The organism is Paenibacillus sp. FSL K6-0108, from assembly GCF_045040695.1.
Classification (GTDB): domain Bacteria; phylum Bacillota; class Bacilli; order Paenibacillales; family Paenibacillaceae; genus Paenibacillus; species Paenibacillus pabuli_B.
This window is the reverse complement of sequence record NZ_CP150288.1, coordinates 5,074,902-5,305,587: the sequence shown is the minus strand read 5'-3', so window position 1 is coordinate 5,305,587 and position 230,686 is coordinate 5,074,902. Positions and strand designations below refer to the sequence as shown.

Sequence of the window (230,686 nt, the reverse complement as noted above, 5' to 3'; positions counted from 1 at the left end):
AAAGGGGTGCTTGCTGGTCTGGGCAAGCGGATGGATCAGACGATGTCCATTGGAAAGGCAGTACGCAAACTCGCAGGTAACGAGATTGGAAGTGAGACGGATGATCTGGTGCTTACTTTGACAGAGGCGGGGGTTGCTGAAGAAGATGCTAATTACTATGAAGATTGGCTGATGCAGGGTCATATCCTCGTAGTTGTGGAGTGCAGCGAGGAAGAGGCAGACCGAATTCGTCCTATTTTACTTTTTTAGTTTAATTTAAGGCTGATTTTAGGTTTCTTTAATGTTGGGGAGGTATTCTTATTTCACACCTCCCTTAATATAGATGGTTTAAAGAAAGTTCGGGACCGCAACTCGAACTTTCTAGGCACTGCTGGCTAACGCGAGCAGTGCCTGTTTCATTTTTTTTGGATTATTTGATTTAAGGTATTGCAAAGTTATAAATTTCATGGTAAGATATTTCTTGTCGCCAAGAAATACATACCCATGCCGGGGTGGCGGAATTGGCAGACGCACAGGACTTAAAATCCTGCGGTAGGTGACTACCGTACCGGTTCGATCCCGGTCCTCGGCATCTTAAGAAAAGATCGCATGACACTTGTTAAACAAGTTGTTCATGCGATCTTTTTTTTTGGAAATTTTATTTTTTATAATTCTCTGCTCTGCCATTTAGGCTCATAAACATTAAAAAACGATAATACATATCAGATGTCACCTGTGGGGCTGCTCATTATGAATTACCAGGAACGATGGTGTATACTATTCGTAGGCATAAATTACCTTATCTTTGAACTTGAAGAACTCAAGGATGCGAATCAAAATAAACGATTTTATGGACGGAGGACTCGACCCATGTTGAAACAGCTTAAGCCCTATAAGGTGCTGCAGGAACGCAGAATCGAAGAGTTGAAGTCAGATGCGTATCTGCTGGAACACCAGAAATCCGGAGCCAAAATTGTACTTTTGTCCAATCAGGACGACAACAAAGTATTCAGTATCGGTTTCCGTACTCCTCCTGAAGACAATACAGGTGTAGCTCACATTCTGGAACATTCCGTTTTGTGTGGCTCCAAGAAATTTCCGGCCAAGGATTCCTTCGTTGAATTGCTGAAGGGTTCTCTTAATACTTTTCTGAATGCGATGACATATCCCGATAAAACGATCTATCCGATTGCAAGCCGGAATGATCATGATTTTCATAACCTGATGGATATTTATCTGGATGCGGTACTCCACACGAATATTTATGATAATGAAAAAATATTTTTGCAGGAGGGTTGGAATTACAACCTGACTTCAGCTGAAGATGAGTTAACCTATAATGGCGTTGTATATAACGAGATGAAGGGTGCTTTTTCTTCCCCGGAACGGATTGTGCGTAGAGAAGTTCTGAATTCACTTTTCCCGGATACTACATATTCCTGTGAATCAGGCGGATTTCCCGATGCCATTCCCGATCTGACCTATCAAGGCTTGCTGGATTTCCACTCCAGATACTATCATCCGTCCAACAGCTTCATTTATTTGTATGGGGATATGGATATGGAAGAGAAATTGCAGTGGTTAGATGAGAATTATCTGAATGATTATGACCGGATTGAGATTGATTCTGCCATTCAGCTTCAACCTGTATTCGGAGAAAGAGTGGACGCAGTCAAAACATATTCTGCCGGAAGTACCGAATCCGAAGTGGATAACAGCTTTTTGACCTATAATGCGGTCATTGGAACAAGTCTGGACAAGGAATTAAACATCTCGTTTCAAATTTTGCTGTACGCACTGCTTAACGCTCCGGGAGCGGTTCTAAAGCAGGCCTTGCTGGATAAGAGCATTGCGAAGGATGTATATGGCACGTATGATGACAGCCTCTATCAGCCTGTGTTCACCGTTGGATTGAAGAAGAGCAATCTGGCGAGCAAGGACGATTTCCTGGGAACGGTAAAAGAGGTGCTGGAGCGTGTTGTGAAAGAAGGCTTTGATCCAAAAGCGCTGCTCGCAGGCATTAATTCCTATGAATTCAACCACCGGGAAGCGGATTATGGAAGAATGCCCAAAGGATTAATCTATGGCTTCTCCTCATTGCAAAGCTGGCTGTATGATGTCGATGCTCCATTTACTCATTTGGAAGCAAATGATGTATTCGCCGAGCTGAGAACGAAGATGACCGAGGGTTACTTTGAGAAGTTGATTGATACGTATTTACTGAAAAATACACATACTTCTTTCGTTGCCGTCACGCCGGATAAAGGATTGAACGCACGCAAAGAGGAAGCTCTGAAAGCGCATCTGAAATCAGTTCAGGCGGGATTGAGCCAGGAAGAGATTCAGCAGCTCATTCAGAGAACCGAGGCTCTCGCTGAGTACCAGAATGCACCTTCAACCAAGGAACAACAACAGGTGATTCCGACGTTGTCGATAGAGGATATTGAACCGAAAGCATCCACACTCTATCAGACGGTAAATCAGGTCGAAGGTACAACCATCCTGCACCATAACATCTATACCAATGGAATCGGTTATCTAAGACTGTTGTTCGACATTAAGGAAGTCCCACGCCGTTTGCTGCCGTATGTTGGATTGCTGAAAAGTGTGCTCGGTTACGTGGATACTCAAAATTTCTCATTTAATGAATTGTCGAATGAAATTCATATTCATTCCGGGGGCATTCATAGTGGAATCGGTACGTATGCAAACGCACATGAGCACCGTGATTTCAAGGCTATGTATGAATTCAACGCCAAAGTGTTGTATGACAAACTGGGATTTGCTTTTGACATGATCAAAGAAATTGTGTTTACCTCCAAATTTGATGACTCGAAGCGTTTATACGAGATTATCTCCCAGTTGAAGGGGAACCTGCAGCGTAATCTGATCAGCGGAGGGCATTCGGCAGGAATTGGCCGATCTACCTCCAAACACTCTGCTGTTGCAGACTTCCGGGAAGCGGTTAGCGGCATCGCCTTTTACCAGTGGCTTGAGGAGCTTCAGGCGAACTTTGAGGCAAGAAAAGAAGAGTTGTCGACCAGCCTCCAATCGTTGACTGGCTTTATTTTCAGACCGGAAAACCTGCTGGTAAGTTACACTGCGGATGATCAGGGATATGCGGACCTGGAGAAGCAGGTATCCGATTTGAAAGCGAAGTTGTTCACTCAAGATGTTGCCAAAGAGAAAGCGGCATTCACACCTGTATCACATAAAGAAGGATTCAGATCACCATCTGAAGTTCAATATGTCGTTCAAACAGGCAATTTTATCGATAAAGGGTATTCGTACACCGGCTCGCTCCGTGTCTTGCAAGGGATTCTCTCCCTGGATTACTTGTGGAACAACATCAGGGCAAAGGGCGGGGCATACGGCTGCATGTCAGGCTTCAGACGCAATGGAGACAGCTATGTAGCGTCGTACCGCGACCCGAATCTCGAAAAAACATACAAAGTTTATGAAGAGATGCCACAATACTTGAAGGACTTCAAAGCAGATACACGGGAAATGACGAGATATATCATTGGTGCCATTCAGGACCTGGATACGCCCAGAACGCCTCATGGCGAAGGATCATTCTCTCTGGAATGTTATCTGTCTAATATTACTGAAGCCGATCTTCAGAAAGAACGGGATGAAGTACTGGGCACCACAGAGAGTGACATCATAGATTTTGCGGAACTGATTTCTGCCATACTGGAACAGCAGCAACGCTGTGTTATCGGTAATGAAAACAAGATTGAGGACCAGAAGCAATTATTTGACGAAACCCTTGATTTGATCAAAAACTAATCCTTGAGTTGAAGGATACAACCATGCTAATGCAGAATGCTTGGCAGCAGCAAGACAGACATATTTAAATCCCAAAGGGCGCTTTTATGAGCTTTAATAGCTTATAAAAGCAGCCCTTTTCTTGTTTCAGGGGTTTCTTTTCAATTCAATTCAATCTGACTAATCCGGCTTAATATGAAGGTTTAGGTAACGGCGAGCATATTATAGATCTTTAACGTGCGCAGATCTTCTTTTGAAATTTTCAGCTCGTTATATAACTCCGGATTTTCAGGCAAAGGCGTGCGCGAGAATAACATTTTCAAGGCGATAGGCATGAAGGGGCGGAAGGAAACGCCTGCCATCAACCCCCACTTTTTCTCGGACTCCTGAAAAGAGGCCAGAATGTTAATATACAGGTTCTCCAGCGGTGTGGCCTGATTTTTCAGAATCAGCGTGGTGAGTGTGTCATAATGCTCGGTGTGACCCCAATACATATTTTCGCATTCCTGATAATTCTCAAAATTTTTGACGTTCATATACATTACGGTTCGATAACGATTGGCGTCCGACTGCGCCATCATATCAATGACACAACGGATAAGGCTGTTGTTGCGCCCGTCATAAAAGTACGAATAAAACCGCGTGGAATTTTTGAAAAAGCTGGACGGAACAGTATTCAGAAGGGGGGATGCTTGCTTAGGCTCAATATACAGCAGCTGCTCCACCTGAATGTTCAATGAATCGGCAATTTGATGCAGCGTGACCACATCAAGCGTAATATCACCACTCTCATATTTGGACAGCGTAGCTTTGCTTTTGTGAATCCGATCCGCCAGCTGCTGAACCGTCAATCCTTTCCATTTGCGAAAATTACGGATTTTCTTGCCCACTTCTTTGTTGATGGTGTTCATATCGGATCTCCTTCTGTTAAGTTTCTTAAGAATATAAGAAAAGGTGAAACCCAGTAGTGAAATTAATTTCTACGAAAAATATAACACTTTTTTCATGAAAACACCTATTATAATGAAACATTTAGAGGGATTTGTTTCTTCTAAATAGATTATATTGCGTTTGATGTACCTTCTGAGCCATGAAATAATGTCATTAACAGAACCTCATCCCAGGATGGAAAACGAAAGAAAGAGGCGCAGAAGGCTATGAAGTATGATTTTGATGAGATTATTGATCGTACAGGAACCAATGCCATGAATACAGATGGTTTCCGTCAATATATTTTTAACGCAACAGAAGATATGAAATTTCCCTTTAAGGATGAAGAATTTATTCGCATGTGGATTGCAGATATGGAGTTTGCCACGCCTCCCGAAATACGCGAAGCAGTCAAGGAGCGTCTTGACCGGAAAATCATGGGGTACTCTCAGGTGTTCGATCCGGCATATTACGAAGCTGTCTCCAACTGGATGGAGCGTTACTACAATTGGTCTTTTCCCAAGGAACATTTGGAGACATCACATGGGATCATTCCTGCTCTATATGAATTGGTTGAATACATTTGCAAACCGAATGAGAAGGTGCTGATTGTGACGCCCTCCTATGGTTTTTTCAAATCGGCTGCGGAGCATAATCAGCTTGAACTGGTTTGCTCAGATCTGATCAATGAGCAGGGACATTATTCGATAAACTTTGCAGATTTTGAAGCCAAAGCCAGTGATGAACAAGTCACGCTGTGTATTTTTTGCAATCCGCATAACCCGTCTGGACGTATCTGGTCAACAGAAGAGTTACAACGTGTGGGCGAGATCTGTCTGAATCATAACGTGTGGATCATCTCGGATGAAATTCATTGTGACTTGCTGCGTACAGGGAAGAAGCATACGCCTCTTGCCAAGCTGTTTCCAGGTACAGATCGAATCGTTACCTGTATGTCGCCGAGCAAAACGTTCAACATGGCGGGCCTCATGTTCTCCAACGTCATTATTGCAAATGAAGGACTTCGAACGATCTGGCAAACCCGCCATTATGGGTTCAAAAATCCGCTGAGCATTGCTGCGACTCAAGCTGCTTACGAACATGGTGACGAATGGCTGAAACAGTTGAAAACGTATCTCGATGATAACTTTGCTTTTGTGGACCAATATGTGAAACGCTATCTGCCACAGGCGGTCTTTCATATTCCGGATGCTACGTATCTGGCATGGATTGATATCACGGCATACGTCCCCAAAAATGTAAACCTGCCCTTATTTTTCGCTGAACAAGCGGGGGTATTGCTTGAAGATGGTCATATGTTTGTAGCTAATGGGGGCGGATGTATCCGCCTGAACCTGGCATGTCCGCGTTCGGTTCTTGAAGAAGGGCTCAGAAGAATAAGTACCGTGTTGGTCAACAAAGATGAGGTGGTACCCGTTCAAGTTTGATTTCTGAAGTAAGATTAGTTAGACAGGCTATCCTATCCCCTGGTGTACACTTCTGGTCTGCTGTCCCCGGTTATGTTAAAATGGTGGATAGTCTATGAGTCGCGCAGAAGACGGCTCTCGCAGGTGGCAGTCCGTTATGTGGGCTGCACGGATATGTATTCATCAGGGAAAGGAGCCTATACATATGTTTGATAACGACTGGGACACTGTGCTCAAGGAAGAGACTGAAGCGGAGTATTTCAACAATATTCGTTATGCACTCGCCGCAGAGTATAAAACACAGACCATCTTTCCACCGAAGGAAGATTTGTTCTCGGCTCTAAAATTGACCCCGTATCATAGTGTCAAGGCCGTTATTATCGGTCAGGACCCTTATCACGGAGCGGGTCAGGCTCAAGGATTAAGTTTCTCGGTCAGACCGGGGGTGCGCATTCCTCCTTCTTTGAAAAATATATATAAGGAGCTCCACGCGGATCTGGGTCTGCCGATTCCGAATCACGGATCGCTGGTTCATTGGGCAGAGCAGGGTGTGCTGTTGCTTAATGCGGTTCTGACGGTACGAGAAGGGCAGCCGAACTCCCATCAGGGACTGGGATGGCAGACGTTTACAGACGCTGTAATCCGGGCGTTGAATGAACGTTCCGAACCGATGGTATTTATGCTTTGGGGCAGCCATGCTCAGAAGAAAGGGGCATTCATTAACCGGGACAAACACCTGGTGTTGGAATCTACGCATCCAAGTCCACTTGCAGCGCATCGTGGCTTCCTGGGCAGTCGTCCTTTTTCCAAAGCCAATGAATTCATGACCTCCAAAGGTATTGAACCGATTGATTGGACGATACCGGAAAACTAGAAAAACGGGGGGTGAAGGCATTGCGACATTGGGTAGGACGGAAAGTAGCCGTATATCGCGCAACCGGCATACGAGAGCCACTGAAAGGAACGCTGGTCGAGTGGGATGAAGAAGCGGATTGTGTACGAATCGGACCAAAGCGAATCAAGGTATCGTTCGACAATATCGCAATGATCCGGCCTCTGCCTGAAGAGAGCCTTCCTTTGAAAAAAGCGCGTTCCGAGGTGCATAGGGTCGGATATGTGATGAAAAAGGCCGTACAGTTTGAAAATGCTATCTATTTTAAATCACAGGTTATGATTTGGCGTCGGGCCAAAATTGTAGCATTATCCACAACGATTATACGCCATGATGATGATCAGGTTGAGCTTGCAGACGGCCGGATTCTTCGTAAGGACAAGCATATGTTTGTGGTGCGCTCACGACGTGGAATACGATAGGTCCACTGAATTTAATATTCATTTCATGCAAAGATCATATGGATTTAATGTTCGGCCTTTATAGTAAACAGTATAACAACCCCTTCTAAATGATGTGTACTAAATATGGAAGCCCGGCCGGCTGCAAACGGTCGGGTGTTTTTTTGTTCACTTGTGTATGATGAGTGAGGTAACATAGTATTTACATTCATGTTATACACTAATGAAATAGACCATGAGAAGGAGTGAAACCCATTGAAACGTATATGTGTTTTTGCAGGCTCCAACCCGGGAAATCACCCCGATTACACACAGCAGGCAATTAAATTGGGTCAACAGATTGCCGATCGTGGGTACGCACTTGTCTATGGCGGTTCATGTATGGGATTAATGGGTGCGGTCGCGGATGCTGCTCTGGAGCAGGGTGGAGAAGTAATTGGTGTCATGCCGACTGGCTTATTTCGTGGAGAAGTCGTACATGGTGGTCTTACGCAGTTGATTGAAGTGGGGACGATGCATGAACGCAAGGCAACGATGGCCCAGTTATCCGATGGCTTTGTAGCTCTTCCTGGTGGCATGGGGACATTTGAGGAATTATTCGAGGTTCTTTGCTGGGCACAAATCGGCATTCATCGTAAACCCGTCGGTTTGTTAAATGTGAACGGATATTATGAGCCGTTGATGAAAATGGTTGAGCACAGCGTGCATGAAGGATTCTCCAATACTTCACATCTCAGTCTATGGAGTCTGGAATCTGATCCGGCGGAACTGTTGAACCGGATGTCATCCTATATTCCGGTACAGTTGACCCAGAAGTGGTCACAGCTTCATGATAAATAACTACCCGCTCCAGCGGAAAACTTTCCGATGCGCCCAAGCAAGTTCCCTCCCCGGGCATAGTCTATAGTGTACTTTCTTAATAGAAGGGAGTGTCACTCATGAGCGAAATCAAAGGCACAGGATACGGTTACGGATACGGCGGCTTTGGCGGTGGAGCATGGACATCAACTGGCGCAATTCTGGTATTGTTCATCCTGCTCGTTATCATTTCTCGTACATTCATAGTGTAATTTCGATCAGCCATTCCGGGGCATGATATCATTGCCGGGGCAATGCCCGTTAAAGAAATGGCCTTTCCAAAGAGACGTCGGTACGGTCGACGTCTCAGGGGAACGGTTTTTTTCTGTCTGTAAAAAAACTCTGCCTCAATAAAAGAGACAGAGGTGATACGGAGGTCAAACGGTTACCTCCGCACCACCACCACCAGGCAAACTGAGTGTTTTCCAGGCAATATACAGCCCGATTGCCGCAGCAATAAGAGCCAGAATAGCCGCGATAAAGGCCAATTGATCCAGACCGTGTTGTATTTCAGAAACAGAGGATTGATTGCTCGTTTTGTCAGGCACAGCTAACCCTCGAACAGACGCCCGTATCATGTGTTGTCGTGATCCGGGAGAAGTTCTGGATCTACTGCCGGGTCGGCCCGGCCTGTTTTTCACGGAAATGCGGGTCAAAGGGACTTTTTTGGAGGATGATTTGGAAGATACGGTTTTCTTTGTCGTTAGGGGTTTCAATGGGCGACCTCCTTACAGCGGAGTGCAGTTGTCTATGACTGATACTATATTATGTTTGCTTTACAGATGAGTTCACAAAATGAGTGAATCCCCAGCCTTCCAAGATGTTGCCTATACACGGACAGAGTATTCAATTAAACGTTCTGTTAATACAGGTATGACAAACTGTGTGTATAGTGAGAATCATAGAGTCCATGATGAACGTCAGGAGGCGCTGGAATGAAAAGAATTGAAAATATCGCCCATAGGGGAGCATCTGCCGTATGTCCCGAGAATACAATGGTTGCGTTTGAACGTAGTTTGCAGCTTGGAGCGACAGGCATTGAAACAGATGTCCAGCTGTCTAGTGATGGTAGACTGGTACTGATCCATGATGAGACGTTAACCCGCACTGCCGGAGCAGAAGGCTGGGTCAAGGATAAATCGTTTGAAGAATTGCGTACTCTGGACGCAGGAGCTTGGTTCCATACTGATTTTGCTGGTGAACGCATTCCATCTTTGGATGAATTATTCGATCTGGTTCGAGGGAAAGACATCCTACTTAACTTGGAATTGAAAAATGGTATTGTTAGCTATAAGGGAATGGAAGAAAAGTTGATCCAAGCGATTCGGGATTGGGGTATAGAACAACAGGTGATTCTATCCAGCTTCAATCATGCCTCGTTAGTGAGGTGCAAACGTCTTGCCCCCGAAATTCGCACAGCACTTCTATATATGGAAAAGCTGTACCGTCCATATGATTATGCTGCCAAACTGGAAGCCTCCGCTCTGCATCCGTACAAGCTGGCTGTAACACAAGAAGAAGTTGCTGCTGCACTGGCTCAGGGAATAGCAACACATCCGTTTACAGTGAATGATCCTGCTGAAATGCAGAAGCTGATCGACATGGGTGTACGGGGAATCATTACCGATGTGCCTGATGTACTGGCAGCATTGATGGCTGTACCTAGTCATTAATTCATAATAAAGACCAAGGTGCTGTATGGAGTTCTTATACTCCATGCAGCTTTTTTAGTACAAAAATTCCTTTATGCAATAAACTTGTCCCATTTGTCCATTGCCAGAGAACGTTAGTTGACATACAATGATTTATGGGAATGATAATCAATATCATTATAAGCTTTGGAATGAATAGAGAGGTGATTGTTATGTACATAGGATCTGTCTACACCACTCATAACAAGGGTGGGGGCATATGAGTTCGAAAGTTTCATCGGCAAGTCAACCTACAGAATCACCGACAGCCAAAATACACACTCGTCCCTGGGCTGCCACATTAATCCTGACCGGGGGGATTCTGCTGCTCGCGCTCGGTATGGCATTGTCCATTTCGTTTGGGGCCGCAGATATCAAGTTGGGCGTTGTATGGGAGGCCATTTTTAACTTTAATCCTGAACTGACTCCGCATCAGATCATATGGGAGATTCGGTTACCGCGTATTCTTGGCGGAGCGATGGTCGGTGCCTGCTTCGCAGTAGCCGGTGCCATTATGCAGGGCATGACCCGTAACCCGCTGGCAGATTCCGGTTTGCTCGGACTGAATGCCGGCGCAGGATTTGCGCTAGCTATCTGCTTTGCCTTTTTCCCGGGCATATCATATATGTATATCATTATGTACTCCTTCCTGGGAGCAGGACTTGGGGTCCTGCTGGTCTATGGTTTCGGTGCAGCGTCCAAATCCGGACTTACACCTCTTCGGCTTGTTCTTGCAGGGGCGGCAGTATCTGCGATGTTGGCCGCGCTGAGTGAAGGAATTGCGCTGTATTTCAAAATTGGACAAGATCTTGCCTTCTGGACAGCTGGCGGTGTAGCCGGAACGAAGTGGTCCCAGCTGGAAGTCATGTTCCCTTGGGTTTTGGCTGCACTTATTGCAGGGCTTCTTATCTCCCGTTCCATTACGCTGCTTAGCTTGGGAGAAGACATCGCCGTTGGACTGGGGCAACGTACTGGATTGATTAAGTTGATTGGTCTGATTGTTGTACTGATCCTGGCAGGTACAGCCGTATCCGTGGTTGGTGCTGTTGGTTTTGTAGGACTGATCATTCCCCACCTCACACGTAAATTGGTTGGGGTCGATTATCGCTGGATTATTCCATGCTCCGCAGTAATGGGCAGTCTTCTGCTTGTATTTGCGGATTTGGCTGCACGTATGATTAACCCGCCATACGAGACGCCAATTGGCGCTCTGGTTGCTCTAATCGGGGTACCTTTCTTCCTCTATCTGGCGCGTAAAGAAAGGAGGGCTCTGTAACGATGGAATCCTCAACTTTGGTTGGAGCAGAACGCAAGAAGAGAACTAAAAGCACCATTGTCATGATTGTGCTTGGTGCGTTGATTATTACGGCTTTTATTATCAGTATGAATACAGGGTTCACTCGGCTTTCTCCACTTGAAGTGATGCGTACCCTTTTTGGTGGCGGGACGGCTAAGCAGGAACTGATCCTGTTTGAATTCCGTTTGCCACGTATCGTCATTTCGGTTCTGGTCGGTGCGGGACTTGCCCTATCCGGTTGTATTCTGCAGGGGGTATCCCGAAATCCTCTGGCTGATCCAGGTATTCTCGGCATTAACGCCGGAGCCGGGCTGGTTGTTATGTTGTTTGTTTCCTTCTTCCCGACAACGACGGCGGCTCCGGTATTCTTGCTTCCGATTCTGGCCCTGATTGGGGCAACGTTTGCGGCATTTCTAATATATGTGCTCTCCTATAAAAAGGGAGAAGGACTCATGCCTACGCGTATGCTGCTTACAGGGATTGGGGTAGCGGCAGGAATCAGCTCGGCCATGATCGTGCTTACACTTCGGCTCAGTCCGGAGAAATATCAATTTGTGGCGACCTGGATGGCAGGTAGCATCTGGGGCTCCAACTGGAAATTCGTAACGGCGTTGCTGCCGTTTCTCATTGTTCTTGTGCCGCTTGTTGTATATAAAGCACGTGTGCTCAATGTACTGAATCTCGGTGATCAAACAGCCAGCGGTCTCGGCGCGCCGGTGGAGCGTGAAAGACTGATCCTGCTCGCTGCTGCGGTGGGACTGGCCGGATCATGCGTATCCGTCAGTGGAGGCATTGGTTTTGTGGGTCTGATCGGTCCACATCTGGCACGTCGTCTCGTGGGGCCAAAACATCAGTTCCTTTTGCCTGCATCCGCACTGGTCGGATCATTGCTTGTGCTTGTTGCAGATACACTGGGACGTGTCATTTTGCAGCCTTCGGAGATTCCGGCAGGTATTCTGGTTGCTATTATTGGTGCCCCATATTTCCTGTATCTCATGAGTAAAACGAAATAGAAAGCAATCATGTTGAATGGTTGTTATAAGGAGGGGCTTCATCCCATGCTTCGCCGTTTCTTTGCCTACTACAGGCCTTACAAAAAGCTGTTCATTCTGGACTTTAGCTGCGCCATTTTCGTAGCTCTGCTGGAACTGGCCTTCCCGCTGGCAGTCAATAGAGTCGTGGATGACCTCTTGCCTGGGGGACGCTGGGACTGGATATTATGGGCATGTCTCGCGCTGCTCGCGATCTATCTGTTAAACTCGTTCCTTAACTTTGTTGTTACATACTGGGGACACAAGTTGGGGATTAACATTGAGACCGATATGCGTAAAGCTCTTTTTAATCATGTACAGAAGCTATCGTTCCGTTTCTTTGACAATACGAAAACCGGGCATCTGGTCTCTCGTATGACCAATGACCTGATGGATATCGGCGAAATTGCCCATCATGGTCCGGAGGATGTATTTATTGCGGTCATGACTTTGGTCGGTGCATTCAGCATCATGATGAGCATTAACGGAAATCTGGCGGTGTTAACATTTATCATTGTGCCGCTCATTATTTATCTATCGCTGTATTTTGGCAGCAAAATGTCCAAGGCATTCAGTCGAATGTTCGGGGATATAGCAGATTTCAACGCACGTGTAGAAAACAATGTAAGTGGTATTCGCGTTGTTCAGGCTTTTGCCAATGAAGAGCATGAAAAAGCTCAATTTGCTGTAAACAACAGCCGTTTCCGTCAGACCAAACTGATCGCGTACAAAATTATGGCCTGGAACTCATCCATTAGCTATATGTTGATGAAGCTGGTTTCCCTCTTTGTACTGGTATGCGGCACATGGTTTGTCATTAACGGCAGTATGAGCTACGGTCAATTTATTGCATTTATTATGTTGTCCAATGTGTTCCTCACGCCGATCCAGAAGATCAACTCCGTCATTGAGACGTATCCTAAAGGGATTGCGGGTTTCAAACGTTATACGGAATTGCTCGATATGGAGCCGGATGTGAAAGATCGTTCGGGTGCCGTTAAGGTATCCCACTTGCGTGGCGATATCCGTTATGAACAAGTGACGTTTGGCTATTCGGATCAGGAGCCTGTTCTCAAAGGAATTGATCTGAATATCCAGGCTGGTGAAACGGTGGCCCTGGTTGGACCATCGGGTGCAGGGAAAACTACGTTGTGCAGTCTGCTGCCTCGTTTCTATGATGTGCTGGAAGGTCGCATCACGATTGATGGTCAGGAGATTCAGAACATGACGCTGGATTCATTGCGCAGCCAGATCGGAATTGTTCAACAGGATGTGTTCCTGTTCGATGGAACCATTCGTGAGAATATTGCATACGGCAAGCTGGATGCAACCGAAGAGGACATCTGGATGGCCGCTCGCCGTGCCCAGATGGAAACACTGATCAATTCCATGCCGGAAGGCTTGGATACGTTAATTGGTGAACGCGGCGTGAAGCTGTCTGGTGGACAGAAACAGCGCTTGTCCATTGCACGAATGTTCCTGAAGAATCCACCGATTCTCATTTTGGACGAAGCAACATCTGCACTGGATACCGAGACAGAAGCAGCGATTCAGCAATCCCTTGCTGAATTGTCTGAAGGACGGACTACGTTGGTTATTGCTCACCGATTGGCCACCATCAAAAATGCGGATCGCATTATTGTTGTTGCCGAGCAGGGAATTACGGAGCAGGGCAGACATGAGGAGTTGCTTCAAGCAGGTGGTGTATACAGCCGTCTGCATTATGCACAGTTCGGTGCCTGAACGTAACCGAATGTTTGTGAACGAAATATAAGAAAGTCGTGTAGGAATGAAAAAAGTAACGCCTTCGTCTACTCATGGTGCTGAGTAAGATGAAGGCGTCTTTTTGTACTTTTTCATATCATGTTGTGAATGTTGGCGGTATCACTGCCTGTGAAAATAATACGTTTCGCGTTGACTGGAATCTCTATCGTGTGACCCAGGGAGTCGGTATAACTCTTAGTTTCACTTTGTTCGGACTGCGCTTGAGTTGAGGAGGTAGATTCACCTGATTCTATTTCAGCGGTCGATGGCTCAGTTTTGCTTCCACAGGCTGATAACAGCGCACCAATCAGGGTAATCATGAGTATAAGGGTACCGAACTTGCGTGTTGCTTTCATCGTTTTTGTTCCTCCCGCATATGGTTACTTATTGGATAATGATAACAATTATCAATTTAGTTTGAATTTGATCAGTTTATCGAAAGCGGGGTGGTAGTACAATAGACAAACAGGCGTACAAAAATAGAAGAAAGTGAAGAGAGGAGACTATCGCTATGTTCTATATTTTCATCACTTGGCTGGTATTGATTTTATTGCTGTTTATGCTGGCTCAAGGCTTGCAAAAGAATCCCAAAGATAGAGGGGGGTCTGTGTTCAAACGTTGGGGCGGGTGGTTCATCGGACTTTTTATGGTGGGTAGCTTACCATTGGGTTATGCATTATATACGGAGTTACGTGGAGATTATATTGGAGCCAACATCGGCCTGGGACTGGCTTTATTTTTTACCTGGGGTTATTGTGCAATTTTGTTATGTGTGACATCGATTATATGGGGAAGGTACTGGTACAAGAGAAATAAATGAAGTTGACTCTGTTGATTTTACAATGATGTTAAACGTACTATGCATGCAACAATCACCCTGAAGACAACGTCAAAAAGAGAGTGAAGAAGTAAATAGGGGGGGCGTTACATATGTGGAATCTTCGAATGCTGTTTGGTTCATTCTCGATCTTGATATTATGTCTTACAGGTTGTACGGTTACTGGGCAAAACGAATGTGAGACAGATGTCCAAGCGAATGCACAAAAAGCAGAAGGCTTCGTTGGTTATGTGGTTGACCGCAAGGAGGATTCCATACTTGTTGTTAACCCTAAATATAAAAATTTCAGTGCCAATGGGGGAGCGGATCGGTATTATCCGGCCAAATGGTTCTCCAATGCAACTGATCCACACGTCGGCTCTTACGTTGAAATCTGGACGGATGGCAGCCCCGAAAACCAGCCTTACCCCGGACAAGCCAGAGCGGAAACAATTGTTGTATCTTGCTCAGCCACCCCGGATGGTGCTCATATGAGTGAGGCGGATGCCGTTCGGGCTGGATTGTACTCATCTGATGGAGAGCAAGTACTTATTCCCGTGATTGAAAATGTCGCTTTTGATCAGGGTACGGGAACATGGACCATTCGTATGCGAGATGCCATGTCTACGACGGATACTCAGGATGAGATTGAAGTGAGAATAGAAGACATAGAGCCAGTGGGGGAATAGGAGTAAGAATGCAGGATGTTATTGTTGGATGAAAGAGGAGATGGGTATGGATGTTAGGGAATGGCTTCCCCGCGACAAGCATGATTTTGATGCCGTGCGTAAACTAAGTGAGTTAAGTAATGAACAGTTGAGAGATATTGTTCCTGAGCTTATGTGGTGTGCTTTCTTTACAAAATAATGTTTCAAAAAAAGAGGTGGATACATTGGACACACTAAAATGGCTTCAGACTTGGTATAAGCAAAACTGTAACGGAGATTGGGAGCATAGCTATGGTGTGAAGATCGAAACGGTTGATAATCCGGGTTGGTATGTTGAGATCAACTTAGTTGAAACGAAGTTAGAATATAAGTGTTTTGATTTAAAAGAAATCGAGAAAGATGAACAGAATTGGTATTACTGTAAAGTGGAAGATGGAGTATTTCATGGGGCAGGAGGTGCGGGGAATTTAGAGGAAATACTGATCTGTTTTAAACAATGGGCCACTGAGGAATGAGAGAAATATTGTTGAGAAAATATGAATTAAAATAGCAGATCCCAAGGAATCCTATAATGGATTTGCCTTGGGATCTTTTTGGGTTATTAATGCAATTCTGAAAGATCAGTCCGCAATATTCCCCGCCATCTTCAGACGACGTGCAATTTCCTGGAAGTCTTCCTGCGAAATGCCTGGGGCGAATTCTTCTTCCACCGCGGGAGCTTCGGGAATCGGGTACCCTTCAGGTACACCTTGAATGACTTCCAACGGTTGTCCATCTTCAGGGTGTGTCCCTTTCCAGATCTGACTGATCGCAGTAAAGTCTTTATCACTATAGGTATACAGCTTGGTGTGCAGGCCTTTTTCTTCGTATTTCCACGCCTCGTTAAAGGATTTGTTGCTCAGGGATGGAATCGGCACCAATTTGGTTACATTCACTCCGGTTGCGATTTCAAGCGCTTTGGCATAAGCGACCACATGCACGCCGCCGCGCACCAGCAAATAGCCGACAACTGCCCGGGCTGCAGGGTGATCGGTCATTTCATAAACTTTCATCTTATGAGTGCGTGCTCCGCATTCAAGAAAAAAGTTATGCAGCAGATCTTCGACCAGATTTCCACTGTTGAAGACATTGGCGCCTGTCCATGGATTGCCCATGGAGTCGAAAGGCATGGCTCCCTGTGCACCAGCGAGGAAATGATAGGACAGGCGTGCATCTTTCACGGAACCAAGCGGTGTATCGTCAGGCTCCTTGTACTCAGTGGAACCCCTGAGGCATTTGTTAATGCCGTGAGACACAAGCTCCACATGACCCAATTCTTCGGCGGTGATACTCATCACCAGATCGTAGAAGGGTTTCAATTTTTCTTTGGAGCGAAAATTAAACGATTGATAGAGGTAATTGTTCAACGTTGACATCTCTCCGAATTTACCACCCAGTAGCTCTTGTATCGCTGCCGCTGCATTCGGGTCCGGTTTCTCGACATTGGGGATTTCAATTGCGATTTCATCCATACGTTTGAACATTCGGGTATAACCTCCTCGAAATGATTGCTCAGAATAATGAAGTGATGCTGTCATGGCCTATTACACGATTATCGGATACGCTAAACCCATAATTTTGCAAATGAGGCTTAAGGCGTATGTAATTGAGTCTCCAATTGTTATTTCCAATGCCGTGTTATTTATGTACAATCAGGACGAATGAAGTTAAGTATGGGTGTCATTATCTGAACTAATGAAGGAGATACTGAGAGTGCGCAAAAGTTGGATTATGGTGGGATGGGGTGTCCTGCTGCTTGTCGTTTTTGGATGCAGTGATGTTACGGCAGCATATGCAGATTATCCGAGTGAGGTGGATCAACAACGAAAAGATGAGCTTGCAGAAAAGTACGGTTTGGAAAAGCCGGAAAATCCAGCCCCGCGAAATCTTTTATTGGAGGGTGACTGGGGGATAAGCTTCAATTCACCCATCGAACGGTATAGGATGGCGATCAGTACGGTTCAATCGCTCCAGCAACCGATTACGTTTATCCTTCGTCTACTGGTGTAAAATAATCTTCTACAGGGCAGGCTAACGTAAACAATGCCCTGAGGAGTGAAGGATATGAGAATGCTCATCGTAGCCCTGATGACGGTGATACTAAGTTTAAGTGGACTATCAACCAGTTCAGCAACTGCGATTCCGGATTATGCGAAGTGGGGAATCATTGCAGTGAAAGAAACGCAAACCAAGTACAACGTGGACATTTTGGATTACAAACACATTGGCCGCACCTCGTTAACCGCAGACCAATCCCGTGAACAGTTTAAGCTATGGGTACGTAATAAAGACGGTAAACAATTTGCTGTATTTGTGAATGTTGATTTTAATCCGTCTACCCAGCAGCTAAAAAAAGTACAATTCATAGAATCGGATCGACGTTAAGAGCAGTTATAACCATCAATTAGAAACTGAACGGTTGAATTGAGCCTGAACGGCGCAGCAAAAAGGATAGGAACCAGACTTCCCTATAAAAGGGATTAAGTCTGGTTTTTTTATTTCAAAAAAATCCTTTTTTTAGTTGTTGAATAAAGAACTTATGTTCGCATATAATAATAAAACAAACACATGTTCTTATTGGAGGGATGATTATGCTAGGGAAATATATTGGTCAGATGGTGGAGCTCGTCTACATGGATCGTGCAGGGCATATTACACAGCGGCAGATTCGAATCAACAGCGTAAGGGAAGGGAAGATTAGAGCATCCGCAGGGAAAGAGGGAGCACCCCGAACATTTCTGGAACAAGGTATTCTGGCATGGCGTCCTGTACTCCATAAGGATGGGAAGGAAGAAATATGCTGAATGATTTTGAACGGAAAATTTTGCGTATTATTGTTAACTATGCGGGGCAGCGTCGGCGAATGCCACGAATGGATGAGTTGGAGAACAAAACGGGGAGAAGCAAGGCGTTCATTCATGAGTCACTGCTGGAGCTTGAGCGCAGGCAGCATATTGTGTGGGAGAACAAGTCTACATTGGAAGGCATACTCATTCTGCAAGCATGGGAGCAGGAACCACAGCCCATTCGCAAAAGCCAGCCTGCTGGCGATGCCGTGAAGTATTTTACCGAATATTAAAACGTAAAAAACGCCAACCCGGATTGCCGGATTGGCGCCTTGTCAGGCAGAATGCATCTATTAGAAGATAGGAAGTTGATCAAGGTTATTGGTTGGGTCGCCGTCTGCGTCACCGCGAATGTACATTTCGCCATCTCTGCCCTTAAAGACGTTAACACCTGCAATGGCGCCTGCTTTTACTTCTGCCAATGCTTGTTGGTAATCCAGCACACGTCCAGACGAAGTTTGGAACGCCGTCAGATCGCCGTCACCATTTTTTTGTACTGCTGTGAAGCTTTCGCGTGTCGTTTGATCCATGATGTCACACTCTCCTTATCTGACCAAATAGGAATCTGGTTACCTCTTTAGCCTGTCCGGATTATAAAAAACATATGCACAACGTGGCTTATATCGCACGCACAGGGTTGCCTAGAGGCTCTTTTGCATACGAACATGCAGAATGTCTGCATCATAAAAAGGCTCTTCCGAAATCACTTCATACCCGAGCTTCTCATAGAACTTCTGTGCTTGGCACTGTGCGTCCAAAACAGAGTAGGCCAATCCCAATTCACGTGCCCGTTCTTCCATGGCTAACAAAAGCACACGCCCGTACCCGAACGAACGATGAGATTGGAGTACAGCAATACGCTGCATTTTGGCAGTATCCTTGGTGTAATAGATCAGACGCCCTGTGGCTACAGCCTGTCCATCAGTACGCAACAATACATGATGTACATCAGGACTAATAACATCATATTGATCAATCTCAATGTCAGCAGGAACCTGCTGCTCGATGACAAACACATGATTGCGGATATTCAATGCTTCCTGTAATTGTTGTTCAGTCGTTACATAACTAATCTCAGCTGCCAAGTCCATTCCTTCTTTCTGCTCTACGCTATCAGAGTGAATTATACAAAAAAATGCTTTTCCTGTATAGTTAAGTCTGGAACATACTGGGAGAGGAGGTGCGAACCATGGGTATGGCGGGAGTGATGACAATCACACTTTTGATGTCGGCCGGAATGATTGCTTTGTTGTACTATGTGACCAAGAAGGCGTATTCCAAAAAGTGGGACGAAGACGAGTGAACTATACATAATGTTTCTCAGGGTAAGACTTCAATATTGCCATGTGGGGAGTAAACGTCATGCACGACAGACTTGGAGTATACATCCAGCCAAACGGGCAGGTCATCATTAACCTCATTGGGTTCGTTTAATTGTTGGAATTGTACCGTATGCTCATCCCGTTCCAAACTGCAACCAACAGCAATGTATATTAATGCGGCAAGCGCAATCAAACAGGCTACGTTTTTGGCTGTTATAAATAAACGCAGCTTACGTTCTTTCATGTTCTTCATATGGAATTCACCTCGTCATCAAAATGGTAATTGGTAATCTTTCCTTTATTGTGCACCAATTCGAATAAAATATTACCAATATAACGATTGACAATGTACGCGGTTACTTGGTATGATACTGTTACTTGATTGGAAAACAATTAGATATCATGATCTGTTAGCTCAGCTGGGAGAGCACTATCTTGACAGGGTAGGGGTCAGTGGTTCGAGCCCACTACAGATCATACGTAAAAGTCCTTGCGCAGCAAGGGCTTTTTTCTTTTGTTTATTAGAACAAGGCATTATGAAAGTCTTTGGGGACAATTGAGGGACAAAAAAATTAAAAGGAATACACCAGATCCTTCGCTGCACTACGTTCACTAACTCTTCTGCAAATCAGCGAGATTCTGTTTACCCCAATCGCAGAGAATCTCCAGCACAGGCATCAGCGTTAATCCTTCACCAGACAAACAGTATTCTACTTTTGGCGGTAATTGTGGGTACTCTGTACGGATAATCAATTGGTCGGCCTCTAATTCTTTCAGCTGAGAGCTTAACATTTTATGCGTAATGCCTCCCAAGGCTCTTTTCAATTCTCCATATCGCAATGTTTCCTTTTTCCATAACCAAAACAAGATATGCATTTTCCATTTTCCGCCGATCAATGACATAGCATGTGAAAATGGTTTAACGTTTACTTCCTCAGCAGTTTCCATATTACACTCTCCTTTTAGATAGTATCTACCTTTTAAGTGCATACTATACTCTTTTTTCACCCTACTATACAATAACTCATGAAACAGAGACAAGGGCGAACAAGCCTAATAAAAAAGGGAGAGAATATATATGGGAAATAGTAATCGTAATTTCTTGCAGCCTTATACATTTGCGAATGGTTTTACGCTAAAAAATAGAGTGGTTATGGCGCCGATGACAACGATGTCCAGTTTCTTTGATGGTTCAATTACCAATGATGAAGTCGATTATTATGCCGAACGGGCTGGTGGCCCTGGTATGATCATTACGGGTGTTGCATACGTAACTGAAGGGGGAAAAGGCTTCGAAGGTGAGCTATCCATCGCAAGTGATTCTACAATCAAAGGACTGTCCAAAATTGCAAGGGCCATTCAGAAAGACGGAACGAAAGCCATTGTGCAAATCTTTCATGCAGGACGCAAAACGAACTCCAAAACGCTAAGAGGTGTTCAACCCACCAGTGCGAGTGCAATCGCTGCCGCACATCCAATCGGCTCGGAGACGCCGCGTGAATTAACACCTGAGGAAATCGAAAGCATTATTAAGGACTTCGGCAGGGCAACCTTGCGGGCCATACAAGCTGGTTTTGACGGAGTAGAGCTTCACGGGGCCAATACGTATCTGTTGCAGCAATTTTTCTCCGTCAATTCCAATCAACGGTCCGATCAGTGGGGTGGCAGTTTTGAAAATCGTATGCGATTTCCGCTGGCAGTCATTCAGGAGGTTGCATCGGTTATCGATGCCCATGCAGATAAACCCTTTATCCTCGGTTATCGGATTTCACCCGAAGAAATTCATATGCCGGGCATCCAGCTCGAAGACTCCTTGGCTTTTGCCCAGGCTCTGACAGACACGCGGGTTGATTACATTCATCTGTCGATGGGAAGTTACAAACGAACCTCTTTAAACCAACCCGATGACAAGGAGCCGATCTTAACTAAATTCGTTCGGGTTTTGGATCACAAAAAACCTCTGATCGGTATTGGATCGATTGAGCGGCCGGAAGACGCAGAAGAAGTTATCAACGCCGGGGCAACTTTGGCTGCACTCGGACGGGAATTGATTCGCGATCCGAAATGGGTACAGAAGGTAAAAGCAGGTGACCTTGGTAGCATTCGTTACCAAATTTCTCCGTCTGATATGGACGAATTGCGTATCCCTTTGGCAATGCAGACTTATCTGGAAGGTTCGTTTCGGGAGGTTATGCACTTTACTACCGATAGTCAGGAAGGGACTGACTACCAGAATTCGCTAGCACCGATGGAGGGTTTTGAGAAGAAAATGTAAAGCTAAACTATTTTAGGTAGATTGAACTTTTTGATCAGTAATAGACATTTATTAATCTAGAGCGACCATTTCCTTGTATCACAAGAGGGAGTGGTTGCTTTTTAATTTTATAATAATGATTTACAAACACAATTAAATTGTGTACAATCTAATTGTTAGCAAAACAAAAAGAGATATCATCTTTACTAAATAAAATCTAAACATACAGAGGAGACAATACTCATGAAAACATTATATGAAACTACAGTTATTAATACAGGTGGACGTCAAGGAATTGTGCAATCGCCGGATAACGTATTTATGCTCGATGTCGCTGCCCCACCTGAACTGGGAGGTAAAGTAACAACAGCTACGAATCCCGAGCAATTGTTTGCAGCAGGCTACAGTGCTTGTTTTAATTCAGCGCTGGAGTTTCAGTTGAAGAAACACAACGTCGAAATTGAGAGAAGCACAGTATCGGCTACAGTTATGCTTGTGACGGACCCTACGGATAATGGTGTGAAGCTGGAAGTGGAACTTGAAGTTAAAATTGAGGGTCTGGATGAGGAGACAGCACAAAAGTTTGTCAAACTTGCACATGATTACTGCCCATATTCCAAAGGTATTAAAGGAAACGTCAATGTTACCGTGGAAATAGCCTAATCTTTGAGCTGGGGCGATTGAATGCTTTGGTTTGGACTTCCTTTTGAAGTCTGACGCACGTATCTAAAATAATGTCCAACATACTGAAGGCCTCCGAGGAATCGGAGGTTTTTTGATATGTTTTTATTTCTTCAGCGATATCCAATAGTAGATAAGAAATTAAGCACGATTGAAATATACCCATATGGGGTATATTATAAGAGTAGAAAACGAAAGTTCAAAGGAGTGCAACTCATGAAAAAGTATGCAATGATATTGCTGACTACGGTGATCACGAGCAGTCTGATGTTAAGTGGATGTGGCAAAAATGCTGGGCAGGATAATAGCAGTAGTAACAGTCATACAGCGAGCACAGGAGAGATGCACCACTCGGATTCGGGAGAATTACCGGAAGGGCTTCAGGAAAAGAAAAATCCAACATATCCTTTGGGCAGCCAGGCCGTGATGAGTACGGACCATATGGCTGGAATGAAGGGTGCAGAAGCGACCATTGTGGGAGCCTATGAGACAACAGCGTATACAGTCTCGTATACACCAACCACAGGAGGAGATACTGTGAAAAATCATAAGTGGGTCATCCAAGAGGAAATTCAGGACCATACGGATCAACCATATGCAGCAGGAGCAGAGGTTGTGCTGAACGCTGACCACATGCCAGGAATGAAAGGGGCTAAGGCAACGATTGACTCCGCTGAGCAAACGACGGTATATATGGTTGATTACACCCCGACCACAGGCGGAGATCCGGTGAAGAATCATAAATGGGTCACAGAAGAAGAATTGTCTATTCAATAATACTTTTTAAAGAATAATCAAATTCTCACTCAATTATGGGTTATACTGGAACAATAAGATTAAAGTTGCTTGAAAGGGGAATGTATATGATGGACTTCAGCAAGCCGCCCCATGCTTCCGAAACACATACACACAAACAGCGCCATGAAGAAAATGAACAACAGCTTTTAGCCGGAGGAAAAAGCATTTGGTGGGAAATCAGCAACTGGCTAATTCTCGCTGGGATACTTGCAGTGATCTTCGTATTGTTTAAGTTCGTTTTCTAGAAAAAGAAAAATATTAATACTTTAGATAAGGGCCATATTTAAAGTGGCTCTTTTTTTACGCTCGTAAATAGAAAACTTCACAGGATAACAAATGACAAAAATAAATATTTGTCATTTGTTATTTGATGTGTTAATCTAAACTCAACGGAGGTGACTTGAGGATGGTGCGGCCATCTTATTGATATGGAAAAGGACAAAAGTGCTGACTTTTTAACCAAGGAACAAATTATTGCAGCAACGCAGGAAACGCTCCGGCGCTTCGGCGTCGCTAAAACTTCGGTCACGGATGTTGCCAAATTGCTCGGGGTCAGTCACGGCACCATTTACAGACACTATAAAAGCAAGAAAGAATTGCTTGAAGGCGTGACTGCACAATGGCTAGAAGATGAGATCATCGCCCCTTTGACGACAATAACTAAGGATCGGAGTTATACCGGAGAGGGAACACGTCATCTGAAAGTATATATTGAAGCTTTAATTGCTCGTAAGCGTTACTATGCCGAATCCGATGCTGGGTTATTTGAGATGTACGCAAGGGTAACACAGGAATCCGCAGATATTATCGAGAAGCATGTGCAACATCTTGTACGTCATTTGAGTGAGATTATCCAGCAGGAAAACCAGTTCCAATTTAACAACCCGGATGTAGTTGCAAAAGGGATCCTTCAAGCTACAGCTCGTTTTCATCATCCGGCACACGCCTATGAATGGCAAAGCCCTTCAATTGATGCGGAATTTGCACAGGTGTGGTTGTTGATCGAAAAGGGATTATTACATTTGGAATAAGAGAGGGAGTAATCGTAAATGAAAAAGCTAACAGGTAAAGTAGCCATTGTAACAGGCTCATCCCGGGGGATCGGACGTGCTATTGCAGAGCAGCTCGCTGATTTGGGCGCGGATGTTGTCATTAACTACGCGAACAGTCCTGACAAAGCAGAGCAAGTGGCAAATGTTGCTCGCCAAAAAGGAGTGCGTGCCATTACTGTTCAGGCTGACCTTGCCCGGAAGGAAGATGTGGAGCGTTTATTTTCCGAAACGATAAGCCAGCTTGGAAAAGTCGATATTCTAGTCAACAATGCTGGCATTATGAAGACAACGCCTTTGGCAGATGTGACTGAGGAAGAATTCGATCAGCAGTTTGCCATCAATGTGAAAGGTACATTTTTTGCTTGTCAGCAAGCATTGAAACACATGGAGGATCAGGGCCGAATCGTTAACTTCTCCACTTCCGTAACTGGACAGATGTTTCCGGGATACAGCGTGTACGCAGGTACCAAAGGTGCAGTTGAACAGATCACCCGTCAGCTTGCGAAGGAATTTGGCTCCAGAAAAATCACCATTAATGCCGTTGCACCAGGTCCGGTGAATACCGAATTGTTTTCGGTCGGAAAGACGGAGCAACAGCTCGAAGGGCTGCGTAAAATGAATGCATTTGGTCGTCTGGGTGAGCCGGAGGACATTGCCAATGTAATCTCTTTCCTTGTCAGTGCAGAGTCGCAATGGGTTACAGGACAGACGCTGCGTGCAAACGGCGGTTTCATTTAACGATATCATGAGCGAAGTTTATTCCTTTTGACACACAACCGGGCGAATCCCCATATGATGCATTACATCAGCAAGCAAATGGAGAAATGGGGAATCCGGGATGGCAAAACCAAAAGGAAAAAAGGCTCCCGTGTTAAAGAGTGACAAACTTCGTGTATCCATGAAGTTGGTTACTTCGGATGTATGTGAGCGCTGCAAGACGCCCTGTACGCGAGGAATGGATTATGCAGCACGGATGCGAACGGATGGAGCTGTAGGCAAGGGCGTACCTTGTATATTGACTCGTCATACCTCGTAGTCAGCAGCATAATAAAATTGATCCACAAGAAATTCGTATAATTACGCATTGCCAACAACTATACTATAGGGGCGTCCTTTAACAGGGAACGCCTCTTTTTGATTGTTCCAAGGGGTGGAAAATATTTTGGATAAAAAATGAAAAATGATGAAAAACGGCGCAACTTTGTGGATGAGTCTGCAGTATAAATGTACAACAGCTAGCAGCAGGGGAGGGAATATTGACGGAATGAAATGGAAAAGAATTTTGCTGTGTGTCACGGTATTCTCCTTGCTCGGCGGGTCTTTATTGTTTGCAGATTCAGTGAACGAGAAGATTCGGGTTCTCATAAACGGCAAGGAAGCAGCTGACGGTGGTTATCTGATTGACGGAACGACCTATGTACCTGTAAGGGAAGCGGGCGGAATCGCCAGATGGGATAGCACAAACAAGAGAGTAACGGTTATCAAACCGAATGTACATATTTTTCTCTTCAAGGGAGATACCGTGTTTGGCAACGTGAACGTGGGTAAGTTGAAATTTAATGTGTTCTCACAAGTCGATAGTTTGACAACGGATATAGCTGCCGTGAAGGTGACAATTACCAACCCTAGTGGTGAGGTTAAGGATATTCAGTCCCAGGAGCTTAAGACACAGAAGGATAACTTCTGGTTCCGAACGTACGATTTTACGTATGATTTCAGCCGGGCTGGCAAGTACCAAGTCGGTTTTTATATTAAAGAAAATGCAAACAGTAGTTATGTGCTGGCAGCCGAGAAAATCATTACAGCGCTGAACGATTGAAGCAAAAATAACCTTGTCGGTTAAATTGACCTGAACCATTGAACATGTTACGATATGCAAGGTTACACAATTTCTATTTATAAAGCGAGGTATATCAATGAGCGATCACACACATGAACACGGCGATGCCTGCGGATGCGGTCAAGACCACGACCACGACCACGAGCATGAAGAAGTTCTTCTGACACTGACAGACGAGAACGGAAATGACGTGGAGATGGTTCTGGTGGAGACGTTTGACGTGGAGAAGCATGTTTATGCGCTCCTGCTGGAACGTAACAATCCTGAAGCTGACGGCATCATTCTGCGTATGGAAGAAGAAGACGAGGAAATGGTGCTCTACAATATTGAAGACGAAGAAGAGTGGACCCGTGTTGAAGCGGCGTACAACGAACTCGTTGCAAGCCAAGAATAGTCATCCTTTTGGAATAAAGCAAGAAGGCTCCTTGATCACAGGGGGCCTTTTGTTTGCTTTTTATTAGGTGTATATGCTGTTTTTTCTAGTCATAGGGACAGTGAAATAGGTGGAAAAATGCAAACGGTACAGCGATCATAAGCCCAAGGCAGGACAAGTCTGTGTGGGGAAAAAAATAAAAAGGACCAAGCATCCCGCTTGGCCCTTAGAGATCGATCAACCTCATGAAGAAATGGCTGTACTAGAAAATGGCATCTGCTTCCACGATGACTTTCACGTTGGTAACGCTACGGTCTTCGGGTCCTTTTACAGGAAGTCCAACTTCAACATGATCAATGATGTAGTCGATATTTTCCTGAGTGATGACCTCACCTGGCAGCAGAATCGGAATCCCTGGAGGATAAACGTAGATGAATTCCGAAATAATCCGCCCCGCGGATTCCTTGAAAGGAATGACTTCGGTATCACCATAGAACGCATCACGTGGAGTCAGCATCAGCTGTGGCACATCTGGAACCTTGACCACCAACTCATGGGCCGGATTCACTTGATAATACGTACGGGATAGATCCTGCAGGGCGCTCAGCAAGATTTCTACGGAATCATCCGTATCTCCCGGCGTGATGAGGCACAGAATATTATACATATCACTGAGCTCCACCTCGATTTTGTAATGCTCACGTAGCCAGTTCTCCGTTTCATAGCCTGTAATTCCAAGGTGGCGAACATGAATGGTTACTTTGGTTGGGTCGTAATTAAAGGTAGCCTCAGTGCCCAGCAGCTCTCTGCCGAAGCAATACAGACCGTCCATATCATTAATGGAGCGTCTTGCAAACTCAGCCAGATCAATCGCTTTCTGTGCCATCTGATGGCCATTCAGAGCCAGATTACGTCTCGACGTGTCGAGCGAAGCCAGCAGGATGTATGAAGTCGACGTTGAAGTCAACATACTCAAAATGGTTTGCACACGTTGTGGATTGACATATCCATTCTTCGTGTTCAGGTTAAGTACAGAACTCTGAGTCATCGATCCACCCAGCTTGTGTACACTTGTTGCAGCCATATCGGCCCCGGCGGCCATAGCTGAGAGTGGCAAATCTTCATGGAAATGAATGAGTACGCCATGCGCTTCATCCACAAGTACGGGGACTTGATAGCTATGCGCCAGTTCAACAATTTCTTTCAGATCGGTACATACGCCGAAGTACGTTGGGTTAATGACGAGCAATGCCTTGGCATCAGGATGACGCTCAAGAGCACGTCGGATCGCGCCCGTAGTGACACCGTGATCAATTCCTAGATTGGCATCCTGCGCTGGAGAGACGAACACGGGTTTCGCTCCCGAGAAAATGATGGCAGACATGACCGATTTATGCACATTTCGGGGCACAATAATCTTATCACCCGGTTCACATACGGACAAAATCATGGTCATGATGGCACTGCTTGTGCCTTGCACACTAAAATAGGTATAATCGGCTCCGAAGGCATCGGCTGCCAGAATCTGCGCTTCCTCAATGACACCGGTTGGCTGGTGCAAATCATCCAGCGGTGCGATGTTAATCAAATCTATGGAGAGGGCATTATCGCCGATAAATTCACGAAATTCGGTATCCGTTCCCAATCCTTTTTTATGTCCCGGAATATGAAATTGCACCGGATTGAGTGCCGCGTGATTTTTTAAAGCGGTAAACAGCGGCGTACGGCGGTGATCCATCAGTGCTGTCACAACCTTTCCTCATTATAATTTGTAAGAAAAACGTCTTTCGACGTAAATTCTATGAAGACATACCGCATATAGCGGATGTTTTTCCTGCGATCACGGATTTAGTTCAGCTTCGCTGAAAACTTATCATATTGTAATCTCAAACAAATTTGAGTATAGCAAATTAAGAACCGAATGCAAGCAGTATTGCTTGACAATTTTTCGAATTGCTGAGATTTGGACACATCCCCGAGGGTTACAGTAAGGATAGGAGATGGGCAAGCGAGCATCGAAAGGGGAAAAAGAATGCAAACCAATACCAAACCAGCCAAAATTCTGCGATCACCTTTTTTTATCGCCATGTGGCTAACGCTTTTTCTAGTTGAAATTATTAAAGGCGCCCTGCTGGTCGCTATTTTGCCCGTGTATATGGACAATATTCTGGGCTTGTCCGCTGGCGTGATCGGTGTGGCCTTCGCCCTTCAATATTTGGGAGATAATCTGTTCCGGGCTCCCTCAGGCTGGGCTGCAGAACGGATTGGGTTCCGCGCCACAATGGTGACGGCCCTAATTTGTACATTAGTTGCTGTAATCATGATTATATTCTTCAAAAGTGCATTTGGACTTGCTATGGCTTGTCTCATTCTTGGAGTGGGTACATCACCCCTGTGGCCTTGCGCCATGACAGGCGTGACCGCGATGTCAGGGCCGCAGAATAAGAACGGTACAGCCATGGGCGCGCTGGAGATGGCGGCTCTTGGGGGGACTGGACTTGGGCCGATCGGCATGAACTGGCTGCTGGAGCGGACACATCACGATTACCGTACCATTTTCCTGGTGTTGATGGGTGTTGCAATTCTAGTCATTCTGGTCGCCCTGATTCTACCCGGACGTGTCGTTGTTAAGGGAGAGCATGCGGAAAGTGAGACCAAGCGGGCAGATACGAAATATCCGGCTAAACCGAATATTCTTACCCCGTTCATCCGACTCAAAAATAGTGTCCAGGGCACATTGCATCGGGTACGCAGCACCCTTAATGTGAATCCGCTCGTATATCCTGCACTGTTCATGCAGTCCTTTGTTATTGGCCTGCTCAGTCCCGTGCTTACGCTATACACTCGTACAGACCTGCACATCTCGCCCAACCTGTACAGCTTGTTGCTGATAGCCGGGGGTGGCATCACGGTCATTGCACTGCTGCCTGTAGGGAAAATGGTAGACCGGTTTGGAACGGCACCGTTCCTGAACATCGGTTTTTTGATGGCAGCAGCAAGTCTGTTTGCGTTTTCTTCCATAAAGTCCATTCCTGTGGTGTTCGGCATCGTCATGCTGGTTGGCGTTAGCTATGCGATGATTCTCCCGGCTTGGAATGCGTTTGTAGCCACATTGATTCCCAAAGGAGAACGCGGAGCGATCTGGGGGTTCTTCTTGACCCTTCAGGGATCAGGCATGGTCGTAGGGCCGATTGTATCCGGACTGCTGTGGGATCACATTAGTCATCCGGCTCCATTTATCGGAAGTGCTGTCGTTATGGGCGGACTTGCCGTTGTGCACTATGTGTTATCGCGTAAACCGTATCGTACAGTTCCTGCCAAATAATGCCATTAAATCTGGTGAGATGATTTATAAGAAAAGGGGGTTCCGACAACCGTATAGGTTGTGGAGCTCCCTATTTTGTGTAGCACGGTGTATCTATTTAAATCCTGCATGTCTTATGTAGTGTTCCGTGAGAAGCCAGTTGATTCATGAAACACTAGTACTGTTCAGGCAGAATGCTGCGTACTTCCCTCAATTGGCTTCAAGTTCTTCAGCGATTGCAGTTTTGTTAAGACTTTCGTAAGATGATGGCTAAAATGGCCAAAACATGTGTACCAAACATGCCTGTGTGTCCATTATATCTCACTAAAACCGGGGGCTTGCCCCTGTGCATCTGCGGAAAGCTGCGATCCTCCGGATCAATCGGTGAAAAATAGTCAAATAACCAAGTACCCTTACATAAAATGAAGTATAAAATAGGGTAAGCCGATTGAGTAGAAGCGATTGAAGAAGAGGACCGGAGCATCTCCGGTACAGATGGAGGGAGTGCCGTGAATAAGAGTTATGAAGTTGAATATTGCAATCTGGAGCTGCGGTTCAACCGTCGGCATATCCAAAATTTGATCAAAGACCTTATTCGTGAGGGGTATTCACTATATTGGAGCGAGGACGAATCCTTTTTTATTCTGTCAGTCCGCACCGGTCGCAAACTGGTAAAGCTCCGTTTTCAACAGACGCGCAGTGGGAATTACAAGATGACGGGCGATTATATCATCAAGGACGCAAAGCTTGCGGAATGGTTGGAGAAGCTGATTGGGGATACACGCGGGCATGCCGTTGTGAAACGATTTAAGGATCAGCAGATGACCGTGGAGAACATTTTGTTTGGAGAAGTCATTCGTCTCGTTGAAGTATCCGGGTTCAAACAGCGTGTTATTTTTCAAAAGGAACCTGCGCCGACGGCGGAAGAAATGGAAGAAATGTTCCTCTCGCGCGAAGGCGAGGAGCGACTCATGCTGCTGCGCATGGAGGTGGACGATGAACTGGAGCGTCTGCATGCCGCCATTCAGATGAATAATACCGAGAAAGCAAATGCCTGTCGTGAAGTCTTAAAGCGGTTGTCAGGACACATGTTGATGCTGGAAGGCTGAAATATAACGCTGTATTTATGAAAATACGATGAACACCTCAGGCAATTGGGGTGTTTTATCGCTGTGCGACCATGGTCCGGGGTTCACTTCTATGCGTAAAACCGTTAAAATGGGGGTATTGTTGAGAATTTATTTCAATAAAATTAATTGGAGCAAAGGATGGAGGACCAGATGGCGAAACAACAGATCGGTGTCATTGGACTTGCAGTAATGGGCAAAAATTTGGCCCTTAACATTGAAAGCAGAGGTTTCACGGTATCGGTATTTAACCGTTCCCCGGAGAAAACCAACGATCTTCTGAAAGAAGCCGAAGGTAAAAACCTGACAGGCACATTCTCCATTGAAGAGTTTGTGGCATCCCTGGAATCCCCGCGCAAAATCCTGATCATGGTACAAGCCGGTTATGCAACCGATGCAACCATTGAACAACTGCTTCCTCATCTGGATGAGGGCGACATCATTATTGATGGCGGTAACGCATACTTCCCTGACACTCAACGGCGCAGCAAAGAGCTGGAAGACAAAGGCATTCGCTTCATCGGTACAGGCGTATCGGGTGGGGAAGAAGGCGCGTTGAAAGGCCCGGCAATCATGCCAGGTGGACAAGAGAGTGCGTACAAGCTGGTTGAACCGATCCTGACAGCCATTTCGGCCAAAGTCGGTGACGATCCTTGTTGTACATATATCGGACCAGACGGTGCCGGACACTATGTAAAAATGGTACATAACGGCATTGAGTATGGGGACATGCAATTGATCGGTGAGGCGTACCACCTGCTCAAATCCGTATTGAACGTTTCTGTAGAGGAACTGCACGAAATCTTCACGGACTGGAACAAAGGTGAACTCGACAGCTATCTGATCGAGATTACGGCAGACATTTTCTCCAAATACGATCCGGAAACAGGCAAACCGATGGTTGATGTCATTCTGGATGCAGCCGGACAAAAAGGAACAGGCAAATGGACAAGCCAAAGCGCACTGGATCTGGGTGTACCTTTGTCCATGATTACGGAATCCGTATTCTCCCGTTTCCTGTCTGCAATGAAAGACGAGCGTGTGGCGGCAAGCAAAATATTGAGTGGACCTGCGGTTGAAGCATTCTCTGGCGACAAAAAAGCGTTCATCGAGAATGTGCGCAAAGCGCTGTTTGCAAGTAAAATCGTATCTTACGCACAAGGCTTTGCCCAAATGCGCGCAGCTTCCGACGAGTACGGCTGGGATCTGAAATACGGCAACATCGCCATGATCTTCCGTGGTGGCTGTATCATCCGTTCGCAGTTCCTGCAAAACATCAAGGAAGCATATGACAAGGATGCAGCACTGAAAAACCTGCTTCTGGACCCATACTTCCAAAACATTGTAGAATCATACCAAGGTGCGTGGCGTGAAGTTGTAGCTGCTGCCGTAACTCAAGGCGTTCCGGTTCCTGGATTCTCCAGTGCATTGTCCTACTACGATAGCTACCGTACTGAGCGTTTGCCTGCGAACCTGCTGCAAGCACAACGTGACTACTTCGGAGCTCATACGTTCAAACGTCTGGACAAAGAAGGCAGCTTCCACCACAACTGGATGGAATAGTAGCGTATATACGCAAGTCCGTGAGATTTGGCTAAAGTGTCCTCGGGGCCTTGGCTGGAAGAAAGGCATGGACTGAAGCTTGGAAAGGGGACTTGGAGAGTCGGTTCATACCGAGAGCTCCAGGTCTCTTTTTTTATCGTATGTATGAGCTGGTCCCTACGCTTTACGAATCTTAGACGCTCTATTTCGTGGATATGAGCCTTTTCTAATCTCTAACGAACTCAGAAGGTCCTATCGAGAACAATTGGAGCGAAATTGCGCTGTTTTGAGGGTGCTTTTGCGAAATAAGTGTCCTGAGATTCGGTAGAATTTTATAATCGCTGTAATTCAAAAAATAAGCTGATCTGAGTTCGTTAATATCGTTGGGAGTTCATGGACATGCTTCGATATGCTCGGGAAGTGCTTGTGGATGCTTATAATGGAAGTCGGCCACTATGGCCTTCCCCAGTCCGAAGGGCTGTGTTATGATAGGACAAAAGTGCTCACGAATTGCTTGAATTAAAGGAGTGTACACCTTGAGCAAGTCTAACAATATTATTCTCATCGGCATGATGGGAACTGGCAAATCAACCGTGGCTGACATGCTCGCACGCGAGCTGGGTTACCGACTGATTGATGTGGACGCCGCGGTGGAGAAAGAGGAAGGATGTACGATTCCTGAGTTGTTCACAGGCAAGGGAGAGACGTATTTCCGCGATGCCGAGAGCCGCATGCTGTGTTCGGTCCTGGAGAAAAAGGCGCAGGTAATTGCAACCGGAGGCGGTGTAGTTCTGCGTTCCGACAACTGTGATGTTATGTCGAAGAACGGATGGGTCGTTGCCCTGACTGCTGATCCGGCAGTGATCGTAGAACGCGTCAGCAGTTGTGATAACCGTCCGCTTTTGGCAGGCAATGCCGAGGAACGCATTCAGACCATTATGGAGGAACGTAAGGACGCATACCGGTTTGCGCATTACACAGTGGATACAACGGAGTTATCCGCTTCTGAAGTGACTCGTTTAATTTTAGCGCATTACCGCGTCTAAGCTTGTAATTATTTCATTTCTTTTCAGTTGAAGTGTATGGATAGACTGTACACATGGGTGCAGGACGATGCATGGAATGGGAGACATTTTGCATACGGAAGAAGATATGCCCAATAATTTAAAGTCGTGAATGTGGCTATGGATCGTGGTAGATGGATATGAAAAACGGGCCGATTGGCCCGTTTGACTGACTGTAAGGGATCGGGACGCACAGTGGTTATTGAGAACAGCTACCTGCAAACTCTCCTAACCTTTTATCCCGATCCTGATGCTTTTTAGTCTTCCTGCTGCCATTGCAGCATGCCGCCAACCATATTGGTACAGCCATCATATCCGAGCTGCTGCAAATACTCACAGGCACGCTCGCTGCGGTATCCACTGCGGCAGATCAGAATAATCTCACCGGACTTTTGAATTTCGGACAGTCTGTCCGGAATCTGTCCAAGCGGGATGTGTTTGGCTCCCTCGATCATGCCTTGGGCGACTTCTTCGTCCTCACGGACGTCTATCATCTGCAGCTTCTCTCCCGCCTGCAAACGGCGGCGCAGCTCAGAAGGTTCAATTTCAGCAATTTGTGTCATATTCAGGTCCTCTTTTCTGTATGGACTTAACGCCTATAATGATACCCAAGCGATGTATGGAATGTCAATTTGGCAGTACAGCATCACCGCATGTGTTCTGTACCAGATACGCAACAGGAACATCTAACGAAGCACATTATAATCAATGAAGGAGAATTTCAACTATGGACGTTATTGTTAAACCAACCCCATCCCTGAACGGGGAAATTGGAGCTTTGTCTTCTAAAAACTACACCACACGCTATTTGCTTGCTGCTGCGCTTGCAGAAGGCACGAGTACAATCCATTACCCGGCCCACAGTGAAGATAGTGACGCTATGCGCAGATGTATCCGTGATCTTGGAGCGGTGCTTGAAGAAGATGATAGCAAAATCGTTATCCAAGGCTTCGGCAGCCATCCGCGTGATGTGCGTGAATTGAATGTAGGTAATGCAGGTGCAGTGCTTCGTTTCCTGATGGGGGTAACGGCACTTTGTCCAGAGGTTACGTTTGTAAATACGTACCCGGATTCTCTTGGCAAACGCCCACATGATGACCTGATCGATGCGCTGGGTCAGCTCGGTGTTGAGGTGCAGCACGAACAAGGTCGCTTGCCAATTACAATCAAAGGGGGTCAGGCCAAGGGTGGACATATCCGTGTATCCGGTTCGGTCAGCTCCCAGTATTTGAGCGCGTTGCTGTTTGTAACTCCTCTTTTGGCCGAAGACAGCACAATTGAAGTATTAAATGACTTGAAATCCAAAGTGGTTATTGGTCAGACGCTGGAAGTACTGGAACAGGCGGGTATCGTCATTCATGCGAGTGATGATTACATGTCCTTCCGCGTACCTGGCGGCCAAGCCTATAAACCACAAACATATACGGTTCAAGGGGACTATCCAGGTTCAGCAGCTGTCCTCGCGGCCGCGGCTGTCACCCAATCGGATGTTAAAATTTTGCGATTGATGGAACAGAGCAAACAAGGTGAGCGTGCCATTGTTGACGTTCTGCGTATGATGGAAGTGCCGCTGACGCATGAGAACGATGTGGTACATGTTCAAGGTAACGGTAGATTGAAAGCGGTGGAATTCGACGGAGATGCCGCGACAGACGCGGTTTTGGCGATGGTAGCGGCAGCTGTGTTTGCGGAAGGCACCTCACGGTTTTATAATGTAGAGAACTTACGTTACAAGGAATGTGACCGAATTACGGATTATTTGAACGAACTGCGGAAGGCAGGAGCCAACGTCGAGGAACGCCAAGCCGAGATTATCGTACATGGTCGTCCGGAAGGCGTCGAAGGCGGCGTTGAGATTAACGCTCACTACGATCATCGCGTAATTATGGCATTGACCGTTGTTGGTCTGCGTGCCAAAGAACCGCTTCGGATTCGGGATGCACACCATGTAGCCAAGTCTTATCCTCAATATTTCGATCATTTGCAGGCGCTTGGCGCCTCGGTTCAATGGGTAAAAGAGTAAAATAACACGTTAAGCAGTTGTTCAAAAAACCGCTTTTGATTACGAAGGATGCCTGGAGACATCGGTCTTTTTGAACACGCACTTTAAGCAGAAAAGGATGGTGCTTGAACATGGAATTTAACAACCCTACTCGTGAAGAAATTGGACAACTTTTACGCAAGGCAGGCAACATCGCAGTCGTCGGCTTATCGGACAAATCAGATCGCACTTCCTATATGGTAGCGGAAGCCATGCAAAGCAGAGGTTATCGCATCATCCCGGTAAATCCGCTGGTACAAGGTGAGATTCTCGGGGAGACGGTATATGCGACCCTTGCAGATATACCTGAGCCGGTAGATATTGTGAATGTATTCCGCCGCGATGAATTTTGCGCGGATGTCGCTCGCGAAGCTGCGGCAATCAAAGCAAATGTATTGTGGCTTCAGCTTGGTATCCACAGCGATGAAGCCGTACAGATTGCTGCTGAGAACGGCATGACAGCGGTAACGAATCGTTGTATCAAGGTAGAGGATTCCATCGTTCTGCGCGGTGCTGGACGCGGTTAAATCTCAATCACTAAAAAATCCCGTTAACCTCGTGTTGACGGGTTTTTTTCTGTTGTGAAATTTGGGTATAGAATAAATTACCAATAGGTTACTGTTTTGCTTTGACAAAACGTTGCGTAAAGCTTACCATCTAGGATAGAAAGGAGAGGTCGCCATGAATTGGCTCGGATCCTTGCAGCAGCTCGGACGAGCGGTAATGCTGCCTACAATGGTCCTGCCCGCCGCCGCAATTTTGCTGAGTGTTGGCAGTTTGCCCTGGGACACCTGGGGATTGAAAGTTGTTGGTGAAGTGTCTACCGTGGCCGGACACGGTATTTTTTATTTTTTGCCGTATTTGTTCGCTGTCGGTGTAGCGCTGGGACTCTCCAACCAGGCCGGACAAGCAGGACTAGCTGCGCTGGCGGGTATTGTGATATATGATCAGGTAACTCGCAATTTCGGGGATGGCACCGTTCAACCTGCGTCCTTAATCGGAATTATTCTCGGCGCACTTGCCGGGTTGACGCATAATCGCTTCAAAAGTATTAAACTGCCAGAAATCTTACAGTTTTTTGGTGGTTCCAGGTTTGTCTTGCTTATCGTTGGGCTGTGCTCAGCACTGTTCTCCTTCTTTATGTTATGGATCGCACCTATTCTGCAGCATGCATTGAACGCCATCGCTACTTGGGAATACAGTCTCGGCGGTTTTGGGCTGTTTATATATGGGGTTTTGTACAGAGTGCTGGTGGCCTTCGGACTGCACCATCTGCTGAACAATGTGTTCTGGTTCCAACTGGGGACGTATGAGACAGCAGACGGCAATATTGTACAAGGGGATTTACCGCGATTTTTTGCGGGCGATCCGACAGCAGGGTATTTTATGGCCGGGTTATTCCCGATCATGATGTTTGCGATTCCAGCCATCGCCTTTGCGATTATTCAGGAGGCAAGGGAAGACCTGAAGCCGAAAATCAAAAAAACATTTCTCACTTCCGCACTTGTTTGCTTTCTGACAGGGGTATCGGAGCAGATTGAGTTTGCCTTTTTATTTGCGGCTCCTTATCTGTTCATCGTGCATGCAGTCATGTCAGGACTTGCGATGTGGATCAGTTACTGGCTTGATATACGCCATGGTTTCTCCTATTCGGCTGGCATTATAGACTACATACTCAATTTCCATCTATCGGAGAATGCGTGGAAGCTCATACCGATTGGCATACTATATGGGTTGGTCTATTATTTCCTGTTCAGATGGGCGATTCGTACGTTCAAGATTCCAACACCAGGACGCGAAGAGGGGTCGGTGCTGGAAGATTGGGTAGGTAACATTCCTTATCAAGCTCCTCTCATTTTGGAAGCGTTGGGCGGGAAAGAAAACATTGTGCAGGTAGAGGCCTGCATTACAAGACTTCGACTCACCGTGCATAATGATCGGTTAATTGATACAGCTGCAATGAAAAGTATGGGGTCTGCAGGGCTCATCAAGCTGGGTGGCGGTAACGTACAAGTGGTATTTGGTACCTATTCGGAATTAATCCGGGAAGAGATTGCAAAGCTGCTTGAACGGGATCTGCAACAAGTTCTGTTCTGTGCTCCGGTGCAGGGCAAAATGCTGCCGATTGAAGAGGTGCCGGATCAGATTTTTGCAGCCAAGCTTGTGGGTGATGGAGTAGCCTTTGTGCCGGAAAAGGGAGAGCTGGTCTCGCCCGTATACGGAACGATTATGCACATGTATCCAACGATGCACGCACTCGGCATCTCAACCCGGGAGGGACTTGAGGTCCTGCTGCATATCGGGATCGACACATCCCAACTGAAAGGCCACTTTGAAGCCTTTGTTCAGGAAGGGGATACGGTGGAGCCGGGGCAGCTGTTAATTAAGTTTGATCTGGCTGTGTTGCGAGCCGAGGCGGCATCGCTGACGACACCGATGGTGATCACGAATCCTGATCGTGTCAAATCATGGAGCTTCGCTCCATTTAAGCAAGTGAAGAAAGGTCAGGCATCCGTTATGTCCGTGGTGCTCTATGACAGGAACGTTGGAGGGGTAGAATGAAGATACAAGGCATCAACGGCGCTGCAGGCATAGCCATCGGCAAAGCATTTGTCCTGCCCAGTTGGGAATGGGATCTGCCGGATCAGAAGATGGATTCGGTGGATCTGGCCCAAGAGTTCGAACGACTGTACGAGGGCATACGGACATCGAAGGATGAGATTGAATATATCAAGAATGAGTTCAAGGAAGTGGTTGGTCCTGAAGAGTCCAGTATCTTTGATGCGCATCTGGCCATTCTGGAAGATCCCGTATTCATGAACGAAATCCGCGGTATTATTGAACGGCAGTACAAGGCGGCAGAAGTAGCCGTCAAAGAAGCAATTGATCATTTTGTCACCATGTTTGATCTGCTTGATGATGAATACATGAAGGAGCGGGCCATTGACATCAAGGACGTGGGCAACCGTTTGTTAAAACATTTGCTGGGAGCACCGGAAATTACACTTCCATCAGATACACAGCCTTATATCCTTGTGGCTAAAGAGCTGTCTCCCTCTCAACTGGCGCATTTGAATCCAAGCCATGTACTGGGCATCGTGACCCTCATCGGAGGCAAAACGTCTCACTCTGCTATTATGGCCCGGGCCCTTGGTATTCCCCTCGTTTCCGGTTTGGAAGCGAGTCTTGGCATGCCGGTAGAGACTGGAGATATGCTCGTTGTCGACGGAGATAACGGCATCGTATTTACAGAGCCGGACCGCAAGACGATTGAGCGTTACACGATGATTCGCAGCAAACAATTGAAGAAAAAAGAACAGTTGCAGGTGCTTGCTACGGTGGATGCCGTTACCAAAGACGGCTCCGTTCTGCATCTGGCTTCTAACATCAGTTCCGTCAAGGAGCTGGATATGGCGCTGAAACATGGGGCGAAGGGCGTGGGGCTGTTCCGGACAGAGTTCCTGTACATGGACCGGGCTACGTTCCCGGGTGAGCAGGAACAGTATGAGGTCTATCGTCTTGTTGCAGAGAAGACTACTGGTCAGTCTGTAGTTATTCGTACGCTGGATATTGGTGGTGACAAGCAGCTCGACTATTTCGAACTTCCGGAAGAAGATAATCCGTTCTTGGGATATCGTGCGATTCGGATCAGTCTGGACCGCAAGGATCTGTTCAAAACACAGCTTACAGCCATTCTGCGGGCAAGTGCTGCAGGTAATGTCAAGATTATGTACCCAATGATCTCTTCGGTAGAAGAACTTCAGGAGGCCAATGAAATTCTGCGTGAAGCGATGTCTGATCTGGACGAGCGCGAATTGCCGTACGATCCGCACATTCAGGTGGGCATCATGATTGAGGTTCCGGCAGCGGTGATGATAGCCGATCTGCTTGCAGAAGAAGCTGATTTCTTCAGTATCGGTACAAATGATCTGGTTCAATATGTACTGGCTGTAGACCGAATGAATGAACAAATTGCCCACATGTACCACCCGTATCATCCTGCTGTACTGCGCATGCTGCGTGCGACCGTGGATGCGGCTCATACGGCAGGGATCGATGTCAGTGTATGCGGGGAGATGGCCGGGGACGAGCGCTCGGTTCCGCTATGGCTTGAACTGGGGATAAACAACTTGAGCATGTCTCCACAATCCTTGCTGCGTGTGAAGCACAGGATATTGAATACGACGGCTGCTGCTGCCAAAGAGGTGGCCCATGATTGCTTTACCATGAGGACAAGTGCAGAGATCGAACAGCGTCTGCAGGTTTTCAATGATTCAATGGGCAGTCCGGATGAACAGAGTGGATCGAATGCATCTTGAGTAGGTTCAATTTCAAAATAATACCTTTAAATGAAAATGTTAACTTTTGTACAATTTTGGAAAATAGTCTTATTTTCATGACAAAGCCCCGCGCTATATGGCACGGGGCTTCGTTTTATTTTTCAGCAAGTGCATCGCAAAATGCTTTTCCATACGGCGGAAGGTCAGGTGGACGACGAGCTGAAATGATGTGTCCATCCACAACAACGGCTTCATCTTTCCAGATGGCTCCGGCATTCTCCATATCATCCCGAATACCCGGTGTAGATGTGACCGTAACTCCATCCAGTATTTTGGCGGATATCAGTACCCAGCCTGCGTGACAAATCTGTCCAATGGGTTTCTGATCCGCATGCATTTCCTTGACGAGCTCAAGAACTTTGGGATAACGCCGAAGCTTGTCCGGTGCCCAGCCCCCGGGTACAAGAATACCATCATATTGTGAACTATCCAGTTCATCGAAACTGTATTCCGCTTCGGCGGGAACACCATATTTACCGATGTAGATTTTTCCTTTTTTCTCTCCAGCAAGATGCACCTCAGCGCCTTCTTCTCGGACACGATGCACCGGGTACCACAGTTCCAGATCTTCGAATTCTTCATCGACCAGGGCGATGACTCTTTTGCCAGTTAATCTCATCATCATCTCTCCTTTGGCGGTAATTAGCACATAGCGTCTTTATTGTAACAGATTCTCATTGTGACTTCATCGTCATGCAATCTTGCCATTAGGGAAGCGATTACAACTTAATGAACGCAAGCATTCGACAACCTTCATCTGGAGACAGTGGTAATTTGTTCAACCTATGGTTTATAGCAGGATTTGAGAGGAAATAGGTCGAATGGTATCTATACAAGAGTATAGAACGAATGAGGTGATGGCTGTGCGTAAGACGTGCAGATGCGGACATGTAATGGAATTGGAATTAAGAACGGTAGTATATGCCAAAAAGGTGGAGATTCGTAACGTACCTGTATTTGCTTGTACAGACTGCGTTTCCTATGAAGTGCTTCAGCCGGTCAAGCCGGATTTGAAAGAGTGCATCAGCACACTCGGCGAACAGCCTGTGAAACAGGATGTATCATTTGGAGAGCGGAATGAACTTGCGGACCTCTTTCATGAACAGCTGCTGGCCTGGCCGGATGCTCCGGATCATGAGATGGAACATCGGATGCAGCGTGCTGTCGAGGAGAGAATTAACCTGCTGCTGGATATTATGGGCTACGCCCAAAAGTCTAATGATGTGGAATGGATTGAAACAACCCAGCGAAGATTAGGTCAATTATCCGGTTTTGTATGGCAGGCGCACTTTTCGAATGCTGTCTAATTTTGACGTGCGAAATGCTTGTTTTCATGAAAATTGGCTTTTTCGCCCGCTTTTTGTTAAGATATCGTAGAGTGAAAACGCTCAACATAGCGGTATTCCTGGTAAAGGGGGATGTATATCAAATGGCTGACATGACTAAAATGACAAGTATTGAACAGCTAAACTCCGCAGTGGAGGCTACCGAGGATCAACCTTTGCTTCTGTTTAAGCACAGTACACGCTGCCCGATTAGTGCACATGCTTATCAGGAGATGAACGATTATTTGCAAAACAGCCCAGATGAACAAGTAAAATACGGGATCATTTATGTTGTGGAAGATCGCCCAGTGTCCAATGAAGCAGCGGACAAGTTGGGTGTTAAGCACGAATCTCCGCAGGCGATTCTAGTCAAAAAGGGAATACCTGTATGGCATACTTCCCACTCGGATATTACTTCAACCACAATCACGAAAGCACTGCGTGAGTCCTAAAGCCTATTTTAATTGATTAATGCATAAATTTGTCGTAATATAAATCTTAATGAAAATGGTATGAAAATTTACTGGTAATGGAGAGAAGTACTGTGACGGTAACCATTTATGATGTGGCACGTGAAGCCGGTGTCTCTATGGCAACGGTATCACGGGTTGTTAATAATAACCCTAATGTAAAGCCACAGACACGCAAAAAAGTATATGAAGCCATCGATCGGCTGGGATATCGTCCGAATGCGGTAGCCAGAGGTTTGGCGAGCAAGAAGACAACTACGGTCGGGGTCGTTATTCCGGACATTTCGAACTCAACCTTTGCAGAGATCGCCCGCGGGATTGAAGATATCGCGAACATGTATCACTACAACATTATTTTGTGTAACGCAGATAAGAAGAAAGAAAAAGAAATTCGTGTCATTAATACGTTGCTGGAGAAACAGGTTGACGGTCTGCTCTTCATGGGTGGAACTGTGACGGATGAGCATATTCAAGCGTTCCAGTCAGCGGCTGTACCCATTGTTCTCTGTGCAACAAGTGACGAGAAGGGCACATACCCTTCTGTAGATATCGATCACGAAGCTGCGGCATTTGATGCGGTAAATACGTTGATCCGTCATGGACACAAGGAGATCGCCATGATCAGTGGTACACTGCAAGATCCTGCCAATGGTTATGCACGTTTCCAAGGGTACAAGAAGGCGCTTGAAGCAGCGGGTATGGAATATCAGGAGGATCTCGTCCGCATTGGTAACTATCGTTATGAATCCGGAGTGGAAGCGATGAAATACTTCCTCGGATTGAAGAAAAAACCAACAGCAATTTTTGCTGCGACAGATGAGATGGCTATTGGCGCTATCCACAGCATTCAGGATGAAGGTCTGAAAGTACCGGATGACTTCTCTATCATTAGCGTGGATAACATTCGTATGGCTTCCATGGTCCGTCCTCAGTTGACTACTGTAGCTCAACCAATGTATGACCTGGGCGCTGTAGCGATGCGTTTGCTGACCAAGCTGATGAAGAAAGAAAATGTGGAGAACCCACGGGTTATTTTACCGCACGAAACGATTCTTCGTCTGTCTGTAAGCCACGCAGACGTAGTTTAAATAAGAAAGGGAGAAGTCATTCTCTCTACATAGTGAAATTACGGAAGCTCCGGAAACGGAGCTTTTGTTGCTGAGTGGGGCTCAAAACGTAAACGGAAAAACATACTTTGAGGGCAATGAGTCCAGTGTTAACATGCAGAATGTTATATAGGAGGTCAGAATATGCGTGAAACGATCGGTATCATTGGTGCAATGGATGAGGAAGTAGAACTTCTATTGGCTGGCATGAGGCAACTGGAGACTGTAAAACAAACCGGTATTACCTATGTTGCTGGCGAGTGGCTGGGTAAGCAGATTGTGGTCTGCAAATCAGGTGTGGGTAAAGTGAATGCGGCAGTGACGACACAGATTTTAATTGATCGTTTTCAGGTTAATCGTATTATTTTCACAGGTGTTGCGGGTGCCGTTCATCCAGAGTTGAACATTGGGGATATGGTCATCTCGTCCGAATGTGTGCAGCATGATATGGATGTGACCCCACTTGGATTTGAGCGCGGGGTTATTCCTTATCAGGAGACGTCGGCCTTCCCTGCGGAAGCATCGCTTATTGCATTAGCTGAGGAAGCCTGCAAAGCGCAGGGAGCGAACTATATGATCGGCAAAGTGTTGTCAGGAGATCAATTCATTGCAAGCAAGGATATGGTGAACATGCTGTATACTGAAATGAATGGGGCATGTGCGGAAATGGAAGGGGCTGCAGTAGCGCAAGTAAGCTTCATGAACCGTGTTCCGTTCGTTATACTTCGTGCCATGTCTGACAAAGCGGATGGTTCGGCGCATGTGAACTTTGCCGAGTTTACGGTGGAGTCTTCCCAGCGCTCCCACCGTATTGTGGAACATATGCTGGAACATATGTAACCCCACGAGGTTTACGGATGTTGAGCATGTTAAAAAGTTAAATAAAAATAAAAACCGCATCCTCGGAGCAGATCATACATGATGAACTGTTTACGAATAGCGGTTTTTTTATGTATACGTATTCGGAAATCATCCATTTGAATTCGTGATTAGTACATAAACCGATGGCGGAATCGCACACGGTCGAACTGCTCTTCCGATTCCATGGGCACTTGGCTGCCAATGCGGACCATGAGGCAGTTCGCCGGATGTGAACATATCTCGGGATCATCGGTGGCGTACCAAGTCATGTCTACGGTTTGCATCAATTTTTCCATCATCTTGCGGTAATCCCACACAGAAAGGTTGCTGCCCTTCAAATCCCAATGCCAATAATATTCTGTTGTGAATATGATATACTTCTCCATCTGTCCATTTTCAAACGCGGTGAGCAGCATTTCGCGTCCAATCCCGAGAGAGCGGTAGGAATCCGCAACCTCAATGGCGCCCAGCTCAATCAGATCGGTCATGTTGCCTTCCGACCAACGCTCGCATTCATCTGCATAATGGAAAGTCACATAACCAACAATGGTCTCATTTTCCCGCGCTATGATGATTCGACCCTCAGGCAATGCCGCAATTTCCGCCAATGCCATCTGTTGTTCCGAAGGGCGCCGGAAGGCATCCAAATCGGTATGAAATTCAAGCTGCTTAATCGTCTCGGCCTGAACGGGTCCCTCAATGATGATTCGGTGGCCGGACTTGAAGATGGAACGCATATGATGCTCCTTGATATGCTCCATAGTTCATGCTCCTCTCTCCCCCTACTTATAGAGGTTGTTCAAAAAGTCCGCTTTTGATTACGAAGGATGCCTAGTGGCATCATCAGCATCGAATATGGAATTCAGCCGAAATAAGCAGATGCTTGCGAAGTATGTTTCCTTCGGAAACATTGTAGTTACTCACGTAGTTTTCCCTACGCTCCGCTACTCCATTTCTAGCTTCATCCCATCTTCTTGGTACTGAAAACCGATCATTTTGAACACATATTTATAGCAAAAAACCAAAAATTTGAAAAGCCATAGACGATGATTGAAAAGATTTGCTATAATTGCGTAGACAAAAAATGTTCACAATTCAACTGCAGTTGAGGTTCATCGGTTTGGCCTGGCAAGTACATGATGAGAAGTTCTCTCTACTAATGTAAGCGCTAACTGGAAGTTCAGTCAACACAAAGGCAATCAGAAGTGACCCATAGTGGGAATCGAAATGTCGAGTTGAAGGAGGCTGGCAAGCATGAGTCAAGCACATGGTGAGATGCTGCAAACGGTTGTGTCTGAATCTAATCTGGGCGATTACACGGAGGCCCGAAGCCGATTTAATTGGGAAACGGTAGAAAGGCACTTTACGTGGCACGCCAGCGGAAAAGTCAACATGGCGCATGAAGCGATAGATCGTCATGTGCTGGAAGGAAGAGGCGGAAGAACGGCACTATTATACAGTGATGCTTCGCGTGAAGAGGCGTACACGTTTGCTGACTTAAGCGAGCAATCGAATCGCTTCGGTAACGTTCTGCGTAAATATGGCATCGCCAAGGGCGACCGGGTATTTATTTTTATGCCACGCAGTCCCGAGCTCTATTTTAGTCTGTTGGGCATATTGAAGGTCGGGGCTATTGCCGGTCCTTTATTTGAAGCCTTTATGGAAACTGCGGTGAAGGATCGGCTGGAGGATAGCGGAGCTGTTGCACTGGTGACGACTCCTCAATTATTGGGACGAATCAAACGTTCGGAATTGCCTGAACTGAAGCATATTTTTGTTGTAGGCGGCGGTCCGCAGACGGAAGAAGGACTCATCGATTTTGATGCAGAGATGTCCGCTGCTTCGGATGATATGGAAGTGGAGTGGCTGACTCGGGAAGACGGTCTGCTGATTCACTATACTTCCGGCTCTACAGGCAAACCGAAAGGTGTATACCATGTCCAGAATGCGATGATTCAGCACTATTACACCGGTAAGGTTGTACTCGATTTGCGTGAGGATGATGTCTACTGGTGCACAGCCGATCCGGGTTGGGTCACAGGTACATCCTACGGGATTTTTGCACCGTGGTTGAATGGTGTGACCAACGTTATTCGAGGGGGACGATTTAGTCCAGGAGACTGGTACAGCACCATTGAGAAAAATAAAGTCAGCGTGTGGTACAGTGCACCGACGGCTTTCCGCATGTTGATGGGAGCGGGCGAAGAGACCATTGCACAACATGATCTGAGCTGTCTCCGTCACGTTATGTCTGTCGGTGAGCCACTTAATCCCGAGGTAGTCCGTTGGGGCTGGAAAGCCTATGGACAGCGAATTCACGATACCTGGTGGATGACGGAGACGGGTGGACAGTTAATCTGTAACTACCCGGGCATGCCGATTAAACCTGGTTCCATGGGACGTCCATTACCGGGAATTGAAGCAGCCATTATTGATGATCGAGGACAGGAATTGCCGCCATACAGCATGGGGAACCTGGCTATCCGTACTTCCTGGCCATCCATGATGGCCAAGATCTGGAATAACCCGGCCAAATACGAGGAGTATTTCCGACTGTCTGGCTGGTATGTATCCGGTGATTCCGCTTATATGGACGAAGATGGCTACTTTTGGTTCCAGGGCCGGATTGATGATGTCATCAACTCTTCAGGCGAACGCATTGGCCCCTTTGAAGTGGAGAGCAAGCTCGTAGAGCACCCTGCGGTAGCAGAGGCGGGCGTTATTGGCAAACCGGATGTAACTCGCGGAGAGATTATCAAAGCCTTTGTGGCACTCCGTGAGGGGTATGAGCCGACACCGGAGCTGAAGGAAGAAATCTATCGATTTGTAAAAGAGGGCTTGTCTGCTCACGCCGCTCCGCGTGAGATTGAGTTCAAGGATAAACTGCCTAAGACACGCTCGGGCAAGATTATGCGCCGTGTGTTGAAAGCTTGGGAGCTGGATCTGCCGACAGGTGATCTATCAACCATTGAAGACTAAAGCATAAACCAGCAGAGGTAGTGCGTCTGCATGTCCCATGATTCCAATTCAAAAGCCTGATCCGTGTCTTATAGCGGATCAGGCTTTTGCTTTTTCATATCAATGCAAAATAAAACCCCATCCTCAAAATGCGAGAATGGGGTTTTGCGTGAAAACGTGATAACTCTGTATTACGGTTGGAAAGGAACGGCTCCGGACGGCTCAGATTCGCCTACGCTGTTGCTGGCGGATACCTTGAACCATCCACTGGTGGATGCAGGCACTCCATAGTCCATGGAGGTACCTGAAGTCGTGCCAATTTTGGTGTAAGGGGCTGCTCCCGTTTCACTAAAATAAACAGCATAACTTTGAACGCCATCCGATTCCGGATTGGAAGCCCACTGAATGCGCAATCCTTGAGAAAGCGCCGACACGCTCACTTGACCCGGTGCAGCCGGAGCCGTAGTTGCGGTGTTCTCATTCTGGGAATCTTCCGGTGTAACGACTGTTCCCGGAACATTAATCGGTTCATTTATTTCTTCATCTGGAGGAGGCTCTACCATCCCCGCACTGCTAACTGCTGCGCTAGGAGCTGACTCACGACCAGCTACATCCACTGCGGTAACATAGAACGCGAAGTTTCCACCTTGGGCATATGCGGTAAATGATCTGGACTCACCCGTCAGGACAACCTGCCCTTGATTTTGGAATCCGGCACCATTTACTGAGCGATACAGGCGATAACCAACCACGTCACTTTCCGGTGTTGCATTAAACGTAATCACGGCGTTCCCGTTGGCAACGGAGATTCTCACGTTTCCTGGTGCATCTGGTGCTTTGCCGTTATCCGTTCTTGGGTCGATCTGTGTTGGCATGTCTGCATCGGCATCTTCCGGCAGGTAATATGCAAGTGATTCGTGACGACTCATGCGTGAGAATGCACTTTGCAGTTCCTTGATGAGATCAGAGATTGGTTTCTTGCGTTTGATGACGGTTTTCTCTTTCGTCATATCTCCAGGTGTTTCATCACGCGGAATGTAGTTGACACCATTGTAGGTGATATATTTGGCTTTCGCGACACCGTCATCGCTGTCCTTCGGCACAAATTTGCTGTTGAAAATATCAGTGACAAACTTGTCAGTCAGCGAAGTTGGCAATTTGCCGCTATAAGCGGATACGGTTCGTGTCTCGATTCCGGATGGTTTCTTAAATGAATCGGTTACGAACATCTCTTTATCTGTAGCAATGACTTGATTCATAATTTGGGTCCACAGCTGTTGAGCACGTTTCTTTTGTGATTTGGTTTCCAGTGTGTTTACTGGCTGTTTGTATCCAACCCACACACCCAATGTGACATCCGGCGTATAGCCTTCAAACCAGACATCCGCATAGTTTTGGGTTGAACCTGTTTTACCCACGATCGGCACACTCTTGGAGTACTTGTAATTTTCACGAACTTTATCGGCTGTACCTTCCGTGATAACGGTGCGAAGCATATCTGTCATCAGGTAGGCCGTCTGTTCTGAGAAAGCTTGAACAGGTTCTGGATCGTGTTTGTATACGATATTCCCTTTGGAGTCTACAATTTTGCTAATCATATAGGAGTCATTGTACACACCATTGTTGGCAATGGCTCCATAGGCATTGGTAAGCTCTTCAACGGTCACACCGTACTGAAGACCTCCGAGAACACCAGTCTGAGCTTGGTAATCAATCGGCTGGATGGTGGTAATCCCAAGCTTCTTGGCAAAAGCCCATGATTTGTCGATACCAACATCTTCGTTGAACAGCTTCAGGGCAGGAACATTAAGCGAGTAGTTGAGTGCTCTACGGGCAGTCACAAGTCCTTGGTAGCGATTGTTGGCATTTTTCGGAATATGGAAGCCGGTCTGGCCGTCCTTCAGAATTATCGGTGAATCATCAATAATGGAAGCCGGTTGAACAAGTCCTTCATCGAGTGCAGGCAGATAAGCGGCGATAGGTTTCATGGTTGAACCTGGCTGACGCACCATCTGGGTTGCATAGTTCATCTGCTCATCCTGGAAATCACGGCCTTCAATCATGCCGAGAATGGCTCCTGTTTTGTGATTGATCAACATGGCAGCAGTCTGTTCCTTTCCCTTCACGGGATCGTCAGCAGAGAAATTGCTGTCATCTTCAGCAATGGTACGCATCGTTTTGTATATACTCTTGTTGATGGTCGTGTAGATACGATATCCGCCTGTACGCAATTGCTGCTGGGCTTCTTCCAGCAAGGCACTGCTTTCTTTCTGCGGCGTTTCAGTACCCGTATCCGAATCCGAACCTGTGTCTGCCTTGGCATCGGTGCCTTCAGATTTTTCCGCATTCAGTTGTTTCATGATAATCTGTGCAGCTTGTCGTTCCGTTTCCATCATAAGGTATGGATAAGTATTGTAAGCTTTGATGGTTTTGGGTGCGAGAGAACTCTTGATATCAAAAGCAAGAGCTTCGTCATACTCGGATTGATTAATTTTGCCCAGTTCCAGCATTCGGCGCAAGACCAGATGCTGACGATTGATTGCCCGCTCAAAATTGTCCTCCACAAAGTCGCCTTTTCCATTAAAGGCTGAGTAAGAGGAGGGGAGCTGAGGCAATCCTGCAAGATAAGCAGCCTGAGCTGTGTTTAATTTGTTCAAATCATTAATATTGAACAGTCCTTTGGCAGCTGCCTTAACTCCATATACATTATATCCACTGGAGCCGTTACCAAAAGGAACCTTGTTCAGGTACGCGGTCATAATTTCGTTTTTGGTCAGGAAACGTTCGAGTCGGAGTGAAAGTAATATTTCTTTTACTTTCCGGTCCTCGGTTCGATCCAGATTGAGGAATACACGCCGGGCTAATTGCTGAGTCAGTGTGCTTCCGCCGGTTTGAACAGATTCTTTCAGCACTTTCTGTTTCACGGCACGGAGCGTTCCGCTCATGTCTACACCTTTATGTTCGTAAAAATGATTGTCTTCAATCGAAATGACTGCATCAATAACTTTCTGCGGGATCTGGTCAAAGGTGACCGGACGCCTGTCTTCTTCTGTTCGTAATTGACCGATCGGGCTGCCGTCGGCAAAGTAAGCAAAGCCTGTGATGGAGTTTTCGCTGACTTTTTGTTCAATCAGCGCCCTTGAACGGACGGGTTCGTCTTTCACAATGGAACTGACGTATCCCATCAGAGCACCGCCTACAAATAGTACCCCCATGAATCCCAGGACAACCATCCATTTGACGAAACTACCCAGTCTGCGGGCAAAACTGCGCTTGCGGGCAGGCTGTTCATCGGGCTTTTTCTTATTAACATCAACCATTCAGTGTCTTCCTCCTTTTAACAGCACTTATTATAGCATAAAAAGGCTGGTTTGCATGCCTGAGAAATACAAGCAATGGTCGAAAAATGCCATTATTCCATGGATTATGATATATATCATGCGGAATTGAACTACATATCATGAGGGGGGGGAAGAATTTCAGTAAAACGTGGAAGCATTGAGCGTCCGAGTGTGGATGAAAATAGATTAACTGTGTATAGGAGTGGGGGCATATCCATGCATTAGGTGCAGGTACAACCTTATTATTTTGCTCTTTGTTTCTCTCGAAATAAAAAAAACAGCTGCCGAGAAATATCGGACAGCTGTTTGGTGTAAAGCTTTAATGAAATTCCAACGATTAACGGTTGTAGAACTCGACGATTTGTTTTTCGTCGATGTCTTGGGACAATTCCGAACGCTCAGGCAAACGAATGAATTTACCTTCCAGAGCAGTATCGTTGAATTCTACGTATGCCGGAAGATGCGAACGGTTTTCCAAAGCTTCCTTAACGGAAGAAAGACCGCGGCTTCTTTCACGCAGGCTGATTACATCGCCAGTGCTTACTTGGTAAGAAGCGATGTCGACTTTTTTGCCGTTTACAGTTACGTGACCGTGGGATACCAACTGACGCGAACCTGCGCGGGAGTTAGCAAATCCAAGGCGATATACGAGGTTGTCAAGGCGGCTCTCAAGCAAGAACATGAAGTTTTCACCTGCGATACCTTGCATTTTTTGCGCTTTAGCAAAGAGAGTGCGGAATTGCTTCTCGCCCAGACCGTACATGTGGCGCAATTTTTGTTTTTCTTGCAACTGCATACCGTAGTTGCTCATTTTTCTGCGTTGGTTAGCTCCGTGCTGACCTGGAGGGAAAGGACGTTTCAATTCTTTGCCTGTTCCGCTCAGGGAAATGCCGAGGCGACGGCTCAATTTAAATTTAGGACCAGTGTAACGTGCCATGTTTAAAGTAGCTCCTTTTTAGTTAAAGTTCATATAGGGCTCTGTTTGCGCTCCAATTTGTTGATGCGGGCCAAGCCACGCATATTAACGATCAGAAAAGTTCAGCCGCTGTTCTGAAAGCAACAAAAAGAATGAGGGTGACACAACCGGTAATGCCCAAATTTAAAGACCCATTAGTAGTCTTCATCAACAATTTATATTACAGTTTACTAGAACTAAAGTCAAGCGCGTGATAAAAGCAAAAAAACGTCTAAATTTGTCGATAGGTCCATAGGCCCAAAATAATGGGACAATTTTCTGAAATATGGATGCAAAAAAGCTTTAAAGGGAGTAAAATAGATTGTATCTTAACTTTAAATCATCTTGTACATTAAGGTTATCGCATAGGATTTGCAGGTTTGCGATAACGTCTGCAGATTAATGCATCCGAGTGGATGCAAAAACGGTGCAAAGGAGCGCCTGACATGTTAGAACATCTAAGAAGTAAACCAACCAGCTTGAATTCGGGAAGTTCGGGCGATTCCGCATCTTCTGCCGCTCCTCACGAAGCGCATGTATTTTGGATGCAAAAAATGGACATCACACCTTTTGATTTTTCATATTTGGGAAGCCTGCTGCAACAAGCATATACCGACTGGCATACCCAACGGCGGCCACACTCAGACAGATCATTGATCATATACAACGTATGGAATACAGAAGGGATCTGTCTGGCGCAAGGAAGTGAAGGCGCTCCATCGTTGGATGTACATTCGACTGTGATGCAATGCCTTGAATCGGGACAGGCTCAGTCATTACGTGGATTCACTGAAAATGGAGAGTACCATTTAATGGCCGAACCTCTTTTCTCCAGGACGAACAAGGATGTATTTGCTGTCTTCACCGCTGTGACCTATGAGCAAAATAAGGATGACATGTCTGAAGCCGTTGTTCGATCGGAGGCATTGCATTATCGTACCTGCTTTTACCGAAGATTTGAATACATATTTATGACGGATCTATTACATGCTCATGAACAGACTGCCCGTGAAGAACACCGAAGATCGATTCTGTTCCAAATCGTTCAACGGATGCATGACAAAATGGATGTGGATGCCATACTGGATGAAGTGTTTGACAGTATTGATTACTTATACCCAACGACCCGCATGACATTGTATATGTCTCAGGATCAGAACAGTGTCAACCCCCGCATCAAACCGCTGCTTGTTCATGAACGTGGAGAAGATATCTGTGTACAATCATTCATGGAAGGCAAGCTCGTAGTTGTTCGATCGGATGAAGGTGAATATCGCATTTTGGAGGTTGGCCTTCCTCTAAAGGGCAAGCAAGGGATCTATGGCGTATTTCATATTAAGATGAATGAGGAGTTAATGGAGGATTCCGATCTGCAGCTCATTACGATGATGGCGGATACTGCAGGGACTGCCTTTGAAAATGCCAAACTGCACGAGCAGTCAAATATGTTAATCCAAGAACTTCGTCTAATCAATGATCTAACACAACGTTTGAATAAAAGTCTGCAGCTAATGGAGATCTATCAATTCTCCGAGCAGGAGTTGAAGGACATCTTTCAGGCTGAATCGTGCTGTATCCTCCAACTGAATGACAGTACAGATCAATTCGAAGTGATGTCATCCAATGTAAATGAGTTATGTCGCAAATCGTTTCCAATGGACTATGGAATCGCAGGTTTAATGTATCAAACGGAAGAACCGCTAATTCTATCCAACTATTCGAAATACGATAGAGTGTCCTCGGTCTTCATGGATCTGACCTGTTCAATGTCATTGATAGCTTCACCCGTTCGTGTAAATGGTGAAGTGAAGGGTGCCATTTTGCTTGGACATCCGAAAAAACAGTATTTTTCGTACGATAATTATCGTCTGCTGCAGATGCTGTCCATTCATATTGGACTTGCTCTCTCCAATGCAACCCTTCACGCCGAGGTGCGACGCTTGGCAAACCTGGATATGCTGACAGGATTGTATGTGAGACATTACCTGGATAGTGTGATCCATGAACGTCAGGCTCATGAATTCTGTGGTTCACTGGTTGTTGTGGACATTGATCAGTTTAAACAGGTAAATGACACGTTTGGGCATCAAACAGGTGATCAGGTACTGAAACAGGTGAGCGACATTGTAACGAGTTCTGTCCGGCCTGAGGATATCTGTGCCAGATGGGGCGGGGAAGAACTGGCCATCTATATGCCTCAGATTGGTGCTCGTCAGGCATTGGAATATGCCGAAATCATTCGCGCTAGGGTTGCAGAAGAGACAAGGCCTTCCGTGACCGTATCCAGCGGTATTGCCGAATGGAACTGGATGGATGAGAAAGTCAGTGTGGAGTCGTTATTTTACCGGGCTGATATGGCTTTGTACGATGCGAAGCATGGCGGTCGAAACCGGATTGTCATGGAAGACCAGCAAGTTACACGTTAAGAGAGGACTATTCCGATTGTGGAGTCGTCCTCTCTTTATTTTTTGCAGAGGCGATGCCAAAGGAAGGAAGTATAAGCAAATAAGGGAGGGGCAGGCTATGGAGAAAGTTGACCGAAAGGTGGAATAGAACATGATGAACCGTTGGTATGTTCGCGGGTTATTGTTGATTCTGAGCATTGTTGTATTATGTGCTCCTGGTTGTGGATTGTTGGAGCGAGATCGAAGTCCGGAGGAATTATTCTCACTGGCTTTATCGGGAATTGCAGGTAAAGAAAAGCTGAGTTTTGATGGGGAAGCGGGACTGCGACGCGAAAGCAGCGGGCAGTTCGAAAATCAGTTTAAATTTGAAGGAAAACTGGAGAACCATGACCGCTTGACCTTGCAAACACGACTCCCTGGAGCCGTAACTGCTGCAGGAGTAAATACGACAGTGGTTAACCACAACGGGCAACCGAGTGGATTCAGTGCATCTTTTGAACGAAAAAAAGGTCAGTGGATGGCATTAACTGCTCAGCATGAGCCCCTGCGCGGCTCGTTATCCCGTTTTAATCCCATCGCTCAAATGGAAACTATCGATCGGTTGAACAAAACGATAAAATCCGAGTATGGTTCAGGTCGTCGAACAAAAATACTGAGAATTGAACTTGCGCCGAAAGACGCTAAAACCTGGGCACTGGCTCAGCTAAATGACGAGATGAATGCGATTCGGGCAGAGTATATGCACAAGGCAACCGCGGTTAAGGGAGGCAACCAGAAGAAACTTGAGGAGGATCTGGGCAATGTGTGGGAGAGAGGGGAAACATCGATGCAAGAGATGATGAAACAGGCAGAGGTGCAAACGGTGTACCATTTAACTGTGGATCGGAAAACCAGTTTGCCCTTACGACTTTCCTCGGAAAGCCAGGTAAGCTACAAGGATATGAAAAGTAAAATGAATAAAGAGGCTCTTGTCACAGATGTAAACTTCAGGGCTTATGAGTAGCTGAGTTGCGGGACTACCTGCTGACGGGATCGTTGTAGCGTGCTACAATAGTATCGTAATTTACCGTTGTTCAATTCAGGAATGGCGGATGACAGGAGGAGTTTACAAGATGAAGGACCCAAGAATTCAGAAGCTCGCAGCCAATCTGGTGGGCTACTCTGTAGATGTACAGCCCGGCGAGAATGTGCTGGTTGAGATGATTGGTACGGAACGCGATCTGATTAATGCAATTATTGAAGAAGTAGGCAATAAAGGCGGAAACGTCTTTGTACAGCTGACAGACAAGACGGTTCAGCGTGCCATGCTCAAAAATGCGACAGAAGAAATGATGAAAACCTGGGCAGAAATTGATCTGAACCGAATGAAACAAATGGATTGTTATATTGGCATCCGTGCAGGGGAAAACGTGAATGATCTGTCCGATGTACCGGAAGAAAAAATGAAAATGTACAACTCACTTTATTCCCATCCGGTACATAGCGAGCAACGGGTAAAACATACGAAATGGGTTGTACTTCGTTACCCGAATGCAAGCATGGCACAACTGGCGAATACGAGCACAGAAGCGTTCGAAGATTTCTATTTCGACGTATGTAACCTGGATTACGCCAAAATGGACAAAGCGCAGGATTCACTGGCTAACCTGATGAAACGCACGGATAAAGTCCGTATTACTGGACCAGGAACAGATCTGAGCTTTTCCATTAAAGATATCGGTGCAGAGAAATGTTCTGGCCAAAAAAACATTCCGGATGGCGAAGTGTACAGTGCCCCTGTACGTGACTCCGTAAACGGAACGATTAGTTATAACACGCCAACGCTGTATAACGGAGTGACTTTTGAGAATATCAAATTCACCTTCCAAGACGGTAAAATTGTTGAAGCGACGAGCAACGATACAGAACGTCTTAATGAAATTCTGAATTCTGATGATGGCGCTCGTCATATCGGTGAATTCGCAATTGGATTCAATCCACATATTCTGCACCCAATGAAAGATATTCTGTTTGATGAAAAAATCGCAGGCAGCTTGCATTTTACGCCAGGGCAGGCATATGAAGAAACAGATAATGGAAACCGTTCCTCCATTCACTGGGATCTGGTGTTGATTCAGCGTCCGGACTACGGTGGTGGGGAAATTTATTTCGATGATGTATTGATTCGCAAAGACGGTATTTTCGTTATTCCTGAACTGGAATGCCTCAATCCGGACCAACTGAAGTAGGAACAGTATTTTGCTGTTGCTAGGAAAGCGGATTCACGGTATCATGTAGTGGTAATTAATAGATGATACCAAAAGTGAAAAGACGGAGGGATTCCTATGTCGAGTAATAATGCGGCGGTAGTGGAAATTGCTCAAACAGCGAGCAAGTTTACTTCTTCAATTGTACTTCATTCTGAGAACAAGTATATCGACGTAAAAAGTATTCTTGGGCTGTTCACAACGCTGATCAGCACGCACAGTTATGAACTTCACGTTCATGGCCCAGATGCAGCTGAAGCCAAAGCAGCCATGTCAGAAGTATTTGCCAAGCATGGACTGAATGTGAGCATCGCATCCGAGTAATGGCACTAAGAAGCATCTCTGTCTATTATGGCAGAGATGCTTTTTTTGCATGAGACAATTCAGGTGTACGGCAAAACCTCTTAGAATAGGGGGATTAGGCAGGGATAAAGCTATTTACGTTGTATGGTTATTTTGGTCAGGTTCTTGTATTAGCTCCTGATTTCGTCTAATATTAGAGGTAGAACGTCTTTACGCGATTTTTGGGACATAGGGGGGAAAAATGCATGACTTCATCTGATCTGCAGGACCAGTTGCACTTGAAAGCGATCAGTCTTCTTCAAGAAGATGCAGATAAAATACAGAAGCTTATTGAAGTACAGATGGAGAATCTGGCTACCCGCTACTGCCCTCTCTATGAGGAAGTATTGGATACACAGATGTATGGGTTCTCCAAGGAAGTCGATTTTGCTGTTCGTGCAGGGCTTCTTCCAGAAGGTACTGGTAAGCAGATGGTAAGCGCGCTTGAGCGGAATCTGGCAATTCTGTATGAAGCTTTGAATAAGAAGAATGAGCAATAGCCTGCAATAGCGGGTCAGAATAGAAGGCATGCAGGTGTTTGCATGCTTTTTTTGTGCGTCTGAATAGGAACAGTTAATTAATGAAATATAGGGGAGATTGGTAAAAGAAAAAAAGCAGTCTGGAAATAGGATTTCCAGGCTGCCTTTTACGCTATACTTTCTGTGTATCTTCTATACAAGGAAGAACGATACACCCAAAATAACATACACGACCATCAGGAGCAGACCTTCGTACCAGTTCGTTGAACCGTCCTGGGTGATGGACTTGGCGATAAATACGGCTACGCCAATAGCGACCAGCTCAATCGTTGTAAATACAATATCCATCGTTCTGCCTGTAAAGTAGCTGACAAAAATGAGTACAGGGGCAACGAAGAGTGCGATTTGCAAACTGCTGCCGACTGCGATCTCCACGGCCGCACCAATTTTATTTTTCATGGCAAGCATGATGGCTGCACTATGCTCCGCGGCGTTACCGATAATGGCAACGAGGAACGCTCCGACGAACAGTTCGCTGAGTCCGAATTGTTCGGTAAACACCTCAAGGGTACCAACGAGCCATTCGCTGACGAAGGCAACCATGACAGTTGCAAGAACGAGATAGAGAATTGATTTTTTCTTGGACCACTCGGGTGCATGTTCATGAGGCAATTCTTCATCTTCATCCACCGTGACATCTGCGAGATAGTTCTTGTGTGTAACCATGGAGAACACTAACCACGCTATGTAGGCAAGGATCAGCAAGCCTGCAACAATGAGACTGAGTGTATTCGTATCCTTCTGTGTGATGGAATGGGTATTCAGGAAGACGGCTGGAATAAACAGGGCAATGATGGCTACGATCATCAGAGAGCCGTTTAGACCGGCAAGAGATACGTTATAATTCTGGATTTTATACTTGAGCCCACCAGCAAATATACTTAAACCAAGCACGAGCAGCAGGTTACCAATTATGGAGCCTGTCAAGCTGGCCTTAACCATGTCGAACAATCCTTCTTTTACGAGAAAAATGGCGATGATCAATTCGGCGGCATTGCCGAATGTAGCATTCAAAAATCCGCCTAACCGCTGTCCGGCATAATGGGCTACATTTTCGGTGGCTTTGCCTAAAAAACCGGCCACAAAAATAACCGAAATGGCTGAAATGACGAATTGCAGAATCGAATCCCATTTCAAGTAGTGGGCGACGGCGCTGAGAGCAAAAAAAGCAATCAGCAAAATGGATGAAATTCGGTTTCTCACAGCAAACACCTCGGTAACTTATTATTTTATTTATTACGAAACACTTATGAGATTATTTTCATATTTCAATATAACCAAATCATGGTGGGTTGTAAACGCATCTTTTTGAGTTTAATTTGCTTTTTGGGGTGGAAAGGATTTAAAATACGAGTAACGAAGTGAAGGAGGATGTGGCATGGCAGAACAACTTCAACTAGAGGGCGGAAACATCCGGATTGCCGATGACGTAGTGGCGAAAATTGCCGGAATGGCTGCGATGGAGACACCCGGAATTGCCGCAATGTCTGGAGGATTGTCAGAGGGCTGGGCGAAGCGACTGAGCGGTAAAAACGTACAAAAAGGCGTAGGCGTGGAGGTCGGCCAGCTGGAAGCAGCCATTGATCTGCGCATCATCGTCCTGTACGAGACACCGATTCATGAAGTTTCCCGCATGCTTCAACAGAATGTAAGAGAAGCGGTAGAGACCATGACCGGACTACGTGTTGTTGAAGTCAATGTAAAGGTAGAAGGCGTATCTTTCAGAGGCGACGATCTGTAAACCTTAGCAATCCGTGATGGAAGAGCAGCTTTATAATGGCTTGGTTCTTCCATCTTGATAGACAGAGTGTACCGAGTATACGAAACCGAGCTCACACAAAAAGGCTGCGCACCCCACCGGATGCACAGCCTTTTTGGTGTTGCTTTTTTCTATTGAAGGGGTACATGATTTGTTCCGGTAGGAACAGTCCCATTTACCGAATTCGACGGATGGATTCACGTGAACGAAGAGCAGGAGAGGTGCGAGTCTGTGTCTGAACTGTCACCGACTTCGTTTTCTCTTCCTTGATGACGTCCAAATTATTGGTACGTGAGATGCTGAGCAGGATACCCATGGCCACCATCATCACAAAGAGTGAGGTACCGCCATAACTGATGAACGGAAGAGTAACCCCTGTCACCGGAATGGTCTGGGTCACGCCCCCAATGTTGATAAAGGCCTGGATTGCAATTAATCCCATAATACCAATACCGACCAGCGTCCCGAATGGATCGGGACAGCGAAGGGAGACGATAATGCCTCGCCAGATGAAGTAGAGGTAGACCAACAAAAACAGGGCAGTTCCAACAAAGCCAAGCTCTTCCCCAATGACGGAGAAAATGAAGTCGTTATAGGCATTGGGCAAGTAATGCAGTTTCATCGTACCTTGTCCAATCCCGGAGCCAGTGATGCCTCCATCCCCGATGGCAACAAGGGAGCGGTAAAGGTTAAGACTTCCATCAGTTGGATCTGATAGTGGGTCTAAGAAAGCCTGAATCCGACCCATCTTGTAGTTCTGCTTCACTTCATTAACAGAAACCGTAGAACTATCATCCGGAGAAGACATGGAAGAAAACAAGGCATTCGCTCCAAGAGCCAATGCTCCTCCCAACACTACCAATAAAATGGAACCCATAATGTGTTTCATACTGGCTCCACCTGCATAGATGACCAGACCGCAAGTAGCCACGAGAATGAAGCACGTACCAAAGTCAGGTTGCAGCATAATCAGCCCTGCAATGAACCCGACAATGACCAGCACGGGAATATATCCTGTCTTAAGATCCCTGAACCGTTCACCCTTTTTGGTAATCAGTGCAGCGAGGTAAAGAATAATAGCGATTTTGGCAAACTCGGCGGGCTGGACGCTGAATCCAAAGATACGAATCCAGCTTCGTGCACCGTTCAACATCGCACCTGAAACCAAAACAACCAATAACATCACCGTGGTAAACAGGAAAAACGGTGCATAAAGCTTTTTGTATTTGTTAAATCGGATATTCATGGCAAAAAACATGCCCACTAAACCGATAACCGCCCACATAAGTTGTTTTTTCGTGAAGAACAGGGCATCATTGTTAAAACTTTTGTTTGCAATTGCAATGCTGGAACTGGAGCTGAACACCATCACCAGTCCGAAGCCCACCAACAATAAAGTGAGGATTAGCAGTTGAAAATCCGGCGTGCCTCTCTTCGTTTTCGTTTGGGCCGTTTGTTGTTTCATGGTTCGGCCCAGCCTATGCTTCCAGCAGTTCTTTAAGCTGCTGTAATTTTTGGGCCGCCAGCTTCACGACTGGCTGTGGTACGGTAGAGTCATAATCCAGACCGTGCGGAAAGGTTGCTTTTCCAAGATAAACAGCTTCAACTGCGAGAACCGTATCCGGTTTTTCGAGTTTGCCGTCGATCGCACGGGTATTAATACGTACAAAGTATTCCGATTTGGTTTGTTCGTCTTCAATTTTGTAGTCATATGTAGCACGATAATATTCCCATTGCCACCGGACAAATCCGACTTTCTCGGCGCTCTCATCCAGGTATGCCAAGTCGCTCTTCAAGCCGTCCAAGCCTGTATTCTCAAAAATCATAAGCGTCTGATCCTCCTCATAAGCTTCCGAGAGTATAAATCTCGTTCTTTTCTCTAGTTTATGATAGTATGTTTCCCCTTCCCGTGCAAGCTTTCAAGCGGTCATTCGTATCGGTTTTCTTCCAATTCTGCTACAATATACAGCAATAGGTTTCAAGAGGAAGGTTCGGGCTTGATGAAAGTCCCGTATAGAGAGCGAAAGGATGGAGAGACATGACAAATAATATATGGTGGAATGACCTGCAAATCCACATGGTAGAATGGCGTCGTCATCTTCATCGGAATCCTGAGGTTTCCTTTCATGAGGAGAAGACATCCTCTTTTGTAGCGGGTATGCTGGAGAGCTTTGGCGTTGAAGTGAGACGACACGTTGGCGGACACGGGGTTATAGGTATCCTTCGTGGGGACAAGCCCGGACCTGTCGTTATGCTTCGTGCAGATATGGATGCACTTCCGATCCAGGATGAGAAGGACGTTGAATATGCGTCACAACAAGCAGGAGCCATGCATGCCTGTGGTCATGATGGTCACATATCCATTTTGCTGGGCACGGCACTGTATTTCAGTCGCCATAAACACGAGATCAAGGGTGAGATTCGCTTTTTGTTCCAACCTGCAGAAGAATTGCTTCCAGGTGGGGCGCTCAAGGTCATTGCAGACGGCGGACTGGAAGGGGTAGATGTCATCTATGGTATTCATCTATGGACCCCACTTCCTGTAGGCGTGGCAGCAAGTACCCCGGGGCCGATGATGGCTGCGGCAGATGACTTTTATATTGAGATCAAAGGAAAAGGTGGACATGGCGGCATGCCGCAATCCACAGTGGACAGCCTGGTAGCCGGCTCCGCTCTTGTAATGCAATTGCAGACGGTTGTCAGTCGTTCAGTGGACCCTTTGCGTCCCGCAGTATTGACGATTGGCACGATGCAGGCGGGGTCAGCACAGAATATCATCGCCGAGTTATGCAAAATGACGGGTACGGTGAGAACCTTCGATGAAGAGACACGCAGTATCATGAAGGAACGTGTGCATACGATTGTGGCTCAGACCGGAGAGATCTATGGTGCCGAGACGAAGTTGAACTATATTATGGGATATCCTCCTGTCGTGAATGATGAGCAGGAAACGGCACGGTTCTTCAAGGAAGCGGTAGATGTATTTGGCGCAGACCATGTACAGAAATCACCGATGCTGATGCCGGCTGAAGATTTTGCTTATTACCTGCAGAAGATTCCTGGCTGCTTTATGTTTGTCGGAGCAGGCAACCCGGAGAAAAATGCAATCTATCCGCATCATCATCCCAAGTTTGACTTTGATGAGGATGCCATGCAACATGCTGTAAAACTATTTATCGCAATGGCTAAGGGATATACAGCCGAATGATTTGAGTATAGTTGGGCATCCTATTCATACCAAGGTATGAATAGGATGCTTTTTTTGCATTTTGTAGGGACCGTAATAAAGCTTGAGTTAAGATCGAACTGTTGTACGATACAGGTTCAATTTCGGAAGACCCCGAAACTGGACTTTTTGTGATGCCTGTTACCCGAAAGAACAGATAGATCAATTTTCAAAGTTAGGGAGGTAGCGAAATGGAAAAAACGGACGCCTGTATTGTTCAGCGTGATTTTACCGTATTGCTTGAAGTGGGCCATCCCGGATTTGATCATGCAAGAGCTCAACTGGGAATGTATGCAGAACTGGTGAAGACACCTGCGGCTTTTCATACATATCGCATCACTGCATTATCGTTGTGGAATGCGGCTGCACTCGGATGGAGTGCTGATCAAGTGATAGCAAGTTTGGAATCAGTGTCTCGTTGGAATGTTCCTTCCGCCCTGATTCAAGATATCCAGAGGATTATGGATCAATATGGAAAGCTGAAATTGCAGCCAGAGACAGATCACGGGAAAATGCGTCTCGTCAGTGAAGATGAACGATTGCTGGATGAACTAAGCAGTATGAAGACCATCTCGGCTTTTCGGATGGAACGTGTAGATCCTCATGAACTCATGCTTGGAGGTGAGCAGCGCGGATTACTGAAGCGCGAATTGACCCGTTTGGGTTATCCGGTGCTGGATTATGCGGGATACAGAAATGGAACCCGTCTTCCGTTTGAATGGCGAGCAGAGACTCCCGGCGAAAGTAGGGAAGGCTTCAGGCTGCGCCCATACCAGCAGGAGGCTGTGGATGCTTTTGAAGGCAGCGAAGGCATGGGAGGCAGTGGTCTGCTTGTTCTTCCCTGTGGTGCAGGCAAAACGGTTATTGGGATGGCTGTATTGGAACGTCTGCAATGTGAATGTCTTATCTTGACCTCGAACACCACATCCGTGCGGCAATGGATTCAGGAATTACAGGACAAAACAACGATAACGAGTGAACAGATTGGTGAGTATTCCGGTCAGAAAAAACAGGTGAAACCTGTGACTGTGGCAACTTATCAGATTCTTACACATCGAAAGTCGAAAGATGCTGATTTTACTCACATTAAATTGCTCAGTGAACGTCAGTGGGGACTCATCATTTATGATGAGGTTCATCTCCTGCCAGCACCTGTATTTCGGGCCACTGCAGATATCCAGGCTACGAGAAGACTGGGATTGACAGCAACATTGGTGCGTGAGGATGGCTGTGAACAGGATGTATTTTCGCTAATTGGTCCAAAGCTATATGACATGCCCTGGAAAGAGTTGGAGCAGCAAGGCTGGATTGCGAATGTTCAGTGCCAGGAAATACGTGTTCCGTTCACTCCCGAACTTCGATCAAACTATTTGGAAGCGGAGGTGAAACATCAGTTTCGTCTTGCGGCTGAAAATCCGGCCAAATTGGCCGTGATCAGACGGATTTTGGGGCATCATGAAGGGATGCCAGCACTTGTCATCGGACAGTATCTGGATCAGCTTGAGAGCATTGCCCGGGAAATTGAAGCGCCGCTCATATCAGGCACGATGTCCCAGCAAGAGCGAGTGAAATGGTTTGAAGCGTTCCGGCGAGGCGAGATCAAAACGATTGTAGTATCCAAGGTTGCTAATTTTGCCGTAGATTTGCCGGATGCTGCTGTCGCACTTGAAATATCCGGAAGTTTCGGTTCAAGGCAGGAAGAAGCCCAGCGATTGGGTCGCATTCTAAGACCGAAGTCCGGAGAGAATAAAGCTTATTTCTATGCCCTAGTATCCGAGGACAGTAAGGAACAGGAGTTTGCATTACGTCGTCAGATGTTTCTGGTCGAACAAGGATACGAGTACAAAATTGTTCATGAATTGCAATGAAAATCTGTTTACATCTCTGCTTAAAATAAGGGGAAAGGCATGATAAGCAATGCATACACAAGGTGATCTGGATGTGAATTCATTAAAAGAGCTTTCAAGCGTTGAAAGAACCGTACTTGGTGTGTTTTTCTACAAATATGCCGGACAACCCTTTTCCAACATGCTGACATCTGCAGAGTGGGCTGTGGATGGTCTTAGCCGCGCTGAAGCAATGACGGCGTTTATAGCACTCAGGAATAAAGGGTGGATCAAAGCTGTGCGCAAGTCTTGGGGCGAAAACCTATATTACATACCAGAATCACTATTTTCTTTGTTAACCATTGCTTATGCAGCACGGGTGGGTATGTTCGCACAACAGAAGGTGCATGTATTCCAAGATGAAATGACACAAGATAAGCCCATATCCAGTTATGAAGTCCAGAAAGTGAAGATTGTTCGAGAGGCCAAGCCGGACATTGCTGCAGAGCTTCTTCATATATTGGCTTGGGTGGTAAGAGAAGGTCGAGATCAAGGGGGGCTTTTATTAACAAGTAAGGGGACTATTCACAAGAAATTGGTGCAGCGATTAAGCCGGATGACGGTTTTGAGTCCTGAAGACTTTGCGGAACTGGATATTAGTTACGATCATGCAGATGTGTACCCAGTCCATGTGGCCCTTGTTATTGATTTGCTGCTCAGTCTGGGTCTAATTGAAAAGGTGCATAATCGGATGCATGTGTCGCCTGACCGACTTCGATATTGGTTAACATTGTCATGGTCTTCAATGCATCGAGAAATTTTTAGTGTATGTATGGACCGATATGGTGTAGCAGAGCCTCTACATCAGCATTTTCGTCATCAGTTGTTGATGTTTGCTTCACGGGTAAATGAATGGTTGAGTATTACGCCAGGCATTTTAAACAACGATGGACTGGAAAATGCAAATAAAAGTGGGGGGCGTGGAAGTACTTCAGGATCCACCTTCTCAGCACATATCCGGGGATGGCTCCATATGCTCGTAGGCTTGGGATATGGGGAGCTAGGTGAATCGGCTGCTGGAGAGCTGTTATACCGATGGCAGATTGCCCCTGAAAATTTATTGAACTTTACGAATGACCAGGCAGAAAATCCGGAACAGAATACAATTTTTGTTCAGCCTGACTTTGAAATTATGGTTCCGCCAGATGTAACTCCACAAGTCCGCTGGAATCTTGAACTGGGTGCTGAGCTTGTGAGTCGTGATCGAATGTCCATATACCGGATAACCAAAGAACGAATCATTGTTGCAACAGACATCGGCTTTACAGCGGATAAAATGATAAAATTTCTTGGACGGTATGCTGCCTCAGGAGTGCCTGAACATGTGGAGCCAGCCATCCGGCAGTGGGGGCAGGAGGCAGACGGACTTAACCTGACCGCTGGGCAGGATGTTAATCAGAACGAAACAATGGATAAAGTCAAAATAAGGGACGCATGGATATATGCCGTGGCAGATGGGGCCATAGTTGGAACAGAGGAGTTTAATGGCAGAATTGAGGTGCAAAAGGAACCCTTTTATATTCGTGGAAGAGCAGGGCTCATTCAAATTGATTCCAATCTTCACACGTATGAACAGGAGCATACCATTACAGAGCACTCGGCTCTGTTTCCAGGCTACGGAGAGATCCCGGAGATGTGGCATAACGAGTGGCGGGGGTATCATGTGTCAACAGCTCGCCAGATTGCTGCCAAAGCCATTGAATGGCAGACAAAACTGGGTCTGAAGCTGGGCAGCACGACCGTTTATGTGATCCCTGATCAAATTCACGGTCATGAAGATTGGACATTAACGGGCTGGTCCATATCCGACGGTGGTACAGATTCCGCAGTATGCTGTTCTTTTTCCCCTAACGAATGGAAACAAATCCGCCTGATTATTCCGGACCATGCATAAACTTGATCACCGTTGTCAAAGCAGATCCCATGTTCTCTATTTCTATTTGCAGGAAAAACTCTTCTTAACTTTTCGGGGATATGATATGATGAAGTAGTCTACGTTAAGTAGAACTTTATATATAGATAGGATGAATTTCATGAGCGTAGCGGAAATGAACACGGTCGATATGGCCCAAGTGTTAACGGGCGCATATGAACTGGGCGACATGATTAACCAATCAGCCGAAGTATCGGATTATTTATATTGGAAGCAGCAAGTGGAGACGAGCCCTGAAATTCAGGCAGGAATACGCAAGCTGGACGCCAAAAAGGAACTATTTGAAGAAACACAGCGTTTCGGACATTTTCACCCGGACTATCATGCGGCCAAAGATCAGGTTAAGGCGCTGGAGCTGGAGTTGGAACGTTTTGAGGCGGTAGCCCGCTTCAAACAGGCGGAAAAGGCATTGGACGATATGTTGTTCCAGATGTCGGAGACGATTGCATTCGCCGTGTCAACGACCATCAAGGTACCGAGCAATGATCCGAATCCGAAGGGCGGCTGCGGTAGCGGAGGCAAGTGCGGTTGTAGCTAAAGAGTTGATAAGGATATAAATTATGACAGACCGGACCTTTCCGAGGCTCCGGTCTCCACTATAGAAAGGCGGGGAAAATGATGTTTGCGGAAAGGACAGGATTCATTATTTGGGTCAGTGATTTGAAAGCAGCTCGTAATCTCGAAAAGTATGGTACCGTTCATTACATCTCCCGCCGTATGCATTATGTTGTCATGTATGTTAATGCAGAGCGGGCTGAGGATACGATGAAAAATGTGAACAGACTTTCCTATGTGCGCAAGGTTGAACGTTCCTACCGGAATGAGATCAAAACAGAGTATGCTAGCAAAACAATGGACAAGACGAGTTTTTACGGGATATAACAAAACGGTTTGGGAATGGACAGTAAACTTGTTGCCACTGAACATTTCGAAACGATTAACCAGAGGGGCTCTTCGGGGCCGCTCTTTTATTGAATTATGCGCGTAAATTGGATTTCGTGAAAAATCTGAAACTTACGCCTTGAGGTTGCGGGACTTATGTTGTAATATATTGGGTAAATAAATAGATAGAAAGTCCTATCTGGTGGAGAGTGATTCCCATGCGTGATAAGGTGATGCAACGTTGGAGCACGTACGAGCCTTTTTTCGTGGCTCTTGGAGACAAAAAAGTGGCCGACATCGTCATTACCCATCATGCCAAGATGCGGTATGCAGACCGTATTGAGCCGGCACGTAATGATGATGACCATATTGCGGCATGGTTATGGGAGTGTCTGAAACAGGACCGCATTACACCATACTACCGTAATGAGCAGGATGTATACCTGATCGACGAAGATCTGGTCGTGGTTGCTGAATTTTCCGAACTTGAAGGGGAATATGATATTGCTGGCAATCCGCTTCATAAGATGATTGTAGTTACATTTCTGGGGAAGATGTCCGAGACGATTGAACTGCGGGATTTAAAATCGTATTATTCTTGGCTAAGACATTCAAGACGAATGACTTTGGTTAAGAACAGTCGCAAGCATAAGTAAGTTTGGAATAATCCATATTTTCGTATTGATATATTCAGGTTACCTCGCATGCAGACAAGCTGCATGCTTTTTTTGTTGGAATTCACGAAATCGGCTACAATGGGGAAAGCGTACAGAAGAGGGGCGAAGATATGAATTTTCATCAATTGCATATTTTTTATACCGTAGCAGAGAAGGGAAGCTTTTCAGCGGCTGCGCAAGCATTACATATGACACAACCTGCGGTGACGATGCAGATTCAGTCACTTGAGGATTATTTTGGGACCAAGCTGCTGCATCGTTCCACCAAGAAAATAGAATTATCCGAGGCCGGCCGGACATTACTGCCTCACGCCAAACGCAGTGTTGAGTTGGTCAGACAGACAGATGAGGCGATGTCCGCATTTACACAGATGCTGCAAGGGAGATTGCAGCTCGGGGCAAGTTTGACGATAGGTGAGTATGTGCTGCCGCGGATGCTGGGTCCTTTTGCACGCCAATACCCGGATATCTCGATCGTCATGAAAGTGATGAATACTACGCAAATTATGGACGATATTTTGAAACATCAGCTTAACTTTGGCCTGATTGAAGCGCCAGTACATCACCCGGATATGATTGTAGAACCGGTCATGCAGGATGAATTGAAGCTGGTTGTTCCAGCAGGACATGCCTTGGCAGATCATGGGGAAGTAGAACTGGAAGATGTGCTAAACTACGCATTTGTGTTGCGGGAGAAAGGCTCGGGTACCCGTCAGGTGATGGAAGATCAGCTGCAAAAGAGAAATATAGATCCACAGGATATGAATGTGGTAATGGAACTTGGCAGTACAGGTGCTGTGAAATCCGCGGTGGAAGCCGGTGTGGGTATCACGATGGTTTCCCCTTCGTCGGTTCAGCATGAACTGGCCCTTGGACTGGTTCATATCGTGGATATTCGTGGGCTTGAGTTCAAACGACAGTTCTACGCCATACATCTGAAATCTTCATTGCTGCCCTTGTCGGCAGTCGCTTTCCTGAATTATTTGCGTCAGCAGGAGCAGACAACATCAGAAGAACAACGGGCGGAATAAGAGGCTCATATTCATTTTTAAATCCATTCTGATAACCACTCGATATAAAAAAGGAGCTGTTGTGCATGCATCAATTGAACGGACGGTGTGACCTTCATACCCATAGCCAAGCGTCGGACGGAATGCAGCCGCCTGCCGAGAATGTGAAGCTTGCCAAACAAAGAGGACTGTCTGCGGTTGCGCTGACGGATCACGATACCGTGGCGGGTGTAGCCGAGGCACAGCAGGCTGGCCGTGAATATGGGATTGACGTTGTGGCAGGAGTAGAGATCAGCACCCGCGCAGGCGGCAAGGATATTCATGTGCTTGGTTATTATGTGAATACAGAAGATGAGCAATTTCTGGATCGACTGCGCGGACTTCGGGAAGCGAGGGAAGAACGAAATCATTTGATCATTGCCAAGCTGCAGGAGCTAGGACTTGAAATCAGCTGGCAGGAAGTCATTGATGGTCTTGGCCGACCGCTGGAACCAGATGAAAGTATCGGCAGACCTCATATGGCCGATGTGTTGGTACGAAAAGGATATGCTGCTGATATGAGGGATGCGTTCAATCGTTATCTCGCTGAAGGCCAACCAGGCTTTGTCTCGGTTCCCAGCGTTGCACCGGAAGATGCATGCAAGTGGATTAAAGATGCGGGCGGTGCTGTTGTAATTGCCCATCCTGGTTTATACGGAGATGATGAATTGGTTCGTCGCATTTTGATGGACGCTCATCCTGACGGGATTGAAGTGGTTCATTCGGATCATGGACCGGAAGAAGAGCGCAGATATGCCGAGTTGGCACGGGAGTTTGGACTAATTCAAACAGGTGGTTCCGATTACCATGGTGTAAGACAAGGGGTAGTATTCCACGGGGATCTGGGCAGCAAAACCGTTACCGTTGATGTACTCGGTAAACTCCGGGCTGCCGCCGGGAAGTCTTGATTCGGAAACTCTCTTCATACGTTGTATGAGACGGGGGTATAAGGGATCGGATGTCATCGTGCTAAAATTAAATATGAAAAAAAGAAAGGACATAGAGATGGGGTGAGTGTTAGTCGCTAGCCATGTCTCTATGTCCTTTTTGATTGCCTATTATTGGCTAGGTAATGGAATAATTCACCCATGTGCCACGAGCAGCTCCAAGGCGTTCAAATAATTGCTGTGCCCGCTCGTTGGTTGCTGCGGTGATCCAAGACATGTAAGCACATCCGTGTTCCCGTGTATACTGTTGGCAATGTTCAAACAGTCTGGTCTCAGCTTCTCCTTCTCTCCAAGCTTCCGTCACAAACAAGTCATTCATGATGGCAACGCGGTTTGCCCTCATCGTGCTGTAGGTAAAATAGAGTGTAGCGAATCCGATGAGTTCATCATCCTGCTCTGCAACGAATTGAACACCGATCTGCTGATCAAGCAGGTTTTTGAACAAAAGCTCGATTGCCTGATCACCAGGCCAGGGATTGTTATAAAAGCCGACGATATACTCGTGCATTAATGCACTCAGCGGCAGTATATCATTAGGCTGAGTTGGTCTGATATTTAGCGTCATGGGACACATCCTTAGAAATGTATTTATAGATTCATGATTGAATTATTATACATTAAAATGAATTAATATTCAAAATAAATAATGAATCAACAGCATGACGCCCATATTTAATTGACAACAAAGAAAAATCCCCCGAACAGTGTCTCGGGGGATTTTCTTCTGCCTATCAAGAATGAATAGCAAGCATTTTATCCGTTTTTGATCGTAGAAGGCAAACTTTTAATCAACTCTTCGTTCGGCGTCACAAACAGGGTCTTCTGGTGGTCATAAATGACAAAGCCTGGTTTGGAGCCGCTGGGCTTGCGCACATGTCGGATAAAGGTGTAGTCCACCGGCACGCTGCTGGATTCTTTGGCCTGACTGAAATATGCCGCGAGTTGTGCAGCTTCCTCCAGCGTTGCTTCGCCAAAATCTGTGCTGCGAATGACGACATGTGAACCCGGAATGTCTTTAGTATGCAACCAAGTGTCATTGGAAGAAGCCAGACGGTTGGTGACGTACTCATTTTGCAGGTTGTTTTTGCCTACGAGAAGTTCAATTCCCTCCGATGAAGTAAACTGATGCACGGTAGGGCGGTCGTTTTTCTTCTTTTTTTTGCCTTTTTTGTTGCGGTCACGAAGATAACCCTGCTGCACAAGCTCTTCGCGAATTTCTTCGATGTCATTCATGGATGCGATAGACAGCTGCTGGAGCAGATTGTCCAGATAGTCGATCTCATCTTTCGTTTTTCCAAGCTGCTCGTGGATAACAGCCAAACTGTTCTTATATTTGTTATATCGTTTGAAATAACGTTGTGCGTTGTCAGACGGTGTAAGCAATGGGTCAAGCTGAATGGTGATGTTGGCTTGATCTTCATCATAGAAGTTCACAAGCTCCACACTTTTGTCCCCTTTATTAACCTGGTGCAGAGAGGCAAACAGCAGTTCTCCCCATAACCTGAATTTGTCCGCATCGTCGGCTTCCAGCAGATCCTTGTTCAGGTTGTCCAGCTTTTTAATGTTTTTGCTGCGCTCATTTTGCAGAAAACGCAGCAGATCACTGACTCTTTGCTTGACCGTATCCCGCTCAGCCTTGTCTCCGTAATAATCCTCCATACATTTGCTCATCGTGTCATAGGTTTTCTCTGCGTCCTGAATGCTCTGAAGCTGAACGGCCGAGAAAATCATCTTGCCTTTGCCATTCAGCCCTGTCACAGGAGTATAAGTATTATCTCTTACTGGCCCCATGACGGACTCAAAAGCAGTCCATAGTGCATCGGCTTCGATTCGAGCATCACCTTTGCTTGCAGCATGATCGTCACCTTGATTGGCAGATACCCGAGAGGTAATCTCTCCTGCAATCAGAGGACTAAGACCACTGAATGAATTCACCAGCCAGCGTGCGGCCTCTTCTTCTGAAGCAGAGTAGCTATTTTCAAATTCAGTGCTGTTTATTTCAAGCGGATTGCTTTTATGCTGCTCTGGTGGCTCGGTATACGAAAATCCAGGCATAATGACCCGGTAACTGCTGATGGACGGGGTTACGTGATGAATCCCATCCAGAATTGTTCCCGTTATAGGATCCACCAAAACAATATTACTGTGACGCCCCATCAGTTCAATAATGATCCGTTTGACGGAAACATCACCCAGTTCATCGCGCTGACGCACGTCGATATGAATAATCCGCTCCATGCCAATCTGGCGAATCTCCTCGATGATTGCACCCTCGCAGTGCTTGCGCAGCAGCATGCAGAACATCGGAGCTTCAGTGGGGTTAACAAACGTTTTTTCGGTAAAATGCACACGCGGATATGTCGGGCTGGCCGAAATAAGCAATTTGCTGTTTCCGCGCTGAGCACGGAGGGTCAGTACAACATCATGGCCGTTAGGTTGATGTATTTTGCTGATGCGTCCACCTTTGCAGCCTTGCAGTTCATGTACGATCGCTCGTGTTACGATGCCGTCCAATGCCATTTTTTTCAACGTCCTCTCTATCTATAACTGAAATGAACACCGGGATATGTAAAAAAAGAACCCGTTGCAGATTCGTATTTGTTTTGTATAGCCAAAAATCGGGTTGCCACTGCGGATATAACCACAGACCTTTATTTTAGCTTATTCTGCCCATCAGGGAAAGGATTCGCCATCGGGTGCTAATTAGGGTCCTGTCCGAATACATATAGAGCAGGTAGTTTGTCCGGCATCGCGTACAACCTGTTGATTAGCATAGCCGGTGTAGTATGTGTGACGTTTTACAGAGGAAATACAGACTGGGAGGGAATTTTGAAGCATGGAACATACCAAGTGGCACCAACTAAGCGTTGAAGAGCTTCGTAACACTCTTGGCGTCAGTCTTGAGGAAGGATTAACCGAAGAGACTGCAACAGAAAAGAGGAAGGCTGCCGGTTCGAATGAGCTGAGCGAAGGAAAGCGCATATCTCCAATCACTTTATTGCTGAATCAATTTAAGGATTTCATGGTCTTGGTGTTGATGGGGGCCACACTGGTGTCCGGATTGCTTGGAGAATACTTGGATGCTGTAACGATTGTTGCCATCATCGTCCTTAATGCCATTCTTGGTTTTGTACAGGAATTCCGGGCGGAGCGTTCCCTTCGTGCATTGAAACAATTGTCGGCCCCATTGGCCAAAGTGCTAAGGTCGGGTCAGGAAGTTCATCTTGCAGCCAAACTTCTGGTGCCAGGGGATATTGTGCTTGTGGAAAGCGGCGATCGCATACCTGCCGATGTGCGCTGGCTGTCCACGAACAGCCTTGATGTAGAGGAATCTGCACTTACTGGGGAATCCGTTCCTGTAAGCAAACATTGCCATCCCATAGCTGCGGATGACGTACCGCTAGGAGATCAGAAAAACATTGGATTCATGGGGACGATGGTCACTCGCGGTACGGCCAAGGGTGTTGTGATCCGGACGGGCATGGATACGGAGATGGGCAAAATTGCTGATCTGATCCAGAATACGGAGGAACAGGAAACGCCGCTGCAACACAGGCTGGAACAGCTGGGTAAAATATTGATTTTTGTAGCGCTCGGATTAACCGTCATGGTTGTTGTTGCAGGTATTCTGCATGGACAACCGGCAGTAGGCATGTTTCTGGCAGGGGTCAGCCTCGCAGTGGCCGCCATACCAGAAGGGTTGCCAGCGATTGTAACGATTGCGCTAGCCCTGGGCGTACAGCGTATGATCAAGCGAAAAGCGATTGTGCGCAAACTTCCCTCCGTGGAAACCCTTGGTTGTGCCTCGGTCATCTGTTCGGATAAAACGGGTACGTTGACCCAGAACAAGATGACGGTTACCGACGTGTGGCTGGAGGGACGCAGCATCAAGGTCACGGGGGATGGATATGCACCAGAAGGGCAGATGCTGGAGAATGGCCGTACCTTGGAACTGAAGAGTGACCAGACATTGCGGAGAATGCTTCAGATCAGCGCACTTTGTAACAATGCCAGTATTATCGAGAGTGTTGCAGATGAGATGCGGAATAAAAAGAAAGGCAAAGACACCAATAAGGATAGTAAGAAAGAAGCGAAGAAAGGTACAAAGAAAGATCATGTTAATGAAACCGTCAAGGAAGACAGCGTGGTATGGGAGCTGAAAGGCGATCCTACGGAAGGCGCACTCGTAACACTGGCCTCCAAAATGGGGCTTACCCCCACTGGTCTCAAGGAGTTATATGCACGTGAGCAGGAATTTCCTTTCGACTCTGATCGGAAGCGGATGTCTGTGCTGGTTCATCATCAGGGTGGGCGCATGATCTGCACCAAAGGTGCACCGGATGTGCTCATTGGGCAATGCAGCTACATTTTGTGGGAGGGCAATGTCGTACCTTTCACAGGAACGCTGCGGCAGAAAGTCATGGCGGCGAACGAGAGCATGGCTGGGGCTGCGCTGCGGGTACTCGGAATGGCTTATCGTGATGTGCGGCCAAATGAAAAGGTAGAAAATGAACATGCTGCTGAGAGCCAACTCGTCTTTGTTGGGCTTGCAGGCATGATTGATCCACCACGGCGTGAGGTACGGGATGCGATTGCGACTTGTCGCAGAGCAGGCATACGTACGGTTATGATTACTGGAGATCATGGCACGACTGCAGATGCTATCGCTCACCAGTTAGGTATCCTTCCACGAGGCGGGACCTCACTTAGCGGCCAACAATTGGCGGGCATGACGGACGAGCAACTGGATAAACAGGTGGAGGGCATTTACGTGTTCTCACGAGTATCCCCTGAGCACAAACTGCGTATTGTAAAATCATTACAGCGCAAAGGTCATGTCGTAGCGATGACTGGAGATGGCGTGAACGATGCGCCGGCTATTAAAGCAGCAGATATCGGGATTGCGATGGGAATCACAGGCACGGATGTGACAAAAGAAGCATCGGCGTTAATCCTGAGTGACGATAATTTTTCTACTATAGTGGCTGCCATTGAAGAGGGGCGTAACATCTATGAAAATATCCGCAAGTTTATCCGATATTTGCTGGCATCCAATGTAGGCGAGATTCTAACGATGTTTTTCGCGATGATGATGGGATTGCCCTTACCGCTCGTGCCGATCCAGATTCTGTGGGTCAACCTGGTGACGGATGGATTGCCAGCGATGGCGCTCGGTGTGGACCAGCCGGAAAAAGATCTGATGGAACACAAGCCTCGTGGCTCCAAAGAAAATATTTTTGCGAGACGACTGGGCTGGAAAATTGTCAGTCGGGGTGTATTGATCGGACTTTGTACACTCGGGGCGTTTTGGCTTACCCTGCAGGCCGCGCCTGATCAACCAGGTCAGCTCATTAAAGCCCAGTCTGTGGCCTTTGCTACTCTCGTTTTGGCACAGCTCATTCATGTATTTGATTGCCGTAGTTCCCGCTCCATATTCCACCGGAACCCATTGCAGAACAAGTATCTGGTGTTTGCAGTCATTTCATCCATCGTGCTGATGCTGGCGGTCATGTATGTAGAGCCGCTGCAGCCTATCTTCAAAACTGTACCACTGGGTATGCGCGAATGGGCCATTTCCATCGTTGCCGCAGGTATTCCAACCTTCCTCATGGGAATTGGCAGCGTGTGGGGAGGTCGTCGTAACCGTCGGCGGATGGGGCCTGGACGCTTCGTACCGAAAAGTACAAAGTTTTCGGCATAAAATCAATAGCAATTGTTTATCGTTTTCGTTATGCTATCCTCAAAATGATTCGAGGCAGATCCCTCGGCATTTTGCAGGATAGCTTTTTTATTGGGAATGTTGGATATGAATTGTCCGGGGGTATCCTGTATAAGAGCAAGAATAACGCTTTGGCAGCAGACTGCCAAAAGGAGTGGGCAAGGTTATGGAATTTACAAAAATGCATGGACTCGGCAACGATTTTATTGTTGTGTTTGGAGAACAACAGCTTCCGGCTGATGCAGCAGAATTGGCTGTAAAATGGTGCAACCGTTTCTTCGGCATCGGCGCGGATGGCCTGGTTTATATACTGCCTTCGGAGAAGGCGGATTTTCAGATGCGCATTATGAATTCTGACGGTTCGGAAGCAGAGCAATGCGGCAATGCCATTCGCTGTGTATCCAAATACGTATATGATCACGGTCATGTGACTCAAGAACAGATTACGATTGAAACCATCGGTGCGGGTGTACAACCCGTAAGCTTGAACATTCGTGATGGCAAAGTGGAAACCGTTCGTGTGGACATGGGGGAGCCCATCCTGAATGGACTTCAAGTTCCAACCACTGTTGATGCCAATCCGGTGGTGGATCATTCCATTGAAGCAAACGGACAGGAGTTTAAATTTACAGCAGTCTCCATGGGTAATCCCCATGCAGTCATCTATGTGGATGATGCTGTGAATTTCGATCTTTCGACTTGGGGGCCACTTCTTGAGGTTCATCCCATGTTCCCGAAAAAAATCAATGTAGAGTTCGCAACGGTTCGCGATCGCGGCTATGTGGACATGCGTGTGTGGGAACGCGGTGCTGGGCCGACACTCGCTTGTGGAACCGGAGCTTGCGCAACGCTGGTATCATCCGTTCTGAACGGACATACGGATCGAACTGCAGTGATTAGCCTCAAGGGCGGCGATCTTCATATTGAGTGGAGTGAAGCCGACAATCACGTGTACATGACCGGGCCTGCTGAAGTTGTTTTCAAAGGAGTCATTTCGTAAAGAATGCGTTTAAATAAGGAGGCCTGAGGGCCTCTTTTTTTTGCAGGAATATGAATTCCTACTTGTTCAGATGGTTTTAAAGACTGAATTTCATTTTTCTTCGTTTTTCAGATGTTTTTTGTGTTACATTAGTATGAAATGATCAGTCAGGCGGGGGGAAATGGGATGAAGGCGGATTTACGCAGTGCAATGCAGGAACGGGTCCTCATAGGGGATGGGGCGATGGGAACATTCCTGTATCAGATGGGATTCCCGGTAGGGATTTCTTATGAAGAGTTGAATTTGATTTCACCTGAAGTGGTGGCAGATGTGCATCGTCGTTATCGGGATGCGGGTACGGAAATCCACGAAACCAATACGTACTCTGCCAATTATGATAAGTTGTCCAAGTTTGGTCTGGAGTCCAAGGTGGAGGATGTCAACCGTGCCGGTGTACGTATCGCCAAAGAAGTAGCTGGTGCAAACGGTTATGTTCTGGGCGCGGTTGGCTCCATTCGTGGAGGAAAACGGACGAATGTATCAACAAGCGAATTGAAGCGTTTTTATCAGCAACAGATTTTTGCGCTGCTTGATGAAGGAGTGGATGGCATTCTGCTCGAAACCTTCTATGATATTGAGGAGATGGACATCGCCCTTCTGCAGGCCCGCAAGCTGAGTGATCTGCCCGTAATCGGACAGTTCGCTGTTGAGGATGTAGGGCATACACTGGATGGATATACGATGCCTGAAGCTTTTCGAATCATGCGTGAGCAAGGAGCTGACGTTATTGGTTTCAATTGTCGTTCCGGTCCTAACGGAATTATGCGGGCGATGGAAACGGTGTCAGGCCGTATCGGTGTTCCAATGTCTGTTTACCCAAATGCGGGTGCAGCGGATTACGTTGATGGTCAGTTCCGTTATGGAGCGTCCCCGGAATACTTCGGACAGACCGCAGTGCAATTCGCTGAACTGGGCGCGCGTATAATCGGAGGCTGCTGCGGTACGACACCTGATCATATCACGGCAATTGCCCAAGCCCTTGTTGAATACACACCTGCTCCGATACTGGAACCTGATCCATCCGAGTCGAAACCGCGTATTATCTTGCATGAGAACGTAGATGAACGGTCTGGACGAGGTGGGCAGCCCACCATTGTGGATTTGGTCAAGCAGCGCCATACAGTCATCGTCGAACTTGACCCACCGCGTGATCTCGACATTGCAAAGTTTATGAAAGGCGCCGAGACATTGAAAGCGGCTGGTGCAGATGCATTAACCTTGGCTGATAATTCCCTTGCGGTTACCCGGATGAGCAACATGGCTCTCGGCCATCTGGTTCAGGATCGTACAGGATTGCGCCCATTGGTGCATATTGCATGTCGTGACCGAAATCTGATCGGAACTCAGTCTCACATGATGGGCTTTGATGCTCTGGGCATTAATCATGTACTCGCTGTAACTGGTGACCCCGCACGATTCGGTGACTTGCCTGGTTCAAGCTCGGTATACGATCTGACTTCTTTTGAAATTATACGTATGATCAAGCAGTTAAACGACGGCGTGTCCTTCTCCGGTAAACCGCTCAAGCAGAAGGCAGGCTTTGTGATCGGTGCCGCTTTTAACCCGAATGTGAAACATCTGGATAAGGCTGTACAGCGTCTTGAGAAAAAGATTGCTTCAGGAGCCGATTATATTATGACGCAGCCGGTCTACGATCCCGAATTAATCGTAGCCATGAGTGAAGCGACCAAGCACCTGGATGTGCCAATTTTTGTAGGGGTTATGCCACTTGCCAGCGGCCGAAATGCAGAGTATCTGCACAATGAGGTTCCAGGTATTCAGCTGTCGGATGAAGTGCGATCCCGGATGGCTGGTCTCGAAGGAGAAGAAGGTCGAGCAATGGGTGTCAAGATCGCTAAGGAGCTTCTGGATGTAGCAACAGAACACTTCAAAGGAATCTATTTGATGACTCCATTTATGTTCTATAGTATGACGGCCGAATTGACCCAATATGTCTGGGAGAAGTCGGAGCATCAATGTCCTACTTGTTTCAACCCTAATAATCAATTACAATAGTGTAACGGATGTGATGCCGATGTCATTCAGTATGACCGGATACGGTCAATCCGCCTTTCATTTTGGAGGCTACAAGGTACAATTGGAAATCAAGTCTGTCAATCATCGTTACTGCGAAGTGATGATGCGTCTCCCGAGAGAGTGGACGTGTTATGAAGATGGATTGAGGAAAAAGGTACAGAGCCGATTAAAACGTGGGCGGATTGATGTTTATGTAATGAAAGAAAAAGATGAGGACCAGGCTCTTCCCGCTGTTCTGAATGAGCAGGCGGTCAGGGCCTATCTTCAGGCCGCAGAGCAGTTGGAAAGCCGTTATGGGATGCAGGGCAAACCGAGCATTATGGATATGCTGACACTTCCTGAGGTCATGGTTCACTCGGATGGGACGAGTTCGATTCCGGAAGAACAGAAAGACGAATGGGAGCGTGTCCTGCAACAGGGGTTGGAAGAGGCTTTGTCAGGTCTGGAGCAGATGCGCGCCCGCGAGGGTCTTCATCTGGCCAGTGATCTGGAACGACGGGTCAGTCGTCTGGAATCACTGCATACCGAGATGCTTGCACTTGCGCCGACTGTGGTGAGTGATCATCGCAACAAGTTAAGACAACGACTTACGGAAATGCAGGAAGAAGGCTCTTTCCCTTTTGACGAGCATAAATTGGGTATGGAAATTGCTATGTTTGCCGATCGTTCTAACATAGAGGAAGAGCTTACGCGTCTACTGAGTCACTTTGGACAGAGCAGGGAACTGCTGAAAAGTGATGAGCCGGTGGGCCGCAAGTTGGACTTTCTTATTCAGGAGATGAATAGGGAAGTCAATACGATTGGATCAAAAGCCAACCATTTGGCTCTGGTGAACCGTGTTGTCGAGATGAAGGCGGAACTGGAGAAAATTCGTGAGCAAGCGGCGAATATCGAATGAACGGTCATATTTCGGCAAAAGAGTCGCATGTATAGGGGGAAGAACCTGATTATGGCAATCAAGCTCATTAACATTGGATTCGGTAACATCGTATCGGCGAACCGGATTATATCCATCGTGAGTCCGGAATCGGCGCCGATCAAGAGGATTATACAAGAGGCAAGAGATCGTCATATGCTGATAGACGCAACGTACGGAAGACGTACTCGCGCCGTGATTATTACGGATAGCGATCATGTGATTCTGTCTGCGGTTCAGCCAGAAACGGTCGCCCATCGTCTTTCTTCGAAAGATGATGACAACGACGAATAAAATGGAGTGTAATATGTCTAAGGGATTACTGGTAGTGTTGTCCGGCCCATCTGGGGTCGGGAAGGGGACAGTATGCAGCGCTTTGCGCAAACGGGTACCGGAATTGATTTATTCCGTATCGGCAACGACTCGTCAGCCTCGTCTGGGCGAGGAACACGGCGTCAATTATTTTTTCAGAAGCCATGAAGAATTTCTGAATATGATTGCTGAAGATCAATTGTTGGAACATGCAGAGTATGTTGGGAATTATTATGGAACACCGCGTGATTTTGTGGAGAAAACGATTAATGAAGGTCGGGACATCATTCTAGAGATTGAAGTTCAAGGCGCGTTAAAAGTGAAAGAAAAGTTCCCGGAAGGGATCTTTGTATTTCTATTGCCTCCTTCACTGGACGAGCTTAAAGATCGCATTCAAGGCCGTGGTACGGAAAGTCAGGCAACGATTGATCATCGGATGTCCGTCGCGGTAGATGAGATCAGTCTGCTGGAGCAGTACGATTACGCTGTTGTTAATGATGAAATTGATTTGGCATGTAAACGAATAGAAAGCATCATTATCGCCGAACATTGTAAGATCAATAAATAATCCATTTGCCGCCTTAAATTGCGGTAATTAGTGGAGCTGCTGTCATAGGATAAAAGGTAGAGCAGCTCCAGTCTGGTTATCGTAATTAGCGGTGCACCCTGATTTCGTCAGGCGGGTAATTGGATTATACTAATGCAAAGAGGTGTTTTATAAATATGCTGTATCCTTCTATTGATGAAATGATGAACAAAGTCGACAGCAAGTATTCCCTTGTTGTTGCCGCTTCCCGCCGGGCCAGACAGCTTCGTGAAGGTGAGAAAACGGATTTGAGAAATGCCAGATCCCATAAACAGGTTGGCGTTGCACTTGAAGAAATTTATGGTGATCTGCTCGTTGTCATCAAAGGACAGGACGAAGAGGAAGAAGAGTAAGCCGCCTGCGGCTGCTCTTCAACTGCATACGGCGCAAGCCGGATTTATTTGACAACCGAGAGGTTGTTATTTTTTTCTCTATTCATCATTATAAACGTCGTATATCGGGGGGATAACCATGTTGAACGGTAAAAAAATCGTGCTTGGTGTGACTGGCGGCATAGCCGCATACAAGGCGGCTACATTATGCAGCAGGCTGGTGCAAAAAGGAGCGGACGTCCATGTCATTATGACGAATTCGGCCAAACAATTTATTACCGAACTAACGCTGCAAACCTTGACCCGAAATGTGGTATATAGTGATACCTTTGATGAGAGGGAGCCTTCCGTTGTCTCACATATTCATCTGGCGGATATGGCTGACCTTGTATTGGTTGCTCCGGCAACAGCCAATGTCATTGCCAAAATGGCGCATGGCATGGCAGATGATATGCTCTCGACAACCTTACTTGCAACGACGGCTCCGGTAATGATTGCGCCTGCGATGAATGTACATATGTATGATCATCCGGCCGTCCAGCATAATATGTGTCTGTTAACTGAGCGCGGGACTATGATGATCGAACCGGGTGAAGGGCAACTCGCTTGCGGGTATGTTGGCAAGGGGCGTTTGGAAGAGCCAGAAACGATCGTTGATGTGGTCGAACGTTTTTTTGAACGGCAGGAGTCTGAGAAACGGGAACGCAATGAACAGCATGCTTTGTTGAGTGGAAAGAAGGTTGTAGTCACTGCAGGAGGCACCATAGAACGCATTGATCCGGTGAGATATATTACCAATGATTCTTCTGGAAAAATGGGTTTTGCTATTGCAGCCGCAGCGCGTGATCTGGGGGCAGATGTAACTTTGGTTATGGGAAATACCCAGGTTCAGCCGCCAGCCAATGTACATGTGATCCCGGTGCAGTCTGCGCAGGATATGTATGATGCGGTAGCAGGTGAGTGGGATGATGCAGATATCGTGGTTAAGGCCGCAGCTGTTGCGGATTATCGTCCCAAGGAAGTGTACACAGAGAAAATCAAGAAGAAAGGCGATACATTATCGCTTGAACTTATTAAAAATATAGATATTCTTGAAACGCTGGGTAAGCAGAAGAGCCATCAATTTTTGATTGGTTTTGCTGCGGAGACCAATTCATTAGAAATGTATGCACGTGAGAAACTGGAACGGAAAAACTGTGATCTGATCGTAGCCAATGATGTCACCCAGGCGGGTGCCGGATTTGGAACAGATACCAACGCGGTGCACATCTATGACCGTGAAGGTTTGATGGAAGAGCTTCAGATGGTAGCCAAGGAAGAGGTTGCTCATCGGTTGCTTTCGATTGCGGCGGAGCGCATTGCCGGGAGGAATTAATATGGAGATCGCCAAGGTTATTGTCGATGTTCCGGTGAAGGAGACGGACCGGCCGTTTGATTATCTGGTGCCGGAATCCATGCGTGAATGGATTGAGATTGGCAGCAGGGTAGGTGTACCATTTGGTCATCGGACGGTGCAGGGATTCGTGATTGATCTGGTACCTCGCACGGGTACAGAGACTTTCAAACTCAAACCAATTCAAGAGCTGTTGGATATCGTTCCTCCGTTGTCTGAAGATTTGGTCGAATTGGCTGAATGGATGAGTGAACGTTATGCCAGCAACCGCATTTTGTCTTTGCAGGTGATGGTGCCGACTGCGTTGAAAGGAAAAGCAGAGAGGTATATCTCACTTGGAGATGCCCTGGATGGACAAGTGACTGGTTCGGCTTCAGGCGAAGAGGTCCTTTTTGTGTGGGGAGAAGAATCGACCTCAGAAAAGGTACAGCAAGATATTATTCGTTTTGTAAAAAGTCGTGGGCAGGTCCCCCTCCAGCAACTGAGCCGGAAATATCCGAATCATGCTGCGCTAATCAAGAAGTTGTTGCTTAACGGTGTCCTGCTGGAAAGCCAGGCAATCAAGGACAAGATGAATAAAAAAACGATGAAGTCGATTAATCTTGCTGTGGATGCAGCGGCTGCGGAGCAGGCGTTGACTTCATTTCCGGTAAAGGCACAACGGCAAAAGGAAGTTCTCACTTTTTTGCTGGAAATGAAAGAACTGCTGCCGATGGGGATGAAGGAATTGCTGTCCACACTTCAGGTATCAGCGGCTACAGTCAAAGGGTTGGAGGAGAAAGGGCTGGTTATAACGGAGGACGTCGAAGTCTTTCGTGACCCTTATCAGGGACGCAAGTTCCGTGCGACCGAGCCACTGAGTCTGACGGATGAGCAGCAGCATGTCTATAATAATATCAATGGTAGATTGCAGGAAAGGCGCCATGGCGTCTTTTTGCTTCATGGTGTAACAGGCAGCGGCAAGACAGAGGTATACCTCCAGACCATTCAACGCTGTATTGAACAGGATCGGCAGGCCATTGTGCTTGTACCCGAAATAGCGTTGACACCGCAGATGGTTGAGCGTTTTAAAGGACGTTTTGGTGATCAGGTTGCCGTAATGCATAGTCGTCTGTCTGGTGGAGAGCGTTATGATGAATGGCGTAAAATTCGGGAAGGCCAGGTGAAGGTTGCCATTGGCGCCCGTTCGGCGGTCTTTGCTCCGTTCAGTCGTCTGGGTCTGATCATTATGGACGAGGAGCACGAGACTTCATATAAACAGGAAGAAACCCCGAAATATCATGCCCGTGATATAGCGGTAAAAAGAGCACTGCAGCACCAGGCGGTTGTTGTCCTGGGTTCAGCGACACCTTCACTGGAAAGTTACTATGCTGCCCGTTCACAGAGTAATGATGACTTTGCACCACTTTTGTTGGAGATGCCTACCCGCGCATTGGGCAACAATCTGCCGGAAGTACGAATTGTGGATATGCGCGAAGAGTTAAAGGATGGAAATCGCTCGATGTTCAGCCGCGCTCTGCACAAAGGGCTGGAAGAGCGGTTGGAGCGTGGGGAACAGACCGTGCTTCTGCTGAATCGACGTGGATATTCCACCTTTGTGATGTGTCGCAGTTGTGGATACGTTGCAGGTTGTCCTGAGTGTGATATCTCTCTTACCTATCATCAGCGCTCCAACAATCTTCGTTGTCACTATTGTGGATATGCGGAAGCAGCGCCGGAAGTGTGTCCGGATTGCGGCAGTGAGCATATTCGATATTTCGGTACAGGTACACAGCGGGTAGAGGAAGAATTGGCGAAGCTGTTTCCGGGTATTCGCGTCATTCGGATGGATGTGGATACAACGAGTGAAAAGGGTTCGCATGAGAAGTTATTAAAGCAGTTTCGCGAAAAAAAGGCAGACGTTTTGCTGGGTACCCAGATGGTTGCCAAAGGGCTTGATTTTCCTGATGTTACCCTGGTTGGTGTCATAACAGCAGACTCGGCACTCAATTTGCCGGATTTTCGGGCTGCCGAAAAAACATTTCAGCTGCTCACCCAGGTGGCGGGCCGTGCTGGTCGACATCAACTGCCGGGCGAGGTGTTCGTTCAGTCCTATACACCAGAGCATTATTCGATTGGGCATGCGAGCCAGCATGACTATGTTTCGTTTGTCCGTGAGGAATTGCTGCATCGGCGCAATTTGCAGTACCCGCCTTACTGTCGTCTAATTTTGGTGACCTTCTCACATGAGCAGCTTCCGGTACTGATCAGGCTGGCTGAGAACTACACACGAATACTGAAAGAAAAGGCAAATGCTGCTGGCTGGTTAGGCAGTTTGGATCGCTTTAGTAATGATGCCTTTGACGTGCTTGGCCCGGTAGCATCACCGATTCCTCGGATCAAGAATAGATACAGATTCCAATGTATGATAAAATGGCGGGGGGATGTCGACGCCATTGGACTGGCGCTCGCGACGGCCCGGCGCATGGACGACGATGTTCAGGCGCAGAAGCTGCAAATTAGTCTGGATGTAGACCCGCAAATGTTAATGTAAGCATTTGTAGTAAAATGCGGATGTAAACAAGCGGTATAAACATAGATTAAAAACAACATGAATGATGGCTCGATCTTACAATCAGTTTTTGATGCCTGCTACATAGCAGAAAATCAGTACTATTTTTGAAATGAGCCTGATGTTCTGAAATTATGATGAGAATTAGGAAGGTGCTTACAACATGTCGATTCGTATTATTGTGAAAGAACCGGATGAGGTACTACACAAAAGAGCTAAAGAAGTAACCAAAGTTACACCCAATGTACAGAAACTGCTGGATGATATGGCAGATACGATGTATGACGCAGAAGGCGTAGGTCTCGCTGCACCACAGGTAGGTATTTTGAAACGGCTTATTGTGATCGATTGCGGAGATGAACAGGGGCTGATCAAGATGATCAATCCGGAGATCATTGCGAGCGAGGGAGAGCAATTTGGACCCGAAGGCTGCTTGAGTATTCCTGGTATTAACGGTGATGTGCGTCGTTTTGAGACGGTTACTGTGAAAGGGCTGGACCGCGAAGGTAAGGAACTGATTATTACGGGCAGCGGATTGTTGTCACGTGCATTCCAGCATGAAATTGACCATTTGGATGGCGTACTCTTTACGGATATTGCTGAAAAGGTGTACGAAATTGCAGCCGATCAAACTGGGCCGCGTCGTAACTAAGGAGTGATCGATTTGAATATTGTTTTTATGGGAACGCCAGAATTTGCAGTTCCGTCTCTCGATATGCTTATAGCCGAGGGATATAACGTGGTCGGGGTAGTCACACAGCCGGATAAACCACAGGGCCGCAAAAAGGTACTAACACCAACACCAGTCAAGGCTGCGGCAGAACGCCACGGCCTGCCTGTATTTCAACCCGTGAAACTGCGTGCTCCAGAGGCTGTAGCCCAATTGGCTGAATGGAAACCGGATCTGATCGTGACTGCGGCTTTTGGGCAGATTCTGCCCAAAGCTGTGCTGGATATGCCCGTTCGTGGTTGTGTGAACGTGCATGGCTCTCTTTTGCCAAAATATCGCGGTGGTGCCCCGATTCAACGTTCCATTATTAATGGAGAGCCGGTGACGGGAGTTACGCTGATGTTTATGGCGGAAGGCTTGGATACGGGAGATATGATCTCACGTGTAGAAGTGGCGATTACGGATGATGATACATCAGGCTCCATGTTTGTAAAGCTTAGTGAAGCAGGCTCCAAATTGCTTCAGGAAGAAATGCCGCGGCTGGTTGCAGGCGAAACAACGGCTGTCCCTCAGGATGAAGCCGAGGCTTCGTATGCACGTAATCTGACTCGGGATGACGAGAAGATGGACTGGAATCGAACGTCGCGTGAATTGTTCAATCAAATTCGCGGTCTTGTGCCGTTCTCGGGTGCATTTACGATGTGGGATGAGCAAGTCTTCAAGGTCTGGGCAGCAACAAATCCGAAGCAGGCGGATGTACTCTCGTCTTCGGATGCTGGACAAGCTGAGCCGGGAACAGTGTTACAATTGGGCAAAAACGGCATTGAAGTTCGCACAGGTGACGGTTCTCTCTGGCTTACTGAGGTGCAGCCTGCAGGCAAAAAAGTAATGCAAGCTGCTGACTTTGCCCGTGGTGGTACCCTGAAACCAGGAACGGTGCTGCGATGAGCGGAAATACACCGGGCCGTCCGTCAGGAAATGGTCATAAAGTCGCAGGAAATGCGTCCGGGCGCGGAGGAAACCAGCGTCGTCCTAACCAGGGAAAGTCGGGTCGTGCAGGGAATTCATCTGCATCCCCAGCTTCAGCCAATGGTGCATTACGCTCAGAGCGGCCTAAGACATCTGCTCGTGCACTCGCTGTAAAGGTACTTAGCGCCGTAGAGCAAGAAGGAGCTTACAGTAACCTTGAGCTGAATCGACGTTTGAAAGAGGCTGAGCTAAGTCCGGCAGATGCCGGATTGGCTACAGAGTTGGTCTATGGTACGATCGCGAGACGGAACACCCTTGATTATTTTCTGGAACGCTATGTAGCCAAAGGGGTATCCAAGCTGCAACCGTGGGTTCGCAGCCTGCTGCGCATCAGCGTGTACCAGATGTTATATCTGGACCGTATTCCAGAACACGCGGTGGTGAGTGAAGCCGTCAATTTGGCTAAGAAATTGGGTCATCAGGGCATCTCCGGTATGGTGAATGGAGTATTGCGGAACATGATTCGAAATCGTGATGAACTGCGCATTCCCAAACATCTGCCTGCTGCTGAGCGTATCTCACTGGAGCATTCTCACCCGCTGTGGATGGTCGAACGCTGGATCAGTCAATATGGCGAAGAGACAGCGGAAGCGATCTGTCGTGCAAATAATGAGCCGCCTGCGGTTAGTGTTCGTGTGAACACAACAATGACTACACGTGAGAAACTGATGCAAGAGATGGAGAGCGCCGGCGCAATCGTGGAACCTTCCCGGCTTAGTCCGGACGGTATTCTCGTTCGCAGTGGTGGCAATATGGCACTTACTTCATGGTACCGCGATGGCCTTCTGTCCGTTCAGGATGAAAGTTCGATGCTTGTAGCCGAGGCAGTTGGGCCTGAAGAAGGTCAGACTGTACTGGACTGCTGTGCAGCTCCCGGCGGAAAAACAGCCCATATGGCGGAGAAAATGCAGGACCGTGGACGGATTGTGGCCAATGATGTACATGCTCACAAACGTCAGTTGATTATGGATCAGGCAGATCGTCTGGGTCTCAGCTGTATTGATGCGGTGACAGGTGATGCTATTGATCTGGATGAACGTTATCCAGAGGCATCATTTGACCGGATTCTGCTGGATGCGCCATGTTCAGGTCTGGGTGTTATTCGCCGCAAACCGGATGTCAAATGGACCAAAACAGCGGATGATATCCGGGATATCTCCAATCTGCAACGTGAACTGCTGGATCGGGTTGCACCACTACTAAAGCCAGGAGGCATTCTGGTGTATAGCACGTGTACAATCGAGCCAGTGGAGAACGAGCATATGGTCGCTGACTTTTTGGACCGGCATCCGGATTACAAGGCAGCCGAAGGGTCTGCCTGGTCTGGTATGGAAACAGCCGAGTGGAAGGTTGTGAACGGTGGTGTGCAAATCATGCCGCAGTATGCCCACAGTGACGGATTTTTCATTGCCAGGTTGACAAGGATAGCGGATTAACAGTTTAATAGAGCACTGAAGGATAGCCGCCGAGGGGAACTTCGGCGGATTTCTTTGTGATTAGACTGAAGGTGTCCAACATCAGTAAAAAGTGATGATAGGGTGCGATGCAGTCATTGAGGTGTTATAATGCATGAAGTAAAGGCATCAAGGGTATACATGGATGTAAAGTGGTCTTTGTGATAGAATAGGACGAATGGAACTTAAAAAAGGAAACCAAACGAAAAGAAAAGAAGGAATAGGTGTTGACAACAAAATGAAACCTTTTATATACGATTATTCCCTGGAGGAGCTGCAACAGTGGGCTGTTGAGAACGGGGAACCGGCTTTTCGCGGGGGACAGATTTTCGACTGGATTTATGTGAAACGTGTGAATGATTTCAGTGAAATGACGAATCTGTCCAAAGCGCTGCGCGAAAAACTGACTGAACAATTTGAATTCGTTACACTTACTGAAATTACGAAGTTTGAATCCAAGGATGGAACGGTGAAATTCCTGTTTGGTCTGCATGATGATCATGCGATTGAGACAGTTATCATGAAGCACAACTATGGTAACAGCATCTGTGTAACTACACAGGTTGGATGCCGAATTGGATGCACGTTCTGCGCATCCACGCTGGGTGGACTGAAACGTAACCTTACAGCTGGCGAAATTGTCGCTCAGGTTGTGCAAGCCCAGAAAATTTTGGATGAACGCGGTGAGCGAGTCAGCAGCATCGTGATCATGGGTTCAGGTGAGCCTTTTGAGAACTATGAAGCAACAATGACGTTCCTGCGTATTATGATTCACGAAAAAGGGCTGAACATCGGTCAGCGCCATATCACGGTGTCCACAAGTGGAATCGTACCGAACATCTACAAGTTCGCTGATGAAGATACACAGATTAATTTGGCGATCTCCATCCATGCGCCGAATGATGCACTGCGTTCCAAATTGATGCCGGTAAACCGCCGTTTTCCTTTTGACGATGTAATGGAGTCATTGCGTTATTACTTGGCAAAAACGGGCCGCAGAATTACGTTTGAGTACGCACTTATCGGTGGTGTAAATGATCAGCCGGAACATGCGGCAGAACTGGCAAGCGTGCTTAAGAACATGTTGTGCCACGTGAACCTGATTCCGGTCAACCATGTACCTGAGCGCAAATACGTAAGAACGTCCAGAAGCGACATTTTCAATTTTCAGAAGATTCTCTCGGAGCAGGGTGTTAATGTAACCATTCGTCGTGAACAGGGACATGATATTGCTGCCGCTTGCGGTCAGCTTCGTGCAAAGCATATGGAGTTGAGGTGAGAACGTTTTGATCAAAACAGTTCATGTGAGCCATATCGGACGGGTGCGTTCGGTGAATGAAGATTCAGCCTGGATTCGAAATCTCGATACAGGTTATATCCTGGGCATTGTTGCCGATGGTATGGGCGGACATCTTGCAGGAGATACAGCGAGCCGCCTGGCGGTAGAGACGTTGGTGCAGGATCTGGGTACGCTTGAGCCGGGTCTTTCACATGCGTCTTTGTCAGCCGCACTCAGCGATGCTATTTTGCATGCCAATGAAGTGATCTTCCGCACTGCATCTTCGGACGATAATTACCATAACATGGGAACCACCGTGGTTGCGGCATTATTGAATGATACGGAAGGTGTTATTGGTCACATTGGTGACAGCAGAGCATACAAAATTGCAAACAAACAAGTGATCCAGTTGACCGAGGACCATACACTGGTGAATGAATTGTTCAAAAATGGTCAGATCAGCAAAGAAGATGTCTCTCATCATCCGCGTCGCAATGTGCTGACACGTGCACTTGGGACAGACGCTGAAGTGAAGGTGGATCTGGATACCGTCAAGCTGGAAGAAGGCGAAGTTCTCCTCCTGTGCAGTGACGGACTTAGTAATCTAGTCAGTAATGAGCAGATCATTCAGGTCGCAGGCAATCTGGAACTGGCCTTGGAAGATCGGGCGGATCGATTGCTTCAGCTGGCTTTGCTTGCTGGAGGAGATGACAATATCACGGTGGCATTATTCGAACTGCAAAAGGAAGGTTCCGTGACATCGGAAACGGGGTGTGAGTCATGATTGGGCACCAGCTAGGCGGACGCTATGAAGTGATCGAGCGTGTCGGCGGTGGCGGCATGGCTCTGGTGTACAAGGCCCAGGATCTGTTGCTCAACCGGAACGTTGCCATTAAAGTGTTACGGCAGCAATTTGTGCATGACGAAGAGTTTATTCGCCGTTTCCGCAGGGAAGCACAGTCCGCAGCATCTCTGTCCCATCCTAACGTAGTCAGTATATACGATGTGGGGCAGGAAGATGACGTACATTATATTGTCATGGAATATGTTGAAGGCAAAAACCTGAATGAAATTATTAAAGAGCGGGCGCCTCTGCAGGTGGACGAAGCGGTTCGGATCGCCTCCCAGATTGCAGATGCTCTCGATCATGCACATCATAATCAGATCATTCATCGGGATATCAAACCGCATAATATATTGATTGGTCGTAATGGCCGTGTGAAAGTAACGGATTTCGGGATTGCCCGTGCGGTTACATCCACAACGATTACACAGACCGGCTCCGTAGTCGGTTCCGTACATTACTTCTCGCCTGAGCATGCCAAAGGCATCGTGACTGGCGAGAAGTCGGACTTATATTCTCTTGGTATTGTCCTCTACCAAATGCTGACTGGGCAGCTTCCGTTCCTGGGAGAGAGTCCGATTAGCGTTGCTTTGAAGCATCTGCAGGAAGAGTTTGATGAACCTCGCAAATTCAATCCGCTTATCCCGCAAAGCGTAGAGAACGTTATTCTGAAATCCATGCGCAAAAATCCGCAGGAACGTTACCAATCTGCCAAAGAAATGCAGAATGATTTGGAAACCTGCCTGATGCCGGAAAGACGCAATGAGACGAAGATTGATTTTCCGGATGAGGATGATATCGATCAGACCCGTGTTATGCCGGCGATCAAGCCGGAGCCGCGTGGAGTTACATCCACAGGTGCTGTACCCGTGATGGAGTCTGACCAAGATAACAACAAGGGCAAGCCCAAAACAAAGAACTGGAAGAAGCCAGCGCTGCTGATCTCGTTGACCGTGCTTATTCTTATCGCGATGGTTGGAGTTGTGTGGTACGTGAAAGGCATGCTTGTTGTACCTGATGTGACTGTACCGAATGTCATTGGTCAAACCGAGGAAAAGGCTCGTCAAATGTTGCAGGATAAAGGGCTTGTGGTCAGTGATAATGTCATCCGGGAGTACAAGGAGAATGTGGAGCCAGGTATTGTATTTGATCAGACCCGAAATGAAGGCGATGTGGTCAAAGAAGGCTCTGAAGTCCAGCTGAGTGTTGGCGCGGAAAAAGAGTTGTTGAAGATGATTGATCTCAAAGACCTTTCATATGATGAAGCGGTCAAAAAACTCACGGCTCTGGGCATTAAAGAGGATCAGATTCAGCCTAAGGAAGAGTTCTCGAATGATAAGTCATCGGGCACTGTTCTGTCCCAAACTCCTGGGGTAAATGAAGAATACGATCCGGCAGAGGTTCAGATTATTCTGACAGTGAGCAAAGGTCCCAAAACGATAAAAATGCCTGACTTGAAAAATCTCACGCGAAGCGAGGCCGAGAAAAAGCTCCAATCAGCGGGACTGATTCTTGCTCAGGTTCAGGAGGAGTCGAGCTACACTGTAGATGAAGGCAAAGTGACACAGCAATGGCCTGTGGAAGCTGGTGCAGAGGTGAATCCTGGTGATAAAATTACCATTTTCATTAGTACTGGATATCCCCCAGAGGCATTGAACTACCCCTATAATATTAACGTCTCGCCAAAAGAAGTAGGAAAGAGCAGCAAAATTCGAATCACCTTCGAGGATGCTCGTGGCAAAAGTCAGGAATGGGGAACTCGTACTATCAAGTCTGCCCAAACGCTGACAATCCCGCTAGTTCTGGCTCCAAACGTCGATGGTGTTGTCTCTGTCTATCGGGATGGCCAATTCCTGGATACGTATCTGGTGTCCTATATTGATGCCAAAAATGGAACGGTAGTTGTGCCTACCATTGAGCCAGAGAAAGGTGCAGAGCCGCCTCCAACAACGGAGGAGCCTGATCAAGGCGGTGGTGGTGACGAGGGCACCGTTGATCCACAACAGGAAGGTGAGCCTGATACACCTGTTGATGGTGAAGTGGACAACGAAGAGGGAGATACTTCTGCGATGAAGACCGGAAATGGTCACGGCAAAGGTAAAGATAAGAAAAAGGAAGTCGTTAACGCATCAAGCCGTCCATAAGGGCGGCTTATTGCTGACGTTCAGGGTAGATGTATTGTACATTAAAGGAGGGCGACGGAGCTATGCCAGAAGGTATCATCGTTAAAGCGCTAAGCGGTTACTATTATGTCATGCCACTGGAAGAAAACGGGGTGCCTTCGGTTGAAGGCTCCGCTGTTCAATGCCGGGCCAGAGGTATCTTTAGAAAACGAGGTACCTCACCCCTTGTGGGTGACCGTGTCAGCTATATGCTGACAGAGAACGGGGAAGGAACAGTCGATGAGATTCGAGAACGTGAGACGGAGTTAATTCGTCCCCCTGTAGCCAATGTAAGTTTGGCTGTTCTCTTATTTTCCGTTAAGGAACCGGACATGAATCTCAATCTGTTGGACAAATTCCTGGTACATATCGAACAAGCCGGATTGGATGCACTGATTGTGCTCACAAAGCAGGATCTGGCTGATCCTGAAAATGATGCTCGTGATATAGTGGCTGAAGTGAAGGCTTTATATGAGCACATTGGATATGAAGTGATCTCTACCAGTTCACGAACCGGTGAGGGCAGTGGACTGCTCAAGGAGCGTCTTGCTGGCAAGATTAGCGTATTCTCCGGGCAATCCGGAGTAGGTAAATCTTCGATGTTGAATGCCTTGATGCCAGGTCTGACCCTGGAGACCAGTGCAATCAGTATGCGTCTAGGCCGAGGGAAACACACCACCAGGCACGTGGAGCTTATACCGCTCGATAATGGTGGCTTTGTCGCCGATACGCCGGGATTCAGCCAACTGGACTTCCTGGAGATTGGTGTGGAGGAGTTATCCACTTGTTTCCGGGAGTTCGCTCAATATGCGGATCAGTGTAAGTTCCGAGGCTGTACTCATACGCACGAACCAGGTTGCCGCGTGCTTGCAGCCAAGGCGGAGGGAATGATCTCCGAAAGCCGTTATCAGCATTACGAACAATTCCTTACAGAAATGAAAGACAAAAAGCGGAGGTATTAATATGATTAAAATTGCCCCATCTATTTTATCTGCGGATTTTGCCCGTCTCGGTGCGGAAGTGGCGGAAGCCCAAGCTGCTGGCGGAGACTGGATTCATGTGGATGTCATGGACGGTCATTTCGTCCCTAATATTACGCTTGGCCCTGCGATTGTAAAAGCGATCGCTCCACATACAAGCTTGCCGCTTGATGTGCATTTGATGATTGAGAACCCAGAGCGTTATGTGGAGGAATTTGCGAAAGCTGGCGCGGCTGTTATTACGGTTCATGCCGAGGCTTGTGTGCATCTGCACCGGGTTATTCATCTGATCAAGGAGCAGGGAGTTAAGGCAGGGGTAGCTCTTAATCCGGGAACTCCGGCGAGTGCTATTCAGGAAGTACTGGACGATGTGGATATGGTGCTTGTCATGACTGTAAATCCCGGTTTTGGTGGACAGGCATTCATCTCCGGCACTATGAACAAAATCAAGCAAATTCGCAGCTGGTTGAACGAAAAAGGACGTCATGACGTGCATATTGAAGTGGATGGCGGTATCGCTGCCGACACGGCTCCACTTGTGGTTGAAGCTGGAGCAGATGTACTTGTTGCGGGAAGTGCTGTATTCGGACGTGAAGATCGCGCTGCTGCAATTGCCGAAATTCGCAGTAGTTACGGAGGCTGAGCATGAACCTCAAGGAGACGCTGTGGACAATGGCTGCGAGTCTCGTTACGGGACTGGTGCTTGCTTTGTTTGCAGTTATTCAATCCCCATACAATGCGATTACGTCATTGATCGGGGTTGGTGTTGTCATTATGTATTTTCGCAAATTTGACCGTACAGGACTTCGGGTAACTTTTGTGGTATTCAGCATACTGTATTACTTATTGAGTGTATTCATGATCGCAGTCTATCAATATATCCCCGCCCAAACCTAAATGAGCAGATAACTAGGCTCGTCATTATGGAATAGGGACAGAGGGTTCCGCATAAATATGGTTACATGAGCAGGTTTCTCATGTAGCCTTTTTTGTCGTGGTAACGAAAGGAAGGCCTGGAGCATAGGATACGGCGGATGCATGAGCATGATGGGGAGGGTGAAGTATGAAATTTTACACATTCAAACTGCCGAAGTTTTTGGGAGGGTTTGTAAAGGCGATTCTTAATACGTTTCAAAAGAACTGACATGATTAAAAGGTTCCATTGGCGAATACCGCCGCTTTGGCTTCAGGATCATCTGGAATTCGGACCTGCGAAGCGCCATGCGGCGGCCATTCACATGCCGATGTGGGTATTCATGAATTTATTTCTGAATACCAAAAAAGCACCTGCAAGGAACAAGGTGCTTTTTGCTTACCCGATTTATAGTAGCTTTGCGTGATTATACGCGAGTCACTTTACCGGCTTTCAGTGCACGGGTGCTTACGTATACACGTTTTGGTTTACCGTTCACGAGAATGCGGACCTTCTGAACGTTTACGCCCCAAGAACGACGGTTACGGTTGTTAGCGTGGGATACGTGGTTACCGGTGCCCGGTTTCTTACCTGTCACATAACATTTGCGAGACATAGATTACACCTCCTATCCTAGAATAACCAGTTGCCCCAAGGAGACACGAATGTCATTCCATACGGGCTAAAATTGTTCTTCCTGACCGCAATGGTCAGGTTCCAGTAGCTAATGGCGTTGTTCAAGCCGGCATAGCCGGATCATTTCCATTACTAAACCTGCATAAAACAATACTTGAATATAATATCATACCCAAAAAAGCTTCGTCAACTGATCCAAAAACTTTATTTATTTCTCCTGTCTAATATAGTACAATGTTGAATAGTCCATAATACAGAGGTGAACAGGCTGTTACCGCGGGGAAGCCGGAGAACAAACCGGCCTTAGAGGTCGGTGGTCTGCTTTTTTTGGCAGCGCTGTGAGCTGCGGGTTTCTAACATTGGCACCAGTCTCCATGCGGCATTCATGCCGGCTCTTGATACCGGTGCATATCCGTATGCCCCGAATTTAGGGGTTACAGAGAAATTGCAGGATATCGGTTGCCCGGCCGCCCAGACCGTTAATCCGGCTGACATTATGTATTGTATGCCTGTGCCGGACAAGGTATGGACGAAGAATAACGCGATAAGCGTTTGCGCATGAACAGACCAGATAACATCTTGGTGCAAGATGTTCGTGTATCAAGCTAGGAAGGGGAATTCTCACTTGAGTATACGTTCTTTAAATGGAACAGATTTCACCGCAATGGTACTTGCCGGAGCGGAACAACTTGGACAGCATGCAGAGCACGTCAATTCCCTGAATGTTTTCCCTGTGCCGGATGGTGACACGGGAACGAACATGAATTTGACAATGAGCGCAGGAGTCGCAGAGATTAAGCGCAAGAGTTCTGCCTCCATCGGAGAAGCTGCCGTTATTTTATCAAAAGGCCTGCTTATGGGGGCACGGGGGAATTCCGGAGTAATATTATCGCAATTGTTCCGCGGATTCAGTCGTTCAGCTGCTCCTTATGAGGAACTGAATACACTCCAGTTCGCCGCAGCCCTGCAGAACGGTGTGGATGCAGCTTATAAAGCCGTTGTGAAACCCGTTGAAGGGACTATTCTTACCGTAGCCAAGGAAGCGGCGAAACATGCCAGCTACTACGCGAGACGGACGAATGACATAACTGAATTAATGAATGAAGTGTTGTTAAAAGCAAAAGAAGCACTGGCAATGACTCCGGAATTACTGCCTGTTTTGAAACAGGTCGGTGTTGTGGATTCAGGCGGCCAGGGGCTTGTATATATTTACGAAGGCTTTATGGATGTTTTGTTGCAAACGGACGGGGCAGGTCGTACATCTTTCCGGAATGACGTTCAACCAACCGCAGCGGCATCTGCACTGAAACCGGCTGCACCGTCAGAAGTGGTTTCTGCGAAACCTGCACAACAGGTAATCGTGCCGGAGATGCCCATGTCTGCCCAAGCTCGACTGGAAACGGAAGATATTGAGTTCCTGTATGACATGGAGTTCTTTATTAACCGCGAGCTCGGAGAGAACGCGGGCGTTTCATTCGATGACGAAGCTTTCCGGAAAGCGTTGTCAGTTAACGGGGATTCCATCATTATCATTGCTGATGATGAAGTGATTAAGGTTCACGTACATTCCAAGACACCTGGGGATGTATTGAACCTGGCTCTCCGTTATGGAGAAATCACACAAATCCACATTCTCAATATGCGTGAACAGCATCGTGATCTGCTGACTGCAGGTATGGACATTGCGCCTTCGCCTGAGCTGTTCGCAGAGATTCCACCGGAAGCGACGCGCGGTATGGAACATGCAGAGCCGCCAGCAGACGAGATGGCTCCATATGGTTTTATCGCGGTATCTTCCGGTGACGGCATTGCGGAGATTTTCCAGAGTCTAGGTGTGGATGTTGTTCTGTCTGGTGGACAGACGATGAATCCGAGCACTGAAGATTTTGTGAAAGCGGTGCGCTCGATTGCGGCGGAGCAGGTATTTATTTTGCCGAACAATTCCAATATTGTACTTGCTGCGCAGCAGGCGCGGGAGCTGCTTGAAGACGAGCGCCGAATTATTGTGATTCCGAGCAAGACGATCCCTCAGGGCATGGCGGCGGCTTTTGCTTTCCAGGAGGAGGAGTCTGCAGAAACCAACCGTGAGCAGATGCTGGAGGCGATTGGTCGGGTTCAGTCAGGTCAAGTGACTCATGCGGTCAGAGATACACAATATGATGAGCTTGATATCAAAGCAGGACATTACATCGGTATCCACAACTCCAAGATTGTGGCAACGGACGAAAGTATGCTGCATGCATGTGAAGGTCTGCTGCAACAGATGATGGAGAGTGGAGATGAAGTGGTGACCATTCTCGAAGGGGACGAGGCTAACCCTGAGATTACCGCTGGGCTTGTCGCATGGCTTGAAGAACAATATCCTGATGCTGAGGTTGAGGTGCACCTTGGAGGACAGCCGGTTTATTATTATTTGTTCTCTGTAGAGTCCTAATAGAGGTTGTTCAAAAAGTCCCCAGTTAACTTTTTGAACATGCACTAATAGCACTTAAGCAAAGAGGAGGGGATCTGATGAGCCACAAGGTTGCGATCGTAACCGATAGCACGGCAGATATACCGGAGGAACTGATCCGTAAATACGGGATTCATATTGTTCCGCTGCGTGTTTTGTTCGGGGAAGAAGCTTATGCAGACGGCGTTGATCTGACTTCGGAACAGTTCTATGCAAAATTGGAGAAGAGTTCTGTGCTGCCTACAACCTCACAGCCTTCTCCCACCGATTTTATGAATATCTATAACACATTGTTGGATGAGGACCCGGAGCGGCCCATTGTATCGATTCATTTGTCTTCCGGCATGAGTGGTACCTATCAATCGGCACTGCTTGGCAAATCGTTGCTGGAACGTGAAGGCGATATAACAGTACTGGATTCGAAGTCTGCATCCTATGGATATGGTTTATTGGTCGTACAGGCTGCCGAGCTTGCTGAACAAGGCAAGTCCGCTGCGGAGATCGCTGCGGCTGTAGCAGCCATGCAGCAGAGCCGCAAGCTGTTCTTTCTCGTAGATACATTGGAGTATTTACAGAAAGGCGGTCGGATTGGCAAAGCTGCGGCCATCTTGGGAACACTGCTGAATATTAAACCGATCTTGTCGATTGATGAGGAAGGCGTTATTTACGCAGTGGAGAAAGTCAGAGGTCACAAAAAAGCCATGGCACGCATTATTGAGCTGTTTCAGCAGGATCTGGCGGGTCAACGTGTTAATCTGGCGGTAGGTCATACCGCAGACCCCGGATCAGCGATCGCTTGTGCAGAGCAATTACGCGGGCATTTTACACTAAATGAAGTGGTATATACCAATATTGGGGCCGTCATTGGCAGCCATGTTGGGCCAGGCGTAATTGCCATCTTTATGTGGCCTGTTCCGGAATGAGGGATTAGACATGAAATGGGAAGAAATATCGGTAAAACAAATTAGCGGCGTGAGTGCTCTCAAAGAGGGAGAGCTTCACGCCTTTGGCATCTCTACTGTAAAAGATCTGCTTGAATATTATCCGTTCCGTTATGAGGATTATCGGCTGCGTTCGCTCAGTGAAGTGAAGGACGGGGATAAAATTACGGTACAGGGTAAAGTGATGGGCATCCCGGTGTTGCAGCGTTATGGCAAAAAGTCACGCCTTACCTGTAAGGTGATGACGGAAGAATGGATGATCTCAGCCACCTGGTTCAATCGGCATTTTCTGAAGGAGCAGCTTACGCCCAATCGAGAGATTGTTATAACGGGGAAATGGGAACAAAAACGTATGCAGATGACCGTAACGGACTCGGAATTTCCGGATAAAGGGGAAGGACGATCGGGAACGCTGCAGCCTGTGTATTCCGTAACCGGCAAGATTACGCAGTCCTGGATGCGTAAAACGATTAATCAGGGGTTAGTCCAATTTGGGGAAATGATCCCTGAAATCCTGCCTCAAACCCTCATGAAGAAATATGGGTTTATGCCTCGCAAACAGGCGATTGCCGGGATTCACCGTCCGCAGGATAACCGGGAAGGCCAGCAGGCCAGACAGCGGATGGTGTATGAGGAGTTATTTTTGTTCCAACTCAAGATGCAGGCATATCGTGCATTGAACCGGGATCGTATGGATGGTGTAGTGCACACAACGGATAATACAACGATTCGCGAGTTTGTTCGCAGTTTGCCATTTGAACTCACGGATGCGCAGAAGAAGGTAGAGCTTGAAATTCTGCATGATATGCGTTCACCGTATTCGATGAATCGATTGCTGCAGGGGGATGTAGGCTCGGGTAAAACGGTTATTGCGGCAATTGCACTGTATACGACCGTTCGTTCCGGGTTTCAGGGGGCTTTGATGGTCCCTACAGAGATTCTGGCAGAACAGCATATGCGTTCACTGCAAAAGCTGTTTGAACCTTTTGGTGTCACGGTGGGGCTGTTAACAGGAAGTGTGAATGGACGGAAGCGCAAAGATCTGATTGCTTCTTTGCAGATGGGCTTGATTGATATCGTCGTGGGTACACACGCTTTAATTCAGGAGGATGTATTTTTCCGTGACCTGGGTCTTGTCGTTACGGATGAACAGCATCGGTTCGGTGTGAACCAGCGCAGCATTTTGCGGCGTAAAGGCTATAACCCGGATGTGTTAACGATGACGGCGACGCCGATACCGCGAACACTGGCCATTACGGCTTTTGGTGATATTGAGGTATCGACCATCTCGGAACGTCCGAAGGGACGGATTCCGATCTCGACGTACTGGGTCAAGCATGACATGATGGACCGGGTGCTTGGTTTTATTTCGCGCGAAGTGGACCAGGGACGCCAGGCCTATCTGATCTGCCCGCTCATTGAAGAGTCGGAGAAGCTGGATGTACAGAATGCCATTGACCTGCATATTCAGATGCAGCAGAACTTTCCGAAGTACCGTGTAGGTCTGCTCCATGGACGGATGACGGCTGGCGAGAAGGAAGAGATGATGCGTGACTTCTACAGCAACGAAATTCAGCTTCTCGTCTCGACAACCGTTGTGGAGGTCGGGGTCGATGTGCCTAATGCAACACTGATGGTCATTATGGATGCGGACCGATTTGGTCTGTCGCAGCTGCATCAGCTTCGTGGCCGGGTTGGTCGGGGCGCTCATGCCTCCTATTGTGTGCTTATTGCTGATCCCAAGACGGAGGTTGGGCAGGAGCGCATGAAGGTCATGACGGAAACTGAAGATGGATTCGAAGTATCCCGTCGAGATCTGTATCTGCGGGGACCGGGCGATTTCTTTGGCACCAAGCAAAGTGGATTACCGGAGTTCCGTCTTGCCGACATGGTTGCGGATTTTGCCGTATTGGAGCAGGCACGAGATGATGTGTCCAGCCTGATTGCGGATGCGAACTTCTGGACGTCTGTTGACTACGCTCCTTTACGTGACTTTTTACAGCAGCAGCAAGTATTCCAGGGCGATCTGATCGATTGATCGGGGTTGTAGATGTGTGGTTTTCCACATTTTCCGTGGGAAAATGTCAAGTGTACATGCCCTCCTGTCATATGAATAAGAAGTGAGTTCATTATTCAGGAGGTGCTGTACGTTTTGGGTTACCAACAATATGGAATCAGTCCGCAGCTGGTGGAGCGGATCAAAACGAAGATGAAAAATCCTGCTGTCAAAGAGCGTATCAAAAAGTTGATAGATGGGGTCACCAAGTCCGATCTGCAGGATAAGGCAAAGGTAAGAAGGCTGGTCAAGTCGTCAGCGGTCATTTTGAACGAGAATTTTTCTGCGGCGCAGGAGGAGCAATTTGTTGCTTTTGTTCTCGCCCAGAAAATCGACCCGAACAATACGTTTCATTTGATTAAGCTGTGGGGCATGTTTAGGTAGGGACTCGATGGAATGTTGGGTGGTATAAAATGAACTGAGGGTGTTACATGTGTCCACTCCGAGTGCAGTACCATCTTCCGATCGCTGTTATCCCCGGATTTTTAGATTAAAATTTCAAAAGGGTAAAATCCGGTGATAAAGGCGAGCGCTTCGCTTCTCCAGATTGGTTCTGCACTCTCCGTTACTGTGTAACTGGGAGTCCATTTTATAAAAACCAAATTACATCGAATGTGTATGAAGTAATTTAGTGGATAGGCGGTCCATAAGTCAGGAAGATGACTTATGGGCCGCCCTTTTAATTTAAATGTGGGCGTGTCCTTGGTCCTAAATTGATTTATTCTATGGGTTTTTTTATTGTTGATGAAGCTGAGGTGTAACGTTGAGATGAAGAGCGTGACTGTATAGAGCGTATTTACTATGGCTAACGAACTGAGGTGACGCTATTTGGAGCAATTCCGCCTGATAGAAATTGTAAGGAACCTGAGAGGCGCTATTTTCGCCATTTCGACATGGGTACGTTGTTTATTGCTGTTTGCGGATTATATAAGGTCGCTCAGGTTCGTTACATTTTTTCGCTCCCCAAAATGATCTTAATAAGGCTTCTGAGGTTCGTTAGAATTGAAATGACACTGCGGGCTTTAGGGCAGCCGATCATTGGATAAAGGCTGTCAACCATAATGAAGATCAAATGGAGTTTCCAATTGCCTTTTTTGAGGTGGAAGCGGTCAGGGCAAAATCCACATCCCCGTTTATAGAGGAACGTCCCGGATTTCTGCTCTTATTTCTTTTTCAAATGCGCAGGAGGGGTGGAGTTTGTGGTCATTATGAATACTGCAATGAATGTTGCAATAATGCTGCCGTTATACGGTATTTCTTTGAATATGTAGTCCTGTACAATCAGGATCAGGGTTGAAATACATAAAATGATGTGGAGCATTCGTCCTGATGAGCTTTCGGAATCTGTGTAGCGTTTGGAAATTTCGGATAGGGTGAACCATATGAGACTAAAAAGTAGAATTGAACCAAGGATCAGGATGGCAAACATGGAAGTACACCTTTCTGTCAGGAAAATGGACAGAGCAATTGGAATTTAGATAATAATATGTAGATAAGACAATGTAACAATAATTTCCTGATTATACCACATTATATTTTTAAACTGTAAAGTTGTTGGAATAATTTATCCGTAAGCTGGCTTGACCGACGTGCGTATGGTTTTATTTTCATAAGATCGACTTTGCTTTCCTCCAGATGGAGCGGTAAACTGTTGCATACGAGCATACATGGATTTCAAAGTGAGGAAAACGCTGCTGCGATGAAGGGCGTTTATTTTTGACGGATGTGGAGGAAGTCAGATTGACGGAAATGTTTACGATGCTGCTGGGGTTGTTTGAACGGGCAGCACTGCTGATTATATTTTTATTCTTCTTGTCGAGGATACCGCGGTTTAGACAGATTTTGCAAAAGGGAAAATTGAGATGGCAGGAGTACATTGCGGTTACGCTGTTATTTTGTGCATTTGCCATCTTTGGTACGTACACCGGTATTAATGTGGAAGGCTCGCTGGTGAATGTACGCATTATTGCGATCATGTCTGGCGGCATTCTGTTTGGAGCGCCTGTGGGCATCATTACGGGGATTGTCTCCGGAGTGCATCGGTATTTGATCGATATGGATGGGGTTACGGCAATTCCGTGCCTGATCACAAGCATCCTTGCAGGTCTGGTGTCCGGGTATATACATAAGTATACGCCTAAGTCGAAGCGCTGGATGATCGGTATTGCGGCGGGAATGATCTGTGAGGCGCTTACGATGCTGCTTATCCTGCTGTATTCCTATCCCGACCCCTTGGGGGCGGACATTGTCTCGAAGATTGCGCTGCCGATGATATTGGGTGAGATGAACATTGGGCTGATCGTGCTGCTGGTACAGAGTGTAGAAGGGGAAAAGGAAATGATTGCAGCTCGTCAGGCCAAGCTGGCGCTGGAGATTGCCAACAAGACCTTGCCATACTTCCGTTCCATTGATGAAGACTCTCTGCGTAAGATTTGCCGGATTATTCAGGAGGATATCCAGGCGGATGCAGTTGCGATTACGGATACCCGAAATGTACTGGCTTATGTGGGATTTGGGGAGGAACGATATCACATCGGCAATGAAATTATTAGTGAGATGACGAAGAAGACGATTTCCAGCGGAGAGATTACGATCAGCAATGATATAATTGACGAGAAAACGCCGGATATCCACTCCCTGCTCATCATTCCGCTCAAAGAGCGGGGCGAAGTGACGGGTGCGTTGAAAATCTATTACCGCAAAGCGTACAAGATTACGTATCCGTTGCAAACGATGGCTGTTGGCCTGTCTCAGATTATTTCCACCCAGATGGAAGTATCACGTGTGGAGGAGATCAAGGCAGCCGCCAATAAAGCGGAGCTGCGTGCATTGCAGACCACGATCCATCCTCATTTTCTATTCAATGCACTGAATGCCATTGCCTCATCGATTCGCACCAAGCCGGATCGGGCACGCGAGCTGATTGTGAATCTGTCTGGATATATGCGCTATAACCTGGAGCTGTCGGATGAGCTTATCGATATTCACAAAGAGCTGGAGCAGGTCCGCAATTATGTGGAAATCGAGAAGGCGCGCTTCGGTAGCAGGCTTAACGTCATCTATGATATTGATGAGGTGGCTGTGCATATTCCAAGCCTGGTCATTCAGCCACTTGTTGAAAATGCCATCATCCATGGTATTCTCAAGGTCAAAGGACCCGGGACCGTACGGATTCGAGTACAGGACTATCCTGACTTTGTACGAATTGGGGTCAGTGATACAGGTGCAGGCATTGGAGCAGATATTATTGAGCGGGTATACCATGATCGGATGCCTGGCAACCAGATCGGGTTGTACAATGTGCATCGGCGGGTGAAGCTCATATATGGACAAGGTTTAACGATTACACGGCTGAAGCAGGGAACCGATATTTTATTTGATGTACCCAAAGGAGATGTAGTAACAAGGTGATGAACGGTCGATGAGAGCCCTTATTGTTGAAGATGAAATTCCGGCAAGTGAGGAACTGAATTACTTGATACAGGAACATAGCCAAATTGAAGTGGTAGATTGTCTGGAAGATGGGCTGGATGTGCTGAAATTTCTGCAGGAGCAGGAAGTCGACGTTATTTTTCTGGACATCAATATCCCTTCGTTGGATGGCATGATGCTGGCACATCATATTGGGAAGTTTGCGAGCAAGCCATATATCGTATTTACAACGGCGTACAAGGAACATGCGGCAGAAGCGTTTGAGCTGGAGGCATTTGACTATATTTTGAAGCCCTATGATGAGAAGCGGATTGCTGCGATGCTGAATAAACTCGAAACGGCGTTCAAACGGGATCATGAGCAGGAGGAACGTGAACGTGGCAGCGATGATGGACATGCGCATAATGCGGCTCAAGTGAACGATGAATGGTCTGCATCCAATAGGCAGGTGCGGGAATCCAATGCCCAGACGGGACGACGCATCAACCTGCTGCGCAATGACAATATTATTGTGACAGACACCGCCGATATTTATTATGCGGAAGCACAAGAGAAAGTCACGAAGGTGTATACCAAAAACGGTGAGTTTACGATGCCGGTCAGCATTTCGGATTTTCACGGGCGATTACCGCAGGAAACCTTTTTCCGCTGCCATCGTTCTTACGTGGTGAATTTGTCTCAAATTCGTGAAATTGTGCCCTGGTTTAACAATACGTACCTGCTTCGTTTGCGTGATCTGGAGGCTGAAGTTCCTGTTAGCCGGGGCAAAGTCAAGGAATTCAGGCAGCTCATGCGCATCTAGAGGCATTTCATTCCGCATCTGATGCAACTCATGCTCAAATCGGTGTAATGAATCCCCTTTCATGTATGATTAGCTTGTGAACGCATTCATATATATGACATCGGCAAAGGGGAGATCACGATGAAAGCAGCTATTTCATCCGCACCTAATACAGCATCTGCATCTATGAAAATGAACCGCTGGCTTATTGTACTGGGCACGATTATTGTACAAATGGGTCTCGGAACCATCTACACCTGGAGTTTATTTAATCAACCGTTGTCTGATCGTTTCGGATGGGACGTCAGCTCGGTCGCGATAACTTTTTCGATTACCAGTTTTGCTTTGGCCTTTGCCACACTGTTTGCAGGCCGGCTGCAAGAACGATGGGGACTTCGTCGCCTGATTCGTGTAGCTGGAGTGGTGCTTGGTCTGGGACTCGTGCTCAGTTCTCAAGTGAGTTCGTTGACACTGCTCTATATTTTGGCCGGATTTGTGGTTGGATTCGCGGATGGTACGGCGTACATTACTTCCCTGTCCAACCTGATCAAGTGGTTCCCTGAGCGAAAAGGTCTGATTTCGGGTATTTCGGTCGGGGCCTTTGGTACAGGCAGTCTGTTGTTCAAATATGTGAACTCGGCATTAATTGGTGCCGTTGGTCCTGCTCAAGCTTTTATGTACTGGGGTATTATTGTATTGGTATTGATTGTGGGCGGCTCGTTCCTGATCCGTGAAGCGGTTGTTCGTGAACAAGCTCCAGCAGCAAGCAGCACGGACGGTGGGAAGCAACAAGCAGCACGTAATTACACGGTCAAAGAAATGCTGCGTACAAAAGAAGCGTATATGCTGTTCGTTATTTTCTTCACGGCATGTATGAGTGGACTGTATCTGATCGGTATTGTGAAAGACATCGGTGTTCAGTTGGCGGGTCTTAATGTGGCTACAGCTGCGAATGCGGTGGCGATGGTGGCCATCTTCAACACCGCTGGACGTATCATTCTGGGGGCGCTGTCAGATAAAGTGGGACGGATGAAAGTGATTGCCGGAGCATTGCTGGTTACGGCTGTTGCCGTAATGACGCTGAGTCTGGTCCCGCTGAGTTTTGGCATCTTCTTCGCCTGTGTGGCCGCTATCGCGTTCTGCTTTGGTGGCAACATTACAGTCTTCCCGGCGATTGTGGCGGATTACTTTGGTCTGAAAAATCAGAGCAAAAACTACGGCGTCATCTATCAGGGATTTGGATTTGGTGCCTTGGCCGGATCGTTTATCAGCGCCTTGTTAGGCGGGTTCCATCTTACCTTTATTGTGATCGCTGTACTCTGCGCTGTCTCGCTCTTGCTGGCGTTGATTATAACGCCTCCGGGTCAAGGACGTCGTACACGTCAACGTGAACAGCAGATGAATCTTAACCCTTCATCCCGGGCAAGCTGAGTGTAGTGGGGACGAAGTTCTATTTTGTAAATAGCATGCTGAGCGGTCTCTAAGGAGGCCGCTTTTTTTGAACCCGAAGCAAAGAGGCGAAGGCTCCCGTACATTGAAGCGGTTGTGTGCAATGCATACTTTGCTTCTGGTATACTCTAGGTGAAATAAAAAGAGCAAGTCCTTGTTAGCCATTTGGAGGAGGTATGTTCGTCATGAATTTCTTGAAATATGCACCATCTGATTTTGCTGATTATTATGCTCTTGTGTCCAATATTGAAGTCATGCAGCAGATTACCGAACGGGCTCTGCCTGAGCATGAAGCTACGGCGGAATTTGAATCCATGCTGAATTATAATCTCGGCAACAATTGTGGCTATTATCGAATATCTGGTGAAGATGGGGTAGGCATGGCCTACGCCAAACTGATCCCAGATGAAGCCGATCCGTCCCGGGCGGAAATGGGTTACATGATTCTGCCGGAGTATTGGGGGAAAGGACACGGGACTTCCATCGCAGCTCGGCTGATTATTCAGGCACAGGCAGCGGGAATTGGTGTACTCTATGCGGTTATCGATCCATCCAATGCGGCATCACGTCGAATATTGCTCAGACAGAACTTTGTATCCACATGGGTTGGGGATTATCATGGGTTACCTGGCGAAATTTTGGAGCTGAATCTTCAGGTGAAGCGGTAAGGGATCAGGCTTGCGGGTAATACATACCATACCGGGCATTTTGCATCACTTCAATGGGATTTTGTCATTCGGAGGCGTGTGAAATGCTCATACAGAGATTTGGAGGAGATGGAGATGAGCAATACTGCAATGGAACGTCTGAACCAGTTGCTGCCGGAATGGCTGGAGACCAGCCGTCTGCACACTGGACAGGGGAAAGTGGCTTCTTATATTCCCGAATTGTTCAAGGCCTCACAGGACGAACTGGGCATACATATCATGAACGCCGAAGGCAATCATGTATCAGCCGGAGACTGTGGTGTCCCGTTTACGATGCAAAGTATCTCCAAGGTATTTACACTCATTCTGGCCCTGATGGATCATGGTGAGGAAGCGGTCTTCTTTAATGTAGGAAAAGAACCTACCGGGGATGATTATGATTCCATGATCAAGCTCGAACTGGTCGAACCGGGCATTCCGTTTAATCCATTGATCAATGCGGGCGCGATTACGGTATCGTCCCTGATTGCTGGGGATTGTAAAGAGGAGAAGTCACGGCGCATTTTGGAATTTTTTCGCAAGCTGGCCAATAATGATCGGCTGGACTATAACGAGGCGGTATATCGGTCCGAATCGGAGACAGGCCATCTGAACCGCTCGCTTGGTTATTTTCTGAAGCACAATGGTGTGCTCAAGGATGACGTCGAAGATGTGCTTGCCGTTTATTTCCGCCATTGCTCTATTGAGGTGACTTGTGCGGATCTGGCCCGTATGGCACTGGTGCTTGCTTATGACGGGACAGATCCCATCACCGGGAATGAGCTTATTCCTCGTCGTTATGTACAGATCGCCAAAACGTTCATGACCACCTGCGGTATGTATAATGCATCAGGCGAATTCGCGATTCAGGTCGGGCTGCCTGCCAAGAGTGGAGTATCGGGTGGCATTCTGACCCTGGTTCCCGGCCAATTTGGCATCGGTCTTGTAGGTCCAGCTCTGAATCGGAAAGGCAACAGTATTGCAGGTGTGCATCTGCTTGAGCGTCTTTCCAAGGAATTTGACTGGAGTTTATTCTAAATTAAGCCATTCTTATACCCTCCCAAGCAGCCAATGAATCACCAATCCGTCTTTTTGCTTCTTTTGAACGAGATGGCCCTTAGTAGATGCAGCTTGTTGGATGCCTTCAGTCCTGCATCAAAATGTGTAGGAAAACGGTCCTGCATGGTCATGGCCGTGCTGCATCTATTCCGATATACCTGCAATGACAGATCACATCATTCATTCGCGAGTGCCACATCTGTAATAAGATTCATCTGAATGTCCCGCGTCCCGTTCTCCATTAATAGTCTGAGAGTACGAGCAGGAGCGTCTATTCGAAGCACCTGCCCGGTAAAGCAGATATCATCGTGTTCATGGAACAGGGTGATGGTGACTGCATCCCCAAGCAGCATGGAGTTGCTAAGCAAACGGGACATTTCCTCCGCCGCCTGGGCATCCAAGGATGGACGGGTACGGGGAGCGAGTTGCTCCTGATGAATGATGTAGGCTTCCCGGTGTTCGGGAAGCATCATGCGCGACGACTCAAAAATCCCATTTTGTTGTAATTTTTTACTCATTTATAGTGACCTCCAATTTTATGAGAACGGTCCTGTGCCTGTGCGGACGAGCAGAGCGAGGAGGCCCGCATGATCGCGGTATCTCCGAACTTGCGCTTGATGTCATCCGTGGCACGTTCCAGTTCTCTTTTGCGTTCACGGTCATCGAACCAGGACAGCTGTACTTCGGAATCGGGCACGAGCCCGGTCAATGACACGCTGATGCGGCGAATGGGTAATCCGTCCCAATGGCGCAGAAACAGAGCAGCCGCCGCATCGTATACTTCATCTGTGATGTTGGTAGGTTCATTCACCTTCATCTGGCGGGAGAAGCCGGTTGGACGATCGTAATCCTGGCCCCGGCACCCTACGGAGACGACATGGCCCATGAGCGATTTGTCCCGGGAACGCCGACTGACCAGCTCTGCCAGTTCGAGCAGCACCACCTTGATGTCTGCCCATGATTCATAGTCCCGAGGCAATGTCATCTGATGTCCAATGCCCTGCTGCTGGTGAGCATATGTTCCGGGTTTGACCGGAGAATCATCAATCCCACGGGCAATACGCCACAGTACCTCACCATTTACACCCCAACGTTCTCTCAACCGGGACAATGGAGTCTGCGCCAGATCACCAATCGTATGAATCCCCATCTTATAGAGATGCTGCCCCATCCGGGAACCAACCATAAACATGTCTCGAACAGGGTTATTCCACAATGTTGTCTGCATGTCCTTGCGGGGCAGTGTATAGATGCCTCCGGGAACTTTTTTGGCATAAAGGTCACAGGCCATCTTGCTCACAACCTTGGTGTCGCTGATGCCAACGCGGATATAGACGCCAGTCTCTGCCATGACCCTGTCCTGAATGCTGCGGGCTATCGTTTCAGGGCTGCCGAACAGGTCCAAACTTCCGGTCACATCAAGAAACTGTTCGTCAATGCTATATGGTTCAACCAGGTCGGTATAGGACTGAAGAATACGTGTAATGTGCAGGGAAACACGAATATATTCGGCCATCCGGGGGCGAATGACAACAACATCAGGACATTTGGCAAGAGCTTCACCCAGACGTTCTGCCGTAGTAATTCCATAGGACTTGGCGAGTGGGCAGGCTGCCAGAATAATGCCTGAACGGCGTGCAGGATCTCCCGCAACAACAAGCGGACGGTCTCTATATTCGGGATGTGCAGACTTCTCCACACTGGCATAAAATGATTGGCAATCGGCCAACATAATGACACGTCCGTCTTTGCGGGGCATAGTACTTCTCTCCTTTTATTCATGATTTGGATGCGTCTGTGCAGCGATGGGGCTCATTCAGCCAACGCTATTTTACAGTTTATTTACAGTATGGAACAAGTGTTCCTGTTTTATAAGCATATATGACAAAGTGAGATGCGGCAACCGGAATTATTTTGCAAATTGGACACAATTATTGAACGGACCTAATAGAGTCAAAATTTAGGAAATAAGATGTAGTTTTTTACATTTCATGTAAGAGATCCGTGACTTCCGGGTGATGACTGGGTGTTCATTCGGCTTTGTGTAAAAGTAATATAAATGGGCACAGTCCTATAGGGGGGGACTGATGTCCTTTTTTCATTTTCTGCACATTTCAGAAAACCTTGATAGGACGCGGATTTTCGCTGATGCGTTATCGGACTATAGTATCAATTTTGTAATCTTTATGGTTAATACTGTAAAAAGGTCCGCAACTTTAACATTTACCTTGCGTTTAATGGGGTAAGCGTTCAAGCGGAAACAGATCTCGTAATCCGCGTTGCATATAACAATAACGGGTAGAGATGTGCCAGGCTGGAAGAACCTCAAGAGGACGATAAAGTGGCAAATATTCATGTGCATGGAGCATAGAGGCCAAGAGGGCTCATGGATGCTAGTTGATGGTGCTTTTTACGAATTATGGGCAGAATGTTGCAGTTCATGTTTGCTTCCATCAGCCTAGTTACAAATGCAGAGTCTTAGAGCTATAGTGAGAACTACACCGCTGACATCTCTACCCAAAGCGGACATCCGAAGCGGAATTCCCTCAGAACTTCATGTCATTTAAGATTTGCAGGTGAAGCTGGATGCATACTAGAGAGGTGAGCAATTAAGAGCCATGAGCAGACGAAGACGAAGACGCTGGTTGTTGACGATGTTGACAGGAGCGGCCGTAGTGACAGGCGGAATATTGGCCGGATGGCACTACATGCAGCCCCAGCTCGTTACGTACACAGCGGAGAACGGCACGGAGATGAAATTCAAGACTGATGGAGACCGGTTCATGGAATACGGACCCGATGGGACGTGGCGGGAGATGTTCGTCAAAGGTGTAAACCTGGGCGCAACCTCACCGGGACATTACCCGGGCGAATTCCCGTTGACCAAAGAAGATTACTTGCGGTGGTTCCAGCAGATCGAGGATCTGGGAGCCAACGTCATCCGGGTGTATACGGTACATGAGCCAATCTTTTACACAGCATTAGTCGAATATAATCGCGGCCGGGAGCAACCGTTATATTTTATACAGGGCATATGGTCGCCGGAAGAAAAGTTGATTGAGAAGCAGGATGCCTATGCTGACGATATTGAACAAACGTTCAAGCAAGAGATTGAGAAGGCGGTATCCGCTGTATACGGGGATGCAGACATTCCAGATAGACCCGGGGAGTCAAGCGGCAAATACAAGACGAATGCCGGAAAATACCTGATGGCTTGGCATGTGGGTACCGAGTGGGACCCTTCGATGGTGAACAATACGAATGAAAGTCATCCGGATGTGCCGCAGTACAAGGGTGTTCATTTTTCCGGGACGCAGGACGCATCGCCATTCGAGAATTGGCTGGCGGAGCTGCTGGACTATACTGCCGTATTGGAGAAGAAGTATGGGTGGGAGCATCCGATGACCTTCACCAATTGGGTAACCACCGATGTGCTGGATCATCCGGGCGAGCCGCTGTTTGAAGAGGATTTGGTGAGTGTGGATGCGCGACATATTCAACCCGAAGAATGGCAGGGCGGATATTTTGCAGCATACCATGTGTACCCTTATTACCCGGACTTGTTCCATACAGACCAGACACTCCAGACCATCAAGGATGAGAACGGCAAGTACAACACGTACAAAAGTTATCTGCGCAAGCTCAAAGCCGAGTTTTCCGATATGCCTGTAATGGTTACAGAGTACGGTGTACCGTCTTCGCTTGGGATTTCCCATCTGGGTATGGGAGGCCGTAATCAAGGGGGACATAACGAGGCAGAGCAAGGAGAGATCGACGCATCACTGACTCAGGATATCTATGACGAGGGGTATGCGGGAGCGATTTTATTCATGTGGCAGGATGAATGGTTCAAAAAAACCTGGAACACGATGCCGATGGAAATTCCTGCTGATCGGCGCTCCTACTGGCTGAATGTGCTAACGAATGAAAAAATGTTCGGTCTGCTCGCCATGGACCCGGGTAAACAGGAACAGTTGACCATCGACGGGAGGCTGGATGACTGGACCACGTTGAAAAAGGAAGACGTTACCGTCTGGCAAGGCAAGGTGGATGGTATCAAGGAAATGAAGATGACCCATGATGAAGCCTACCTCTACATCGGCCTAACGCTGGATCAACCTTTTGACCCGGACCAGTCCTTGCTGCGCATTGGAACCGATACACTTGCCGGTGGTAATCAGCCGGGTACACGGCTTCCGGATCGAACACTCAGTGATGGACTCGAAACAGTCATTACACTGGGACAGGATGATGAATCACAAGTGGAAATTGCTAAGGACTATGACTTTAACCAGCGCCTTTATGGCAAGGAAGGTTACGGGATGCTGCCGGAAGAGCAAGAGAACGCAGCAGAGCCATTTCATCCATGGAATCTGGCCGTCAGCCTTCGGATGACCCCGCCGGATACCCGGTCTGCCCATCCGTTTATGAATGAGAAGGTGGGTACATTGAAGCGGGGAACAACAACGCCTGGTCAGTCCGATACCGATTCGTTAACCGCTTGGCAATATGACGGTAATCAGGTCGAAATGCGTATTCCATGGATGCTGCTTGGATTCGGTGACCCAAGTTCACTGCAGGCGATTAAGTATGGCCCGCTGAAGGGTGGACGGGAATTCGAAACCGTTGCGGTCAAGGGTGTAACCCTCGTTCCCTGGTTAATGGATCGTTCTACTGGCAACATCTCCTGGCCTGGTGGTGAACAGAAGACACTGGATGTGAAAACATTGCCTGTATACACCTGGCAGCCCTGGGAGCAGGTACAGTACAGTGAGCGACTGAAACTGAGCTACGAGGAAATGAAGAAACGGTATGAACAAATTCCAAGTTTTCAGACCAAATAAATGAGTATAAAGGAGGACCTTTTCACATGTTTCCGAATTTGGCTTTGGCTTATCTATTTTTATACATCTGTACGGCGCTCGTCGTTGTGGGTGTAATCCTGCTGTTTGCCATGAAAATGTCCCACAACGGCAAACGGCGTAAGATTGAATTTTATAAATTAAAGCAGCGTGATTACTTTACGTATCTGCAGACGGCGCTGACTGAAGACAGCCCCCTCCGATTGCCACCCGGGAAGCTGGCTCCGCTCGAGCGTCGGGTCATCCAGAGCAAGCTTATTGAATGGATTGACCAGTTCAAGGGAGAGTATCGCAACAAATTGATTGCGCTCTGCCGTGAAGCCGGGTTTGTAGAGCATGATCTGAAGGAACTGAGTCGTATTCGTTACGGACGCCAGATTGATGCAGCTTATCGATTGGGAGGTATGCGTTGTCCAGAGGCCGTTCCAGGTTTGATGGAATTGCTCAAGGATGAGAAGCCTGGCCCAATGGCGATTATGATTGGTCGTTCGATCGCAAGATGTACCACCCGTCAGGGTGAACTGAAAGACATGCTCGCCCTGCTGTTGACCAAAGGAAAATCGATTCATCATCTGGCAGCAGATATTTTGCTCGAAACCAGTTTGGATACCAGCCGAATTCTCATTGAATTGCTGGAAGACCGCAATCCTGACTTTGTCAAAGTGGGACTGGTTGCAATGTGGGGACAGGCTGTGCCTGAAGTGATGCCTGCACTGGACAGACTCGTTGGCGCAGAACATAAGGATGTACGAGCAGAAGCGGTGAAGCTGTATCTTAGCGCAAGTCCGGCACTTCAGGACGAGACCATTCTGAGGCTCATGCATGATTCCGACCCGGAGGTGCGCGCCGAAGTGGTTCAGGCGCTCGGTTCGAAACATGCGTCAGGCAGCATTCCACTGCTGCGCAAAGCACTGCGTGATGAAGACTGGGGAGTACGCTATAACAGTGCAGAGAGCTTGAGCAAGCTGGGTGAACCGGGATTTGAAGCCTTGTGTCAGGCCGCTGTGGAAGGCACAGGTGCTGAACGGGAAATTGCAATGCAGCAGATTGAGAGCACGATGCAGCACACAGGAACAGACCACAAAGCCGTTGACCAGATGATTGCACATAACAAAAAAAGACTGCTGTATGATCGATACTTCGGTCCCGTACGCGGGAACCGGACAACAACCAAGAAACGTACAGGTGTGGCTGCGGTAGGAGGGGATTACACTGCTTAGAGATCTACTATTAATCTATGGCATGGTCGCAATCTACTATGTCGTTGCCGTAAATACGCTCTATTTTTCCATTTTGGCCTTATCATTCCGTAACATTTGGACAATCTTCAGGCGGTCGCATTATTCCAAATACAATACGTTATCCGGCTCGGAGCTGGTGCCATCGGTTTCCTTGTTGGTGCCCGCATACAACGAGGAACTGACGATTATCGAAAATGTGAACTGTCTGATGACGCTGAATTATCCAACGTATGAAGTCATCGTGGTGAATGATGGTTCCAGCGATACGACCCTGAAGGTGCTGCTGGAAGAGTATCGTCTGAAGCCAGTGCCGAATACGAAGATTCGAGGCAAGATTCCTTGTCAGAAAATTCGCGGGATCTACCACAATCCGGAATTTCCGGATCTGTATGTCATCGACAAGGAAAATGGGGGTAAGGCTGATTCCCTCAATGCAGGAATCAACCTGTCCCATTATCCGCTCATCTCTTCCATCGATGCCGACTCTTTGCTGGAGAAGGATGCACTGATCCGCATGGCACGTATGTATATGGAGAATCCGGAAGAAACCGTCGCAATTGGCGGTGATGTAAGGATCGCCAACGGCTGCAAAATCGAAAATGGGGCAGTGCAAGACGTTTCACTGCCTCGCAAGATTTGGCCGATGTTCCAGTCCATCGAGTATCTCAAAGCATTTTTGGGCGGACGGATCGGCTGGAGTCACATGAATGGTCTGATTATCGTCTCCGGTGCCTTCGGCATGTTCCGTAAGGATGCGGTTATCGCGGTTGGGGGATACCGGGACGGTTATCCAGGTGAAGACATGAACATTATCATCAAGCTTCACCGTTATATGCTGGAGAACAAATTGAAATACCGCGTAGCCTTCTGCCCTGAAGCCGTGTGCTGGACACAGGCGCCGGACTCCTACCGGATCTTGTCCAGTCAACGCAAACGTTGGGGACGCGGAAATCTGAAGAACATGCTTGAGAACCGCGGAATGATGTTCAACCCGAAATATAAAGTCATGGGTATGCTGACCATGCCGTACAATATCCTTTTTGAAGCGCTGAACCCATATTTCCGTATTACCGGGCTTCTCGCTCTCACGGGATATGTACTGATGGATATGACCCAGTGGCCGATACTTCTTCTGTTTGGATTGCTCAACGTTGTAAGTGGTTATCTGCTCAGTGTGGGAGCACTCGTGCTCGAGGAAATTGCATTCAAGCGGTATAACAAGCTGTCCGATCTGGTCAAAATGCTGTTCTACTCCGCTCTGAAATTCGTCGGCTATCATCAGCTCGGCGTGCTGTGGAGATTGCAGGGGCATATCCAGTTTATGCAAAACAACAACTCATGGGGTACCATGACACGCCAGAGCTGGTCCGAGGAAGAGAAGACAAGCGAGGCGGCTTAAGCACAGTTTAATACAGCAGAAACAATATAGATGTTCAACTAAACATTTACACGAGAACGGAGAGGACAGAAATAACCTGAAGAAGCGAAGCTACAAGCTTTCTGCAAGAAAGCTACTTCAAAACATACACTTCGCCTAAAAGCTTTCTGAAAGAAAGCTACATCGGAAGCATAGGCTATCCCCGGATTTCCCCTTTTCAGAAAGGTATCAAAAAATCTGGGGATAACAGCGATCGGAAGGTTGTTCTGTCATCGGAGTGTCAGTGTAAATACCCATTAGTTGAACTTGTATAGATAACCGAAGGAGAAGGGTGGAAAAGAACATGCCAAATACGGCGACATTGCAGCGTGAGGCTGCCGTTAATGTGTATCGCAGTGTAGAACAGGGATTGAAAGAAACGGGTGCCGAAACATGCGGCTTAATGTTCATCCATTGTGCTGGACAGTCTCAGCCGGAGCAGCAGGTCAGGACACATCTGGAGCAGACCACTGAGTCTGCGTTCCAGGTGTGGGTGGATGGAGCCACACAGGCGATTGCTGTCCTGCTGCCAGGGCTGACACTGGATGAGGTTCATTATGAGGGGCTTCGCATCAAGCATGAATTGCAGGAAACGGTACCTGGTGCCGATCCGCAAATCACGCTGGCAAGTTTCCAGGCAGGTGAGCGTCCTTCAAAGGCAACCATTCAACATATGGCTGAGTCCGCGAAGCTGGTAGACCCGTCGGAAATTCATATCTACACGCTGGAACAGACGGCAGACGAGCCGGAACGAATTTTGATTGTGGATAACGATCCGACGGTACGCGAGTTTCTGCAATTGCGACTGAAGATGCAGGGGTACGAAACCTACGAAGCAGTAGATGGACTGGCTGCGCTGGAGCTAATTGAGAAAATCACGCCTGACCTGGTGCTGACCGAATTGAATCTGTATGGCATTGATGGTCTGCCGTTCATTCAACATATTCAGAACCTGGATGTGGAGCAGCCGCCCAAAATCGTCGTATTGACAGAGCAGCGTGTGGAACAGACAATCAGCCAATGCTTCCGCAGCGGGGTTGATGATTATATGACCAAGCCGTTCTCGCCCGTAGAGTTGGATGCCCGCATCAGGCGTTGCCTGCACTAAACGCACCCGCAAGCAAAGCAAAGAGCAACAAATAGCTTTTATTTATTTTTATCAGACAAAACAGTACATCTACAGACAAACATCTATCAAATGGATTCGTCAATCAACCAAACAAATACACTTTGGAGGGAATATCATGGAGAATCAACAATTCCACACATTACTGAATGCGATTGAAAATAAAGAAGCTGTGCTCGGCGTGGTCGGGCTCGGTTACGTAGGACTTCCACTTGCCGTGGAAATGGTCAATCAGGGTTTCACGGTAATTGGAATTGATCTGGATGCATCCAAAGTGGAGAGCATCTATCAGGGGGATTCCTATATTCACGATATTTCGTCAGAGGAATTGAAAAAAGTGATGCAAAGCGGCCGCTTCCAGCCTACAACGGATTACAGCATGCTGCGTGTGATCGACGCGTTGAGCATCTGCGTACCTACACCACTTAGTGAAAATCAGGACCCAGATACGTCTTATATCGAGACAGTGGTGGATCAGATTAAACTGCACATGAAACCAGGCATGCTGATTACGCTGGAGAGCACCACGTATCCAGGTACAACGGAAGAACTGATCCAGGATGAGCTGGACAAGATCGGACATGAAGCAGGCAAAGACTACTTCCTGTGCTTCTCACCTGAACGTGTGGACCCGTCCAACGGACGATTCACGACGTATAATACACCGAAAGTGATCGGGGGAACAACTGAAGCTTGCCTCAAACTGGGAACAGCGTTGTACAGCAAATATGTTGAAACGGTTGTACCTGTATCTTCGCCAAAAGTGGCTGAAATGTCCAAACTGCTGGAAAATACGTTTCGCAGCGTAAACATTGCCTTTGTCAATGAAATGGCGATGATGTGTGACCGTATGGGTATCGATATCTGGGAAGTTATCGACGCAGCTGCGACGAAGCCGTTTGGATTCATGCCTTTCTATCCGGGCCCTGGCATTGGCGGTCACTGCATTCCGCTTGATCCGATGTACCTGTCATGGAAGGCCAAAGGATTCCGTTTCTACAGCAAATTCATTGAGCTGGCGCAATCCACCAATGACAACATGCCATATTATGTACTGAACAAAACATCAACGATTTTGAACGAATACGCGAAATCGGTACGGAACTCCAACATTCTGCTGCTCGGCATGTCGTACAAACCGAATATTGCCGATTTGCGTGAATCTCCAGGCCTGGAAGTCTATGAACTGTTCAAGGAAAGTGGCGCCAATGTCAGCTACTACGATCCGCACGCGGATTCCTTCAAGGACAAGCATGGCGAGACTGTACACAGTGAAGTCTTCAATCTGGAACAGTTCAAAAAATACGATTGCATTGTGCTAATCACTAACCACAGCGATTTGCCTTACTTTGATATTGCCGAGATAGGTGTACCGATTCTGGATACGCGTAATGCGTTCAAAACGTATACACATCCGCACATTTACAAGATAGGTCACTCGGTACAGCACCCTGTGCTTGAGCCAAGTGAAGCGTTGCTTGTCTGAGGAAACATATGAGGCGACGGGGCAAGCTTGCGGGGATGGCAAAATGGGCTGTTTTGGCTGTGGTGCTGTGCCTGCTGCTTCTGTCCTGGATGTTTAAATGGTTCTCCGCTGAGGAACATAAGGCAACCTGGCTGTGGGACGCTTCCATTATTGCAGAGCAGACGCCCGAGATTATCTCCTTTTCCAAAGCACAGGGCGTGGATACGATTTTCCTGCAAATTCAGGATGAGGTACCAGACGGGACATACCGCAAATTCATAGCGGCTGCCGGGCAGGCCGGGATCGAGGTGCACGCCCTGAACGGTCATGCAGACTGGGCCTATACGGAGAAGCGGGAAGAGGGACTTGCTTTTATTGAAAAAGTAAGAGCCTATAATGCAGCTTCTGCCAAAAATGAACGTTTTGAGGGCGTTCAACTGGATGTTGAGCCTTATCAGCTAAAACGCTGGGAGAACGAGCAGAATAGCGTTATTGCGGAGTGGAGCGACAACATGAAGGCGTGGACCAAAGCTGGTAAAGATGCCGGACTTTACATGAGCGCAGCGATCCCTTTCTGGTTGGATGCACGCGAGTCGGCAGAAGGCGGAGGCACATTCAGCCGTTGGGTAATTGATCATTTTGATGCGGTGGCCATTATGGCTTATCGGGATCGTGGTCAGCAGATGTATGATCTGTCCAAGGAAGAGCTGGACGAAGCGGATGAGCTTGGTAAGAAGGTGTGGGTTGGAGCCGAGCTGGCGGACACACATGAGGGCGATCATCTAACCTTTTACAGCAAATCCATTACCAACATGGACGAAGAAATGAAGAAAGTGTTTGATCTAGGCGCTTCTCATTCCTCTTTTGCTGGTGTAGCCGTGCATCATTATGAAGCATGGTATGCAAAGGAAAACGGCATTCCGCTGGCTCGAAAGAGCGAGGAAACGTCGAAACAATAAAAGGCATCAGGGAATGGCATCTATGAATGAGAAGAGGAAGGCCCTCAGGTTAACTGGCCCCTCTGTAAAGGACACCTCTATAAAAACTAGACGAGGTAACTGAAAAAACACCTCATTTATATAACAAAAAAATTTACGGGTCAAATAATGATTCCCTGAACCGCGAGACGAGCTTTAGAAGCAATTCTAAAGGCTCGTTTTTTGTCGTATTTATTAGTGATATTTTTTCAGTAATGCGTACTGAGCAGGGGCTTCTTTTTTAAATTCACTGGTATCAGTTAAGGATTTTATTAGATCATACATGTTTTGATTTCTCGTTCTAATCTCGTCCAATGTGGTTCATCTTTCTGGAAGATAACTTCTTAAAGTACCCAAAGAAGGATTTCCTATGGTGCGTTATCCCGATCGTTTCCCCGCATGGACATGGATTGCCTGAACCCCATACGCTTCATCACCTTTGGAAGCTGTTATTTGGATGGATCCAGAAGGAAGCAATCTCATGATAGTAATATGAAATTCAGTTGTCAGAGCTTGCCGTTATCCATAGATTGGGGGGCACTATCCCTAAGATGGGACAATGGTAGAGAGATTTGGCAAAGTACATTTATGAACCAGACATTTTCCGGAAGTCTTCGGTCGAGCTTTGGATCAATCCGGCCTGTCTGTTCAATTAGGAAGACACTCTATTGGACTACTAAAAAGCTGTGTGAATGTGTGAAAGATGAGTACTGATTCTGCTTGATTCAATCTATTTATTATCAAAAAGGAAAGACTATATTGCCAATATAGTTTTTCTCATCTGTCTACTTGACAGGGGGATATCCAATTGTTTTGAGTAAGGCAGATTTTACAGATTAGAATTATGAAATTAGCTCGATCTCTTTGGCAATGCAAGTAGGCGGGGTGGTGTCCAATTGTTCATTCTCGAGGATAAAACGAATTTTAGACCCAATTTTTAAAGTATCGGTATTAAATTGTTTCTCAGGAATTTGGCTTATATCTAACCAGATAAGGCTAGTATCATTAGTGCTTATAATATCTTTGACTGACTTTTCAGTTAATGTACTCAAATCCTGTTTTTTTGTGTCTGTAGTCAGTAGTATCTTCTGTTGTTCTTCTTTTTTTCCTAATACGATCGCCTCGGATGTATGGTTTTCAGAAAGCTGTTCTGAATTACCCATTGTAGTATTACTGCTGCATCCGCCAATTACAATTAAAATGGAAATTAAAGATAACATGAGAAACCTCAATTTTCACACCTCCTTATGCTGTCTATACAAATCATGACGAGTATGTTGATGAAAAGGTTGCGCCTCGCCTCTATGCATTCAGTTTATAAGGATTCCCTTTTTCATAATCAGTTTCCAGATGCATCTTTTTGTCTCGATAAGAATGGTTTTAATGCGACCGTCGTATTCGGACTCGCATGTATGGTTGTTTAAGAGTATGAGATCAGTCCCAATCCCATTCTATAGAAAGCGCTTTTCTCGAAGAAGAGTGTTTAGTTTCAGCTTTTGTTGTTCTCGGCGGTTCGATATCGATTGGGAGGCAGACCGACCTGCTTTTTAAACGCTTTGGAGAAGGAAAAGAGGTCAGGGTAACCAACCGAATGTGCTACTTCAGTTAACGTTAACGGGGTCTGCACAAGCAGTCGTTTGGCCTGATTCATTTTGAGACGTTGAATGTACTGGACAGGAGACAGGCCGTAGGCTTTACGGAATTGTTTGGCAAAATGGGTCCGATCCACACCAGCGTGTGCAGATACACCTTCGACGGTTATGCCGCCGGCAAAGTGAATATCCATGTACTCCTTTCCCTTTTGCAGCCATGGAGTGGCGGAGTCTGGTTGAAGCACTCGGGTAGCAGGGGACTTGGCAATTCGGTCAAACAATCCGAGAAAACGGGTAAGTCGCCCCAGGTCGCTTGCGCCTCCCTGGGGTTTGCGAACCTCTTCCATAAAAGCACGCATTCCACTTGCCGTCTCCGGCGTGAGTACACCTGAACGATGCGGTGCGTCCGGAGTAAGCCCGATTCGTGCCAAAAGTTCAGCTGCATGATTTCCATCAAAGGCAATGAAAATTTTGTGCAAAGATTCCTTTGGGTCGGACCAGTACTCATGGGTAACCTGTGGATATAGACAGAATGCATCCCGGGCACGCAGGGAATACCGATGTCCGTTCTGTATGAAAGTTCCCTCACCCTCCAGAACAAAAATCAAATAGTGAAAAGGCGTTGTTCGCGGCCCAATATGATAGTTGCTCTTGGCTATATTACGGCCAATTCGAATCGGCCATGCTCCACCGGCTTTCTCGAATTCGGACGGAGTAAAAAAAATAATATCCAAAAACTCGTGGTGGTCCTCCTTCATGCTCTCGATCATCAGGAACACCTCTTTAATATAAGTATAGTTTGTAATCTCTGAAAGTTTCTCTTATAACCTATTATACAGGTGGGTTTTGTAAAAATTCAAGATCGAGAAGATCTATTCCTGTGAGTTCACCACAAAATGACAAAATAAAATTACCGCGAAATGACATTGATCACAGACAAATCAATTGTTATGATGTCGATACCTATTAAACCAAGTTAATTAATCGGTATTTGGGAGTGTAACTGCTCTATAAATTTAACTTTAAGAATTACACGGCAACGTAGGGTACAGAAAAGACCTGAAGAAGTGAAGCTAAAAGCTTTCTGAAAGAAAGCTACTTCGTAAGCATCATCTCGCCTTTGTCACCGGATTTTCCCTTGAAAAGGGAATTAGAAGAAATCTGGGGACAAGAGTGATCGAAAGGTTTTCTGTAACCGGAGTGCTTAAGTGAAACTATTCATTAGATCAATTTATGACCAGAAGGGATTGGCTTGCGTGAGCGAACAGGAAGAGATGAAGTTTGGCTGGTTTTTGCCTACAGCAGGAGACGGTAAATATGTAGGGGTTGCCCCGGAGCGGGAACCGAGCCTGGATTATCTGGTTCAAGTGGCACAGACAGCGGAGACGGCAGGTTTTGAATTTGTATTGATTCCGACAGGTGGAGCCTGTCTGGATGCGTGGGTTGTGGGTTCGGCTGTGATGAGTCACACGAAAACGTTGCGTCCACTTGTAGCCATTCGCCCAGGTCTGGTCACCCCTGTATTGGCGGCACGTATGGGAGCGGCACTGGATCAACTCTCTGGCGGTCGCGCCATGATCAACGTGGTGACAGGCAGTTCGGTTCGAGATCTGGAAGAACTCGGTGATCCACTCGCACATGCCCACGATGAACGGTATGTCCGCGCGAGCGAGTATATGGAAGTCATGAAGCGTTCGTGGACGCAATCGACGGGACTGAATCTGACGGAGTTTGCCGGAAGTGGTGCACCGTCAGGTGCAGACGCATCCAGCGATCCGAATCCCGAGTTTAACGGCCAATATTACAATTTCAAAGGTCCGGTAGGTATGCCTGAAACCGTGCAAAAACCGTATCCACCGTTCTATCTGGGAGGAAGCTCACCGATTGCCAAACGGGTCGCTGTTGAACACGCAGATACATTCCTGATGTGGGGCGAGCCGCATGACTGGATTCAGGAGCAGATCGAAGAAATCGAAGTCATTCGTGAACAGATCAAAGACGAAACGGGACAAGATCGTCAGCTCCGTTACGGCATGCGGGCACAGGTACTCATCCGGGGTACTGAAGAAGAAGCATGGGCGGCTGCTTGGGAGATTATCAGCAAAGTCCCACCAGAGGCCATCGAAAAAGCTAAAGCAGCCTTCGCGGAGACAGACGCAACCAACCAGCGCAGACAGAATGAGCTGCGGGAACTGTCCGAGAAGCAGCAGTTCGTCGTAGGCCCCAACCTGTGGACAGGATTATCCGTTGTACGTTCCGGCGGAGCAATCCTCATTGTGGGTACAGCGGAACAGGTCGCAGAACGATTGATGGAGTACGGAGATCTGGGCGTGACCACATTCATTTTGTCCGGTTATCCGCATCTGGAAGAAGCCGAAATCTTCGGCCGGACGGTTATGCCAATCATTCGTGAGAAGTGGAAAACAAGACAAAAACAGCATTCTATTACTACCAACTAAGTTACTACCAAATCTAAGTAAGTGCCCCTTTTTTTACACTTTAACGGAGAGGGCAGAACCGATCTGAAGAAGCGGAGCTAAAAGCTTTCTGAAAGAAAGCTACTCCGTAAGCATCATCTCGCCTGAAAGCTTTCTGGAAGAAAGCTACATCGGAAGCATACGCTATCCCCGGATTTTAACCATTTAAAGAGATGACTCAAAGAAATTCGGGGATAACAGCGATCGGAAGATGGTACTGCACTCGGAGTATCCAGTGTAAAAACATTCGTGCAACTTACATTAAATATCCTCAGGAGGTCGTCTTTCATGAAAAAAAATAAAAAATTGATCCTGCCGCTCGTCAGTATGCTGGTGTTGTCCATCCTGCTGTCGGCCTGCAGCGGTGGAGATAACGCGTCATCCGGAGAGAACGGATCCTCAGGGTCAGGCAAGGTGACGATCAGCTTCATGCACTGGCGTGGAGAGGACTCCGAAGCACTCAACAAGATTATTGATGCGTTTGAAAAGGAAAACCCAAATATCCATGTGGAAATGCAGACTCTTCCTTCAGACCAATATCAATCCACTGTACAATCCAAAATCAGTGACGGATCGACTGGGGATGTATTTGCCTCCTTCCCTGGCGCACAGTTCGAAGCCTTCACCAAAGCGGGATTGTTCACGGATCTGACCGGATCATCATTCCTGTCGGCCTACAATCCAAAGCTGATCGAAGCCGGACAGCATGACGGCAAGCAATATGCCATTCCTTATCAACTCGTATATAACGATCCAATTTATAATGTAAAACTGTTTGAAAAATACGGCCTGACGCCACCGAAGGATTGGGAAGGCTTCCTGGCACTTTGCCAGACGCTGAAAGACAACGGCATCATTCCGATTGCCTTTGCCGGAGCGGACATTGGCCCAGGCCAATTCATGAATACGATGGTGATGAACAATGCACCGAGTGACGACATTTTTACCAAAGTGGAAGCCGGAGAAGCCAAACTGACAGATGAGTTCTGGGTAAAAACGTTGACGCAGATCAAGGAATTGAACGACAAAGGATACTTCCAACAGGACGCACTGGGTACAAAAGACCCTGCGGCTGGCGCACTGTTTATTCAGGAAAAAGCAGCCATGCTGGCAAGTGGATCATATCAACTCGCTCAGAATAAACAGCAGAACCCGAATCTGGAGCAAAAATTGCTCGCACCCATCACGGTAAGTGCTGATCAGGCGAAATATGAAGGGGTGCATACCACCACGTTTATGCTTGCCGTGAACAGCAAGTCGAAACATCCGGAAGAAGCGAAGAAGTTCCTTGAATTCCTGAGCAAGCCGGATGTAGCTGGCGAATATGCCAACCAGACAGGACAGAATGTAACCGTGAATGACGTGAAGTACGATACACCTGAGCTTCAGGTTGCCGGAGAATGGGCGAACAAAAAGACCGTGTTCCAGCCACGGTTCACGATCCTGAACGGAGATAACCAGAAGGCAGTCACGAACTCCATTCAGGCAGTGCTGAGCGGTACTTCACCAGAAGAGGCAGCGCAGCAGGCACAGGCGATCATTGATCAGCATATCGGGAAATAAACAATGAAGAACCGTATTCAGCTATCCCTGTTTCTGTTACCCGGGTTGCTGCTGTACGTTGCACTGTTCGTATTTCCTACATTGACGGGGCTGTTCTACTCCTTTACGGATTGGGACGGGGTATCCCCGTCGTATGCATTTGTAGGGCTGGATAATTACAAGGACAGTCTCAGCAGCATCGTATTTCGCAAAGCTTTTGGCAACAACGTGGAGTTCATGTTAACGGTTGTCATCGCACAAACCTTTATTTCACTTGTCCTGGCACTGCTTCTGGTACGCAATACCAAGACACGTGTGGTGCTTCGGGCATTGTATTTCCTGCCGGCAATTCTGTCCTCCGTATCGGTCGGTTTGATCTGGGCTTTCATGTATGATCCTTCGATCGGGCTGATTAATTATGGATTGAACGAGGCAGGTATGGGGAGCATGGCCCACAACTGGATTGGTGATCCGAAGATCGCCATCTATTCCATCGCAGCGGTACAGGTCTGGGCACACGCGGGACAGATGATGATCGTATTCATCGCAGGTCTGCAAGGCATTCCGGCAGAACTGTACGAAGCGGCGCGCATGGACGGCGGCAGCAAATGGCAGGTATTCCGTACCGTGACCTGGCCGCTGCTGGCACCTTCGGCAACAATTGTTGTGGCCTATACGACCATTCAGTCGTTCAAGGCATTTGACCTCATCTTCACGATGACGGATGGAGGTCCGAACTACGCAACTGAAATTTTGACGACATATATCTATCATACCGCCTTTGGCAGCTATTCGTTTGGTCTGGCTTCTGCTGGTTCCATGATCTTCCTGGTGCTGCTTGCGCTGCTAACGCTGCTGCAGTTCAAGGCGCTGCGTGCCGACCGGGTAAGCTATTAATCAACGGATAGGCCTGCTCGTGAGCAGGGAAGTTGAAAGTACATGAGTGATTGAACAAGTTGTTGATTTCATCGTGTAAAGAAGAAGGGAGGGAGAAGGCATATGATTCTAAAATGGTTCAATCGTTTGATCCTGTTCGTGTACGCGCTGCTGATCCTTGTGCCGCTGTACTTTGTATTTGTATCTTCGTTCAAAACAAGCAGCAACTTCTTCATCAGTCCATTTAGCTGGCCGGACCCGTTTACGTGGGATAATCTCACGGGCATGTTTCGCAACCAGCCGATGTGGCAGTATTTCGGGAACAGTCTGGTCGTCACGCTGGGCACGGTTGCGATTGAGCTGCTGCTTAGCAGCATGATTGCTTATGCCATTGTTCGCTGGGGCGGCAGTGTGGGCAAAATCGTGTTTGCCTTGTTTGTGGCGGGTTTGATCGTACCGTCCCAAGTGAGTATGCTGCCAATCTATTCCCTCACGCGTACGCTGGGATGGTCAGATAGCCTGACGGGACTCATTGTAGTATCAGCCGCCATGCTGATGCCTGTCTCCGTATTTATGCTGACAGGCTTCATGCGTATGCTCAATTCGGAAATTCTGGAAGCGGGCAGTATGGACGGTGCGAATGAGTGGAGACTCTACACCCGAATTGCTCTGCCACTAGCTGCACCTTCGCTGGCGGCTACAGCAACGTTCCTGCTTGTGATGGTCTGGAATGATTTGCTGATTCCGATGCTCATGCTTACCAGTAAGTCCAAGCTGACCTTGCCGCTCGCACTCATGCAGTTCCGGGGGGAATACGTAACCAACTATCCGATGATGCTCACAGGTGTACTGGTCACAGCCATTCCGATGATTGTGCTGTTCCTATTGCTTCAGCGTTATTTTGTTGCAGGTCTAACAGCGGGTTCACTGAAAGGGTAAGGTATGGAAATAAGATCAACGGATATGCGTATTTTACATTGATTTCTGGATCATTCTGCATAATAATGGTTTAGTGTCAGAATGACTACATAGAGATCAAGGGAGCTATAAGACATGAGCAAACTGGAAGTATTGCGGAATCCCAAGCAGCGCAAGCTGCTGTTCAGTGCCGGCATGAGCTGGCTGTTTGATGCAATGGAAGTCGGCATGATTTCCTTCATCGTGGCTGCACTCGCCAAGGAATGGAGTCTCAGTCCCGGACAAGTCGGGGTGCTTACGAGTATCAACTCCATCGGTATGGCGCTAGGTGCATTGCTTGCGGGGGCACTTGCGGACCGTTTCGGCCGAAAGGCCATTTTGATGTGGACCCTGCTGGTATTTACGATTGCTAGTGGCCTGTCAGCATTGGCGACCGGATTCGCCGTATTGTGTGTACTGCGTCTGATTGCCGGTATCGGCCTCGGAGGAGAGCTGCCTGTGGCATCAACATTGGTATCAGAGTCGATGCCTACGGCAGAACGTGGACGTGCAGTTGTACTGCTGGAGAGCTTCTGGGCAGGTGGCTGGATTGTATCCGCACTCATTGCCAACTTTGTTATCCCGGAATATGGCTGGAGAATTGCTTTTGCCATTGGTGCCGTTCCAGCGTTCTATGCGCTGTATCTGCGCCGTGCCATTCAGGACCCGCCTCGTTACAAGAACAATACCAAGATTAAGAAAATCACGTTCCGCGAAAAGGTTGCGACCGTATGGTCAGTACCTCATCGCCGTACAACGTTGATGCTCTGGATTTTGTGGTTTACCGTTATTTTCTCTTATTATGGTATGTTCCTCTGGTTGCCGTCGGTTGTTATGGCAAAAGGCTTTACGCTGGTCAAAAGCTTCCAGTACGTGCTGATTATGACGATCGCACAGCTGCCAGGTTACTTCACAGCGGCGTACTTCATTGAGCGGTTTGGCCGCAAATTTGTACTTGTCGTTTATCTTACATTGACAGCAGTAAGTGCAATTGCTTTTGGACTGGCAACAACGGAAGCGACGATTCTGACCGCAGGGATCTGTCTTTCCTTTTTCAATCTGGGAGCTTGGGGCGGTCTGTACGCGTATAGTCCGGAATTGTACCCCACTTCCGTTCGTTCAACAGGTGTGGGTCTTGCCACATCGGTAGGCCGGATTGGTGGCGTGCTTGCTCCATTAATGGTTGGTATGCTGGTTCAGCGTGAGGTTGCAATCAGTCTGATATTCACGATTTTCTTCGTCACTATCCTCATTGGCGCAGCCGCAGTGTTGTTCCTGGGCCGGGAAACGAAGGGTCTGGAACTGGCCGAATAAATGTCAATAAATACAACGCAACTTTTGTACGGGTCAACCTGCCTACGGAAATGATGGGCTGGACAAGCGGTACAAGGTTGATACAGGAAGAGGCATGACTATGGCGTGACCATGGGCTCATGCCTCTTTTTGCTATGTTTGAAGTGGATTTTCGCCTGCGCCATCGGTCCGATAGACGTCACTTTTTCTATATCCTATAATGACACTCGGGATGTAGGGCCGTGAGGATTCAGGGGAAAGAAGTGGATCTGGATTCAGAAAAGTGGAGGTTAATGGAATGATGAAGAACAAATTTGAAATGGATCAGACGTGTGAAATGAATGAAAAGAATACAATGAATGAAAAGCATATGATGAGTGAGCAGCATAGCGTGTGTGAAGTGGTACGTGTGATTGATAATGTCGGGATGAATGTGATGTACAGCTATAGTGGCAGCGATAGGATGAGTGAGATAAACGGGAGGTATGATGTGATTGATCTTACTCCTGTAGAAGTGATGAAAGATATGAAGCAGATGAAGGTGACAAGCTATATTTACAGCTCAGATGAAGAAGTTAGAATCGATAGCAGTGATCAGAGGCTTGATCTGCATGAATTGCACACAAGCACTGACCACATGGAGCCTATTACCGTCAGCCGGAAAGTCACCCATCGCAGGGGGAGAAAGGCTGGCAAAAAAGCAGGTCTGGTCAGTATGTTTCTCGGTGCCTGCGCGATGACTCTGGGACTGACCGTGGCAGCTCCTTCTGCGGGAGCGCAGAAGCTGGAGCAGGGCGTTCGCAGTGAACATGTGCTGCAATTGCAGGAGCAATTAAGTGATCTGGGGTATTTTAAAGCTGGATTGACCGGATATTACGGTTCTATCACCAAAGGCGCCGTCCGTAAGTTCCAACAGGCTCAGGGGCTGAGTGCAGATGGGATTGCAGGTCCGGCAACACTGAATAGACTGAACAAGAAGGCCAAGGCCGAGGGCGAGACGCTGCGCCAGTTGGCAAAGCTGATCCATGGTGAAGCGCGCGGAGAATCCTTTGAAGGACAGGTTGCTGTAGGCGCGGTTGTCTTGAACCGAGTGCATTCAAATGCATTCCCGTCATCAATTCCGAAAGTAATTTTCCAAAAGGGGCAGTTCACGGCCATAGACGATGGACAGTTTAATACAAAGCCGACGGCGACCTCTTATAAGGCAGCGCGTAAAGCTTTGAATGGTGTCGATCCTACGCATGGTGCGCTGTATTATTACAATCCGAAGATTGCCACATCGATGTGGAGTAAGAGCAGACCGACCTTGCTGACAATTGGGCAGCATGATTTTACGAGATGAGTTGAAGTAGAGACATATAGTGTAATATCTGAAATGTGAAATGATATGATGATGAACCTCGGCTGTACGCTGCTGAATGCAGACGTGCTACCGGGGTTTCTTTTAGCGGTAGAAGAATATTGGAATGGTGTCTGAATATCATTGAAACCGAATACGATTTTACAAAGTATATATAAAGAAGGATATAATTAGTTGCTATTTATAAATTTGTACTCGGTTACATCCAAAGAGGGGAGGACGAATATGCCGTTTATTGGGGGAATCATTTTAGTCTTCATCCTAGCATTTATTCTATGGGCATTAATGATCCCGCTATTCAATAAAATAGGTAGTAGAATTCTGAAAAAGTACGATAAATTCAAACAAGAGGAGAATGTTGATGAAAAATTCAAAGACGTTTAGGGTAGGGGCGATCACGGTTGCATTGGTTATTATCGTGGGAGTATTACTGGTGACTTTCTTTGTAACACGAATTCCTAATGGATATGTCGGGGTTGTATATTCACCCAATGGAGGTGTAAAAGACAGTACACTGAGTCAAGGGTGGAAACTCGTTGGAGCGTTTGATAAAGTGACGAAATATCCGATCCGAATTCAAACGGTTGAGTACAAAGATATTCAAATTGCGACTTCTGACGGAAAAAACATCACAATTGATTTTGCTTATAACTACCAAGTAGAACCAAGTAAAGTATCTTCTATCTTTAATACATTTGGGCCAATTAGCATTCAAGAAATTGAGGATACATATCTCAAAACACGTTTCCGTGACGCAGCTCGTAAAGGTATCTCCAAGTTTACAGTCATTGATGTGTATGGTGAAAAGTCATCCGACGCAGGAGTGGACGTCCAGCAACGTTTTTCTGATGACGTTAAAGAGTTAGGCTTTATTGTATCCAACGTTACTGTGGGTGTTCCTCAACCTGATGCCAAGACTCAGGAAGCCATCGATAAGCGTGTCGAAGCTTCTCAAGAACTGGAACGTAAAACGACTGAACTGGAGATTGCCAAGAAAGAAGCAGAACGCAAGCGCGTGGAAGCACAAGGTAATGCAGACAAACTATTAATTGAAGCAGAAGGTCAGGCTAAAGCCAATAAAGAGCTTCAACAATCCTTATCAAGTCAACTCGTTGAATATGAAACCATCAAGAAATGGGACGGAGCCCTTCCATATGTAAGTGGGTCCAATACGCCAATGATTCAATTGCCGGGTACTAAAGTAGAGCAAAATAGCAGTGCGGGAAGCGTATCTCCCTAATTAGAGGTTTGAAATGCATGCCTTGCTTTCACACCCATTTAAAGTGTTGAATGCTAATGAACAAGCCGGTCCAATCGTGGGCTGACTTGTTCTTTTTTGAGTGTTTTCAAAGGTACTATGAGTGGAATCAGTTAGTCTTGACATTGGATTTACTTATCCAATCCTGTACAATGAATAACGACAATAACAAGGTAGATTAAGGATGGATCAGCACGATGAGAATGATCATATCACCAGCTAAAAAGATGAAGATCGATACCGATCTTATGGCGATCGCGCAGATGCCGCAATTTATAAACGAATCAGAACAGCTATTAAGCCTGCTTCAAAAGTTATCCTATAACGAGCTCAAAACGCTGTGGAAGTGTAACGATGCAATCGCCGAACAGAACGTGGAGCGGATTCGGAGTATGAATATAAAAGCAAATCTTACGCCAGCCATCTATGCCTATGAGGGTATTCAGTATCAGTATATGGCGCCAGGTGTTTTTCAAAATGAGGAACTGGCGTATCTTCAGCAGCATTTACGTATATTATCCGGTTTTTATGGCATGTTGCGGCCATTGGATGGGGTTACACCTTATCGGTTGGAGATGCAGGGCAAGCTGCAAGGTCCGGGATTCAAATCACTCTATCAATTCTGGGGCAGCAAATTGGCCGATCAGCTCCAAGCGGAAAGTAACTGCATTCTGAATCTGGCTTCCAAAGAGTATAGCAAGAACATCACCCCTTTTCTGAAGGACGAAACCCGTTTTATCACTTGTGTCTTCGGACAAATGGTCGATGGGAAGCTGGTTGAAAAGGCAACTCGCGCCAAAATGGCCAGAGGTGAGATGGTGCGGTATATGGCAGAGCGGAAGATTACAGATGTGAAGGATATTAGAAACTTTGATCGATTAGGTTTTGTTTTCTCAGAAGAGAACTCGGATGAAGGGAATTATGTATTTATATATTCAGAGGGAAAATAGTCATTAGTGTGCCAATTATATATGAGAAGAGTGGTTTATTGTCGTTAATCAAAACGTTGTACAACATGAATCTTGATTTCATATGACATTGGCTTCTTCTGGCATACAAAACTCCCATCATAGTAGAGTTATTTCTACTGTCTACTATGACGGGAGTATAACAAGAATTACAGTGGGCAGTTTTTCGTATTATATACAGCTAGAAATGTAATCTTTGTTTTCTCGATTTTTAAAAATATGTGAGAGTTGGATTGGTGTCAATGTTTAGCCTCTGGCGTTTCTTCAAGATGGCGTCCCCCCATGTCGTTCCAACACGTTTAAAGCAAATGTCCGCCAGACACTTCAATGTCTTGAGCTGTGACCCAGCCGAAATCATCGGACAATACGTTCACAATGACCTTCGCAAGATCTTCAGGTTGGCCTATTCTGCCAAATACAGATTGCTCAGCCAGTGGTTTGATGAATTCGGGATGTTTATCGAATACGCCATCGCCGAAATTGCTGTGCGTAGGACCGGGAGAAACGGCGTTGACCCGAATGTTGCGAGGTGCAAGTTCTTTGGCGATATAACGAGTCCATGTGGAGAATGCTGCTTTTAACGAGCCGTAGGCAGAATATCCTGGAAATGATTGGTTCTTGGATGAACTCGTAGTATTAACGATGGCTCCATGATCATCCATAAATCGCACAAGGTGTTGTGTTAAAAAAACGGGTCCTTTAAAGTTCGTATTAAGAATGTTGTCGAAGTATTCTTCGGTCATCTCATTGAACATCATAGGTCCGCCAATACCGCCATTATTAACTAAGTAATCAAAAGTCGTTCTGTCCCAGATATCGTTGAGGTACTGCTTGACCTCTAAGGCGAAACCTTCGAATGTTGATATCTGGGTCAGATTTAACTTCAGTGCTACAGCCCGAACTCCTGTATTTTTCTCCACTTCCTTAACGACCGCTTCTGCTCGATCCTTGTAGGAATTGTATGTGAGAATCACACTAATTCCGCGCTTGCCTAGCTCCAGAGCTGTCGCTTTTCCAATGCCATTACTTCCACCTGTTACGATTGCAATTTTCATCATATCCACCCTTTCTTGTGATCGATCTGGACTTTATTTTAGTATTCTCTGCGTAAATAATATAGATCTAATCACACCTTTGAATTGCCTAAAACCACCACTTGTAATTGTAATGAGCAGAGAATATCGTTCTTTTATAACATCAGAAAAGCCTAAAAATGCTGATTCATTTCAGAGCTGTGTTGAGGGATACAGATTCATCTGATAAAATAGGTGCATGAAAAAAGTTATTGATGAAATTATCGAATTAATGAAATGTGCAGGCACTCGACCAATTGAAACCGAAGTTCCAGGGCTGAGCATGATTAAGGGAGATATTCCTGCTCATCAGCTTGCAGCGCTCTACGAGCCGATGATTGGTTTTACGGTTCAAGGAACAAAGATGCTTTCAATCGGGGAGCGCAGAACTACACTGGGAGGCCCCTCATATTATGTTCTGCCGATACATGTTCCTGCAACGGCGAGTGTGTATCCAGACAGGGATGGCGGCCCTTACATGTCTCTTGGTCTTGCGATAAATCAGAATGTTCTCCAGCGCTTATTAAGAGATCTGCCTGAAAATCTAATCCCAACTTCTTCTGCGCAGTTCGCAGCTTGTGAGATGGATCTTGAATTCATGGAGGCATGGCTACGCTTATTGCGATTAACTAAGTCAACCAGAGATATTCCGGCTCTTGCACCGGCTTATGAACGTGAAATCCTTTATCGCGTTCTGATGGGACCGCAAGGATGGTATCTGAAACAACTGGGTATGAGGGAAAGTAACTTTGCCAAGATTTCCCAAATTGTAAAATGGTTTCGCGATAATTTTATGAGGCCCATAGACATTGGTGAGATGGCATCAAAATCGGGTATGGCTTTAAATACCTTTCATCGTCAGTTTAAAAGTGCAACGGGATTAAGTCCTATTCAATTTCAAAAGCAATTAAGGCTTTTGGAGGCTAGAAATCTCATTGCATTTGAGGGTTATGCAGTAGCCAGTGCTGCATATCAAGTTGGCTATCAGAGTGCCTCGCAGTTTAATCGCGAATACTCCCGCTTCTTCGGTTTATCTCCAGCTCGAGATACGGAGAAACTAAGACGAATCGAACATGCAAGGGACTAGACAAGCCGGGGATCATTAGCATTAATCTGGACGGAAACAATGTTCCCATTAAACTGTAGGACCATAGTATGGAAGCTCAACATTGAGAGAGTGGATTAATGAATTGAAATCAGGAGGTTAGCCGGGTGAAATTGCCATTAAACTTCTGCTAACATAGTTTTATCCCATATTAAATGAGCGGTGAAAACAGATGAGTACAATTAAAGTTACCCCTGAGCAGTTACATTACTTGTCAAGTCAGGTGGATCAGGCGAGGCAACAATTGGAGCATATTCAAGATAATCTCTCCAGGCAGATTATGTTCCTTCAAGCCATGTGGATGGGTGTGACACAGGAGCGTTTTTATGATGATTTTGCGCGGTCGCGTCCCTTACTACAGAAAGCACTGGAGAGCATGGTGTATACTTCGAAAGAGTTAAAGGATATCGCGATCCGGTTTGAGAATGCAGATGCGGAGAAGAGCAGTCTGGGTAGTGTTATTGGTGCTGTTGGTGCGGCAGCAATGATGAAGAGCACAGGGAGTGATGCGGGTTCGGGTGATAAGGGCTACCAGATGAAGAAAGTCGATGTCTATGGTAGGTATGTGTGGGTACCGGTGAACGAGAATGGTGAGCTGGATTATACGGCCGTACAGGCTTATGCGAAGGATCAGGGGAATGTGAATATCGACCGGATGCAAGGAGTTCATACGGAAGCGCCAGAGGAAGATATTTTCAAAATGCAGGTTAAATCTTTGGAAAATAGAATCCATCCCTTCACAGGCGAGCCTGTCTCCGATAAGTATGCTCAGATAATGCTGACTTCTCTGAAGTTCAGCCAGATCTTTATGGCTTTCCAGATGGTTCGCGGAAGTATGCCAGGTCGCAAAGGTCCGTTTCGTTTGCCTGCTTCTGATCCGGCGGTGACGAAGATTAAAAAGAATTTGGAAGCGGCTGAAGCGAGGAAAGGTAGTAATATTAAGGGGACGGGTGATATTAGACCTGTCCAAATCATTGAAAACAGATATCCAAATGAGATTCAGCAAGGAAAGAGTTTTGACTATGTTTTGAAGAATGGGCAAGTTAAGATTCGAGATGGAATTAAAGAGGTTGACTTTGTCATAGATACAGATGGTAACTTAAATGTTGGAAGAGGACACTCTCATTTAGCAAATGGAGCTGATGTTCAAGCTGCTGGAAAACTAAAAGTCGATGCAAACGGAAATGTTAGAAGAATAACAAATGAATCAGGACACTATACTCCAACAACTGAGCAAGCTAAAAAATATGAGCAGATATTCAATAGTGCTGGAATAAAGACAGAAAACGCTTGGTTAGAGATATATCAACTAGAAGTAACGAGAAGTGGTTATGTTGATATAGGGAAATTAAAGAAAGTATTTTCAACTAAACTGAAATAGAAGGAGAGGAGATATTTTGACTACTCAAATGAATGAGGAAATTTTTTCGACTAATTTATCTAAAGCAGTTGATAAGATAAAAAAGGCTAAAAACATTTCGAGCGATATTATTAAGTTTATCATAGAGCCTGTTGAGGAACAGGGGAAAATGTTAGATGGTGGGGATGAAATGATGAAACGTCTTGTGTTGTCTAAAGAGAATATTGGTGGTAAAAAACTATTGCTAGAAGATGTAGTTGGGGTTTTAGGAGGGCTTTTTCCGAAAGCTCCTATATGGATTAATGTATCTTTTATAGAAATTGAAGGAGATACCGCTATCTTCAAGCTGGAAACCAGTTTGCGTTTTAGAAAACCGACTTTATTAAGGAATGCTGAAACAGGTCATGCTCCCTTTAAAGCCATTGTATAAGGTATGTGAAGATTATTCTTTAATCTCTTTACGTAAATTTAAGTGGAAGCTAATAAATAAGTAATGAGTCAATCATTCAAAGAATAACAGCAGGTTGATCATGGTCAAGATATCACCATGATTAATCTGTTCTTTTGTTATTTTCGTTTCTTCCCATTTACCAAAAGAAAGGATTTTAGTATCTACAACGATAGTCACGGTGGAATTTAAGACGACCACTAATATTGTTAGAACTTAAATGAACATTTCTTAACGGGGAGGTCATGTATTAGAGGCTAGTCACCTGGCCTCTAAGTTAACCCGAAATGTATGGAAAAAGAAATGGAATTAGCGTTGGGTGGATAAAAAAATATACTGAGATTTGTGGATCAATCGAATAACCAGATATTCTGCTAGATGACGAGGCTATAAAGTGGTTGCTAAATAGGGTTTAAAATAAACTCATTAACTGGAAAAGTGGCATGGAGTTACCTAATTTAATTGAATCATAATAACCAATACCTTAAGTGTTAATAACGACATGACTTCTTAAATTCAAATCCTCAAATGAATTTGTGGTACTTAGATCATAAGTTAAGGCTCGTAAAGATTATCTATTATATTTTGCAATTGCTTGAGAAAGAGTTTTAAAGTAATTTAGAAGAAAGAGGAAAAAGATATGTAAGTGTAAATTAAGATAGTATTTTGTTAAATGAATTTACAATATATAAAATAATTTTTCTTGAATTCTAAATAGGGGGTTTAAAAATGGAAACAGAGAGTGTGTATTTATTTAATGGAAAGAGATTTATTGAACACGCTAATTTTAAAGAGTTTAAAGATCAAATTCAAAAAAAATTGAATTACAATGATGATTCAGCTGAAAGTCTAACGCAATTTTATGAGAATTATTATGAGAAGAAAGGAAACGATTTCAATGAATTAAACAGAACTTTATTTGAGAATATTATGTATGGTCGATTAACCAATATTTTTGTACATAAAATAAGTGATCCATCTTCTTTGGGGATAGATTTGTTTAAAAAGGCTGCTAAAAAAATTATAGATTCGTTTAAAGTTTCTGCTCCAATTACCATTCAAGACTTAATGAGCGTTAATGGATTCTATTTGCTAGATGGAATGAGTGTTCCTAAGATTGGATCAAATTTCATTGCAGGTTTTGACTATAAGCAAGATGGAAGTCAAGTTACTGAAGTGCGTTTTTTGGTAGGGAGATCGGTGACTTTGAAAAAAGCTAAAGAGACTTATCCTGGATACATGTTAGGAGCAGTCGAAATAAACTTAAAAAAGAAAATATGTTCGATATTCGTTAAGCACACATCAAATGTACTTGATGAAGGAGATGAGGCAATCAAAAGCGTTCAAGGGTATCATAAATTTATTCTCCAAAATTTTGTTCTGCCCTTAACTATAAATCTTGTTGAAAGCGATGCTGAAGCAAGGAAAGAGATGATCGAAAAAGATCGTCAGGGAATGTTTGAATTTTGTAAGTCACTTTATGAGGAGTTGATTGATGATGTCCGGACTGAAGTAATAACTTCTGCAGAAAAAGATGTTATTTCGGTTACGCGTAAAATAGTGAGGATTCTAAAGGAGTTGGGAAAAAAACCGACATTAGAACAACAAAGTGTTCTCTCAACCAGAATTAATTATCTTATCCTCGGACTACATGTAGAAAATAATATAAGTGATAAGGAAATGGCCCAAAAGGCAGTTGAGAAAGATCTTTTGGGATTTCCAACTAACATAGATTACAAAAATAGCCGTATGAATAGGAGTTCAACTGGAACTTCTGTGAAATCGAAACCAATTGCTAAATCTGAAACTTTGTATAGTTTATTAACTGACTTTGAAAAAGCAAGAATGTTAAATAAATGGTCTTTATCTTGGTTCAGAGATCCAAAAAATAAAAATGAGGATGAGATTGAACAAACTTCAATTGAATCAACTTCATTCGGCCTTCACATTCGGTTCAAAGGAAGAAATTTTTTGGGCAAGGAGTTAATCCAACATGTCATTGGAACAATTGATCAATGCCGTAGCTGAAGATTTTAAATTGGATTACTCCGATTCATTAGACATAATGAGGAGTTTGGTAGAAGTAGTTGGTTATTCAAACTTTAGTAAAAGAACTTTGTACGGGAATTTTTCAAAATCAGAAGTGCAAATTCTACTAAAAAATATGAATGATTTTGGTTATTTGAATCAAAACATTCATTACTACTGTCCCTTTGATAACGGAGAGTCAATTACCTCAATTGATGACAAAAGATGTGAGCTTTGTGATGGGAGTATTGAGGATGAAGAACACGAAGTAACAGAAATGTATATAGTAAATGAGCAATTAATTGAATTAATAAGAAAAGCAAATCAAAATGTAGAATTCAAAGCATATTTAAATACTGCTTACAAAAAAAATTTGAAATACATTTTAAATGATAAGAATGATTTGATTCCTTTTTTAGGTTCGGGTGTTTCAATGCCTCTTGGTTTACCCAATTGGCAAGGACTTTTAGTGAAGTTAAACGATAATAGTTTCTCGAATGAGCACCTTGAAGAGGAGTTTAATATCTTAGTTAAGAATGGAGATCTCTTGACTGCTTTTGATTTTCTGAAAGGTAATTCGTTCGAATACTCAAACTATGATCAAGTGAAAGAAAGAATTATTGAGATCATTGCAGAAATGAGAATAAAAAACGTTAATGAAGTAGAACATAATTACAATGACTTAGTTGCCCTGAATAGTAACTTTTATTTGACAACAAATTATGATTTGTATATGAGTGAATTTCTTACTTACGAAAATGAAGAATATACAGCTCCAATCTGCCTAAGTGAAATAAATAGTATTAGAAAATTAATGACAGGTAATAATCAAGTTATTCATTTACATGGACACTTGAATAAAAAAGATACGATGATAGTATCGAGAGAAGATTATCAAAATCTGTATGCAAATGTAGAGTTAATGATGCGTTTTGGATCAATTATGAATAATAAACCTTTATTATTTGTGGGATTCTCTTTCAATGATGATTTTTTCAAAGAATTATTTGAAAAAATTATCACTTTAGTATCTTCCCAGCACTATATTATTATTCCTAATGCGGATAATGAATTAGTACGAAAATTCAATGCAAAGAACATAAAAGTTATTAGTTTAAATGTGAAACAAGATTCTCAAGGGAATTTAGATAGCACAGATCTAGTTAAAGCAATAAAAGTATTAATAACTTTTTTAATTGATAATGATAATGACTTGATTCCTTTTTAATCGATTTTTTAATTATATCTTACAATAATTAATATTTTGTCCAATTTTTCAGCTTAGCGCATTTCCCGCTAAATTCCCATCTCACCTCATCTTGTGAGTTACAATCTTTCTGAGGTGACCTTATCATGAAAGATAATATGTCAAACCTGATCGAAGATTTGTTTCACGGGAACCTACGGTTGGACGAGTCGATTCATCCTGAGCAGGCCGAGTATTACGAGATTAACAGCCAAATATCGGATATCATGCGAAACTACAAAACAAAGCTCCCGGATACAGAATATGATGCCTTGGAGCAACTAATTGACTTGATTGGACAATCTACATCTATGTACGTGGAAGCTGCGTTTGAGCAAGGTTTTCGTACAGGCGGCAGACTGATAATTGAGGTTTTAGCCAAATCGTGAGTATCTTTCTACCTTATGAGCCAGCAGACAATACACAGCAATTCAAAATCCCCTTCTCCATTACCACCGATCAGGCTGGCATGGGGGAGGGGACATTGCTTTATAAATTATTCTTTTATCTCACCAACTCATACCTACCGCGCCCCAATATTCTTACCCGCTGGCGTACCTGACCCAATCAGATCACTGCCACCCGCAAGCTTCAGAAAGTTACCCAATACAGGGGTGCCGTCTGCGGCACGGGTTACCGAAGGCACGAGGGAGATAAAGTCGGCTGCGCTGGCGAGCAGGCCTTTGTCGTTGACGCTTTTTTTGTTTTTCCACCAGACGTTGGTGCTGCTGACATCGGTTCCGCTGGTTTTGTCGCTGGCGCCGCCTTGGAAGGACAGATTGTTGGTGAAGATGTGGGTGCCTACATCAAAGGCGAAGTTGCTCTGCCCATTGTTATAGGAGGTGTTGTTGGTCATCTGGATCGAACCGGGATTGCTGTTATAGGTAAAGCCATGCTTTTTGTTATTAAATGCAATATTGTTCTCGACAATATGATTCACGGCAATTTTCTCGCCGCCCAGCTTGAAGCCGTTACCATCGCTGTTCGAAGTGGATGTTCCGTCGGCGGTGGCGCCGTTGCCGTAAGCGATGCTGTTACGGATCGTCACTGCGCCGATGGCGCCTGTGTCTGTTTTGCTATAGAGATCCCAGCCATCGTCTACGTTATAGGCAGCAATACAGCCGTCAAAGACGTTCCCTGGACCGACCGTCAGCTTGGCGGCAAAACCGTCTGCATCCTCGCCGTCATCCGGGTCATAGTTGTTGTGGGAGTAAGAACGAATGACTTCGTTATATGAAGGCCACTCACTCTTGGCAGCAGTGGAAGCATAACGTCCCATCTGAATACCTGTATCCCGGTTATGATGGGCTTCGATCTGCTCCAGACGGTTGTAGCTGCCCCCGATAAAGATACCGTTGTCGCCCGCACCCTTCACTTCAAGCCCTTTGACGAGCCAATAGTCTCCGAACATTTGAAGCCCACGATTGGTGGAAGCGAACGTTTGGGCCGAGAAATCAAAGACTGGTTTTTCCGATCCGTAGGCGACCAGATTTTTGCGTTGTGAGGCAGTGCCGCTGTTACCGCGTTCAATGGTAATCGTTTGCGAGAAACTGTAGGTTCCGCCGCGCAGATAGATCGTTTTGCCTGGAGCGATCTGGGTCAGAGCGTTAGCAAGTGACGTCGGACTGTTGATCGTTCCCGGATTGCTGGCAGAGCCGTTAGGGGACACATATAAATCACCCGCGGCCAGCGTAAGATTGGAACTATTTACCACTGGCTCTGATTCTGAGGCATGAGGCAATCCGCCTTCCAGCAGTTCTGCGGCACCCACTGAACCACCGCTTAACAGTAATAGAGGGAACGCAGCACTAAGACAGATGTTGGTCATTTTGGATTTCAGGGAACGTTGGGATCGTGCAGATGCATGAGTAGAATTGGAAGGGAATAATTTCATGATGCAAGCCTCCTTGGTTAATTGGAATAAGATATCGAGCTGGCGGGCAACCGTGCATGGACTGAACAGAGCGTACCTTCAACGAGAGTAAAACCTGATACGCCACGTGCTTTGTCATACCGTCCGGCTAGCTAAAGGGTAACCACCCGGACACAGGTTTATGGTAAATGTTGTAAGTGTTATCATCAATAATCATCTGATCAGATGGAGTTACATGCAGGCAGATCAGGCCTGGAAGCCTCCAATGCCTGTAATATCACTGGGTTTATGTAATCTTTCCATTGGGTGATAGCTCTCATTTAACGAAGAATCGTCTGAAATGAACGTAACGAAACACGCTTTTCCATCCTCAGAGCATCCGTTTTACCTTTGATCCACTCCTATGAACTTCACTGAATTCAAATTTAATAGCAGCATGCGTACTGAAGTGAAGATCGCCCCCGAGTTAAACATGAAAAAGCCCTGATCTCAGCTGCAATTGGCAACTTGACGATCAGGGCGATGTTTTATTCAGAATGCAATCTGCTTACTCGAAATACTCACTCCAAATACTCACACACATGCTTTAACAGTGTTGACTTATAAGTCTAAACGCGGTCCAGCTACCTTAATATCCGTCCGTCTCACGACTGCGCTTCTTCGCTTGCTCCACGCTTGGTTCATGTTTCGGTTGAACTGTCGCACTATCATCGGTTGGCACTGACGCCAGTCCTTCGGCTACACGACGACCGTAGTCGGCATCCGCTTGGGTAAAATGAGAGATCATGCGCTCCCGGATATCCGGTTTGCATTGGGCCAGAGCATCGACCATGTTGCTGATCAGCTCATCCCGCTCCCAATCCTCGAATGCCCGGTAGGTGTCTCCGGCTTGTCCAAAATCATTCGTACGTTCGATCTTCTCACGCACTAGCCTGCCTTCCACCAACGGTTCATGTTCCGGGCCGCGCGGTGTAGCTTCTTTTAACCCACCAAGAGAGGAAGGCTCGTAGTTCACATGCGGATTCTGCCCCGGTGCACGATCCACCTGATATTGCATCTGTCCGCCGCTCTGATTCGTTGCAACCCGGTTCTTCGGCGCATTCACGGGTAGTTGCAGATAGTTCGCACCCACCCGGTGACGCTGGGTATCCGAATAGGAGAAGGTGCGTCCTTGCAGCAGTTTGTCATCCGAGAAATCGAGTCCATCCACCAATACACCTGTGCCAAACGCCGCCTGCTCCACTTCAGTGAAATAATCTTCGGGATTGCGGTTCAACGTCATTTTGCCTATAGGCAGAAACGGAAACTGATCCTGCGGCCACAGCTTGGTTGGGTCCAGCGGGTCAAAATCCAGCTCTGGATGCTCACCATCCTCCATCACCTGAACACACAGCTCCCATTCGGGATAGTCTCCTTGTTCGATGGCGTGATACAGGTCGAGTGTGGCATGGTTAAAGTTCTGCCCTTGAATATCGCTGGCATCCTTCTGGAGCAGGTTGCGTATGCCTTGATTGAGCGGTTCCCAGTGATATTTAATGAGTACACCAGTGCCTTCCTGATTCACCCATTTGTATGTATTGACGCCCGACCCCTGCATTTGCCGATAGTTGGCCGGAATTCCCCAAGGGGAGAAGAGAAACGTAATCATATGGGTAGCTTCGGGACTTAGCGAGACAAAATCGAAAAACCGCTCCATATCCTGTGCATTGGTCAACGGGTCTGGCTTGAAGGCATGCACCATATCCGGGAATTTGAGCGGGTCACGGATGAAAAAGATTTTTAGATTGTTGCCGACCAAATCCCAGTTGCCGTCTTCGGTATAAAATTTAACCGCAAATCCGCGCGGGTCCCGCAGCGTCTCCGGGGAATGCCCGCCATGAATGACGGTCGAGAAGCGTACGAACACGGGCGTTTGTTTGCCTTTTTCCTGAAAAAGACGTGCTCTCGTGTACTTCGATACGGGTTCATTTCCCGCCGTTCCATATGCTTCAAATACGCCATGAGCTCCAGCCCCGCGGGCATGCACGACCCGTTCCGGGATACGTTCGCGGTCGAAGTGTGTAATTTTTTCGAGAAAATGATAGTTCTCCAGCGTAGTCGGTCCGCGGCTGCCCACGGTTCGTACGTTCTGATTGTCCGTGATGGGGTGACCCTGTCGGTCTGTTAATGTGTCTGCCGCTGTGTCTGAGGAATGCTCAGGGTGTGAAGACTGATTATCCATGGAGCACCGCCTTTCCTTAAAGTGGATTCTTGTATATATTTTCCCTGTAAATTGGTTCTATACATTAAACCTCGCAAATAACCTAGCAAAAAAAAGCTTGTCACCAACCTTACTGCGTGGGATAATTAACTTTTGCCCAGCGGCCTTTTTTGAACGGAAAATGAAATTTGGACCGCTTGTCTAAGAATGGAGGCTGACCTAGGATTGTCTACACAACGTTATCCTTTTGCATATGATCCGGCTGAACCTTTTGTATCCCGTCTGGGAGAGTGGGTTGCCGATGTTTTTTACGATATTTTGCCAGAGTCCGGCTTCGAGGTACGGGATGAACAGATTTTTATGGCGTACCAGCTCGAACGGGCCTATGGAGATAAAAAGACCATTATGGCTGAGGCTGGTGTAGGGACAGGCAAGACGTTAGTCTATCTGCTCTACGCGGTCTGTTATGCACGTTATACAGGTAAACCGGCCGTGATTGCCTGTGCCGATGAGTCCTTGATTGAACAGCTGGTGAAGCCAGGTGGAGATATTGCAAAGCTCGCTGAACATCTGGATTTGGTAGTAGATGCACGTATGGGCAAATCACCGGACCAATACGTCTGTTTGAACAAATTAAGTGCGATGAGATTTGCAGACGAGGACGCACAGGTGATTGAAGAGGTGCATGAGAGCCTTCCGGATTTTGTGAACACGCCGGGTACGCTTCAGGCATTCCATCCGTATGGTGACCGCAAACAATATCCACATCTGAACGATCGTCAGTGGAACAAAATCAACTGGGACCCTTTTCAAGACTGCTTCGTTTGTCCAAAAAGACAACGCTGCGGCTTGACGCTGTCGCGTGACCATTACCGTCGTTCCAAAGACATTATTATCTGTTCCCATGATTATTACATGGAGCATGTGTGGACCTATGAAGCGCGCAAACGCGAGGGACAACTGCCACTGCTGCCTGATCACAGCTCGGTTGTATTTGATGAAGGACATTTGCTGGAAGAAGCAGCCCTGAACGCACTGAGCTACAAATTGAAACACCGTATCTTCGAGGAGCTCGTGACCCGGCTGCTTGAAGGCGAGATTCGTGAATCTCTCGCGGAGCGAGTGGATGAAGCGATTGAGAGCAGTGAACGATTGTTTGCGCTGCTAGATACGTATACGGTAGCCATTCCCGGATCGGAACGGAAAGAAGTTCGGGTAGAACCGCCGCTGCTGCGTGAGATTGAACGTCTGACCAGCGTATTGGATGCAATTGGCGAAGAATTGGTATTTGAGAGCGGATTGTTCTCGCTGGATGGTTATCAGATGCGCGTCGTGGAAGAACATCTGGATATGATTCAGTCTGCGTTATCCCTGTTCCGCAAGGAAGATGGGTACATCTGCTGGGCGGAAGAGAGCGAAGATGAAACGACATTATCGATCATGCCGCGTACCGTGAAGGAAATTCTGAACGAGCGTGTGTTCAACACAGGCATTCCGATTGTATTTTCATCCGCAACATTATCCGTGGACAATTCTTTCCGTTATGTGGCTGACAGCCTAGGTATCGACGATTTTGTATCGTTCTCGGTGGCTTCCCCGTATGATTATGCGGATAAAATGCAGATGAAGATTACCGATGAAACGGTACCTGGTCACCCGGAGAATGAAAATCGCATGCGTGATGCGGTGTCGTTACTTCAGGAGAGCGGAGGACGTGCGCTGATTCTGTTCCGTACGATGGAAGAGCTTCGTGCATTCAAGCAGGATATCGTTCATATACCTGAAGCAGAAGGTTTGCGCTTTATGTATGAGGGCGACCGGGAGATCAGTGATCTGATCGCGGCGTTCCAGCAGGATGAGGAGAGTGTGCTGTGCTCCGTCAATCTGTGGGAAGGACTCGACGTTCCGGGACCATCGCTATCTAACGTCATGATCTTGTCGCTTCCATATCCACCGCAAGATCCTGTCTTTAATGCCAAACGAAATGCATCGGCTTCGCCTTATGAAGAGATCGATCTGCCGTACATGCTGCTGCGTGTGAAGCAAGGTCTAGGACGTTTGATTCGGACGAGCAGTGATTCCGGTTCGGCGGCCATCCTGGATGAATCACTGTATACCAAAAAGGAAGCCAAAGACCGCATTGCGGCCCTGCTTCCCGAAGGTGTGGAATGGACAACCCTGACACACTAACGACTAAATCCTAAAACCATACTAAATCGTACATTAGATTCTATGTTCTAACCGGGCCGAAACGGCTCCCATCAGAAAAAGCTCTTGTTCTCTGCGGATGCATCATCCGTATGTGACCAAGAGCATATTTTTTTATTATGATGGTTCCTGCAATGTACTTCTATTCTCTTTTTTTGAGGAATTTCCCCTCACTCCACATCGCTCCAAAATTCTAACGAACCTATCACACCTTATTAGAGTGATAATGAAGAGATGTAAATTTTAACGAATCTCAGTAACGTTATCCCGCCGAAAATAGCTTTTAAGCCTGTAAATCGACTGAATTCGGAGTAATAACGTCGCTATGATTCGTTACATGTCAGACCTGCGCAAATAGGAGCGAATAGCGTGTGTCAGGTTCATTAGAACTAATAACCCATGAGCGAATAAGGGAGGGCCTCTGTCAAGCTTATAACTTATGGGCTCATGACTTAGGGGAGAGTCCCTTTTTGGTGTGTACAGACTTAGCTATGTTAAAAAATACCCATGCTCAAATACCGTTCCCCGGTATCCGGCGCAATGCAGAGCACCCGGTGACCCGGCCCCAGTTCCTTCGCGATGCGAAGGGCGGCCCACACCGAAGCCCCAGAGGAAGGGCCGAGCAGCAGCCCTTCCCGGGCAGCAAGCTGCCGCATCGTATCCAGTGCGTCCTCATCGGACACCTGGATGATGGCATCCCACACGTCGGTATTCAGGATGTCCGGAATGAACCCCGGACTTGTACCGACGAGCTTGTGTGGTCCGGGCTCGCCACCGGACAGCACCGGAGAACCTTTCGGCTCCACCGCATATATACGGATATCGGGTAGCCGCTTGCGCAGTTCTTCGCCCGTTCCGGTAATGGTGCCGCCGGTTCCCGCCGTGGCAATAAAAGCATCCAGCTTGCCATCCATTTGCTGCATAATCTCGGGAGCGGTCGTGATCCGGTGAATATCCGGGTTCGCTTGATTCTCGAACTGCTGCGGAATGAAACTTCCCGGAATGTCGGCCTGAAGTTCTTTCGCTTTGCGAATTGCACCAGGCATCCGTTCCGCAGCAGGGGTGAGCACCACATCTGCGCCATAGGCTTTTAGAATGTTGATGCGTTCTTTGGACATGTTGTCCGGCATGATTAGAATGGCCTTATATCCTTTGGCTGCGGCGTTCATCGCAAGACCGATGCCGGTATTGCCGCTGGTCGGCTCGATGATGGTTGCACCGGGAAGCAGCAGCCCTGCCCGTTCAGCTTGGACGATCAGGTTGTAGGCGGCACGGTCTTTGACGCTGCCGCTGGGATTGAAATATTCCAGCTTAACGTATACATCAGCGGAATCGTTGCCTGTAAGTCTGTTCAATCTGACGGCAGGTGTCTGGCCGATCAGTTCGGTAACATCTGCGGCAATGCCTGTATGTGCGGGTGTTTGATTTTTAATATTCAAGTCCATGAAGTACAACTCCTTGATTGATGAGACGTTGTGAGCTAATCCGGTTGAACTCAAACCCTACTGAACAAGTCTGTCCACCGTTAATGTCCGTAAGGCTTGTATTTGTTATAGGAGTGGAATTAGTCCCTGCCTGATCGGAATGGTTGGATATCTCTATTCCATCTTAATGAACAGACTCTACTCGGGTCAACTTGTTTCATTTAAGGAGAAGAGATCCAAATTTGAGCGAGCATATGAGGAGAAGATCAGCAGAACAATCAGCCAGGGTCATATTTGGGTATAATATGGTCAGAGTTGAGTCTGCGTCAAGTCCATATCGAGATGTCGACTAAGCTCTTTTTTTACTTCATTCCGCGCAAACGTCCAGAGCATATAAAATCGCTGCAAATACCCTCTGCACAGATACTGGGTTTCGATCCCATCAATTTGCCGTTTCTCCTCCAGAACCTTGACGCCACGAGTTCTCATCTGTTTGCGAAGCGTCAGCATTTCCTTAAGTACATCATTCTGAATGCGGGTTAGCGACAGAATATAGACCTCTGGCATTTTCAGCTGCAACGTATCCAGTGTGCGTATATCCCGTTCAAGCACATCCAGCAGCAGGGTGCGTACAACCATGTTTTTAATCAATCGGTGGTCTTCATCCGCAGGGGATGGGGCGGAAGGGGATGATGACATACTTTCACTTCCTTAACCTTGGATTCGGACATGTTCTTATTTACAGAACGTATGTTCTTATATTATAATCAATATATGCAATGATGATACACAATACAACCGAGAAATATTGGAAGTAGTCCGTATGTGATTTATGCTGAGGTTGCAGGCGGTTAAATAGGGACAAGCCTTCTCCAAAATAAGGTATAATTTTTGGGTTTTGCAGGAAACCTAAGGGCATAAAGAAAACGACTTAATGCATCAGAGGAAGAGATGAAGAGGTAGAGAGCTTTTGGTCCGTTGGTAAAGCGAAGGTTATGAAGGGATTTCGGAAGCATTGCAACAAAAAGCCCCTGCCTTGGGCGGCAGGGGCAGATCATCTGCCGAACCAGACGGCAGAGTTGTATATGAGCATAAAGCGGTTAGGCCAGATACTGAGGCTTTTCGTATAGAGCCTCTTTTTCCAGAATCACTTTGTAAGGTTTTTCTTTACCCTTCAGGGAAGGGCCAATCGTAGTTAGCGGTACGGCCGGTTTGTGGAAACGATCTTCTTCCTTGGGTTCCGGAACCGGTCGTGATGATTCGGGCGCAGAACTGAGGCGTACCTTTTTCTCGCTGCCCCAGCGCTTGCTTATTTTTTTCGTTTCCGGTTTCATTCCGGTTCGCCTCCTAACAAATCGTTGATCGCGTTGAACAGATGACGATTCTCCAAATCCATCTGCTGAAATATCGCCTCATCCGCTTCAATATGTCCAATAATATGGACTGTGATTACATACCTCTTGGCTACAGGATAGCATAGCAGATACTCTTTCTCAAGGTAGTCGTCGTAGAGATTGATCTTGATTTTGTTCTCCCGGTAAGAATCAATAACCAGAATTCGCTTCGGATCATCAGGTTGTTTGTCGTCGTTAGCGGACAAGTTATATTTTCTCCCCGGTTCCCCAACATTACCACATAATTGTTCAATATGACCACTGTCATCTGTACGGTATATGGCTGTCCCACGCACGGCAAATGGAGGAAGGGATACAAATGCACTACGAAGTGCATCGCTCATTCGCTCCAACATGATTGCATCTGCTTTGCGGGTACGCAGTAACTCCCTGAAGAATCGCAGCAGCTTGAGCAGCTGTAACCGCGCTTCCCCCTCAGACCTTTTATGCTTTTCGATGATTTTTTCCACTTCGGGATCGCTCCAACGTCCCTGTTCTTCGATGCTGTCGGCGATTTTGGAACAGGCCACCGAAACTGCTGGCGCCCATTTCCCGTCTGAACGAATTTCATAAACCAGTGGATTTAACCCCAGCAGGTCTGTAGGCATGCGTAAACCTTCGATCTTGGAGGTGTCTTTGATGTCCGTAATATCTTCAGGAAGAATGAAAAAAATACGCTTTCGTCCTAGCCGACCCATAAACAAACCCATTTCCAGCATTGTATTATCACGGACGGAGGCATAGTACTTCCCGCGAATTTTTGATATATCATCCGGATGAAAAATAAAAATGGCAAAGTCAGTCGTGCGGACTTCTGCTTCCAAATCGTCCATGGTATAACTGCTTGGATTAAAAACTCCGGAGTACCAAGGGGTAACTTCGGCCGAGAAACGCAAGTTTTCGTGTACTGCGGCTGCAATCGGCTTCGCTTCCAGCGAGCAGCCAATAAACACTCTTGGCTTTAACGTTTTCATCAATCCGCCTCGCTTAAACGGGTAGTGGGAATCAATTGTTATATTATACCATAAAAAGCAGAGTAAGTCTGGAAACGTTTAGCTGAATCAAAGATAAGCCGATTACATCTGCTATAGTGTATGTGCAAGAGGAAAATGATTCCTTTAAAATCCGCGGAAAAATAAAAAATGGCCCCAAATTGTCACAGTTGGGTGACTGGACAGTTATATTTGGAAGCTTCAATCATAGAATGAAGGAGCAGGTTGCACTATTAGGTAGAGAAGCTTGTCCTGGTGTGGCTGTTTGGCGGCTTATGCAGGACAAAGTGTGCTTTTTGCGCATTTTTGAAGGGTCTGCTGTTTCGACCCAATCATATCGGTGTTATATAATAGAAGAATAAGCAAGTTAGCTTTGATGTTTAAGCAGAATGAATGATTACACGTTTTGAATCATGTTGAACTCACATTCACACAGGAACGAAGAGTGCAGAACCCGTCTGTAGAAGCGAAGCGTTCGCCTTTATCAACGAATTTTCCCATTTGAAATATGGGATCAGAAAAATTCGTGGATAACAGCGATCGAAAGAGGGTACTGCAATCGAAGTGGGTTAAGTGTGATATCAGACGTTCGACTTTGTGCATAGTGTAATATTTCAATTCGTTTAACCAAGCACAGCTAACCACCAACAGACAGAAAGGATCAGGATACCATGAGTTCCCGAAGGATAATCTCCCCAAGGACGATCTGGAAACGTTACGATCTCTCTTACACTTAGCGCCCCTTGTAGAGTACACCACCGTAAAGAAAAAAACGGCTGACTCTGCGAAAGAGGGGATTGGAATGAATAATATTCGAAGGACAAATACGATGATTTCTTCCAGGCTTGCCTTTTGCAGGGTACGGTCGGTATAAACCAACCTTTACCAAACTGCGAGGGAACCTGAATGAAGAGAACATCGTTAACCTTACAACAAGTTAAGACAGAGGCGGGAAAGTTCGCCATTATGCTGCTCGGAACATTTATTTTGGCATTTGCCTACTATCACATTAATTATCAGAATCATTTATCGGAGGGCGGATTTGTCGGTCTGGCCCTGCTTGGAAAATACGCGACAGGCTTATCACCTGCGATCGGCATGCTGCTGCTGGATATTCCAGTCATGATTTTGGCTTGGTTCATCAAGGGCTGGAAGTTCATGATTCAGGCGCTGCTGGGTGTGGCCGCATTCTCATTGTTTTATGACGGGTTTGAGCGGTACTCCACCCTGGTCATTCCGTTTCACGGTAATCTGTGGATTCCGGCAGTTCTGTCCGGTGTGATCACCGGCGTGGGCGCTGGCATGGTGCTTCGATTCGGCGGAGCAACAGGCGGAGATGACATTCTGGCGGTGCTCATTAGCCGTTGGAAGGGCTGGAAGCTGGGAACGGTTTTCTTTGTCAGCGATGCGTTTGTACTGGGATTGTCGCTTTTCTTTCTACCGGTAAAAGAAACTTTATATACCATTCTGGCCGTATGGATTGCCAGCAAAGTGATTACGTACATGGTCAGTTTCCCGGCTCGCCGGACGGTTACCACCTCAGCTGTGAAGCTGCCCGTGTCGACTGCAGCCAAAGTAGTCAGCGGTGCTTCACAACGAGCCCCGGTGGCTGCTAGAGGAGTTTCGCATTAAACGAAACAGCCACCCTATTCGTAATGAATGCTGCTCGAGTAAGGTGGGCTTGCCTCATACCAAACACAAAGCCCTTTTGCATGCTTGATGGGAATGATTCCATGAGCGGCGAAAGGGCTTTTTGCTATCTTCAGTAAAGAAACAAATGAACATTGTACATTCACAATACGTCTTATTTTTAGAACAGATGTCACTCAAGGCTTGATGGAAGAAGCGATTTGCCCGTCTTCATTATGGATAATAGCCCGAATGTTCTGTTTTTCACTCTTTTCTTTGGCAGCATCCACAGCCTCGGCTTTGGTTCGGAACGTAGCCAGAGATTTGGATTGGCCTTCTTCTTTGATCGCCCAGCCAGAGTCTGTAGGAACGACATGAATATTATCATGGCTTTTGGATGAAGAGACAGGCTCGGAATGTCGGCGTGGAGATGAAGATTTTCCATGCTGCGATTTGCTATCAGCTGAAGAGTGTTTGGAGTTCTGTTTGGAATTCTCTGACTTGGGATGATTCTCATCCCACTCTTCTGCCTTTGCAGTAGCAATTGCGATGGAGCGTCCTTCCTCATAACCGTCATCCAGCAGTGCATTGGCAATTTCGATGGCCTTATTTCTGACACGAGGCTCCAGATTTTTCATGGAAACGGGATAGTCCTGTTTATTCCACGGCATATTGATTCCCTCCTGTACAATACAAGTTAGTTGTATATTACCCCATACGGAGATGGATAAACGTTTGTTTAGATGAGCCCAATGGATTTACCGTGGCTTCGTACAAGCTTGCATAGTGGATTATTGATTCACCTTTCTATACTTTTATATGGACGAGGAGTATAATGCTTCCATAGTGAAAATTGGATTCAAGGCACATATATATAAAGATAAGGAGATTACATATGTTTAGTTTGAGTCTGGCGATTCCCATGTTATTTACGATGTTGATTCATGCGGCAGATAGCCTGTCTTATGCTCTGCGCCTGGGGGGATTGCGTACTCGCAGAATAGCGCTGGCTTTATCCCTGTCTGGTATTCTGTTGCTGGTGTCGCGTACCTCCAATATGGCACAAGGGCCGATGGTAGGCAATTTGGTGGACACAGCGACAAGTGGAGGGAATCCACACTTTGCAGCACAACTGCACTGGCTTATGGGCGCGGCTACTGTAGGGACGGCTCTAGCCATTTTATGTTTCCCCACCATGGTTAAGCTCGCTTCACGCATGGTTGTTCATTTTGAAGCGGCAGGCTCCATCCCGTCGATGGTTCGAGGTATGCTCAAACGTAGCAAGATCAAAAACGCGACATATTACATTACCCCTCCATCATGGAAAATGGCAAAATTGTTAGTCCACAACGGAATGCCGAGACGTCTAATGACGATGAATATAGCGGTGACAGCCATCTATACGACTGGAGTTCTGTCCAGTCTTTACGCTGCGTATCTTTATCCAGGACAGGCTGTAGCTGCTTCGCAATCTACCGGACTCATTAACGGTGTAGCAACGATTCTGCTAACCATCCTCATTGATCCTCGTATCTCGTTGCTCAGCGACAAGTCACTGCGCGGTGAAATCCGGCTGAATCGGATGAATCAGATTTATGGCTGCATGCTTGTATCCCGTTTGTTTGGCACATTGTTGGCTCAGTTTTTATTAATCCCATTTGCTTACTGGATCGGTTGGATAGTGGGGACGATGTAACGATTCTGGTTTGGGGGAACAGTTACAAGGGATGGAGGAAAGCGGTTTGACCAATAGGGAGTTGGAAGGGGGGATTATTTTAACGGAAGATACGTCCCATGAAGGGAGACGGAGTACATCATTCACATTGACGGGAAAATATGGCTGTGTTACTATTAGACTGAATAGTCGGTTTATTTTGGAGGGGTGATATTCCATCGAAGTCAAACGAAGAAAAGATGTTGCTCAGATCAAGAAAGACATAGCGCGTAATACCAAAGAACTGTTTGCCCAAAAGGGATATGGGGCCACCTCGATGGAGGACATATGTACAATTAATAATCGGAGTAAAGGTAGTATATATTATCATTTCAAAAGCAAAGAAGAGCTTTTTATGTATCTGATTAAGCTTAATAATGAAGATTGGATGGATGCCTGGCTGGATAAAGAAGCCCAATATGAGACAGCCATAGATAAATTATATGGTCTTGCCGATCATTACGTCGATGATTTGGAGAATCCGCTTAATCATGCCATTAACGAGTTCGTCTCGGGTCAAGTTGTCAGTCAGGCGATGCTTGACGAGATGCTCTCCCTAATCCGAATTCCCTATGCAACCTATGAGCGCATTATTTCAAAAGGGATTGAAGACGGGGAGTTGAAATCGGGAAATCCGCAGGACCTTATGTATATTGTCAACGGCCTGTTTAGTGGGTTGAGTACATTGTATTATGAGAAGGATGTGGCCGATATTCGACGTATTTACCACATGGGCATGACCAGTCTGCTGACAGGAATTCAACAACGTTAACCAAGAAAAGCTGATGTAAAGTCAGTTTCTTTTTGGATATTAATAAACCGGACAGTCGGTTTAAAAAGGGGATGAAGAATGGGCACTTTATTCAGAAATAAAGCTTTTCTTATCGTTACAGGGTCGGATCTGCTGCAAAACCTGGCCATATAGATACGGAATATGGCGATCCTCTACTATATTATGAATCAGACACAGGGCAGTCCAATCGCAGTTTCCCTCATTACCGTGCTTGAGTATGCCCCTATTTTTGTATTCTCGATTATTGGTGTTCTGTCTTCCGGGTATTGGCAGATTCTCTATGTTGCCACGTTAGCCTCCTCAATTGTTAGTCAATTTTCCCAGCCATCGTCTCTGAAGATTGTGAAAAGAAATATAAAAGGAGAGCAAGTACAATCTGCTATTGCCATAACACAGAGTGCCCAATCCCTATTTTTGATTATTGGACCAATCGTTGGCACTTTTATATATACCGTGATGGGAATTATGGCTTCCATGTATGTGCTGCTCATGTTGTTTGTCTTCTCTGCCATACTCCTTACATTTTTGCCGAAGGATTCCTCCAAGCGGGAAGCAGAAACTTCATTACTGGCCGAAATGAAAGAGGGGTGGGAATATGTAGGTCGATCCCGTTCATTAAAAATGCTTGGCCTGGTATTTTTCTGTGTGGGGCTGTCTGCAGGACTTATCAATCCCCTTGGAATATTCCTGATTACCGAGCGATTGGGACTGGAGCAGACATTCTTGCAGTTTCTATCAGGTGCATCCGGGCTGGGCTTGCTGATTGGTGGGGGAATCGCTGCTGCTGTCAGTGGCAAACTGAATCATACAACGGTCTTGCTGGCAGGAGTGGTGTGTCTTGCTGTAACCACGATGGGTGAAATATTATCAAACCAGTTCTGGCTAACACTCGGGATGGGTTTTCTGGGTTCTATCAGTTTGGCTTTTATCAACATCGTCATTTCCACGTACATGGTTACCCGGATTGATGAACACTTGATTGGGAGAGTGAATGGCACCATTACACCCTTATTCATTGGGGCGATGCTGCTTGGCTCTTCTATGGCAGGCGTGATCATGAATCAGACTTCGTTATTTATCGTTTATATTATCTCAGCTTCGATCATGATCCTGAGTATTGTTCCGGGCATGAGAATTCAGTTTCAAGACGAACAGATCGCGGCTATCAACGGCAATTCGTCAAAGGAGGACGTATGCACCTAAGTCTGGAGTGTAGTGAAAGTTTATCATGGCACTAAGTAGTTTGAATGAATCCGAAATTTTGTCTGTGACACATCTATTCCAAAAAAGAGCAGCGGGATGATTCATCCCGCTGCTCTTGGCTGTATTGTAGGATTAATGACTTATTCAAACAGTACTTTGTATTCGCCATAACCTTCTTTTTCCAGATCCTCTTTGGCTACAAAACGCAGGGCAGCGGAATTGATGCAATAACGCATTCCACCCGCTTCGGCAGGGCCGTCGTTGAACAGGTGACCCAGATGGGAATCGCCTTCACGACTTCTCACTTCAGTACGAATCATGAAGTGGCTAAGATCGGTTTTTTCCTTAACATTATAGTCACGAAGTGGACGGGTGAAGCTCGGCCAGCCGCAGCCGGAATCGTATTTGTCGGTGGAACTGAACAATGGCTCACCGGACACGATATCCACATAGATTCCGTCACCGTGGTGATCCCAGAACTCGTTATGGAACGCTGGTTCGGTTGCGTTGTTCTGGGTAACTTCGTATTGCAGCGGCGTCAGACGCTCTTTCAGGCCCTCTTTATCCACTTTGCCGGACCAGTTACGTTCGATAAAGTCTTCACGTCCAGAGCCTTTACGATACCGTTTGTAATGAGCAGGGTTTTTGTGATGGTAACCTTGGTGATGCTCCTCTGCTTCATAGAACGTTTTCGCTGGCAAAATCGGTGTGAAAATGGGTTTGTCAAAACGTCCGCTTTCTGCCAAAGCTGCTTTGGAAGCTTCTGCGATCTGGCGTTGTTCTTCACTGTGATAGAAGATGGCCGTCTGATAAGATGAACCGCGGTCATGGAATTGTCCACCCGTATCTGTTGGGTCGATCTGCTGCCAGAACAATTCAACGAGCTTCTCATATGGGAAGATGGCCGGGTCGAACGTAATTTGAACAGCCTCTACATGACCTGTCGTTTCCGAGCAGACCTCCTCATATGTTGGGTTCTCCGTATGTCCTCCTGTATAACCCGATACAATCTTATGAATACCGGGTAGTTCCTCGAAGGGGGACACCATACACCAGAAGCACCCGCCTGCAAAAGTAGCTTTTTCACTTGAATGTTGTTCCATGCTATATTCACTCCATTTCTGATGAAGATCCAGCGCTCGTGCTCGAGCTGTCGCTCCGCTTGTTTTGGACAGCCGTCCAAAGCCAAAAGTCGCTCCATTTCGATCACTCACTCCAGCAATCTACCGTTGTATTTAAATTTGTTAACACAAGAATTTGTTTTACTCTTCTATTATATCCCGAATTGGCAAGCCAACCAAGCAGGATCGTAAAGAGGATGAATCTGAACTGTTTTAGACTATTCAGACATTAGACTTTTTTACGAGAGCGCAAGCGAAACAAGATCAATATTATCGTCATGAATACCAGATAACCGGCAAGGATGATCAGACTAAACCAGATTGATGATTCTGCCTGTGCACCCGCGTAGGCAAAAACAAAAATCGCAGGCAGTTTGCCAATCGCCGTTGCAACCATGAACACCCAGAATGGGGTGTAGGTAATGCCGGCATAGATATTAACCGCCATTTGGGGCACGATGGGCAGTAGTCGCATAGACATGATACCCATGAAGGGATGAGCCTCCATCCATGTTGTAAATCGATTCAAACCCCGAATGCGTTCGAGATAGGATCTGGCCTGATTTCGGAATATCGTTCTTGCTCCGGTGTATACCAGCAGTGCAGCAAATGTGGTCCCAAGCCAGCATATCCAAGCTGCTGTTGCAGTACCGTAACTGTAGCCAAAGGCAATGATGACAATTTTATACGGAATTACGGGTACAAGAGCAAACAACGTCGCCATGGCGAGTAAAAGTGGGATGGACTGATGCAGATCGGTCCAGGCCAGCAGTTCATATCTGTAAATAAACGTGACTCCGGCAAGTAAAACATATAGGAGGAGCCATAACCATTTTCGCAAAATCCCAAACGCTCCTTTCAGACTAGGAAGGACTTATTGTATCCCAATCCGCATTACACTCTCTCTAAAGTTTACCACGTTCAACCAAAGGATGGACAATTCGCCCCGCATAAGCTGTAATCACTGGCAAGTTATCGCCTGAAGGGTTACACTATAGGACGTGGAAATATAGAATTCATCTGAAGGTGGAATGAACATCATGGAAACAAAAAAGCGAACCCGTGCTGCGATCATCGGACTCGGGGATATTGCACGTAAAGTATATTTGCCGCTGTTGACTGCCCACTCGAACGTGGAAATTACGGGGATTATGAATCGTTCTCCCGAGCCGGTGAAGGAAATACAGCATACCTATAGATTAAACAATGGAACAACGGATATGAAAGAATTGTTGTCCTGGGATCTGGATGCGGTGTTTGTACATACAGCGACAGAAGCCCATTTTGACATCGTTATGCAATGTTTGGAGCGCGGGCTGGCGGTATACGTGGACAAACCGTTGTCCTATACGTTACGGGAATCGGAAGAAATGACCGCTTTTGCGGAAGCGCAAGGTCTGCTGCTGGCGGTAGGTTTTAACCGGAGATTTGCACCGTTGTATCAAAAGGCGAAGGAATGGATGAAGGCTGGACAAGGCTTTGAATCCCTGACAGTCACCAAGCATCGGACAGGTATTCAGGATCGCCCCGCTGCAGAAACCATCTATGATGATCTGATTCATATCCTTGACCTGATGTTATGGTATTCGGATCACAATGTGCAGCTGCTGCATCAGTGGATACGTAAAAATGATCTGGACCAACTGTTGCATGCGGCTGGATCAGCCAAGCTGGGCAGAACGGCATTTGGCAGATTCGATATGGTACGCCAAGCAGGAGCGGATCTGGAGAAGCTTGAGCTGTATGGCGGTGGAAGATCGGTAGAAGTGCTGAACATGGAAATAGCGAAGTATGAGGAACGCGGCGCCCAGGAGTGCAAGGAAACCTTTGGCAGCTGGGAAAGCATTTTGACCCGAAGAGGATTCACGGGAGCGATTGATCAATTTTTGGCAAATCTTGAAACCCCGGATGACTGTGCCATCAGTGCGAGTCACGTCATGGACAGTCATGAGCTTGCCGAACAGCTTATCCGCGGTTAATCTTTCAGAAGGTCATGCAGGAGGGTGAATGGAACCCTTCCGCACCAATGATTCATTAAACGATATATGGAGGAATAATATCATGGATGAATACGAAAAGGAACGCAGTAAACAGATTGAGGAAGCTGTAATTGAAACTTATAAACAGGAAGAAGAAATGATGATCCTGGTGTTTGCCCAGTGGTGCGTAAACCATGGTCTGGACCCGGAAGACATGTACCGGCAAGCCTACCCGGATCAACTAAGCAACGAGCGTTTGCAGCAAGTGCTGAAGCTGGTTGTGTCCAAGGAGGAAGCCGGTGACATTCCGGATGATACGGTACTGGGGGTCTTGTCCATGTTCGGCAATGAAGATCTCGCTATGGTTGTGTCCGAGGCGATTGCCGCTCGCAAATAAGTTTCAGCTACGTATAATGCGTATTAATGAATCAATTACATCTGTTCCCGGTGAATGACCCTGAATTCTTTGGGAGACATGCCGAACCGGGAACGGAATACCCGGTGGAAGTACGTATAGTTATTAAAGCCGGAAGATTCGGCTACATGTTCGAGTGTCATGGGACTAAAAATGATTCGTTCCCTGGCCATGTTCAGCCGCACATCCAGTGTATATTGCATGATACTTTTGCCAAATGCTTCTTTGAAGAGGTGGACTCCCCGTGAAACACTGATTCCAATATGGGTAGCTATATCCTCAAGCTTGAATAGTGAAGAAGCATTTTCCTCGATGTAACTTTTAATCTCATAGGCCACATAGTTGGTATTGGTAATCGTCGGATGCTCCGAGAGCAAACGATCCACTTCTAGACAAAGAATACGCATATAATAACTGGCAATTTCAGGGTACGGATTGGAAATACGGCGCTGCTCCAGTACGAGCTGTCGAAACAGGGTAAGAAGGCTTTCGGTAAGCTGAACCTTGATCCGGTTCGGCCGCTTGTGATGTTTCCACCACTCATCTACCCAGTCCCCGTTGAAGAAAATATGATAGTCACCACTTTCCACAAGTCGTTCACCCATTGGATTTTGTTCTTTGTCTATTCTCAGTTCATATGGCTCATCTGGACTAAACAAAAGCAGATCCCCCGCATCAACAAGCGACATCTCGCCGTCTACACGGGCTCGGCAGCGTCCGTCCGTCTGGAGCCTCATCAGGTAATTCTTTACTCCCTCAGGGTGCAAGCCTATATAAGGTTTGCGATGAAACGAAAAGCCTGCTGTAAGAACCTGGCAGGAATAATCAGTCGGCATTGGCATACTCCTTGCAATTTGAAAATTATGACCAGATAGTTCATGTTTCGATCATATTATTCATTTTAATTGAAGCCGAAACGGAATACCATAGTATTAAATTCAAGTGTAACAATTAAGTGCAAAACCATGAATAACTAACAAGAAAAGTTACAGGTTCTCACCATTCATAAGGAGATGAACATCACTGTGGAGAAAATGAAAGCAGGCATTATTGGATGCGGTAACATTAGCGCCATTTATTTGGAAAATTTAAAAGATAATCCCCTCATTGAAGTGGTGGCTGTAGCGGATCTGATCCGTGAACGAGCACAAGAACGAGCTGATGAATTCAATATCGCAAACGTTTACAATGTAGATGAGTTGCTGCAAGATAACGAGATTGAGCTTGTGTTGAACCTCACCGTTCCTGGCAGTCATGCCATGACGGATCTGGCTGTGCTTGAGGCAGGCAAACATGTGTATGCCGAGAAACCGTTGGCAATCTCTCTTGAGGATGGTCGCAAGGTAATTGAACTCGCTGAGGAAAAAGGATTGTATGTCGGTTCAGCACCGGATACATTTCTTGGATCAGGCATTCAGACTGCTCGCAAGGCTATTGAAGAAGGACTGATCGGCAAACCGATTGCGGCAACGTCATTCTTCATGGGTGGAGGGCCGGAGGCTTGGCATCCAAATCCGGAGTTCTTTTATGTCGCTGGTGGCGGACCGATGTTCGATATGGGGCCTTACTATTTGACAGCGCTGATCACCCTCCTTGGACCGATTCGCAGAATCAGTTCCTCAGCAGGTGTACAGATCACAGATCGTGTTATTGGTTCCGGGCCGAAGGAAGGTACACCTCTTGAGGTACAGACGCCAACACATCTGGCAGGAACGATTGATTTTGAGGAAGGTGCCATTGCAACCATGATCACCAGCTTCGATATCCGGGGTGCTTCGGATCTGCCACGGATTGAAATCTACGGTACCGAAGGTACGATGAGCATACCGGATCCCAACTTTTTTAACGGGGAAGTGAAGCTCCGCAGATTCGGTCAGGACACATGGGAGACTGTGACGCCTGCTTTTGAAAGCAGACAGAACGAGCGCGGAATCGGCGTAACCGAAATGGTTGAATCCATTCGAGCCGGACGCGAACACAAGGCTAGTGGCAAGCTCGCCTACCATGTGCTTGAAGCTATGCATGCGTTCCAGCGCTCCTCGCTTGAGGGCAAACATATTCAATTGGAGAGTACTTATCAAGCAGCAGCAGAAAACAATACAGATGAGAATCAGTCAGAGGCTGTACAGTCACACTAATTGATTTCGGATGAGGTGAACCAGTAAATGTTGAAGGTTGGATTACAGCTATATACGGTACGTGATGAACTGGAGCGCGATTTCAAAGGTACACTCGCCAAGGTTGCAGAGCTTGGATATCAAGGTGTTGAGTTCCATAACTTTTACGGGCATAGCCCTGAAGAAGTAAGGGCCATTCTGGATGAATTCGGTCTGGAGATCGTTGGTACCCATGTTCAGTACAATAGTCTGCTTGAGGATCTTGATGGCGTGATTGCATATCACAAAGCCATCGGAAACAAAAACCTGATTGTCCCTTACCTGTCGGAGGAACAACGGCAATGGGAAAACGTATTTGCTTCCTTGAATGAGATTGGTGAGAAATGTGCAGCACAGGACATGGTGTTGATGTATCACAATCATGATTTTGAATTTACGGAGCAGGTTGAGGGTCAGCCGGCGTTATACGCGATGTATGATACCGTAAACGCTTCCCTTCTGAAAGTGGAGCTGGATTCGTGTTGGGCTCACGCCGCGGGATACCCGCCAACGGAAGTCATCGCGAAGTATGCAGGACGTCTGCCACTGGTCCACTGGAAAGACATGCGCCGTTCAGAAGGTCAAGTCCTGACAGTGGAATTTGGCCAAGGTGAGGTAGATCTGGGGGCTGTAGCTTCAGCGTCAGACCAGGCCGGGGCCGAGTGGCTTATTGTGGAACAGGATGTATGTCAGAATCCTCCACTTCAAAGCATCGAGAGCAGTATGAACTGGATTAGAAAATATGCCGCTAATGGAGGACTTGTTCATGTCTAAAGTACTTAATATCGCCATCGTGGGTTGTGGCGGAATCGCCAAAGGTAAACATATGCCAAGCCTGTCCAAACAATCTCAAGGTCGCATGGTCGCTTTCTGTGACATTGTGAAAGAGCGTGCGGAGGAAGCAGCAGCAGAATTTGGTGCTGAAGGAGCCAAAGTATATACGGATTATAACGAGATGCTGAAGGATGAAAGCATTGATGTAGTACACGTGTGTACACCAAACGACTCTCATTCCGTCATCACGGTCGCTTCTCTTGAGGCGGGCAAACATGTCATGTGTGAAAAGCCAATGGCGAAGACGTCTGCACAAGCGCAGGCTATGCTGGAAGCTGCACAACGTACAGGTAAAAAGCTGTCTATTGCGTATCAAAACCGTTTCCGCAATGACAGTCAATACCTGAAACAAATGTGCGAAGAAGGCGAACTGGGCGATATTTATTTTGGGAAGGCGATTGCACTGCGCCGCCGAGCTGTCCCTACCTGGGGTGTGTTTCTTGACGAGGAGAAGCAAGGCGGAGGACCGTTGATTGATATCGGCACACATGCGCTGGACCTTACTCTTTGGCTGATGGATAACTATAAGCCGAAGAGTGTCATGGGATCAACGTTCCACAAGCTGGGTCAACGTGAGAATGCGGCCAACGCTTTTGGTCCGTGGGACCCGGAACAATTCAAGGTAGAGGATTCTGCATTTGGGTTTGTGACGATGGAGAATGGTGCCACGATCATTATCGAATCCAGCTGGGCATTGAATGTAGCTGAGTTCGGTGAAGCGAAATCACTGCTCTGCGGAACAGAAGGTGGCGCTGATATGCAGGATGGTCTGCGTATCAATGGCGAGAAACGCAGCCGTTTGTATGAAACCAAGGTGGATCTGAACGCTGGCGGGGTTGCTTTTTATTCCGGCAGTGCAGAAAATGAAGCAGATCGTGAAGCCAGAATGTGGCTTGAAGCGATTATTGAAGACAAGGATCCGGTTGTAAAACCAGAGCAAGCCATTGTGGTTACTCAGATTCTTGAAGCGATTTACGAGTCTGCACAGACAGGCAAAGCGGTTTATTTCAACTAAACCGACAGGTTGCCATTTCCAATGAAATAACCAGTATTCTTACGTTTAATTTCAGGATAGAATAGCTCTTGATTTTCCACAATAATGATACAATCCTGTGATCTGAACGGTATACTTATATGCAGTACCATTTTTCACAAAACCAGCAATTAATTTGATATCTAATCTAGGGAGGAATCGCACTTGAAACTCGGCGTATTTTTGGTATTATTCGGAGGACGTAAATTGGAAGATGCACTTGACTATGTTGCATCCAAAGGCTTGAAAGCAGTAGAAATCGGAACTGGTGGACATCCAGGAAATGCGCATTGCAAGCCGGATGAGCTTCTGAGCAACCCGACAGCATTGAAAAACTTCAAAAATGCAGTAGAATCCCGTGGTCTGACCATCAGCGCATTGAGCTGTCACGGTAACCCGCTTCATCCACAAAAGGATATTGCGAAGGGATTCCACGATGATTTTGTTAAGACGGTAGAACTGGCTGAGAAGCTGGAAGTGCCTGTTGTAAACACATTCTCAGGCTGTCCGGGAGACCATGAGGATGCTAAATATCCGAACTGGCCTGTTGCACCATGGCCGAATGATTTCCAGGAAGTTCTCAAATGGCAGTGGGAAAACAAAGTTATGCCTTATTGGACAGAATGGGGCAAGTTCGCTGCAGATCACAATGTAAAAGTGGGACTGGAACTGCACGGTGGATTCTCGGTGCATACACCAGCTACCTTGCTGAGACTGCGTGAAGCAGCAGGCGAAGTGATCGGTGCCAACCTGGACCCAAGTCACATGTGGTGGCAAGGAATTGATCCGGTACAAGCGATTCACATTCTGGGACGTGAGGGCGCGATTCATCACTTCCATGCGAAAGATACAACAATTGATCCAATTAACGTGAACAAATATGGTGTAACTGATATGCAGGATTATACAAACATGCTTGATCGTGCATGGCAATTCCGCTCGGTCGGTTATGGTCACGATAACAAGACTTGGGCTGATATTATTAGTGCTCTGCGTCTGGTTGGATATGATTATGTCGTAAGTATTGAACACGAAGATGGTCTGATGTCGGTAGAAGAAGGATTCTCTAAAGCTGTGCAAAATCTCCAACAAGTATTGATTGAAGAGCCGCTGGGAGATATGTGGTGGGTTTAGAGTTACACTAGGGGGAAATTGATTATGATTAACGTCACCATTTGGAATGAATTTGTCCATGAGAAAATTCACGACGAAGTAAGGGAAGTCTATCCAGACGGTTTGCACATGGCATTGGCAAACGGTCTGGGAGGCGAAGGCTTTGCCATTCGCACGGCAACACTGGATCAGCCTGAGCATGGATTAAGTGATGAAGTGCTGAATTCTACAGATGTGCTTATATGGTGGGGACATATGGCGCATGATCGTGTTAGTGACGAGATTTCACAAAAGGTTGCACAGCGGGTCCTGGATGGTATGGGGATGATCGTGCTGCATTCCGGTCACTTCTCCAAGCCATTCAAGGCGCTGATGGGCACAAGTTGTGATCTGAAATGGCGTGAAGCCAATGAGCAGGAGATTATCTGGTGTGTTAATCCATCCCATCCGATTGCCGAGGGTATCAATAGCAAGATTATTCTGGACAGAGAAGAAATGTACGGGGAATTCTTCGATATTCCAGTGCCGGATGAGCTGGTGTTTGTAAGCAACTTCCAGGGCGGAGAGGTATTCCGGAGCGGATGTACGTTCCTCCGCGGTTCAGGAAAAATCTTTTATTTCCGTCCAGGTCATGAAACATACCCGACCTTTTATAATCCGGAAATTTTAAAAGTGATCAGCAATGGCGTAAAATGGGCATATCCTGCTCGCAACGTTAAGCCGGAATTTGGCTTCAGCGAACCTGTAAGACCACTTGGTAACGTGCTGGTTTAAGCTGCAAATTGACTGTATTAACGCATAAAATAAACGATATACCAAAGAACCCTTCTCCAAGTCATGTATGACTGAGGCAGCAGGGTTTTTTTGGTTAATAAAAGGAACTTTTTGGGTAAGATAGCTACATGGGAGTTAGACGATATTTTCCCATGGTTCCGCTGTCCTATGTGATGTATACTGATTGTATCATCGAAGTTGATTTTTGCCTTTAAAATTCTAACTTTTTAGCGGCAGACGTTTTCTTTGTGACTTAAATATGTTATTATGAAATATACTAACTAAACGTAAGTTGAGTGATCTCTAAAGAGGTGATTAATGTGGAAGGCCAAGATCTGCGGATGTGTCCGCGCTTTGAGACGGCGTTTTCTTTTCTCGGTAAGCGCTGGAACGGTCTAATTATTCAAACATTGATGAGTGGTTCGAAGCGATTCAAGGATATTTCCAACCTGATTCCATCGATGAGTGATAAGATGCTGTCAGAACGGATGAAGGACCTGGAGAGCGAAGGCATTCTGATCCGCCATGTCTATCCGGAGACGCCAGTTCGTATTGAATATGAACTGACAGAGAAAGGCAAGGCGCTGCAGCCCGTTATGAATCAAATTCAAGACTGGGCGGAGCAGTGGGTTGATTAGTAAAACATCAAGAAGTTCAAACTAAACGAACTGATGGGATAAAGGCTCTTGATTTCCAGTGGAAATCAGGAGTTTTTGTCTTAAGGGTTCTGCACATGTTGTCGCGAGTTGTAGTATAATTGTAAATAAAATGGCCGCAGGCGGCCGGAGCGAGGAGGCCACTTGTCATGAGAGAAGAAAGCTTATCCCGTGAAGTACGCTACGGCAAACAAGATATAGCAGAGCTTGAGAGCGCATCCATCCAGGTTCATCTGATCTACAAAAAAGCTGCGGAGCTATTTAATCGAACCGTATATTCCCCGTCGGTGAAGGATGATGCTGCGGGAGAGAAGACTCATTCCACCAATAGCAATGGTCAGGTTATGGCTCCGGCGGTACTGCAAAAATGGATTCAGACCACAAGAGGCTGGAAATGTATTGGATGTGAACTGAGAAAACCCGATTCTATTGGGGGTCAGGCCAAAGCAACCTTTCATGAAGAACACATGTATCTGAATGTGGGCGAAGGCCGTTTGATTCAAGCGGAAATGCTGCTCCAGGCGATTGTATGGTCACAGTATGAGAAGATTCGCATGTTCGCGCCCTGGCTGGGTGATGACACCTTCTACACGGTACAGGAGCTGGATGTGATTGCTCGTTACATTGTACCTACCTATTTCTCTGAACGCCCGCTGCATGAGCAGGGCAAGGTATCCAAGGTGCATCATTCATCTGGTCAAATTCCGCTCTATCAAGAATACGTGGATGCACCATCTTTATGTGTACAGGTGGATGGTGAACTACTTGAAGGGCGTTTGCTGACAGGCGTTTATGTGTCGGAGGAACAGTTCTTTGGGCTCAACCCGTATCTGAAGGATGGAGACGGGGGCCGTACCTACATGCAGGCTTGTGTCCAGTAACGATTTACTCAGAAGACATTATGATATTCCGGATCAAGGGGCCTGCTTGCAGGCTCTTTGTGTTGTATCAACCAGTTATGGACGCTAATGGATGAAAAGTAACGGCATTGACACTTTTTTTGCATGAATTTTGTGCCATAATAAAGGTTATGGATAACAGGGTGAATGATTTTACGCAGGGTGGTGTTCCTACATGAAGAAGAGAATCCCCGGTTACATAGGTATATGTCTGCTTATTCTGGTTATATTAGCCGGGTGTAGCGAGACACAGCCTTCCGAACAGCCAATCGTTAAGGAGACCGAATCGCAGAATACGATTACTGTGGCAGTAGATGGCAGTACTTTTTTGCCTGACGCAACGAAGTCCATTAAGAGAGATTTCAGTGAAGGTCTGACGCTCAAGAAAGCACTGCTGAACAGTGGACTTGTCGATTTTACGGCAGATGGCAAGCGGATCCAATCTGTTGGGGAAGTTTCGCTGGATTCCTCACTTATCTGGGCGGTCAAACTGAATGGCAAGGATATTGACCCGGAAAATTGGGACATGGAGCTTCATGTCAAAGATGAAGTGATCATATATGTAAAAGCCGCTGACAGTGGGGGGGACGATGTTGCTTACCAGACAACATTACTCAAGGTGAGCGGTGGAAATATTATGCCAAATCTCAATCGTCAATATGCCGGGGTGTATGTTCAGGAATGTACTGTGCGTGATGTATTGAAGTCCAGTGGGATTGTAAGAATGTCGGAGAACAACAAATTCGTCGTTTCTGTTGAAAATGTAATTCCCCGGATGAACCAACGCTGGATGATCATGGTGAATGACAAGGAACTGATGGAAAACGGTTTGGACATGAAGTTGAATCCACGTGATGCAGTAAAGCTTGAGCTGACTACTGTATCCTGAGCATAATATAAGCCCAATCTTCTTTGAGAGAAGATGGGCTTTTTATATTGGTTTGAATGCAGGACCGTTACAGAAAGGGAAAACGTCAGATTCGGCAAATCTCGTTGGGACACAATTCACAGTGACAGATGCCCTGAAGCATGTGCAGATCCTTGATGACAATCATGCCGTTATCGTATTCAATGGCGTCTTTTTTGCGCAGGTCGCTTAACATGCGGTTGACACTTTCACGGGTTGCTCCAATCATATTGGACAGATCTGTGTGCGTTATTTTTTTATGAATGATGACATGTTCTCCGTGAGGCTCGCCATAAGAATTGGACAATCGAATCAGCGTGGAGCAGAGTGCGCCCGGTTTGCCATACAACATCAGATCACGGAATTTGGTCTGGGTCAAACGGTGATGGATGCCCATCCATTTCATAAAGTCGATGGCAAAGTCACAATGCTGGCAGATCAGCATTTCCAAGTCTTTGTGCTCCAGTACACCAATCTCACTATCCTCCAGCACTTCTGCAGAAAAGCTGTGTTTCGAGCCAAAGAACGGGTCAGCCTGACCAATCATATCACCAGATTGATACATGTACATGATCAGTTCCTTGCCTTCATCCGTGGATTTGGTGATCTGGGCACGGCCCCGTTTCATATAATAAAGTTTGTCAGAGACATCCCCTTCCCAGTACAGATGGGTTCCTTCCGGATAGGTTCTGTCTTTCATTGTTACGAGCAGATGATTGAAATTTACGTCCGAGAAACAGGTGGTATTTCCGCGTTTTTCCAGTACACTCAGTTGTTCTCTCATAAGTCTATCTCCCCTTTGTGTCCATCGGACGGCCTTCTGCAGCTGGACTGGCCCCCGAGGTTCGCCGCAAACTGTTGCCGTCCTGTTCAGGCACTATCTCGGGCTGGGAAGGACGGTACAAATTGCGGTGGTTCAATTTTTAAGTTCAGTATATACCTAATCTTGCCGTTTGAGGGGCATGGAAAGGGGGCAAAAATGGCGAAATTTCAAACATTGTGATTAAATTCACTTTATAAAGGGGAGGATGAATAGTACAGCCCTATAGTTTAAATAGGAAGTGAAAATGACCCGATGAGGGACACTAAAAAACTTAAATTAAATTTGTTATACTTTGTGAAAAAAATCACATAATTAACTCTTTCCCCATGATACGATGTGAATGTAAAGAAGAGAGACAAACCAATACGAACCTTTAGGAGGATGAGGGAGATGGCTGTAAAGAACGAAGTCGCCCCAGTAAAAGAACCGACAGCAGGTCAGTATATTCAAACGTTAATTGACAAAGCGAATAAAGCACATGCAGCATTCATGTCCATGGATCAGAAACAGATTGACCGTATCGTGCAAGCGATGGCGCTGGCAGGTCTGGACAAACATATGATGCTCGCCAAGATGGCCGTGGAAGAAACAGGCCGGGGTGTGTATGAGGATAAAATCACGAAAAATATATTTGCAACAGAATATGTGTATCATAGCATCAAATATGACAAAACCGTAGGGGTTATTGAAGATAACGAATACGAAAGCTTTCAGAAAATTGCGGAGCCAGTTGGCATCATCATGGGGATTACCCCGGTAACGAATCCGACATCCACCACGATGTTCAAAGCACTAATTTCCATCAAAACGCGTAACCCGATCATCTTCGGTTTCCACCCATCTGCACAGAACTGTAGCCGGGAAGCTGCCAAAATTCTGCGAGATGCTGCAGTGAAGCATGGTGCTCCAGCGGATTGTATCCAGTGGATTGATGATCCTTCCATGGATCGTACAAACGCGCTGATGAATCATAACGATGTGGCGCTCATTCTGGCAACAGGCGGATCAGGCATGGTACGGGCGGCATACAGCTGTGGTAAACCGGCACTGGGCGTAGGACCAGGTAACGTACCTTGCTTTATTGAGAAAAGCGCAGATATCAATCAAGCGGTAACGGATCTGATTTTGTCCAAATCGTTCGATAACGGCATGATCTGTGCTTCCGAGCAAGCAGTCATCATCGAAGAACCGATCTTCGACCAGGTGAAAAAGAAAATGATCGCGAACGGCTGTTACTTCGTCAACAAGGATGAGGCAGCGAAACTGACTGCAGGTGCGATTAACGCTGAGAAATGTGCGGTGAACCCAGCAATTGTAGGTCAATCAGCAGTCAGCATTGCACAAATGTGCGGTATTGAAGTTCCAGCTGGCACCAAAATTCTCGTAGCAGAGATTGAAGGGGTAGGCACGAAGTTCCCATTGTCGGCTGAAAAATTAAGCCCGGTACTGGCTTGTTACAAAGTAAAAACGGCATCTGAAGGGATTGAGCGTGCAGCAGAAGTGGTTGCTTTTGGCGGCATGGGTCACTCCTCGGTTATTCATTCGACGAACGAAGAAGTCATTGGCAAATTCGCAGATCGCCTGCAAACCGGACGGATTATCGTAAACTCACCTTCCACACACGGCGCTATCGGTGACATCTACAACACCAACATGCCGTCACTGACACTGGGCTGCGGATCGTATGGCCGGAACTCGACTTCTTCCAACGTGACCGCTGTGAACTTAATCAACGTGAAAAGGGTGGCTCGCCGTACCGTGAATATGCAGTGGTTCAAAGTACCAAACAAAGTCTATTTCGAAAAAGGAGCAACACAGTACCTTGCCAAAATGCCGGACATCACACGTGTAGCCATTATTACGGATGCGATGATGGTCAAACTCGGTTATGTGGAAAAAGTAGAGCACTATCTGCGTCAACGTCAAATGCCGGTAGCCATTGAAGTGTTCTCTGATGTCGAACCCGATCCATCGACGACAACGGTAGACCGCGGTACGGAAATGATGCGCCGCTTCCAGCCAGACTGCATTATCGCACTCGGCGGGGGATCACCGATGGATGCTGCCAAAGCGATGTGGCTGTTCTATGAATATCCGGACACAGACTTCAACGACTTGAAACAAAAATTCATGGATATCCGCAAACGTATCTACAAATATCCACGTCTCGGTGTAAAAGCAAAATTTGTCGCTATTCCAACAACATCGGGTACCGGATCTGAAGTCACATCGTTCGCGGTTATTACAGATAAAAATCAAGGCAATACCAAATATCCACTGGCAGACTACGAGCTGACACCGGACGTAGCGATCGTAGACCCGGAATTTGTATACTCCCTGCCTAAAACCGCTGTTGCGGACACGGGTATGGACGTATTGACTCACGCCATCGAAGCATATGTATCGGTTATGGCGAATGATTACACGGATGGACTCGCGATCAAAGCGATCCAACTGGTATTCCAATACCTGGAGCAATCGGCGTTGCAAGGTGACAAACTGGCTCGTGAGAAAATGCATAATGCTTCGACGATTGCCGGTATGGCTTTTGCCAACGCGTTCCTGGGCATTAACCACAGCTTGGCACATAAATGGGGCGGTCAGTACCATACAGCCCATGGACGTACCAATGCGATTCTGATGCCGCACGTCATTCGCTACAATGCGAAAAAACCGACGAAGTTTGCATCGTTCCCGAAATATTCGCACTTTGTGGCAGATGAGCGTTATGCCGAAATTGCCCGCATTCTGGGATTGCCTGCACGTACGACAGAAGAAGGGGTAACCAGTCTCATCAATGCCATTCGCAAACTGAACAAAACATTGGGTATTGAAGAGTCGTTCCAGGAAATCGGATTCGATGCCAAAGACTTTGAGGCACATGTCGATTATCTGGCAGACCGCGCATTCGAGGACCAATGTACAACAGCCAATCCAAAACTGCCGCTGGTGACTGAACTGGCAGACGTGTACCGCAACGCATTCTACGGCAAGTTTGAATAACCACCAATGTAAAAGCAGGCTTTAGGCAAATATAGTCAGGGTTCCCCGTAAGGGGAGCCCCGATTGCCGTCTTTCCTATAAAAAAAGGTATAACGGAATCCGTGATGTTCCTTTTTGAACCAGGTATTCACACGATAACGGAGAGGGCAGAAAAAACTGAAGAAGCGAAGCGTTCGCCTTTATCCCCGGATTTTCACCTTTGAAAAAGTGAATCAAAAAAATCCGGGGGTAACAGCGATCGGAAGTTGTTCTGCCCGCGCAGTGGCTAAGTGTGAATATCGCAGGGTTCAATGTGGACACAGCATAGGTGAAGTGAGGATGGTCACAAACTTTGTGATAAAAATCACAGATGTTGAAAGAGCGAAGACGTATACTGAAAATGTAAGAAAAACATTCATCCGCGGTTCCGGTTCCCAAGTAGAGAGAACATGTTCCGGCTCATATGTGAAATTTATCACATTAATCGCGGCTCTGGGCACAGATGAGACGAGTGAAGCATCCTGTCATGTGTCCGGAAATCCAAATTTGTGGAGGGATTACTATGTCGGTGATCGAAAAAGATGTCAAACAACAAACAGGCTGGAGAAACTTTACCAAAGGAACATGGACGAAAACCGTAGATGTGAATGATTTTCTGCTACACAACTTATCTCCTTACTATGGCGACGAAGCATTTCTTGAAGGTGCAACTCAGAATACAAAAGAGTTATGGGATATCGTATCCGATCTGACCAAAAAAGAGCGCGATAACGGCGGGGTACTCGATGTTGACGTAAATACGCCAGCGACGATTGTTTCTCACCAACCAGGTTATCTGGATAAATCCAAAGAGCAGATTGTTGGTGTTCAAACGGATGCTCCATTCAAACGTTCCATTCAGCCATTCGGTGGCATCCGCATGATGATTGATGCTTGTGAAGCATATGGTTTTGAAATGCCTCAAGGCGTCATTGATATATTTACAAACATTCGCAAAACACATAACCAGGGCGTATTTGATGCTTATACATCCGAAATGCGCGCAGCACGCAAAGCAGGGATTATTACCGGTCTGCCGGATGCTTACGGCCGTGGCCGGATCATCGGTGACTATCGCCGGGTGGCTCTCTATGGCGTGGACTTCCTGATTCGGAATAAAAAAGGCGAACTGAATGCACTTGAAGTCGACGTGATTGATGAAGATGTCATTCGCCTGCGCGAAGAACTCTCCGAACAGATTCGTGCATTGCAAGAGTTGAAACAACTGGGTGAAATGCACGGTTTCGATATTTCCTTGCCAGCCACAACCGCGAAAGAAGCGTTCCAATGGCTCTACTTCGGTTACTTGGCTGCGATCAAAGAGCAAAATGGTGCGGCAATGTCCCTCGGACGTGTCTCCTCGTTCCTTGATATCTACATTGAACGTGATTTGCAAGAAGGTTTGCTCACTGAGAAACAGGCCCAGGAATTGGTTGACCATTTTGTAATGAAACTGCGTATTGTCAAATTCCTGCGTACGCCGGATTATAACGAATTGTTCAGTGGAGACCCAACTTGGGTAACTGAATCTATTGGTGGTATGTCGGTAAACGGGGAAACACGTGTTACCAAAAACAGCTTCCGTTTCCTGCATACTCTGAACAACCTTGGTCCTGCACCGGAACCGAACCTGACGGTACTCTGGTCTACCAAGCTTCCAGAAGCGTTCAAACAATACTGTACCAAAGTTTCCATCGAAACGAGCTCCATTCAGTATGAAAATGATGATCTGATGCGTCCAATCTACGGAGACGATTACGGTATTGCATGCTGCGTATCGGCGATGAAGATCGGGAAACAAATGCAGTTCTTTGGCGCTCGTGCCAACCTGGCCAAAGCATTGCTGTATGCAATCAACGGTGGTCGTGACGAGAAATCGGGAGCACAAGTTGGACCTGAATATCCGGCAATTACAAGCGAAGTACTGGATTATAATGAGGTTATGAAACGTTTCAAACCGATGATGGAATGGCTTGCCAAACTATATATGAACTCACTCAACGTCATTCACTACATGCATGACAAATACAGCTACGAGCGTATCGAAATGGCCCTGCATGACCGTGACATCGTTCGTACGATGGCTTGCGGTATTGCCGGTCTCTCGGTTGCAGCAGACTCCCTGAGTGCAATCAAGTATGCCAAAGTCAAACCGATCCGCAACGAACAAGGCATCGCAATTGATTTTGAAATTGAAGGTGACTTCCCTTGTTACGGTAACAATGAAGACAGTGTCGACAGCATCGCGGTTGAACTGGTGGAAAGCTTCATGGGCATGATTCGCAAGCACAAAGCATATCGTAATGCGATTCCAACTCAATCCGTATTGACCATCACATCCAACGTAGTGTACGGCAAGAAAACAGGTACAACACCTGATGGCCGTAAAGCAGGCGAACCGTTTGCACCTGGGGCGAACCCAATGCATGGTCGGGATAAAAAAGGTGCACTGGCGTCCCTGGGCTCCGTAGCCAAACTGCCATATGAACACAGCCTTGACGGAATTTCTAATACATTCTCCATCGTGCCGAAAGCACTCGGAAAAGAATCAGACACACGCAAAGCCAATCTGGTAGCCATGATGGACGGTTATTTTGGCCAAGGGGCACACCATTTGAACGTGAACGTATTTGATCGTCAGCAGTTGATTGACGCGATGGATCACCCGGAAAACTATCCGCAGCTAACTGTACGGGTATCCGGTTACGCAGTTAACTTCATCAAACTGACACGTGAGCAGCAACTCGATGTCATTAACCGGACCTTCCACGGTTCGATGTAACTACGGTGTAACTCAACAACACGGTTAAAGGAGTAGAATCTCCATACTAAACGCACAGCGGATGCGATACAGAAAGGAAGAGGCAGCATGGTTAATGGACATATTCATTCACTCGAAACTTTCGGGACGGTTGACGGCCCAGGCATCCGCTTCGTGCTTTTTATGCAGGGATGTCTACTCAAATGCCAGTATTGTCACAACCCGGATACTTGGGCATTGGACGGTGGAAGGGAAATGAGCGTGGAAGAGGTGCTGGCTGAAATAGAGCCATATCTCTCTTACTATCGCAGTTCCGGCGGAGGACTGACGGTATCCGGCGGGGAGCCGACATTGCAGGCTCATTTTGTAGCCGAAGTGTTCAAGGAAGCGAAACGTCGCTGGGGATTGCACACTACGCTGGACAGCAACGGTTTCAATGAACCGGATCGGATTCATGATTTGTTGGATAACACGGACCTGGTTTTGCTGGATCTGAAGCACATCAATGATGAGAAACATATCAAACTGACAGGCAAATCCAACGAGAGAACATTGCGCACCGCACAGTGGTTATCGGACAATGGACGAAAAATGTGGATTCGTCACGTGTACGTGCCGGGGATTCACAATGAGGAAGAGGATTTGCTCAATCTGGGGCGGTTTATTGGAACGCTAAATGGAGTTGAGAAGTTCGAAATCCTGCCGTATCATCAGATGGGTATCTACAAATGGCAGGCATTGGGGAAAGCCTATCCGCTCGAAGGAGTTCCTTCTCCGAGTGATGAGGAAGTAGAGCGGGCGTATCGCCTGATTGAACAAGGTCGTGCGGAAACTGCTGGCATGGCTTGCTCCAATAAGTAACAACAGTTATATCCTAACCAAGCAGTCTTTGCGAACATGTTTCGCAGGGGCTGTTTTTTTGCTGTTATCCAATGTAAATACATGATTATTTGTCCAGTGAAGGATTTTATCCCTCCATTGATGAATTGTCATCCTTACGATGTAAGCTACAACTTTTTATAATCAGAGTGTAAAGCCAAATGCTCAATATCTTGAGGGGGTCATACGAATGAAAAAAGGAATGACGTTACTGCTTTCATTATTGCTTATCACATCATGGACATTAGCAGGTTGTTCGAGTTCAACTAACGAACCGCAACAGGGAGCAGGCAATGCGCCTACGGAGACGAGCAAGGAACCGGTTGAGATGCTTCTCCGTCACACTCAGGTGGGTGCCGACAAACAAAAAAGGCTGGCCATTCTGCAGGACGTTGTGTCCAAAGTGGAGAGCGAAGTACCTAACCTCACTTTTACACTGGACGGCGTTGAATCCGATGTAAACCGCAAGGAGAAACTTCGTGGAGAGATGGCAGCGGGCAATCCGCCGGATATTTTCGAATTGTTCGGTAGTCCGGACTCCAAAGTATATGCCAAAGAGGGCATGTTGTTGGATCTCACGCCAATCTTGCAAGAGCTGGGTATCCAGGACCAATTTTCATCGCTTGAACCATTCACCTATGAAGGCAAAGTGTACGGACTGCCTATTGGCGGATCGGGCGAAGGATTCTTCTACAATAAAGAGTACTTTACGAAAAAAGGATGGAAAGCGCCTTCAACAATGGCTGAACTGGATAATATGCTCGCTGAGATCAAGGCTGATGGCAAGGTTCCACTTGCTTCTGCTTCCAAAGCAGGCTGGGTTCCACTCATGTTAACAAATCATCTGTGGTCCCGTTACGCCGGACCTGATATTACGGCGAAGTTTGCTACAGGCGAAGCCAAGTGGACTGATCCAGGTGTTGTTGCAGGATTTGCGAAGCATAAAGAATGGGTGGATAAAGGTTATTTCAAAAAAGGCGAGCTTGGCTTTGAATATGCTGAATATACAACTCAATTTACGAGTGGCGAAGCGATTCTGATGTATGACGGAACATGGAAATCGTCCGTATTCAAGGAAGGGCAGAGCGGTGAGTCACTTATCGGCAAGGTTGGTTTCTTCAATATGCCTCCGGTAGAAAACGGTGTAGGAGATCAGACAGCCCTGATGCGTGACGTCAATAACGGATACGGTTTCTCCGCAGCGGTTGCGGATGACCCTCAGAAGTTGGCGGCTGTCAAAGCCTTTATCAAAAACTTCTACAATGAAGATATGCAAGTACGTGGGCTCGTAGAAGATGGTGTGTTACCGGCGATGAAACTGGATGAGAAAGTACTGACAGACAGCATCACTGACGATTTGATGAAAGAAATCGTAGCAGTTCTGAATGCATCGCAGACTTCATTCCCGGCATTCGATGCACTCGTTCAGGCCGATGTAACGACAGAGATCAGCAACTTGCAAATTCAGAAGCTGATTGGTGGACAAACGACACCAGAGAAAATGGCCGAAGAATTGCAAAAGGTTCAGGAAGAGGCTAATGCTTCCGTAGAATAATGAACCGCCCAAACCCAGAACTGTAAAGATTAACACCATGCTGGTTTACCCCGGTTGGAACACTGCCGGGGTAAAACCCTTGGTCTGATCTAAAGAATTACACTGCTGAGGAATCTGCTCTATATATGAGCATAAGAAGTTGAAGTCACTGAAGGAGGTAGATCATGAATACTTCACTCCGCAGCCCGCTGATTTATACGTTATTTGTGTTGCCGGCACTAATCTTGTTTATCATGTTCTTCCTGTATCCGATCGGGAGTTCATTGTATTACAGTCTGACCAGTTGGAATGGGGTATCTGCAGAGCCGCGCTTTGTGGGACTGTCCAATTATGCAAAAGCATTGACAGATGAACGTTTTTGGATTTCTACTCGCAATAACGGTTTCTTTATCGTATTTTCCGTTTTGATCCAGGTGCCTCTCATTGTACTGTTTTCCCTGCTCATTGCAAACGTAAAGAAATTGAAGGGATTGTACAAAACAGCCGTCTTTTTGCCGTCCATTATGTCAACAGCAGTCATCGGTATTCTGTGGGGATTCATCTACGAGCCTAACATCGGATTGCTGAATCAGTTACTTGAAACCGTAGGTATTTCGCCAGTCTATTGGCTGTCCGATAATCGGTTCGCCATGATATCCATTCTTATAACCAATGCTTGGCAGTGGACGGGATTCTATATTGTCATGGTGTTGGCGGCAATTCTGGCTATTCCAAAAGATCTGGATGAAGCAGCAGCCATTGATGGCGCAACAGCTGTACAAAGAGCATTCAAAATTACTTTGCCACTGATCAGACCTATCATTTCCGTCGTCATCATGCTGTCCATTGCGGGAGCGATGAAGGCAGCTGATATTGTACTGGTTATGACCAAAGGTGGGCCCGCAGGCTCTACCGAAGTGCTTGCTACGTATATGATCAAATATGCGATAACCAATTTTAAATACGGCTATGGCAATACGATTGCGGTTCTGATCTTTGCTCTGACGCTTGTGCTCACTGCGGTATATCAATTGCTTGTGGCGAGACGCAACGAAAGGGTGGAATATTGATGGCAAAGAGCATAAAAGGCAGTATACCTCATGTGTTGTTGATGTTGTATCTACTTGCAATTCTGTTTCCCTTTTTGTTTGTAATCTTTTCTTCATTTAAGCAGGATAACAACGAGATTGCCCTGAATCCATTCGGTCTGCCATCCACATGGGTGTTTAATAACTACGTGGAGGCCTGGGTTAATGCCAAGATTGGAACATATTTCTGGAACAGTATGTACATTTCGGTCTTGTCCTCAGTTGGAACCATTGTGCTAGGTGCCATGTTTGCTTTTGCAATAACCCGGATGAGACACCGCAAATGGAGCATGTTTCTGTACAGTCTCATTCTGGCGGGTATGCTGATTCCAAACAATGCGCTCATGCTGCCGATATATTTACTTGTACGCAAGCTTGGCATTTTGGATACTCATTTGGCGCTCATCATTCCATACGTTGCAAATGCAATACCGTTTACGATTATTATTTTGGCTGCCTTTATGAGATCGCTCCCGGGAGAAATTGAGGAAGCGGCGGTTATGGATGGGTTGAGGGCTCCGGGTATCTTTGCTAGAATAGTGATACCTCTTACCGTTCCAGCCATTGTTACGGTGTTTATCGTGAATTTCCTCGGCAACTGGAACGAATTTTTACTCGCTAACTATTTCTTATCCACCGATAAACTGCGAACATTGCCTGTCGGCATGGTCCAGTTTCGTGATCAGTATCAGATGAATTATGCCCAGATGTCAGCAGGCATTGTATACAGTGTTGTACCGGTTGTTGTGATCTACGCTATATTGCAGGAGAAAATCATTGAAGGTGTAACAGCAGGTAGTGTTAAAGGTTAATTAACGATGCGTTATATAGGGAGAACGGGAAATGAACTTGCGGATGAAGCTGGCCATGGCATTTCTGCTGCTCATCATTGTACCGATGTGTGCGCTTGGAATCGGCATGTTCTTGGTCACGTCACATACGATTGAGAAAAAATACAATCAGCAGTCTGAATATGCACTTCAGGCGATTAGCTATAATATCGAGAATGTTTTTCAACAGATCAACAATGTCACGGACAATGGTATTGCCACATCGGTATTCCAGATGGCATTGAACGCCAAAGATCCAAGCAAGCAGGATCTTGGAACCGGTAATCAATTGTCGCTGAATGCTAGCCAGCGTAATTTCCGTTCCCTTTTATACAACTACCCGTTTATCAGTTATGCCTTCTTGTATGATTTGCGTTCGCGCTCGTCTCAGGATAACCAGATTGTCTCTATATTTACGAAGGAAAACTTTCAAGCACTCCCTTTTCAACAATTTAAAGTCCATCCTATATACAAAGAAATCCAGGAACTCAACGGCGTGCCTAAATGGCTGGCCCCCTTGGAGTATCCTGAACTCACGGGCGTAGAGCCAGTCTTTACTCAGATTCGGTTGGTCAAGGAACTCAGTTATTTTCAGAATATTGGGGTCCTTGTCGTTCAGATTAAAAAAGGGGAGATGGACCGCATCTTCCGCCATTTGCAAATAAGTGATCCTGCACAGGATACTTCGTTCCTGCTGATTAATGAAGAGGGTCTGATTGTATACGATCCTTCCGGACGATACAGCGGAGAAAAGATGGAGAATCTGGGTGTGCGTTCTGGAATTTACGGACCGGGGTTCAGCAGCACCAGAGCCGTGTTTGATGGCAGTGAAAGCATCATTTCACAGTATCATCTAAAAAACTATAACTGGAGTCTGGTCAGTGTCGCTTCATGGGAAGCGTTATCCGCAGAGACGAATGTGTTCGCAGGCTGGTCGATTATTATCATTCTGCTGTGTCTGCTTGCTGCGATGGTTTTCAATGTGTTTTTCATGAACCGAATCACCGGCAATATTGCGGTGCTCGTACGATTCATGAGACGTGTAGATGACGGGGACTTTAATGCCCGGGTAGAGGGGAAAGCTTTTGACGAAATGCAACTGCTCGCCCAAGGATTCAATGAATTGCTGGATCGCATCGGAGGTCTGTTCCGACGTGTGCGTGCAGAGCAGCAACAGAAGGCGAAGGCAGAACTGCGCGTGCTTCAAGCCCAGATCAAACCTCATTTCCTATTTAACACGTTGGAATCTATTAATGGATTAGCCATGAGGGGAGAAGGGCGTAAAGTAAGTGAAATGGTGACAAGACTTGGCAATATGCTGCGGATCAGCATCCAGGACCAGGAGGAAATTTCGCTCAGTGAAGAGCTAAGGCATTTGCAGAGCTATCTTGAAATCCAGCATTACAGGTTCAGTGATTTGTTCCGATATGAGATCGATATACCATCTCATCTCTACACCTCATCCATGCTCAAGCTTATCCTCCAACCTCTTGTGGAAAATAGTATTCAGCACGGGTTTGAAGGAATTGAATATCAGGGTGTACTCCGAATCAGCGCATTCGTGGAACGAAACAATCTGGTGCTGCGAGTCGAAGATAATGGTATCGGTATTCCCCAGGAAATGTTGGCTCGATTCGAATACATGGCAGAAGACCCGCCTGAATACATCATGGCAGAGGGGACGAAGCCCTTGTCTTCAATGGCAGAGCGCAGAGGACTGGGACTAAGAAGTGTTGCAGATCGAATACGGATTCAATATGGGGCCGGATACGGGGTATTTATATGTTCATCTCCCGGGTATGGCACTATCATTCAATGCATTATTCCACAATATGAGCAGGGGGAAGATGAATGAATCTAACCGCGTTGCTGGTTGACGATGAGCTGCCGATTTTGGAGAATTTGAGTTTTATTTTGCCTTGGGAAGACATGGGCATTGACATTGTTGGTACAGCCAGAAGCGGCTCAGAAGCACTGGATAAAGTTGCAGAATGTCACCCTGACATCATGTTATGTGATATTCGTATGCCTTCCATGGATGGTCTGGAACTGATTCGAATGCTGCGGGAACAAGGTGAGAATTGCGAGATTATTTTGCTGACAGGATATCAGCAGTTTGAATATGCCCGTACAGCCATTCGTTACAATGTCCATGAATACATATGCAAGCCAATCGATTACCTGGATCTGGAACGTAAATTGCGTGATCTTGCTGGGCAGATTCAGAAGAAAAGATTGGAAATGGAGGCTGAGCGCCACCGCAAATCGGAAATAGAAGTTTGGGTACGGCACAAACATATTATTGACCTGATGCAAAAAGAGGAGAATTCGTTGTTGTCTTCTCCACCTTCTTCTGCGGAAATACAGGCATCTTCATTGCAATATATCCTGCTGCTTATTGATGTATCCGGTTATTTCAGGCATTCGATCGGATGGTCCGGAACACGGCACCAAAGCTGGCATGGAATGATTCGTTCCAAGCTTAGGGAGATTACAGACCGAATCTGCGAGGGTACTCTGCTCATTTCGGCCCGTAAGGGAGAATGGTGCATGTTGGTCGAGGCCTCCGGTGAATGGAGTCTGAGGGCAGATGCACTAGCTCAACAGGTTCAGCTGGAATTAGATGCGATATTTGAGCCGGATTCAGGCATGAAGACAAGGGTCATCCAGGATGTTATACCCGTGAAACTGGACGAACAGATGGCTGAGCGATACCGGCACTGTCAACGCTTGCTAATCATGAATGATTCTAACCAACGTAGCGATGTACTTGAATCTGCTGAACAGCACGCCATCCTGCCATCCAAAGAACATCCCAGAAGGGCAACGATGTGGATTACAAAAGAAGATTTGGACTTGATTACCCGCTGGATCAGACAGGGAAATAAGCAGGGATTGATTGATCTGCTCGTTATGCTCAAACATCGGATGAGCGAGCATAAAAGTGCGCTGGATGGCGTAGCCGAGAACAGCCTGCGTTTTCTGCTTGTACATATGCTTCGTGAGTTGCGCGAAGTACATGTCATGGCTGAACAGGACGAAATGCACTTCTGGAGTGCACTGCATTCAGCAACTTCCATCAAGGAATTAATCGAACTGGCGGAGGCAATTGCTCATGCCTGTCATGATAAGAAAAGTGCACCTCGCCCTTCTGTATCTGAGCTGATCACATCTGCGTGCGAATATATGAACGCTAGGCTGGAATGTGATCTGGGTATTGATGAGGTAGCTGATTGGCTGGGAATCAGTCCGGGTTACTTTTGCCAGCTGTTCAAAAACCAGATGGGTGTAACCTTTGTGGAATATATGACTCATAAGCGGATGGAGAGTGCCGCCTTGTTATTAAGTACAACGGAATGGAGTATTACAGCTATTGGAGAAGCGACAGGGTACAAGGAACGGCGATATTTCTCCAAAGTGTTCCATAAACATTTTCACATGAAACCATCAGAATTCAGGTCAAACCAAAGAGCAGGTTCATAATGGGGAGGAAAGCGTGCGTATGTATTCAATCGATCAGCTTTCGTTGGAACAGCGGGTAGGACAGATGTTTATGTGTGGATTCCATGGACAGCATGCAGATGAACAGATCCATCAACTGATCCGTGATTATCATGTTGGAGGCGTTATTTATTTCAGGCGAAATGTGGAAAGTGTAGACCAGTTAAATCGATTGTCTGCTGACTTGCAAGCGATTGCGGTTGAAGCCGGGGAATTACCTTTGATGATTTCCGTGGATCAGGAGGGCGGCATGGTGGCCCGGATTGATAAAGAGGGAGTAACCCAGGTGCCGGGGAACATGGCGTTAGGAGCAACGGGTAATCCGGCGTACACCCTCGAATGTGCCCAAATTCTAGGACATGAGTTAAAAAGCATCGGTATTGATATGAACCTTGCTCCAGTGCTGGATGTGAACAACAACTTCCTTAACCCGGTCATCGGCGTGCGTTCTTATGGTGAGAATGCGGAGAGTGTAGCTGCACATGGTGCAGCGGCCATCAAAGGATATCAGTCCAGAGGTGTTACTGCGACAGCCAAACATTTTCCAGGACATGGAGATACGGCGGTTGATTCTCATCTTGGCATGGTCACTGTACCTCATGACCGTAACAGGCTGGAGAAGGTGGAGCTTCTGCCGTTCAGACGGGCTATTGAGGCCGGAGTGGATGCCATTATGACTGCTCACGTCATCTTCCCGGCGATTGAACCTGAGCCGATTCCAGCTACATTGTCACGTAAAGTATTGACGGGACTATTACGTAAAGAAATGGGCTTTGACGGCATTATTATTACTGATTGTCTGGAAATGCATGCGATATCCAAGCCCTATGGTGTAGCCGAGGCAGCCGTACGTGCCGTGGAGGCCGGAGCTGATCTAATTCTGGTCAGTCACACTCTGCAAGATCAAGTCTCTGCTGTTGAAGCCGTTGTTGAAGCCGTTCGTACTGGGCGAATTGAAGCAGCAACCATTAACAAGGCATTGGAACGTATTATTTCATGGAAAACAGCACGTTGTGGTCAGTGGCAGAAGACGTTTGTTCCTATGAGGGAGGATCATGTTCTACCGGATGGACTTGATGAAAATGGTTCCGCTATCTCAACAAAAGAGAACCAGGAACTAGCACGGTCACTTGACTCCATTGAGTCCACGTTGGACGAAATTGCTTCCAATAGCATTACGATGGTCAAGAATGATGGCTTGCTTCCCTTAAAACCTGAAAAGGATGTGTACGTCATCTGGCCCGAAGTTATACAGCGGACAGAAGTGGATGAACCATGGTCCCACACGGATTCACTTGGAATGGCGTTATCGCAACTGAGAGGCGGAGTTCGGGAGCAAAAAATAACGACACAGCCGACTTATGATGAGACGGACCGGATTCTGAAGGATGTGTCAGAGGCAGATCAAATTATCGTATGTACTTACACTTCAGCTGGACATCTTCCAAAAGGGCAGCAGCATTTGGTTCAAAAACTTAGTGAAAAGTATTCCCTGATTGTAGTCGCTCTGCGTAATCCATATGATCTATTGGAGATTCCTGAGCCAGGAAGTTATGTATGTACGTACGAGAACACTCCTGCTGTGGTTCGCGCATTATCCCTCGTGTTAACAGGTGAATTGCAGCCAAAAGGAAGATTGCCCGTCCGTTTGCGTTAGCACAAGTTCAAATCTCTAAATCTCTCTGTGACATGGTGCTTATTCAACCATCTCCTGGAGGGATTTTTTTATTGGAATTTACGGCGGGTTTTAAAACAGACTTCACTCCAAAACGAAAGTTATAATAGATAACTATTTTCATAGTATTTTCGCTCTATTAAAAGTTTACAATTGTTATCAAATATTTTTAGCAACTTTTCCCGGTAGTAAGCGTCTAATAGTATGACTTTTTGAGGGGGATATTTATAAAATGGGAGCAGAAGGAGCCAAAGACAAAGAATGAATTTGAAGAAGAAATTGTCCATACTTACCGCTTTAGCTGTATTTCAAGCGTTTGCAGCGATTCCGGCGAATGCCCTGGCAGCCGATCAAAGCGATACAACAACAGTGAATACAGCCAAAGTTAAATCCGTGGAGGTTGTGAAGAAAGAACAAACCATCGCGGAATCGGAAGTAAAGTCCGGATCGGATACAACACCAAATGATAATGAAGCCGCCGAGGGTACAAATCCGGTGACAACGGAACCAACATCTACAGATGTTACTCCGGTTGACCCCGTTACAGACCCTGCTGATGAAGAGGATGCGGGAGAGGAAACAACAGTTCCAACAGCTCCAACAGCTCCAGTTGAGGTTGAGCAGCCTTCTACAAGTGGTCAGTCTGTTGCCGGAAGTAAAGGCGGAGATCTGACCCTTTATATGAACAGCAACAAAATGGTGCAGGACGGCAAAACATATCTTGCCGGACAGCCGATGGCTGTCAAAAATGGAGTATCTTATGTAGCGATCCGCGCACTGGTTGATCGGGTTGGTTATGAAGTGAAATATGACAATACAACCAAAGAAACCATTATTATTAGTGGCGAAGATGAGCTTCGCTTCAAAACGAATAGCAGCGTTTACACAGTTAACGGTGAATCCAGAACGATGAAAGGCCCTGCCTATCAACAAAAAAATACGTTCATGGTGCCGCTGACGTCGATTACTCAGGCACTCAACATTACTTATAAAGTTAATCAGTCTGCGAAGACTGTTGTACTGAATCTGAATACCAAACCGGTAGCCAGCTTCACGGTACAAAAAGAGATTTTTGCAGGAGACACGGTGACATACAACACTAAATCCAGCTCTCCCAAAGGACTGGACATTGTAGACGAGCGCTGGACTGGGCGTCAGGATTCGTTTGACCAACCAGGTACATATACGGTAACGTATGCTGTCCAGGATTCGAGCGGACAATGGAGTGACCCGTACTCTGTTACGATTCAAGTTCAGAAACCGAATCTTCCCCCTGTAGCGATGTTTACGACAGACAAGGAAGAGTACAAAATGGGTGAAAAGATCACGTACATTGATCAAAGCACCGATGATGAAAATGCTATTGTTAAAACCGAATGGGAAAACAATGCTTTGGCATTTTTTGTTCCGGGACCCAAAACAGTAACGATTACCGTTACGGACAAACATGGTGCTAGTAATAGCTATACCAAGAATGTCAATATTACTAATGAAACTCTGTATACTATCTCTGATTTTAATCAGTTGTTCACACCGGTAGGGGATAAGTTCAGCTTCAACGGCAGTGAAGTTCCTGCTATGGAGAAAGTACCGTTCACTTATCATGATGAGCAAAGTGTGCTGATTCGTAGTAACAGTCCGGAAACTGTTAATTCGGAAGGGATTGTGTACAAAGAGACTTCAATCGGTCAGACCCGTTTCATGATCCACCATGTAAATAACACCGGCAAAAACGTGAAAATGTACGTTGTTGCTACGAATAATAATATGTACGCAGCAACATTAGAGCAGCAAAATATGGGCTTTGCAGGTCCTTCGCCATTCGCAACAGTAGCCGGAAGGTTATCAATTGAGCGTTGGTTCCAGTCCATGCAAGATGGCACTGGAAAATTGAATGTTGTGCTGCAGCCAGGAGAGAGCAAATTGATTCTTACTGAACTCAATGCTCTTCCAATGAAGCAAGGGCAAGTAATTTCCCTGTATTCTGATGTTTTCAGCGACTACAGGCTGGATTACAACATTATCATGATCGAAGAAAATAAAGATCCAATGGCCGTATGGTCCACACTGCCTGTTCTGGATCGTGATGGTGTGCACAACCGTGGTACGTATCCGAATGCAACACGTGTCATTACGTATGACCAGGAAGTAGGTTCGAAGCCTGCCCGCCTGCCGCTTGGGGATAATGCAAGTGACCCGAATCTGGTCGGTACAGATCCAATGGCATATACAGATGCTTCTAACGCGGGCAACTTCGGCGTACTTTACAAAATTACACTGAACAATGTGGCTCCGCGCACGCTGATCTCATTCAACCCTCGTGGTGGTAGATACTCGGGTGTGGCACTCGTTAATGGTCAGGTTGTGCAGATTTCGAATACCAGCAAATCCTTAAGTGCACCAAACGAACAAAGTGTACTCTATCGCACAGGTTCGTACGGCGAGGCTGTAACCATTGTGTTCTCGGCGGCACCAGGAAGCAATCTTCCTGTCAACTTGCTGTTCACACCGCTTCCAGCAGAGAAGTAATTGTTTCACCTGTCATCAGGAACGGACGGTTTGGAGTGAAAGCTTATATCATATATACCCGTTCACCCCAAAAGTCGCCCGAACGATTGATCATCTAAACCGTCAGGAAAGGACTCCATGTATTCATTGGAGTCCTTTTTAATTGTAATAGTAGAATCAGCTAGCCCGCTGCGCTCGTTGACTATGAACTTCATTTAAGGCATTATTAGAAGTATATAAATCAAGCATAAGTATCAGCATTTTGCATAATTTTGATTCCACACGTTTATGGGTACAATACCTAGACGAAAAGAACCCTTTAATCTAACGTATTTGCTGAATTGCAATCGCTTTTGAATCTATGCAGAATGCTCGTATGACAGGAGGTGCTTTAGGTCATGCTGTCGACAGAACAGATTATTACTACCATGTCCTCGCAAGGGCTCCGCATTACGGATCAGCGGAAGACACTGGCCCGGTTATTTGCCGAATCCCCAGGGTATTTGACACCCAAGGACGTCTATGAATATATGGGTAAAACATACAGCGGACTGAGTTTTGACACGGTGTACCGGAATTTGCGTGTCATGCAAGAATTGGGTGTACTGGAACAGGTCATCTTTGAAGATGGGGTGAAGTTCAGAGCACATTGCAGCGAAGATCACCATCACCACCATATGATTTGTCTGAAATGCCAGAAGACATATCCAATCGTTTTTTGCCCAATGCAGCTTGCAGATGCGCCCGAGCAATTCCAGGTCGTCGATCATAAATTTGAAGTTTTCGGGTACTGTAAGGACTGTGCCGAACATATGCCAGCCAAAGTGTCATCCGGACATCAGCACACTCACGGGAAGCACTGACGATGAAGTTATCCCGCAGACTGGTTCAGGCTCCCATTCGGGTGTATCGCAGCTATATCTCTCCATTGAAGCCGCCGACGTGCCGTTTCTATCCTACCTGCTCGGCGTATGCGATGGAGGCGATTGAGGTGCATGGTGCGTTCAAAGGATCGCTGCTTGCGGCAAAGCGTATTGGGAAATGCCATCCGTTTCATCCAGGTGGAGTGGATCTGGTGCCGCCGAAGACTGAAAAGTCCGTGATGGTATCCGATTAACAATCCACTGGTCGTTTTTGCCGGCTTGAGTTGATTTAAGATTGCTGTCCACTTGACAAAGGAGGCAGTATTTCAGTATATTTTTCGTATAATGATTTCCAGTGAAGGGATAAGTACAGACACACCCCCAGTGCAGAGAGCCGGATGAGCTGAGAACCGGTCTGGGAGGAGGATGGAATATGGTCCCGGAGGAACCTCTTTCGAGCGTACAGATGTTGTTTAGAACGGCTGTCGTAAGGCTGAGGCGTGATCCAGCGTTAATGGGCGGTCGAAGGACCGGCAGAGCCTGTGGTTTGTGAAAAGCACGGGGAATTTGGGTGGTAACACGTGAGAGCAACTCTCGTCCCATACAGGGACGGGAGTTTTTTGTGTTCTTTTTTAGGCAAATGCAATGAAAAAGCACGACCATATGAAGGAGGAGAAGTCATCTATGGCTGATCAAAAAACATTTTATCTGACAACACCGATTTATTATCCGAGTGACAAATTGCATATTGGGCATGCGTACACGACTGTGGCAGGAGATGCGATGGTTCGTTACAAGCGTCTACGCGGTTATGATGCTCACTATCTGACAGGAACGGATGAACACGGCCAGAAGATTGAGCGCAAGGCACAAGAGAAAGGACAATCACCGCAAGCCTTTATCGACGACATCGTAGTTGGCATCAAGGAACTGTGGAACAAACTTGATATTTCCAATGACGACTTCATTCGTACGACGGAGGAGCGCCACAAAACAGTGGTTCAGGATATCTTTGACCGTTTGTTGAAACAAGGGGATATCTATAAGGGTGAGTACGAAGGCTGGTACAGTATCCCGGATGAGACGTATTACACGGAAACCCAACTGGTTGATGTGGAGAAGAATGACAAAGGCGAAATTATTTCGGCGAAAAGCCCGGATAGCGGACACCCTGTGGAACTGGTCAAAGAAGAATCCTACTTCTTCCGGATGAGCAAGTATGCCGATCGTTTGCTGAAATATTATGAAGAGAATCCAGGTTTTATTCAGCCGGAGTCCCGCAAAAATGAAATGATCAACAACTTCATCAAGCCAGGCCTGGAAGACTTGGCCGTATCCCGGACCACTTTCGAATGGGGCGTCAAAGTTAAAGGCGATCCGAAACACGTTGTGTACGTATGGATTGATGCGTTGTCCAACTATATTACAGCTTTGGGTTATGGATCATCCGACGAATCGCTTTACAACAAATTCTGGCCAGCGGACGTGCATCTGGTAGGAAAAGAAATTGTTCGTTTCCATACGATTTACTGGCCGATTATGCTGATGGCATTGGACCTGCCTTTACCGAAGAAAGTATTCGCTCACGGCTGGCTGTTGATGAAAGACGGCAAAATGTCCAAATCAAAGGGCAATGTCGTTGACCCGGTAACCTTGATTGACCGTTATGGTCTGGATGCACTGCGTTATTACCTGCTGCGTGAAGTTCCATTTGGTTCAGATGGTACGTTTACTCCAGAAAGCTTTGTAGAGCGTGTGAATTCGGACCTTGCGAATGACCTAGGAAACCTGTTGAACCGTACGGTAGCGATGGTGGACAAATATTTCGAAGGCAAAGCGCCTGAGTTTACTTCAGGTGTGACCGAATTTGATACATCTCTTGAAGAAGCGGGTCTTGCTGCTGTGGACAAAGTGGAGCAGGCTATGGAAAACCTGCAATTTTCCGTCGCATTGACAGCGATCAGTCAGTTTGTTAGCCGCAGTAACAAATACATTGATGAGACTCAACCTTGGGCTCTGGCTCGTGATGAAGCAAAACGCAATGAACTGGCATCGGTAATGTCACATCTGATTGAAAGCTTGCGGATTGCTTCCATCCTGTTGCAGCCGTTCCTGACACGTGCTCCGCGCAAAATCTGGGAACAGCTCGGCATTCAGGAAGGGGAATTGACGGCTTGGGATTCCGCCAAGCAATGGGGCGTTATTCCGGCTGGAAACGTCTTGCAGAAGGGCGACCCGATCTTCCCACGTCTGGACTCCGAACAAGAGATTGCTTATATTGCTGAAGCGATGACTGGCGGCAAAAAAGCAGAAGAGCAGCCTGAGGCAGCTCAAGCTAATGCTGTAGGCTCTTCGGAAGCCGTCCAACCCGTCACAGCACCAGATGGCAAAGAAGAGATCGGTATTGACGATTTCGCCAAAGTGGAACTGCGTGTGGCTCAAGTTATTGCCTGTGAGCCGGTGAAGAAAGCCGATAAATTGCTGAAGCTGCAGCTGGATCTGGGCTATGAGCAACGTCAAGTTGTATCAGGAATTGCGAAGTTTTATTCACCTGAAGACATGGTTGGACGCAAGGTCATCTGTGTGACTAACCTCAAACCGGTGAAATTGCGCGGTGAACTGTCCCAGGGCATGATCCTGGCCGCATCCCATGGCGACCAGCTTACACTGGCGACGGTGCCAGATAATATGCCCAATGGCGCTCAAGTGAAATAACCTTGACCATGTAATCAACGATAGGTTTATATAGCGGTTGGTAATAAGGGTGGCTCGATGCGAATCGGGTCACTTTTTATTTTGGATGAAAGTCGGATCTGAGGCGAAGAAAACAAGCATATACTGTTATGAACTCCGTGCTCAAGGAAAGAATGAATAGGACAGAGCGGCTTGACAAGTTCGAGCAGGTTACCTATAATTCTTCAGTAATGTTTACGATTAAGAGATGCGGAGTGAATACTAGTGGAATTTTATAATGGAAGAAATCTAGACCAGGTAAACCGTACTTTAGCGACAGGTAGAAGAAGGCATATGAAATGGTTGCTTAGTGGTCTGCTTGTTCTTAGTTTGCTCATATTGTCGGCATGCGGTCAGAATAATTCGGAGAGTGCCAAGCTGGTGGAAGGCAAAGTGAATGTGATTACGAGCTTCTATCCTGTCTATGCGTTTACTTCGACAATTGGCGGGGAAGATGCAAATGTCATTAATTTGCTGCCCACAGGTGTTGAACCACATGACTGGACGCCGAAGAGCCAAGATATTGTGAATACATCCAAAGCCCAGTTGTTCCTATATAATGGTGCAGGACTGGAAGGATGGGTCCCCAACTTCCTGAAGTCACTGAATAGCGATACCCAGGTGAAGTCAGTTGCAGTAAGTGAAGGAGTTACTCTATTGACTGCTGAAGATGATGATGGACACGGTCATGGTGAAGAACAGGTGGATGAACATAGCGACGAACATGCAGATGAAGCGAACGCAGAGGACATTGCAAACCATCATGTGGACCCACATACATGGGTAAGTCCAAAATCGGCAATGGTAATGGCCGAAAATATCAAAAATAGCCTGGTTGAAGTAGACCCTGCACATAAAGAAGGATATGAACAACGTTACGAAGAGCTGCGGACCAAGCTGGAAACACTGGATCAGCACTTTACGGATGAATTGTCCAAAGTTCCCAACAAGGAAATAGTTGTATCACACCAGGCCTTTGGGTACCTTGCACGTGATTATGGATTGACCCAGCATGCCATTATGGGACTTTCTCCAGATGCGGAGCCAACAGGTCAGGATATTGTGCAGTTGGCTAAATTGGTGAAGGATGAAGGTATTAAATACATTTTCTTCGAAGAGCTGGTGTCTGACAAACTGGCGAAAACTCTTGCCAATGAAGCAGGTGTAGAGACAATGGTCCTGAATCCGGTAGAAGGTTTAACCAAAGAACAGGTCACAAACGGGGATGATTATTTCACCCTGATGGAGAAAAATTTGCAAAATCTGCTGATCGCATTAAAATAAGGTAGACTGAAGGATTCGTTTGCAATCCTCATATATAATGAAGGGCGGCTTTGCCATGCAGCAAATCATGCCATTGTGTCATGATCCAATCATAGAGATCGAGAAACTATCATTTTCCTACGGTGACCAGCGAGTAATTGAAAATCTTGATTTTATGGTCAAGGAAAGGGATTTTGTCGGAATTATCGGTTCAAACGGGGCGGGCAAAACGACATTGCTGCGGATGTTGGTTGGACTTTTGCCTCCAGCCGAGGGAGATATCAAGCTATTCGGACAGTCGATCCGCCGTTTCAAGGATTGGGAACGAATTGGTTATGTTCCGCAAAAAAATGCGTTTAACCCTTTGTTCCCTGCAACCGTGCGGGAAGTCGTAATGTCTGGTCTGTACAACAACAAAAATATGTTCCGCCGAATGTCCCGTAAATGTCAGCAGCAGTGCACAGATGCTCTGCAAGTGATGCGGATTGAGGATCTGGCGAACAAACGGATTGGACAACTGTCCGGCGGACAGCAACAGCGTGTGTTTTTGGCACGAGCGCTTATCAATCACCCTGATCTGCTGATTCTGGATGAACCGACGGTGGGTATCGATGCTGAATCCCAGGCCAGCTTTTTCGAACTGATTACCCATATGCATGAACACCATCGGATGACATTCCTGATGGTATCCCATGATATGGACCGGATGGAAAGCTACCTCGGTTCCAAAGCTGCGGTGACAAACGGAAAAATTCATTTCCATGTTCGTCATTCCCATGAGGTGGAAGATTGTGCCGAGACCAATTTGCAGCATACTACCACCCAGGTTCGTTAGACGCCAGTCGCAATCAGATTAGAGCAAGGCCGAAGGAGTCGTGTGTGTTTTGGAAATTTTAATGAGTGATTTTTTTCAACGGGCGCTGGCGGGGGGATTGCTAATTGGCATCACCGCACCATTAATCGGATTGTTTCTGGTGCTGCGGCGCCTTTCTATGATCGGGGATACCTTGTCTCATGTGACGATTGCGGGGGTTGCACTCGGATTCCTGATTGAAGTGTATCCGATTGCGGTTGGGCTTATTTTCGCCGTGCTCGCATCATTTGCGATAGAGAAACTTCGCAAGGCTTACAAAAGTTACGCCGAGTTATCGATTGCGATTATCATGTCCGGTGGAGTTGCGCTTGCTTCGTTGTTCTTCACGCTGGGCAAAGGATATAATACAGATGTTATGAGTTACCTGTTCGGCAGTATTTATACACTAGACTCCACGGATTTGAAGCTGGTTGGTGTGGTCACGCTGATCGTGATCATCGTTGTGGCGCTGTTACATAAGGAGTTTTTCCTGCTCAGCTTTGAAGAGGATGCCGCAGCGGTTACCGGATTGCCCGTGAAATTGCTTAACATGCTGATTACCGTGATGACAGCCCTTGTCATAAGTACGGCGATCAAAATCGTGGGCGCCTTGCTGGTATCCGCATTGCTGACCATACCGGTAGCTGTAAGCTTGCTGATGGCCCGAAGTTTCAAATCGGCAATTATATTATCCGTGGTCATTGGTGAAATTGCAGTGGTCATCGGACTGGTGGTGGCAGGGATCTGGAATCTTGCACCAGGAGCAACAATTGTACTTTTGCTTATCATGATGCTGATTCTTACGATGATTGGAAAAAAAGGGTTCCGAGCCTGAGTCTGAACGTGAGCAAGTGAGCCCTAGGAAGGGAGACATCCGCTTCATGCCTGATGTTAATGTGTGGCTGGCTTTTGTAGCAGGGTTAGCTTCGTTTATATCGCCATGCTGTCTTCCGCTGTATCCTTCGTATCTTTCTTATATTACGGGGATGACGGTACAACGTTTGAAGGATGAACGCAATCAGCGTGAAGTTCGCTTCAAGACATTGACTCATACGTTGGCGTTTATTTTGGGATTCTCGGCAGTATTTTATTCGCTGGGGCTGGGAGCCGGGTTATTTGGTCAATTTTTCAATGATAACCGTGACCTCATTCGTCAATTATCAGCGATCTTGATTATGTTAATGGGTTTATTCTTGCTGGGGTTGTTCAAACCTCAGTTTCTGATGAAAGAGCGTAAGCTAGATATGAAATGGAAACCTGCAGGTTACTTGGGCTCATTTATTTTTGGCATTGGTTTCTCGGCAGGCTGGTCGCCTTGTATTGGACCGATTTTGACTGCTATCATCGCCATGGCTGCGAGCGAACCAACCACCTGGTTGGCGTTGATTACGGGTTACACGGCCGGATTTGCGTTACCCTTTTTCATTCTGGCCTTTTTCATCGGTTCTACACGCTGGATCTTGCGTTATTCCAATATCATGATGAAAGCCGGAGGCGCATTGATGTTGTTCCTCGGAGTGCTGTTATTCACCGATCAGATGACGAAAATTACGATCTGGCTACAGCAAATCACACCCGACTGGATGATTATCTAGCGCAGTACCAAGGATTTTTTCTTTACTCAACGTTATTCTAAATAAGGATAAAGCAGGCTGCATGGAAACCAGAATCATTCTGGGGTCATGTAACCTGCTTTTTTAATCAATGGTTATTAATAGAAGGTGTCTACTCTGCATTTAGGTAAAATAATCAATGTTGGCCAGTGGGAAATGCTCAAAAATGCGTTCGGTAATAAATTCCCGCAGGGCATCCTGCTGATCATCCTTATACACATATTTGTACTGGCCCCAGCGGCCCCATTTCATTTTCCGCTTTTCGATATCCATCTCCAGCTTGGTTTTGGGGTATCGCTTCTCAATGGTGGCTTTTGCCGTTTTGGTAAAACGGTGCTGGATCATTTCAAAGGTTAGATCCTTGGTTGCTTCTTCAGGAAGGGTGTCAGCGAGCTTTTGTAGGAGCTCCGAGTATCCTTCTTCCCATCCGTCATACCATATGATTGGGGCAATAATAAATCCGAGTGGATAACCGGCATGAGCTATTTTGCCAGCAGCTTCGATACGTTCCTCAAAACGCGAGGTAGCGGGTTCGAAATTTTTGATCACATAGTCGGAATTCACACTGAAACGGATACGGGTATGTCCGTTATGTTTGATGTTTAATAAAGGATCAACATGATGATATTTGGTTACAAATCGAAGCCGTCCGTGTTCCTCATCTGCCATAAAACGAATCAGGTCACCGAGATTTCCTGTAATATGCTCCAATCCTACGGGATCAGATGTACAAGCTGCTTCAAAACGTGTAAGTTCAGGTGCGCGTTCTTCAATGTATCCTTTGGCAGCCTCAATAATTTCTTCGGTGTTTACATAGACACGGACATAGGGCTTAGCCCCAAGTGTCGTTTGAAGATAACAATAATGACAGTGGCCCATACAGCCTGTGGAGATGGGAATGGCATACTCAGCCGAAGGCTTCGATTGGTCAAACTTGAGTGTTTTACGCACACCGACGACTAGGGTACGTTTGGCCATGCGGTACTTCTCCTGTTCCGTCTCACCAGGGAGATTGGTGATTCGATTATGGGATGTCGTCATCTGGTAAGGAATATTTCTGGAGGTAACCCATTCCATAATCCGTTTGCCTTTCTCATATTCCAGCGCACCGGGTTCAAAATATACCAAATCGGGAATAAAGGGTTTAGTGCCCTTTGCTTTGCGAACGGGGGGTTGCGCCAAACTGGTACTCACGAAATCACTCCTTTCAATACGGAACTTAGCTTAGTTTGCCTCGTTTTGGGATAAGTCACCCTTGCCAATACTTGCGTAATGATAATGGAACTGAGAAGTGTTATGTGGACAGGAAATAGTGAATGAATTGTGCAGGACTTGTGCAGGACTTGCCAATGCGTATTGATAACATGTATCATTATAAGATAGGGACCAGGCAAGAATAGCGCTGGTCAGAGAGAAGAGAGGGAAGCAGATGCCAACGCCCAGTATGGAAGATTATTTGGAGCGTATATACAAATTAATTGATGAAAAGGGCTATGCTCGTGTGTCTGATATAGCTGAAGGTTTGGAAGTACATCCTTCATCAGTGACGAAGATGATCCAAAAGCTGGACAAAGACGAGTACCTGATCTATGAGAAGTACCGTGGGTTGGTGCTTACGCCAAAAGGCAAAAAGATGGGCAAACGACTGATGGAGCGCCATCATCTGCTTGAACAATTTTTGACGACGATTGGGGTTCAGGAGGAAAATATATACCAGGATGTTGAAGGAATTGAACACCATCTGAGCTGGGATTCCATTACCTGCATCGAATCTTTGGTTGAATATTTCCGCCAGGATGAGAATCGATTGCGTGATCTTAAAAGTATTCAGGAAGTCATGAGCAATACAGAATCCTAAGCTTTCAAATAGACAAACAACCCCAGTTCCGAAAGCCAGACTCACCTGAAATTTCCATGCATATCCATTCAAAATCAGAGGATGCACCTTCCGATAAAACGGTAGGTAGCATCTTTTTGCTTTTTCTTGACCAAAATTTGGTGATTATCCGCAACTAAACAAACGATTGAAGCGTCTATTAAACTAGCAGAATTTGCCGCGAATTTATAATTATTTTGGAGGATTGCACTGATGAAGCTTCGTAAAGGATTGATCCTGCTGCTCATTTTTGTTCTGGGTTTACAAACCTCAGGACTGACGGCGCAGGCAGCTAGTCAAAAGGAAATTGTCATTTATTTGGATGGTCAACGTTTGGAATCGGATGTCTCACCTTACATTTTGCCCAAAGTAAATGTAACGATGGTTCCTCTGCGTGTCATTAGCGAGGGACTTGGGGCGTCTGTACTATGGTCCCAAGCGACACGCACCGTTACAATCAAGAAATCCGATTCAGTCATTACGATGACGAGTGGACGCCAGCAGGCAACGGTGGATGGCACCTTGGTTGATCTTGATGCGTCGGTAGAACTGAAGCAAGGCCGTGTCATGGTACCGATTCGATTCGTCAGTGAGAACCTTGGAATCCAGGTTACCTGGAACCAGTCTGAGCAGACCATTGATCTGAACACAGGCAATGTTTCTAATCCTGCTCCAGTGACACCAGCAGAGCCTGGAGGAACGGGAACTACGCCAAATACGGATGAGATGCGTGGAGCCTGGATTTCGACTGTAAACGGAGACTGGCCTTCATCTGGTGCCAAAGGAAATGTAGAGAAACAAAAGCTGGAGTTCATTCAGCAGCTTGACACGCTGCAGGATATGGGAATCAACGCTGTATTTGTTCAAGTGCGGGCCAACGGGGATGCGATCTATCCATCAGGTCTTGTACCGTGGAATGGTGTACTGACAGGAACGCAAGGAAAAGACCCTGGGTATGATCCACTTGCATTTATGATTGAGGAAGCTCACAAACGTGGTCTTGAATTCCATGCCTGGTTCAACCCATTTCGAGCTACCAACTCGGCAAGTTCAACCGGGCTTGCGGCCAATCATGTATCCAAACTTCATCCGGACTGGATTGTTAATGCATCAGGCAAATTGTATATTAATCCAGGTATTCCTGAAGCGAGACAGCATATAATTGATTCCATCATGGAAGTAGTCAACCAATATGATGTTGATGGCGTACACTTGGATGATTATTTTTATCCTTCCAATGTAACGTTTAATGATGATGCAGCTTTCAAAGCATACAACACATTGAATACAAATGATCGTGCAGAATGGCGTCGGGACAACATCAACCAATTCGTCAAGCGGCTCGGAGAGAGCATCCACAAGGTGAAAGCTGGAGTCCAATATGGAATTAGCCCATTTGGCGTATGGCGTAACAAATCGGTTGATTTGACAGGTTCCGATACGAAAGCAGGAGTAACCGCTTATGACAGTATGAATGCGGATGTTCGGACATGGATCAAGCAGGAGTGGATCGACTATGTTGCACCCCAAGTGTACTGGAGTATGACACTAAGTGCAGCACGATATGACAAAGTGGTTGACTGGTGGGCCAATGAAGTGGCCAATACGGATGTGAAATTATATATTGGTCACTCGCCTTATAAGCTTGGCACACCAGAAGTCGGCTGGCAGACTTCACAGGAAATCATTGATCAGCTTATATATAATGAAAAATATGATACGGTGAAAGGGGATATTTTCTTCAGTTCACAGTACCTGACGAAAAATCCGCTCGGTTTGATTGCCAAATTAAAGGCCTATTATGGATTGTAAAACAATTTAACGTAATATGACCAACCCCTGTTCTCATACAGTGGCAGTAGAAGCATGGACTGCCTGGAGAACGGGGGTTTTATTGTGTTGATTAATGGAGTATTTGAAGGTGGCGGGGTAAAGGGAATTTCACTTGCCGGCGCCGTAAAAGGTGCAGAAGATCACGGTGTTGAGTTTAATCGCGTAGGGGGCACGTCATCGGGTTCCATCGTAGCTGCTTTGCTGGCCGCAGGCTACCAGGCGGAAGAGATGAAAAGCATTATCGAAAATACGCCGTTTGCTTCATTGCTGCGACGTTCTCCCATATTTGATACCAAGTGGATCGGACCTGCAGCAAGGCTGTTTTTGAAAAAAGGACTTTATTCTGGGGAAGCGCTGGAATGCTGGATTCGGGATATGCTGAAAAAAAAGGGGGTTAGGACGTTTGCTGATCTGCCTCCTGGGAAGTTATTAATTATTGCATCCGACATTTCCAATGGCACCATTTTGGTGCTTCCAGATGATATCAAACGATTCGGAATAGATCCTTCGAAAATGGAGGTGGCCAAGGCCGTACGCATGAGTTGCAGTATCCCCTATTTCTTTGACCCGGTAGCCATTCGCAGATCCCCTATCCTGTCTAAAGGTTTACGTTTTGCGGACCAGTTTGTTTACATCGTCGATGGAGCATTATTGAGTAATTTTCCACTCTGGCTGTTTGATGGGGAGCGTACAGAACGTGGAGGAGACATCATCCCTGTAGTCGGTTTTAAAATGGTTGGCAAAACGGAAGGAGAGCCAGCTAGAATCAGAGGGCCACTAAGCATGCTTCAGGCATTGGTTGAAACGATGCTTACTGCTCATGACGAGCGATATATTGAACAGATCAATCGATTCCGTACGGTAAAAATTCCTACCCTTGGGATTAAACCTACGGAATTTAACCTTTCTGTACAGGATAGTACAGCTTTATATCAATCCGGGGTGACTGCCGGTACTGAATTTTTCAGTGGATGGAATACCAAAATATATGGTGAACAGCTGGACAAACAAAAACGAGAGCTAAGAATGAAACAAGCGGAGACACCACCGCTGACTCCTGTATAAAAATGAAAAAGCAATTCTCCGCATATATGGAGAATTGCTTTTCTGTGTGTTGATTCGATATTAGCGCTTTAGTGATACTTAGGTACGTCCTCATCACTTTTACCCTTTTGTCCCTGGATAACCTGAAAAGGATAATCCTTGCGTTTTTTGGAAGAACCGCTGCTTTTTCGAGTACCAGATTGTGCATTAACTTTAGCCATGGTTTTAGCCGATGGTTTGATCTTCGGTGATGATGTCTTGCGTGCCCAACGGCGGGGCGGATATTTATAGAGCAGGAACACAACTCCGAACACGACAAGGGGGATAATAATTCGGGATAGACCTCCATTTCCCAGCCAAGTCAAAATTCCAATAGCAGCGAGTGCGATGAACGTCCAAAATATGATTGCCTGCTTGTTCATATCATTCACCCTTTCACAGGATCAAGTGTTGCAACAGGGACTTCCGATGTGGCGGATACGTTTGCAAGTTTGGCATCCAATTCTCGCATACGGTTAAATGAAGCAATGGATACTTCTACCTGTTCATTCGTTGGTTCTTTGGTTGTCAGCAACTGCAGCCACAGCCCCGGATATCCGAGATAACGAAGTACAGGGATGTCACGTACCGAATTGGTCAATTTCAACAATTCGAATGAAATACCGAGTACTACTGGCAGTAACAGCAACCGCTGTCCCATACGTTCCCATAGGTTATCGTATGTGAAGAGCGAGTACAAGAATACGCCAATAATAACAGTCAGCATAATGAAACTGCTTCCGCAACGATAATGCAAACGGCTATACTTCTGCACATTTTCTGGCGTAAGCTCTTCTCCGGCTTCGTGAGCACTAATGACTTTATGTTCTGCACCATGGTATTGGAACAGACGTTTAATCATCGGTGTCTGGGAGATGAGCCATAGGTAGGCGAGCAGAAGAATGAGTTTAATTCCGCCTTCCAGTAAATTATGCAAAAACTGATTGTCGAATGCATTTTTGAACAGAAAATTCTCAATAACAACGGGCAACAATGTCAGAACAATTTTACCAAAGAGGAACGAAAGTATAGCTACTGCGGTGACACCAATAATCATGCTGAGGCTCCAACCTGAGCCTTCTTTTGCTTTTTGCTTTTCTTTTTCTTCAGGTTCCAGTTCATCATCAGCATATGCGTCAGCAGAATAATTGAGATGTTTGCTTCCTTTGACACTCGAATCTATAATGCTGACAATCCCGCGCAGTAGTGGAATCCGCCGCAATTTTATGACCCAGGACTTGTCTTGCTTGGGAACTTCCAAATACGTAATTTCGCCGTCTTTTCTTCGCACAGCTGTAACGTTGACATGTTTACCGCCGAACATTACGCCCTCAATGACAGCTTGCCCCCCGTAGCTGACAGGCTTGGATTGTTGAGGCAAATCATTCACCTTCCTATTCTGTTCTAAGCCTTCATGTTCGAAGGCAGTTTAATAATCTTATTGTATCGAATTTTGAGAGCAATTTCTAGTTTACGAGTCGTTCCATGGGTGATGTTATTAACTTTGTCCTGATTTGTACATACTACCCGTTAGAGTTAGGACGAAAATGGAGATTTATTCTCCGTTTTGCAAACTGAACGTGAAGGAGAATATCGATGACAGAGTATACGGGTGAACGCACATCCCATAAGGAAAATCAGCCTGTTGACAGAAGTGGGAAAAAGGACCGGGGAAAACGTGCTGCCCAGCGACAAGGCCAGGCACATTATTTCACCAAACCATTCCCTTTTGCAGTGGAGTTAGGTTTTTTCGCAGGTTTTATCTGGGGAGGTTTGCATTGGCTCTTCTATCTGCTTCATTTTACGATTGTGCCACTGGGATTTTTGGCTGAACCATTTTTTAAACACAAATTTATTTATACTGCAGCAGGGCATTTGACCGGCTGGCTGTTTTTTATTGTCTTTTCGGTCCTCGCCTCGTTAATTTACACATACACTTTGAAAAAATGGAAAGGACCGCTTCCAGGCATGGGTTACGGGATATTATGGTGGCTCATTATCTTTGTCCTGGTAGGTCCCAAACTGGAAATGGTGAAGCCTTTAAACCGCTTAACCTGGGATTCAATCATTACAGAATTATGTTTCTTTTTGTTGTGGGGGCTGTTTATTGGCTACACCGTAGCCATGGAGTTTACGGATGAACGGAAACGCGAGCCTGAGCAAGCGGGAGCATAGCCGCAAAAAAGCTTCTCAATCCGGCAATAGCTGTGTTAAAATAGCAGATGGTTATTTGCAGAAAGGGTGGAGCAGCTATGAAACGGATTGTTGTAGTCAATGGCCCGAACCTGAACATGCTCGGTATACGTGAACCCGGCATCTATGGAACGCTTAGTCTGAAGGATATTGAAGACAAAATTCGCAGACAGGCGGAGGAGCTCGGCGTCTCCATCGCTTTTTATCAATCCAATCACGAGGGGGACATCATTGATCGCATTCATGCAGCGATGGGCGATGCTGACGGAATCATGCTAAATGCCGGAGCGCTGACCCATTACAGTTATGCTGTACGTGATGCTATCAATGCCGTAAAGGTTCCTACAGTAGAAGTACATCTATCGAACATTCATGCACGCGAAGCGTTCAGACATCACTCAGTAATTGCTGCAGAAACAATCGGGCAGATTGCCGGATTTGGCGAAGTAAGCTATGAACTGGGGCTGCTGGCTCTCGTGCGTCATCTGGACAAACAAACCTGAGCCGGGGACCCGGGAATGTGAGAGAAAGAAGGGTTACCGATGGAAAACAAACGAGTAAATAAGTTGCGTGAGGCCATGAATAAACATGAACTCACGGCTATGCTGATTACAAATCCGATTAACCGTCGTTATATGACGGGCTTTACAGGTTCAGCGGGATATGTGCTAATTACGGAACAAGAAGCGTATTTGCTTACCGATTTCCGTTATATGACACAGGCACCGCAACAAGCCAAAGGATTTACCGTTGTGGAACATGGACCAAAACCGCTGGAATCCGTACGTGAATTGCTTGCATCGGCGAATATCAAACAAGTTGGTTTTGAGCAGGATCATGTTACCTATGGTACGCACACTGCTTATGCAGATGCACTTCAATCCATTGAATTGAAAGCTGTATCCGGTATCGTGGAACAACTGCGCATATTCAAGGATGAAGATGAAATCGCTGTAATGCAAAGAGCTGCGGATCTGGCAGATGCAACCTTCAGTCATGTTTTGCAATTTGCAAAACCGGGTATGACTGAACGTGAAGTGGATTTGGAGATGGAGTTTTACATGCGCAAGCATGGAGCAACTTCCTCTTCGTTTGACACAATCGTTGCTTCAGGTGAACGTTCTGCTATGCCTCATGGTGTAGCGAGCAGCAAAGTCATTGGACAAAATGAGTTAATTACATTTGACTTCGGTGCGCTTTTGGATGGATACTGTTCAGATCTGACACGTACCATCGCAACGGGCACACCTGTGCCTGAACTGCGTAAAATTTACGATATCGTACTGGAAGCCCAGTTACATACGCTGGCGAACCTGAAACCGGGCATGACCGGCCGGGAAGCAGATGCATTGGCACGTGATATCATTGCAGGGCACGGATACGGAGAGCAGTTTGGACACAGCACAGGCCACGGTCTGGGTATGGAAGTCCATGAGGCTCCTCGTTTGTCCAAGCTAAGCGACGATGTTTTAAAACCAGGCATGGTAGTAACCGTTGAACCGGGTATCTACATTGATGGCCTTGGCGGCGTGCGTATCGAGGATGACGTGGTGATTACCGAGACAGGTATCCACATTTTGACGAATTCGGACAAGAAGTTCACCGTAATCGGCTAAATTACAGCCAACGGTGATATAAGACGATTTTTAATTTATGCTTTTGAATTAAGTAAACTTGGAATTACACAATAACGGAGAGGGCAGAAAAAACCTGAAGAAGTGAAACGCTCGCCTTTATCACCGGATTTCTCCCTATAAGGATAGGGATTAAAAAGAAATCTGGGGATAACAGCGATCGGAAGGTTGTTCTGCCATCGTAGTGGTCTGGGTAATATGAAGGTTTGACTTTTCAAACATAAATTAACTTATCGTCTTATATCACCTACTTTTCAACCATATCAGGAGGGATTTTTTGTGATTTCAGTAAACGATTTTAAAACAGGCTTGACCGTACAGGTAGATAACGACATTTATACCGTACTTGATTTTCAGCACGTTAAACCAGGTAAAGGCGCTGCCTTCGTACGTTCCAAACTGAAAAACCTGCGCAACGGTAACACGGTTGAGAAAACATTCCGTGCAGGTGAAACGATTGGCCGTGCCATCATCGAAAACCGTGGCGTATCCTACCTGTATGCAAGTGGTACAGAGCATACGTTCATGGACAACGAAACATATGATCAGTTCACACTGACGAGCGACCAATTGGAATGGGAATTGAACTTCCTCAAAGAAAACATGAACGTAAAAATCGTTAGCTACCAAGGTGAAATCCTCGGAATCGATCTGCCTACAAGCGTAGAGTTGAAAGTTATCGAAACAGAGCCAAGCGTAAAAGGTAACACGGCACAAGGCGCTACTAAAAACGCAAAAGTAGAAACAGGCTTGAACGTACAGGTGCCATTGTTTATCAACGAAGGCGATGTTCTGCTGATCGATACTCGTGAAGGTAAATACTCTTCCCGCGCGTAACGTTCACACGGTGTAAGCTAAATATAGCGTTATTTCAACCCTTTGCCATTTCTTTGGCAAAGGGTTTTTTCGAAAAAAGATTAGCCTATCAGACGCTTTCGTAATATACTGGGTTAAAGTCATTTTTCGGAGAGAATAATGACGGTGGACATCAATTATGCATACTGCACAAGGTAGGGAGTGGATTTGCGTTGTCATTGTACGTCATGAAATTTGGGGGCAGCTCGGTCGGAGATACAGAGCGCATGAAGCGTGTAGCCGGACGTGTTGTAGAAAAAGCGGATGAAGGACATCAGTGTGTAGTCGTGGTTTCGGCCATGGGGGATACCACGGATGATTTGATTGATCAGGCGAAACAGCTGAACAGTGAACTGCCTGCGCGTGAGATGGATATGCTTTTGACTACGGGAGAACAGATCTCGATTTCATTGTTATCCATGGCAATTCAGGCGCTGGGACGCAAAGCCATTTCATTTACAGGTTGGCAAGCGGGATTCCGGACAGAGCCGGTACACGGCAAAGCGCGGATTAACAATATTCATCCGGAACGGGTGAACCAGGCATTGGCAGAAGGGAACATTGTAATCGTTGCAGGGTTCCAGGGCATGACGGAAGACGGCGAGATTACGACACTTGGCCGCGGCGGATCGGATACAACGGCAGTAGCCCTGGCAGCAGCCATCAAGGCTGACGCTTGCGAAATTTACACGGATGTAGATGGAATCTATTCCACCGATCCGCGTATCGTGAAGGTTGCACGCAAGCTCAAGGAAATTTCGTACGACGAGATGCTGGAACTGGCCAATCTGGGTGCAGCGGTACTGCATCCGCGTGCAGTTGAATACGCGAAGCATTCCGGTGTGCCCTTGATTGTAAGATCCAGCTTTAATCATAATGAAGGAACGGTTGTGAAGGAGGAAGCAACAATGGAACAAGGCGTGGTAGTTAGTGGAATTGCCTATGACAAAAATGTGGCTCGCATCAGTATTCTGGGTGTACCAGATATGCCAGGAGTTCTCGCTGAAGTATTTGGTGCACTTGCATCAGAACAGCTGGATGTCGACATTATCGTTCAAAGCGGTGTAATGGATGGTAAAGCAGACTTTTCGTTCTCTGTTGCGCTGTCTGATCGGGAGAACGCATTGCGTGTCATTGAAGCCCTTCACAGCCGCCTGCCTTACCGTGAAGTTACTTCTGAAGACAATCTGGTTAAAGTTTCGATCGTTGGCGCAGGCATGGTTAGCCATCCAGGCGTTGCTGCGAAGATGTTCAAAGTTATCTCAGGCGAAGGTGTGAGCATTAAAATGGTCAGCACTTCCGAAATCAAGGTATCTTGTGTAATTGATGGAGAGAAGCTTCATGATGTAATCAAGGCACTGCACACAGCGTATGATCTGGATACGGAAGAGCAGGCAGTGATCGGCGGACCGCAAGTCCGCAGATAAAAACCGATATAGTTATAATGACATACCAAAGGTGTACTGTGTATCCCCAATTCGGGATCGCAGTACACCTTTTCAAATTATTTACAGCAATTTAAACAATCGCTCCTTACGCGTTCCTTTGTATGGTTGCATCCGGTTTCCTTCATCCATTTCTGGAACGCACTCCAGCAAGTTCAATTGAGTGCAATACATTACATCATGCATTCTCCCCAGCCTTTCCAGCCTTCGGCCACCCGCGGATACTCTAACCAGATCGGGTAATTTGTCCTCGGCATGAGTGGCAGCCTGATGGAGCACCAGGCCCAGATCGTTCAGCATAATTGGGAAAGGGGATTGTCGGTACAACTCCTCGATGATGCTGCCTGCACACAAACCATCTTCCAGTGCGAACTCATCCTGATCCCCAGCACATAACAATAAGATATCCCGGCGCAGTTCGCACAAAACAGCCGCTACAGCTTTCACATTGAGAAATGAGCCTGCGAACACATGCCTAGCCTTAGATGCCTTGATTAGGGCACGTGTACCATCAGTGGTCGTCAGAATAATGGTTTTACCCGCAATAGTTGGAGTCATATATTCATAGGGGGAATTGCCCACCTCGAATCCAGTGATTTTTTTATCAAAGCGCTCCCCGCCACGAATGGCATTCTTCACGTTCAATTGTTTCGCTTGAGGAACAGTTTCTACAGGAATTACGTCCGTCGCATCGTATGCCAGTGCCGTAACAATCGTACTAGTCGTTCGCAATACATCGATCACAACAACACACCTGCCTGCAATATCCATTCTTCGAACTTCATTCACATTACCTACCACGTCGACTCTCACTCCCCACAACTCCTTTCTGTATTTGGGGATAGGTGGTTCTTACCTTTTTTATCCCGGAATGAATAACACCTGTCTGCAAGCACTATATGCACTTGGATCTAGACGGGTGCCTAGACTGGAACACTAGGTTGATCTATGATTTTTAACTCTCCTCCCTATTTTGAAGAAAATGATAGATTTCAGCGTCATAAATTCAATGTACACACATAAACTTGAGATATGAACAAGCACCAGGAACGCAATAAAACCGAATTCAAGGTTGGAGGGGCCTATTCATGATGGTGAACTGGAAGGATATCTTTCCGGAACCGATTCGAACCATTCTGGGAAGAATGCCGCCCGCTTTATTAGATAAAGTGGAGGAAGTACGTATCCGTGAAGGAAGACCACTGGAAATCAATGCAGGAGACACCTATCACTTCCTCACACCCCAGGGCAGTCCGACTTCGAAGCCTGATGAAGCCTATATTCCCTTAAAAGAGGTAACACACAGGCTGCTGGATCTGATCAGCAATCATTCGCTTTATACATTGGAAGAGGAGCTGCGTAAAGGCTTCATCACCATTCCTGGAGGGCACAGAATCGGACTGGCTGGCCGAACGGTGCTAAGTGGAGGCCGCGTCGAATACCTGCGCGACATCAATGGATTCAATGTCAGGGTGGCCCGAGAGATTCACGGAGTCGCTGATCGGATTCTGCCGTATCTGCTGGACATGAAAAGTGGACAGGTCATGCACACCTTAATTCTTTCACCTCCGCAGCAAGGAAAGACCACTTTACTGCGGGATCTGGCAAGACAGATTAGCAGTGGAACTAAACTTACGGGTGTCAATGAACTTGTTCAGGGCATACGCCCACGTCTAAAGGTTGGCATCGTTGATGAGCGATCCGAAATCGCTGGAAGTTATAAGGGCGTACCCGGATTTGACGTAGGTCCTCGCACCGATGTCATGGACGGATGTCCAAAGGCTGAGGGCATGATGATGATGCTTCGCTCCATGTCTCCCGATGTCCTGATCGTGGACGAGATAGGCCGACCGGAAGATGCGGAGGCGGTCATGGAAGCACTACATGCAGGCGTATCTGTCATCGCTACTGCGCATGGTCGTGATCTGGCTGAGCTTTCTTCCAGACCTGCGCTGAGAACCCTAATCGTCGAGCAGATGTTCCAACGCTATGTCCAGCTGCAACGGACGAGCCGGGGTATGACCTTTCGATTGGCCGATGGCAAAATGCGTGGTCTCCAGCAGACGGAAGTGGGAGGTGAGGCCTTTGGTTAACATGCTCGGTGCCGTCATCATTCTGCTGGCCAGTACCCTCGCCGGATTCTACAAGGCAAGGCAGTATGCCTTGAGGCCAAGACAACTGCGAGAATTAATCGCCGCTCTCCAGCGGTTGATGACAGAGATTAACTACGGGCTGACCCCGTTACCTGATGCCATGGGGAAAATGGGAGCCCAGACCAAAGAGCCTGTTCGGACGCTGTTTCTCCACGCAGCCAAACAGATGGAACCACCTCATGGACACACTGCTCGTGAGAGTCTTCAGTCTGGTATAGAAGAGGCGTGGGGAAGATCAGCCATGAAGGCGGACGAGCGGGAAGTCATGCTGCAATTGAGCTTCAGCCTTGGCACCAGCGATCGTCAGGATCAGACCAAGCACATCTCGTTAGCCATTCAGCAACTTATGCATGAGGAATCCCGTGCCCAAGCCGATCAAATGAAATATGAACGAATGTGCCGCAGTCTCGGGATGCTTGTCGGAGCGTTAATCGTCATTCTGATCTTCTGAAATAGCCGGGATAGTGAGGTGCCAAGGTCATGAATTTAGAAGTGAACGCAATCTTTCAAATTGCGGGCATCGGAATCATTATTGCAATGATTCATACGGTGCTGAAACAAATGGGAAAGGAAGATATGGCTCACTGGGTGACCGTGATCGGATTTGTCGTTGTATTGTTCATGGTGGTCCGTATGCTGGACAGCCTGCTGCAAGAGATCAAATCGATATTTCTTTTTCAATGAAAACGGTCATGAAGCCGGGATGGTGGTGACCTGTGGAAATTATCCAAGTTGTAGGTCTGGCGCTCATCGCAACGGTGCTCATTCTAGTTATCAAAGAACAGAAGCCCATGTTCGCTTTTCTGATTGCTGCTGCAACTGGCATCGTGATCTTCATGCTGCTGATTGGCAAGATTGGCGCGGTAATCGAAGTGTTGAAACGGCTTGCCGAGAATTCAGGTATGGAGAGCATTTATCTAAAAACCGTGCTGAAAATTATAGGCATAGCGTACATTGCTGAATTCGGAGCACAGATTGTCAGGGATGCAGGCCAGGAGAGCATTGCTTCCAAAATTGAACTTGCTGGCAAGGTGCTGATCCTTGTACTCGCGATACCGATCATCAGCATTATTATCGAAACCGTCATGAAGCTGATGCCGGTGTAGAGGGAGGCGTGCGGACTTCATATGAAAATGATGCATCATAAGCCGCAGTGGCGCCTTACCTTTGTGCTGACGCTGTGTTTTCTGTTTGCGATCATGGGACAGGTCGCTGCTGGTTCTCCCTCGGGAGAATGGATGCAGCAGCAAGCTGACCAGCTTCCCAAGGATCAGGTAGAAAAATATTGGGACCAACTCATGCAACAATACGGTGGTTTTTTCCCGGAAGGAAAAACACCTTCCTTTATGGATATGTTAATCCCCGGCAATGAAGGGTTCAGCCTGAAGTCGGTGTTTATAGCGATTGGGACCTTTATGCTGCATGAAATTCTATATAACGGCAAACTTCTGGTCACGATTGTGATGCTAAGTGTGCTGAGTATGATTCTGGAGACGCTACAGACTGCTTTTGAGAAAAATAACATTAGCAAAATCGCTTACTCCATCTGTTACATGGTCATTATTATCATTGCCATCAACAGCTTCAGTGTGGCGATCGGATACGCCAAGGATGCCATTGCCAGCATGATTAACTTTATGATGGCCATGGTGCCCCTGTTGTTTACACTGCTGGCTTCAATGGGAAATGTCATTACTGTTTCTGTGACCCATCCGCTGATCATCTTCATGATTCATCTGGTCGGTACATTGATTCACATGCTGGTATTCCCGTTACTCTTTTTCTCGGCGGTGTTACATCTCGTCAGTTCCTTGTCCGACAAGTACAAGCTTACACAGCTGGCAGACCTGTTACGGAACATTAGTGTGGCTCTGCTCGGTATATTGCTTACGATGTTCCTGGGCGTAATTTCGGTTCAGGGGGCATCGGGCTCCGTAGCAGATGGTGTCAGTCTGAAAGCGGCGAAGTACATCGCAGGCAACTTTGTCCCCATTGTCGGCAGAACCTTTGCGGATGCAACGGACACAGTTATTACAGCGTCGCTGCTGGTGAAAAATGCAATCGGACTAACAGGTGTCATCATTATCTTGTTTTTATGTGCGTTTCCTGCACTTAAAATTCTGACGTTAGCCCTGATCTACAACATCACTGGCGCGATTATGCAACCTCTAGGGGACACGCCGATTGTAGGATGTCTGCAGGCGATAGGCAAAAGCATGATTTACGTATTTGCAGCACTGGCGGCCGTTGGACTGATGTTTTTTCTGGCAATTACGATCCTGCTAACTGCTGGCAATCTGACCGTCATGATGAGATGAGGGGATGCTCAAGAGAAAGGGGCTGGAAGGATGGGGTGGCTGAGCAGCTGGCTCCGTGAATTAATCATGATCGTTCTGTTGGCAACTTTCGTGGATATGCTGTTGCCCAATCGATCCATGGAACGCTATGTCAAGCTTGTGCTGAGCCTTCTTATCCTGCTGACTCTGTTATCGCCCATAACGAAGCTCTTGAAAAGTGATCCGGTTGGCGAGCTCAAACGAGCAATGACCGCTATGGATTCGCCATCCGATGGAAATGCAACACTTGAACAGATTTTGGCTCAGGGGAGGCGATTGCAATCCAATGAACAGGAACAATCACTGCAATGGACAGCCAAAGAGCTGGCTAACGTAATGAAAGGGCAAATTGAAGAAACAACGGGGGAGCGAGTGCAGTCCGTTGAAGTAAAACTCGCGATGGATACAACCAAGCCCGAGACGGATTTGGCCACCTCGGTGGAACTTCCTGTAATCCAGTATGTTCTGGTGGAGATGGCAGGTGAGGCAGCAGGTGGGAGAGTCAATCCCAACACAGGTCAGCAGGAAGCAGCGGCAACTACAACACCAATATTCGGCTCTGACCGGCAATCCCAAACCACTGAATCACCTCCAGTTCAGGAGCCAATCCAGATTGGTCAGATTGAGGTCCCGGATGTACAGATCGAGGTGAACAGCGGCAGCAACCGTGAAAGTAGCGTGAGCAAAGGTAACTCTGACGAGCTCCAAAATGAACAGGAGGCAGACTCCACACCTGTGTCAGGTCAGCAGGCAGAGACAACCTCTCAGCAAGGACAGACGTCCTCCCGGTCTGAACGAGCCGTACAAATAATTACCCTCTTGACAGAGAAGTGGGATATTGATGCAAACAAAGTACAGGTGAAAGAAAAGAAAAGCGCCTCGGCGCTGTAAAAAGGAGGGTAACCGATGAAACAATGGCTCAAAAAGATGGAAAGCTGGCTCGGCGGAGGAGAAGGCGGGCAGCGGCGCAGTCAAACCTTTCGCTGGTTGATTATCCTAGGTTTGATCGGAGTGGGAATCATGTTGTTCAACTCCTTCGTCAATGTTAAAAAGATTGATTCCGAAAATATCGGTCGAGAGCCGCCTGATCCGGCTACATCGATGGCATCCATACAGACGGATCCGACAGAACAGAATCCATTTCAGGCGATAGAGATCGCATTTGAGGACAAGATCAAGGGTGTGCTGGAAAATATCGTAGGTGTGGGAACTGTTGATGTGATGGTTACCGTGGATTCTACAGAGGAGCTTGTTGTACAGCGTAATGTGAAGGATTCGCAGCAGCTCACCGAAGAAACGGATGCAAACGGGGGCAAACGACATATGACGCAATATACCCGGGATGGTGAGATTATCACGTATGAAATATCAGGGGATCAGACACCGATTGTCACGAAAAAACTCAAACCGCAGATCCGGGGCGTGCTTGTCGTTGCCAGAGGTGCAGAGAACAAGGTTGTGAAGGACCTGATTACAGATGCTGTGGAAAAAGGACTGAATGTTGCGGCCTACCGGATTTCGGTTGTTCCGCGCAAGCAGGATTAGTCCAGAATCATGTTTCACAAGATTTGAATGTCATAAGAATGAAGCCAATTCGAGGAGGAAGTTCTAATGAATAACAAACGTCAAACGGTATGGCTCGTATCCATGCTGAGTCTGATGGTCATTTTGTCCGCCTATTACCTGTTCACTGAAGATTCCGGTCCGGTTAATACGCCTGTAGCTGAAAGCACGCAGGTGGATGGTATGAAGCAGGGAGAAGCAAAGGAAACGGCTGGAATCCTTGATCCAACAGAAGGCCTGGTTGTGAATGAAGTGGTGAATGGCGGAGAAGTTACAGGGACTGAGGGAGATCAAACAGCTACTGAATCTGTTGATAATCCTGCGGTTGTAGACGGTAAAGAAGCCGGGGATACCGAGAAATCTCCAGCTGCGGAATCGGGAGAAAAACAAGGTGAAGCTGGTAAAGGCAGTGAAAAAGGTACAAAAGAGGGCACTGAAAAGGGAACAACAACGACTCCTGAGACAAGTACCGGATCCGATGGCAGTGCGGCGAAAACCGACGAGGATGTCCTCAAGGAGATGGAAGAGCAAAATACGGCGGCGTCTGCGAGCAGTCAGTTCCAAAACTACCAGTGGCAGCGTGAAGAGAGCAACAATCGCAAGTATGAAGAACTTATGACCGTTGCGGGTGATCTGAGCAAAACGCCAGAAGAAAACGCCAAAGCAACAGAGCAGCTTCGTACACTGGAAGAAAAAGAAGCCAAAATCAATGGCATTGAAGAAACCCTGTCACAACAGTTTGCCAATGCGATCGTTCAAGAGGATGCCGACAAGTATAAAGTTGTTGTTCTCAGTGACAAACTGGATGTAAAACAAGCGGTTTCCATTGTGGATCTGGTCATGAAAGAACTGGCGGTGTCGCAGAACAAAATCAGCGTACAATACGTGACAGAACAGTAATCTAAACAAGGAATAGCAGCCCCGAGAGCTGGATCAGATCTCGGGCTCTTTCCATTTTTAATGATTATGATATAATACATAAAGCCATATGACCGTCCTAGTGAGACTGGCATGATGCCGAAGGAGTGAATAATGGAAATGTTTAAATTGAGTGAGATCAAAGAACTGATCAAACTGGTAGATGAAAGTTCCGTTCAAGAGTTGGAAATTGAAAACGAAGGATCACGGTTGTCGATTCGCAAACCGGGTAAAACCGAATTTGTTCAAGCAGCCGCTGTTCAACCGCAAATGATTGCTGCACCACAGGTGCAACCGGCTGCAGTGGTGGCTGAGGTTGCTCCGCAAGTTGATACTACAAGCCATTTACATAAAATCGTATCTCCGATGGTGGGTACTTTTTACAGAGCTTCCTCGCCGGAAGCGGGTCCTTTTGTAAGCGCTGGTGATAAAGTTGTTGAGAAAACAACGGTATGTATCATTGAGGCGATGAAGCTGATGAACGAGCTTGATGCTGACATCAAGGGAGAAATCGTTGAAGTGCTGGTTGAGAACGGACAGCTGGTTGAGTATGGACAACCTCTGTTCCTGGTGAAACCGGAATAACGGTTATAGCCACATAACGGCAACTGCATGAGCTTCGAAGGAGGACAATAACGAAATGAAATTTCAAAAAATACTGATTGCGAACCGTGGTGAAATTGCGGTACGTATTATTCGTGCCTGTCGTGAAATCGGCATTTCGACCGTAGCAGTCTATTCGGAAGCGGATAAAGACTCCCTGCATGTTCGTCTAGCAGATGAAGCGTATTGTATCGGGCCTACACTTTCGAAAGACAGTTATCTAAACTTCACAAACCTGATGAGTGTAGCTACACTGACGGAATGTGATGCGATCCACCCAGGCTACGGATTCTTGGCAGAGAACGCTGATTTTGCAGAAATCTGTGATTCCTGCAATATTACGTTCATCGGCCCTTCTCCAGAGGCTATAACCAAAATGGGGGACAAGGCTGTCGCCAAACAAACGATGAAGGATGCAGGTGTCCCTGTAATTCCTGGATCCGATGGTCTTGTCGAAAGCATGGAAGAAGCGATTATGCTTGGCCGGGATATCGGCTACCCTGTTATTATCAAAGCTACTGCAGGTGGCGGAGGTAAGGGGATTCGTATCGCAGAAGATGAAGAAGCCCTGATCAAACAGATTACGGCTGCTCAGCAGGAAGCGCAAAAGGCTTTTGGCAACGGCGGGGTGTACCTGGAGAAATTCCTGACAGGCATGAAACACGTCGAGATTCAGATCATTGCAGACAAACATGGAAATGCAGTGCATTTGGGTGAGCGTGATTGTTCCGTTCAGCGTCGACGTCAAAAGCTGGTGGAAGAAGCACCTTGTCCGATCATCTCTGAAGATGTGCGTACATTAATGGGAGAAGCCGCAGTACGGGCAGCACTTGCCGTGAATTACTCTGGGGCAGGTACACTTGAGTTCTTGCTCAGCCCGAACGGTGAGTTCTATTTCATGGAAATGAATACACGTATTCAGGTGGAACACCCTGTGACAGAAATGGTTACAGGCGTGGATCTGATCCGCGAAATGATCTCCGTAGCTGAAGGGAATCCGCTCTCTTTCCGTCAGGAAGATGTTGTGATTAACGGTTGGTCCATTGAATGCCGTATCAATGCAGAAGATCCAGACCGTAACTTCATGCCATCACCAGGCAAAATTGGTTTCTACCTTGCGCCAGGAGGGCCAGGTGTACGTGTAGATAGTGGAGCTTATCCGGGCTACACGATCTCTCCTTATTACGACTCCATGATTGCCAAACTGATCGTGTGGGGAGCAAATAGGGAAGAGGCTATTGCGAAGATGAAACGTGCATTGGCTGAATTTGCAATTGAAGGCATTTCTACAACGATTCCTTTCCATCAGAAATTGCTGGATCATCCAACCTTCGTTCGTGGAGACTTTGATATCAAATTTCTTGAGGAAAATGAGATTTAAAAGGTATATTGGGCTTGTTTGTCATAATGTAGCCCAAATGATATAGTATGTAATAATAAGAGCGCATGTCTCCTGCAAAGGATAAGCCGCACGTATGCGGATGAAGGTTTGCAGGAGTTCCGGTAAAGCCGGACCGGAAGGGTTCTGAAGGCCAGATTGGTCTGAGTGCCAGCGCCCTGACGGATGGCCGCAAACTTATTTCGCGAAAGGTGTGTTGAACAGTTATGAGTACACTGCCGACAGAATTTGAACGAACGGATATCGGTGAAATCCAGATCGCACCTGAAGTTATTGAAGTGATCGCTGGACTGGCTACAGTTGAAGTAAAAGGTGTTGCAGGCATGAGCGGCGGGTTCGCTGGTGGATTTGCTGAATTGCTTGGTCGTAAAAACCTTTCCAAAGGCGTTAAGGTTGAAGTAGGTCAGCGTGAAGCTGCAGTGGATGTTTCCGTTATTATTGAATATGGATACCGTCTTCCACAGGTGGCTACCGAAATTCAACAGAACGTGAAACGCTCCATTGAGAACATGACCGGATTGAATGTGAATGAGGTTAATGTACACATTCATGATGTTCAGTTCAAAAGCACTGAAAAAGTGGAAGAAATCGACCTGAACAGTCAGCGCGTAAAATAAAAGAAGACAGATTCCCCCGGCATCACTGCCGGGGGTTATCCCGTCTTGGACAGGTCTTTGAGCAAGCGGAAACGTGCACCTGAGGATCACCCTTTTGCCAATGGGCAGGTTAAGCAATGTTAGTGAGCAAGGGAGGCTGTGCAGTTCGTGGCTAAAATACTGGATCGGCTTCTGTTGTTTATATACAGCATAAGCGTTGGAGCAATATCGGCAGCGGTTATACTTCTTATTAGCGGTGTGCTGCCATACGAATTGAATTACCAGCAGGAACAGAACGTCATTATTGCGGCGGTTGTAGCCGCAGCGATTTTGTTTATCCTGAGTTTGCGATTTTTCTACATCTCGGTTCGGCGTGATCGTGCTTCATTGCCATCTGTAGATCAGCGTACCGAATATGGTGATGTGCAGATTTCGATGGAAACGATTGAAAATCTCTGTCTCAAAGCAACATCACGTTTCCGAGGTGTACGTGATGTCAAAGCTCGCATTCGTGTTGTTGAATCCGGACTGGAGATTATGATCCGCGCGGTAGTGGATGGCGAGACCCCAATTCCGACGCTGACAGCCGAACTGCAGAAGGCTATACATGATCATGTACAGGAGATTACGGGTATCCCGGTTTCTTTTGTCACCGTGTATATTGCCAACGTTACCCAGTCGCCTAACTACAAGAGTCGAGTGGAATGAGGTGAGTTTCACTGATGCTGTGGAGAGAGATTTGGGATAGTCACAGAGGCCGAATTATCGGCATTGCCTTTGGCATCTTTTTTGGTTTTCTTTATGTGTGGATCGGTTTTTGGGATATGTTGTTCTTTGCACTCTTGGTGTTCATCGGTTATACGTTAGGCAGACGAAGCGACTCGAAGCTGGGCTCGTTCATTCCCTGGAGGGAATGGGGGCAATGGCTCGGTGATCGCTGGCGTCCCTTTAAGTGAGCCACCTGAACCCTGCAATATGTTTCTTCCGAAAATAGAGCTGTAGTTTAGGTTGCCCGTTTTTTGGAGGAAACGATTGCAGGTTTTTTTGTGAAAAGGGATAACAATATAATAAGATCTCTGATTCCATCAAAGATTTTATATTTTAAAATAAGCATGATGACGCTCTATAGAGAGCGCTGCAGGAGGCAGGACATGAAAAGACGTTTGGCAAGGGAAATTGCAGTACAAAGTCTGTATCAGATGGAAATGAATGAAGTTGGCGCAGCTGAAGCCGTGAATATGCTGATTAATGAAGCCGCTGAAGATAATGAAACCGAAGTGGTTATTCATGACGCAGATGTGATGCGTTCCTACGTAACTGAAATTGTACAGGGCGCATGGAGTCATAAGGACGCTATTGATGGATTACTCGTCGACTATTTGAAAGGCTGGCAGATTAGCCGTTTGTCACGTGTAGACCGCCAGATTTTACGGCTTTCAACGTATGAGATGGTGTTCCGTGATGATATCCCGGCAAAAGTATCCGTCAATGAAGCGATTGAATTGTCCAAGTATTTTGGCACCGATGAATCCGGCAAATTCGTCAATGGTGTACTCGGGCGCATGATTCAGGAAGTCGACACCATCAAAGCAAAACTATCTTAAGTTACAATTAACTACAGTGCGTGTTCAAAAAGACCGATTTTCAGTACCGAGAAGATGGGATGAAGCTAGAAATGGAGTAGCGGAGCGTAGGGAAAACTACGTGAGCAACGGACATTTCGGCTGAATTTCATATTCGATGCTGATGATGCCGATAGGCATCCTTCGTAATCAAAAGCAGACTTTTTGAACAACCTCTAAAAATATGTTCACATAAGGGAGAGAGAGTACAGTGACAGCAACTATTATTAACGGTAAAGAAGTGTCCCAGGAGATTCGTGCAGGCATCACTGCAGAAGTAAAGCAGCTTAGCGAACAGGGGGTAATACCTGGTCTGGCTGTTGTGCTCGTCGGGGAAGATCCGGCATCCCAAGTATATGTGCGTAATAAAGAAAAGGCATGTCATGATCTTGGCTTCTATTCCGAAGTTCATCGTCTGGATGCAGACACATCCCAAGAGGATTTGCTTGCTCTGGTGGACAAGCTGAACAAACAGGAATCCATTAATGGCATTTTGGTTCAGCTCCCATTACCGAAGCATATTGAAGAGAAAGCGGTTATCGATGCGATCGCCGTGGACAAGGATGTGGACGGATTCCACCCGGTTAATGTGGGTAACCTCGTTATTGGTGATGACAGCCTATTGCCGTGTACTCCTGCAGGCGTGATCGAACTGATTAAGCGTACGGGTCTTGAAATGTCAGGCAAACATGCCGTAGTCATCGGCCGCAGCAACATTGTTGGTAAACCGGTATCCTTGCTGCTTCAACGTGAGAACGCAACGGTAACGATGTGTCATTCCCGTACAGCAAATATGAAAGAGATCACTCGTCAGGCAGACATTCTGGTAGTTGCTATCGGACGTGCAAACTTTGTGGATGCCGATTTCGTCAAACCGGGTGCCGTTGTAATTGATGTTGGAATGAATCGTCTGGAAAACGGCAAACTTGCAGGGGATGTGGATTTTGAAAGCGTGAAGACGGTGTCTGGTCCAATTACACCCGTTCCTGGTGGCGTTGGTCCAATGACGATTACGATGTTGATGCAAAATACACTGATCGCGGCCAAACGCGCTCACGGATTGGCCTAGGTCGAATCTGTGGCAGATCAAAAGATCTACTCCATCAAAGACCTAAACCGATACATCCGGATGAAACTGGAATCGGATCAGGTCCTGTCGGATGTATGGCTGCGCGGAGAGATTTCCAACTTTACACATCATTCCAGCGGTCATATGTATTTTACATTGAAGGACAAGGATAGCCGGATTAAATCCATTATGTTTGCATCCCATAATCAGCGATTGCCCTTTGTACCGAAGGAGGGTGCGAGGGTTATTGCTCGTGGTAATGTATCGGTATATGAGCGGGACGGACAATATCAATTCTACGCCACGCACATGCAGCCGGACGGTATTGGTAGTCTGTATTTGGCCTATGAGCAGCTGAAAAAAAAGCTGGAGGACGAGGGATTGTTCTCTGCATCACGAAAAAGGCAGATTCCCCGTTTTCCGCAGACGATTGGTGTGGTCACTTCACCTACAGGTGCAGCGGTAAGAGATATTATGATTACGTTGCAACGCAGATATCCTTCTGCTCAAGTGATTCTGTATCCAGTACTCGTTCAAGGTAAAGGTGCAGCTCCGTCAATTGTGAAGGCCATCAACAATCTGAATCGTATGGGCGAAGCCGATGTGTTGATTGTCGGACGAGGCGGCGGATCATTGGAGGAGTTGTGGGCTTTTAATGAGGAGATTGTGGCAAGAGCGATTGTAGGCTCGGCCATTCCCGTGATCTCAGCAGTTGGGCATGAAACGGATTTTACGATTGCCGATTTTGCTGCTGATCTTCGTGCAGCAACGCCTACGGCTGCTGCTGAACTGGCGGTACCTAATAGAGCTGAACTGCTTGATCAGATTGCTCAGCGCCAGCGTCAGCTGCAGCACAGTTTACGCCAGCGTGCTGCCCATAATCGGGAGCGACTTGTCAGATTACAACGCTCGCCTGTACTAGTGCACCCAAGACGTACTTTAATGCAGCATACGGAACGTCTGGATATGCTGCAACAGCGTCTTCTGCGAACCGTAAATACACGCATGAAATGGACAGCTGAGAAGCAGGAGCGTCTGCGTGCGGCCCTGCAGCGGTTTAATCCTCGTGATCAGGTGAATGCAGCGAGGCGGGAGAATGCATCAGCCCGGCGTCAGCTGGAGGTTGCGATTCGATCCATTACGAGAGCGAAGCAGCAGCAGTGGAAATCATCTGTGCGGCATCTGGATGCACTCAGCCCTCTCAAAGTCATGTCACGTGGATACAGCCTCGTATATGACGAACAGGAACAACAATTGATTAAATCAATCAAGGATGTTCAGCCTGGAGATTCAATCAAGATTAAATTAACAGACGGACAGCTGGACTGTCAGGTTTGGGGAATGAAGGAGGACGACAATACCGATGGCGAATGAACCGGAATTGAATTTTGAAGAGGCAATGGCGGCATTGGAAGACATCGTAGGTCAGCTTGAGCATGGTGATGTTCCATTGGAGCAGGCCATCGATTTGTTTCAGCGCGGGATGAAATTATCACAACTTTGTGGGCTGAAGCTGGAACAAGTGGAACGCAAGATCGAAATGATCGTAGAAGAGGATGGGGAACTTCGCAAGAAACCGTTCGGCACTGCCGTCGACGAAAGCGGTGAAGTCAATGAGTAATCGTCCTTCGTTTGCAACGTATCTTGAGGAAGTCACAGCTGAAGTGACAGGAGAGTTGAAGCAGACTCTTCCTGTTCACTGGGATGTGCCTCAGTCACTGGTTGACGCGATGCAGTATTCACTTATGGCCGGGGGCAAACGCCTTCGTCCACTTCTGGTCGTTGCTGCGGCGGAAGCCTTCGGTGCACAGCGTACAGCTGCTTTGCCGGTAGCCTGCGCCGTGGAGATGGTTCATACGTATTCGTTGATCCACGATGACCTGCCTGCCATGGATAATGACGACTATCGCAGGGGAAAATTAACGAATCACAAAGTATTTGGTGAAGCAACAGCGATATTGGCTGGCGATGCGCTGTTAACTCATGCTTTTTATAGTATCGTTCAGGCAGGTCGTCGGAGCGGTGTCCCAGCAGATGCATTGTTGTCCATTGTAGAGGAATTGTCCGAATTGGCTGGAGCAAGGGGCATGGTTGGCGGACAAGTGGCTGATATGGAAGGGGAGCAGGGCATGACGGATCTTGCCCAATTGCAATACATTCATCTGCACAAGACCGGAGATTTAATTGTGTTTTCCCTTATTGCTGGAGCTCGTATTGGTGGTGCGACAGAAGGACAATTGGAAGCGCTGCGCGTGTTCGGCAGAGATCTGGGGCTGGCTTTCCAGATTCAGGACGATATTCTGGACCTGACGGGTGACGAACAGAAAATGGGCAAGAAGACGCAAAGTGATGTGAATCAGCAAAAGGTCACTTACCCTTATTTTATTGGTATGGATGCATCGCTTCAAGAGGTGAAGTCTCTTACGCAATCAGCGAAAGATGCACTTGATAGAGCCGGATTACCGGATCCTTCCAGACTGATGGAGATTGCAGATTATCTGATGAGTCGAGATCATTAATTTTGGTGTTGAGTGTCACTGTTTCAAATCAACCAGATTTGTGTAATCCATTTAATGTGTTTTTTCTGGCTTATTGAAGACAGTCTGTCCCAAATGATCTTGGGAATACATATTGAGGAAGATCATACGAACGATGCTGGCGAAAATGCTCGTGATCTGGAGTATAGTGCCGTAAATTATGATTCTTGTTCTTTTATGTTATAATGTTTTAATGTCATTTAATAAACTGTGTATATATCGTTTACAAATCAATCAAACAATCTAGGAAAGCGGGGAGATTCTCGTGCTGCTTCCACAAATTAAACAACCCAGTGATCTGAAGTCGATGTCTCAGGATGATCTCGTTCTTTTGTCGGCAGAGATCCGGCAGTTTCTGATTGAGAAGCTGTCCGTTACAGGGGGCCATCTCGCACCCAACTTAGGAGTGGTTGAGCTCACGGTAGCCCTGCATTACTGCTATAACAGTCCAGTGGACAAAATGATTTTCGATGTAGGGCACCAGGCATATGTGCACAAGGTTCTAACGGGGCGGATGGATCGTTTCGATACACTTCGTCAGCATAATGGCCTGTGCGGATTCGTTAAACGTAACGAGAGTGAACATGATGTATGGGAAGCCGGCCACAGTAGTACATCCTTATCTGCTGCAATGGGCATGGCGCTTGCACGTGATCTAAAGGGTGAAGATAATCAGGTTATCGCGATGATTGGGGATGGAGCGCTTACAGGTGGTATGGCCTTTGAAGCTCTAAATCACATCGGTCATGAGCAGAAAAAGCTGATGGTCATCCTCAATGATAATGAAATGTCCATTGCTCCGAATGTCGGGGCTATGCATAAATATTTGAGCAAAATCCGTTCGGATCGCCATTATTTGAAAGCCAAAGATGACGTGGAAGGAATACTCAAAAAAATTCCTGCCATCGGGGATCGTTTGGCGAAATCGGCGAGCTGGATTAAAGATAGTGTCAAATACATGATGGTTCCTGGAGTTCTGTTCGAAGAGCTTGGTTTTACCTATTTGGGACCCATTGATGGACACGACATCCCTAAATTGATCGAAACGTTCAAACAGGCCGATAACGTGGATGGTCCTGTAATGGTTCATGTACTGACAACCAAAGGTAAAGGCTATCAACCAGCTGAGGCCGATTCACACAAATGGCACGGAATTTCTCCGTACAAGATTGAATCAGGTCAAGTGCTTAAAGCTGTAGGCAAACCAATGTATACAGAAGTATTTGGTAAAACTTTGATTGATCTTGCCAAACAGGATAAACGAATTGTAGCGGTAACTCCAGCCATGCCGACAGGTTCAGGCCTCATTCCTTTCAGTAAGGAATTCCCAGATCGAATGATTGACGTGGGGATTGCTGAACAGCATGCCGCAACCATGTGTGCAGCACTGGCGATGGAAGGGCTAAAGCCGGTATTTGCCGTCTATTCAACGTTTATGCAACGTGCATATGATCAGATTGTACATGATATTTGTCGTCATAACGCCAATGTTATGTTCGCGATTGACCGTGCCGGATTTGTCGGGCCGGATGGCGAAACGCATCAGGGTGTGTATGATGTGGCGTTTATGCGTCATATTCCGAATATCGTACTGATGATGCCGAAGGATGAGAATGAACTGCGCCATATGATGAAAACGGCGCTTGAATATAATGAAGGTCCAATTGCTTATCGTTATCCACGGAACAATGTTGTAGGCGTGCCTCTTGACGATGAACTCATTCCGATTCCAATTGGTACATGGGAACAGCTTCGTCCATCTGAAGGTTATGCTATTATCGCTTCGGGATCGATGGTACAGCTTGCTGAAGAAGCTGCAGAGACGGTTAAAAGAGAAGGGATTACAGTTGGCGTAATTAACGCCCGGTTCCTTAAACCGCTTGATGAGCAGATGCTGCGGGATCTGGCAGTTCGGGGCACGAAGTTAATCGTGCTTGAAGAAGCGTCACAAGCAGGCAGCATGGGCAGTGCAGTTCTGGAATTTTACGCTGAACAAGGCCTGCATGATGTTCAGGTGCAACTGATGGGTATCCCGGATCGATTCATTGAACATGGCAGTATTGAGGATCAAAGAGCTGAAGTGGGCCTCACGGTTGAGAATGTAAGCTCGGAGCTGCGCAGCATGGCGGCCCAATCTTCATATGGTATGTCCAGAACTCGATTCCCTTCATGACTGGAACAATCAGAGAAACTGGAACACCTTATTGATTAATTAGGATTACTACATGATAGGAGAAAGACATGTCACTCCCGAAAGAACGAATTGATGTTCTGCTGGTTGAACAGGGATATTATGAAAGTCGTGAGAAGGCAAAAGCTGCAATCATGGCTGGACTGGTATATGCCAACAATGAGCGGATTGAAAAAGCGGGCATGAAGATTCCACGGGAAGCCGAACTGAAAGTAAAGGGTTCAGTACATCCCTATGTCGGTAGAGGCGGATTAAAGCTTGAAAAAGCGATTCGTCACTTCGATCTCGATATGAATGGACTTGTGATGCTCGATATCGGTTCATCCACTGGTGGGTTTACCGATTGTGCCTTACAACATGGTGCATCTCACGTATATGCCATTGATGTAGGTTATAACCAGCTGGATTGGTCGCTGCGTAATGATGAACGGGTCACTGTAATGGAAAGAACCAATTTCCGTTATGTGACTCCAGAAGATCTGCATGGTCCTACGCCGAATTTTGCGAGTATCGATGTATCCTTTATTTCGCTGAGAATTATTTTGCCTCCATTGCTGGTACTTCTAAAGCAGCCGGCAGACATTGTAGCGTTAATTAAACCCCAGTTTGAAGCAGGACGTGAAAAAGTAGGCAAGTCTGGCGTCGTTCGTGATACTAAGGTTCACAAGGACGTTTTACAGACGATGCTTCGTTTCGCCAATGAACTTGGATTAAAGCTGAAAGGTTTAACATTTTCGCCGATTACTGGCGGAGAAGGCAATATCGAATTTCTTGCTCACTGGCGTCTGGAAGAACCAGAGGCAACACAACAAGAGAACGTTCAGGCTTCGCTGGATGCACTTGCGGATCAAGTTGCAATGGAAGCGGCCCATACTTTTACAGGAAACTCATCATAGGATGGGTTTCTTTTCGCTGGAAAGGTGAATTCTAAAGGAAATCGGTTGTCGAATCTCGAATATGTCTTCGAGGTGAGCGATGATGGATGGGCAATATGACACAATTGTTATTGGTGTACTTGCTGTCTGCTTGATTATATGGCTGTTCTTTGGCTTTCGTAATTGGGTTAATCGTCCGATTCCGGTAAGCTTGTCGGGTATGCAACTGAATTCAGAAATTCAGGATTCACCGGCAGTGGATTTGCTTGAAGCGGAAGGATATGAAGTCATCGGAGGTAGAATGAAAATTCCTTTAGCCTTTGAAGTGGATGAATCCGTTTATTACAGCAGGCTGTTCATTGATTATGTAGCAGAGCGTGATGATGAGAGATATCTGGTGAAGACTTCCCGTCGCAGACAACCTCTTGAACTTAGCGGGCCGTCCCTGCGAGATCGCTTCCTGTATTATTTATTGTTATACCCCGGCTGTGAAGGGTTGCTGTATGTGGACATGGAGGAATCGGATATCAAGGTAATCAGGCTCATGGACTATCAGGAAGATGTATACGATGGAGATGATCTGGACTAAGGGTTCTTAGGGACTGTAAAGTTGTTTATATAATGAATGACGAATTACACCATTGGTAAATCTCTTATTGATTGGAATTTGCCGTCTATTGCAATACATTGAAATTTAACTGGAGGCTTGTATGAAAGGACAACGACACATTAAGATACGTGAAATCATTAGTCAAAATGAAATAGAAACCCAGGATGATCTGGTTGAAGCTTTGCGTAAATCCGGATTTCAGGTGACTCAAGCCACTGTATCGCGGGATATTAAGGAGCTTCTTTTAATCAAGATCCCCATGGATGATGGACGATATAAGTATTCGCTACCTACAGATCAACGTTATAATCCAATTCAGAAACTGAAACGTGCTCTCGTGGACAACTTCTTGCACATTGATCACACTAATAATCTGGTCGTGATGAAGTGTTTGCCTGGTACGGCTAATTCCATTGCTGCCCTACTTGACAATATTGAGTGGACTGAAGTGATGGGTACGATCTGTGGAGATGATACCATACTGATCATCTGCCGGACGGAAAGTAACAGCGTGACCGTAATTGAGCGGATTATGGGTTATATTTCTTAGCATGTAATGGTTCAAAAACATAATTTCTGAGTGAGTCTTCCGGAGGTGTTTTTGCAGATGTTAGTTACATTATCGATTCGTAATTTGGCTGTCGTAGAAGAAGTTGATGTTGTTTTCCATCCGGGATTCCATGTCTTGACTGGTGAGACAGGAGCGGGAAAATCAATCATTATTGATGCCCTGGGTTTGATAGCAGGTGGACGAAGCTCGGCCGATCTGATCCGGTATGGATGTGAGAAGGCCGAGATGGAAGCTCTGTTCGAAATGGAGCCAAGCCATCCGGTATGGGAAACACTGGAGAAGCTTGGTATCCATTGTGAGCCGGAGGAGCATCTGGTGATTCGCCGTGAATTGAATACTCAAGGAAAAAGTACATCCCGTATTAACGGCCAATTGGTCAATTTGACGATGCTCCGTGAAGTCGGAGAAAAATTAATTAATATTCATGGACAGCATGAACATCAAAGTTTGTTGCGCGCAGAAAGCCATCTGGGGCTTCTGGATACATACGGGGCAGCAGTCATCGGTCCAGTCAAAATGGAATATCAGGAACGCTACGGTAAATTTATTACTGCAGAAAAAGAACTGCGTGCCCTTCAGGAATCCAGTCAACGAGCGTATCAATTGCTGGACATGTACCGTTTTCAACTTGAAGAAATTGCTGCTGCTTCTCTAACGCACGGTGAGGATGAATTACTCGGAGAAGAACGGGTCAAACTATCCCATAGTGAGAAAATGATGGACAGCGTTGCTGGTGCATATGATCTGCTTAGCGGCCAACGTGGGTTAGAAGCTGTAAGCATCGCGCTGTCACGAATTGAAGATATATCAGGGTATGACAGCAAAGGGCTGCAGCCTATTGTTGAGCAGCTACAATCTGCGTTTTATCAGCTGGAAGATGCCACATTTCAGTTGCGTGATTATCGGGAGAAGATCGAATTTAACCCGGTTAGATTGGAAGAAGTGGAACAGCGGCTGCAGCTGATTTCTGGCCTCAGACGGAAATACGGTGACAGCGTTGAACTTATCTTGAATTATTATGAACAAATTAGCCATGAAACCGATCAGCTGGAGAACAAGGATGAACGTTTAGAGAAGCTCCGTAATGAACGTGACAAATTGCTCAAATTGGTCATGGAGTCTGCCGAGGAACTTAGTCGTGTTCGCAAACAATGTGCAGAGGAACTTGCTGCTCAGGTGGAAAGTGAGCTGAAGGATCTACAGATGGAGAGAACGTCGTTACGCGTTCAAATTACTCCTTTTGAAGATGCAAAAGGGATTGAATGGAATGGGCGTCGCATTCGTCTAACGCGTCAGGGTGCAGATAATGCGGAATTCCTGATTTCTCCAAATCCAGGTGAGCCTTTACGACCTCTCGGCAAGATTGCCTCTGGTGGTGAGTTGTCACGTATGATGCTGGCGATGAAAAGTATATTTGCACGTCATGACCGGATCCCAGTGTTGATCTTTGATGAGGTGGATACAGGTGTGAGCGGAAGGGCAGCGCAATCCATTGCGGAGAAGTTATACCGTCTTTCCTCCACTTGCCAAGTTTTCTCCATTACTCATTTGCCACAAGTGGCTTGTATGGCGGATCATCAGTATCTCATTGAAAAGCATGTCTACGATGGGCGCACGATGACACAAGTGGAATCGCTGTCAGATGAAGGCAGAGTGAAGGAATTGGCACGTATGCTCGGAGGTGTGGAAATTACAGAAAAAACGCTGCATCATGCACAGGAAATGTTGAATTTGGCGGAAGCCAAAAAAGGGTGAAACGAGCGGCCGGCGTAATGATTGACAGTAATAAAAGCCTGGGGGCGAGGTTATCTTATAGGTACGCAATTGGCGACCACCTTTCGTCAAGCGAAAGAAGCAAAGGGAGTGTGACAGCCATTGAATTCCCCCCTCAGGAAGAAATTGCTAGGTCTTTTATTTGCCTTCTTTCTATGTGTGATCAGCCAGGCCATTCAGCCTGTGCAAAGTTATGCGTCATTGCCTGATGAACTTCAGGTATTTGCAGGTAGGCAGGCTGACGTTCATCTAGCTGTACCGGCTGCTTCAAGCGCTGTTGTGGATCGTCCTGACATCGTCGGTTTTGATGGGAAGGAAACTGCGGTTCACGTAACGAAGCAACAACCTTTGCATCTTCATCCCCAACAAACGGGACATGCCAAATTAACGTTGAAGTTGTGGGGCAAAATTCCGGTAAAAACGGTTAACGTAAATGTGATTCCGGATTTGCGTGTAGTACCCGGGGGTCAAACCATTGGCGTCAAAGTGAAATCTGCAGGTATTTTGGTTGTCGGGCACCATCTAGTCCGTTCCGGACAGGATGAACGTGTGTCCCCTGGAGAATCAGCAGGCATTAAACTTGGGGATCTGATTACCCATATGGATGGTAAACGTCTTGATGGTGTGTCAGGTGTAGCAGAAGCTGTTGAACTTGCAGGCAAGAACAAAAAAGGAATTGATGTCGTATTAAAACGCGGCAAAGAAACGGTTAAGACGCGTTTGACACCGGCTTATGATGCGGAAGACAAAGCCTGGAGGCTTGGATTGTACATTCGTGACTCCGCTGCAGGTGTAGGGACATTAACCTTCTATGCTCCGGATCAGGGGGTATATGGGGCTCTCGGTCATGTCATTACGGATATGAACACGCAAACCTCCATTGTTGTTGGTAGTGGCCAGATTGTTCAATCCAATGTAACATCGATCTCCAAGAGTGAATCCGGTGATCCGGGTGAAAAACGAGCTCATTTTCTGAAAGAAAGCAAAATTTTGGGCAATATTGAACGCAATACGGCTTTTGGTATCTTTGGTAAAATGTCCGGTAATCCTGAACATAGTTTGTATTCTAAAGGCATTCCTGTTGCGTTCTCCCATGAAGTAAAAGAAGGCCCTGCAGAAATCCTCACAGTAGTTGAGGGTCAGCAAGTGGAACGTTTCTCGATTGATATTGTTCACGTAGCAGATCAATCCGAACCCGCAACCAAAGGTCTGGTACTTCGTATCACAGATCCGAAGCTGCTTGATAAGACCGGAGGCATTGTGCAAGGCATGAGTGGCAGCCCAATTGTACAGAATGGGAAACTGATTGGCGCCGTGACCCATGTGTTTGTCAATGATCCGAAATCAGGTTATGGCTGCTTTATCGAATGGATGTTACAGGATGCTGGAGTCATGATGAAGAAGGATAATGCAAAAAACCTTAAGGCGGGTTAACCTCCTTAAGGTTTTTTTGTCGAACGGAAACATATAATATCGGATCATGAAATAAATTATTAATTATATAGCAACTCGAAAAAAAAATAAAGAAAAATAATTTTCGACAGAAGGAATTTCATCTCCTATGTCGAAAATTTAACCTGTAAGGAAATGCACGAAACGATGTTTAAATTAAAGGAGGATACCGTTTTGCAAAAAATTGAGGTATTGCTGGCCGATGATAATCGTGAATTTACGAATTTGCTTGCCGAATATATATCCGAACAGGAAGATATGGAAGTGACTGGTATTGCTTACAATGGAGAAGAAGTATTGCAGTTGCTGGAGCAGACTCGCGATGTACCGGATGTATTAATTCTGGATATTATTATGCCTCATTTGGATGGACTGGGTGTACTGGAGCGTCTGCGCAATTTGAATCTGTCTCCACAGCCCAAAGTCATTATGCTAACAGCTTTCGGACAAGAGAATATCACGCAGCGTGCCGTGCAACTCGGAGCTTCTTATTACATCCTGAAACCGTTTGACATGGAAGTGCTCGCGAATCGTGTACGTCAGCTGGTTGGGACTCAAACTACCATCTCCACAAGTGGTGGTGGTGGCGGTTCATCAATGTTTATGAATAAATCCAATGTGGTGCCGATGGGTAAACACAAAAATTTGGATGCAAGCATCACGTCCATCATACATGAAATCGGCGTTCCTGCGCATATTAAAGGATATCAGTATTTACGCGAAGCCATCACGATGGTGTATAACAATATCGAAATTTTGGGTGCCATCACCAAAACTCTGTATCCAGCGATTGCCGAAAAATTCAAAACAACGCCGTCTCGCGTCGAACGTGCGATCCGTCATGCCATTGAAGTGGCATGGACGCGTGGTAACATCGACAGCATTAGCCACCTGTTTGGCTACACGATCAACATCAGCAAGTCGAAACCAACGAATTCAGAATTCATCGCGATGGTGGCTGACAAGCTGAGAATTGAGCATAAGGTGTCGTAAATACCGCTGGATCAACGTTTTCTGACGATGACTAGAACGGTTGTTCGCGTAAACTTATCGGCCGTTGGTCGCGAGATTCCGATAAACTATGCGGACGTTGTTCCGGTAAACTGCCTGATTCTCCGCGCAATTTTAGCGTAAACTTATCGGTCATTTAGCTGATAAACATAATAGCGCATATAATGAAAGAATACAAACGCATGTCTCTCCGGAGGCGTGCGTTTTTCTGCATTTTGATTCTAATTGTTCTGTTTTTAGCTGACGGGATGTGTTAGCGTAATTCTTAATACAGCGAGGAGGTTAACATAATGGACTACAAGGAAAAAAGAAAGTTGATCTTAGAGATGCGGCAAGCTAAAGATGAGTTGGATATGAAGTCAGCTATTAATATGTTTTTGAACTCACGTAAGTTGAAAAACTTGACAGAGAATACTATATCATCATACTCTCAATCCTTAGAAAAACTCAGTGTCTTTCTTGAAGATAATGAGATTATTAAGGTCAATAAGATAATTGTAGAGGACGTCCAAGAATTCATTCAAACAAGAAAGGAGCTTGGCAATAGCGCCCCTACTGTGAATAAATATATAAGGAATTTAAGGGCTTTCTTTAATTACTTATCCAGTTCTGGTTATTTAACAGAGAACCCAATGGAGCCAATAGATAAGATGGTCGAAGAGAAGCGGGTCCTTCGCACGCTGAATCGCGAGCAGGTTACTAAATTGTTGGACGTACCCGATCGCGCCACACCTGCAGGGTTTCGCAACTATGTTTTTATTTTGCTTATTCTCGATACAGGTCTGCGCATAGAAGAAGCTATGTCTTTTAGAGTTGATGATGTTCACTGGAAGGAGCAAGTCATACAGGTTTTCGGTAAAGGACGCAAGGAGAGACTCGTTCCTTTTAGCGCTACACTTGCCGTCCATCTGCGTGAATACCTAGAGTTACGCGGCGAAACGGACACATCCGTATTCTTTGTTAATATCGACGGACTTCCTCTAAAACGCCGGACTGTTCAAGAAGAGATATCCGACTATGGACAGCTCGCGAAGATAAAAGGTGTCCGCGTCTCTTGCCATTCATTACGTTATACATTCGCTCGCAATTACATTCTAAACGGCGGAGATATCGTAAGTCTCATGAAAATTTTGGGCCATAAGTCGCTTCACATGGCGCAATTATATAGTGAGATGTTCCAAGTTGATATTTCGAAGCAACACGGTAAGTTTTCTCCCGTAAACTCGATCTTTAATTAACGCGTAAAACCGCCGGATAGCTCACCGTAGCCGTCCGGTTTTTCCTCGTATTTGCACTATTATACATACGTTGTCTATCCGTTATTTCCAGCCGTCATCCCGCGCGTCAGAATTTGCGCTCCTTTGAACTTCCCGTAAAATCACCGTGAAATTACGGCGTTTATACGCTGACCCTAACGAATACCCTCGTGCACTATTTGAACAGCTAAATCCACGGCGATTTTACGGAGATTTCACGGCGCCGATTCGGAGGGATTGGTGGAGTAGGGCGGGGAGGCGTATCGTATTGTCTTTTCTTTAGTTCTGCCGCGCAATTCCATGTGTGATGCCCATCTATCCGTCACGATCACTTGTTATCGGGGCGTACGAAGTTATGAACGTAGTGAATAACTGAGTAAAAGATCTTAATCTTTAAAGTCTTTAAAAGATCTTTTATTATACACACGGCGGCGGGAAAGTCAATAGGGTGCGATGAATTAATTGCGCGGCATCCAAAATTGGTAACGTTAATTTGTACTATAATACATACTCGACTTTGGGCGGCTGATCGCGCATAGATTCGAGAGTATCGCGCACAGTTTCGTAGTCGGATTCCGCTTTACTTCGTTGGCGCTCCGCTTCCTCCCGCGCTTCCCTCTCCGCCTTGAGCGCGGCTTTAACTTCGCGCAGCTCGCGTACGGTCATCTCGTCAGGTGCCTTCGTTGCGCCAGAACTGAGTGTGTGGCCTCGCGTCCGTTCTTCGGGCGGGAGCGTTGCAATTTCGTAGAGTGCGCGGATTCCTAACGCTGCATCTCGGAACCCCGAGGTTCCCAATTCATCCGCAACTTTAATGAACCGATTTGCGTGTTGCCGGGTAATATCACACTCATCTTCGCACCAACGTTCCCAGTCGCGATACCCCTCCAGGCCGTAACGATGCGGCGTATCCCGTACTTCTTTTAAGCGAACCCCTATTTCGAATATTGCTTCGCCAGCCACTCGTTTATATGCGTTGATTTCGGCAGTTAGCGTGGGGAGGTCGGAGGAGAGTGCGAGTTCATTCGTTGTCATTTAGTAACAGGAGTTGTAGTTAATCTTATTGACAATAATAATTCCTGATTACATCAAAAGGAGGTACCTTGAATAATGGAGCACTCATTTGAATTTGCTTGGTCTATTGAAAAACCTTCGTCTGAGAAACACTCTTGGTCTTACCAAAAAGCTTGCGAAGCCTGCCTCGGGGAAGTTGAAAAGCGTCATGGGGTAGATTGGAAAGTTACTGATGTAAGTTATGATGACTTAGGTAGAGAAACACATACGGATGGTGGCAGATGGGGCGGCCCAAGAAAATGGAGTTGCACTCATAAAGTGAGAATTCACTACAACGTTGTTCGACGTGGTCCGGATGATGACTCTTTTGTGGAAACAGGAGAACGTGAACTTTCTCTAACCCGCTAGAATGATGAATACTGCCTGTACAGTCGCCCGCAGCGGAACTAATTTCCGTTCACGGGCGTTTCTTCGGTACAGGAGCGCATCGCTGCAACTATTAATTTCGTATATCCGCGTCTATTGTATAATCCGTCGCCTCCGCGCTATACTAAGAACAAACGTTCCGCTCTCGCGGATTCAAACGGAGGCCCACCGCCATGATCGATATCACCCCGGAAGACCGCGCGCTCATCAAATCGCATATCATACTGCCCCGCGTCCTCACCGCATTCGAACGGGACATCGCGCTCATCAACACGACGCTCAAGACGCCGGGTCCGTATGTAGACGTCATTGCGGAAGCTCAGCGCAAGATTACCGCCGACATTTACGAGATCCGCAAGCAGTTTCGGACGCGCGGGATTAAAGTCTACGAAGAGCTGTCGGACGATGACGGAGTTGTAGCGCGCTATAAATGTCGCGGCTATGAATCGGAGATGAGGCTGCGGTGGTCGACGATGGCTCCGCAGGCGGCCGTGGTTATGCGGAAGTATCTCGGGTTGAATGAGGGAACGCGGCCTTTTGTAAGAATGCCTCCGAAGTAGACAGAGAAAAGACGTAACTTCGATCGGCTACGTCTCGGGTCTTGCTCGTGTTGGCGGTAAGCATTATGATGATAACATAAAGCAGATCGCGGTAGCAGCTCTTGGTGGGGAGGCTATCGATTTTTTGCGTTTATAAAGAAAATAACTGAAAAAACAAAGGCGAGTAGACTAAAAATAACTAATCCGAATGTTAGCATAACCATTAACGCTTCGTACGTACTCATTGTTGTCACCTCCTTGATTCAAGTTTATCCTCTAGATAAAGAATGTCCACTGTTCGCATTTATAAGGGAACGCAATGTGAACAAAACCTTCAACGCAATAGTAGCATTGTTTTGAAACCTTGTATTACTAATAAACACCTCTCGAATTAATCTTTGCTGAGTTCGTACATACATAAAACTATCGGTAATAGGGATTTATTAAGTTTTTCTACGTAACAGACATCATCCTGAACCGCCGAATTTCCCACCTCAAATATATAACTTTACGTGCGTAGTGAATGAAAGGATAATTGGAATGAGTACTCGTAGACGTGGGAGATCATTATTGCGTCTGAATATTAGCACTGGACTCTAACTTGATTCCTTACGCGTAGTATCCGATCTTTTAGAACTGAAGGAGAATAGGAGGGAATTTGAGCCAATTTGTCGAAGTATTTACGTAACCCAGAACGAAAGGACTACGTCTATATGCGCTCAAACTCCCGGTCCATACGCGCCAAGTCGCGTTTTATGCGTCCGCTAACTTCCGATATCCAACTTTATACCGCGCAATTGGACCGGACGCCTATCATTATATTTATCGGCGCGGAGCTCGTTGGAAGCGGTGTGATCAAGGACATTACGGAAATGAGCGTTGCGGTGAAGGGCGAACGTTATGTGCGCGGAGTCTGTACGTTTAAATATTCGGGATAAGGCGGGAAACCATTGAGATATTACGATAGGTTATTTATTTGGGAGAATCGGAGACATGTGAAACAACTTTACGACTATAGAGACGCAATTTTTGACTACTACAATTACATGGGTTTAGAAGAATTACCGGAAGATCCCGATGAAGGATTAGTAAGACGATCTCGTATTAATATGTTAACAAAGAGTGTTCATGATTCATTTAGAACAGCCAAAATCGCACCTTTTCTGTCCTACGACATCCCTAGAGCTGGAATAAAAAAGGACATTAACGTAATAGATAACGTGTTTAATATAAACAAAATGCAAGTCAAACCCGTCGAAGTTGTCGATTTTATCGATAGAGCTATAGGTGTCTACACCAGTGACCGGGCGAACTCTATAATCAGAACTTTAAATCCTTTCTTCTGGCTGATTCTAATATTAGAAATTGTTGTTAGGTCGCCTTTCTATGTCCTAAGAGTCGCAGGATTTAATCAAAAGAAAATGGAAGAGAGCTTTTTAGGGAGGTTAACTAAGGGAGTAATCGCCTTAGCCGGTTTAGCATTCACAGTAGTTCAGATAGCTGAAAAATTAGGTTATATAGACAATATTAAAAAATTGATATCAGGTCCGTAGTATTGCGGGCAAGGGCCGGATTAGCTCCGGTCCCTCCCGTTATATTATAAACTCGCAGAATACCGGAGTCCGCAGCATCCCCGCTTTGGTCCAGTTCCGTATCTTAACGCGTACTCTAATCCGTGGCTCAACGTACACAAACTCGCTGTCCTCGCCGGATACAATCGCTTTGCTCACGCCATAGAACGCCTTCTTATGCGTTGGTGACGCGCCGAACTCGATAATGCCGGCGGGACGTACGTTTCCGCGCTCATTCGCAACTCCCGCGAGCCATCCGAACTCACCTTTCCGATATCCCGTTATGAATACGTCGGCATACGTCCAGTTAATAATCTTGCGCCAGTCTGCAGATCTGCGACTTTCGTACGCACTGTCCTTCCGTTTGGCGACTACGCCTTCCATTTCGCGCGCTTCTATTTGCGTGAATAACGCTTCGCCGGCGCCATCTACGTATGGGACAACGCCCAGGCTTGCGTTAGGCATCGTAAGACCCGCGAGAAAGGCCTTGCGCTCGATTAGCGGCAGATTCCGGACATCGGCGTCTTTATACCGCAGCACGTCGAATACAGCGAATGTGGCCGGGTTTGTTACGGTCAAATTGCGTATCTTATCGGCTTTACGCGCGGAGAAGCGGGACATAACCGCCTCGAAGTCCGAGACTCCATTCGCAGGGTTAACGCACGCTATTTCACCGTCGAGAATAACGTCGCGGTCGAAGCGAGCTGCGGCAATTTCGGGATACTGGCGCGTGCAATCGTTATTGTGACGTGTATATAAACGGACTTCTCCGTCAATTTGCGAAAATATAAGGCGGTGGCCGTCGATCTTCGGCTCGAATATAAAGCGCGAATCCGAGAACGGTGCGTCCGCCTTTTCGAGTAACATCGGACTAATAAACATAAAAACACCTCACTCCAATTATAGCGCTTAGCTAAGCCGAGGTGAGGCGGTAAGTGTTGGTAGGTCAGATATTTTATTTTTCTTGAATTATATTTATGAGGTCTTC

Annotated in this window: 218 protein-coding genes, 2 tRNA genes and 2 pseudogenes (2 of these 222 only partly in view); 178 read left to right on the top strand and 44 right to left on the bottom strand. The window is 46.5% G+C overall.

Annotated features, from left to right (window positions below):
- The 3 genes from MHB49_RS24165 to MHB49_RS24155 all read left to right on the top strand — a co-directional run.
- Positions 1–249, top strand: the 3' portion of a protein-coding gene (locus MHB49_RS24165; protein WP_405153286.1) for a hypothetical protein. It extends 201 nt beyond the left edge of the window; 249 of the gene's 450 nt are visible here — the last part of the coding sequence; its start codon lies off the left edge, out of view; its stop codon occupies positions 247–249.
- Positions 250–485: 236 nt separating this feature from the next.
- A tRNA-Leu gene (locus MHB49_RS24160) sits at positions 486–571 on the top strand.
- Positions 572–849: 278 nt separating this feature from the next.
- The gene (locus MHB49_RS24155) at positions 850–3,771 is read left to right on the top strand and encodes an insulinase family protein (RefSeq protein ID WP_405153285.1); all 2,922 of its coding nucleotides are present in this window, start codon (positions 850–852) and stop codon (positions 3,769–3,771) included.
- A 182-nt stretch (positions 3,772–3,953) separates the two neighbouring features.
- Here MHB49_RS24155 and MHB49_RS24150 read toward each other — a convergent pair whose 3' ends face one another.
- Positions 3,954–4,661 (bottom strand): helix-turn-helix domain-containing protein, encoded by a 708-nt coding sequence (locus tag MHB49_RS24150; protein ID WP_247898479.1) that lies wholly within the window; start codon positions 4,659–4,661, stop codon positions 3,954–3,956.
- 246 nt (positions 4,662–4,907) lie between these two features.
- Here MHB49_RS24150 and MHB49_RS24145 point away from each other — a divergent pair, with 246 nt between their 5' ends.
- The 5 genes from MHB49_RS24145 to MHB49_RS24125 all read left to right on the top strand — a co-directional run bounded on the left by MHB49_RS24145 (position 4,908) and on the right by MHB49_RS24125 (position 8,470).
- Positions 4,908–6,128 carry a MalY/PatB family protein gene (locus MHB49_RS24145; RefSeq protein ID WP_405153284.1) on the top strand — a complete coding sequence of 407 codons (1,221 nt, stop codon included), beginning with the start codon at positions 4,908–4,910 and terminating at the stop codon, positions 6,126–6,128.
- 184 nt (positions 6,129–6,312) lie between these two features.
- A complete protein-coding gene (gene ung / locus MHB49_RS24140; protein ID WP_405153283.1) occupies positions 6,313–6,981 on the top strand; it encodes a uracil-DNA glycosylase in 669 nt (222 codons plus the stop codon).
- Between the two features lie 20 nt (positions 6,982–7,001).
- Positions 7,002–7,421, top strand: coding sequence for a hypothetical protein (locus tag MHB49_RS24135; protein ID WP_247898476.1), 420 nt, complete (start codon positions 7,002–7,004; stop codon positions 7,419–7,421).
- Positions 7,422–7,655: 234 nt separating this feature from the next.
- Positions 7,656–8,240: a TIGR00730 family Rossman fold protein gene (locus MHB49_RS24130; protein WP_247898475.1), complete on the top strand. Its 585-nt coding sequence runs from the start codon at positions 7,656–7,658 to the stop codon at positions 8,238–8,240.
- A 98-nt stretch (positions 8,241–8,338) separates the two neighbouring features.
- Positions 8,339–8,470 carry a YjcZ family sporulation protein gene (locus MHB49_RS24125; protein ID WP_247898474.1) on the top strand — a complete coding sequence of 44 codons (132 nt, stop codon included), beginning with the start codon at positions 8,339–8,341 and terminating at the stop codon, positions 8,468–8,470.
- Positions 8,471–8,635: 165 nt separating this feature from the next.
- On the opposite strand, the gene MHB49_RS24120 is transcribed toward MHB49_RS24125, so the two are convergent.
- A complete protein-coding gene (locus MHB49_RS24120; RefSeq protein WP_405153282.1) occupies positions 8,636–8,974 on the bottom strand; it encodes a hypothetical protein in 339 nt (112 codons plus the stop codon).
- Positions 8,975–9,193: 219 nt separating this feature from the next.
- Here MHB49_RS24120 and MHB49_RS24115 point away from each other — a divergent pair, with 219 nt between their 5' ends.
- The 4 genes from MHB49_RS24115 (at position 9,194) to MHB49_RS24100 (ending at position 14,020) form a co-directional block, all read left to right on the top strand.
- On the top strand, positions 9,194–9,931 hold the full coding sequence (locus tag MHB49_RS24115) for a glycerophosphodiester phosphodiesterase (protein ID WP_405153281.1): 738 nt from the start codon (positions 9,194–9,196) through the stop codon (positions 9,929–9,931).
- Between the two features lie 238 nt (positions 9,932–10,169).
- Positions 10,170–11,225, top strand: coding sequence for a FecCD family ABC transporter permease (locus tag MHB49_RS24110; protein WP_405153280.1), 1,056 nt, complete (start codon positions 10,170–10,172; stop codon positions 11,223–11,225).
- Positions 11,226–11,227: 2 nt separating this feature from the next.
- Positions 11,228–12,259 (top strand): iron ABC transporter permease, encoded by a 1,032-nt coding sequence (locus MHB49_RS24105; protein ID WP_247898470.1) that lies wholly within the window; start codon positions 11,228–11,230, stop codon positions 12,257–12,259.
- A 45-nt stretch (positions 12,260–12,304) separates the two neighbouring features.
- On the top strand, positions 12,305–14,020 hold the full coding sequence (locus MHB49_RS24100; RefSeq protein ID WP_405153279.1) for an ABC transporter ATP-binding protein: 1,716 nt from the start codon (positions 12,305–12,307) through the stop codon (positions 14,018–14,020).
- A gap of 113 nt (positions 14,021–14,133) precedes the next feature.
- Here the strand turns inward: MHB49_RS24100 and MHB49_RS24095 are convergent, their stop codons facing one another.
- Entirely contained in the window at positions 14,134–14,397 is a 264-nt protein-coding gene (locus MHB49_RS24095) for a hypothetical protein (protein ID WP_405153278.1), read from the bottom strand.
- A gap of 155 nt (positions 14,398–14,552) precedes the next feature.
- Here MHB49_RS24095 and MHB49_RS24090 point away from each other — a divergent pair, with 155 nt between their 5' ends.
- The 4 genes from MHB49_RS24090 to MHB49_RS24075 all read left to right on the top strand — a co-directional run bounded on the left by MHB49_RS24090 (position 14,553) and on the right by MHB49_RS24075 (position 16,041).
- The gene (locus MHB49_RS24090; RefSeq protein WP_405153277.1) at positions 14,553–14,861 is read left to right on the top strand and encodes a hypothetical protein; all 309 of its coding nucleotides are present in this window, start codon (positions 14,553–14,555) and stop codon (positions 14,859–14,861) included.
- 110 nt (positions 14,862–14,971) lie between these two features.
- Positions 14,972–15,547 carry a DUF3221 domain-containing protein gene (locus MHB49_RS24085; protein WP_405153276.1) on the top strand — a complete coding sequence of 192 codons (576 nt, stop codon included), beginning with the start codon at positions 14,972–14,974 and terminating at the stop codon, positions 15,545–15,547.
- 28 nt (positions 15,548–15,575) lie between these two features.
- Positions 15,576–15,725, top strand: a complete 150-nt coding sequence (locus MHB49_RS24080; RefSeq protein WP_405153275.1) for a DUF5071 domain-containing protein — start codon at positions 15,576–15,578, stop codon at positions 15,723–15,725.
- Positions 15,726–15,750: 25 nt separating this feature from the next.
- Positions 15,751–16,041: an immunity 53 family protein gene (locus MHB49_RS24075; RefSeq protein ID WP_405153274.1), complete on the top strand. Its 291-nt coding sequence runs from the start codon at positions 15,751–15,753 to the stop codon at positions 16,039–16,041.
- A 105-nt stretch (positions 16,042–16,146) separates the two neighbouring features.
- Here MHB49_RS24075 and MHB49_RS24070 read toward each other — a convergent pair whose 3' ends face one another.
- Positions 16,147–17,049, bottom strand: coding sequence for a manganese catalase family protein (locus tag MHB49_RS24070; protein WP_405153273.1), 903 nt, complete (start codon positions 17,047–17,049; stop codon positions 16,147–16,149).
- Between the two features lie 229 nt (positions 17,050–17,278).
- On the opposite strand from MHB49_RS24070, the gene MHB49_RS24065 reads away from it, so the two are divergent.
- The 4 genes from MHB49_RS24065 to MHB49_RS24050 all read left to right on the top strand — a co-directional run bounded on the left by MHB49_RS24065 (position 17,279) and on the right by MHB49_RS24050 (position 18,644).
- On the top strand, positions 17,279–17,575 hold the full coding sequence (locus MHB49_RS24065) for a hypothetical protein (RefSeq protein WP_405153272.1): 297 nt from the start codon (positions 17,279–17,281) through the stop codon (positions 17,573–17,575).
- Positions 17,576–17,629: 54 nt separating this feature from the next.
- Positions 17,630–17,950 (top strand): DUF3889 domain-containing protein, encoded by a 321-nt coding sequence (locus tag MHB49_RS24060; RefSeq protein ID WP_405153271.1) that lies wholly within the window; start codon positions 17,630–17,632, stop codon positions 17,948–17,950.
- 206 nt (positions 17,951–18,156) lie between these two features.
- Positions 18,157–18,369, top strand: coding sequence for a hypothetical protein (locus tag MHB49_RS24055; protein WP_405153270.1), 213 nt, complete (start codon positions 18,157–18,159; stop codon positions 18,367–18,369).
- Positions 18,363–18,644, top strand: coding sequence for a hypothetical protein (locus MHB49_RS24050; RefSeq protein ID WP_090998354.1), 282 nt, complete (start codon positions 18,363–18,365; stop codon positions 18,642–18,644). The genes MHB49_RS24055 and MHB49_RS24050 overlap by 7 nt, the downstream gene beginning before the upstream one ends.
- 60 nt (positions 18,645–18,704) lie before the next feature.
- Here MHB49_RS24050 and MHB49_RS24045 read toward each other — a convergent pair whose 3' ends face one another.
- The 3 genes from MHB49_RS24045 to MHB49_RS24035 all read right to left on the bottom strand — a co-directional run bounded on the left by MHB49_RS24045 (position 18,705) and on the right by MHB49_RS24035 (position 19,986).
- Positions 18,705–18,941: a DUF3892 domain-containing protein gene (locus tag MHB49_RS24045; protein ID WP_179263880.1), complete on the bottom strand. Its 237-nt coding sequence runs from the start codon at positions 18,939–18,941 to the stop codon at positions 18,705–18,707.
- Positions 18,942–19,052: 111 nt separating this feature from the next.
- Positions 19,053–19,496 carry a GNAT family N-acetyltransferase gene (locus MHB49_RS24040; RefSeq protein ID WP_405153269.1) on the bottom strand — a complete coding sequence of 148 codons (444 nt, stop codon included), beginning with the start codon at positions 19,494–19,496 and terminating at the stop codon, positions 19,053–19,055.
- A 235-nt stretch (positions 19,497–19,731) separates the two neighbouring features.
- A complete protein-coding gene (locus MHB49_RS24035) occupies positions 19,732–19,986 on the bottom strand; it encodes a hypothetical protein (protein WP_247898460.1) in 255 nt (84 codons plus the stop codon).
- A gap of 151 nt (positions 19,987–20,137) precedes the next feature.
- Here MHB49_RS24035 and MHB49_RS24030 point away from each other — a divergent pair.
- Positions 20,138–20,210, top strand: a tRNA-Val gene (locus tag MHB49_RS24030).
- Positions 20,211–20,345: 135 nt separating this feature from the next.
- Here MHB49_RS24030 and MHB49_RS24025 read toward each other — a convergent pair.
- On the bottom strand, positions 20,346–20,681 hold the full coding sequence (locus tag MHB49_RS24025; protein WP_405153268.1) for a winged helix-turn-helix transcriptional regulator: 336 nt from the start codon (positions 20,679–20,681) through the stop codon (positions 20,346–20,348).
- A gap of 130 nt (positions 20,682–20,811) precedes the next feature.
- Between MHB49_RS24025 and MHB49_RS24020 the strand changes: the two genes are divergently transcribed.
- The 9 genes from MHB49_RS24020 (at position 20,812) to MHB49_RS23980 (ending at position 26,752) form a co-directional block, all read left to right on the top strand.
- A complete protein-coding gene (locus MHB49_RS24020; protein WP_405153267.1) occupies positions 20,812–22,008 on the top strand; it encodes an NADH-dependent flavin oxidoreductase in 1,197 nt (398 codons plus the stop codon).
- A 222-nt stretch (positions 22,009–22,230) separates the two neighbouring features.
- Complete coding sequence (locus MHB49_RS24015; RefSeq protein WP_247898459.1) at positions 22,231–22,650, top strand: organic hydroperoxide resistance protein; 420 nt, start codon at positions 22,231–22,233, stop codon at positions 22,648–22,650.
- A 234-nt stretch (positions 22,651–22,884) separates the two neighbouring features.
- Positions 22,885–23,445 (top strand): YdhK family protein, encoded by a 561-nt coding sequence (locus tag MHB49_RS24010; RefSeq protein ID WP_405153266.1) that lies wholly within the window; start codon positions 22,885–22,887, stop codon positions 23,443–23,445.
- Between the two features lie 86 nt (positions 23,446–23,531).
- A complete protein-coding gene (locus tag MHB49_RS24005) occupies positions 23,532–23,711 on the top strand; it encodes a hypothetical protein (RefSeq protein WP_247898457.1) in 180 nt (59 codons plus the stop codon).
- Positions 23,712–23,894: 183 nt separating this feature from the next.
- Positions 23,895–24,497 (top strand): TetR/AcrR family transcriptional regulator, encoded by a 603-nt coding sequence (locus MHB49_RS24000; RefSeq protein WP_405153265.1) that lies wholly within the window; start codon positions 23,895–23,897, stop codon positions 24,495–24,497.
- An 18-nt stretch (positions 24,498–24,515) separates the two neighbouring features.
- Positions 24,516–25,256 (top strand): SDR family oxidoreductase, encoded by a 741-nt coding sequence (locus tag MHB49_RS23995; RefSeq protein WP_405153264.1) that lies wholly within the window; start codon positions 24,516–24,518, stop codon positions 25,254–25,256.
- Between the two features lie 100 nt (positions 25,257–25,356).
- Positions 25,357–25,554, top strand: coding sequence for a hypothetical protein (locus MHB49_RS23990; RefSeq protein ID WP_405153263.1), 198 nt, complete (start codon positions 25,357–25,359; stop codon positions 25,552–25,554).
- Between the two features lie 228 nt (positions 25,555–25,782).
- On the top strand, positions 25,783–26,337 hold the full coding sequence (locus tag MHB49_RS23985) for a copper amine oxidase (protein ID WP_405153262.1): 555 nt from the start codon (positions 25,783–25,785) through the stop codon (positions 26,335–26,337).
- Positions 26,338–26,434: 97 nt separating this feature from the next.
- A complete protein-coding gene (locus MHB49_RS23980) occupies positions 26,435–26,752 on the top strand; it encodes a DUF1292 domain-containing protein (protein ID WP_063565566.1) in 318 nt (105 codons plus the stop codon).
- Between the two features lie 241 nt (positions 26,753–26,993).
- On the opposite strand, the gene MHB49_RS23975 is transcribed toward MHB49_RS23980, so the two are convergent.
- Positions 26,994–28,469, bottom strand: a complete 1,476-nt coding sequence (locus MHB49_RS23975) for an aminotransferase class I/II-fold pyridoxal phosphate-dependent enzyme (RefSeq protein WP_405157228.1) — start codon at positions 28,467–28,469, stop codon at positions 26,994–26,996.
- A gap of 294 nt (positions 28,470–28,763) precedes the next feature.
- Between MHB49_RS23975 and MHB49_RS23970 the strand changes: the two genes are divergently transcribed.
- The 4 genes from MHB49_RS23970 (at position 28,764) to MHB49_RS23955 (ending at position 33,750) form a co-directional block, all read left to right on the top strand.
- A complete protein-coding gene (locus tag MHB49_RS23970; protein WP_405153261.1) occupies positions 28,764–30,056 on the top strand; it encodes an MFS transporter in 1,293 nt (430 codons plus the stop codon).
- Positions 30,057–30,544: 488 nt separating this feature from the next.
- The gene (locus tag MHB49_RS23965; protein WP_247898451.1) at positions 30,545–31,144 is read left to right on the top strand and encodes a hypothetical protein; all 600 of its coding nucleotides are present in this window, start codon (positions 30,545–30,547) and stop codon (positions 31,142–31,144) included.
- A gap of 171 nt (positions 31,145–31,315) precedes the next feature.
- Positions 31,316–32,725, top strand: coding sequence for an NADP-dependent phosphogluconate dehydrogenase (gndA, locus tag MHB49_RS23960; RefSeq protein ID WP_405153260.1), 1,410 nt, complete (start codon positions 31,316–31,318; stop codon positions 32,723–32,725).
- 515 nt (positions 32,726–33,240) lie between these two features.
- A complete protein-coding gene (locus MHB49_RS23955; RefSeq protein WP_405153259.1) occupies positions 33,241–33,750 on the top strand; it encodes a shikimate kinase in 510 nt (169 codons plus the stop codon).
- A gap of 275 nt (positions 33,751–34,025) precedes the next feature.
- Here the strand turns inward: MHB49_RS23955 and MHB49_RS23950 are convergent, their stop codons facing one another.
- Positions 34,026–34,331 carry a rhodanese-like domain-containing protein gene (locus tag MHB49_RS23950; protein WP_247898448.1) on the bottom strand — a complete coding sequence of 102 codons (306 nt, stop codon included), beginning with the start codon at positions 34,329–34,331 and terminating at the stop codon, positions 34,026–34,028.
- 164 nt (positions 34,332–34,495) lie between these two features.
- Here MHB49_RS23950 and aroA point away from each other — a divergent pair, with 164 nt between their 5' ends.
- The 4 genes from aroA to ptsP all read left to right on the top strand — a co-directional run bounded on the left by aroA (position 34,496) and on the right by ptsP (position 40,128).
- A complete protein-coding gene (gene aroA, locus MHB49_RS23945; RefSeq protein WP_405153258.1) occupies positions 34,496–35,791 on the top strand; it encodes a 3-phosphoshikimate 1-carboxyvinyltransferase in 1,296 nt (431 codons plus the stop codon).
- Between the two features lie 110 nt (positions 35,792–35,901).
- A complete protein-coding gene (locus tag MHB49_RS23940) occupies positions 35,902–36,336 on the top strand; it encodes a CoA-binding protein (RefSeq protein ID WP_247898446.1) in 435 nt (144 codons plus the stop codon).
- Positions 36,337–36,490: 154 nt separating this feature from the next.
- Entirely contained in the window at positions 36,491–38,371 is a 1,881-nt protein-coding gene (locus tag MHB49_RS23935; protein WP_405153257.1) for a glucose PTS transporter subunit IIA, read from the top strand.
- Complete coding sequence (gene ptsP, locus MHB49_RS23930) at positions 38,368–40,128, top strand: phosphoenolpyruvate--protein phosphotransferase (RefSeq protein WP_405153256.1); 1,761 nt, start codon at positions 38,368–38,370, stop codon at positions 40,126–40,128. Before MHB49_RS23935 ends, ptsP begins: the two co-directional genes overlap by 4 nt.
- Before the next feature lie 115 nt (positions 40,129–40,243).
- Here ptsP and MHB49_RS23925 read toward each other — a convergent pair whose 3' ends face one another.
- The gene (locus MHB49_RS23925; protein ID WP_247903242.1) at positions 40,244–40,771 is read right to left on the bottom strand and encodes a type 1 glutamine amidotransferase domain-containing protein; all 528 of its coding nucleotides are present in this window, start codon (positions 40,769–40,771) and stop codon (positions 40,244–40,246) included.
- Between the two features lie 271 nt (positions 40,772–41,042).
- Here MHB49_RS23925 and MHB49_RS23920 point away from each other — a divergent pair, with 271 nt between their 5' ends.
- The 4 genes from MHB49_RS23920 to MHB49_RS23905 all read left to right on the top strand — a co-directional run bounded on the left by MHB49_RS23920 (position 41,043) and on the right by MHB49_RS23905 (position 43,890).
- Positions 41,043–41,456, top strand: a complete 414-nt coding sequence (locus MHB49_RS23920) for a hypothetical protein (RefSeq protein WP_405153255.1) — start codon at positions 41,043–41,045, stop codon at positions 41,454–41,456.
- Positions 41,457–41,578: 122 nt separating this feature from the next.
- The gene (ytxJ, locus tag MHB49_RS23915) at positions 41,579–41,926 is read left to right on the top strand and encodes a bacillithiol system redox-active protein YtxJ (RefSeq protein WP_405153254.1); all 348 of its coding nucleotides are present in this window, start codon (positions 41,579–41,581) and stop codon (positions 41,924–41,926) included.
- Between the two features lie 92 nt (positions 41,927–42,018).
- Complete coding sequence (gene ccpA / locus MHB49_RS23910) at positions 42,019–43,032, top strand: catabolite control protein A (protein ID WP_405157227.1); 1,014 nt, start codon at positions 42,019–42,021, stop codon at positions 43,030–43,032.
- 162 nt (positions 43,033–43,194) lie between these two features.
- Positions 43,195–43,890: a 5'-methylthioadenosine/adenosylhomocysteine nucleosidase gene (locus MHB49_RS23905; RefSeq protein WP_405153253.1), complete on the top strand. Its 696-nt coding sequence runs from the start codon at positions 43,195–43,197 to the stop codon at positions 43,888–43,890.
- Positions 43,891–44,039: 149 nt separating this feature from the next.
- Here MHB49_RS23905 and MHB49_RS23900 read toward each other — a convergent pair whose 3' ends face one another.
- Complete coding sequence (locus MHB49_RS23900; protein WP_405153252.1) at positions 44,040–44,672, bottom strand: GNAT family N-acetyltransferase; 633 nt, start codon at positions 44,670–44,672, stop codon at positions 44,040–44,042.
- Positions 44,673–45,165: 493 nt separating this feature from the next.
- Here MHB49_RS23900 and acsA point away from each other — a divergent pair, with 493 nt between their 5' ends.
- A complete protein-coding gene (acsA, locus tag MHB49_RS23895; protein ID WP_405153251.1) occupies positions 45,166–46,890 on the top strand; it encodes an acetate--CoA ligase in 1,725 nt (574 codons plus the stop codon).
- Between the two features lie 170 nt (positions 46,891–47,060).
- On the opposite strand, the gene MHB49_RS23890 is transcribed toward acsA, so the two are convergent.
- Together MHB49_RS23890 and rpsD are read right to left on the bottom strand one after the other, a co-directional pair.
- Positions 47,061–50,189 (bottom strand): transglycosylase domain-containing protein, encoded by a 3,129-nt coding sequence (locus tag MHB49_RS23890; protein ID WP_405153250.1) that lies wholly within the window; start codon positions 50,187–50,189, stop codon positions 47,061–47,063.
- 358 nt (positions 50,190–50,547) lie between these two features.
- On the bottom strand, positions 50,548–51,147 hold the full coding sequence (rpsD, locus tag MHB49_RS23885; protein WP_076288214.1) for a 30S ribosomal protein S4: 600 nt from the start codon (positions 51,145–51,147) through the stop codon (positions 50,548–50,550).
- Between the two features lie 464 nt (positions 51,148–51,611).
- Here rpsD and MHB49_RS23880 point away from each other — a divergent pair, with 464 nt between their 5' ends.
- The 5 genes from MHB49_RS23880 to MHB49_RS23860 all read left to right on the top strand — a co-directional run bounded on the left by MHB49_RS23880 (position 51,612) and on the right by MHB49_RS23860 (position 56,658).
- Entirely contained in the window at positions 51,612–53,591 is a 1,980-nt protein-coding gene (locus tag MHB49_RS23880; RefSeq protein ID WP_405153249.1) for a diguanylate cyclase domain-containing protein, read from the top strand.
- Positions 53,592–53,721: 130 nt separating this feature from the next.
- Entirely contained in the window at positions 53,722–54,573 is an 852-nt protein-coding gene (locus tag MHB49_RS23875; RefSeq protein WP_405153248.1) for a hypothetical protein, read from the top strand.
- 109 nt (positions 54,574–54,682) lie between these two features.
- Positions 54,683–55,798, top strand: a complete 1,116-nt coding sequence (locus tag MHB49_RS23870; RefSeq protein ID WP_247898434.1) for an aminopeptidase — start codon at positions 54,683–54,685, stop codon at positions 55,796–55,798.
- A 96-nt stretch (positions 55,799–55,894) separates the two neighbouring features.
- Positions 55,895–56,140 (top strand): HPr family phosphocarrier protein, encoded by a 246-nt coding sequence (locus MHB49_RS23865; RefSeq protein WP_024631140.1) that lies wholly within the window; start codon positions 55,895–55,897, stop codon positions 56,138–56,140.
- 224 nt (positions 56,141–56,364) lie between these two features.
- Positions 56,365–56,658: a YlaN family protein gene (locus tag MHB49_RS23860; protein WP_110898561.1), complete on the top strand. Its 294-nt coding sequence runs from the start codon at positions 56,365–56,367 to the stop codon at positions 56,656–56,658.
- A gap of 171 nt (positions 56,659–56,829) precedes the next feature.
- On the opposite strand, the gene cax is transcribed toward MHB49_RS23860, so the two are convergent.
- Complete coding sequence (cax, locus tag MHB49_RS23855; protein ID WP_247898433.1) at positions 56,830–57,900, bottom strand: calcium/proton exchanger; 1,071 nt, start codon at positions 57,898–57,900, stop codon at positions 56,830–56,832.
- A 175-nt stretch (positions 57,901–58,075) separates the two neighbouring features.
- Here cax and MHB49_RS23850 point away from each other — a divergent pair, with 175 nt between their 5' ends.
- The gene (locus tag MHB49_RS23850) at positions 58,076–58,438 is read left to right on the top strand and encodes an Asp23/Gls24 family envelope stress response protein (RefSeq protein WP_024631137.1); all 363 of its coding nucleotides are present in this window, start codon (positions 58,076–58,078) and stop codon (positions 58,436–58,438) included.
- 193 nt (positions 58,439–58,631) lie between these two features.
- Here the strand turns inward: MHB49_RS23850 and ftsW are convergent, their stop codons facing one another.
- Both ftsW and MHB49_RS23840 read right to left on the bottom strand, forming a co-directional pair.
- Positions 58,632–59,921: a putative lipid II flippase FtsW gene (gene ftsW / locus MHB49_RS23845; RefSeq protein ID WP_405153247.1), complete on the bottom strand. Its 1,290-nt coding sequence runs from the start codon at positions 59,919–59,921 to the stop codon at positions 58,632–58,634.
- A gap of 13 nt (positions 59,922–59,934) precedes the next feature.
- Positions 59,935–60,282: a YugN family protein gene (locus MHB49_RS23840; protein ID WP_053784292.1), complete on the bottom strand. Its 348-nt coding sequence runs from the start codon at positions 60,280–60,282 to the stop codon at positions 59,935–59,937.
- Positions 60,283–60,494: 212 nt separating this feature from the next.
- Here MHB49_RS23840 and MHB49_RS23835 point away from each other — a divergent pair, with 212 nt between their 5' ends.
- The 8 genes from MHB49_RS23835 (at position 60,495) to MHB49_RS23800 (ending at position 69,017) form a co-directional block, all read left to right on the top strand.
- Complete coding sequence (locus tag MHB49_RS23835) at positions 60,495–61,664, top strand: M20 family metallopeptidase (RefSeq protein ID WP_405153246.1); 1,170 nt, start codon at positions 60,495–60,497, stop codon at positions 61,662–61,664.
- 209 nt (positions 61,665–61,873) lie between these two features.
- Positions 61,874–63,550 carry a DNA repair helicase XPB gene (locus tag MHB49_RS23830; RefSeq protein ID WP_405153245.1) on the top strand — a complete coding sequence of 559 codons (1,677 nt, stop codon included), beginning with the start codon at positions 61,874–61,876 and terminating at the stop codon, positions 63,548–63,550.
- A 49-nt stretch (positions 63,551–63,599) separates the two neighbouring features.
- Positions 63,600–65,462 carry a helicase-associated domain-containing protein gene (locus tag MHB49_RS23825; RefSeq protein WP_405153244.1) on the top strand — a complete coding sequence of 621 codons (1,863 nt, stop codon included), beginning with the start codon at positions 63,600–63,602 and terminating at the stop codon, positions 65,460–65,462.
- 139 nt (positions 65,463–65,601) lie between these two features.
- On the top strand, positions 65,602–66,039 hold the full coding sequence (locus MHB49_RS23820) for a YlbF family regulator (RefSeq protein ID WP_247898428.1): 438 nt from the start codon (positions 65,602–65,604) through the stop codon (positions 66,037–66,039).
- Positions 66,040–66,119: 80 nt separating this feature from the next.
- Positions 66,120–66,383, top strand: a complete 264-nt coding sequence (locus MHB49_RS23815; protein ID WP_063565591.1) for a YlbG family protein — start codon at positions 66,120–66,122, stop codon at positions 66,381–66,383.
- Between the two features lie 218 nt (positions 66,384–66,601).
- The gene (locus MHB49_RS23810) at positions 66,602–67,039 is read left to right on the top strand and encodes a hypothetical protein (protein WP_053784297.1); all 438 of its coding nucleotides are present in this window, start codon (positions 66,602–66,604) and stop codon (positions 67,037–67,039) included.
- A 131-nt stretch (positions 67,040–67,170) separates the two neighbouring features.
- Positions 67,171–68,091, top strand: coding sequence for a selenium metabolism-associated LysR family transcriptional regulator (locus MHB49_RS23805; protein WP_405153243.1), 921 nt, complete (start codon positions 67,171–67,173; stop codon positions 68,089–68,091).
- 65 nt (positions 68,092–68,156) lie between these two features.
- Positions 68,157–69,017, top strand: coding sequence for a PHP domain-containing protein (locus tag MHB49_RS23800; protein WP_405153242.1), 861 nt, complete (start codon positions 68,157–68,159; stop codon positions 69,015–69,017).
- 157 nt (positions 69,018–69,174) lie between these two features.
- On the opposite strand, the gene MHB49_RS23795 is transcribed toward MHB49_RS23800, so the two are convergent.
- Positions 69,175–69,621, bottom strand: coding sequence for a GNAT family N-acetyltransferase (locus tag MHB49_RS23795; protein ID WP_405153241.1), 447 nt, complete (start codon positions 69,619–69,621; stop codon positions 69,175–69,177).
- Between the two features lie 188 nt (positions 69,622–69,809).
- Positions 69,810–71,576 (bottom strand): NFACT family protein, encoded by a 1,767-nt coding sequence (locus MHB49_RS23790; protein ID WP_405153240.1) that lies wholly within the window; start codon positions 71,574–71,576, stop codon positions 69,810–69,812.
- 316 nt (positions 71,577–71,892) lie between these two features.
- On the opposite strand from MHB49_RS23790, the gene MHB49_RS23785 reads away from it, so the two are divergent.
- The 20 genes from MHB49_RS23785 (at position 71,893) to MHB49_RS23690 (ending at position 93,699) form a co-directional block, all read left to right on the top strand.
- Entirely contained in the window at positions 71,893–74,757 is a 2,865-nt protein-coding gene (locus tag MHB49_RS23785; protein WP_405153239.1) for a calcium-translocating P-type ATPase, SERCA-type, read from the top strand.
- Between the two features lie 184 nt (positions 74,758–74,941).
- Positions 74,942–75,775, top strand: coding sequence for a diaminopimelate epimerase (gene dapF, locus MHB49_RS23780; protein WP_405153238.1), 834 nt, complete (start codon positions 74,942–74,944; stop codon positions 75,773–75,775).
- Positions 75,776–75,940: 165 nt separating this feature from the next.
- On the top strand, positions 75,941–77,830 hold the full coding sequence (locus tag MHB49_RS23775; RefSeq protein ID WP_405153237.1) for a bifunctional homocysteine S-methyltransferase/methylenetetrahydrofolate reductase: 1,890 nt from the start codon (positions 75,941–75,943) through the stop codon (positions 77,828–77,830).
- A 19-nt stretch (positions 77,831–77,849) separates the two neighbouring features.
- Positions 77,850–78,749, top strand: coding sequence for a YicC/YloC family endoribonuclease (locus MHB49_RS23770; protein WP_247898421.1), 900 nt, complete (start codon positions 77,850–77,852; stop codon positions 78,747–78,749).
- A gap of 51 nt (positions 78,750–78,800) precedes the next feature.
- Positions 78,801–79,061, top strand: a complete 261-nt coding sequence (gene remA / locus MHB49_RS23765) for an extracellular matrix/biofilm regulator RemA (protein ID WP_006209218.1) — start codon at positions 78,801–78,803, stop codon at positions 79,059–79,061.
- Positions 79,062–79,074: 13 nt separating this feature from the next.
- On the top strand, positions 79,075–79,647 hold the full coding sequence (gmk, locus tag MHB49_RS23760) for a guanylate kinase (protein WP_024631121.1): 573 nt from the start codon (positions 79,075–79,077) through the stop codon (positions 79,645–79,647).
- 155 nt (positions 79,648–79,802) lie between these two features.
- Positions 79,803–80,018 (top strand): DNA-directed RNA polymerase subunit omega, encoded by a 216-nt coding sequence (gene rpoZ / locus MHB49_RS23755; protein ID WP_024631120.1) that lies wholly within the window; start codon positions 79,803–79,805, stop codon positions 80,016–80,018.
- Positions 80,019–80,136: 118 nt separating this feature from the next.
- Positions 80,137–81,372, top strand: a complete 1,236-nt coding sequence (coaBC, locus tag MHB49_RS23750; RefSeq protein WP_405153236.1) for a bifunctional phosphopantothenoylcysteine decarboxylase/phosphopantothenate--cysteine ligase CoaBC — start codon at positions 80,137–80,139, stop codon at positions 81,370–81,372.
- A gap of 1 nt (position 81,373) precedes the next feature.
- Positions 81,374–83,923, top strand: coding sequence for a primosomal protein N' (gene priA / locus MHB49_RS23745; protein ID WP_405153235.1), 2,550 nt, complete (start codon positions 81,374–81,376; stop codon positions 83,921–83,923).
- Between the two features lie 181 nt (positions 83,924–84,104).
- The gene (gene def, locus MHB49_RS23740; RefSeq protein ID WP_090901049.1) at positions 84,105–84,593 is read left to right on the top strand and encodes a peptide deformylase; all 489 of its coding nucleotides are present in this window, start codon (positions 84,105–84,107) and stop codon (positions 84,591–84,593) included.
- Between the two features lie 12 nt (positions 84,594–84,605).
- Positions 84,606–85,559 (top strand): methionyl-tRNA formyltransferase, encoded by a 954-nt coding sequence (gene fmt / locus MHB49_RS23735; RefSeq protein ID WP_405153234.1) that lies wholly within the window; start codon positions 84,606–84,608, stop codon positions 85,557–85,559.
- Positions 85,556–87,076 carry a 16S rRNA (cytosine(967)-C(5))-methyltransferase RsmB gene (rsmB, locus tag MHB49_RS23730; RefSeq protein ID WP_405153233.1) on the top strand — a complete coding sequence of 507 codons (1,521 nt, stop codon included), beginning with the start codon at positions 85,556–85,558 and terminating at the stop codon, positions 87,074–87,076. The genes fmt and rsmB overlap by 4 nt, the downstream gene beginning before the upstream one ends.
- Before the next feature lie 256 nt (positions 87,077–87,332).
- Positions 87,333–88,373: a 23S rRNA (adenine(2503)-C(2))-methyltransferase RlmN gene (rlmN, locus tag MHB49_RS23725; protein ID WP_090901040.1), complete on the top strand. Its 1,041-nt coding sequence runs from the start codon at positions 87,333–87,335 to the stop codon at positions 88,371–88,373.
- A 7-nt stretch (positions 88,374–88,380) separates the two neighbouring features.
- Positions 88,381–89,157, top strand: a complete 777-nt coding sequence (locus MHB49_RS23720; RefSeq protein WP_247898416.1) for a Stp1/IreP family PP2C-type Ser/Thr phosphatase — start codon at positions 88,381–88,383, stop codon at positions 89,155–89,157.
- On the top strand, positions 89,154–91,361 hold the full coding sequence (gene pknB / locus MHB49_RS23715; RefSeq protein ID WP_405153232.1) for a Stk1 family PASTA domain-containing Ser/Thr kinase: 2,208 nt from the start codon (positions 89,154–89,156) through the stop codon (positions 91,359–91,361). Before MHB49_RS23720 ends, pknB begins: the two co-directional genes overlap by 4 nt.
- Before the next feature lie 62 nt (positions 91,362–91,423).
- Positions 91,424–92,341, top strand: a complete 918-nt coding sequence (gene rsgA / locus MHB49_RS23710; protein ID WP_405153231.1) for a ribosome small subunit-dependent GTPase A — start codon at positions 91,424–91,426, stop codon at positions 92,339–92,341.
- Position 92,342: 1 nt separating this feature from the next.
- Positions 92,343–93,002 (top strand): ribulose-phosphate 3-epimerase, encoded by a 660-nt coding sequence (gene rpe, locus MHB49_RS23705; protein ID WP_053784310.1) that lies wholly within the window; start codon positions 92,343–92,345, stop codon positions 93,000–93,002.
- A gap of 2 nt (positions 93,003–93,004) precedes the next feature.
- On the top strand, positions 93,005–93,256 hold the full coding sequence (locus tag MHB49_RS23700; RefSeq protein WP_247898413.1) for a hypothetical protein: 252 nt from the start codon (positions 93,005–93,007) through the stop codon (positions 93,254–93,256).
- A 166-nt stretch (positions 93,257–93,422) separates the two neighbouring features.
- Positions 93,423–93,503: a stage V sporulation protein SpoVM gene (gene spoVM / locus MHB49_RS23695; RefSeq protein WP_019424875.1), complete on the top strand. Its 81-nt coding sequence runs from the start codon at positions 93,423–93,425 to the stop codon at positions 93,501–93,503.
- 1 nt (position 93,504) lies between these two features.
- Positions 93,505–93,699: a hypothetical protein gene (locus MHB49_RS23690; protein WP_247898412.1), complete on the top strand. Its 195-nt coding sequence runs from the start codon at positions 93,505–93,507 to the stop codon at positions 93,697–93,699.
- On the opposite strand, the gene rpmB is transcribed toward MHB49_RS23690, so the two are convergent.
- On the bottom strand, positions 93,700–93,888 hold the full coding sequence (rpmB, locus tag MHB49_RS23685) for a 50S ribosomal protein L28 (protein WP_024631107.1): 189 nt from the start codon (positions 93,886–93,888) through the stop codon (positions 93,700–93,702). It lies immediately after the preceding gene.
- Between the two features lie 333 nt (positions 93,889–94,221).
- Here rpmB and MHB49_RS23680 point away from each other — a divergent pair, with 333 nt between their 5' ends.
- From MHB49_RS23680 to glsA, 10 genes are all read left to right on the top strand, one after another.
- Entirely contained in the window at positions 94,222–94,470 is a 249-nt protein-coding gene (locus MHB49_RS23680; RefSeq protein WP_247898411.1) for a hypothetical protein, read from the top strand.
- A 63-nt stretch (positions 94,471–94,533) separates the two neighbouring features.
- Positions 94,534–96,342: a DAK2 domain-containing protein gene (locus MHB49_RS23675; protein ID WP_405153230.1), complete on the top strand. Its 1,809-nt coding sequence runs from the start codon at positions 94,534–94,536 to the stop codon at positions 96,340–96,342.
- A 77-nt stretch (positions 96,343–96,419) separates the two neighbouring features.
- Positions 96,420–97,283: a DegV family protein gene (locus MHB49_RS23670; protein ID WP_405153229.1), complete on the top strand. Its 864-nt coding sequence runs from the start codon at positions 96,420–96,422 to the stop codon at positions 97,281–97,283.
- A 10-nt stretch (positions 97,284–97,293) separates the two neighbouring features.
- A complete protein-coding gene (gene recG / locus MHB49_RS23665; RefSeq protein ID WP_405153228.1) occupies positions 97,294–99,339 on the top strand; it encodes an ATP-dependent DNA helicase RecG in 2,046 nt (681 codons plus the stop codon).
- Between the two features lie 114 nt (positions 99,340–99,453).
- Positions 99,454–99,741, top strand: coding sequence for a stage VI sporulation protein F (locus MHB49_RS23660; protein WP_090901017.1), 288 nt, complete (start codon positions 99,454–99,456; stop codon positions 99,739–99,741).
- A 1,374-nt stretch (positions 99,742–101,115) separates the two neighbouring features.
- On the top strand, positions 101,116–102,768 hold the full coding sequence (locus MHB49_RS23655; RefSeq protein ID WP_405157226.1) for a LytS/YhcK type 5TM receptor domain-containing protein: 1,653 nt from the start codon (positions 101,116–101,118) through the stop codon (positions 102,766–102,768).
- 10 nt (positions 102,769–102,778) lie between these two features.
- The gene (locus tag MHB49_RS23650) at positions 102,779–103,591 is read left to right on the top strand and encodes a LytR/AlgR family response regulator transcription factor (RefSeq protein WP_405153227.1); all 813 of its coding nucleotides are present in this window, start codon (positions 102,779–102,781) and stop codon (positions 103,589–103,591) included.
- Positions 103,592–103,711: 120 nt separating this feature from the next.
- Complete coding sequence (locus MHB49_RS23645) at positions 103,712–105,001, top strand: OFA family MFS transporter (protein ID WP_247898406.1); 1,290 nt, start codon at positions 103,712–103,714, stop codon at positions 104,999–105,001.
- A gap of 203 nt (positions 105,002–105,204) precedes the next feature.
- Positions 105,205–105,687 (top strand): GNAT family N-acetyltransferase, encoded by a 483-nt coding sequence (locus MHB49_RS23640; RefSeq protein WP_177185756.1) that lies wholly within the window; start codon positions 105,205–105,207, stop codon positions 105,685–105,687.
- Positions 105,688–105,801: 114 nt separating this feature from the next.
- Entirely contained in the window at positions 105,802–106,743 is a 942-nt protein-coding gene (gene glsA / locus MHB49_RS23635; protein ID WP_405153226.1) for a glutaminase A, read from the top strand.
- A 197-nt stretch (positions 106,744–106,940) separates the two neighbouring features.
- Here the strand turns inward: glsA and MHB49_RS23630 are convergent, their stop codons facing one another.
- On the bottom strand, positions 106,941–107,282 hold the full coding sequence (locus MHB49_RS23630) for a YolD-like family protein (protein ID WP_405153225.1): 342 nt from the start codon (positions 107,280–107,282) through the stop codon (positions 106,941–106,943).
- Positions 107,279–108,523 carry a DNA polymerase IV gene (locus tag MHB49_RS23625; protein WP_405153224.1) on the bottom strand — a complete coding sequence of 415 codons (1,245 nt, stop codon included), beginning with the start codon at positions 108,521–108,523 and terminating at the stop codon, positions 107,279–107,281. Before MHB49_RS23625 ends, MHB49_RS23630 begins: the two co-directional genes overlap by 4 nt.
- 859 nt (positions 108,524–109,382) lie before the next feature.
- Between MHB49_RS23625 and MHB49_RS23620 the strand changes: the two genes are divergently transcribed.
- From MHB49_RS23620 to MHB49_RS23595, 6 genes are all read left to right on the top strand, one after another.
- On the top strand, positions 109,383–111,608 hold the full coding sequence (locus MHB49_RS23620) for a hypothetical protein (RefSeq protein WP_405153223.1): 2,226 nt from the start codon (positions 109,383–109,385) through the stop codon (positions 111,606–111,608).
- 26 nt (positions 111,609–111,634) lie between these two features.
- Positions 111,635–112,846, top strand: coding sequence for a HEAT repeat domain-containing protein (locus MHB49_RS23615; protein ID WP_405153222.1), 1,212 nt, complete (start codon positions 111,635–111,637; stop codon positions 112,844–112,846).
- Between the two features lie 22 nt (positions 112,847–112,868).
- The gene (locus MHB49_RS23610) at positions 112,869–114,266 is read left to right on the top strand and encodes a glycosyltransferase (RefSeq protein ID WP_247898399.1); all 1,398 of its coding nucleotides are present in this window, start codon (positions 112,869–112,871) and stop codon (positions 114,264–114,266) included.
- A gap of 322 nt (positions 114,267–114,588) precedes the next feature.
- Positions 114,589–115,392, top strand: a complete 804-nt coding sequence (locus MHB49_RS23605) for a response regulator transcription factor (RefSeq protein WP_405153221.1) — start codon at positions 114,589–114,591, stop codon at positions 115,390–115,392.
- Positions 115,393–115,528: 136 nt separating this feature from the next.
- Positions 115,529–116,896 (top strand): nucleotide sugar dehydrogenase, encoded by a 1,368-nt coding sequence (locus tag MHB49_RS23600; protein WP_405153220.1) that lies wholly within the window; start codon positions 115,529–115,531, stop codon positions 116,894–116,896.
- Between the two features lie 35 nt (positions 116,897–116,931).
- Complete coding sequence (locus tag MHB49_RS23595) at positions 116,932–117,834, top strand: hypothetical protein (protein WP_405153219.1); 903 nt, start codon at positions 116,932–116,934, stop codon at positions 117,832–117,834.
- Between the two features lie 860 nt (positions 117,835–118,694).
- On the opposite strand, the gene MHB49_RS23590 is transcribed toward MHB49_RS23595, so the two are convergent.
- Positions 118,695–119,084 carry a hypothetical protein gene (locus tag MHB49_RS23590; RefSeq protein WP_405153218.1) on the bottom strand — a complete coding sequence of 130 codons (390 nt, stop codon included), beginning with the start codon at positions 119,082–119,084 and terminating at the stop codon, positions 118,695–118,697.
- Between the two features lie 257 nt (positions 119,085–119,341).
- Complete coding sequence (locus tag MHB49_RS23585; protein WP_405153217.1) at positions 119,342–120,214, bottom strand: AraC family transcriptional regulator; 873 nt, start codon at positions 120,212–120,214, stop codon at positions 119,342–119,344.
- Between the two features lie 504 nt (positions 120,215–120,718).
- On the opposite strand from MHB49_RS23585, the gene MHB49_RS23580 reads away from it, so the two are divergent.
- The 8 genes from MHB49_RS23580 (at position 120,719) to yaaA (ending at position 130,157) form a co-directional block, all read left to right on the top strand.
- Positions 120,719–121,903 (top strand): LLM class flavin-dependent oxidoreductase, encoded by a 1,185-nt coding sequence (locus MHB49_RS23580; RefSeq protein ID WP_405157225.1) that lies wholly within the window; start codon positions 120,719–120,721, stop codon positions 121,901–121,903.
- 306 nt (positions 121,904–122,209) lie between these two features.
- Entirely contained in the window at positions 122,210–123,484 is a 1,275-nt protein-coding gene (locus MHB49_RS23575) for an ABC transporter substrate-binding protein (protein WP_405153216.1), read from the top strand.
- Positions 123,485–123,487: 3 nt separating this feature from the next.
- A complete protein-coding gene (locus tag MHB49_RS23570; protein ID WP_405153215.1) occupies positions 123,488–124,360 on the top strand; it encodes a carbohydrate ABC transporter permease in 873 nt (290 codons plus the stop codon).
- Positions 124,361–124,462: 102 nt separating this feature from the next.
- Positions 124,463–125,278 (top strand): carbohydrate ABC transporter permease, encoded by an 816-nt coding sequence (locus tag MHB49_RS23565; RefSeq protein WP_247898388.1) that lies wholly within the window; start codon positions 124,463–124,465, stop codon positions 125,276–125,278.
- A gap of 114 nt (positions 125,279–125,392) precedes the next feature.
- Entirely contained in the window at positions 125,393–126,610 is a 1,218-nt protein-coding gene (locus tag MHB49_RS23560) for an MFS transporter (protein ID WP_405153214.1), read from the top strand.
- Positions 126,611–126,887: 277 nt separating this feature from the next.
- A complete protein-coding gene (locus tag MHB49_RS23555; protein WP_405153213.1) occupies positions 126,888–127,931 on the top strand; it encodes a cell wall hydrolase in 1,044 nt (347 codons plus the stop codon).
- 379 nt (positions 127,932–128,310) lie between these two features.
- Entirely contained in the window at positions 128,311–129,189 is an 879-nt protein-coding gene (locus MHB49_RS23550) for a prohibitin family protein (RefSeq protein ID WP_247898385.1), read from the top strand.
- Between the two features lie 215 nt (positions 129,190–129,404).
- Positions 129,405–130,157 (top strand): peroxide stress protein YaaA, encoded by a 753-nt coding sequence (gene yaaA, locus MHB49_RS23545; RefSeq protein ID WP_405153212.1) that lies wholly within the window; start codon positions 129,405–129,407, stop codon positions 130,155–130,157.
- Positions 130,158–130,474: 317 nt separating this feature from the next.
- Here yaaA and MHB49_RS23540 read toward each other — a convergent pair whose 3' ends face one another.
- Entirely contained in the window at positions 130,475–131,233 is a 759-nt protein-coding gene (locus MHB49_RS23540; RefSeq protein WP_248064125.1) for an SDR family NAD(P)-dependent oxidoreductase, read from the bottom strand.
- Between the two features lie 214 nt (positions 131,234–131,447).
- Here MHB49_RS23540 and MHB49_RS23535 point away from each other — a divergent pair, with 214 nt between their 5' ends.
- From MHB49_RS23535 to MHB49_RS23505, 7 genes and pseudogenes are all read left to right on the top strand, one after another.
- On the top strand, positions 131,448–132,335 hold the full coding sequence (locus tag MHB49_RS23535) for an AraC family transcriptional regulator N-terminal domain-containing protein (RefSeq protein WP_405153211.1): 888 nt from the start codon (positions 131,448–131,450) through the stop codon (positions 132,333–132,335).
- A gap of 190 nt (positions 132,336–132,525) precedes the next feature.
- Positions 132,526–132,786 (top strand): annotated as a pseudogene (locus MHB49_RS23530) (WXG100 family type VII secretion target); the annotation flags it as partial.
- A gap of 534 nt (positions 132,787–133,320) precedes the next feature.
- Positions 133,321–133,734, top strand: a pseudogene (locus MHB49_RS23525) (hypothetical protein); the annotation flags it as partial.
- Between the two features lie 28 nt (positions 133,735–133,762).
- Positions 133,763–134,143 (top strand): hypothetical protein, encoded by a 381-nt coding sequence (locus MHB49_RS23520; protein WP_221789166.1) that lies wholly within the window; start codon positions 133,763–133,765, stop codon positions 134,141–134,143.
- Between the two features lie 747 nt (positions 134,144–134,890).
- Positions 134,891–136,189, top strand: coding sequence for a hypothetical protein (locus MHB49_RS23515; protein ID WP_405153210.1), 1,299 nt, complete (start codon positions 134,891–134,893; stop codon positions 136,187–136,189).
- Positions 136,155–137,417 (top strand): SIR2 family NAD-dependent protein deacylase, encoded by a 1,263-nt coding sequence (locus MHB49_RS23510; protein WP_405153209.1) that lies wholly within the window; start codon positions 136,155–136,157, stop codon positions 137,415–137,417. Before MHB49_RS23515 ends, MHB49_RS23510 begins: the two co-directional genes overlap by 35 nt.
- A 125-nt stretch (positions 137,418–137,542) precedes the next feature.
- Positions 137,543–137,824 carry a DUF6809 family protein gene (locus MHB49_RS23505; RefSeq protein ID WP_405153208.1) on the top strand — a complete coding sequence of 94 codons (282 nt, stop codon included), beginning with the start codon at positions 137,543–137,545 and terminating at the stop codon, positions 137,822–137,824.
- Between the two features lie 134 nt (positions 137,825–137,958).
- Here MHB49_RS23505 and MHB49_RS23500 read toward each other — a convergent pair whose 3' ends face one another.
- Both MHB49_RS23500 and MHB49_RS23495 read right to left on the bottom strand, forming a co-directional pair.
- The gene (locus MHB49_RS23500) at positions 137,959–139,329 is read right to left on the bottom strand and encodes a right-handed parallel beta-helix repeat-containing protein (protein WP_405153207.1); all 1,371 of its coding nucleotides are present in this window, start codon (positions 139,327–139,329) and stop codon (positions 137,959–137,961) included.
- Between the two features lie 607 nt (positions 139,330–139,936).
- Entirely contained in the window at positions 139,937–141,529 is a 1,593-nt protein-coding gene (locus tag MHB49_RS23495) for a catalase (protein WP_405153206.1), read from the bottom strand.
- A 186-nt stretch (positions 141,530–141,715) separates the two neighbouring features.
- On the opposite strand from MHB49_RS23495, the gene MHB49_RS23490 reads away from it, so the two are divergent.
- Positions 141,716–143,698 carry an ATP-dependent DNA helicase gene (locus MHB49_RS23490; RefSeq protein WP_405153205.1) on the top strand — a complete coding sequence of 661 codons (1,983 nt, stop codon included), beginning with the start codon at positions 141,716–141,718 and terminating at the stop codon, positions 143,696–143,698.
- 512 nt (positions 143,699–144,210) lie between these two features.
- Here the strand turns inward: MHB49_RS23490 and cysK are convergent.
- The 4 genes from cysK to MHB49_RS23470 form a co-directional block, all read right to left on the bottom strand.
- Positions 144,211–145,161 (bottom strand): cysteine synthase A, encoded by a 951-nt coding sequence (cysK, locus tag MHB49_RS23485; protein WP_405153204.1) that lies wholly within the window; start codon positions 145,159–145,161, stop codon positions 144,211–144,213.
- Positions 145,162–145,449: 288 nt separating this feature from the next.
- Positions 145,450–145,839 (bottom strand): hypothetical protein, encoded by a 390-nt coding sequence (locus tag MHB49_RS23480; protein ID WP_405153203.1) that lies wholly within the window; start codon positions 145,837–145,839, stop codon positions 145,450–145,452.
- A 401-nt stretch (positions 145,840–146,240) separates the two neighbouring features.
- A complete protein-coding gene (locus MHB49_RS23475) occupies positions 146,241–146,474 on the bottom strand; it encodes a hypothetical protein (protein ID WP_062324317.1) in 234 nt (77 codons plus the stop codon).
- On the bottom strand, positions 146,471–147,508 hold the full coding sequence (locus MHB49_RS23470) for a nucleotide-binding protein (protein WP_405153202.1): 1,038 nt from the start codon (positions 147,506–147,508) through the stop codon (positions 146,471–146,473). Before MHB49_RS23470 ends, MHB49_RS23475 begins: the two co-directional genes overlap by 4 nt.
- Positions 147,509–148,432: 924 nt before the next feature.
- On the opposite strand from MHB49_RS23470, the gene MHB49_RS23465 reads away from it, so the two are divergent.
- The gene (locus MHB49_RS23465) at positions 148,433–149,158 is read left to right on the top strand and encodes a YitT family protein (RefSeq protein ID WP_405153201.1); all 726 of its coding nucleotides are present in this window, start codon (positions 148,433–148,435) and stop codon (positions 149,156–149,158) included.
- A gap of 194 nt (positions 149,159–149,352) precedes the next feature.
- Here MHB49_RS23465 and MHB49_RS23460 read toward each other — a convergent pair whose 3' ends face one another.
- Entirely contained in the window at positions 149,353–149,826 is a 474-nt protein-coding gene (locus MHB49_RS23460) for a DUF2188 domain-containing protein (RefSeq protein WP_405153200.1), read from the bottom strand.
- Positions 149,827–150,050: 224 nt separating this feature from the next.
- On the opposite strand from MHB49_RS23460, the gene MHB49_RS23455 reads away from it, so the two are divergent.
- The 3 genes from MHB49_RS23455 to MHB49_RS23445 all read left to right on the top strand — a co-directional run bounded on the left by MHB49_RS23455 (position 150,051) and on the right by MHB49_RS23445 (position 152,865).
- On the top strand, positions 150,051–150,851 hold the full coding sequence (locus MHB49_RS23455) for a lipid II flippase Amj family protein (protein ID WP_405153199.1): 801 nt from the start codon (positions 150,051–150,053) through the stop codon (positions 150,849–150,851).
- A 196-nt stretch (positions 150,852–151,047) separates the two neighbouring features.
- Positions 151,048–151,641 carry a TetR family transcriptional regulator C-terminal domain-containing protein gene (locus MHB49_RS23450; protein WP_405157224.1) on the top strand — a complete coding sequence of 198 codons (594 nt, stop codon included), beginning with the start codon at positions 151,048–151,050 and terminating at the stop codon, positions 151,639–151,641.
- Positions 151,642–151,824: 183 nt separating this feature from the next.
- Positions 151,825–152,865 carry an MFS transporter gene (locus tag MHB49_RS23445; RefSeq protein WP_405153198.1) on the top strand — a complete coding sequence of 347 codons (1,041 nt, stop codon included), beginning with the start codon at positions 151,825–151,827 and terminating at the stop codon, positions 152,863–152,865.
- Positions 152,866–153,005: 140 nt separating this feature from the next.
- Here the strand turns inward: MHB49_RS23445 and msrA are convergent, their stop codons facing one another.
- On the bottom strand, positions 153,006–153,968 hold the full coding sequence (gene msrA / locus MHB49_RS23440) for a peptide-methionine (S)-S-oxide reductase MsrA (RefSeq protein WP_405157223.1): 963 nt from the start codon (positions 153,966–153,968) through the stop codon (positions 153,006–153,008).
- Between the two features lie 247 nt (positions 153,969–154,215).
- Positions 154,216–154,827, bottom strand: coding sequence for a TVP38/TMEM64 family protein (locus tag MHB49_RS23435; protein ID WP_405153197.1), 612 nt, complete (start codon positions 154,825–154,827; stop codon positions 154,216–154,218).
- A gap of 199 nt (positions 154,828–155,026) precedes the next feature.
- On the opposite strand from MHB49_RS23435, the gene MHB49_RS23430 reads away from it, so the two are divergent.
- Together MHB49_RS23430 and MHB49_RS23425 are read left to right on the top strand one after the other, a co-directional pair.
- Positions 155,027–155,965, top strand: a complete 939-nt coding sequence (locus tag MHB49_RS23430; protein ID WP_405153196.1) for a Gfo/Idh/MocA family protein — start codon at positions 155,027–155,029, stop codon at positions 155,963–155,965.
- 82 nt (positions 155,966–156,047) lie between these two features.
- Entirely contained in the window at positions 156,048–156,362 is a 315-nt protein-coding gene (locus MHB49_RS23425) for a hypothetical protein (protein ID WP_405153195.1), read from the top strand.
- Between the two features lie 35 nt (positions 156,363–156,397).
- On the opposite strand, the gene MHB49_RS23420 is transcribed toward MHB49_RS23425, so the two are convergent.
- Positions 156,398–157,216: an AraC family transcriptional regulator gene (locus tag MHB49_RS23420; protein WP_405153194.1), complete on the bottom strand. Its 819-nt coding sequence runs from the start codon at positions 157,214–157,216 to the stop codon at positions 156,398–156,400.
- Positions 157,217–157,405: 189 nt separating this feature from the next.
- Between MHB49_RS23420 and MHB49_RS23415 the strand changes: the two genes are divergently transcribed.
- The 8 genes from MHB49_RS23415 to MHB49_RS23380 all read left to right on the top strand — a co-directional run bounded on the left by MHB49_RS23415 (position 157,406) and on the right by MHB49_RS23380 (position 164,734).
- Positions 157,406–158,518 (top strand): Gfo/Idh/MocA family protein, encoded by a 1,113-nt coding sequence (locus MHB49_RS23415; protein ID WP_247898364.1) that lies wholly within the window; start codon positions 157,406–157,408, stop codon positions 158,516–158,518.
- Between the two features lie 27 nt (positions 158,519–158,545).
- The gene (locus MHB49_RS23410; protein WP_405153193.1) at positions 158,546–159,310 is read left to right on the top strand and encodes a sugar phosphate isomerase/epimerase family protein; all 765 of its coding nucleotides are present in this window, start codon (positions 158,546–158,548) and stop codon (positions 159,308–159,310) included.
- The gene (locus tag MHB49_RS23405) at positions 159,303–160,385 is read left to right on the top strand and encodes a Gfo/Idh/MocA family protein (RefSeq protein ID WP_405153192.1); all 1,083 of its coding nucleotides are present in this window, start codon (positions 159,303–159,305) and stop codon (positions 160,383–160,385) included. The genes MHB49_RS23410 and MHB49_RS23405 overlap by 8 nt, the downstream gene beginning before the upstream one ends.
- A gap of 183 nt (positions 160,386–160,568) precedes the next feature.
- Positions 160,569–161,537 (top strand): sugar phosphate isomerase/epimerase family protein, encoded by a 969-nt coding sequence (locus tag MHB49_RS23400; protein WP_405153191.1) that lies wholly within the window; start codon positions 160,569–160,571, stop codon positions 161,535–161,537.
- Positions 161,538–161,561: 24 nt separating this feature from the next.
- Entirely contained in the window at positions 161,562–162,290 is a 729-nt protein-coding gene (locus MHB49_RS23395; protein WP_405153190.1) for a ThuA domain-containing protein, read from the top strand.
- Between the two features lie 341 nt (positions 162,291–162,631).
- Positions 162,632–162,928: a helix-turn-helix domain-containing protein gene (locus tag MHB49_RS23390; RefSeq protein WP_148565210.1), complete on the top strand. Its 297-nt coding sequence runs from the start codon at positions 162,632–162,634 to the stop codon at positions 162,926–162,928.
- Between the two features lie 167 nt (positions 162,929–163,095).
- Positions 163,096–163,827, top strand: a complete 732-nt coding sequence (locus MHB49_RS23385; RefSeq protein WP_405153189.1) for a hypothetical protein — start codon at positions 163,096–163,098, stop codon at positions 163,825–163,827.
- Between the two features lie 193 nt (positions 163,828–164,020).
- Positions 164,021–164,734 carry a hypothetical protein gene (locus MHB49_RS23380; RefSeq protein WP_247898358.1) on the top strand — a complete coding sequence of 238 codons (714 nt, stop codon included), beginning with the start codon at positions 164,021–164,023 and terminating at the stop codon, positions 164,732–164,734.
- Positions 164,735–164,819: 85 nt separating this feature from the next.
- On the opposite strand, the gene MHB49_RS23375 is transcribed toward MHB49_RS23380, so the two are convergent.
- The gene (locus MHB49_RS23375; RefSeq protein ID WP_247898357.1) at positions 164,820–165,536 is read right to left on the bottom strand and encodes a Crp/Fnr family transcriptional regulator; all 717 of its coding nucleotides are present in this window, start codon (positions 165,534–165,536) and stop codon (positions 164,820–164,822) included.
- 429 nt (positions 165,537–165,965) lie between these two features.
- On the opposite strand from MHB49_RS23375, the gene adhE reads away from it, so the two are divergent.
- The 17 genes from adhE (at position 165,966) to MHB49_RS23290 (ending at position 190,679) form a co-directional block, all read left to right on the top strand.
- Positions 165,966–168,578: a bifunctional acetaldehyde-CoA/alcohol dehydrogenase gene (gene adhE, locus MHB49_RS23370; protein ID WP_405153188.1), complete on the top strand. Its 2,613-nt coding sequence runs from the start codon at positions 165,966–165,968 to the stop codon at positions 168,576–168,578.
- A 541-nt stretch (positions 168,579–169,119) separates the two neighbouring features.
- Positions 169,120–171,378 carry a formate C-acetyltransferase gene (pflB, locus tag MHB49_RS23365; protein WP_405153187.1) on the top strand — a complete coding sequence of 753 codons (2,259 nt, stop codon included), beginning with the start codon at positions 169,120–169,122 and terminating at the stop codon, positions 171,376–171,378.
- 87 nt (positions 171,379–171,465) lie between these two features.
- Entirely contained in the window at positions 171,466–172,218 is a 753-nt protein-coding gene (pflA, locus tag MHB49_RS23360) for a pyruvate formate-lyase-activating protein (protein WP_247898354.1), read from the top strand.
- A gap of 208 nt (positions 172,219–172,426) precedes the next feature.
- On the top strand, positions 172,427–173,791 hold the full coding sequence (locus MHB49_RS23355) for an extracellular solute-binding protein (protein ID WP_405153186.1): 1,365 nt from the start codon (positions 172,427–172,429) through the stop codon (positions 173,789–173,791).
- A 164-nt stretch (positions 173,792–173,955) separates the two neighbouring features.
- The gene (locus MHB49_RS23350; protein ID WP_405153185.1) at positions 173,956–174,840 is read left to right on the top strand and encodes a carbohydrate ABC transporter permease; all 885 of its coding nucleotides are present in this window, start codon (positions 173,956–173,958) and stop codon (positions 174,838–174,840) included.
- A complete protein-coding gene (locus MHB49_RS23345; RefSeq protein ID WP_247898351.1) occupies positions 174,840–175,670 on the top strand; it encodes a carbohydrate ABC transporter permease in 831 nt (276 codons plus the stop codon). Before MHB49_RS23350 ends, MHB49_RS23345 begins: the two co-directional genes overlap by 1 nt.
- A gap of 31 nt (positions 175,671–175,701) precedes the next feature.
- A complete protein-coding gene (locus MHB49_RS23340) occupies positions 175,702–177,543 on the top strand; it encodes a sensor histidine kinase (protein ID WP_405153184.1) in 1,842 nt (613 codons plus the stop codon).
- Complete coding sequence (locus MHB49_RS23335) at positions 177,540–179,171, top strand: response regulator (protein ID WP_405153183.1); 1,632 nt, start codon at positions 177,540–177,542, stop codon at positions 179,169–179,171. Before MHB49_RS23340 ends, MHB49_RS23335 begins: the two co-directional genes overlap by 4 nt.
- A gap of 19 nt (positions 179,172–179,190) precedes the next feature.
- Positions 179,191–180,846 carry a beta-N-acetylhexosaminidase gene (gene nagZ / locus MHB49_RS23330; RefSeq protein WP_405153182.1) on the top strand — a complete coding sequence of 552 codons (1,656 nt, stop codon included), beginning with the start codon at positions 179,191–179,193 and terminating at the stop codon, positions 180,844–180,846.
- Positions 180,847–181,125: 279 nt separating this feature from the next.
- Entirely contained in the window at positions 181,126–183,393 is a 2,268-nt protein-coding gene (locus tag MHB49_RS23325; protein ID WP_405153181.1) for a stalk domain-containing protein, read from the top strand.
- A 377-nt stretch (positions 183,394–183,770) separates the two neighbouring features.
- Positions 183,771–184,235 (top strand): Fur family transcriptional regulator, encoded by a 465-nt coding sequence (locus tag MHB49_RS23320; protein ID WP_064636708.1) that lies wholly within the window; start codon positions 183,771–183,773, stop codon positions 184,233–184,235.
- 2 nt (positions 184,236–184,237) lie between these two features.
- Entirely contained in the window at positions 184,238–184,489 is a 252-nt protein-coding gene (gene yidD, locus MHB49_RS23315; protein ID WP_405153180.1) for a membrane protein insertion efficiency factor YidD, read from the top strand.
- Positions 184,490–184,919: 430 nt separating this feature from the next.
- The gene (gene metG, locus MHB49_RS23310) at positions 184,920–186,950 is read left to right on the top strand and encodes a methionine--tRNA ligase (protein ID WP_405153179.1); all 2,031 of its coding nucleotides are present in this window, start codon (positions 184,920–184,922) and stop codon (positions 186,948–186,950) included.
- Positions 186,951–187,262: 312 nt separating this feature from the next.
- Positions 187,263–188,252: a metal ABC transporter solute-binding protein, Zn/Mn family gene (locus tag MHB49_RS23305; protein ID WP_405153178.1), complete on the top strand. Its 990-nt coding sequence runs from the start codon at positions 187,263–187,265 to the stop codon at positions 188,250–188,252.
- Between the two features lie 55 nt (positions 188,253–188,307).
- Positions 188,308–189,066: a metal ABC transporter ATP-binding protein gene (locus MHB49_RS23300; protein WP_405153177.1), complete on the top strand. Its 759-nt coding sequence runs from the start codon at positions 188,308–188,310 to the stop codon at positions 189,064–189,066.
- Positions 189,067–189,115: 49 nt separating this feature from the next.
- The gene (locus MHB49_RS23295; RefSeq protein WP_405153176.1) at positions 189,116–189,919 is read left to right on the top strand and encodes a metal ABC transporter permease; all 804 of its coding nucleotides are present in this window, start codon (positions 189,116–189,118) and stop codon (positions 189,917–189,919) included.
- A gap of 46 nt (positions 189,920–189,965) precedes the next feature.
- Entirely contained in the window at positions 189,966–190,679 is a 714-nt protein-coding gene (locus tag MHB49_RS23290) for a cytochrome c biogenesis CcdA family protein (protein WP_090900841.1), read from the top strand.
- Positions 190,680–190,820: 141 nt separating this feature from the next.
- Here MHB49_RS23290 and splB read toward each other — a convergent pair whose 3' ends face one another.
- Positions 190,821–191,891 (bottom strand): spore photoproduct lyase, encoded by a 1,071-nt coding sequence (gene splB, locus MHB49_RS23285; protein ID WP_405153175.1) that lies wholly within the window; start codon positions 191,889–191,891, stop codon positions 190,821–190,823.
- A gap of 235 nt (positions 191,892–192,126) precedes the next feature.
- On the opposite strand from splB, the gene mntR reads away from it, so the two are divergent.
- The 3 genes from mntR (at position 192,127) to MHB49_RS23270 (ending at position 195,471) form a co-directional block, all read left to right on the top strand.
- Entirely contained in the window at positions 192,127–192,555 is a 429-nt protein-coding gene (mntR, locus tag MHB49_RS23280) for a transcriptional regulator MntR (RefSeq protein ID WP_090900835.1), read from the top strand.
- Positions 192,556–192,786: 231 nt separating this feature from the next.
- Entirely contained in the window at positions 192,787–194,385 is a 1,599-nt protein-coding gene (locus MHB49_RS23275) for a family 10 glycosylhydrolase (RefSeq protein WP_405153174.1), read from the top strand.
- Positions 194,386–194,469: 84 nt separating this feature from the next.
- Positions 194,470–195,471 carry a patatin-like phospholipase family protein gene (locus MHB49_RS23270; protein ID WP_405153173.1) on the top strand — a complete coding sequence of 334 codons (1,002 nt, stop codon included), beginning with the start codon at positions 194,470–194,472 and terminating at the stop codon, positions 195,469–195,471.
- A gap of 68 nt (positions 195,472–195,539) precedes the next feature.
- Here MHB49_RS23270 and MHB49_RS23265 read toward each other — a convergent pair whose 3' ends face one another.
- Both MHB49_RS23265 and MHB49_RS23260 read right to left on the bottom strand, forming a co-directional pair.
- Positions 195,540–195,872 carry a hypothetical protein gene (locus tag MHB49_RS23265; protein ID WP_247898340.1) on the bottom strand — a complete coding sequence of 111 codons (333 nt, stop codon included), beginning with the start codon at positions 195,870–195,872 and terminating at the stop codon, positions 195,540–195,542.
- A 5-nt stretch (positions 195,873–195,877) separates the two neighbouring features.
- Positions 195,878–196,870, bottom strand: coding sequence for a DUF1385 domain-containing protein (locus MHB49_RS23260; protein WP_405153172.1), 993 nt, complete (start codon positions 196,868–196,870; stop codon positions 195,878–195,880).
- A gap of 215 nt (positions 196,871–197,085) precedes the next feature.
- Between MHB49_RS23260 and MHB49_RS23255 the strand changes: the two genes are divergently transcribed.
- The 5 genes from MHB49_RS23255 (at position 197,086) to MHB49_RS23235 (ending at position 201,598) form a co-directional block, all read left to right on the top strand.
- Positions 197,086–197,664 (top strand): YqhR family membrane protein, encoded by a 579-nt coding sequence (locus MHB49_RS23255; protein WP_405153171.1) that lies wholly within the window; start codon positions 197,086–197,088, stop codon positions 197,662–197,664.
- A 77-nt stretch (positions 197,665–197,741) separates the two neighbouring features.
- Positions 197,742–198,185: a type II 3-dehydroquinate dehydratase gene (aroQ, locus tag MHB49_RS23250; protein ID WP_405153170.1), complete on the top strand. Its 444-nt coding sequence runs from the start codon at positions 197,742–197,744 to the stop codon at positions 198,183–198,185.
- Between the two features lie 39 nt (positions 198,186–198,224).
- Positions 198,225–199,298, top strand: a complete 1,074-nt coding sequence (locus MHB49_RS23245) for a Xaa-Pro peptidase family protein (RefSeq protein WP_247898337.1) — start codon at positions 198,225–198,227, stop codon at positions 199,296–199,298.
- Between the two features lie 297 nt (positions 199,299–199,595).
- The gene (efp, locus tag MHB49_RS23240; protein ID WP_024631007.1) at positions 199,596–200,153 is read left to right on the top strand and encodes an elongation factor P; all 558 of its coding nucleotides are present in this window, start codon (positions 199,596–199,598) and stop codon (positions 200,151–200,153) included.
- Positions 200,154–200,344: 191 nt separating this feature from the next.
- Positions 200,345–201,598, top strand: coding sequence for an aspartate kinase (locus MHB49_RS23235; RefSeq protein ID WP_247898336.1), 1,254 nt, complete (start codon positions 200,345–200,347; stop codon positions 201,596–201,598).
- Between the two features lie 81 nt (positions 201,599–201,679).
- Here the strand turns inward: MHB49_RS23235 and MHB49_RS23230 are convergent, their stop codons facing one another.
- The gene (locus MHB49_RS23230; RefSeq protein WP_405153169.1) at positions 201,680–202,429 is read right to left on the bottom strand and encodes a 2-phosphosulfolactate phosphatase; all 750 of its coding nucleotides are present in this window, start codon (positions 202,427–202,429) and stop codon (positions 201,680–201,682) included.
- 275 nt (positions 202,430–202,704) lie between these two features.
- On the opposite strand from MHB49_RS23230, the gene spoIIIAA reads away from it, so the two are divergent.
- From spoIIIAA to MHB49_RS23100, 26 genes are all read left to right on the top strand, one after another.
- Positions 202,705–203,709, top strand: coding sequence for a stage III sporulation protein AA (gene spoIIIAA, locus MHB49_RS23225; RefSeq protein WP_063565693.1), 1,005 nt, complete (start codon positions 202,705–202,707; stop codon positions 203,707–203,709).
- On the top strand, positions 203,702–204,220 hold the full coding sequence (gene spoIIIAB / locus MHB49_RS23220; protein ID WP_090900804.1) for a stage III sporulation protein SpoIIIAB: 519 nt from the start codon (positions 203,702–203,704) through the stop codon (positions 204,218–204,220). Before spoIIIAA ends, spoIIIAB begins: the two co-directional genes overlap by 8 nt.
- Positions 204,221–204,249: 29 nt before the next feature.
- The gene (gene spoIIIAC, locus MHB49_RS23215; RefSeq protein ID WP_017687585.1) at positions 204,250–204,453 is read left to right on the top strand and encodes a stage III sporulation protein AC; all 204 of its coding nucleotides are present in this window, start codon (positions 204,250–204,252) and stop codon (positions 204,451–204,453) included.
- 32 nt (positions 204,454–204,485) lie between these two features.
- Complete coding sequence (spoIIIAD, locus tag MHB49_RS23210) at positions 204,486–204,875, top strand: stage III sporulation protein AD (RefSeq protein WP_017687586.1); 390 nt, start codon at positions 204,486–204,488, stop codon at positions 204,873–204,875.
- A 21-nt stretch (positions 204,876–204,896) separates the two neighbouring features.
- Positions 204,897–206,087, top strand: a complete 1,191-nt coding sequence (gene spoIIIAE / locus MHB49_RS23205) for a stage III sporulation protein AE (protein ID WP_405153168.1) — start codon at positions 204,897–204,899, stop codon at positions 206,085–206,087.
- A 30-nt stretch (positions 206,088–206,117) separates the two neighbouring features.
- Positions 206,118–206,996, top strand: coding sequence for a stage III sporulation protein AF (gene spoIIIAF, locus MHB49_RS23200; protein ID WP_405153167.1), 879 nt, complete (start codon positions 206,118–206,120; stop codon positions 206,994–206,996).
- A 15-nt stretch (positions 206,997–207,011) separates the two neighbouring features.
- The gene (gene spoIIIAG, locus MHB49_RS23195; protein WP_247898331.1) at positions 207,012–207,650 is read left to right on the top strand and encodes a stage III sporulation protein AG; all 639 of its coding nucleotides are present in this window, start codon (positions 207,012–207,014) and stop codon (positions 207,648–207,650) included.
- A 66-nt stretch (positions 207,651–207,716) separates the two neighbouring features.
- A complete protein-coding gene (locus MHB49_RS23190; RefSeq protein WP_405153166.1) occupies positions 207,717–208,568 on the top strand; it encodes a SpoIIIAH-like family protein in 852 nt (283 codons plus the stop codon).
- Between the two features lie 138 nt (positions 208,569–208,706).
- Positions 208,707–209,171, top strand: a complete 465-nt coding sequence (gene accB, locus MHB49_RS23185; protein ID WP_405157222.1) for an acetyl-CoA carboxylase biotin carboxyl carrier protein — start codon at positions 208,707–208,709, stop codon at positions 209,169–209,171.
- Between the two features lie 55 nt (positions 209,172–209,226).
- A complete protein-coding gene (gene accC, locus MHB49_RS23180) occupies positions 209,227–210,570 on the top strand; it encodes an acetyl-CoA carboxylase biotin carboxylase subunit (protein ID WP_405153165.1) in 1,344 nt (447 codons plus the stop codon).
- 224 nt (positions 210,571–210,794) lie between these two features.
- A complete protein-coding gene (locus MHB49_RS23175) occupies positions 210,795–211,205 on the top strand; it encodes an Asp23/Gls24 family envelope stress response protein (RefSeq protein ID WP_024630996.1) in 411 nt (136 codons plus the stop codon).
- Between the two features lie 147 nt (positions 211,206–211,352).
- Positions 211,353–211,892, top strand: a complete 540-nt coding sequence (gene amaP / locus MHB49_RS23170) for an alkaline shock response membrane anchor protein AmaP (RefSeq protein ID WP_090900785.1) — start codon at positions 211,353–211,355, stop codon at positions 211,890–211,892.
- Between the two features lie 14 nt (positions 211,893–211,906).
- Positions 211,907–212,140 (top strand): DUF2273 domain-containing protein, encoded by a 234-nt coding sequence (locus tag MHB49_RS23165; protein WP_247898327.1) that lies wholly within the window; start codon positions 211,907–211,909, stop codon positions 212,138–212,140.
- A gap of 195 nt (positions 212,141–212,335) precedes the next feature.
- Complete coding sequence (gene nusB, locus MHB49_RS23160) at positions 212,336–212,788, top strand: transcription antitermination factor NusB (protein ID WP_247898326.1); 453 nt, start codon at positions 212,336–212,338, stop codon at positions 212,786–212,788.
- Between the two features lie 229 nt (positions 212,789–213,017).
- Complete coding sequence (folD, locus tag MHB49_RS23155) at positions 213,018–213,875, top strand: bifunctional methylenetetrahydrofolate dehydrogenase/methenyltetrahydrofolate cyclohydrolase FolD (RefSeq protein WP_405153164.1); 858 nt, start codon at positions 213,018–213,020, stop codon at positions 213,873–213,875.
- Positions 213,876–213,884: 9 nt separating this feature from the next.
- Complete coding sequence (gene xseA / locus MHB49_RS23150; RefSeq protein WP_405153163.1) at positions 213,885–215,249, top strand: exodeoxyribonuclease VII large subunit; 1,365 nt, start codon at positions 213,885–213,887, stop codon at positions 215,247–215,249.
- Positions 215,239–215,496, top strand: a complete 258-nt coding sequence (xseB, locus tag MHB49_RS23145) for an exodeoxyribonuclease VII small subunit (protein WP_024630990.1) — start codon at positions 215,239–215,241, stop codon at positions 215,494–215,496. The genes xseA and xseB overlap by 11 nt, the downstream gene beginning before the upstream one ends.
- Positions 215,489–216,394 (top strand): polyprenyl synthetase family protein, encoded by a 906-nt coding sequence (locus MHB49_RS23140; RefSeq protein ID WP_247898324.1) that lies wholly within the window; start codon positions 215,489–215,491, stop codon positions 216,392–216,394. The genes xseB and MHB49_RS23140 overlap by 8 nt, the downstream gene beginning before the upstream one ends.
- A 283-nt stretch (positions 216,395–216,677) precedes the next feature.
- Positions 216,678–218,585, top strand: a complete 1,908-nt coding sequence (gene dxs / locus MHB49_RS23135) for a 1-deoxy-D-xylulose-5-phosphate synthase (protein ID WP_405153162.1) — start codon at positions 216,678–216,680, stop codon at positions 218,583–218,585.
- A gap of 68 nt (positions 218,586–218,653) precedes the next feature.
- On the top strand, positions 218,654–219,499 hold the full coding sequence (locus MHB49_RS23130) for a TlyA family RNA methyltransferase (protein WP_247898322.1): 846 nt from the start codon (positions 218,654–218,656) through the stop codon (positions 219,497–219,499).
- 79 nt (positions 219,500–219,578) lie between these two features.
- Complete coding sequence (locus tag MHB49_RS23125; RefSeq protein WP_405153161.1) at positions 219,579–220,067, top strand: hypothetical protein; 489 nt, start codon at positions 219,579–219,581, stop codon at positions 220,065–220,067.
- A gap of 121 nt (positions 220,068–220,188) precedes the next feature.
- On the top strand, positions 220,189–220,638 hold the full coding sequence (gene ahrC / locus MHB49_RS23120) for a transcriptional regulator AhrC/ArgR (RefSeq protein WP_063565708.1): 450 nt from the start codon (positions 220,189–220,191) through the stop codon (positions 220,636–220,638).
- A gap of 57 nt (positions 220,639–220,695) precedes the next feature.
- Positions 220,696–222,414 carry a DNA repair protein RecN gene (gene recN / locus MHB49_RS23115; RefSeq protein ID WP_405153160.1) on the top strand — a complete coding sequence of 573 codons (1,719 nt, stop codon included), beginning with the start codon at positions 220,696–220,698 and terminating at the stop codon, positions 222,412–222,414.
- 120 nt (positions 222,415–222,534) lie between these two features.
- Positions 222,535–223,866, top strand: coding sequence for a SpoIVB peptidase (gene spoIVB / locus MHB49_RS23110; protein WP_405153159.1), 1,332 nt, complete (start codon positions 222,535–222,537; stop codon positions 223,864–223,866).
- Between the two features lie 192 nt (positions 223,867–224,058).
- Positions 224,059–224,877, top strand: a complete 819-nt coding sequence (gene spo0A, locus MHB49_RS23105; RefSeq protein ID WP_247898318.1) for a sporulation transcription factor Spo0A — start codon at positions 224,059–224,061, stop codon at positions 224,875–224,877.
- A 308-nt stretch (positions 224,878–225,185) separates the two neighbouring features.
- Positions 225,186–226,133, top strand: a complete 948-nt coding sequence (locus MHB49_RS23100; RefSeq protein WP_405153158.1) for a tyrosine-type recombinase/integrase — start codon at positions 225,186–225,188, stop codon at positions 226,131–226,133.
- A 516-nt stretch (positions 226,134–226,649) separates the two neighbouring features.
- Here the strand turns inward: MHB49_RS23100 and MHB49_RS23095 are convergent.
- Entirely contained in the window at positions 226,650–227,183 is a 534-nt protein-coding gene (locus tag MHB49_RS23095; RefSeq protein WP_405153157.1) for a DUF3102 domain-containing protein, read from the bottom strand.
- Between the two features lie 75 nt (positions 227,184–227,258).
- Between MHB49_RS23095 and MHB49_RS23090 the strand changes: the two genes are divergently transcribed.
- Positions 227,259–227,570 (top strand): hypothetical protein, encoded by a 312-nt coding sequence (locus MHB49_RS23090; protein ID WP_405153156.1) that lies wholly within the window; start codon positions 227,259–227,261, stop codon positions 227,568–227,570.
- Between the two features lie 191 nt (positions 227,571–227,761).
- A complete protein-coding gene (locus MHB49_RS23085) occupies positions 227,762–228,148 on the top strand; it encodes a hypothetical protein (protein ID WP_405153155.1) in 387 nt (128 codons plus the stop codon).
- A gap of 113 nt (positions 228,149–228,261) precedes the next feature.
- Here MHB49_RS23085 and MHB49_RS23080 read toward each other — a convergent pair whose 3' ends face one another.
- Positions 228,262–228,372: a putative holin-like toxin gene (locus MHB49_RS23080; RefSeq protein WP_405153154.1), complete on the bottom strand. Its 111-nt coding sequence runs from the start codon at positions 228,370–228,372 to the stop codon at positions 228,262–228,264.
- 423 nt (positions 228,373–228,795) lie between these two features.
- Here MHB49_RS23080 and MHB49_RS23075 point away from each other — a divergent pair, with 423 nt between their 5' ends.
- Both MHB49_RS23075 and MHB49_RS23070 read left to right on the top strand, forming a co-directional pair.
- A complete protein-coding gene (locus tag MHB49_RS23075; protein ID WP_405153153.1) occupies positions 228,796–229,065 on the top strand; it encodes a hypothetical protein in 270 nt (89 codons plus the stop codon).
- Positions 229,066–229,122: 57 nt separating this feature from the next.
- The gene (locus MHB49_RS23070; protein ID WP_405153152.1) at positions 229,123–229,680 is read left to right on the top strand and encodes a hypothetical protein; all 558 of its coding nucleotides are present in this window, start codon (positions 229,123–229,125) and stop codon (positions 229,678–229,680) included.
- Positions 229,681–229,719: 39 nt separating this feature from the next.
- Here the strand turns inward: MHB49_RS23070 and MHB49_RS23065 are convergent, their stop codons facing one another.
- Positions 229,720–230,580, bottom strand: a complete 861-nt coding sequence (locus tag MHB49_RS23065; RefSeq protein ID WP_405153151.1) for an ATP-dependent DNA ligase — start codon at positions 230,578–230,580, stop codon at positions 229,720–229,722.
- A 73-nt stretch (positions 230,581–230,653) separates the two neighbouring features.
- Positions 230,654–230,686: the 3' portion of a DUF5677 domain-containing protein gene (locus tag MHB49_RS23060; protein WP_405153150.1), read on the bottom strand. 873 nt of this gene lie beyond the right edge of the window; the window shows 33 of its 906 coding nt (coding positions 874–906); its start codon lies beyond the right edge, outside the window; it ends in the stop codon at positions 230,654–230,656.

Excerpts from the sequence above, each read along its gene's own strand:
- MHB49_RS24155 (WP_405153285.1), top strand. The coding sequence starts at position 850 with ATGTTGAAACAGCTTAAGCCCTATAAGGTGCTGCAGGAACGCAGAATC.
- MHB49_RS24150 (WP_247898479.1), bottom strand. The coding sequence starts at position 4,661 with ATGAACACCATCAACAAAGAAGTGGGCAAGAAAATCCGTAATTTTCGC.
- MHB49_RS24145 (WP_405153284.1), top strand. The coding sequence starts at position 4,908 with ATGAAGTATGATTTTGATGAGATTATTGATCGTACAGGAACCAATGCC.
- ung (WP_405153283.1), top strand. The coding sequence starts at position 6,313 with ATGTTTGATAACGACTGGGACACTGTGCTCAAGGAAGAGACTGAAGCG.
- MHB49_RS24125 (WP_247898474.1), top strand. The coding sequence starts at position 8,339 with ATGAGCGAAATCAAAGGCACAGGATACGGTTACGGATACGGCGGCTTT.
- MHB49_RS24115 (WP_405153281.1), top strand. The coding sequence starts at position 9,194 with ATGAAAAGAATTGAAAATATCGCCCATAGGGGAGCATCTGCCGTATGT.
- MHB49_RS24110 (WP_405153280.1), top strand. The coding sequence starts at position 10,170 with ATGAGTTCGAAAGTTTCATCGGCAAGTCAACCTACAGAATCACCGACA.
- MHB49_RS24105 (WP_247898470.1), top strand. The coding sequence starts at position 11,228 with ATGGAATCCTCAACTTTGGTTGGAGCAGAACGCAAGAAGAGAACTAAA.
- MHB49_RS24100 (WP_405153279.1), top strand. The coding sequence starts at position 12,305 with ATGCTTCGCCGTTTCTTTGCCTACTACAGGCCTTACAAAAAGCTGTTC.
- MHB49_RS24095 (WP_405153278.1), bottom strand. The coding sequence starts at position 14,397 with ATGAAAGCAACACGCAAGTTCGGTACCCTTATACTCATGATTACCCTG.
- MHB49_RS24090 (WP_405153277.1), top strand. The coding sequence starts at position 14,553 with ATGTTCTATATTTTCATCACTTGGCTGGTATTGATTTTATTGCTGTTT.
- MHB49_RS24085 (WP_405153276.1), top strand. The coding sequence starts at position 14,972 with ATGTGGAATCTTCGAATGCTGTTTGGTTCATTCTCGATCTTGATATTA.
- MHB49_RS24080 (WP_405153275.1), top strand. The coding sequence starts at position 15,576 with ATGAAAGAGGAGATGGGTATGGATGTTAGGGAATGGCTTCCCCGCGAC.
- MHB49_RS24070 (WP_405153273.1), bottom strand. The coding sequence starts at position 17,049 with ATGTTCAAACGTATGGATGAAATCGCAATTGAAATCCCCAATGTCGAG.
- MHB49_RS24060 (WP_405153271.1), top strand. The coding sequence starts at position 17,630 with ATGAGAATGCTCATCGTAGCCCTGATGACGGTGATACTAAGTTTAAGT.
- MHB49_RS24055 (WP_405153270.1), top strand. The coding sequence starts at position 18,157 with ATGCTAGGGAAATATATTGGTCAGATGGTGGAGCTCGTCTACATGGAT.
- MHB49_RS24050 (WP_090998354.1), top strand. The coding sequence starts at position 18,363 with ATGCTGAATGATTTTGAACGGAAAATTTTGCGTATTATTGTTAACTAT.
- MHB49_RS24045 (WP_179263880.1), bottom strand. The coding sequence starts at position 18,941 with ATGGATCAAACGACACGCGAAAGCTTCACAGCAGTACAAAAAAATGGT.
- MHB49_RS24035 (WP_247898460.1), bottom strand. The coding sequence starts at position 19,986 with ATGAAGAACATGAAAGAACGTAAGCTGCGTTTATTTATAACAGCCAAA.
- MHB49_RS24025 (WP_405153268.1), bottom strand. The coding sequence starts at position 20,681 with ATGGAAACTGCTGAGGAAGTAAACGTTAAACCATTTTCACATGCTATG.
- MHB49_RS24020 (WP_405153267.1), top strand. The coding sequence starts at position 20,812 with ATGGGAAATAGTAATCGTAATTTCTTGCAGCCTTATACATTTGCGAAT.
- MHB49_RS24015 (WP_247898459.1), top strand. The coding sequence starts at position 22,231 with ATGAAAACATTATATGAAACTACAGTTATTAATACAGGTGGACGTCAA.
- MHB49_RS24010 (WP_405153266.1), top strand. The coding sequence starts at position 22,885 with ATGAAAAAGTATGCAATGATATTGCTGACTACGGTGATCACGAGCAGT.
- MHB49_RS24005 (WP_247898457.1), top strand. The coding sequence starts at position 23,532 with ATGATGGACTTCAGCAAGCCGCCCCATGCTTCCGAAACACATACACAC.
- MHB49_RS24000 (WP_405153265.1), top strand. The coding sequence starts at position 23,895 with ATGGAAAAGGACAAAAGTGCTGACTTTTTAACCAAGGAACAAATTATT.
- MHB49_RS23995 (WP_405153264.1), top strand. The coding sequence starts at position 24,516 with ATGAAAAAGCTAACAGGTAAAGTAGCCATTGTAACAGGCTCATCCCGG.
- MHB49_RS23990 (WP_405153263.1), top strand. The coding sequence starts at position 25,357 with ATGGCAAAACCAAAAGGAAAAAAGGCTCCCGTGTTAAAGAGTGACAAA.
- MHB49_RS23985 (WP_405153262.1), top strand. The coding sequence starts at position 25,783 with ATGAAATGGAAAAGAATTTTGCTGTGTGTCACGGTATTCTCCTTGCTC.
- MHB49_RS23980 (WP_063565566.1), top strand. The coding sequence starts at position 26,435 with ATGAGCGATCACACACATGAACACGGCGATGCCTGCGGATGCGGTCAA.
- MHB49_RS23975 (WP_405157228.1), bottom strand. The coding sequence starts at position 28,469 with ATGGATCACCGCCGTACGCCGCTGTTTACCGCTTTAAAAAATCACGCG.
- MHB49_RS23970 (WP_405153261.1), top strand. The coding sequence starts at position 28,764 with ATGCAAACCAATACCAAACCAGCCAAAATTCTGCGATCACCTTTTTTT.
- gndA (WP_405153260.1), top strand. The coding sequence starts at position 31,316 with ATGGCGAAACAACAGATCGGTGTCATTGGACTTGCAGTAATGGGCAAA.
- MHB49_RS23950 (WP_247898448.1), bottom strand. The coding sequence starts at position 34,331 with ATGACACAAATTGCTGAAATTGAACCTTCTGAGCTGCGCCGCCGTTTG.
- aroA (WP_405153258.1), top strand. The coding sequence starts at position 34,496 with ATGGACGTTATTGTTAAACCAACCCCATCCCTGAACGGGGAAATTGGA.
- MHB49_RS23940 (WP_247898446.1), top strand. The coding sequence starts at position 35,902 with ATGGAATTTAACAACCCTACTCGTGAAGAAATTGGACAACTTTTACGC.
- MHB49_RS23935 (WP_405153257.1), top strand. The coding sequence starts at position 36,491 with ATGAATTGGCTCGGATCCTTGCAGCAGCTCGGACGAGCGGTAATGCTG.
- ptsP (WP_405153256.1), top strand. The coding sequence starts at position 38,368 with ATGAAGATACAAGGCATCAACGGCGCTGCAGGCATAGCCATCGGCAAA.
- MHB49_RS23925 (WP_247903242.1), bottom strand. The coding sequence starts at position 40,771 with ATGATGAGATTAACTGGCAAAAGAGTCATCGCCCTGGTCGATGAAGAA.
- MHB49_RS23920 (WP_405153255.1), top strand. The coding sequence starts at position 41,043 with ATGGAATTGGAATTAAGAACGGTAGTATATGCCAAAAAGGTGGAGATT.
- ytxJ (WP_405153254.1), top strand. The coding sequence starts at position 41,579 with ATGGCTGACATGACTAAAATGACAAGTATTGAACAGCTAAACTCCGCA.
- MHB49_RS23905 (WP_405153253.1), top strand. The coding sequence starts at position 43,195 with ATGCGTGAAACGATCGGTATCATTGGTGCAATGGATGAGGAAGTAGAA.
- MHB49_RS23900 (WP_405153252.1), bottom strand. The coding sequence starts at position 44,672 with ATGGAGCATATCAAGGAGCATCATATGCGTTCCATCTTCAAGTCCGGC.
- acsA (WP_405153251.1), top strand. The coding sequence starts at position 45,166 with ATGAGTCAAGCACATGGTGAGATGCTGCAAACGGTTGTGTCTGAATCT.
- MHB49_RS23890 (WP_405153250.1), bottom strand. The coding sequence starts at position 50,189 with ATGGTTGATGTTAATAAGAAAAAGCCCGATGAACAGCCTGCCCGCAAG.
- rpsD (WP_076288214.1), bottom strand. The coding sequence starts at position 51,147 with ATGGCACGTTACACTGGTCCTAAATTTAAATTGAGCCGTCGCCTCGGC.
- MHB49_RS23880 (WP_405153249.1), top strand. The coding sequence starts at position 51,612 with ATGTTAGAACATCTAAGAAGTAAACCAACCAGCTTGAATTCGGGAAGT.
- MHB49_RS23875 (WP_405153248.1), top strand. The coding sequence starts at position 53,722 with ATGATGAACCGTTGGTATGTTCGCGGGTTATTGTTGATTCTGAGCATT.
- MHB49_RS23870 (WP_247898434.1), top strand. The coding sequence starts at position 54,683 with ATGAAGGACCCAAGAATTCAGAAGCTCGCAGCCAATCTGGTGGGCTAC.
- MHB49_RS23865 (WP_024631140.1), top strand. The coding sequence starts at position 55,895 with ATGTCGAGTAATAATGCGGCGGTAGTGGAAATTGCTCAAACAGCGAGC.
- MHB49_RS23860 (WP_110898561.1), top strand. The coding sequence starts at position 56,365 with ATGACTTCATCTGATCTGCAGGACCAGTTGCACTTGAAAGCGATCAGT.
- MHB49_RS23850 (WP_024631137.1), top strand. The coding sequence starts at position 58,076 with ATGGCAGAACAACTTCAACTAGAGGGCGGAAACATCCGGATTGCCGAT.
- ftsW (WP_405153247.1), bottom strand. The coding sequence starts at position 59,921 with ATGAAACAACAAACGGCCCAAACGAAAACGAAGAGAGGCACGCCGGAT.
- MHB49_RS23840 (WP_053784292.1), bottom strand. The coding sequence starts at position 60,282 with ATGATTTTTGAGAATACAGGCTTGGACGGCTTGAAGAGCGACTTGGCA.
- MHB49_RS23835 (WP_405153246.1), top strand. The coding sequence starts at position 60,495 with ATGACAAATAATATATGGTGGAATGACCTGCAAATCCACATGGTAGAA.
- MHB49_RS23830 (WP_405153245.1), top strand. The coding sequence starts at position 61,874 with ATGGAAAAAACGGACGCCTGTATTGTTCAGCGTGATTTTACCGTATTG.
- MHB49_RS23825 (WP_405153244.1), top strand. The coding sequence starts at position 63,600 with ATGCATACACAAGGTGATCTGGATGTGAATTCATTAAAAGAGCTTTCA.
- MHB49_RS23820 (WP_247898428.1), top strand. The coding sequence starts at position 65,602 with ATGAGCGTAGCGGAAATGAACACGGTCGATATGGCCCAAGTGTTAACG.
- MHB49_RS23815 (WP_063565591.1), top strand. The coding sequence starts at position 66,120 with ATGTTTGCGGAAAGGACAGGATTCATTATTTGGGTCAGTGATTTGAAA.
- MHB49_RS23810 (WP_053784297.1), top strand. The coding sequence starts at position 66,602 with ATGCGTGATAAGGTGATGCAACGTTGGAGCACGTACGAGCCTTTTTTC.
- MHB49_RS23805 (WP_405153243.1), top strand. The coding sequence starts at position 67,171 with ATGAATTTTCATCAATTGCATATTTTTTATACCGTAGCAGAGAAGGGA.
- MHB49_RS23800 (WP_405153242.1), top strand. The coding sequence starts at position 68,157 with ATGCATCAATTGAACGGACGGTGTGACCTTCATACCCATAGCCAAGCG.
- MHB49_RS23795 (WP_405153241.1), bottom strand. The coding sequence starts at position 69,621 with ATGACGCTAAATATCAGACCAACTCAGCCTAATGATATACTGCCGCTG.
- MHB49_RS23790 (WP_405153240.1), bottom strand. The coding sequence starts at position 71,576 with ATGGCATTGGACGGCATCGTAACACGAGCGATCGTACATGAACTGCAA.
- MHB49_RS23785 (WP_405153239.1), top strand. The coding sequence starts at position 71,893 with ATGGAACATACCAAGTGGCACCAACTAAGCGTTGAAGAGCTTCGTAAC.
- dapF (WP_405153238.1), top strand. The coding sequence starts at position 74,942 with ATGGAATTTACAAAAATGCATGGACTCGGCAACGATTTTATTGTTGTG.
- MHB49_RS23775 (WP_405153237.1), top strand. The coding sequence starts at position 75,941 with ATGAAGGCGGATTTACGCAGTGCAATGCAGGAACGGGTCCTCATAGGG.
- MHB49_RS23770 (WP_247898421.1), top strand. The coding sequence starts at position 77,850 with ATGTCATTCAGTATGACCGGATACGGTCAATCCGCCTTTCATTTTGGA.
- remA (WP_006209218.1), top strand. The coding sequence starts at position 78,801 with ATGGCAATCAAGCTCATTAACATTGGATTCGGTAACATCGTATCGGCG.
- gmk (WP_024631121.1), top strand. The coding sequence starts at position 79,075 with ATGTCTAAGGGATTACTGGTAGTGTTGTCCGGCCCATCTGGGGTCGGG.
- rpoZ (WP_024631120.1), top strand. The coding sequence starts at position 79,803 with ATGCTGTATCCTTCTATTGATGAAATGATGAACAAAGTCGACAGCAAG.
- coaBC (WP_405153236.1), top strand. The coding sequence starts at position 80,137 with ATGTTGAACGGTAAAAAAATCGTGCTTGGTGTGACTGGCGGCATAGCC.
- priA (WP_405153235.1), top strand. The coding sequence starts at position 81,374 with ATGGAGATCGCCAAGGTTATTGTCGATGTTCCGGTGAAGGAGACGGAC.
- def (WP_090901049.1), top strand. The coding sequence starts at position 84,105 with ATGTCGATTCGTATTATTGTGAAAGAACCGGATGAGGTACTACACAAA.
- rsmB (WP_405153233.1), top strand. The coding sequence starts at position 85,556 with ATGAGCGGAAATACACCGGGCCGTCCGTCAGGAAATGGTCATAAAGTC.
- rlmN (WP_090901040.1), top strand. The coding sequence starts at position 87,333 with ATGAAACCTTTTATATACGATTATTCCCTGGAGGAGCTGCAACAGTGG.
- pknB (WP_405153232.1), top strand. The coding sequence starts at position 89,154 with ATGATTGGGCACCAGCTAGGCGGACGCTATGAAGTGATCGAGCGTGTC.
- rsgA (WP_405153231.1), top strand. The coding sequence starts at position 91,424 with ATGCCAGAAGGTATCATCGTTAAAGCGCTAAGCGGTTACTATTATGTC.
- rpe (WP_053784310.1), top strand. The coding sequence starts at position 92,343 with ATGATTAAAATTGCCCCATCTATTTTATCTGCGGATTTTGCCCGTCTC.
- MHB49_RS23700 (WP_247898413.1), top strand. The coding sequence starts at position 93,005 with ATGAACCTCAAGGAGACGCTGTGGACAATGGCTGCGAGTCTCGTTACG.
- spoVM (WP_019424875.1), top strand. The coding sequence starts at position 93,423 with ATGAAATTTTACACATTCAAACTGCCGAAGTTTTTGGGAGGGTTTGTA.
- MHB49_RS23690 (WP_247898412.1), top strand. The coding sequence starts at position 93,505 with ATGATTAAAAGGTTCCATTGGCGAATACCGCCGCTTTGGCTTCAGGAT.
- rpmB (WP_024631107.1), bottom strand. The coding sequence starts at position 93,888 with ATGTCTCGCAAATGTTATGTGACAGGTAAGAAACCGGGCACCGGTAAC.
- MHB49_RS23670 (WP_405153229.1), top strand. The coding sequence starts at position 96,420 with ATGAGCCACAAGGTTGCGATCGTAACCGATAGCACGGCAGATATACCG.
- recG (WP_405153228.1), top strand. The coding sequence starts at position 97,294 with ATGAAATGGGAAGAAATATCGGTAAAACAAATTAGCGGCGTGAGTGCT.
- MHB49_RS23655 (WP_405157226.1), top strand. The coding sequence starts at position 101,116 with ATGCTGCTGGGGTTGTTTGAACGGGCAGCACTGCTGATTATATTTTTA.
- MHB49_RS23650 (WP_405153227.1), top strand. The coding sequence starts at position 102,779 with ATGAGAGCCCTTATTGTTGAAGATGAAATTCCGGCAAGTGAGGAACTG.
- MHB49_RS23645 (WP_247898406.1), top strand. The coding sequence starts at position 103,712 with ATGAAAGCAGCTATTTCATCCGCACCTAATACAGCATCTGCATCTATG.
- MHB49_RS23640 (WP_177185756.1), top strand. The coding sequence starts at position 105,205 with ATGAATTTCTTGAAATATGCACCATCTGATTTTGCTGATTATTATGCT.
- glsA (WP_405153226.1), top strand. The coding sequence starts at position 105,802 with ATGAGCAATACTGCAATGGAACGTCTGAACCAGTTGCTGCCGGAATGG.
- MHB49_RS23630 (WP_405153225.1), bottom strand. The coding sequence starts at position 107,282 with ATGAGTAAAAAATTACAACAAAATGGGATTTTTGAGTCGTCGCGCATG.
- MHB49_RS23625 (WP_405153224.1), bottom strand. The coding sequence starts at position 108,523 with ATGCCCCGCAAAGACGGACGTGTCATTATGTTGGCCGATTGCCAATCA.
- MHB49_RS23620 (WP_405153223.1), top strand. The coding sequence starts at position 109,383 with ATGAGCAGACGAAGACGAAGACGCTGGTTGTTGACGATGTTGACAGGA.
- MHB49_RS23615 (WP_405153222.1), top strand. The coding sequence starts at position 111,635 with ATGTTTCCGAATTTGGCTTTGGCTTATCTATTTTTATACATCTGTACG.
- MHB49_RS23610 (WP_247898399.1), top strand. The coding sequence starts at position 112,869 with ATGGTCGCAATCTACTATGTCGTTGCCGTAAATACGCTCTATTTTTCC.
- MHB49_RS23605 (WP_405153221.1), top strand. The coding sequence starts at position 114,589 with ATGCCAAATACGGCGACATTGCAGCGTGAGGCTGCCGTTAATGTGTAT.
- MHB49_RS23600 (WP_405153220.1), top strand. The coding sequence starts at position 115,529 with ATGGAGAATCAACAATTCCACACATTACTGAATGCGATTGAAAATAAA.
- MHB49_RS23595 (WP_405153219.1), top strand. The coding sequence starts at position 116,932 with ATGGCAAAATGGGCTGTTTTGGCTGTGGTGCTGTGCCTGCTGCTTCTG.
- MHB49_RS23585 (WP_405153217.1), bottom strand. The coding sequence starts at position 120,214 with ATGATCGAGAGCATGAAGGAGGACCACCACGAGTTTTTGGATATTATT.
- MHB49_RS23580 (WP_405157225.1), top strand. The coding sequence starts at position 120,719 with ATGAAGTTTGGCTGGTTTTTGCCTACAGCAGGAGACGGTAAATATGTA.
- MHB49_RS23575 (WP_405153216.1), top strand. The coding sequence starts at position 122,210 with ATGAAAAAAAATAAAAAATTGATCCTGCCGCTCGTCAGTATGCTGGTG.
- MHB49_RS23570 (WP_405153215.1), top strand. The coding sequence starts at position 123,488 with ATGAAGAACCGTATTCAGCTATCCCTGTTTCTGTTACCCGGGTTGCTG.
- MHB49_RS23565 (WP_247898388.1), top strand. The coding sequence starts at position 124,463 with ATGATTCTAAAATGGTTCAATCGTTTGATCCTGTTCGTGTACGCGCTG.
- MHB49_RS23560 (WP_405153214.1), top strand. The coding sequence starts at position 125,393 with ATGAGCAAACTGGAAGTATTGCGGAATCCCAAGCAGCGCAAGCTGCTG.
- MHB49_RS23555 (WP_405153213.1), top strand. The coding sequence starts at position 126,888 with ATGATGAAGAACAAATTTGAAATGGATCAGACGTGTGAAATGAATGAA.
- MHB49_RS23550 (WP_247898385.1), top strand. The coding sequence starts at position 128,311 with ATGAAAAATTCAAAGACGTTTAGGGTAGGGGCGATCACGGTTGCATTG.
- yaaA (WP_405153212.1), top strand. The coding sequence starts at position 129,405 with ATGAGAATGATCATATCACCAGCTAAAAAGATGAAGATCGATACCGAT.
- MHB49_RS23540 (WP_248064125.1), bottom strand. The coding sequence starts at position 131,233 with ATGATGAAAATTGCAATCGTAACAGGTGGAAGTAATGGCATTGGAAAA.
- MHB49_RS23535 (WP_405153211.1), top strand. The coding sequence starts at position 131,448 with ATGAAAAAAGTTATTGATGAAATTATCGAATTAATGAAATGTGCAGGC.
- MHB49_RS23520 (WP_221789166.1), top strand. The coding sequence starts at position 133,763 with ATGAATGAGGAAATTTTTTCGACTAATTTATCTAAAGCAGTTGATAAG.
- MHB49_RS23515 (WP_405153210.1), top strand. The coding sequence starts at position 134,891 with ATGGAAACAGAGAGTGTGTATTTATTTAATGGAAAGAGATTTATTGAA.
- MHB49_RS23510 (WP_405153209.1), top strand. The coding sequence starts at position 136,155 with ATGTCATTGGAACAATTGATCAATGCCGTAGCTGAAGATTTTAAATTG.
- MHB49_RS23505 (WP_405153208.1), top strand. The coding sequence starts at position 137,543 with ATGAAAGATAATATGTCAAACCTGATCGAAGATTTGTTTCACGGGAAC.
- MHB49_RS23500 (WP_405153207.1), bottom strand. The coding sequence starts at position 139,329 with ATGAAATTATTCCCTTCCAATTCTACTCATGCATCTGCACGATCCCAA.
- MHB49_RS23495 (WP_405153206.1), bottom strand. The coding sequence starts at position 141,529 with ATGGATAATCAGTCTTCACACCCTGAGCATTCCTCAGACACAGCGGCA.
- MHB49_RS23490 (WP_405153205.1), top strand. The coding sequence starts at position 141,716 with ATGGAGGCTGACCTAGGATTGTCTACACAACGTTATCCTTTTGCATAT.
- cysK (WP_405153204.1), bottom strand. The coding sequence starts at position 145,161 with ATGGACTTGAATATTAAAAATCAAACACCCGCACATACAGGCATTGCC.
- MHB49_RS23480 (WP_405153203.1), bottom strand. The coding sequence starts at position 145,839 with ATGTCATCATCCCCTTCCGCCCCATCCCCTGCGGATGAAGACCACCGA.
- MHB49_RS23475 (WP_062324317.1), bottom strand. The coding sequence starts at position 146,474 with ATGAAACCGGAAACGAAAAAAATAAGCAAGCGCTGGGGCAGCGAGAAA.
- MHB49_RS23470 (WP_405153202.1), bottom strand. The coding sequence starts at position 147,508 with ATGAAAACGTTAAAGCCAAGAGTGTTTATTGGCTGCTCGCTGGAAGCG.
- MHB49_RS23465 (WP_405153201.1), top strand. The coding sequence starts at position 148,433 with ATGAAGAGAACATCGTTAACCTTACAACAAGTTAAGACAGAGGCGGGA.
- MHB49_RS23460 (WP_405153200.1), bottom strand. The coding sequence starts at position 149,826 with ATGCCGTGGAATAAACAGGACTATCCCGTTTCCATGAAAAATCTGGAG.
- MHB49_RS23455 (WP_405153199.1), top strand. The coding sequence starts at position 150,051 with ATGTTTAGTTTGAGTCTGGCGATTCCCATGTTATTTACGATGTTGATT.
- MHB49_RS23445 (WP_405153198.1), top strand. The coding sequence starts at position 151,825 with ATGAATCAGACACAGGGCAGTCCAATCGCAGTTTCCCTCATTACCGTG.
- msrA (WP_405157223.1), bottom strand. The coding sequence starts at position 153,968 with ATGGAACAACATTCAAGTGAAAAAGCTACTTTTGCAGGCGGGTGCTTC.
- MHB49_RS23430 (WP_405153196.1), top strand. The coding sequence starts at position 155,027 with ATGGAAACAAAAAAGCGAACCCGTGCTGCGATCATCGGACTCGGGGAT.
- MHB49_RS23425 (WP_405153195.1), top strand. The coding sequence starts at position 156,048 with ATGGATGAATACGAAAAGGAACGCAGTAAACAGATTGAGGAAGCTGTA.
- MHB49_RS23420 (WP_405153194.1), bottom strand. The coding sequence starts at position 157,216 with ATGCCGACTGATTATTCCTGCCAGGTTCTTACAGCAGGCTTTTCGTTT.
- MHB49_RS23410 (WP_405153193.1), top strand. The coding sequence starts at position 158,546 with ATGTTGAAGGTTGGATTACAGCTATATACGGTACGTGATGAACTGGAG.
- MHB49_RS23405 (WP_405153192.1), top strand. The coding sequence starts at position 159,303 with ATGTCTAAAGTACTTAATATCGCCATCGTGGGTTGTGGCGGAATCGCC.
- MHB49_RS23395 (WP_405153190.1), top strand. The coding sequence starts at position 161,562 with ATGATTAACGTCACCATTTGGAATGAATTTGTCCATGAGAAAATTCAC.
- MHB49_RS23390 (WP_148565210.1), top strand. The coding sequence starts at position 162,632 with ATGTGTCCGCGCTTTGAGACGGCGTTTTCTTTTCTCGGTAAGCGCTGG.
- MHB49_RS23385 (WP_405153189.1), top strand. The coding sequence starts at position 163,096 with ATGAGAGAAGAAAGCTTATCCCGTGAAGTACGCTACGGCAAACAAGAT.
- MHB49_RS23380 (WP_247898358.1), top strand. The coding sequence starts at position 164,021 with ATGAAGAAGAGAATCCCCGGTTACATAGGTATATGTCTGCTTATTCTG.
- MHB49_RS23375 (WP_247898357.1), bottom strand. The coding sequence starts at position 165,536 with ATGAGAGAACAACTGAGTGTACTGGAAAAACGCGGAAATACCACCTGT.
- adhE (WP_405153188.1), top strand. The coding sequence starts at position 165,966 with ATGGCTGTAAAGAACGAAGTCGCCCCAGTAAAAGAACCGACAGCAGGT.
- pflB (WP_405153187.1), top strand. The coding sequence starts at position 169,120 with ATGTCGGTGATCGAAAAAGATGTCAAACAACAAACAGGCTGGAGAAAC.
- pflA (WP_247898354.1), top strand. The coding sequence starts at position 171,466 with ATGGTTAATGGACATATTCATTCACTCGAAACTTTCGGGACGGTTGAC.
- MHB49_RS23355 (WP_405153186.1), top strand. The coding sequence starts at position 172,427 with ATGAAAAAAGGAATGACGTTACTGCTTTCATTATTGCTTATCACATCA.
- MHB49_RS23350 (WP_405153185.1), top strand. The coding sequence starts at position 173,956 with ATGAATACTTCACTCCGCAGCCCGCTGATTTATACGTTATTTGTGTTG.
- MHB49_RS23345 (WP_247898351.1), top strand. The coding sequence starts at position 174,840 with ATGGCAAAGAGCATAAAAGGCAGTATACCTCATGTGTTGTTGATGTTG.
- MHB49_RS23340 (WP_405153184.1), top strand. The coding sequence starts at position 175,702 with ATGAACTTGCGGATGAAGCTGGCCATGGCATTTCTGCTGCTCATCATT.
- MHB49_RS23335 (WP_405153183.1), top strand. The coding sequence starts at position 177,540 with ATGAATCTAACCGCGTTGCTGGTTGACGATGAGCTGCCGATTTTGGAG.
- nagZ (WP_405153182.1), top strand. The coding sequence starts at position 179,191 with ATGTATTCAATCGATCAGCTTTCGTTGGAACAGCGGGTAGGACAGATG.
- MHB49_RS23325 (WP_405153181.1), top strand. The coding sequence starts at position 181,126 with ATGAATTTGAAGAAGAAATTGTCCATACTTACCGCTTTAGCTGTATTT.
- MHB49_RS23320 (WP_064636708.1), top strand. The coding sequence starts at position 183,771 with ATGCTGTCGACAGAACAGATTATTACTACCATGTCCTCGCAAGGGCTC.
- yidD (WP_405153180.1), top strand. The coding sequence starts at position 184,238 with ATGAAGTTATCCCGCAGACTGGTTCAGGCTCCCATTCGGGTGTATCGC.
- metG (WP_405153179.1), top strand. The coding sequence starts at position 184,920 with ATGGCTGATCAAAAAACATTTTATCTGACAACACCGATTTATTATCCG.
- MHB49_RS23305 (WP_405153178.1), top strand. The coding sequence starts at position 187,263 with ATGAAATGGTTGCTTAGTGGTCTGCTTGTTCTTAGTTTGCTCATATTG.
- MHB49_RS23300 (WP_405153177.1), top strand. The coding sequence starts at position 188,308 with ATGCAGCAAATCATGCCATTGTGTCATGATCCAATCATAGAGATCGAG.
- MHB49_RS23290 (WP_090900841.1), top strand. The coding sequence starts at position 189,966 with ATGCCTGATGTTAATGTGTGGCTGGCTTTTGTAGCAGGGTTAGCTTCG.
- mntR (WP_090900835.1), top strand. The coding sequence starts at position 192,127 with ATGCCAACGCCCAGTATGGAAGATTATTTGGAGCGTATATACAAATTA.
- MHB49_RS23275 (WP_405153174.1), top strand. The coding sequence starts at position 192,787 with ATGAAGCTTCGTAAAGGATTGATCCTGCTGCTCATTTTTGTTCTGGGT.
- MHB49_RS23265 (WP_247898340.1), bottom strand. The coding sequence starts at position 195,872 with ATGAACAAGCAGGCAATCATATTTTGGACGTTCATCGCACTCGCTGCT.
- MHB49_RS23255 (WP_405153171.1), top strand. The coding sequence starts at position 197,086 with ATGACAGAGTATACGGGTGAACGCACATCCCATAAGGAAAATCAGCCT.
- aroQ (WP_405153170.1), top strand. The coding sequence starts at position 197,742 with ATGAAACGGATTGTTGTAGTCAATGGCCCGAACCTGAACATGCTCGGT.
- MHB49_RS23245 (WP_247898337.1), top strand. The coding sequence starts at position 198,225 with ATGGAAAACAAACGAGTAAATAAGTTGCGTGAGGCCATGAATAAACAT.
- spoIIIAA (WP_063565693.1), top strand. The coding sequence starts at position 202,705 with ATGATGGTGAACTGGAAGGATATCTTTCCGGAACCGATTCGAACCATT.
- spoIIIAC (WP_017687585.1), top strand. The coding sequence starts at position 204,250 with ATGAATTTAGAAGTGAACGCAATCTTTCAAATTGCGGGCATCGGAATC.
- spoIIIAE (WP_405153168.1), top strand. The coding sequence starts at position 204,897 with ATGAAAATGATGCATCATAAGCCGCAGTGGCGCCTTACCTTTGTGCTG.
- spoIIIAF (WP_405153167.1), top strand. The coding sequence starts at position 206,118 with ATGGGGTGGCTGAGCAGCTGGCTCCGTGAATTAATCATGATCGTTCTG.
- spoIIIAG (WP_247898331.1), top strand. The coding sequence starts at position 207,012 with ATGAAACAATGGCTCAAAAAGATGGAAAGCTGGCTCGGCGGAGGAGAA.
- MHB49_RS23190 (WP_405153166.1), top strand. The coding sequence starts at position 207,717 with ATGAATAACAAACGTCAAACGGTATGGCTCGTATCCATGCTGAGTCTG.
- accB (WP_405157222.1), top strand. The coding sequence starts at position 208,707 with ATGTTTAAATTGAGTGAGATCAAAGAACTGATCAAACTGGTAGATGAA.
- accC (WP_405153165.1), top strand. The coding sequence starts at position 209,227 with ATGAAATTTCAAAAAATACTGATTGCGAACCGTGGTGAAATTGCGGTA.
- MHB49_RS23175 (WP_024630996.1), top strand. The coding sequence starts at position 210,795 with ATGAGTACACTGCCGACAGAATTTGAACGAACGGATATCGGTGAAATC.
- MHB49_RS23165 (WP_247898327.1), top strand. The coding sequence starts at position 211,907 with ATGCTGTGGAGAGAGATTTGGGATAGTCACAGAGGCCGAATTATCGGC.
- nusB (WP_247898326.1), top strand. The coding sequence starts at position 212,336 with ATGAAAAGACGTTTGGCAAGGGAAATTGCAGTACAAAGTCTGTATCAG.
- xseB (WP_024630990.1), top strand. The coding sequence starts at position 215,239 with ATGGCGAATGAACCGGAATTGAATTTTGAAGAGGCAATGGCGGCATTG.
- MHB49_RS23140 (WP_247898324.1), top strand. The coding sequence starts at position 215,489 with ATGAGTAATCGTCCTTCGTTTGCAACGTATCTTGAGGAAGTCACAGCT.
- MHB49_RS23130 (WP_247898322.1), top strand. The coding sequence starts at position 218,654 with ATGTCACTCCCGAAAGAACGAATTGATGTTCTGCTGGTTGAACAGGGA.
- MHB49_RS23125 (WP_405153161.1), top strand. The coding sequence starts at position 219,579 with ATGATGGATGGGCAATATGACACAATTGTTATTGGTGTACTTGCTGTC.
- ahrC (WP_063565708.1), top strand. The coding sequence starts at position 220,189 with ATGAAAGGACAACGACACATTAAGATACGTGAAATCATTAGTCAAAAT.
- recN (WP_405153160.1), top strand. The coding sequence starts at position 220,696 with ATGTTAGTTACATTATCGATTCGTAATTTGGCTGTCGTAGAAGAAGTT.
- MHB49_RS23100 (WP_405153158.1), top strand. The coding sequence starts at position 225,186 with ATGGACTACAAGGAAAAAAGAAAGTTGATCTTAGAGATGCGGCAAGCT.
- MHB49_RS23095 (WP_405153157.1), bottom strand. The coding sequence starts at position 227,183 with ATGACAACGAATGAACTCGCACTCTCCTCCGACCTCCCCACGCTAACT.
- MHB49_RS23090 (WP_405153156.1), top strand. The coding sequence starts at position 227,259 with ATGGAGCACTCATTTGAATTTGCTTGGTCTATTGAAAAACCTTCGTCT.
- MHB49_RS23085 (WP_405153155.1), top strand. The coding sequence starts at position 227,762 with ATGATCGATATCACCCCGGAAGACCGCGCGCTCATCAAATCGCATATC.
- MHB49_RS23080 (WP_405153154.1), bottom strand. The coding sequence starts at position 228,372 with ATGAGTACGTACGAAGCGTTAATGGTTATGCTAACATTCGGATTAGTT.
- MHB49_RS23065 (WP_405153151.1), bottom strand. The coding sequence starts at position 230,580 with ATGTTTATTAGTCCGATGTTACTCGAAAAGGCGGACGCACCGTTCTCG.